Here is a 222,678-nt window from a genome sequence, read left to right as displayed (position 1 = left end):
GGGACTGATCGCGCTGATGCTATTTGTCATCCAGATGGTGCTGATCGTCCTGGTGAACCGGCGCATCCGCTCCCGCTCGTAACGCGGTCGCATGGCTGGCGGCGGCGCGCCTTGAACGGCGTCTCTAGGCCTGAAACAAATTTGTCGAGAAGTTCCCCCAAAGAGTCCTGGTCATCTTGCCCATCGCGGGGAGAACTCCACATGGAGCTGGTCCCAGTCGTGCTCTTCCTCTGCTGCCGCCTCCCGGAACGCTGCCGTGCCGCCTGTCAGGAACAAGGTCTCGGCGTAGACGTCCTGGTGAAGCAGGTTGCTGTGCTTCGGATCGCTTCGCACTGAGGCCTCGAGCCCGTGGCCGGTCGGCAGGTCCCTTGCCGGGATGCTTGCGGTGCGGAGCTCTCGGGGAGCGTTCCCGCGTTGATGCGCTCCCGCGGTTGCTTCCACCGGGAGGGCCGGAACTGCACCGCGCGATGAGCCAGCACGAGGTCGACCCGCTTCTCCTCGTCCCAGCCGACCCCGGGAACGGTCGCACGCCGCGCTCGGGCCCGGGGTCCCCCGTTCATCCTCAACGACCGCTCGACATCGACCTACTGGATCTACGGCAGCACGGACAAGAACATCTGGTCCGGCCCCGGCGTGGGCTTCGACACCTACCGCAGCTCGGACCTGCGCACCTGGGAAGGCCCGTTCGAGGCGTTCCGGCCGCCCGCCGGCTTCTGGAGCGACGGCATGTACTGGGCGCCCGAAGTGCATGAATACCAGGGCCGATGGTTCATGTTCGCCACCTTCACCGGACCCGACGACCACCGCGGGACCCAAGTGCTCGTGGCGCACACCCCTGAGGGCCCCTTCGCGCCTTGGAGCGACGGTGCGGTCACCCCGCGGACGTGGCAGTGCCTCGACGGCACCCTCTTCGTCGACGAGGCGGGCGACCCCTGGCTCATCTATTGCCAGGAGTGGACCCAGATCCACGACGGGGCGATCTGGGCCCAGCGCCTCACCAGCGACCTGCGCGAATCGGCCGGCGCACCCGTCTTACTCTTCAACGCCTCCCACGCCCCGTGAGCCAAGTCTCTCGATCACTCCGCGACATACGTCACCGACGGCCCGTTCCTCTTCCGTCTCACCAGCGGGCACCTGCTCATGCTGTGGTCCAGTGTCGGCGAGCAGGGGTACGCGATGGGCGTCGCCCACTCGTCGTCCGGGCAGGTCACCGGGCCCTGGACACAGGAAGAGCAGGCGCTGTGGTCCACGGACGGCGGCCACGGCATGATCGTCCGGCTCCGCGACGGGAGGCTCGCGCTCACCCTGCACCAGCCGAACACCACTCCCGACGAACGGGCGATCATCCACCTCCTCGTCGAGCACGAGTCCACCATCGCCCTCGCCGAACGCGTCTCCGGCTGACCTCTGATTACCCGCGTTACCCGGCAGGTCCTACGATGAGTTCTGCCAAGGAATGCGATCGATGAGAGGACCGCATGCCCGTCAAGCGGATCACGAGCTCGGACGTCGCCCAGGCCGCCGGTGTCTCCCGCGCCACCGTGAGTTTCGTGCTCAACGACAAGCCCGGGATGCGCATCACCGAGGAGACCCGGCGCCGCGTCCTGGAGGCCGCCCGCGAGCTGGACTATCGTCCGCACGCCTCCGCCCGTTCTCTGGCGGCCGGCCGCAGCGACGTCGTGCTTCTGGCCATCCCCGACCTGCCCATCGGGGCGGGCATCAGCCGCTTCGTCGAAGAGCTGGCCACCGCGCTGGCGGCCTACGGCCTGACCCTGGTCACCCACCTCGGCGCGGCGCACGGCCGGTCGCTGCCCGATGTGTGCGCGGCCGTCGACGCCTCCGTGGTCGTCGGTTTCTCCTCCTTCGACCAGGACACCGTCCAGGCCCTGCACCGCGCGGGCGCCGATCTCGTGCTTCCCTCCGAACCCGAGGGCGCCTCTCCCATGCGGCATCTCGGCCGCCTGCAGGCCGAGCACCTCATCAGCCGGGGCCATCGACGCCTCGGCTATGCCCTGCCCGGCCACCCCGCCTTCCGGCAGATGGCCGACGAACGCCTGCGAGGCGCCACCGACGCGTGCGTGCGGGCCGGGCTCGAACCGCCTGTGGCGCTGACCGTACACCTGGAGATCGCCAGCGCGGCGCAGGCCATCACCGGCTGGCGCGAACACGCGGTGACCGGCGTGTGCGCCTTCAACGACGAGACCGCGCTCGCCGTGCTCGCCGGCCTGCACGAACACGGCCTCGCCATCCCCGCCGGCATGGCCGTCGTCGGAGCCGACGACATTCCCACGGCACGCCTGGCGGCCCCGCCGCTCACCACCGTCTGCTGGGACCTGCACGACGTGGCACGACACCGCGCCGAGACGATCGTCACCAGCCTCGCCGGAGCAAGTCATGCCTCCTCTTCAGCCGACGCCTCGACCAATCCACACGTCGTCCAGCGCTCATCCACCTGAGCGCCGAGACGCGGGCCGGGGCGGCTGTCACGGCCATACCGGGAAGCCCTCGTGCTGGACGGTCCAGCTCCCGTCGCGGGGGAAGCCCGGACACTCGTCGGTGTCCGCGCTGTCCCACCCGGCGATCATGAGAGACACGGCGGTGAGGAGAGCCCCGTTGGCCGGTAGGTAGAGGGGCAGGATGCTGCCGATCTGCGGGCTGTGTCCGGTGGCCAGGTAGGTGTTCTTGGCGGTGTCGGTGAGGAGGGCGTCCACGGCGAGGTCGGGGCGGCCGAGGCGGGTGGCGGTCATGGCCATGACGGGGAAGTCCCAGCCCCAGGCGCTGTTCCAGTCCCAGTGATCGCGAACGTCGAAGCCGTCGCTGGCGTACGGGAAACGCACCGCGACGGCGGCCTGGCCGGTGGCGAGCAGGTCCGACTCGATCCGGAAGGCGACACGGGCGTGGTGCGGGTCGGCGACGGTCGTGACGCGGACCTGGTGGCCGGCGTAGGTGAAGACGCTGGTGAGGGTTCCGGTCCACAGGTCGAGGCGCTGGGTTGACGTGGAGCCAGGTTCCGGCCCGGTACTCCCGGCTGACGTCGCCGCCCATCATCGCGGCCATGTCGAACTTGTCCGGGTACTGGACCGGCCCGCGCGAGGTCTCGTACGTCGACATCGCGTCGGCGAGCACGAAGCCGTCAGGGTTGGGCATCGAGTGCCAGCCCCAGGTCGACATCGTCGCGGTGTTCACGGCGAGCCGCCCCTCGGTGCGGGCCGCGGCCTGGTCGTGGAAGGCGGTGAAGGTCTGCATGCCGGTGATGTCGGCGGTGTAGGCGAAGTCGCCGTTGCCGACCGTGAGCACCGTCGCCGGGTCGGCCTGGGTGATCTCGACGGTGTGGCGGCGGACCAGGGGTTCACGGTCGATCATGAGGGCTCCACGGTGATGATGATCTCGGCCGGGTCGCAGTCCGGGGCGGAGGCGAGCAGCCGGATCTTGCCCGGGCCGGTGGGACGGACAACGGCCAGGGCGCGGCCCTCGTAGGTACGGCGTACGGTCGCTTCCTCGTGAGCGCGGTGTCCGGTCGCGTCGAAGCGTTCCTCGGTGGACGGATCGGCGCTGCCGAAGCCGACGAGCGCGCCTGTGCCTGATACCTCCAGACGTATCTGGCGGTCGGCCGAGGTATAGAGGGTTCCGTCGGCGTCGGTCAGGCTGAGGGTGATGTGGGCGAGGTCGCCGCCCGTGGCCGAGATGACCGGCCGGTCGCCTTCGGCCCGGAGCCGCACCGGGCCGGTCGCGGAGCGCAGCACGTCACGGCCGCTCTCGACGCCGTCGCGGTAGGCGAGGGCCAGCAACTCGCCTGGCTCGTACGTCGCCTCGAACGCGACGCGGAAGCGGTCCACCGGGCGGCGTCCGAGGGAGCGGCCGTTGAGGAAGAGTTCCACCTCGTCGGCGTCGCTGTAGACCTCGACTGTGACGGGTGCGCCTTCGTGGCCGGGCCAGGTCCAGCTCGCCAGGGTGTCGCTCCACGCCCAGGGGCTGCCGATGAAGGTCTCGCCGTGGTGTTCGGGCCGCTGGACGGCCAGGTAGGGCTGGGTGCGCAAGCCGAAGACGATCTCGCGGTAGTAGGAGGCGGGGCGGCGGTGGCCGGTGATGTCGATGTCGCCGCAGCCGGCCAGCAGATACGGGTACGGCGCGGTGTGCACGGGCCGATCCCCGTACTGCGGGCGGCCGATGCCGACCTCACCCAGATAGTCCCAGCCGGTCCAGGTGAAGTCGCCGATCACCGTGCTGTACTGCAGGACCAGGGCCCAGTTACGGTCGATACGGGTGGGGAAGGTCTCGGTGCCCAGGATGATGCGGTCCGGAAACTTCTCGTGGTCGAGGGCGTGCCGGCTGTCGGAGTAGTTCATCCCGGCCACGTCGAGCACGCCGTAGGACTCGGCGGTGCGCTCGGTCACCACATCGGAGGCGGCGACGGCGTTCATCATGTCCCCGGCGTCGGCCATCAGGGTGTTGATGCCCGCCGCCTGCTCTCTCAGGGAGGCCAGCTCGGACATGACGGCCAGCATGTTGTTGATCGCGTTGGTGACGTACCGTGTGCCGTCCAGGGCGCGGACCTTCTCGGCGAGCTTGCGTCCCCAGGCGGCGCCGGAGGGCGTGCCGGTCTCGGGGATCTCGTTGCCGATCGAGTACATGATCACGCTGGGATGGTTGTAGTCCTTGGCGACCATCGCCTCGACGTCGCGCTCCCACCACTCGGGGAAGCTCAGGCTGTAGTCGTAGGGGCTCTTGGCCGAGGTCCACATGTCGAACGTCTCATCGACGACCAGCATGCCGAGCCGGTCACAGGCGTCCAGCATGGCTGTGCTCATCGGGTGGTGGGACATGCGGATCGCGTTGAACCCGGCGGCTTTCAAGATCTGCACACGGCGTTCCTCGGCGCGGGCGTGCGTTGCCGCGCCCAGCACGCCGTTGTCGTGGTGGATGCACGCGCCGCGCAACTTGACGCTCTCACCGTTGAGGCGCAGGCCATGCACCGGGTCGAGCTGGAGGGAGCGGATGCCGAACGTGACCCGCTCGGAGTCGAGACCGGCCAGCGTCACGTGACACGTGTACAGGGCGGGATCGGTAATGCTCCACAGGTCGGGTTCGCGCACGTAGAGCCGCTGCCGGGCGATAGCGGACTCGCCGGGCAGCACGGTCACCTTCGACCTGCCAGTCGCCACCACGGCCCCGGCGACGTCATGCAGCTCAATAAGAAGGTCAGCCGTGCGGATCTCAATGGAGTCGTTGACCACGGTCGTGGCGACCTCGACCACCGCCCGCTCGGCGTCGATGTCCGGAGTGGTCACCCGAACGCCGTCAGGTGCGATCCGGACCACCGCACCGACCAGCAGCCAGGTATCACGATAGATCCCTGCACCGGTGTACCAGCGCGAATCCTGATGCGCACGGGCCTCGACACGGATCTCGTTGTCCTGCCCGAACCGCAGAAACCGATCGGCATCGATGTGGAAGTGCGAGTAGCCGTAGGGCCGCTGGCCCGCGTAATCGCCGTTGACGAACACAGTGGCGTCGCGGTAGACGCCCTCGAACTCGATGACGACCCGCTTGCCCCGATGCTCCTCGGGCACCAAGAACGTCTTGCGATACTCGTACACCCCACCAGGGAAGTACCCGCCCGCGCCACCCTCCTCAGAGGGTACCCGCGCCTGCTCGATCATGGCGTCGTGCGGCAGCATCACCTCCCGGTACGGCGCTGTTTGACCGGACAGTTCGGCGAAGGGGTTGGTCTTCGGCCGTACCTGCCAGCCGTCGTTGAAGGACGTGCGGATCACGCGTACTCCTTGATTAGCGGACGGACTTGACGCGCAGCAGGACGACCAGGCCACCGGCCACGGTGAACGCGGCCGCGATGAAGTACAGCAGGGCGTAGTTCTTCTCCCCGCCGGTGGCGCCGATCGCCAGGAAGATGGGTGCGACCGCCAGCCGGCCCGAAGGGTTGACCCGGCCGAACAGCAGGTCGGCGAGCGCGCCGCCACCGGCCTGACCGGCCAGCCAGCCCTCCAGTACGGCCTTGGCGTGATGCTGCCAGGACGCGACCTCGACCACGCCACCGTTGGCCAGGACCACCACCACGTTCTGGTTGACCCGCGCGACGGCCTCCAGCAATCGCAGCTGTACGGCCGGCAGATCGATGTGCCGGCGATCGAACCCCTCGGACTCCTCCCCCTCCGGCAGACCCAGGAACACCACGACGACCTCGGCCACCGCGGCCGCCGCCACCGCCGCATCAAGCAGAGTGGTATCCGGCTCGCCGGACAACAGGTAGCCGGGCTCGAACAGCAGCTCCAGCGCCTCCAGGGCGTTGTCGACCTTGACGGGATTGACCTGGGAACTTCCCGCGCCCTGGAACCTCGGCGTACGCGCGAGCTCACCGATCACCGCGATGCTCCCAGAAGCGTCCAGCGGAAGTATCGAGCCGTCATTCTTCAGGAGGACGGCCGACTCAGCGGCGGCCCGCCTGGCCAGCGCATGGTGTGCCGCGAAGTCGACCTCGTGCGCCGGCTCGCCACCGGCCACGCGGTCGAGCAGTTCCAGAAGGCGCGTGACGGCCTGGTCGAGCGCCTTCTCCGGAAGATGTCCGCCCTGTACGGCTTTGACGAGCTGCGCCGCGCTGGCGCCACTCGTACCGGGCATCTCCAGGTCCAGACCGGCCGCGACCGCGGCCACCGGATCCGCGACCGCGCCCCAGTCCGAGACCACCACCCCGTCGAACGCCCACTCCTCGCGCAGCACCTCGGTGAGCAGCCAGCGATTCTGCGCGGCGTGCACGCCGTTGATCCGGTTGTAGGCGGCCATCACCGTCCACGGCTTCGCGGTGCGGACGATGTACTCGAAGGCGGGCAGATAGATCTCCCGCAGCGTCCATTCGTCGACCTCCGCGCTGACCCGCATCCGCTCGGTCTCCTGGTTGTTCGCCGCGAAATGCTTGACCGAGGCGCCCACGCCCTGGCTCTGGACGCCGCTCACCAGCGCCGCCCCGAGCCGGCCGGCGACCAGGGGATCCTCCGACAGGTATTCGAAGTTGCGTCCGCACAGAGGCGACCTCTTGATGTTGACGCCCGGCCCCAGCAGGACCGCCACTCCCGCGGCCCGGCTCTCGGCCCCGAGCGCCTCGCCCACCCGGGTGAGCAGGTCGGCGTCCCAGGACGAGCCGAGCGCCGCCGCCGTGGGAAAGCATGTCGCCGGCTCAGCCACGCCGAATCCGGACTGCCGGACGTCAGCGGCGAGATTCCGTACGCCGTGCGGGCCGTCGGTCAACACCACCGACGCGATCCGCGGGCGCTCGTTGCCCGCGGTCTCCCACGCGTTCCTGCCGGAGAGCAGTGCGGCCTTCTCTTCCAGGGAGAGGGCCGTGAGCGCCACGGGGATATCGATCTTTTCGTTCATGGCACGTACCGGTCCTTCCAGCAGATGATCCCCCGAACCTGAGGGCTCGGAGATCTGTTTACTCGCGTAACCAACGCGCGTAATCACGTTAACAGCAAGCATCGTGGAGGCGGCAAGATGTGGATCCGTAACGAGTCCGCAACGAAGCGGCCTACGACATCCGAACACAACGCGAGAGGCCCGCCACCGCGTTTCCGCTGGTGACGAGCCTCTAGGACCGTCCTGCTGGTGCCCGTTCCCAGGCCTGAAGAGATCTGTCAGGCGCCAGGAGCCCGGTATGCCACCTCCATCCGCGCGGCATCGTCGATCTCCTCTGGCGTCAGTAGGACAGCCGTCTTCGTGCGTACCGCCCCGGTCGCCGAGATCGTGAGCCCCACAGCGGCCGAAGCCGCGTTGCTCGGCAGCTCGACGATCACATACGTGTCCGTCTCGCCGAACGCGAAATACATCTCCTCGACCCGGCCACCGACGCTTTCCGCCATGCGTTCCACCGCTTGCCGCCGCCCGGTGCCGCCATCTCGCAACACTCCTTTGAGGCCCTCTGCGGTGTAGGTCGCCTGGATCATGTACTTAGGCATGGTCGAGTCCCTCTTCTCGTGCCGCCACCCTGCGCTGGACGGCCATTGCGGTCACGAGGTCGAAATTCTCCGCTTAGGGCGACGGTAATCCCTCCCGCTGTACTGGTTTTTCCCTGCCGCAGCCTTCGTGAGGGCTCAGCCGTAGTAGTCGCGGATTTCCCAGAAGCGGGAGGGGTGGCTGTCGCAGGTGTACTGGACGGCCTCGATGTTGTTCTCGGTGCTGACGCCGCCGGCGATGGTGAGGCATTTGCCGGTCTGGACGTTCCGGAATTGGAGGTGTTGGCCGATCTGACTGCCAAGCGCCCAGTAGCGCGAGGGGTGGGTGTCGCAGGTGTACTGGAGGGCGACGATGTTGTTCTCGGTGCTGACGCCGCCGGCGATGGTCAGGCACTTGCCGGTCTGGCGGTTCTTGATCTGCAGGTACGCGCTGGAGTAGCCCCAGACGTCCCAGCGGCGGGAGGGGTGGCTGTCGCAGGTGTACTGGACGGCGTGGACGTTGTTCTCGGTGCTGACGCCGCCGGCGATGGTCAGGCACTTACCGGTCTGCCAGTTCACGAGCTGGACGTTCGACGCGGCCCAGACGGCCCTGGACGACGGCGCGGCGGATGCCGGGGCGGCGGTGGTCGCGCCGAGGGTGAGGAGGGGAGCGATGACGGCTGCCGTGCGAAGGATGTGTGACTTCATGTAACCCAGCGTGCTGGCGTGGGGCCAGCGTGGCTTGAGTACCCCGTACTCAATGCATCATGGCACCTTGCGGTGATGGCTGTTGCGGCTTGCGGATCACGGTATCCGCATGCGCGGGAGCGATGCCCAGCACCAGCACGGCGGCCAGGCCGACGGCCGAAGCGACAGCACGGCGAGTCCAGGTACGGGTCTTCATACGGCTCTCCCAGTCGGTCGATGATCATGACGGTACTGTCCACCAGCATCAGTGCTTGATCCCCGCCCGTCCACCCCAGAATGGCCGAGTGGCCACAAGCGGACAGGCCCTCGCACCCGCAGACGATCGCCGAGCGGCGGCTGCTTGAAGACCAACCGTCTGGCCTTCGGCACGACCGTCAGTACCCCGGGTAGCCACCGCCAGGAGCGCCGGGAGCCATGCCACCGGGGGCGCCGAGAGGCATACCGATGACAGCCGCCGAGCGGTGTTCCTCCTGGGCCTCGGTGATCTTGCGGATGACGCCGATCGCCAGCACGGCCGCGATGAGCATCAGCCCGACACTCACCACGTCGAACCGCGCGGCGGCGGCCAGCGACTCCAGCTCGTCGGCATTGAACAGCAGGCGGCTCCCCAAGTTGGTCATCCAGATGCCGATCAGCCAAGCCGCCCACCAGGCGTTGAACAACCCCCGGGGAGGAGAGGGGACGCGGGAGGAGGCGTACCAGAGGTCGATCACGGCTGCGACGACGCCGATGAGGGAGTCGCACACCAGGGCCACCACGGCGAAGATGGCGACGCCGCGAACCGGACGCAACGGCATCGGCGGTGGCGGGTAGCCGGGGTAGGAGGGGGGTGGCGGATACATGGAGGGGCCCTTTCAAAATGGGGGGCGAATCAGTATGTCGGGCCAAGAACGTTGAAACCAACCCATTTAGCCACGTGGCCTAGCAAGCTACGATCGTCCGTTCAGGTGTCCCCCAGAAGACCAGCCAAGCCTGCACAGTCAGCTCCTGGCCAGGAGAAACCTCACAGCCAGTTCGTCGGCCAACTCAGCGATACCTTGAGAGCCGTCGACCTCCAGGACCGGCAAGTCCTGCTTGAGAGCTTGGCGTCGTACCTCGTCGTCCCAGAGCTCGTCGCGGCCCAGCCGATTCGCCATCGCCTCGGCGTGGTCGCAGTTTCCCCAATTGGCTCGCGCTCGGGCTGGGTCAGCGAATCGGGCGCCCAATGCATGGCGCCGGAATTCAGGCGTTGGCCGCAGAAATACGGCTTGCTCACGCCACGTCAGCAATGGTGCGACGTGTTCGGGCAGGATACGGAAATCGTCGACCAGCACGAGTCGGTCGGCGGGCAGGGCGAGCAGGTCTTCGATGACGAGTCCGATTGTCTCGCCGTGCAGACTGGGCATGCTCTGGAAGATCTCTTCCGGGGTACGGCCCGTCCATCTCTGTTCCAGGGGTGTTCGCAGCAGCGCGCACATGTAGGGATGTCGCTGCGGAGAACACCGTCGGATGTAGTGACGTTCGGCCAGATCGCCGTCATAGACGACCGCGTCATAGCGTTCGGCCAAGGCCTGGCTGAGGGTGCTCTTGCCCGCGCCGGTACCTCCGGCGATCCAGCGGACATGCGCGAGCCGACGGACGAGATCAGCGAAGTCATGTTCGTTCAGGCTGGTCATGCCCGTCAGTCTCACAAGATCGAGCAGCTAGAAACAGTCTTGTTCTCGCGTCCCTTGCCGGTGAAGACTGAAGGAGAGGGGCGGTTCGTACATGCCGCCGCCGCCCGACACAGGCTTCGTCGTCCCAGCCTGAAATCTCCGGGACGCACCTCCCGAAGGCGCTCGTAGCGCTCAGCAAGCCGATCGATGGCTTCCCAGGGGATCTTCCAGCGATCTGGTCATCCAAGGCCGTCAGCGTGCTTCGAGCACCGCGATGTCGCGCACCATGTAGCGGCGATGCTCGCACTCCTCCTTCATCACCACGCGCAGGCAACCGCCGACCGAGCGGGGTTCCTCGGGATAGCCGGGCGCGGGTGCGCGTGTGCACATCCGTACAAGCTCGGTGTCGGTGAGGCCGTCGACGATGCCGCGCACCAGCGCCATGCGGCCGGCGCGTGCCTCCAGCACTTCCGCGTACGACGGCTGCGCGTCGAGGTCTACGCCGAGTGCCGCCGCGTCCGTGGGCGGATAGCCGGTGTAGGTGAGGCCGAGCCGGTGGAACGGCATCGGCTCGTCGAGGATCGTCCGGCTCGCCCAGGCGTCAGTAGCGAAGACGAGGTGGCGCAGCGTCTCGACAAAGGACCACTCGCCATCGACCCGTTCGTGGCGAGCCGATTCAGGCAGCCTCTCCGCGCGGGCGACCGTTTCCAGCCAGAGCCGTTCGATCGTGTCCCACATCGCGCGGAAGTCATCGGCTGTCCGCATCGCCCGCAGTTGTACGCGCTCGGGATGTCGCCGGTCGAGTTCGGCCTCGACGAAGGGGGTGACGTCCACGTCGTTGACGAGGAAGTTGCGCACGTCTCCAGACACGCTGACGTCCATGAGCAAGGAGTCGACGATCTTGACCTGGCGCATGTCGCAGTCGCGGAACTTCGCGGCGGCGAAGGTGGCGCGAGTGAAGCTCGCACCGCGGAACGCGTCGGTGTCGTCGTACTGCGTTGCCATCGCGCCATTGTGCCCGAAACGGCCGTGACGGTACAGGATGTCCTCAGGCGCTCAATCCCGCGCACGCCGGCGCTCGACGAGGCGGCCCCACGCTGACGCGACCGCGATGGAGACGAGCAGCAACACGACACTTCCGGCGATGTCGAGCACGTAGTGGTTCCCCGTGACGAGCACGACTGCCATCATGCCCAGCGGAAAGATCCACGGCAGCGGCGCCAGTCGCGGATGGGAGGAGCGCAGCGCGCACCATGCGGCGTACGCGCACCACAACGACCACCCCACGTGCATGCTGGGCATCGCTGTCAGGTTCTGGCCGTTCGCGATCTCGCGTGCGGCATGGCTGCCCAGGATGTCGTACTCGGCGATGATGTCGACGACGCCCGGCAAGGCGAACCGTGGGGGCGACATGGGCAGCGCCCAGTAAACGGGCAGCACGAGAACGACCATCGCGACGAGGGTCCGCCGGACCTTGAGGTAGACATCGGCATGCCGGACGAAGACCCACACCAGCACACCGACGATCGCGAGGTAGTACAGGCGGTAGTAGTACACCGCCGGCTGGATGAGGGCTGGATGCTCGGTCAGCCACTGGTTCGCCCTCAGCGCGATGTCCAGGTGGACGGCCCGCTCTATGGACTGCACGGTCAGAGCGTTGGCGGTGGCGGCTGCGACGTCCGTCCCGACGGCGGCATGAAGCCGGGCGAAGAGCAGGATCACGAGCAGCAGACCGGCCGCTTCGACGAGTGGCGCGGGCCGCCCACCCATCTTCCCGACAAGTGCCGCCGATCGGGCACGAGCAACCAGGGTCGATAATCGGCCTACTGCCACCTCATGTGGGCTCACGCGGGTCACCCTAACTCACCGGTCCCGAACAGCAGGCGCGCCGCAGTGGGCCCGGATGAGTGCGATCACCGTGTCGGCGGTGCGGTCGAGGAAGCTGCGGCCATCGGGCGGCTGCGGCTCTGGGCTGATGTAGCTGCGCGGCCCCATGTGGGTGGCCGGGTCAAGCCTGTGTACGGTGATCTTTCCGGCGCGGCCGGCCCGGTTCCATCCGCTGCGGCGGAACAGCCGCCAACGCTGAGGGAAGATCCAGGTGCCGACCCGCTCGATCCAGTCGCTCGCGCTGGTGAGCTGATGCAGGTGATCGGCGTGGGTGAGATCGTTGGCGCCGTTGTGGAACCCACCGATGGTGATCAGCAGGAGCGGTGCGCGCAGCCGGGTGTGCAGCTCTTCAACCGCGCCGGTGGCGACCTGGGCGCCACCGCTGTAACTGAGCAGCACCACAGGTATGCCGCTGCCGGGCTGGTAACCCGCCCGGCGCAGCTGGTTGACGATCTGGGTGCCCACGGCGCGGTTGTACAGGGGACGGTACCTGTGGTCGGCGGCCACGAAGATCTGCATGACGTTGTGCAGGAACAGCAGGAGCCCGACGCGGTGACGGAGCCACGCCCACACAGGCCGGTCGGCGAGCGGGTCGGCCAGTGGAGAGTAGGGCTGCACCTGACCCAGCACCCGCAGCTCCGGCGCACCGGCGATCAGGGCTTGGACCAGCTGGCCCCCGTCGCGGGTGTCGCGGAAGCGACGTTTCCCGATGCCGTCCAGATAGACCAGGTAGGCGTCCGGAGGACGGTCGGGATCCGCACCTCGGGCATACGGTACGTCCTGCGGTAGCTCGCTGACCGGAGTACGCCAGCCGACGGTGTAGGCCGTGACCTCGTAGCGGGCGAGCAGAGCTTCGGCGAGCAGGACCGGGCCCAGCAGCAGGACAAGAAGCGGGATCTCGATCACGTGACCAGCTCCTGCGCCGCCCCGGTGGCGTTGATCCTCACGACCAGGCGCCGTACCCCATCGATGACGGCGGCCAGCCCGACCCCAGCGACGGCCACGCAACCTGCGGCAGCCCACCAGTCCAGCCCCGTCGTGGCGGCGAGCGGGGCGACGAGGCCGGCCCCGACTCCCGCGAGGAGCAGCAGGTGCAACAGGGGCCCGAGCAGCGGGAAGGCGAGAACGGCGGCGAGCAGCAGCGGAGCGACCAGGCTGGGCGTCCAGGTCAACGCGGCAACGACCGACAAGGGGGCGGACAGCACCAGCTCGGCGAGGGTCCATGCGGTCAGTGGCCACAGCGCGAACGCGGCGCCCTCGACCACGGCACCGGTCAGCATGAGCAGAACCGCATGAGGCCGCGACACACCGGACCGGCGAGCCACCAGGGGCAGGAACCGCCCGACGGCCTCGGACAGCCCAGCGAACAGCAGCAGGACGACTACCACGGGGGACATCGCTCAGTGCTCCTGTGCCGAATCTGCCGGGTCCGGCCGGCTGCCCCGGCCGCTTCGGCGCAGGTAGCGCTCGAGTTCGTCGGCGGCGCGCAGATAGCCGCCGGCCGCGCGCTGGTCGACCCGCAAGCCGGCCGCCGCGGCACGGAAGTGTGGCTCGTCGAGGAGGCGTCGGGCGAGGGCGTTCACGGGTTCCGCCGCGGCGTCCTGGGGACGGATCGACAGCCCGGCGCCGAGCTCGACCACCCGCCGGGCCACGAGCGGCTGATCCGCGCCCTGCGGGACCACCAGCATCGGAACCCCGGCGTACAGGGCCTCGTTGGCGCTGTTCATCCCCCCGTGAGAGACGAACAGCGCGGCACGGGCCAGCACCTCGAGTTGCGGTACGAAGCGGCGAGCCCGCACGTTGTCCGGCAGCGGACCCAGCGCGGCCGGATCAGTCTCTCCGGTGGAGATGATCACGGTGCCGCCCAGGGGTGCCAGCGCGGTGGCGAAGTCGCGCAGCAACCGCGGGTCGGCTTTCACCACCGTGCCCACCGAGGCGTACAGCACCGGATCTCGCAGGCCATCGGCCGGGAACGACGGGTCGAGTGGACGGACGCCAATGCTCGGGCCGACGAACTGGTACGACCGGTCGAAGGCGTCGACGCCGGGCTGGAACGCGCGCGAGGTGAAGACCAGGTTGAGCGGCTGCCGTACATTCGCCAGGTCTACCAGCGGCAACCCACGGGTGTCGTAGCGGCGGGACAACTCCCACCGCGACCGCAGGTAGCCCCGGCCATCGCGGGGCCGGGTCGCCGCCGCGGCCAGCAGCTCCCACGAGGCGGCGGTGGGGCTGGGCGCGTACCGGTTGAACGCGAACGTGGTGAACAACGCCGCCGCCGGCACCCCGAGTTCGCGGGCGGCGACCGCGCCCCAGGGGCAGGCGGAGCCGTGGACGATCAGGTCAGGCCGGATGCGACGCAGATCGGAAAGCACCGGCGGCAGCAGACCGACGGCGGTGCGCGCGAGCCCGTCCAGCATCGTGAGCGGTATCGGCGGATCGGGGAGCGGTTGGTCACCCCCGGGGTAGAGGCACACGGCCGCACCGGTGGCCTCGATCTCCTTCGAGAACGCGGGCGAGGTGTGATAGGTGACGGAGTGGCCGCGGCGGACAAGCTCGGCCACGACCGGCAGCGTCGGGTTGACGTGCCCGTGCATGGCGATGTTGAGGAACGCGATGGTGCTCACCGGCCGACCCCCGACGCGGAGGCGGTCTGTGCCTCGCCCAGGCAGACCGGAGAAGCCCGACACAGGCCCGGCCCGTCGTCCACGATCGCCACTTCCCCCTCCGCCCAGCACCTCCAGTTCTACTACGTTCGCGACTATAGCATTCGCGATAGTATCAATCAATACTACTTGAGAAGCTAAGAGCACATCGCGAGGAAGGTGACTTGGAACGTCGGCGGCCAGCGCCCCCACCATCGACATGCCCGGCTGGGACGACCCGGGCGGGCGACCGGGGCCGGTGCCGCTGGGCGCGGCCCTGCCTCCGGCCTCCCGGCGCGCCTGAGCGGGACCGCCGCTGGTCCTCGCTGCCCGGATCCGTCCACGACCGCGCGGTGCGTTCCTACGTCGGCACGCTCCCGCCGATCTTCACCGGCCTGGCCTCGGTCTCCCTCGCAGGCCGGAAGCCGGCCTCAGGACAGTTTCTCGAAGAAGAACTCGTGCTTGAGAAACGACGTGTCGTATTCGTGCCCCGGGTACGGCGGGATCAGCTGCGACGCCTGGAACAGCCGCCAGCCGTCGCGCAGCGCGTCCACCCCCGTCGTGTACGGCGGTTCGTCCCCATCGCCCGCCGTCGGATCGGTACGCCCGGTGCCGTCGTAGCGGGACCATCCCACCACCGGCGCGTCGAGGGCGGAGGTGGCCAAGTAGAGAACGAGCACCTCTTGCTTCATGCGACCCTCCCGGGGCGGTTGTTCACACGCGTGATCCAGTAGTCGATGTCGAACGAGGGATCCGCGGTCATGGCGCGCCACAGCAGTGCCCGATTGTGGAACTCCAGCCGGGCGGTCGCCTGCTCGTACCAGGGGAAACGCCTGCCCAGTTCGCCGAGGACGGCGGGGTCGGCGAGGTCGGAGGTGTCCCACAGGAGCACCTGCGGGACGGTGGGGTTGAACCGGATCTTGAACATGTGCCGCCGAACCGCGCTGTCGTTGCGCCGGCCACCGTGCCAGATGCCGTGATGCAGCAGCATCACCGTCCCGGCGGGGCAGGTCAGCCGGGTCTGGCCGAGCAGGTTCTGGTAGCGGCCGGTGTCGCTCTCGTTGACGCGGCGCAGGTGGCTGCCGGGCACCACGAGGGTGCCGCCCATGTCCGCGGTGACCTCGCGGGGGTAGTACATGAGCTGCACGTCGAAGGCGTCCACGCGGGTGTCGATGATGGCGTCGGCGTGCAGCGGCTGGGCCTGTCCGTTGTACGGCTCGCGGATGTGCACGGCATGGTGGTCGACGGTCGGGCCGGGCCCGACGAGGGAGTGCAAGGCCCCGGCGACCTGGGGCAGCTCGATGAGGCGGCGGGCGAACGTCCCCTCGGGGAATGCCTTGTCGATCGGGGTCCCGTACGGCAGGCGCGGGATTCCCGCCTCCAGTACGTCGATCGCCTGGTCGTTGAGCTCGTCCGGGACGACTCCGTCGAGACGCAGGTAACCGGCGGCCACGAAGCCGGCCACCTGCGCGGAGGTGAGCAAAGTGGTTCTCATGCCTCAAAGCTAGAATCGGACACTCGCTGTGTCGTGGGTTGTAATCATCATCTACTGGTTGATTTTCCCCCGCTGGGGTAGACATGCGCTGTGCGTCACCTGACGATCGCGCTCTCCGAGCCACCCGTGGTGGCCGGGGCGGGAGTGGGCGTGCACGGCGTCGTCGGCCTCCACGACGTATTTCGGCTGCCCGACCTGTGGCAACTCCACCTGTACGGCTACACGGCCGAACTCGTCCTGGAAAACACCACGCACGCCATCAAGCCGGGACACGTGAGCCTGATCCCGCCTGGCGCCGAGGTGCATTACCACTATCGGGGCAGATCAGAGCACCTGTACGCGCACTTCCGTCTGCCCGGCGAGGACGAGCGCCGCACCGTGACGGTCATGCGGGACGCCGGCGACCAGGCCCCGGTCATCGGCGCCGCGCTGCGCCAGGCCATCGCGGCCGTCCCCGGCACCCCGGCCAGGGCGTCGGCCGAGGTGTGGTCGGTGCTCTGGCGAGTGGCGAGCCTGCCCGTGGTCGGCAGCCGGCCCGCCGTGGTGGCCGCGGCGATCGAGTACATCGAGGCGAACCTGGCCGCGCCGCTGACCGTACCGGACGTCGCCAGGGCCGCCGGGGTTTCGCACAACCACCTCACCCGGCTGTTTCGCGCCCAGAGCGGTGACACGGTGGTGGCCTACATCCGCCGCCGCCGGCTGTCGCGGGCGCTGCACTTGCTGCGCGAGTCGACGCTGGCGATCCCCGCGATCGCCGCGGCAGTGGGGATCGCGGACCTGCAGGCCTTCAACAAGGCGTGCCGCCGTGAGCTGGGCGCCTCTCCCCGCGTCCTGCGCACGCGGCGATGATCCACTGACATATCGATATAGATCACCGTCCGGACGGCGAGTGCCGATAATGGCGTGTGCCGTTCACCCTGAGCCATGTCGCCGCGATCCTGCCACTGCGGCGGTGGTTACCGCCGTCGGCGCTGGCGGTCGGGGCGGTGATACCTGATCTGCCGTACTACCTGCCACTGCCGTTCCCGTCGGCGAGCACGCACGCATGGTGGGGGGTGCTGCTGCTGGGGGTGCCGTCGGGCGCGGTGCTGCTGGTGCTGTTTCACCAGGTGCTCCGGGCGCCGCTGGTCGCGTTGGCCCCGGCCGGGCTGCGCGCCCGGCTGCCCGTCGCGCCGCGGCCGGCGCCCGTGACGGTGGTGGCGGCGCTGGTCGCCGGGATGGCCACGCACCTGGTCTGGGACGGGTTCACGCAGGTCGGCGGGTTCGCGGTGACGCACTGGCAGGTGCTGCGGCTGCCGGTCGTCGGCCCGCATCGTGTGTTCAACGTGCTCATGTACGCCAGTTCGGCAGGTGGTCTGGTGGCCCTGGCCGGATGGTTCGCGCTCTGGTACCGGCGGACCCCGGTCCGGCCGGAACGGCTGCCTGGGGTGGCGGGCCGGGTGCGCGGCGCGGTGCTGGCCACGGTCACGGTGGCCGCGATCGCCGGTGCCGCCGCCGGGGCGGCGACCGACCGCGCCGCGGTGAGCGGCTACGACCTGGTTCGGAGCATGATCCTGGGAGGCGCCGACGGGGCCGCTGTGGTCCTTGCGTGCTACGTACTCGCCTGGCATGGGCGGAACGTGGTGAGCACCCGACGGGCGGCGCGCGATGCGGGCCCGCCGGCCTGAGGTGGTGGCCAAGCCTGAGCCCAGACCGCAGCCATGACCCGAACCGCGGGCCGGAAAGGTCGTCCACAACGATGTTCATACAGTCTCCTGCATTAGCGTCTGCTCACGCGTAACGCGGCGGTGCCGGGTCGGCATCCCAACTGTCGGGTTGGCGACGCTCCATGCGGCGCTCTTGCAGATCAGTTCCTTGTACACGGCGGCCAGTCGGCCGGTCAGGACCGCCTGCTTGGCACGGTCTTCGGCTGTGACGTACTGGATCAGGCCCTCCTTTCGGCCCAGTGAGATGCACAGGTTGAAGTAGCCGATCGTCTTGTTCGGGACCTTCCGGCCGGTCAGGCGCGCCGCGATGGCGTCGGCGGCCAGCCAGGCGGTGGGGATGCCCGAGGCGCACGACATCCGTAGCGGCTTGTCTCCGGCGCCCATCGCCATGGCCGCGTCGCCGACGGCGTACACATCAGCGTGTGAAACGGAGCGCATGGTCCGGTCGACCACGATCTGGCCGGTGCCGGAGACCTCCAGGGAGGTCGCCTTCGCGATCGGGTGGACCGCGAAACCGGCGGTCCATACGGTGACCGCGGCGGGGATGACCTTGCCGTCGGCGGTGGTGACGTGGTCGGCTTCGACGCCGCTGATGGCGGCGTGCTCGCAGGCGGTGATGCCGAGCCGGCCGAAGACCTTCCTCACGTGCTCGCGCCCCTTGGGTGAGAGCCAGTCGCCGAGGCCGCCGCTGACGGCTAGGGCGACGTTGAGGTCCGGGCGGGCCTCGGCGATCTCGGTGGCGGCCTCCACGCCGGTGAGGCCGCCGCCGACCACCACCACGGCCTGCCCGGCGTCAAGGCCCGCCAGGCGCTCGCGTAGCCGGAGTGCTCCGGTACGGCCGGCGATCTGGAAGGCGTGCTCGGCAGTCCCGAGTACGCCTTGGCTGTTCCAGTCGCTGCCCAGGGCGTACACGAGAGTGTCGTATTCCAGTTCTTCGGCACCGTTCGCACCGGTGATGGCGACGGTCTTGCGGTCGACGTCGACGCCGGTGACCTTCGCGAGCCTCAGTTCGACGCCGGTGCCGGCGAAGATCTCGCTGAGTGGCCGGGGCTTGAGGTCCTGGCCGGTCGCGAGCTGGTGATTGCGGACGCGTTCGACGAAGTCGGGCTCGGCGTTGACGAGGGTGATGGCGACGTCCTCGCGGCGCACCCGCTTGGCGAGGCGGCCGGCGGCGCTGGCTCCGGTGTATCCGGCTCCGAGAACGATGACGCGATGCTGCATTTCAGGCTCCTGTCCGGTTCGGATGTGCCACTTGAACCGGATGGCCCGACACTTCCTGACAGGAACGCGATGTGAGACACCTCACATCACGAGCAGGGGCTCCCCATGGCCGGCCGCCGCCCATTGCTCGGTCGCGCGTTCGAGCTTGTCGGGGTTCGCCTGGGTACGGCAGGCGGTGATGCCCTCGGCGGTGACCTCCAGGCACATGATGGCGACGACCCGGCCCGCCACGACGGCCACCACGGCGGGTTCGCCATTGGCGGTCCAGGCGTATATCTCGGGCGAGCCGCCGACGATGGCGCGCTTGGCCTCGGCGGGCTTGAACATGCCCCACACGAACTTCGCGACCGCGACGGCTCCCTCGAACGCCTTGGTGCGTGCCGGAACCTTCCCCCCGCCATCGCCGATGGAGATGGCGTCCTTGGTGAGCAGGCGTACGAGCTCATCGGTCTGGCCACTGGTGGCGGCCGCGAGGAACTCCTCGACGATCCGCCGGGCGGCGGCCTCGTCGATCTCGGTGCGGGCTTTGCCATACGCGATGTGCTTCTTGGCACGGTGAAAGATCTGCTGGCTGGCCGCCTCGGTGATGTCGAGGATTTCGGCGATCTCCCGGTGCGGGTAGTCGAAGGCCTCCCGCAGCACGTACACGGCCCGTTCGTTGGGGGACAGGCGCTCCATGAGGGTGAGGACCGCGTACGAGACCGATTCGCGCTGCTCAGCGGTGTCGGCCGGGCCGAGCATCGAATCCCCGGCGAGCAGCGGCTCGGGAAGCCATTGGCCCACGTAGGTCTCGCGGCGCGCCCGCGCGGAGGTGAGCTGGTTGAGGCACAGGTTGGTGAGCACCTTCGTCAGCCAAGCCTCGGGGACCTCGACGCGGTCGACGTCGGCGGCCTGCCAGCGCAGGAACGTCTCCTGCACGACGTCCTGTGCCTCGTCCGCGGAGCCGAGGAGACGGTAGGCGATGGCCTCCAGACGGGGCCTCGATAGCTCGAACCGGTCGACAGCATCCACCGTCAAAGGCATGGCCCGAAGTCTAACTCTTCATGCGTGACCAACTCGTATGGTTCTGGCATGCATAAAAGCCTCCGGCTCGCGCCTATCACCCCCGCCACCTCCGCCTCCGTCTCCATGCTCGACCGCAGCAGCTCGGGCTGGGTCGCACCGACGATCTCCGGGCACACGTAGACGAGGTCCCACGGGTCCGCGCCCCTGGCGGGCCACGCGCTCCCGGCTCGCGCCAGAATCGCCTTCTGCTCGTCGCGGTCCTTTGTACGGCACAGCGCCCGCCCGTACGCGAGGATCGCCTGATCCGACACGCTGTCAGGGAACATGGGCGGGACTCCGCCATCTCTGCTCCGCGCTCGGCAGAGGAACGCGGCGTCGCGTTCCGCGGGTTTCAGGTCGCCGAAGCTGGGCCGGTCATAGCAGCCCATCGACCGGCCGGTGTAGGTGAGGTGCGCGGTCTGCTCCGGCTGGATCAGTGCGAGGATCGGCAGCTCTGGGAGGTCGAGTTCGTCGAGCAGTACGTTGGCCATCCCCGCCAACTCGACCGCGAACATCACCCCTGCCGCCGCGCGCAGCATGCGGGACCGCCAGCGGATAACGAGCAGGTAGAGGACGTCGATCGCGGTCCACAGCGCGAGCTGGAATGCCGTCTCGACCGCGTCGGGAAGCAGCGCGATCGGGAACCACAGCACGAGGCTGTACGCCCGACCGCCACCGCCTGCTCGCCCAGCAGGCCGAGCAGGCGTAGCCGGGTGGCATACGACCGCTCTGAGCTTTTAGAGGCTCGGTGTGCGATACAAAGCAGAATGTGACCTCATTTCTGACCGGGTATCAGCGCGCATGGCTGCGCGGTGATCTGCTGGCCGGGCTCACCGTGGCTGCCTACCTGGTCCCCCAGGTCATGGCGTACGCCACGGTCGCCGGGCTGCCTCCCGTGGTCGGGCTGTGGGCCAGCCTGGCCCCGCTGGCGCTGTACGCGTTCCTCGGTTCCTCCCGACAGCTGTCGATCGGTCCCGAGTCGACGACCGCGCTCATGACAGCCGCCGCCATCGGCCCGCTGGCCGGGGCCGATCCGGGCAGGTACGCAGCGCTCGCGGCCGGTCTGGCCGTCATCGTCGGGCTGCTCGCGCTGGTCTGCCGGCTGCTGCGGCTGGGGTTCGTCGCCGATCTGCTGTCCAAGCCCATCCTGGTCGGCTACCTGGCCGGCGTGGCGGTCATCATGATCGTCAGCCAGCTGGGCAAGCTCACCAGGACCTCGGTGTCCGGCGACACCTTCCGTGACCAACTGGTCTCCTTCGCCGGTGGGTTGCCACAGTCGCATCCGTGGACGCTGCTGCTGGCCGCGACCGTCCTGGCCTTCCTGTTCCTGTTGCAGTGGCGCTGGCCACGGGCACCCGCGCCACTCCTCGCCGTGCTGCTGGCCACCGGCTGCGTCACGGTCTTCGGGCTGGAGCGCTATGGGATCAAGGTGGTCGGCACGATCCCCTCCGGGTTGCCGACGCCGGCCATGCCGGCCCTGGGCGAGTTCAGCGAGCTGGTGCTGCCCGCCCTCGGCGTGCTCCTGGTGGGCTACAGCGACAACATGCTCACCGCGCGCTCCTTCTCCACCAGGCACAACCAGGAGATCAACGCCAACCAGGAGCTGCTCGCCTTCGGCGTGGCCAACGTGGGCGCCGGGCTGCTGCGCGGGTTCCCGGTCAGCAGCAGCGGCAGCCGTACCGCACTCGGCGACGCGGCGGGCGGCCGCACCCAGCTGTACTCCCTGGTGGCCCTGGCGGGAGTGGTCGCGGTGCTGTTGTTCGCCGGGCCGTTGCTCACCCACTTCCCCGCCGCCGCGCTCGGCGCCATCGTCGTCTACGCGGCTTGCCGGCTGATCGACCTGGCCGAGTTCCGCAGGCTGGCCGCCTTCAGGCGCAGCGAACTGCTGCTCGCTCTCGGTGCGTTCGCCGGGGTACTGGTCTTCGACATCCTGTACGGGGTGCTGCTCGCGGTCGCTCTGTCCGTGGCCGAGATGCTGGCCCGCGTGGCCCGCCCCCACGACGCGATCCTGGGCCTCGTGCCGGGGCTGGCCGGCATGCACGACGTCGACGACTATCCCGAGGCGCGTACGGTACCCGGCCTGGTCGTCTACCGCTACGATTCCCCGCTCTTCTTCGCCAACGCCCAGGATTTCCGGCGCCGCGCTCTGGCCGCCGTCGACCAGCATGAGGGCGAGGTCTCCTGGTTCGTGCTCAATGTCGAGGCCAACGTCGAGGTGGATGTCACCGCCTTGGACGCCGTCGAGGCGTTGCGCGCCGAGCTGGTCCGCCGGGGCATCGTGTTCGCGATGGCCCGGGTCAAGCAGGACCTGCGCACCTCACTCGATGCCTACGGGCTTGCTGCCGCGATCGGTCCTGAGCACCTGTTTCCGACGCTGCCGACCGCGGTGGCCGCCTTTGAGCAGTCAACTCGTCCAGGGGACGGGCCTCCTGCGGTCAGGGGCGAGGAGTGAGCTCAGCCGCGGTCGGCTGTTTTTAGCAGTCCTTATCGCGCTGTTTAGACGCCTTTCGATGAGAAGGCGAGCGAGCAGCGCGGAACGCTACGGCGCCTTGTAACCCAGAAGGTAGGGGCCGGAACCACTGGAGGCGTTCACCCGGTAGCGGTAGTAGCCGTACGTGCCGGTGTAGGCGATCTTCTCGTCAGGGTTCGGTCCTTCGGCGGCGGCGACGGTGGCCCAGCCCCGACCGTTCCACTTTTGCAGGTAGAGGTCGAAGTCGGTGCCGTCGGGACCGTCCAGGCAGGCCGAGTGCACCCCGCTCACGCCCGAGTAGTAGTAGAGGTTGTTCGGCTGGTAGGCGGACCCACCACTGGCCAGGGTGCCGGTGACGGTGTGCGGGAAGCCGGTGCAGGTGCCCGTGGTCGGCGGCGGAGGGTTGCCCGCGGTGGTCACCAGGCTCAGGCCGTAGGTGGTGAGGATCTCGTTGATCGGCTGGAAGTAGGTGGTGCCGCCCGAATCACAGTCACCCGAACCGCCGGAGGTGACTCCCTGGGCCTGGTCGACGGAGATGAAGGAGCCGCCGGAGTCACCGGGCTCGGCGCAGACGTTGGTCCGGGTGAGCTCGAAGATGTTGCCCTGGGGGTAGGTGACGCTGGCGTTGCGCTGCTGAATGGTGCCGCAGTGCCAGTCGGTGGTGGAGCCGGACCGGCAGACCGAGGAACCTTCGAGGGCTTCCCTGGACCCCGAGACGCTGACCACGCTGCCACTGCCGTTGTTCACCGAGGGCTTGGGCGTCCAGTTGCTGTTGACGCTGATCCAGGAGAAGTCACTGCCGGGGAAGGTCGACGCCTGAAAGGTGCCCTGAGCGACCCGGTTGACGCCGGTGGTGGTGTTGCCCGCCTTACCGCAGTGACCGGCGCTGACGAACCCGCGCTGGGTGCCTTTGACGATCGAGAAGCCGATCGAGCAGCGGGCCGAGGTGCCGATGTAGTAGGGGTCGCCACCCACCAGGTCGTACAGGGGCTGGGGCCGCTCGCCGGATGCCAGCACCCGCACCGCGGACGTGTCCACACCGATGCCCTTGATGATGTCCTCGGTCTTCTTGGGGTCTTCGGACAAGACCGTGACGACGTTGTTGCGCACGTCGACATAGCGCACACTGCCCACGTTCGGGGGATGGGCGGGCAGCGCGGCGTCAAGCTTGTCCTTGATCACATTGAGCTCGGTCAGCGACCGGCTGACCACCTCCGGCCGGGCGCCCGTGGCGAGGATCTGGGGGATGTCGGAGGCATTGGCGGTGGCGACCACGAGGGTCTGGGCAATGCTTCCCACGAGCCAGGAGCCGCCGTATCGGCTACCGAGCCTGCGGCGGAGTTGGGTCGCGATCGGCGTCAGCCGGATCTCGTTGAGCAGCCGGGCTTGGACCTGTGCGGCGCTGAGACCAAGATCACGCTGAAGTGCCTCGACCATGCCCGGCGGTGGTTTCCGGACGCCCGCATTGACCGCGGCACCCGCGGTCTCGGGCTGGGCGACGGCCGGAGCGTCCGTCAGGGTAAGGACACTGACTGCCAAAACACATCCCAAGACGGCGGTACGTCTGCGCACCATGATCTCTCCTCTACCTCGATTTCCAATCAAGGGGGGAGATCGCCACGCACCACTCAATGATCACGCGATCCGGGCAACGCCACCATAAACCAGCTCACGCCCACCAGGGCTGAACAAGCCCCACGCCGCGCCGTAGACATGCAGCCTGTGTGCAATAAGTGATAGATGTTCTGGTCTCGTCACATCGTGTGACTTTGATCATCTCAGCCGGGCGCGGTGAGATCGTCGGGTGTCTGGCCTGGAGGAGCTGTCGCGCGAGGAGTTGATTGCTCGCGTGCGTGCTCTGGCTGGGCGGGTCACCGCGTTGGAGCAGGAGAACGGCGAGTTGCGTGAGCGGGTCGCGCGGTTGGAGCGGCCGATCTCGCGCAACAGCGGAAACTCGGGAATGCCGTCGTCCAGCGACGATCTGCCGGGCAAGCCGCAGCCGAAGGCCAAGCCCGCCAACGAACCGACGCCGGCCTGAATCCCGCCACAATCCGCAGCGCCCCACGCCCGAAGACGATCACAACTCGCGATCACCCAGCACCGGAATGCGCTCGGCGTGAATGCTTACACCGCACCGGGAAGCAACTGCGAGCACAATCAACCGGGCAGTTCGCGCTTTGCCATACCGTCTCTGGCGGTCTATTTGGGCAGCATCCGGACAACACTGACCGGGCCTGCACCCCGGTCGATCCGGGTCACGGACCTGAGATCGGACTGGCTAGTTCTGTGGGAGCCAGAAACCCCGTCAACCGCTGGCGGGCCACCCGAGCCGGTACTCGGCGGTGGCCTTCATCGCGGCTCTCTCCATAACTCGACCCCCTCAAAGGAGTCGAGCGGTCCCCTCGGCGAGGCCAAGCGAGCACAATAGGCCGCAATTCATGATATTACCGGCAATTCAGACCTACTGACCATGTCGGGAAACAAAGGACTGGCCGACTCTCAGGGATACGAGATTGTTCGGCGAGGCATCCCCGGTCGCACAGAGCCGCAGCGATAGCACTGACCTGCAAACTTTATGGAAATAGCCGATAGAAACCAAATGTATGCCATCGGACAGGCTTTGCATTGCACCGAGCTTTATTTGGTCCTAAGGCCTCAACCATTGCCGTCATCTGACCGTCATCGACCCTTATACCTGTTCAGCCGTTGGGTACTCTCTGAGCGGTCACATTCGGTAATCGCTGTTCAACACAGTCCGCGCACGGACGGGCTGTTCCGGCGACTTACTACAGGGAGAATTCAGACATGATTCGCCGCCTTCTGGTCACTACGGCATGCATCGGCATTGCCGTCCTATCCCCTGCCGCCGCAGCCTCCGCCGAGGCGTCGGGGCACGCAAGCCGCGCCACGGCCTCCGTTCAGGCCGACTGCTGCACCTGTGGCGTGGCGGTCGTCCCGACGCTGGTCCCCGTCGTCCGCCCCGTCTGCCCCACCGTCTACGGCTACGGAGCCACCGCGGGCTACGGCTACGGAACCGGTTACGGAGCTGGTACGGGCTACGGGGCCGGCAGCGGCGTCGGCTACGGGGCCGGCTACGGGGCCGGCAGCGGCCACGGCCTGGGCCTGGGCATCGGCGTCGGTGTGGGGCTTGGTCTCGGCCTCTGACCTGCCTAGCAGGAAGATAGGCGGCGCTCTCGCGGGCCCAACTCGTGGCAGCGCCGCCTTCCACCGGACCGGGGCCGGTGGAGACTCTGATGTGCCCCGAGTTCCATGGAGTCGGCTTGTTTGACTCTTACGCCAGACGGGTGTGCGGGTAGAGCATCTCGTACTCGATCGAGGTGCGCATCTGCAGGGCGGTGGAGCAGCTCGGTCTGCATCCGGCCCCAGAGCGACTCGGTGACCGCGTTGTCGAAGCAATCGCCGATCGACCCCATGGAGAGAAACGGACCGGAGTCGCGGGCACGGCGGGTGAAGGCCCAGTGCGGCAGTTCGGCCTGAACCTGCGTCCGGACAAACAGACCCGCTCGACTATGGGGCGGGAGACTCAAGTCGGGTCTCTTTCCCCGGTGAGTTTCCAGGAAATCGCCACAAGGAAACCTCTTCGTGGCGGGATGGATCAACTACTACGGGCGTACTACAAGTCCAGGTTGATACGTTTCTTGGAGCAGTGGATCAACCCATTTCTGGCGAAGTGAGCCAGAGGAAGTTCAAAGGATGCCGTCGGGCTCCTCGTGAGGTCCGCCAGAATCTCGCCGAGATCGCCTCGGCCTATCCTGGCACCTTCGCCCAGTGGCGGCATGGAGCATTGCCTGCTGGTTCAACAATGGCAGCCGTGTAACGTGCGACTGTTACGCACGGTTCCGAGAGCGGCGGCGGGTGAGATTCCCGCCGCCGACTCATCTCATTGGGTTCGTCCCGGCTGCCCACCGAGGTGACTGCGCCGGCATTGACCAGGCGCTCGTTGGAGCGGATCGACAGATACTGCCGCCTCGGTTGTCGTTGCCCTTGTCCGGAGTGATGACCGCGGGCGCCCGATCACTTGGCATGCCTTCGGATCAGCCCGGCCACGCCGTTCAGCGTTGAGCGCGGAAATCGACGACAGCACCATAGAACGTAAATATTCAGGCCGTGTGCAGGGTGTGATATTCCGGTTGGGTGTGTGATCGTCCGTCACTTTAATCAATCGGGTCGATGGTGATGTGATCGTCTGGTATCCGGCCTGGAGGAGACGTCCCGCGAGGAGTTGATCGCTCTGACGCGCGTCCTCCTGGCCGAGAACGCCGCACTGCGCGAGCGCGTGGCGATCCTGGAGAAGGAGAACGCGCAGCCGCGCGCTGGCCCCGGCAGCTTGAGATGATGCTGCGTGGCCTGATCCACGCCGTCAACCTCGCCCGTGAGCAGGGGCGCACAGCGATCCCGGCGGGCACGTTGGCGATGTTCACGAAGATGTTCCGCGGCGGGGCCGCCGTCGGCCTATCACAGGTCAGGCGCCTGCCAGGCCCGGCCAAGACCGTCACTCAGCCGATCGGCCGCGTCTTGTTGGAAGTCTTGCGTGACCGCGTCGACGATGTCCTGTGTTTCGCCCATGACCTGCTGATTCCCCCGACAAAACAACCAAGCGGAGAGGGATCTTCGGCCGGCCAAGACCCACCAGAAGATTTCGGGCCGGCTCCGTTCAGAGGTCAACACCCGGCACCGGTACGCCGTGCGCGGCTACCTGTCCACCGCGATCAAGCACGGGGTCGATGTGATGACCGTCCTGCGTGACGCGCTCCCCGGCAAGCTCTGGATGCCGCCCGACCCGGCGATCGCCTGACACCGCAGCGACTGCCGCACTCACGCACACCCCCATACGATCACACTACGCGATCAAGGGACTCCGGGCGCGTACCTACCATAGAACAGCATCCGAAGCCTCTGGGTGCGAGGGCCATGATTGTGGGGATCAACTCTCCTACCAGGGGTTTCTCCGCGTTGTCAGGCGAACGCCCCACTCACGATCACGCTGTGACCAGCGGCCCGCCGTCATGGGAGCGAAAGAGGCTCAGTCCACAGCCGGGTGGCATCATGGATGGGGAATGGCCATCACGTGATCCTTCGTGATCACAAGTCCAGGGTCGAGGGTCGAAAGCAGTGATGGCCGCGAACAACGGCGTTACCCGTGCGGGCCGGACTGCCGAGCAGATTGAGCACCTGGTGTCCGAGGCCGCCGCTCCCGCTGGTCACCAGTCGGAATGCGTCCCAATACGGAAACGGAAGAGGTGTGCGCCGCCTGCGGCACACACCTCTTCAGTCATCTACCTTGTCAGGCACCGAGAGCGATCAATCGCCGCAAACGGGGTAGACCAACCCGAACCCCACCGCTCCAGTACACGGATACGCCGTGAAAATGGGGATCTGACTGGTGCCGGTGGGGACCCCCGACGAACCGGGAGGACCCTGAGGACCGGGAGGACCGGCGGGACCCTCGGGGCCCTCAGGGCCCGGAAGACCCGGAGCACCCTCAGGACCAGCAGGACCGGCGGGACCCTCAGGACCCTCAGGGCCCGGAAGACCCGGAGCACCCTCAGGACCAGCAGGACCGGCAGGACCGGCGGAACCGGCGGGACCGGCGGGACCCTCAGGACCCGGAAGACCCGGAGCACCCTCAGGACCAGCAGGACCGGCAGGACCGGCAGGACCGGCGGAACCGGCGGGACCGGCGGGACCCTCAGGACCCGGAAGACCCGGAGCACCCTCAGGACCGGCAGGACCGGCAGGACCCTCAGGACCCGGAGCACCCTCAGGACCGGCAGGACCGGCAGGACCGGCGGGACCGGCGGGACCCTCAGGGCCCGGAAGACCCGGAGCACCGGCAGGACCGGCAGGACCGGCAGGGCCCCGAAGACCCGGAGCACCGGCAGGACCGGCAGGACCGGCAGGACCGGCAGGACCGGGGAGGCCGTCTAGCCCAGGTACTCCCTGGGGACCCGCGGGTCCTGCTGGGCCGGGCGGACCCGCGGGTCCCGGCGGGCCCGCAGGACCCCGCGGCACCTTGCAGAGCGATTGGGGGACGTGAAGCCATGCGCACAGCGGGATCGTGCCGGGCTCGACGTGGACCGGCGGCGCAATCAATTGAATGCTCGGCGGCAGGCAGTATACGGGAATGCATTCACGAGCAGCCGCGGATGGGGTCCGCACCGCTGCTCGAGAATATGTACCGCTCGCCGTATAGTCGGTGACCGTCTGGCCCGGCGGCCAGGGGGTCTTTGCCTCGGCACCTGCCGCAGCAGGTGAGCAAACGAGAACGACCCCGGCGAGCGCGCCGCCCAGCAGGGTTCGTTTCATCAATGTAGTCACTCTTCATTCTGTTCTCAAGGGCTGGAAGAAGGCACTCGCATACACGCCCTTTTGCCAGAATGATGATGCCATTTGGTAAGCCTTTTTCGCCTGGCCCAATTCTCTACCCGGCGTCGCGGAGCTCTTGATCCAACCCCCCTGAAAATTGCGGCCGAAGGCTTGTCATATCGATATTCGCGGCAAGTCGCCCTAATTGCGCGAATTAAAGACAGCCCCGGAATGGCACGGCTTCCACTCCGGTACAGCCACCGAAGCGAAGCTTCCCGGTGCCGCCCTCCGGGCGATGGCGCGTGACCCACGCCGCTTGGAGCACGGCGCGGTCCAGCGTGCCGAGGAGCAAGTACAGACGACCCACCTGTAGGGCAGGCCGCCAAGCGGTCGAAGGCTTGCAGGACGACGGTGTCCCGGGCGCTGCGAAGGTGCCCGGCCCCTTTGGGCTTACTCATCGAGCCACCCAGCGCCGAACATGTGTCCAGTGCCGTCGGGCGTCCCCTCTGTTTTGGGCAAGAGAACCTAGCCGCCGCACTAACTAAGGTGAAATTCCGCCAGGAATATCCACACTTCTGATGACTGGCGCAGAGTAGTGGGCGGACACTCGATGACCGTAGGGCCCTCTTCGGATAGCCACCATCTTTACTGCTTCCTGGCCTCGATCATACCGTCGCCACCGATGGACTGGGGGTCGTCGAATGCGACGATCTCGGTAGGCCGACCGGCCTATCACGAGATATCCGCGAATCCACGGAATGGCCGGAGGATTCAGTGCGGGGTTCATCGGGAACAACGAAGGGTTCAGGGATTCATCATGATCCGAATCACGTTCGTCGTCACGGCGGCTTTGGCGGGGCTGCCATTCTCTGCGTTGGCCGCCTCGGCTGACGCGACCCGTCTTACACCGGCCGAATCGGCGATGGCGTCAGCACCGACGGCCGCGGCTTCGGCTCTCCGAGCCGCGTGCTCGCCGACCGGCTGCAGCGAAGTACTGTGTCCACCCGGCTACGTCTGCGTGTACCGGCCCAAGCAGTGCTTCACTCTGCCCTGCCCGCAGTATGAATGCGTCCGTGTCGGGGGCGGCTACCCTGTGGGCCCCCCGTACGTCTACCCGCACCCGTACCCCCGGCCGGGCTGGCACCCCCCGGTCTACCCCCCTCTTCCAATGCCGGTCCCTGTTCCCTATCCCCGGCCATGGCCGGCCACGCAGACAGGGCCGAACGCGCCGACCGTGCGTGATCTACAGCAGCCGACCCAGCAGGCACCTGGCCAGCCGACCTTGAACAAGTCCACGGCTACCTGGACCGGAGCTCGTTAGCCTGCGGCCTTGTCCCTTGGTCACGTCGTGGATGTCTAGATCGTGGATAGTCGGCGCCGGCCGACCGTTCGGGTTAGGGTTCGGAACGAGCTGAGGGCCGTTTCGTGACCTGGTGAGCGGCTGGCTCGTGTTCAGTCACTCAGGTTACGGGGCGCATCACTTGCTCGCCCGAGCGGCTGTCCAGCGCGCCGTCGGCTCGTCGGCCGACAGCAGGGCCGGACGGTTTGCTCCATCTTGAGATCCTGCTGGTTAACTCGCGACACGCGGCTGTAGGTTCGTGACCTGAGTCTTTGACGTCCGGGATCATGTAGTGCGCGGCCGGGGGTTTCCCCCTCCTCCCGGTCGTGGATGGAGTGGTCGGTGTCGATGCAGCCCCGGTCGCCAAGGCGACCGAACTCCATGAGCTCGCGCCGCTGTTCATCGAGGAGATCGCCGACCGGATCGCGGCCATGACACCGGACGTGGTCGGGTTCACCGCCACCTAGGCCCAGAACGCCGCGGCCCTCGCGGCGGCGCGCGCGGTCAAGAGGCAGGCGCCGGACGCCGTCACGGTATTCGGCGGCCCGAACTGCGAAGGACCGCAGTGCGCGGCGATGCACCGGAACTTCCCGTACGTCGATTTCATCGTGCGCGGCGAGGGCGAGTTGGTCTTCCCGCAGCTGCTCAGCGCGATCTGCGCCGGCGTCAGGCCCGGCGGGCGGTGAAGGCCAGCGCCACGGCGCGGGCCAGCTTGCGGCACCCGCGTTCGACATCGCGGTCGATCCCGAGCGCCCGTAAGTGGTGCATGTGCAGGAATGACGCCACCACCGCTGATTCGGTCAGGATGTGGGGCGTCGGCGGCGAGCCGGTCCATATAGGCGGCCACGGCTCGCCGCCGGTCCTGCCATGCGGCGACGATCCGCGGGCCGCCCTGGATGGCCCGTAACGCCGCCCGGTCCTCGCTCAGGTCGCCAAGCCGACCGCCTGGCGAATGACCGCGCGGTCGCTCGCGGGGGCGGGCCCGCTCGGGGGATGCTCGATCTGCCAGCGCACCCCCGCTGCCTGGTCTTTCGCCATGGCGGCCGTGAGATCGACCAGGCTGGCGACGGTGAGCGCGTGCGGGTGTACCTGGCGAGCCGCGGACAAGGCCGCGAGCTGGGCGAGCACGGCGGCGGAGTCGGCCGCCGAAAGAGGATTTCAGGGCTTTGCAGCATGAGACCGCTTCGGTCCGACTACAAGGAAGCCATCACCCGAGATTGTCGCAACCATCAGTTGCTTTATGGTTGTAGCAACCTGATGGTTGCTATAGAGGTGACGAATGCCGATCCCCGGATCGCATCGAGCGAACGCTCGACCTCGCCCACCCGATCGAGAAGGTGTGGGCGGCCCTGACCACCCCTGACCACCACTGACGGGCTCGGCGGCTGGCTCAGCTGCAGCGCGCGACGCGGGTCACGGAATACGGCTTGTAGGCAGCGGCGTAGAACTTCTTCTTGCCCTTGGTGTGGGCGTTGACCGTCATGCAACGGTACTTAGCGGCCTTGTCGCCGACCGAGCCCTTCCTCACGAACATGATCTTGGCGCTGACCTTGTGGCTGCAGTGGTTGTTGAAGTAGATGGTCACGCTCGTGTTGCCCTCACCCCACGAGTAGTTGGCCCACTTGCCTCTGGGCCTGGAGCAACTGACGCTGTCGCGCTCGACCCCGGCTTGAGCCGACGCGGTGGTGGCCTTCGTCTCGGCGGTCCCCGTACTCGTCCGTACGGTGCCTGCCTGTGCGGAGGCTGCGGTTGCCGGTGCCAGCAGCATGGCCGTCGCGGCGGAGCCAAGCAGAACGGATGTGAGCTTCTTGCGGTTCATGCTTCAACCTCATAAGAGCAAAGATCTTGACCGAATCAACCGTATCGGCCATCCCAATAATCTGTAAAATCGAGGTTGTCAGCCCGTCAAGAAGATTGTCGCCAGCGTCGGCCAGGCTGTGGCGACCTGGAGGGCGAAGGGTTGGAGAGACTGGCCGACTGGGACGCCGCAGTCGAGGGCGTATGAGTATGGGCTTCGCTCCGCCGAAGTATGCCCAGGTCATAAGGGCGATTCAGGAGCGGATCGAGACGGGCGAGTACGCGCCTGGCGACAGGCTGCCATCCGAGACGCAGTTGGTCCGCGAGCTGGGCGTGGCTCGGCTGCTGGGGTGGCCGAGCGGACGCCGGTGATCGTCCGGAAGCGGGTGGCCCGGCAGGCGGATGTCGTGTCGGCGGCGGAGACCGGGTGGATCCCGCTGGAGATCGCGGTCGGCACTGACTTGGAGCAGGCCGAGCCGCTGCGGGGCGGGATCCGGCGGCATCTCCAGGCGGTCAAGCACCTGCGGTTCGATCACATCACCGAGCGACTGTCCGCCCGCAAGCCCGCCAAGGACGAGGCGGAGTTGCTCGGCTCGTCCAGTCCGGCGCTCGCTGTGACGGCGACCGTGCACGACCCTGCCGGGTCCGTGCTGCTGGCCATGAGCCTGGCGCTGCCCGGAAGCCTGCACGAGCTGGAGGATGTCTACAAGGTCAGCTAGTGCCGCCACCGGAGACCTTTGCCGGGTTGGCGACACGCTGCGCGACTTCACCAGTCGAGGGTGACCGGCCGCTCGTGCCGTACCCCGTGGAGCAGGTCCTTCAGCAATGCGGCCAGCCCGGGCGGAAAGACCCGCTCCGTGGTCGCGTCGAGGTCGGCTAGGGTCCACCATCGGTGCCCGAGCCCGTCATCTCCAGTTCCGGAAACTTCCACCGTTGAGACTCTGGCGAAGAAGTACGTGTGCACGGTGTAGTAGTGGCTCTCTTGGATGGACCACTCCCCCGCGTTGACGGCCACTGGCTCGCCCAGGTCTCGGGGCGCGAGGATCAAGCCGGTCTCTTCGCGAACCTCCCGGGAAGCCGCTTCCACTGCCGATTCGCCTGGTTCGATCCCGCCGCCGGGGAGATGCCATGCGGGCTCGCGGGGCCAGGGGTCGGGCGGAACGAAGCGGAACATCAGCACGCGGTCGGCGGGATCGACGAGGATGACTCGCGCGGTGGGGCGGTTCGTGATCATTTGCCCGACGGTATCGGTGAGGAGGTGTTCCTGCCGCTAGTGCTGCGACCGAAGGGTTCACCGCGTAGACCAACGAGTCTGACCCGCCGGGGCACGTCGCACAGCGTGTCGCCAACCCGGCAAAGGGTTCCCGGTCACGGCACCAAACCGCGGACTTTCACGGGGCGCTTGAGCCGGTCTGGCCTCAGTAACGACTCACCGGCCCGGCGTGCGCGAGCCGTATGCCGGGCCGAACACCACGAGCAGTGTCAGGTCCTCTGTCACCTCGTCGAACCGGTGCTCCTCGCCCGCCGGCACGAAGATCACCGAACCGGGGCCCACCTCGGCCGTACCGTCCGGCGTCACGATCTTGGCCCGCCCCGCAGTGACCACGTAGATCTCGTCCTCGGTGTGCGGACTCTGATTGTCGAGCCCGCCAGCCGGGATGCAGTACGTTCCCACCGACAGGGCCGGCACTCTCAGGTGCTCCACCCAGTCGTTGGCCGCTCCGTCGACAAGCGGCGTCCACACCCCTGCACCTTCGATGATCCGCATGGCGGAAGCATAACTATGGGTAGCTGACACTTCCCGCCGTGGCTGGTGGACACGTCTGGATCTTTGTGCGAACCGTCACATCGCGCACAACTCGCAGGCGGTGGCCGTATGCCAGTGATATCCATGATCATACTGTTGGAGCCGAAAGAATTTTCGTGCGCACACGCAAACTGGCAACCCTCCTGACCGGTGCGGCCCTGGCTGCCTCCACCACCCTGGTGGCGGGCGCCGCTCCCGCCAGCGCGACTGGACCCTGTGGCAGCAGCTACACCCGCGTCGGCGCCTACTCCGTCAAGAGAGGAGACGGGACCCGCACGGGCACGCTGGAGGTTTACTACAGCTCCACCACCAGAAAGAACTGCGCGCTGACCTACGGCTACGGCGCCTACGCCAACACCCCGAGCTGGAAAAGCGTCGTGATATCGAGAGGCGACGGCAGCGGGAGCGACCCCGACTCCGGACGGTACACGTACCACGCCGGCCCCGTGTACGTCTCCGCGCCCGGTCAGTGCATTCGGTCCGAGTTGCCGAGGCGCTGCACCAGCCCGTCCAGGCCAGACGCGGCCGCGGCCCCTGTCCAGGCATCGCCCGCGCCGGTCCACCTCGTCTGCCTCCCGCTGGTCGTCGCTTGCCTGGCTGGTGTCCTGGCCCGCCGTCACCTCGGCCGTCGACGTCGTCATGGTCGTCATGGTCGTCATGGTCGTCATGGTCGTCATGGTCGTCATGGTCGTCATCAGCGGATTCTTCTGGGCGCCTGCGGCTGGTCGAAACGGCGCGGATCGCGGTTGGCCGCCGCGTACATCACCTGCACGCCTCACCCGCGCCCATGATGATGCCGCCGAGCTCGGCCGGTTCGAGCGCGTAGCGCAGGACGGCGATCTCGGCGGGACCGCTGTCGCGTAGGAACTCCTCCGCTCCATCGAGCGATGTCATCGTCGCCGAGTTTCAGCGACCGGGTGAGGATCAGGTGGACGCTCTGGCTGATGAGGCCGACCGTGGTCTCGTGGCCGGCGATCAGGATGCTGACGGACAACGCGATCAGCTCGTGCTCGCTGAGCCGGTCGCCGTCGTCGTCCCGCGCGGGGACGAGCGCCGACAGGCGGCGGCCGCCGCCATCCGGGCGTCGGTGGCGGCCAGGACGGATGGCGAGAGGCCCGTCACCGCGTTTCCGCCGGTGACGGGCCTCTTCACGCTGGTGTGGCAGGTGCAAGGTTCGACCTTGCGTAGGCTGAGCCGTCGATTTGATAGGGATCATCGATCTCGATCCAACTGGCTGCGTAGTACAGGCCCGTGCCCTGTGAGGAGTACGAGCCGTGAACCTTCCCCCAGGTGCGGTCCTGCCCTCAGTTCCGTCCGGGTGAAGCAATCATCGGCCACGTCAGCGGCTCGGCATCGCTCCTGTCCTTGACATTGGTCACGGTAGCTCGACCCGTTCCGATCCGACCGGAACCGGCCGATCTAGCCTCAAGGAGCACGCATGAACCTCAAGCACCCGCCAGCCGCCCGGAAGTCGTCTCTCGCCGTCGCGGCCTGCCTCCTCGCGCTCACCATGACCTGGGCGGCGCCCTCAGACTCGACGCGAGCAGCGGCCCAGACCAGGGCCGGCTGCATCTCCACACCCGACGAGTACCTGAGCGCATGGAACAACCGGCAGATTCGATGCGTCTCGCCCCTTCTTTTCGCCACGACATACTCGCGCGGCAGCACGACGCTCTACCCCAGCGGCTTCTGGTACGCCTGGGGTGTATCCAACACCAATCTCGAGCGCTACCTCACGTTGCGCGGGCTCTATGGTGACGATCCTCCGAAGGTCGGCATCGGAATCCTGTCGTACGTCGGGTTTCCGGACCTGGAAAGCTACGACACCCCAACGGACCTCGCCGTCTACACCCTGCCCCAGGACACCCAGGTCCAGGTGCCAAGCTTCGAGACGTGGTTTCGCATCCTCGACCAGGAGTTCGGCAACACCGGGGCGTACCCGCTCGCGGCTCAGATCGACCTCGTCCTCGCGTACTCCCGGCTCCGCCCGAACGAAGACGTCGTCGGCGCGTTCCAGACGGTGACCGGCTGCAGGCGTGACGCGCTGCTCAGAGGACAGGACCTGTCCCCAAAGATCGGCTGCAACAGGGACTTCCTCGGCGCGATCGCAGCCGCCGGCCCCTCCCCCTACACCACCGGCGAGTCGAAGTCGTGCTTCCAGAACTTCGCCTCGAGATACCGGGGAGCCAAGAACGCGGCCGCGATGCGCGGAGTGCTGTACCAGTGTCAGGACGTCGGATACCTCAACACCGGCGTCGGGCTCGGATACAACACCTACGCGAACCCGTTCATCTGCAAGCCCGCCGCCAAGCAGACAGTCCTGCAGAAATACACCGGCAGAGAGTTCATCCTCCCGAACATGGCGTTCAACGACCTCCCCAGCTACGTGAACATCGAACTGGACCTCGGCAAGCCGTTCAACCGAGGCTTCCTGCACTCCGGCTACTGCCGGATCAGCGATAGGGGCGGTGCGAGCGCGGGGTCTGCGTCCGGCTCCGCCTCTGGCTCAGGGTGATCGGCATCCGTCCAGAGCAATGCTGGGCAGGGTTAGAGGTTGCAGAATCCGGAATATGTCCGGAGGCGACTCGCAACGGTCCAGGGCCTTATTCCTCAGGCCGCCTGGCCCCCCGAGCAAGCGCGACATGGCGCCCGCACCAGTTACGTCTCCCCTGGCTTTACAAGGTGTGATCTGCCATCGAGGTCGGCCAGCCACCATCTCTCCTAGGAAGTCAGCACCGCAGCTGCGGCAAAGCGAGATCGTCGGCGTTCGCCGGAGTTCGCTGACGCCCGCCGGCTGCTGTACTTCTCGGCTGTACCGTGCGCCCCTTCCTTGGGTGGCCCGAAGCACGGGCCGATCCGAGGTTGGGTACTCAGCGCCTGCTCTCGTACCTGGTCAGGAGTACGCCGCCGGGGAACGTCCGGGTCTCCATCAGGGTCAGGTTCACCCAGTTGTCCAGGGCCGTAAAGAACGGCGTGCCGCTGCCCAGCAAGACCGGTGCGGTGACCAGCACGTACTCGTCGATCAGCCCGGCCCGCATGGCCGCCGCGGCAAGTGTGGCGCCGCATATGTCCATGGGGCCACCGTCCTCGGCCTTGAGCCGGGTGATCTCGGTGACCGCGTCGCCGGTGACCAGGCGGGTGTTCCAGTCGACCGTGCTGGTCGTCGAGGAGAACACCACCTTCGGCATGTCTCGCCAGCGGCGGGCGTACTCGATCGCCGCCGGTGTGGCGCCGGGCTGCTGGTCGGCGGTCGGCCAGTGGGAGCTCATCGTCTCCCACAGTTTGCGCCCGTACAGCGCCAGGCCCGTCGCGCCCACCCGGTCGGACCACCACTGGAACACCTCGTCGCTCGGCACGCTCCAGCCGAGGTCGTCGCCGGGTGCGGCGATGTAGCCGTCCAGGCTCAGGTTCATGCCGAAGGTCAGTTTTCGCATGGCGTCAGCCTCCTGTGAGTCGGTACTCGGCGTACAGACCAGCACGACGCGGAAAAATCATCGGTCAGGCCACACCGATCTATGCCGAAGTACCGGAGCAGGTGGGACAGGGCGCGCGGACGAGCGTACGCGGGCCTGGAGTCCCCGAGGTGGGATAACCGACCCTCGGCCCAGACAGGTGGGACAGCCGGGCAGGTCGCGCGCACCGATCTGGTCCCAGTCAAGTGCGCTACCCAAGTCCCAAAATCGGCACCCGACCAGCGGAAACGCCGTCAAGATCATTGCACGTATATTGGTGGACCAGCGACAACAGGCCGCTCAGAGCGGCACCTGGCTGCATACCCCTGAAATGCAGAAGAGGCCCCGAAGGGCCTCTGACCTGCTGTTACTGCTTGTGGCAGGTGCAAGGTTCGAACTTGCGTAGGCTGAGCCGACGGTTTTACAGAGCCCTGCCGACTTAGTCTTCAGGTAGTGCTTGACCTGCTACAACGTTTTCAGGACATCAGCACGATCATCTGTAGCGACGTGTATACGACGTGCGTCACCTGCAAGCCGGCTCGGTGAGCTTCTGCGTCGCTGACGTTTTGTCGCACACAGGGGATTTCGACTTGGGGCGGCAATCTTGGCACGCCTGGTGCCGAGAAGCCAAGGGCTGGCCGTCTGTACGTTGCATAGTTAAACTATCCATGTTCCCTGTCGTATGAGTCTCATATAGTTTGCAGGCATTACAGCTTGCTGCCTTGAATGGAAAGGACACGCTATGGCTAAGAGCGATCACGAGCAACAAGAAACTGAGCGACTAGTCGCACGCATCTCTACGATAACCGGCCGCGAACTACCCGAGTGGTTTCATATCCTTGAATCTGGACCTAAATTTCTAAATGCTAATGAGCAAGTTGACTGGCTGGTTAATGAGCACCTACTTACACACGGCTACGCTCGGGCCCTAATACATGAGTATGAACACTATCGGCATAATCGAATGGGGCTGATCCTGGATACGTCATCTACTAATACTGGCGTCAATGCGATGATTGAGCGAAGCCTAGCTACACTCCAAGAGAAGCCGGACGAGCATGCCGTATCCGTACTGGTCTACATTGCAGGTGAGAGTGTCGCGAATAGAACCCTGCTTGATGTGGTTGAAGCGCTAGGTCAGATTTTGGGCGCGTTCGATCTCGACAGGGTAGATAGCAGTGGCCCACTTCTCGGATCGTTGGCTTACTGGTTTCGAATGCGTCGCCGTGATTTCAAGGAGGCTACAGCTTCGGATCTAGGTAAAGAACTAGGAGCTGAGGTGAAACGAGCTCTGCAACTTAGGGCCGTAGACGCCGAGCAAGCAAAGGTCGATGACGCCAAGGCTGCAGCGGCGACAAAGCTTATTGCTTCCGTGGAAGCGCATGACGCAGCGGTTATTCAAGTTGGAGCATTGCTACTTGTGAAGGCGAACGGAGTACTCCACGTTCGCGATCTCAGTCCGAGAGAGATCAATTTTCTTCGGCAACATCCGCACTCTTTTACTGACCCCGCCACTGTTTTAGCCCGTTTAGAAACATCGATAACTGATCCCTTGGTCAGATCGCAGGATCGTGAGCTGGCAAAAGGCTATCACGAACACGACGATCAGTGAGTCAACGGCGTCTGTTGTGGATGGGTTGGGGCTAGGGTCGGCAATCAACGCTTGATGACTTCGATGCGAAATCGTGGCAGAGGTCATTGAGGTTCGCGGAGGCGGGTAGCAAAGCCGATCGGCTCGGACGCGCCAAACTCCTGACAGCAATCCTAAGTTTACCGTGGCACATTCTCGTTGAGGCAAGGCGCGGAGGAGCTTCAACAGTCATTTTGAATATTATGATCGTCACTTGACACTAGCAAGTTTAGCCTGAGAAATATGAGAGGTTCTCCAAAAAACCGAGCTATGCTGGTTGCCGTAGCGGTAGCCATCCTCCTCGCCGCCGCTTACCTATGTGCAGGATTGATCCAGTTCGACATAATCGCGTCAGTCGATAAATGGAAATGGATTGCCGCAGGAGTAGTTGCAAGCCTAATCGGAGGGTTGCTCCCAGTTCGCGAACAGCTACGAAATGCAAAGGCCCTAGAAGACGCAGCAATCGGTTTCAATGTAGCAATAAATGACATATTGGAGCCGATTGTATCTCACCTTGGTGGCACACTTATTGCGCCGGATCTACGAGCTAGGCGTTCACGACAGCAACAAGGAATCCCCATGATTCTGGCGGCCGCGGCACGCCTAGTGGGGTCTGCTCGAGTACGTGCGTGCTGGCTTAAATACGAAGACAACCCAACCGAGAGAATAGCTCCGGTTATGAGTCACGGGCGGGCAAAAAATGCCACAACAGTCTTCAAAGCAGATACTCCATATGGATATGCAACCCTTCAAGCACTAAAGGAGAATAGACCTCTTGTGTGCGAAGACGTCGATACAAATCCACCAGCCGGGTGGACAGAGCGAATGGCGTTGCCTACCCGGCCAGAGTACAAGTCGTTCCTAGCGGTCCCCGTGGTACTCGGCGACACGGCGTATGGCATGCTGACAGTCGACTCGGTTACCCCTAATGATCTTAGCCGAGATGATCTTCCGTTGGTGATGTTGATGGCGGGACTACTTGCCGCCATGATCGCATAGGAGTTCTTCCTGCTCCTGTGGGTAGACTGCTAAGAGCAGGGACCGTGCTTGAGAGTCTTGATCGAGGGATTCCTTCATCTCCAAATGTCAGCAAACAAGGAGGGGTGGCCATGCCCGTAAAGGTTGCGCACAAGATCAACGATGACCGCCCTCGCCGCATCGTTTCAGACACGGATCGGTACTTTGAAGAAGCGGTAGCACGAGAGACAGCCCGCATGAAGAGGCGCGGTGTTCGCGTGTTGAGACTGCACACACTCGGCAAGTCACCACGCTAGTTGGTTGCGTACGGCATAGCGGTCTTGTTACTCCGAACCGTGCTCGCTGTAGGGCGGCGTGGTGATCTCCTTGCCGGGCAGGCGTAGCCATACCGGGCCGGTCGTGCCAGGGCAAGCCGCCGTTCGCGTGTCCATGTTCCCGGTGAGCTTCCACGTGCGCTGGTTGTACTGCCGGCAGTCGGCGGCTTGCGCTGGTGCGGCTGGTCTGGTGTCCCTCGTGGTGACCGGCAAGGAGATCACTACAACAGCCGACCCGACCCGCACTTGACCCCCTGATCTCCGCAGTCCGGGCCGGGGTATGGGGCAGCGCCCCATGTCCTTCTTTTCGGCAGTCTCCTGGTCGCTGCTTCGCCGCTTCACTCCTGGTCGGTGCCAATGAGTGGGGCTTTCGCCATCTCCGTCGTGGGTGTGTTGAGCAGTTCGGTTGGCGTGCCGTGGCCTTCACTCGTGGCGCTGGGTTGGTGAAGATCCGGGAGGAGAGCGATGCGTCAAGCCGTACCAGGCTTATCACTACCTGTGTGTGCCGCTTGCGGCACGCGCGCCGCCGCGGCGGAGGCGGCCGGAACGAGCCGCAGCCGCCGCGAGCGAGCGCGCAGGGGCCGGCTGCGTAGTTGGCGTTCTTCGCGGCGGTGGGCGTGTGCAATGCGGGGCCAGTGGTGATGGACTGGGCAGGCTGGCGCTTGGTCCGCCTGGTTGTCATCCCCCGAGCTGGTGGAGGTCAGGTGAGCCTCCGTGCTGCAACACCGTCCCAGCTCCGACGCTCCTCCCCGGTTTCGGTGGAAGCTCTGCGTCCGCATGCAGGCTATTTCCCGATCTTCGCCGGTGCTGGGAACATCTCGCACACCCCTCCCCCGTGATCACGGTGTGCCCGCCGCGACGCGGCGGGCTTGAAGACGTAGGGAAAGTCGTAACAGCTAGACCAGGTGGACGCCGTCATGCTGTCTGATCGCGGGTGCCCCTTCGTGGAGGGCGTCGAGCACTCGAATCGCGAATGCCTCAGTGACCATCTGAGGTACCTCGTCTGGGGTCGCCCAGTGGAACCGCGTCACCTCTTCGTTGATGGTGAGGCGTCCACCTGTGCCCTTGCAGCGAAAGACCAGCGCGACGATTCCGCGGGACATGTTCTTGTAGACGCCCGTCAGGGCAACCGGCTCGACGACTAGGCCCGTCTCTTCGAGGACTTCACGACGCACCCCGTCGGTGATGGCTTCGTTGAGTTCGAGTACTCCCCCAGGTGCCTGCCATTCGCCGTTGTCCGCACGTTGCGTGAGCAAGACTCTGCCGGCGTCGTCAACGACGACACCAGCAACGCTCACCGAGTGGCGTCCGTCTTGGCCGGCCATCTTGTCACCTCCAGTGGATAGGCTTAACGGTAGTAGACGTACAGACGACTTGAGGAGTTGGGTGTGGCCAGCGACGCAGTCCTTGTCAGGCGCATTGATCCGGCAAGCGACCGCGCCGTGTTCCGTCAGATCGCCGATCACCTCCGTGAGGCTGTCCAGACCGGCAGCATGAGTGCTGGCGACAAACTGCCGTCTGAAGCGCAGCTCATGGAGCACTATGGCGTGGCTCGCATGACCGTTCGTCAAGCCATCCAAGAGTTGAAGGCAGAGGGACTTGCCGTGGCTGAGCATGGCCGCGGCGTCTTCGTCCGTGCACGCCCTCCTGTGAAGCGGCTCGCCTCGGACCGGTTCGCGCGTCGGCACCGCAAGGACGGGAAGGCCGCCTTCTTGGCAGAGTCCGAGACGGTTGGAGCCAAGGCCACGGTTGACAGGATCACGGTTGAAGAGGCTCCGGTTCCAGCCGATGCCGCGGAGCGTTTGAAGGTCCAGCCAGGTGCGATCGTCGCTGTGCGGAGCCGTCGTTACTCGCTGGATGGCCGTCCTGTCGAACTGGCGACGTCGTACATCCCAGTCGAGCTTGCGCGTGGAACACGGATCATGGACCACAATCCCGGCCCTGGCGGGATCTACGCTCGCATCGAAGAGCAAGGGCACGCGCTGGATCGCTACGTTGAGGATGTCTGGACTCGCATGCCCACGCGTGAGGAAGCCCAGCTTCTGGGGTTGGGGCCTGGAATGCCGGTGTTCAGGCTGGTGCGCACCGCCTATGACCTCGAAGGCCAGGCGGTTGAGGTGTGCGACACGATCATGTCGGGCGACGCGTATCAACTGTCGTACGAACTTCCTGCGCACTAGCCGTTGACACACCTTCAGCGCTCCTCTATACATGTAGTAGAACTCCTCTAGACGAGTAGACGACTAGAGTCTACCGCTCTCGCTAGAAAGGGATCGAACCGATGCGCAACATTCCGGTGGACATCACTTCCCTGTCGTTCACGGTCGCGGGCGAGCCTGAGCCCAAAATCGTGGATCGGGCGACGGGTGAGGTGAAGAAGGATGCGGAGGGGCGCGAGCTGTACACGCTGCCGCTACTGCCGATGCCGAACGATGACCGGCGTAACCCGGTGATCACGGTGACGTTCCCGTCCGCAGTGTTCCCGCAGATTCAGGTCGGCGGCAAGGTCCGTCTCGCGGGGCTGGTCTGCTTCTTCTGGCAGATGAACGGCCGCTCGGGCATGGGCTTCCGCTGTGAGGCGGTGCGGCCGGCGGCGGAGAAGGCTGCCTGATGCCGCAGATTCGCGTGATGGATGACGATCTCGGTCTGGCGACTGAAGTCGTTGACCGGCTTGTTCAGCTTCTTACGCGGACCGATTCGGGACTGCGGGCAGGAAGCGTCACGCGGCTGCGGCACCGTAGCGGCGGTGGGCGGTTCGTCCTGGACGTGATGCCGGACGACAGCGGCCGCGAGGAGCACTGGGAGCCGATTCGAGTGCAGGCTGAGCGCGTTGACCGCGATGGTGCGTCGCGGTGCACTCCTCGCGGATTGCCGCCAGGAGGTGGCGGGTGATGCCCGGCAAACCGAAGTGCGTCGAGTGCAGCTCGCGGCGGAACCTGGCCGAGCAGTTCGACGCTCGACGCAACAAGATCGTGTGGTTGTGCGCGTACTGCCACTACCTCGCGACGACTGGTGGTGGGTGATGACGCTCACCATGTCTCGTTCTCTGATCCCGGAGCGGCCGTGTGCTTGGCGGCTTGGGCCGCTCCGGGGTCTCCGATCACCAGAAGAGGAGAGGAGACGGCTTCAGTATGGCCGATTTCTTGACCTGGCTGGGCGTGGGCCTGCTGGCCGCGTCGGTGTGCCTGAGGGCGTGGTACCGGTGGGCGCCGGTCTCGTTCTGGTACGTGCTGGGCTTCCCGCTCAAGTTCGTGATGGTGTACGCGACGTGGCGGGCGGTGGCCTCGGGCTGCGGTCTGTCGAAGCGCCGGCGTCGCTGGCGCTGGAGCGTGCCGGGCTTCCCTGGTTGGGGGGCCGAGTGATGAGCGGTCGTAAGCTCACCGCCGATGAGCTGTCCAAGTTGATGGACTCGTTGTCGGATGAGCAGAAGCGATACGTCATGGCCTACTTCTGTGGGCACAACGAGGAAGCCTTCCACATGGCGCTCATGAGGATGGGCGGTGGCGACTGATGAACGGGCTGATGCTCAAACAGCGCCGCAAGCTGCACAAGGTGCAGGTGGAGAAGGCGCCGCGGCTGGGCCTGATCCGGCCCACCTCGCTCGGGTTCCAGGTGACGGCTCGTCTTCATGACGGGCAGACTCCGGAGGACTACGAAGACGTGCTGGACAAGCTGGCGCATGCGTGGCGGGTGCACAGTGTGCGGTTGGTGTCGTGGCGGCCGGGCCGGGTGACGCTGGCGGCGACGCTGGTCGATCCGCTGGAAACGGTGGCCGGACTTCAGGTGGCGGCCGAGGGCCTGCTGCGGGTGCGGGTCGGTCTGCTGGACAACGGTAACCCGTACGTCATCGACTTCAAGGTCGTGCCGCACTGGTTGAACGTGGGCGCGACTCAGTCGGGCAAGTCGAACCTGGCCAACGCCCTGATTCTGGGGTTGGCTCCGCAACCGGTGGCGCTGGTCGGCTTCGACTTGAAGGGCGGCGTGGAGTTCACCCCGTACCAGGCGCGCATGTCGGCTCTGGCCACGGAGCGTCCCGAGTGCGCCGACCTGCTGGCCGACCTGGTCGGCATCATCAAGTCGCGGATGGCTTTGTGCCGGCAGTACCGGGTGAAGAACATCTGGCATCCGCGACTCCCGGAAGCGGTGCGGCCGATTCCGATCGTGGTTCTCGTCGATGAGATGGCCGAGCTGTTCTTGATGGCCGATCCGGACAACGAGAAGGAAGAGGTGGCCGCGGTCGCCACACGGCTGCTGCGCGTCGCCCAGCTCGGGCGAGCGTTCGGCATCTACCTGTTCGTGTGCGGGCAGCGCATCGGCTCGGACCTGGGCAAGGGCGTGACCGCGTTGCGTGCGCAGTTGACCGGCCGCGTCTGCCACATGGTCAACGACGACGAGACGGCCAAGATGTGCCTGGGCGACATGGACCGCCGCGCGGTGGCCGCTGCTCGGCAGATCTCCTCGGACCGGCCGGGCACGGCCGTGGTGATCGGCTCGGATAGCCGCTGGCATCACGCCCGTTCGGTGCACGTGCTGGAGGAAGAGGCCGAAGCAGCCGCCGAACGGTACGCCGACCTGACGCCCTCGTGGGCGCTGCTGACGGATGGTCCCGTCATCGACGTGGACGACTCCGAACTCGACGACTACGCCAAGCCCGACATGGAAGATATCCCCGCCTAGGTCACAGCCGGGGCCAGCTCTAACGGGCCTGGCGTGAGCCCTGATCACGCCACGTCCCTACCAGAGCCTTGCCCAAAACCGGCTTCCCTCGATGCGAAGGAGTCGACGTGAGGCGCAACCAAGACCGGCTCGACAGCAGCACAGCGCCGCCTGCGCGCTCGTCGAAGCGACGCCATCTCAACTGGTCAGGCCGTGACGGTGTGCAGCACTGGGGCGGTAACCGCCGTCCGTGCCGCATCTGCGGCATGCCCGCGTTCCTGATCGATGACCAGGGCCGCCCCTGCCACAAGGTGTGCGCGGAAACCGAACCCGACCGGGACTGACGAGACAGGAAGGAGGTAAGGAGATGCAGCGGTTACGCGCTCTGCTGGCCGATTCGGGGCCGGTCATGGTGCTGGCGGTCATCGCCGCGGTCGGCTCGTTCGATCACATCAGCCGACTGGCCGAGAAGTACGGACAGCACGGTTGGCGCTCGTGGGCAGTGGCCGTCTGCATCGACCTGGTATGTGTGATGGCCGCGCGAGAGATCCAACGCGACAAGCGCACCGGTCGGCGTCGACGCGGGCTGATGTCGTGGCCATCGCTGGTGCTGACTGGCGGAATCGGGCTGACACTGGCCGCGAACCTCGCGGAAGCACCCGGTAGCGGCTGGGGCTGGATATTGGCGGCCACCCCTGCCGGAGCATTCCTGATCGCCATGTCGATGATCGAACGCCGCGCAGGCCACGGCAAACCAGCACGGACCCCGGAAACGGGCCTGGCCTGGGAAGACCCGTCCCTCACACCCGATGCCGGCGAACCTCGCTCGGCAAAACGCGTGGACGTCGACCGGGTCGAGGTGGCCGAGCTGCCGGTGGAGGAGAGCGCGCCTGCGCTGGAGCAAGCCCCACCCGTGCATGTCGATGCAGAGCCGGAGATGCCGGCACCACCGCCGTCGCTGCTGGCCTATGCCCGCCGCGTCGCCGATGAACACCAGGCCCGTCATCAACGCCCGGTCAGCGCCGAGCTACTGAGTTCGCGCATGGGAGTGGCTCCCGAGCTGGCCGCCTCGTTGGTCCGGCATCTGAATTCAGCCGAGTAGGCACATAGTTCCCCCGTTAGAAACCCGAAGAGAGAAAGGGAAATGGTGATGACTGGAAGAAAAGGCGTCTCGGTTCTCAAGAAGTACTTCGACGTGAAGCCGGGACAGAAGCTGGCGGAGTTCGCCGACGAAACGCGGAAGCTCACCGATAAGGACTTCGACCAGATCAAGAACGGCATCGAGGACGGCAGCTACAACTACTAGCCCCTGCCGCGTCGAGGACTGACGTTGCATCCGGCCGCCCACCCCTCCCCCGGTGGGCGGCTCATGGAAAGCCAGTCCGTCAAGGAAGAGGAGAACACCACCGATGATGACCACCGATTCCACGGTCCGCTGCGAATTCATCGCCGGTTTGCGCCGTCTGGCGCAATTCCTGGCCGATAACCCCAAGGTGCCGGTCCCCAGCTACGGCGAAAACGTCACGGTGCATGTGGCGGGCGGCAGCGACCAGGAGGAACGCACCGTGGTGGACCGACTGGCCGAGCTACTCGGTTCGCCGGCCAGTGGCGGCGACCACTACGCGACCGTCCGCGACTTCGGTCCCATCGCCTATCGAGCGGTCGCGATCAGTGAGCAGTACGTGCGCGATCACGAGGCGGCCAACAGCTACTACGGCGCCGTCACGGCGTGAATTGGAGGTGGGGTGATGTTCCGACTTCGTCGCTGGCTCGGCTACGCGGTTATGGCGTTCGCCGTCTTCTACTTGTTCACGCGTCCGGCTCAAGCGGCAGGAGCCGTCAACGGCGTTTTTAATGGGATCTTCCACGGCGCTAACCAGCTCGCCGTTTTCTTCGGCGCAGTTTTGAGCTGAACACAGCTCTTGCAACTGCACAGGAAAAGTCCGTAGTTCACGTTCACGAAAGGACATGTCGTCATGACAAGAAGCGGGCAATGCCGGACCTGTCGAGGCGTAGGCAAGATCAGCGAAATGCGGTCCAGGCTCGTCAAGGGCGAACTCATCATTATCGAGAAGCGCGTTAGGTGCTTCACCTGTCAGGGCCAGGGCCGCCTGTAATGGCCTACGGCTCGACCTCGTCGCCGCCGCTCGCGGAGGTGTGTCAGGCGTGCGAGGGCCGCGGACTCATCAGCCGCACGATGACGAAAAAGCGATGGCTCATCCGGTGGAAAGTCCAGCGTTTCCGACTGTGCTGGGCATGCGCCGGAACCGCGAGATTCCCCGTTCAAAACCGATCCGTCTCCAACGACCAGGAGGTGAACATGGCAGGCCAACACCGCAAGACGTCCGACACGAAGAAGAAGGAATGCAGATGGTGTAAGGGAAAGGGTGGATTCCAGACGGGAGACATCTATCTCAAGTGCGGCAGATGCCTGGGAAGCGGAGAGAGGAAGTGAACGCGTATGCGATTTCGTCGGGAACCTCCTCCGCCACTGGCGTGCGATAAATGCAGAGGTCTAGGCCGTAGGGAAAACCGGCGCTGGGTGATGGGCAAGGGCTACGAGTCCGAAGGCCAAACCTGCGGGAAATGCAAAGGCCGCGGAGTTCTCCGATCCACGTGAGTGACGTTGCGTCCGGCCGCCCACCAATAGCGGAGGGCGGCTTACGGAAAGCCACTACCGCAAAAGAAAGGAGGTGCCACCAATGCTGTCGTCGTATGCGTGTTGCACGTGCAACGGTACCGGAATCGATTCGGAAAACCGGACGTGCAGAGACTGCAACGGCACGGGCATCGACAACCATGACGTCGGAAATGAGTAATAACAGGCTTGGGAAAGGTGACGGATGAGCGAATGCATTTTCTGCGGCGCCCCGTACGCACATGGTGGCGTGACCGGCCCGCATAGCACGGAAACGAGAAAGTACTGCACTCGTGAGTGTGCAGAAGCAGACGCCGATTAATCCACGGGAGTAGAACATGCACCCGACGAAAAAACGCATTCCTCGACCAACAGCTCTTCTCCGGTGCCCGACATGCAAGGGCTATCTGTACGTCCGAACGAAAACCTGCCCGAAGTGCGATCGGTAAACGAGGGGGGAAACGTGGTGCGTGCACAAGTCAACGACAAGCAAGTGACATGCCCTGACTGCCTGTATAAGACACGCCTGATGCACTTCGACGTGTTGCTCGTCGGAGATGCCGGCGTGCAAGCCGGGTGCCGTAACTGCCGCTACTCGTTCTGGGTCAGCTTCACGTAGTTATCCGCAATAGCGAAACGAGAAGGGACGAGAAACATGGTTCGGCAATCACAAGTAGAGAAGATCAAGACTGCTGCGCGGGAGTGCGACATAGCGGTCATGACCGGCTCGCGGCAAGAGCAGGAGCGCTGCCTGGCGGTGCTGAACGCGCTCGAACGGAATTCGACGCGAGACGAGATCAACGCCGCCATCACATCGTGATCACGGGGTGCGCGCGATAGGTCAACTGCTGTTGGGCGCGGAGACAAAGGAACAAGAACATGGTCCGGAAATCTCAGGTCGAGAAAATCAAGACTGCTATGCGTGAGTACGACACAGCGCTCACGACCGGCTCGCGACAAGAGCAGGAACGTTGTCTAGCGGTACTGGACGCCGTCTATCGGAACTCGTCGGATGAGGAGATCAACACCCCCAGATGGTGATCACGGGGTGCGCGCCCACGGAACGGCTCAGCTTGGCGGCAACACCGTCCCGTAGGGCGCGCTTCCTTCACCGGTCGTCAGCAAAGGAGATTCCAGTGAAGCACGAACCCACCATGCGCTGCATCCGCTGCGGCGGCAAAGGCACACAGCGAGGCCGCGTCCACGTCATGCAGTGCCCGCGGTGCAAGGGCACCGGCCGCATGTCGCTCGACGACATTCGCACCGGAGACGTGGCGGGGCTATGAGGATTCAGCCGTGGACTACTTCGGGTATGCGTCGGTGGCGGCTGCTCGACCTGTTCGGCGGAGTCGGCGGTGCCGCACGCGGCTACCAACAGGCCGGCTTCCACGTCACCGGCGTCGACATCCAGCCTCAACCCCGCTACGCCGGCGACGTCTTCCACCAGGGCGATGCCCTCGACTTCGTCCGCGAGCACGGCCACCGCTTCGACGTCATCCACGCAAGCCCGCCCTGTCAGGCCGGCTGCACCCTGACCGCCGGCACCAACCAGGGCCGCACCTACCCGCAACTGATCCCGGCCGTCCGGGCCGCCCTGCAAGCCTCGGGCCGACCGTACGTCATCGAGAACGTGGCCGGCGCCCCGGTCCGCAAGGACCTGCGCCTGTGCGGGGAGATGTTCTCCCTTCGGGTGATCCGGCATCGCTTCTTCGAACTCGGCCGTCTGCACGTCCCCCAACCCGAGCACCTGCCGCATCGCGGCCGGGTAGCCGGCATGCGTCATGGCCGCTGGTATGAGGGCCCCTACTTCGCCATCTACGGCCAAGGCGGCGGCAAGGGCAGCATCGCCCAATGGCAGCACGCCATGGGCATCGTCTGGACCGACGTCCGCAAAGAGATCGCCGAAGCGATCCCTCCCGCCTACAGCCGCTATATCGGTGAACATCTCCTTGCCGTCTTGACCGGCGCAACGGCTGTTCAAGACGAGTTGCCCGACCTGGTGGAGGCCAGGCGGTGAGCCGCCACCGAGTCGAGGTGACCGAAACCTACGCCAAAGGCGTCCAGGACAACCCCTGGAGCGTGGACCGGCGTGTCACCGCCACCGAGAGCGCCGCATGCCTGCGACCGGTCGAGGTCAAGGCCAACGGACAGAGACGGCTGATCGCCTGCGGCCGGCGCCTGCCCGCTGATCGGCAGTGTGACGCCTGCCGGGTCCGCATCCACGTCACCGAGGTAAGGAGGGTGCAAGAGTGAGCGCTCCCGCGCTGCTCGCCGAGCTGGTCGGGCCGGTCGTTCGTGACCTGGCCCGCCGCTCCGGCAAGGACCTGTCGCGCTGGCTTGAGCAGGTTCACCGTCTGGGCGGCTGCACCGAACCGGTCCGGCTGGTGGGCGAAAGCATGACGTTGGACGCCGTGACCGGTCAGGTGCTGTCCAGCTACAGCACGGCCGGCGAACCGCACGGACAGCTCCTGGTGCGTTGCGGCAACCGGCGTGCCTCGCGCTGCCCGTCGTGCGCCGAGGTCTACCGCGCCGATACCTACCAGTTGATTCGCGCGGGCCTGCTCGGCGGTAAGGGCGTTCCTGAGGACGTCCGTACTCACCCGCGCGTCTTCGCCACGCTGACCGCCCCCTCATTCGGGCCGGTGCATCGCGGGCCGGACAAGGACGGCCACTCACGGCCATGCCATCCCCGCCGTAGCGGTCCGGCCTGCTTCCAGCGCCACCGCGCCGACGATGAACGCCTGGGCCAACCGCTCGACCCCGACTCATACGACTACATCGGGCACGTGCTGTGGAACGCCCACGCGGGCGAACTGTGGCGCCGCTTCACCATCTACCTTCGCCGCCACCTGGCCGGCGCCGCAGGCATGACCCAAGCCGCCTTCAACCGCGCGGTACGCGTCTCCTTCGCCAAGGTCGCCGAATACCAGGCCCGCGGCGTCGTCCACTTCCACGCCGTCATCCGCATGGATGGCCGCCCCATCGACGACCCGGACACCGACGTCCATGGTGCCGACACACCGGCCGCCGACATGCCGCCGCCCCCAGAGTGGGCAAGCGTCGAACTGCTGGATGCCGCCATCCGCTCGGCAGCCGCAACCGTCCACCTGGACGCCCCCGATCTCGGCCAACCAACCCAAAAACTCACCTGGGGCCGCCAGGTGGACGTCAAAGCCATCGAAACAGGCGAACTCGACGGGCAGCTTTCGGAGCAGGCCGTGGCCGCCTACATCGCCAAATACGCCACCAAAGCCGCCGAATCCTCCGGAACCCTCGACCGGCGCATCAACGCCACCGACCTGTCCCGTCTACACCAACACGGCGCCACACAGCACGCCGCACGCCTGATCCGCACCGCGTGGACGCTCGGCAACCCCGAGGTTCACCCCGACCAGGCGCCGCTACGGCTCCGCCAATGGGCCCACATGCTCGGCTTCCGCGGCCACTTCTCCACCCGCTCACGCGCCTACGCCACCACCCTGGGCGCCCTGCGGCAACAACGCATCGACTACCGCCGCGCCCAACACTCCGTCGAGGACTGGACGCCCGAACCCGGCAGCACGCTCGTGCTCGCCCACTGGAGCTTCGCCGGTCAGGGCTACACATCTGGCGAATCCATGCTCGCAAGCTCACTTTCCGATCAACCTCGACAGAACGGACCGTGATGAGTGCAAGCCGTTCCGCCAAGCCGCTCTCTGTGCCCGACTTCTGCGATGAGCTGGGCATCTCCCGCTCGACCTTCTACGACTGGCGTGCCAAGCGTCGCGCGCCAAGGTGCATCACTTTGCCGAACGGAAGCCTGCGTATCCGTCGCGACGAGTTCGAGCGTTGGCTGACCGATCGAGAGGACCCTGCCTGATGGCTTCCACGTATGACGTGCGGGTGTGGCGCATTCTGGTCAACAAGAACAAGGGCGGGCGAACCTATACCGTGCGATGGATCACGGATGGCAAACCCTGGAGGGAGACCTTCTCCACACGAGCTCTGGCGGAGAGCTTTTACGCTGAGCTACTCGGTTTCATACGTAAGGGGCTTGCCTTCGATCCTGCCACGGGTCGGCCTGTCGAGCATGCAGGGCGGCGCGGCCGGTCGGTGAGCTGGTGGTCGCTGGCGTGCAGCTATGTCGATCACCGTTGGGACGAGGCGGCCCCAAATTCGCGTCGCTCGATGGCTGACGCCTTGGCCACGATCACCTTGTCGTTGGTGGGACCAGCGCCGGCCGCCCCATCTAAGCGGGAGATTCGAAATGCGGTGACAAGGTGGGCGGCAAACGCCTCTCGCCGTGGCTCGGCCAGCGTGCCTGACGACCTCATCCGGACCGTGACCTGGCTGGAGAGGAACACACTCGCTGTGTCTTCGCTCGCCGATGAGGCCATCGTGCTGGCCGTGCTGAAGGGTATTTCCAAGACTCTGGCTGGAGAGCCTGCGGCAGCAACGACGATCGCGCGTAAGCGGGCTGTCCTGTACAACGTGCTGGAGTACGCCGTGAGCCCCGCACGGCTGCTGGATAGGAATCTCCTGGCGACCATCAGATGGCGGGTACCCAAGGTTGCCGAGGAGGTTTCGCCCCGCCGCGTGGTCAACGTGGAGCAAGCCGAAGCGTTGTTGGCGGAGGTCGGTGCGGCGGCTCCCCGGTTGAAGGCGTTCTTTGCCTCGATCTACTACTCAGCGCTACGTCCTGCCGAAGCAGTGGATGTGACCATAGACAAGATCAGCCTGCCTGAGGGGCGGCAATCGGACGAGTGGGGGTGGTTCTATCTCGGTGGTTCAGCGCCAGCGGTGGGCGCGGCCTGGACCAACAACGGCAAACGCCGCGAGTCCCGCGGGCTGAAGCACCGCCCCCGCAAGGCGGTCCGGCCGGTACCGATTCCGCCCCCGCTGGTTGCGATTCTCCGTGATCACATCGCTGCTTATGGTGTCGGCACCGACGGGCACGTGTTCGTGGCCGCTCGCGGTGGACTGCTATCGGAAAGCGTCTACGGCCGAGTGTGGCAGCTCGCGCGTGCTGCGGTGTTCGGCTCGGCCCAAGCCGCCTCGCCTCTCGCAGAGCGACCGTATGACCTACGCCACGCCTGCGTGTCCACATGGCTCAACGCCGGTGTTCCCGCTCCGCAGGTCGCCGAGTGGGCCGGCCACAGCGTCAATGTCTTGTTACGGGTCTATGCGGCATGCATCGTCGGCCAGGATGACATGTCCAAGCAACGCATCGCCGCCGCTCTACGACCCACTCCGAGTGCGCTGGACGCCGACACGGATACGACGCAAGCCCCCGGCGAGAGCCGTGGAGGACCGTGAATAGCCGGACACAACGCGAGAGGCCCGTCACCGCGTTTCCGCTGGTGACAGGCCTCTTCGAGCTGGTGTGGCAGGTGCAAGGTTCGAACTTGCGTAGGCTGAGCCGACGGTTTTACAGACCGCTCCCTTTGGCCACTCGGGCAACCTGCCGTGCCATCCGCTCTCGCGGCGACATCAGAAGAATAGCGGACTTCCGAGGTACACGTGACACCGGTTTGTCCCACGCCGGATCCCGCCTACCTGCTCCACCGAAACGACATTCGCCCTACCATCGACCGTGCCGTCCCCTTGAGCTTGTCCGCATCCTTGACCTGCGAGAACGGCTCGTCAGACACCGGGGCGCAAGCAAGTCACAGAGGAGGGCTCAGTTCTGGCCTACCTCGCAGACGAGCAGACGTTTGGCCGCGATGATGGCCTTGACCTGGGCAAACGCGTGTCGAGAGGGTGCGCGGCGCTCGCTTCGTGTCCCCTGCGGGACCGTCGGATACCCGTTAACCGATGATCAAGGTGAGCATCGGGGCCGCGGAGTCGACGCCGGTCCCAGGCAGCCGCGCGATCCCCACCAACTCAATCGAAAAGCGCCCTAATCGCGAGGCGACGCCGGTGATCCTTCCGTGAGGCGCGTGGATCAAGGCCCGGCGCCCTGCACGACGCGCCGATGCTGGCTAGGCTCGTACGCTGGGGTCCGCGTTCGCAGAGGGCGCGTTTCGAGGTCCGCAAGATCTGGAACCGGATACCGCCTAATGCTTACGCAGCGAGAGGATGTGCGTTTTGGCCGATTCATCTTTCGACATCGTCAGCAAGATCGACCGCCAGGAGGTCGACAACGCGCTGAACCAGACGGTCAAGGAGATCGGACACCGCTTCGACTTCAAGGGCACCGGGGCGAGCATCAGCTGGTCCGGGCAGAGTATCGAGATCAAGGCCAACAGCGAGGAGCGGGCCGGGGCCGCGCTCGACGTGTTCAAGGAGAAGGTGATCAAGCGAGGCCTCTCCTTGAAGATCATCGACGCGGACGAGCCCAAGCTGTCCGGCAGGGAATATCGCATGCTGGTCTCGCTCAAGGAGGGCATCGACCAGGAGAACGCCAAGAAGATCTCCAAGCTGATCCGCGACGAGGGGCCCAAGGGTGTCAAGGCGCAGATCCAGGGTGAGGAACTTCGGGTCAGTTCGAAGAAGAAGGACGATCTCCAGGAGGTCATGTCCCTGCTCAAGGGCAAGGATCTGGACATCGCCCTGCAGTTCGTGAACTACCGGTAGGGGGCGCCCCGCCGTACGTCAGAGATCGCGCAGGGCATATCCGGGGCACACGGCCGAGCGCGCTGTCCGCAAGGGCACGCGTTTTCTCCTGTGCCTCGGGCCGCCGCTCTCCATGAACGCCGCCCCTACTTGTGTGCTGAGCGAGGGTGAGCTGAAGCGCCATGGTGACGTGGTGAAGGTCTACCAGTGCTAGGCGGGCCCGGACGACGCTCGGTGCCCGATTACCGCCTCGACAGGCCGCTGGTCGCCGTATCCGAGGCCTCGTAGTGATCCGGATATGCCAGGGTTGGCGTAATCAGGTGATCGAAAGGTGAGGGCCTTGGCGTTATCGCGTGTTGTGGCCGGGCTGGCCGTCGGTGTGCTGGCCGCCGTACTTCCTGCGGGCAGTCCCGCTCACGCGAGCGCCGCGTTGCCGCCCTGTCCGCAGATATTCGGGCATGGCGGCTACCCCAACGGTGCCAACGGAGCCGACACCTGGAACCGGGATCAGGTACGCCAGCCCAACAACCCCACGGCCATCCGGAAGTACAAGGGCTGGGGTGCGGCAGGCGTCGAGGCGGATCTGCAGCTCACCAAGGACGGTACGAAGGCCGTCATGTGGCACAACACCTCCACCTGGGGCCTGAGCGGCGTCAAGAAGAACATCACCGACATCTGGTGGGCCGCCGGCGACACCGCGCTCAAGGGGCGGACCATCAATCGGGGCAGCTTCAGCGGTGAGACCGTTCACACCTTCCGCGAGTGGCTGGCCGCCATGAAGACCGACGGCATGATCGGGCTGGTCGAGATCAAGCCCGAGACCCGGCAGTTCCTGCTCGGCGCCGACGCCGCGATCAAGTCGCGGGCGTGGGCCGAGGTCCTGGATCCGGTCAAGGAGCGGTACGGGTCGCAGGAGATCATCCTGTACTCCCATGATGCCGGTCTCCAGGACGAGCTCAAGAAGCGCGTCACCGCCGCGGGCCTGGCGCAGGTGCTGACCGGCGGGCCCAGCTGGCCGGAGGTGACAAAGTGGGAGGAACCCCCGCCCTCGTGGAAGCTGAACGAGAGCGCGTGGACGGCCGCGCTCGAGCGGTCGACCAAGCGGGTCGCGACCGACTACACAGCCCAGCTCAGCGCGTGGCTCAAGGGGAAGTGCCAATAGAGCTGGTCATCGGCCAGCCAACTCGTCGAGGGACGTCACCATGACCATGCTCGTTCACATCACCGCGGCCAAGAACACGCGGTCAATGCGGCGCAGCGGCATCCGTGCGGTGAGCGGTGGGCATGACGGTATCTCTGGTGTCTACTGCCTGCCGGTGCTCCCGTCGTACCAGATCACCCATCAGTGGGTCCGCGAGCTGCGGCGGGGCGGGCAGCGTACCCTCGTCGCGGTCTATTTCCGGGTGCCAGATGACGAACCGGTGCAGGTCGGCCACTACAGCCGCTTTCCCGCCGAGATGGCCAGCGCGGAGGCGGCCGCGCTGATCGCGGCCCAGCAGGATGCGCGCGGGTACGAGTTCTTCGTCGCGCGGCCCATCCGGGCCGACGAGATCCATCGCATCCGCGGCGTCAACCAGGTGACCGGGTGGCGCTACATGCCGAACGCTCATGGGAGACCGCCATGCGCGTGCCCGATCTGCAATCCCTCGGGCCAGTACGGCGCCGCCAAGATCCGGAAAGCCTTTGGCGACCCCGACGACTAGTCGGATGGACGAGGGAATCAGTGAGGAGCTGCGCGGCAAGCTGATTGAGCTTGCCCGGCTTCAGGATCGCGAAGCCGGCGATTTGACGGACGAGCACGAACGCTGGGCGCTCTACCGAGTCGCGATTGAGGATGGCATCGGAGTTACCGAGCTTTTCGAGCTGCTCTCGCTGGAGCCGGATTCCGCGTTGGCCTCTTCTGTAGTCGTACACATGGTGGAGCGGTCAGCTCCTGAGGAGCGACGGCTATGGGTCGCTCGGCTTCCGGCAGAGGTTCAGGGCTATGCGCAGGGGCGGGTGGCCGAGCTTGAGACGCTGGACATGCTCTGCTCTGGCGGCTTTCCGCATGATCAGGTGGCTGACAGCTTGGAAGGCTGGTCCAACTGGCTCCAACTCCGGGTCACTGTGTTCGTTGAGGACACCGCTGTGTTGCGGATCCTGGCGGAACAGGGTCGGACCAAAAGGGTGCGCAGGCAGGCAACAGAGGCAGGGTCACGACGCTCCGGAGAACTCCCGCCTATGCTCCAATGACGTGACGAAAATCCCCCTGCGCCGGTTCACGGCCCGTGCCCTGCCCATCGACGAACAGGGCAGGGTGCTCCTGCTCCACGGGTTCGATCCCGCCCGGCCCGACGAGCCGTTCTGGTTCACCATCGGTGGCGCCGCTGAGGACGGGGAGACGCTCCAGGAGGCCGCGCTGCGCGAGCTGCACGAGGAGGTCGGGATCCGGGCCGGGGCCGACCAGCTCGCCGGTCCGTACGGCACGAGCACGATCGAGTTCTTCTTCGCCGAGTACGCCGTCACCCAGGACCAGACGTTCTTCGCGGTTCGGGTGGCCGAGGGCACGGACATCTCGTACGAGCACATGGAAGAGATCGAGAAGGCCACCACCCTGGGTCACCGGTGGTGGAGCTCCGAGGAACTGGAGGCCACTGACGAGGTCTTCTTCCCCGAGGACCTCGCCACCCTCCTGCGCAAGATCAACTCGGCTGGTTGACGACCATAGGGCAATGGTTTAATGCGGTCATATCGGCCATCAGGAGGTCACCGTGAGTGGCACGCCCGATTACCCCGTTCCGCAATCCCACCGCTCTGGAGCCGCCTGAGGAGTGGGCGAGCGTGCGCGAGGGCTGCCCGGTAGCCCGGGTCCGGGGGTGAGGAACCGGCGGACAGCCGTTGGCGCTGAGAAGGATCTTGGTCGCAGCGAGTGAGGTCGCTCTTGGTCGTGAAGGTTCTTCAGCGCGTTGCCCGGTCGCGGCGTCGGCGGGCGGCGCGGATCTCGGCGTCGGCGACCTTATCGTCGAGCAACGCGTACAGCTGGGTGGTTTCGGTGGAGGCGTGGCCGAGGCGGCGGCGGACGGCCTCGATGGACACCCCGGCGTTGATGAGTTCGGTGGCGTGGGCGTGGCGCAGCTGGTGGATGTCGATCTCGACGCGTGCGGCGGTGCAGTAGCCCTGCCAGCGGTGGTGGGCGGCGTCGTAGGACAGGGGCCCGCCGTAGCCGTTGATGGAGGCGCGAAACAGCGGCCCGGCGGTGTAGTCGGCGCGGGCTAGGTAGAGCTTGAGCAGGGCGACGTAGCCGCGGTCGTCCAACAGGACGGTGCGCACGCTGCCGCCTTTGCCGTGGATGCGGACGTGTTCGTCGTCCATACGCAGGTCGAGGTCTTCGACGTACAGGCCGCACACTTCGGCGGCGCGGGCGCCGCAGACGTAGGCGGTCTCGAACAGCGCCCGGTCGCGCAGCCGGTCCAGTGGCAGGTCCTTGCGCGGCCGCCGCGAGCAGATCGCGGCCAGGACCTTGGCGACGTCGGCGGCCGCGGCCGGGCGGGGCAGCGTCTTGGGCACCTTGATGGTGTCGATGCGGTCCATGGGGTTGGCGTCGAGCAGGTCGTGCCTGACCGCCCAGCGGCAGAAGGAGGCGATCGCGGCCCGCTTGCGCTTGCGGGTGGCGGCCGACAACTGGCCGAGGTCGGCGAGGAAGGCCCGGATGGGCGCGGCGCTCAGCTCGCGCCTGGTCTGTGATCGCTATCTTGCCAGATAACAAAGGTTATCCCGCAATCATTGGTCTCCATTCTGCTGATTCGCACCGCAAGGCCCGCTCGCATAGAGCAACCGGCTGAGGGTCGCTGCGGACGCCGGCGGTGAAGAACATCACACGCCAAGCGTGACGGTGAACGTCTGGCGCCTCTGGAAGGCGTCTTGGCGTACGTGGTGTGACGGACGCAGCGCTGGTGCCGCGCTCGCAAGGCACCCTCAGGTGATTGCGGTCGATGAGGCCGGTCGGCTTGGCCGGGATGGCTGCATGAGCAGGCCGTCGATACGACGAGTCAGCGTGTCGTGGGCGGGCACGGTGGGGCGGTGTCCGAGCAGGGCGAGTGAGGTCAGCCCTTCGACGAGTGGCAGGAGGGTCTCGGCCTCCAGGTCGGCGTCGAGGTCGTCGCGGAACTCGCCGGTTCGCTGGCCATAGCGGATCAGCCAGACCAGCAGGTCGCGCGTTTTGGCGTGGGCCTGGCGCAGGATTTCCGCCAGGGACGGGATGGCGGTGGCGTGGGCGGTGAAGGCCGCCAGGATCCTGGCGTCGCGTCGCTGGTGCGGCTCGATCAGGGTGATCGTACGCAGGGTGGCGGTGAGCAGGGTCACCGCCGACTCCTTGGCGGCGGAGGCGTCGATCTCCTCCTGGCCCTGCGCGGTGATGCGTTCGGTGATGTGGTGCAGTGCGAAGGCGAGCATCTCGTCCTTGGTGGCGAAGCATCGCTGCACTGCTCCCATGGACACCCCAGCCTGCTGCGCCACGTCCCGGAGGGTCGCGCCTTCGGGGCCGTGCCGGTCGATCAGGTCGCAGACCGCTTCGGCGATGTGGCGGCGTCGCGTCTCGTAGTCGACCTGCTTGGGCATGGGGTTCCTTCCGACAGCATTTCGATGCGGTTGCATCGTATCAACTTTTCCGGTTTATTTGATGCGTACGCATCGGAACAAGGGAGGACGCCATGAGTCGTTCGCAAACACGCAACCGCACAGCCGATAAGGCGCTGTGGCTGGCCGGAGCTCTGTTCACCGTGCAGGGGTTCGGCTCGGCGATCACCGAGGCGCAGTGGGACACCAGCTTCGGAATCGCCGGCATCCTGCGCGCCGTCGGCGTCCCCGGCTGGGCCGATCTCGCCCTGGGCACCCTCGGAGCCGCGTTCCTGCTCATCGCGACGTATCGGGCGGTGCGCCGATGAGACCCCGAGGAACGGCGCGCAGGACGGCGCGCGTGCGGCTGGTCACGGCGGTGGCCGGTCTGTCCGTCGTCGCGGCCTGCGCGAGCGCCACCGGCCCCGCATCGAGCTCGCGCCAGTCTGTCGCGCACACCTCGTCCGGCGCCGTCACCGGCGCTCACATCGGCCGGGACGTGCAGCGGTTCAACGCCATCCCCTATGCCGCGCCACCAACCGGAACGCTGCGCTGGCAGCCGCCCCAGCCCGTCCAAGCGTGGAAAGGCGTCAAGGACGGCACCCGCACGGCCCCGCGCTGCCCGCAGAACGCCAATCCCGCCGACTCCAACCCGGCCAGCACCACCGAGGACTGCCTGTACCTGAACGTCACCGCCCCCCGGACCGTGCCCGCCGGACAACGGCTGCCTGTGATGGTCTGGCTGCACGGCGGCGGCTTCACCCAGGGCGCCGGCGGCGACTACGACACCCAGCGGCTGGCGAAGGCGGGCGTGGTCGTCGTGACCGTCAACTACCGGCTGGGCATCTTCGGCTTCCTCGGCCACCCCGCCCTGCCCGGCTCGGGCGCATTCGGCCTGCTCGACCAGCAGGCCGCGCTGCGCTGGATACGGCACAACGCGGCGGCCTTCGGCGGCGACCCGCGCAACATCACCCTGTTCGGCGAGTCCGCGGGCGCGTTCAGCACCTGCGCCCAGCTGACATCCCCCACGGCGGCGGGGCTGTTCGACAAGGCGATCATCCAAAGCGGCACATGCTCGATGCGCCAGATGGGCATCGACCCCGCCGGCGGCGACACCGTGTGGCCATCACGGCAGTCCGGCGAACAGATCGCCGCAGCCGCCGCCGAACAGATCGGATGCACCGACGCCGCCCAGACGATGGCCTGCCTGCGCCAGGCCCCGGTCCCGGCCCTGCTCGCCGCGCAGCAGAAGATGCCCGCCACCTGGGCGCCCTCGTACGGAAGCGACACGCTGCCGCTCGACCCGCGCCGGGCGGTGGCCGAGGGACGCCTCCACCCGGTGCCGCTCATGGCCGGCACCACCGCGCACGAGGCCCGATACTTCGTGGCCATGTACTTCGACGGTCCCGGCCAGCCTCTGACCCGGCAGACCTATCAGCAGTTCCTGCGCATCGCCTTCGGCACCGACGCCCGGCGGGTCGCGGCCAGGTATCCCCTCAGCGCACATGGCTCCCCCTCCCTGGCATGGGCCGCCATCGCCACCGACCGCGGCTGGACCTGCCCCACCCAGGCGGGCAACCGCCTGCTCGCCCGCAAGACCCCCGTCTACCAATACGAATTCGCCGACGACACCGCTCCCAGACCATCCGGGTTTCCCATCCCCGCCGCCTTCCCTCTGGGCGCCTACCACGGCGGAGAACTGCCCTACCTCTTCGACGGCCCCGGCGCCGCCACCGACCAGCCCCTCTCGACAAGCCAACGCCGACTGGCCGACCAGATGATCGCCTACTGGACCCGCTTCGCCGCCACCGGCAATCCCAACGACCCGAGCCTGCCCCGATGGAAGCCCCTGACCAGCAAGAGCGCGAACCACGTCCGCTCCCTTACCACGGCCCGAAGCAATGGCGACGGCTCCACCGAACACCACTGCCGCTTTTGGAACACACGCAAGTGAAAGAGCTCCAGCCCATGAGCTGAGCCGTCATTCAGACGGTCATCGGTCAGCGGTTCAGACGCCGTCATCGTCCACGACAGCGGCACTGGCGGCACTGACCTCGGGCAGCGCCGCCGCGCCGAGCGGCCGCAGGCCCTTGTCCGGGGCCGAGGATGCGATCGCGTAGCGGCCCAGGCAGTTGAGGTGGGCGTGGCCCAGCGGGGACAGCCGTGCCACGTCCTCGTCCTTGACCGGCACACCCTGGGCGCGCAACTGGTCCACGATCGCCGACAGATACCGTGAGTTCCACAACACGACGGCATTGACGACAAGTCCAAGAGCCGCGAGTTGATCCTCCTGGCCTTCCCGATATGCCTGTCGGATCCGGCCCGAGTTGCCGTGGCAGATCTTGCGGGCCAGGCGGTGCCGGGACTCCTGGACCGACAACTGCTTACCCAGGCTCCGACGGTAGCTGGAATCCATCGGGTCCAGCATGCTCAGCAGGTGCATCGTCTTGTCGATACGGCCGTACTCGGCGAACGCCTGCCCCAGCGGCGTCGGAGAACCCTGGCGGGCGAACATGCGCAGCCCGGCACCACCATCTGCCCGATCCCCGCCACCTGATCATTTACTGCGTTGAGCCAGGTGATACCGCGCTTGTAGCCGTAGTACTTGGGTGAAGGTCCGGCTTTGATCGTCTTGACCGGGACGACGAACCGCAGCCCGTCTACCGAGGCCAGCAAGCCGCCGCCCCACGAGGCGACGATCGGCACCTTGCCCTGGTGTGCGATCAGGATCGCGTTGGCCGCGGCGTGCGTCTCGGCGCGCACGTAGTTCTGATCCACGTGGGACAGCCGGCCACGGGTCAGCGCCTCTTCCCCCGCCTTGATCACAGGGGTCAATCCGACGTTGCAGGCCTCGCTGATCAGCAGCGCCACCAGCGATGTCGGCAGGTGGTTCATGCGGGTGGAGATGTCGGCCAGGTGCACGTAGGCGTCCAGAAACCCGGTCCAGGCGTGCACCTCCAGCAGCAGTTCCGGCAGGTCGATGCGGGGCAGCATGGCCTGGCAGGCGGCCCTCAGCCACGCCAGGGACTCGCTCTCGCCGAGCGCGCCGAGCTTCCCCACCGACAGCCGGGCCCGCCCGCCCCCGGCCGGGGTTACCACCGAGACCAGCGCGTCCTCGCCCGCCTCCTCCAGCCGGGCGTCCATCTGCGCCAGCAGGTGCGCGCGCGGGTCGGCCCAGCGCAGCGACGGCGTGGCGAACACGTCCCTGATCGTCAGGGCCCGTAGCAGGTGCTCCAGCACGCACACCACGTACGCGTCACGATCGACCGCGCCCTGCGGCAGGTCCGGGTTGGCATACACCGCCCGCTTCCACGACGCGGTCACCAGCGCGGCGTCGATCTCCCTGGGCAACAGCGGCTTCTTGCTCACCTGCCGACGCGACAGCTCCGGCAAGCGGCGCACCGCGGCCAGCACGCGCCGCCCGCCCGGCGCCGCCGACAGTGCCTTCGACTCGCCCAGCAGCCGCAGGAACAGGCGCACCGTGTGGTACTTCTCCACCAGCGCGGCCCGCATCGCCGCCTCGGCCGCGCCGTCCTCCTCAGGGACCAGCTCCTCCACCACCTGCAGCGCCGCACGGACCTGCTCCTTGCTCACGTCGGCGATCTCGGCCACCGCGGCCCACATCGCCGCCACATCGAGGTCGCACCCTCCTGGTCGACCAAGTCGAGCTGGTCGACCAGCACGCGGCCGGCCTTGGCCACCAGCATGGAGGCCCGCTCCAGCCGGGGCAGCATCCGCAGCCGTTCGTCGGCGGACTTGCGGCGGGCCGGGCTGATCAACCGGGTCGCCATCAACAGCGCGAACAGATCCAAAGCGTCGTCGATCGCCTCGGCCTCTAGACTTCGCGTGACCGCCAGCAGCGTCGCCGTCCGGCGCGGCTCGACCAGCCGGTCCAGCACCGGCGCCTTGCTGCCCGCCCCGTACTTGGCCAGGGTCTTCATCCGCCGCACCGGAACCTTCGACACCGCGACCCGGCTCAACCCGAAGGCGGCCAGGTTGTCCACCCGCTGCAGCGCCCGCACCATCTCCGTCCCTGACGTGCGCTTAGGCGCCTGCCGCAGCTTCTCCAGCTCCGAGATGCGCCATCCCTCGGGCACTACCAGCAGATCCGACAACGCGGCCGGCAGGTGCGGATCGGCACGGCGGACCTGCTTGGTCACCACCGTGTACATGCGGACATCGGCCCGTTCCCGCACGCTGCCAACCAGCCGCTCCAGCACGGTCACCCCGGGCAGCAACACCCGATGCCGCCGCAGCCACGCCACCGACTGCTCGAACAACGCCACCGGCCCCTCAGCGTGCGTCCACGCCCTGCCGTGCAGGAAAGTCCCGAACTGGCACGTCAGCTGCCGCTCGCTCCAGCTGTTGGTGTCATCGAAGGTGTGGTAACCGTAGGCGTCCGGGATCATCCACGCTCCCGATCTGGACGGCGACGCCCAGCCGGTGAGAATCGGCTCTCGACTGCGCGATCACATTCCGGTCGAAGCTGTCCAGGAAGAAGAACTTCTCCAGGTCTGACAGCGACGGCACCTCGATGAACGAGACGTAGGCAGCCCTGTGCTCGGCAGACAGAAATTCCGCAGGCATAGCCCGCACGGTAGGACCATATCGGCGGGGATCAACTCATAGTGATCGACGCGTTACAAGTGAGGATGTTTCACCCGTGAGTGCGTCTTGATCGTTCTCAGCGCCAACGGCTGTCCGCCGGCTCCTCGCCCCCGGGGTCGGGCTGGCCAGCGGGGATGAGGCGACGCTCAGTTGATCGACGCGATGGTGGAGTGGAGATCGACGCCGCAGGCCGACTTCAACGACTACCTCACGGCGCACATCGCCGCCAAGAAGTGACGGTGGATCGGGACAAGTGCTGCGGGGCGGGGCAGTGCGCGATGATCGCGCCGGAGGTGTTCGACCAGGACGAGGATGACGGGGTCGTGCTGCTGCTCGACGACACGCCGGATGCGCGCCTGCATCGGGCCGTACGGGAGGTGGCGAGCGTGTGCCCGGCCGCCGCGATCCGACTGTCCGAGTCCGACGCAACGGCGTAGTCACACCCCCTGTCATCCAGCTGTACGAGTCCCCATATGGTCCGCCCGACTGTAGGAGTCCCAACGCGGTCACAGCGTGCGGCCCAGCTGTCCGAGCCTTCGGTGTGGCGGATTAGCCCTCAGCGTGGCGGATTAGCGGCGGTAGCCCGCCATGCGCTCCAACCGGGCGACCCGCTCGGAAGTGGGCGGGTGGGTGGAGAACAGCCTCCCGAACCCGGACCCGCTGAACGGGTTGGCGATCATCATGTGGGAAGCCGAGGTGAGGCGGCTGTTCTCCGGCAGCGGCAGTCGGCGTGCGCCCATCTCGATCTTGCGCAGCGCCGAGGCCAGCGCCAGCGGATCGCCCGTCAGCCGAGCACCGGACTCGTCCGCCTGGAACTCCCTCGTCCTGGAGATCGCCATCTGCACCATCCCCGCCGCCACCGGTCCGAGAACCATCATGAGCAGCGCCCCCACGAACCCGGGCCCCTCATCGTCATCGGACCCGCCGAAGAACACGGCCACGTAGCTGAGCCAAGTGATCATCGTGGCCAGCGCGCCGGCTACCGAGGAGACCAGGATGTCTCGGTTGTACACATGAGATAGCTCGTGCCCGATGACTCCGCGCATCTCGTCCGGGTTGAGCAGCTGCGTGAGCCCGTACGTCACGCAGACCGCCGCCTGGCGCGGGCTCCGGCCGGTCGCGAAGGCGTTCGGTTGCACGGTGGGTGAGATGTACAGGCGCGGCATCGGCTGCCGGGCTTCGTTGGACAGCTCCCGTACGATCCGGTAGAGCATCGGCTGCTCGACCTCGCTGACCTGCCGCGCCCGCATCGCCGACAGGGCGATCCGGTCGGAGAAGAAGTAGGCGACACCGCTGCTCGCCATGGCGAGCACGAACGCGAGTTGCAGCCCGGTGCCGCCGCCCAGCCACCCTCCCACCGCGAGTATCAACGCAGATAGGCCGCCCAGCAGAATGGCGGTGCGCAGACCGTTGTGGTGCAAGGTTCCCCCCTTCGCGGTGTGGGTTCACCTGGTCCAACGACGATCCCCCGGTTCATCGTTCCCCGTGGTGGCCGCCCGAGGGCACAGCGCGACCATACCGCCAGCTCAGAGCATCAGAACCGCGCCCCATCCGCCTGCTTAGCGGGTCGGAACCGCGCCCGATTCGCCTGCTTAGCGGGTCGAAACCGCAGCCCACCCGCCTGCACAGCGCGTCGGAACCGCGCCTGATCCGCCTGCACAGCGCGTCGGGACCGCGGCCGATCCGCTTGCTCCCCCGGAGGCGGACGCGCTCCATCCGCATGCTCACCCGGAGGCGGACAGCGACGTCATCCCCAGCACCAGTTGCGGTGCGACCGAGAACAGCAGCGCCGCCACCACAGCGATCCCGACGGCCACCCAGGCGGCGGGAAGCGCCCGGCGGACACCGGCGGGCACGGGTTCGGCCGGGGTGAACAGCCGAGCCGTCCAGAAGACGTAGTAGTACAGGCCGATCACGGTGTTGACGGCCATGACCACCGCGAGCCACCCGGCTCCACCCTCGACGATCTGCCGGAACACCACCACCTTGGCGAACAGCCCCGCCAGCCCCGGCGGCAGACCGGCCAGGCAGATCAGGCAGAACGCCAGCGCGATCGCCGCCACCGGGCTGCGGAAGGCGAGACCGCGGTAGTCGTCCAGCTCATTGCGCGCGGTCGTCCGCGACATCAGCATGACGACCGCGAAGGCGCCCAGGTTCATGGCGGCGTAGATGACGAGGTACGCCACGGACGCCCCGACCGCCCCGGCGACACCCGCCGCACCCGCCGCACCCGCCGCACCCGCCGCACCCGCCGCACCCGCACCGACGGTAAGGCCGGGAGCGGCGGCCATAGCGCCGGTCTGGGCCGTCACCGCGAGCGGGGCCAGGATGTAGCCCGACTGGGCGACCGAGGACCAGGCCAGCAGGCGTACGGCGGAGCGTTGGCGCATGGCCAGGAGGTTGCCGACCGTCATGGTGAGCGCCGCGACGACCGCGATGATGGGCGACCACGTCGACGCCTGGCCGGGCAACGCCGTGACCAGAACGAGGATCAGGCCCGCGAACCCGGCCGCCTTCGAGATCACCGAGAGCAGCGCGGCGACCGGGATCGGCGCGCCCTGGTAGACGTCCGCCGCCCAGGCGTGGAACGGCACCACAGCGATCTTGAACGCGAAACCCGCCACGACGAGCACCAACCCGACCGTGACCACGCCCGGCAGCCCGTGGGCGGCCACCAGCAGCGACGAGTACGTCTCCGGCGCCCCCACACCCGGCGCGGGGGCCTTCCCGCTGAACACTGCGGCGAGACGGGAGAGGTAGACCGTCCCCGCGATCCCGTACAGCAGCGAGACCCCGAACAGCATCACGGCCGTCGACACGACCGAGACCAGGAAAAGCTTGACCGCCGCCTCGGAGGAGCGTCCGTCGTAGCGTTTGAGCGCGGTGAGGGCGAAGACCGGCAGCGAGACCAGCTCCAGGGCCACCACCAGCATGATCAGGTCACGCGAGGCAGGCAGGGTCACCGCGCCGACCAACGTACAGAGCAGCAGGAAATACCACTCACCTGCCGGAATGCCGCCCCCGGCCAGCTGGGTCATCGACATCAGCACGACCACGACGCCCGCGACCAGCACCAGCCCGGCGAAGATCAGCGTGAAGCGGTCGACCACGAACGAGCACGCCGGCTCGCTTCCGGGGCCCGCCGCGGTGGCGAGGCTTTCGGGAACGCAGAAGGTCGCCCGTGCGCCGTCACCTCGTACGGCCTGCGCCACGACGAACCCCAGAGCGACGACGACGCCCGCGAGACTGACCAGGCCGAGCCCGGTCCTGGTCCGTCCCCCGCTGGGCAGGAACGCGTCGAGCATCAGCACGAGCCCGGCCACCAGCGCGAGGACCAGGGGCACCGCGATGACGGAGTAGTCGATCTGCTGGATCATGACAGGGCTCCCAGCAGGGTTTGTACGGCAGGTGTGGTGAGCGAGAGGAGCAGTTTCGGCCAGAGCCCGAACAGCAGAATCAGCACGATCAACGGCACCCAGGCGGCGAACTCGTACCCCTGGATGTCCCGCAACACCCGCCCGCCAGCACCACCCTCGATCGTCCCCGTGACCCGCTCACTGTCCGGCGGCTCGCCTGCCCACGCAGCCTGCTCGCTGTCCGGCGACTCGCCCGGCCACGCAGCCCGCTCACTGTCCGGCGACTCGCCCGCCCACCCAGACCGCTCACTGTCCGGCGACGCGGACCCGTCGGATGGCCAGCCGCCCACACCAGAAGCGCCCGAGCGCGCGACTGCTGGGATCGCCTGGGCGCGTTCGGGACGCCCATGGGTGACGCGGGACAGCATGACGAGGAAGTACGCCGCCGTCAGCACCGCGCCCAGCCCGCCGATCACCATGAACGTCAGGAACAGCCCCCGAGGCAGTCCGGCCGCCGGTTGGAAGGCGCCGAAGAGGGACAGCATCTCCCCCCAGAACCCGGCCAGCCCCGGCACCCCGAGCGAGGCGATGGCCGCGAAGGTCAGCACCGACCCCAGGTGGGGAAGTGTGGCCAGCATGCCGCCGCCGAGTGCGCGCATGTCGGCCGTGCCGTAGCGCTCCTTGATCGCGCCGGCGAGGAAGAACAGCAGGCCGGTGATGAGGCCGTGGGCGACGTTCGCGAACAGGGCGCCGTTGACGCCCACGGTGGTCAGCGTGGCGAAGCCCAGCAGGACGAAGCCCATGTGGCCCACGGAGGAGTAGGCGATCATGCGCTTGAGATCGCGCTGCGCGAGGCAGGCCAGGGCCCCGTAGACGATGCCGACCACGGCGAACGCCCCCAGCCACGGCGCCACCGCCGCCGCCCCTTCGGGCAGGACAGGAATGGCGATCCTCGCGAAGCCGTACGTGCCCATCTTCAGTAGCACGCCGGCCAGCAGCACCGAGCCGACGGTGGGCGCCTCGGTGTGCGCGTCGGGGAGCCAGGTGTGCAGCGGCCACATGGGCGTCTTGACCGCCAGCCCGACGCCGATCGCCACGAACGCGAGGATCTGTACGGCCCTGGGCATGCCCGCGCCGTGTGCCTGGCCGAGGGCGACGATGTCCAGCGTGCCGGTGCGCGCCCAGACGAGCAGCAGGCCGAGCAGCATCACGACCGAGCCGAGCAGCGTGTAGAGGATGAACTTGATCGACGCGCCCCGCCGGCCCTTGCCGCCCCAGATGGCGATCAGGAAGTACATCGGGATCAGCACGATCTCGAAGAACACGAAGAACAGCAGCAGGTCGAGCGCGAGGAACGTACCGATCATGCCGACTTCGAGCACGAGCAGCGTGAACACCAGCGCCCGCGGCCGCGCACCCCCCGCCCTCGGTCGCAGCAGCTGGCCGGGGCCGCGCGCGTCTCCCCAGCTCAGGTAGACGAAGCAGAGGAACGTCAGGAGGGCGGTCAGCGCGATCAGCGGCAGCGAGATGCCGTCGACGGCCAGGTGGAAGTGGATTCCCAGCCCGGGGATCCATTCCCGGTCGATGGCGAACTGCGGCCGCGCCGCCTGCCCGTAGTCGAACGTCGCCACCATCACCACGGCCAGCACCAGCGCGACACCCGACACGACCAGCCCGTAGACCCGCAGCCAGGGGCGCAACACGGTGGGCGACACCAGCAGCAGCAACGCGCCGAGCAGGGGCACCGCCAGCAACGCCACAGGAAGCCAGCCCGTCATGCGAACACCACCGCCCCCACCACGATCAGGAGGACCCCAGCGAGTACGCCGCTCACATAGAGCTGGACGTTGCCGTTCTGGGCGAGCCGCAGCAGCCCGGACAGCCCTTGCGCGGACCGGCCCGAGCCGCGTACCGCCCCGTCCACGACCACGTCGTCCGTCCTGACCACGAGCCTGGCCAGCACCAGGACAGGCCGGACGAACAGGGCGGCGTAGACGCCGTCCACGTAGAACGCCCGCTCGCACGGCACGCGCAGGGGGCCGAGCAGACGGGCCGGGTCGGCGAGGGGGTCGCTGCGCCAGAACGCGTACACCACCCCGGCGCCGAGCAGCGCGAGCACGACGCTGATGGCCGCCACCCCGAGCTCCACATGGAGCCCACCGGCGAACCCGAGGAGCACGGCCGGAACCGAGAGGAGCACGATGGGCACGAGCATCGTCCGTGGCGCCTCGCGGATGTCGACCACGTGGGCCGTGCCGGGCTCGGGCTCGGGGAGCGCCACGACTCTCGCCGCGCCGAAGAAGGTGCGTAGCCAGGCTCTGGTCGCGTACGCCCCCGTGACGGCGACGGTCGCGAGCGCGCAGCCGTACAGCAGCAGGGCGGCGGCATCCGTCAGACCGCCACCCGACAGCGCGCGGTCCATGGTCAGCAGGAGCTCGTCCTTGCTGAAGAAGCCGCTGGCCGGAGGCAGCCCCGCGAGGGCGGCGAACCCGATCGTCATCGTGACGAACGTGACCGGCAACGCCCGTCTCAGCCCGCCCATCTGGCTCATCAGGTTGGAGCCGACGTGATGGATGACCGCGCCCGCGCACAGGAAGAGCAGCGCCTTGAACGCGCCGTGCGTGAGGAGGTGGAAGATCGCCGCGTTGTCGGAGCCCGCCGCCAGCCCGCCGGCCATGTAGGAGAGCTGGCTGATCGTCGAGTAGGCGAGCACGCGTTTCAGGTCGTCCTGGGCGAGCGCGGCCAGGGCGGCGCCCAGCATGCCGAGGGCGGCCATGACGGCCAGCACGTCGAGCGTGGGACGGGCGCCCTGGAAGGCGGGGAAGAGCCGCGCCACGATGAAGATCCCGGCGGCCACCATGGTGGCGGCGTGGATCAGCGCGCTGATGGGGGTCGGGCCCGCCATCGCGTCGGGCAGCCAGGTGTGCAGCGGAACCTGCGCGCTCTTGCCCGCTACCCCGGCCAGCAGCAGCATGGTGGCGGTCACCAGTGTGCCCGTGGACATCTCGGGCACTTTCGCCAGCACCTCCGATATCCGGAAGCTGCCCGCGGCGCCGCCGAGCACGAAGATGCCGAACAGGAAGCCGACGTCGCCGAGCCGGGTGACCAGGAACGCCTTGATGGCCGCCCGCGAGTTGGCCTTGTCCTCCCACCAGTGGCCGATGAGCAGGTAGGAGCACAGGCCCATGACCTCCCAGCCCACGTAGAGGACGAGGAGGTCGCCGGCGTAGACGACCAGCAGCATCGCGCTGGTGAACAGGCTGATGAAGGCGCTGTAGGAGGGATAGCGCGGGTCGTCGTGGAGGTAGCCGACCGAATAGACCTGTACGGCCAGCGCCACGAGGGTCACCAGGACGCCGAGGATGGCGGACAGGTCGTCGGCCTGGAGGGTCAGCGAGATCGGGACGGCGCCGGTGCCGATGGTGCCGTAGGTGCGGCCGACGGCCGGACCCGGCGTCGCGTCTTCGATGAAGGCGAAGCCGGGTGCCCAGGCCAGCCAGAGCGCCAGGACCGCGGCGGCGGCCGTGGGCACCACCGCGATCCACGCCGCCCGCGTGTTGGCCGCTGAGCCCGGTCTGCTCTCCGTACGCCCATGCGGCCGGCGCGACAGCAGCAGGCCGGCGAAGGCCGCGACGAAGGGCAGGACGACGGCCAGGAGCGGGAAGACTGTCACAACGCGCCCCCTCGTTTGGCGGGCTCGGCTGTCGCGGCTGGGTCCTCCGCCGTCGCGGGCTCTGGTGTCGTGGCCGGGTCCTCCGCAACGGCGGGCTCGCCCAGCCGACGTGTCGGCGGGTCTGCCGGGTCAGCCGACGTGCTGGGGTATGCGGGATCGTCCGGCATGCCGGAGCCTTCTTGGTCGCCCGACTTACCCGCCGAGTCCGCCGGGGTGTCCGATGTGCCGGGTTCGGACAGGTCGCGGAGCTGGTCGATGTCGACCGTACGGCGATTGCGGTAGAGGGACAGCACGATCGCGAGCCCCAGCCCGACCTCGGCGGCGGCGATCACGATGATGAACAGCGTGAGCACCTGGCCGCTGTGCAGCCGATCGCCCAGCCACACGTCGAACGCGACCAGGTTGAGGTTGACGGCGTTGAGCATCAGCTCGACCGACATCAGCACGAGGATCGTGTTGCGCCGGGCGAGCACCCCGTAGACGCCGACGGAGAAGAGGAGCGCGGAGACGACCGCCGGGTAGACGATGTGCACTAAGAACCCCCGGTCTGCTCAGGTGGCGGACCCCCGGGTATGTCCGTGCGGGACAGCACGATGGCGCCGATCAGCGCGGCCAGCAGCAGCACCGAGAGCGCCTCGAACGGCAGCACCCACGTGCTGAACACGCTGGCGCCCAGCTCCTTCGCCGCGCCGGCGCCGGGTTTCAGCGGTGTGTACGCCGTGCGGAAGCCGTCGACCACCACTGTGACCAGGACGGCCGCCGTCGCCACCGCCACCACGGCCGCCACCCACCGGTTGCCGCTGTCGAGATCGGCGGAGCGGCCGATCGGGGCACGGGTCAGCATGATCCCGAACAGCAGCAGGACCACCACCGCGCCCACATAGATGAGCACCTGGACCCAGGCCACGAACTCGGCGGTCAGCACCAGGTAGCCGCCGGCCAGGGCGCCGAAGGAGACGACCAGCCAGAGGGCGGCGTGGACCAGTTGCCTGGTCGTGACGACGAGCAGCGCGGATCCGACCGCCACCGCACCCAGCAGCAAGAAGACGATCTCTTGCCCGGTGGGTGACAGATAGGAGGGCACCGCCTCGGTCACGAATCCTCCTCGGACTCCCTTGTCTTTTCCGGGTCGAGCCGCCCGGGCGGGCGGATGGATCGAGGATCGGCCATCTTGCGCCCGCGTCGGCTCGTGCCAGAAGTCTGCTCCCCGCGGCCGGGCGGCGACGACGGTTGGCCCGTGCCTGTGGAAAACTCTTCGGCAGACGGCTGGCCTGTGGATGACGGGCCGGTCTCGGTGCCCGGAGCCGGTTCGGAGGCGGTATCGGCGACAGGTCCAGCGGCGGTACCGGAGGCCGGGCCAGAACCGACGCCAGAGGCCGTACCGGCGCGGTCCGCGGCAGGACCCGCGGTGCCAGGGCGGGCGGTGGACGGGCCACGGGCCGGTCGGCGGGCAGCGGTGAGTTCCTTCGGCGGCTCCGCGCCCGGGTCGTGGGCCGGAGGAGGCAGAACCGTGGGGGCCCAGGTCGCGAGCCGGTCCTTCTCGTGCAGAAGGTTCCGGATGTCACCCTCGGCGTACTCGAACTCGGGCGACCAGAACAGCGCGTCGAACGGGCACACCTCGATGCAGATCCCGCAGTACATGCACAGGGCGAAGTCGATGGCGAACCGGTCGAGGACGTTCCGCTGGCGGGGACGTCCACCCTCAGGCGCCGGGAGGGTCTCCTTGTGCGAGTCGATGTAGATGCACCAGTCAGGGCACTCGCGCGCGCAGAGCATGCAGGAGGTGCAGTTCTCCTCGACCAGGGCGATGACGCCGCGGCTGCGCGGCGGAAGGTCGGGCTTGACCTCGGGATACTGCTGGGTCACGGATTTGCGCAGCATGTGACGAAGAGTGACCGACAGGCCCTTCGCGAGGCCGACTCCCGGTATCCGCGCCATATCAACATCATGTCGCACTTGACCGCGCAGGTGAACGCTCCAGGCCCGTTGTCCCCAAGTTTTCCACAGCCATCCACAGGTTGACCGGAGGTTATCCACAAGATGTGTCCACACCCGATATGTGAAAGTCCTGCGCGATAGTCTTCCCGCCATGTCGTACAGCCAGCCGCCCCGTCCCAGCGGCGGAGCGTGGGCGGCGGCCATCGTGTGGGCGGTGCTGCCGCTGCTGACGTGTGGGCTGGCGACGCCGTTCACGATCGGGTTCGCGGCTTACTGGCTGCGGAGCACGTGGCACGTCGTCGCGGCCGGCTTCTATGCCATTTGCATCGGCTCGTTCTTGCTGGCGGCCGTGAGCTACACGGAGTTCGCCGAGATCCCGGACCCACTGTCGGGATTGGTCTCGTTCGCGCTGGTGATCAGCTGGCTGGGCGGGGTGATCCACTCGGGCATCCTCGTACCCAAGATGGTCAGGGCCCGCCTCAACGGACCTGTCTACCAGCCTCCCCACCTGCACCGGAACACCCCTCCGCCCTTCGATCTGCACCAGCGCACCACCTCCCCGAGCCCGCAGCGACGGCCGCACGAGCCCGAGTGGATCGGGCACTACCGGGTGCTCCAGCCGCTCGGGCGGGGCGGGCAGGGCGCGGTCTATCTGGCGCAGGCGCCCAACGGTGTACGCGTCGCGGTCAAGGTCCTGCACGACCTCGTGGACGACGTGGCGCGGGCCAGGTTCGCCAGGGAGGTGGACGCGGCCCGCCGGGTGGCGACGTTCTCCACGGCCCGGGTGCTGGACGTCAGCATCACGGGTCAGCACGCCTACATCGTCAGCGAATACGTCGAGGGTCCGTCGCTCGAACATCTCGTACGCAAGTACGGCCCGCGCGACGAGGACAGCCTGACGCGGCTGGCGTTATCCACAGCCGGGGCGCTCGCCGCCATCCACAAGGCGGGGGTTGTCCACCGCGACTTCAAGCCGAGCAACGTGCTCATCGGACCGGACGGGCCGCGGGTGATCGACTTCGGGATCGCGCGGGCGCTCGACCAGATGACGGTGACCTCGGGCAAAATGGTCGGCACCCCGCCTTACATGTCGCCCGAGCAGCTGTCGGGGGCGCCGGTGGGACCGCCGTCCGACGTGTTCAGCTGGGCTGTGACGATGATGTTCGCGGCGACGGGACGGCCGGCGTTCGGGGAGGATACGGTGCCCGCGGTGTTCAACCGGGTGCTCACCTTCCATCCGGACCTGTCGCCGTTACCGCCCGCCCTCCGCGGCATCGTGGGCTCCTGCCTCCACAAGAGCCCAGACGACCGGCCGTCCGCGTCCGACGTGATGCTGGCCATCGTCCACTGACCCGAATCGCCGGGGGCTGACCCGCCGACGGTCCCGCGTCCGCTGACCCGACCCGGCCCCGCCCGACCGACCTCTCCACCCACCGCCGCTCCCGCGCAGGAGGAAATGGTCCGGGTGTCGGACATGAACTCCTCCGCAATCCACCACTCCTCCTGGGCGAGAGAAGTGATCCGGGTCCTCCGTAGGCCAACGCCGCTCCCGGGCAGAGGACGTGATCGCCGCCGCCGGTGAACGGGTGCTTGCTGGGCGGCTTCGCCTGGCAGGCCGGAGCGGGCTACCGGCTGGGGTCGATGACCAGTTTGCCGGTCGTGCGGCGGCTGCGGAGTTCCTCGTGTACGTGCTGGATCTCCGACATCGGGTGGTCACCACCGCTGATGACGCGGAGTTCACCCGCGACGACCTGTGCCGTCAACTCCGCGTACGCCTTGGCAAGAGTCGCCGGCCGGGCGAAGGCGTTCATGAGCCAGAAGCCGCTGACGGTGAGGGAACGGCGCTGGAGCGCGCGTGGCGCCACCTTCTCGGGTTCCACCCGGCTGGCCATTCCGTAGTAGGCGAGCCGGCCGAAGGGGGCCAACGCGGCGATGCTCTGGTCGGTGACAGGGCCGCCGGTCATTTCCAGGACCACGTCGACCTGTTTGCCGTGATTCGCCGCGCACAGGGCCGCGGTGAGGTCTTCGGTGGCGGGGTCGACGGCGGCGTCCGCGCCGAGGGACAGCGCCAGTTCACGCTTCTCCGGCGTACTGGCCGTGGCGATGACCCGGCCCGCCCCGTTCAGCTTGGCCAGTTGTACGGCCAGCGAACCGACGCCGCCCGCCGCCGCGTGGACGACCACGCTCTCGCCGGATCGCAGGCGGCCGGTGTGGTTGATCAGCCACCAGGCGGTCAGGCCCTGGATGAGCAGGGCGACCGCGGCGACGTCGTCGACCCCGTCGGGCACGGGGAAGGCGGCGTCGTCCCTTAGTAAGGCCTTCTCGGCGTACCCACCGTTCTCGATCATGGCAGCCAGCCGTCGGCCGTCCTCGGTCCGGCCGACGACCTCGCTACCTGGCACCAGCGGCAGCGTGGCCGGGGCGAGGTAGGCGTTCTCGTGCAGGAGGGTGTCGGCGAAGTTCACCCCGCATCGCGCCACGTGGAGGAGGGTCTGTCCGGGGCCGGGCTGGGGGTCGGGCACCTCGCGTACGGCCACCACTTCCGGGCCGCCGAACTCGGTGATCTGCACTGCTCGCATCTCGCCCCTTAGGCATCTCGTACCAATTGGTACTGAGTACCATAATGGATCGCGTTCGGAAAGCGATAGACTGCGTTGGTGTCTCGACCACCCCTCCGCGTACGCAAGCAGCAGCGAGCTCGTGACGAGATCGTCGCGGCCGCCTTTGAGTTGTTCGCCGAACGCGGCTATGCCGACGTGACCGTCGCTGACATCGCGGAACGGGCCGAGGCCGGGCGTACGACGTTCTTTCGGTATTTCGGCGACAAGCAGGAGGTCGTTTTCGCCAACGAGCAGGAGTGGGTCGACAAGGTCGCCCGCCGGCATCGTGAGCTACGCGTCGACGGGGCGCCCTCGTTGCCCGAGGCGCTCGCTCTGCTGCGTGAGACCACCCTGGCCATCTGCGCCGAGGTGACGCGGGACGCAGAGCACTACGTACAGCGCGAGCGGCTGGTCGCCGACAACCCCGAGCTCAGCGACCGCGCGGCCCGCAAGCAGCGGCGCCTCGCCGAGACGCTGGGTGAGATCCTGCGCGAACAGGGCGCGTCGGCCGAAACGGCCGCGCTGGCGCCGCAGATCGCACTGGCCTGCTACAACGCCGGACGCGAGATGGCCGCCGACGACCCAGCCGGACTCAGACCGAGCGTGGCCACCGCGTTCGACCAACTCGGCATTGCCTCGACCACGGCCTGACCGCCCATCGGGCTTCGACCAGCCCAGCACCGGGCCCACCCTGGCCCGATGCCCACCGAACCTCGACTGGCCCGGCACAGTCCCCGCTACGCCCTGACAGCCCGCCGGACATGGATGGGCACCGCGAGCCTCCGCGACTGGACGGCAGCGACACAGCCGGCGAAGGGGCGAGGACGTCACCGGGGGCGGCGTCTCAGTGAGTGGTGGATCCACGATCCCGCTGCATGGCTTCCACCAGGGACGGCCGAGCGGTCGAGTACGGCCTCCTGGGGCATGCGAGGCGTGGTTAGCCGACACGATCAGGGTGTCGCGTCCCGGGAGTTGAGGGTCAGGGCGATGTACTCGTCCCGCGACACCGCATGCACAGCCAGCCTCAGCCCCTGCCGGCGCGCGAAACGATTGGCCGCGTCGGGCAGCCATTGCCCTGGGAGATGGTGCACAGCATCTTCCCGCTTATTCAGGATGACAAGTCCGGATAAACCGTCGTAGTGGTAGAGCAGCAAGCTCACCGCGTCCGCCAGCCCCTCACCGAGCCGTATCTTCGGTAGCTGCGCCTTACCCTGGTTGATCTGCAGTTTCTCGTTCGGCGTGACACTGAGGTACACCCCCGTGGCGGAGCCGAGGATCAGGCCGCGATCCGCACGCCATCGCTGGATGCGAGCCGACACCGGACGTATGACGAGCAGTAGGGGGCTGAAGCCCACCGCCAGCCACTTGGCCTCCACGACGTCCAAGAGCATCCGGCCGACCGCCGAGATGCCGCGCCAGGCCATCCACATGCCGGTCGACGCGAGGTACACCATCGCGGCCAGCCCGGCGACGCCGACGCCGATGCTCACCGGTTTGCGGTACCTGAGCAGCAGCGGTGGAGGCTGGCCGTGGAGGCGACGCCAGCCGGGAGCCCGGGCGGCGAGCACGGTGCGTACCCGCTTCGAGTCGTGGTGGCGGGCGTCGATCAGCGGGAGGCCGGTCTGCGCCACGAAGTCGGTCAGGTGCGGGAAGTGCCATTCGCCTGGCAGGTCGAGGAGCACCAGGCCGTCCTCGTCGAGCGCGGCCAAGCCCTGGACCGCGTGGGTCTTGGGCTTTTTGGACGACACGAGGAACGCCTGGTCGTAGCTGTAGCAGTAGAGCCTCGCGGGTCTCAGCCGTACGGACTGGCCGGATGCGGTGTCGGTGGCCGTCAGCGCGTTGCCGTCCCAGGAGATGGCGGTCTTGGGGCAGCGTGCTCCGGGGTGCGCCCCCGCTACCGGCCGAAGCTGAAAGTCCATGACGATCGTCCCTTCCCCCTAGCCCCCTATCCGCATAGACGGATAAGTCGGAGGTAAAGTTTCGGGCCCGGGAAACGCCCACGTGACGGCCCAATCGACTAATGCGGAACGACCGCCTCGATCCCTGTGACGGCCCGTCGTGGCAGAGGCCCCATGGAAGGACACCGCGTCGGGGACGCGGAAGAGCGATGCCCGGTGAACGTTCGTGGACACCGCACTAGGTCGTTCGCGGGCACCGCCCTAAGTGAGGACCTTCACCACACCCGTGAGTGCCAGTTGCGCCAGCGCCAGTGGCACCAGCACCACCCAGGCCAGTTTCTGCAGTTGATCCTCACGCAGCCGAGGGAAACTCACCCGCAACCAAATCACCACAAAGGCCAGCACGAATACCTTGACCAGGGTCCACACCCACCCGGCCAACAACGGCCCGTGCCAGCCGCCCAAGAACAGCACCGTGGTCAGGAATGACAGGACGACGATCCCGACATACTCCGAGAGCATGAACAGGGCGAACCGCATCCCGGTGTATTCGGTCATCGGCCCCATGATGATCTCGGACTCGGCGATCGGCATGTCGAACGGCGGGCGGCGCAGTTCGGCCAGTCCGGCCAGGAAGAACACCACGCCGCCGATGGCCTGCCACGGCAGCCACCACCACTGCCACGCCGACACGATCCCCGGAATGGACAGCGTGCCCGCCGCCATCGCGACGGAGGAGGCCGCCAGCACCAGCGGCAGCTCGTACGACATGAGCTGGGCGGCCGCCCGCATGCCGCCGAGCACCGAGTATTTGTTGGCCGACGCCCACCCCGCCATGATCGAGCCGAGCACCCCGATGCCCATCACCGCGAGTACGAAGAACAGGCCGAGGTCGAGGTCCACGCCGACCAGGCCCTGGTCGACGGGGATGGCGATCAGGACGAGCAGGTAGGGCACCAGCGCGACGCCGGGGGCGATCATGAAGATCCGCCGGTCGGCCGCGGCCGGGATGACGTCCTCCTTCTGCGCGAACTTCACCCCGTCGGCGATGAGCTGCGCCCAGCCGTGGAAGCCGCCCGCGTACATCGGCCCGAGGCGCGACTGCATGTGCGCCATGACCTTGTGCTCGGTCTGCCCGACGATCAGCGGCAGCACGAGGAACACGACGAGAATGGCGGCGAAGCGCAGCACCACGTCAAGCATCGGGTGTCCCCCAGTCGGCGGGTACGCCGGGCGGCAGCGTCTTGCGCCGGCTCGGCGAGCCGTGCCCCGATTCGCCGGGCTCCTTGGCTCCCGGCCAGGGCTTGGCGACCCGGGCGGCGAGGATGAAGTCCTTGCGCAGCGGATGCCCCTCGAACCCGTCGGGCAGCAGCAGCGGCACCAGGTAGGGGTGGCCGTCGAAGAGCACCCCGAACATCTCGTACGTCTCGCGCTCGTGCCAGTTGGCGCCCCGGTAGACGCCCACGGCCGAGGGCAGGCGCGGATCGGCGCGCGGCACGTGGGTGCGGACGAGCACGCGCTCGCACGAGTCGGGGTCGTAGACGTGGGCGACCACGAAGAACCCGTCGGGCGGATCGTCGACCCCGGTCAGCCAGTCGAAGAAGGTGTGGCCGGAGTCCCTGAGGAAGGTCAGGACCTCGATCCAGTCCGCCACGCCGACGTCGACGGTGGTCTCGCCGAAGGACGTGGAGACCGAGACCCGCTCGCCGAACCGCTCTTCGAGAGTCACAACTCTCCCTCGTGCGAGCGGGACCACACGTAGCGGTCGCTGAGCCGCTCCGCCGCGATCTTCTCCTGCAGCTTCATGATCCCGTGCAGCAGCGCCTCAGGCCTGGGCGGGCACCCGGGCACGTAGACATCCACGGGAATGATCTGGTCGACGCCATTGGTGACGCAGTAGGAGTCCCAGTAGGGCCCGCCGGTGTTGGAGCAGGCGCCGAACGAGATCACGTACTTCGGATCGGGCATCTGCTCATAGAGGCGCTTGACGGCCGGGGCCATCTTGTCGGTGACGGTGCCCGAGACGATCATCAGGTCGGCCTGGCGCGGCCCGTTGGCGAACGGGATCACCCCGAACCGGATGAAGTCGTGACGGCTCATCGAGGTGGCGATGAACTCGATCGCGCAGCAGGCGAGCCCGAAGTTGAACACCCACAGCGAATATCGCCGCCCCCAGTTGAGCACGAAGCGCATCGGCTTGGGCGCCAAGCGCGAGATCGGCCCCACTGTGGGCATCGGGAGATCCGTGGCTGCCATACGACCATTGTCCCTCGCGATCTCCCCCAGGAGTAGAGAGTCCCCGGTTGATCGACCGAAAAACAACCTAAGTCCAGGCGAGTACGCGCTTCCGCCAGGCATAGAGGATGCCGAGCGCGATGAACCCCAGGAAGACGAACATCTCCACGAGCGTCGTCAGCCCGTATCCCGGCGCGTCGAAGACCGTGGCCCACGGGAAGAGGAAGACGGCGTCCACGGCGAAGACCACGTACAGGTAGGTGAAGACGTAGTAGCGCACCTGCGACTGGGCCCAGCCGTCGCCGACGGGGTCGACGCCGCACTCGTAGGTGGTCAGTTTCTCGGCCGTCGGCCTGGTCGGGCGCAGGAGGCGGTTGATCAGGAGGGCCCCGGCCACGATGGCCACGCCGATCACCAGCAGCGCGGCGACCAGCACGTAGGACCCGAAGTAACCGTCCATGTCCTGATCGTAACCCAGTCAAAGCTCCGTCCCTATCACCCCAAAACGGGGTAAACCACGCGATCTCCCCCATAATCTGGCGGCCATGCGCAAAAAGCGATTCTTCGGAGGAATCGCGCTGCTAGTCCTCTCCGCGGCAGGTGGCGGGCTGGCTACCGCCTCCCCCGAGCACGAGCAGGAGCACGACGTCATGGTCCCGGCGGAGCCGACCATGATCGACTTCGTCGACCCGGCGACCGTGAACGGTCTGGGCACCAGGACCCTGGGCGGGGACGAGGGCGAGAACGCGGGTCGCTATGTGCACCTCACCTACCCCCGGCTGCCGGACGCCCCCCGCCTCAACACGGCCCTGCGCGGCGAGGCCGAGCGGGTACTGCGCGGCTTCCGCGAGGCCACCAGGTTCGACGCGCCGCGCCCCCGCCCCGAGCTGAACATGGACTGGCAGCTCACCGCCGCCTCCGGCGAGATCGTCGGGGTACGGCTGCGCACCGGAGAGTCCCTCGGCGACGGCTGGAGCAACTCCACCCGGACCCTCTGGTACGACCGCAAGACCGACCAGGCGACCGGCTCGACGGGCCTGCTCGCCGGGCAGAGCGCGCTGTACGACCTCACACGACTGGTCAGGAGCCAGCTCGCCAAGCGCGGCACCCCCACGACCGCCCACGAACTGACGGGCGAGCAGTTCGACTCGATGGCCTTCAACCATGACGGGGACCTGGTGGTGGAGTTCGACGACTGCCAGGTCGGGCCGTGCTCCCTCGGCCGCCTGGCCGTGGCCGTACCCGCCCGGCAGGTGGAGCCCCTGCTGTCGCCGACCGGACGGGCGGCTCAGCATGCCGTACGGACGGCCTCCGAGCAGGTGTCCGCGACCGTGCCGAAGACGGTCCCGACGCCCAGCCCCGAGGCCGCCAGCAACCAGGCGGGCTCGGTCGACTGCGCCGCGACCAAGTGCGTCGCGCTGACCTTCGACGACGGACCCGGCCCCGAGACGCCCCGGCTGCTCGAAACGCTGCACGAGGAAAAGGCGCGGGCCACCTTCTTCACCATCGGCATCAACGCCGCCGCCCGGCCGGACCTGGTGCGCAGGATGAGTGCCGAGGGGCATCTGGTGGCCAACCACACCTGGGCGCACCGGGACCTGTCGAAGCTGCCGACCAGTAAGATCGCCGATGCGCTCGGCCGGGCCGAGGACGCCATTACGGCCATCATCGGCGAGCGCCCCACGCTGTTGCGCGCGCCCTACGGGGCGGTCAGCGAGGACGTCACGGACGTGGCGGGAGAGATGGGCCTCGCCATCGTCGGCTGGGACGTCGACGCAGGTGACGGGCGGGTGGACGACACCAAGACGATCACCGGCCGGGTGACCGGGCAGGTGCGGGCCGGGAGCATCGTGCTCATGCACAACGTCAACAAGACGATCGTGGACGCGGTTCCGGACATCGTCAAAAGATTGCGCGGGAAGGGTTACACCTTCGTGACTGTTCCAGAGTTGTACGGAACAGCAGGGATGCAGGCAGGACGCCTTTACCGGTCAGGCTCGGAGAGCACGTCTCATCGCCCCCAGACGTAGGCCACGCCTTAGGGGGACGTATAGTTGGCGCTCGTGACCCGAACAGTCCTCTTCGCACGGCTGCACGTAGACCTGTGCACAATCGCCGGCGGCCTGTGTCACCCCTAGTGGTTCTCCGGTAGCCCCTGATTGCCTCCGCGTTTACCCGCATTATGTGGCGAGGAAACGTGTTGAACCTCGCGAGGATCTAGCATGGAAACTGAGAACGCGCCCACAGCCACCGGCGCGTCGAGGAGGACTGAGCTGTGACGAAGCAGGTCCAGCAACTCGACCGCGTGATCATCCGATTCGCCGGGGACTCCGGTGACGGCATGCAGCTCACGGGCGACCGCTTCACCGCGGGCACCGCGGAGTTCGGCAACGACCTGTCGACGCTGCCCAACTTCCCCGCCGAGATCCGCGCCCCCGCAGGCACCCTCCCCGGTGTGTCGAGCTTTCAGCTGCACTTCGCCGACCACGACATCCTGACGCCGGGCGACGCCCCCAACGTGCTCGTCGCGATGAACCCGGCGGCGCTCAAGGCCAACCTGGGCGACCTGCCCCGTGGCGCCGACATCATCGCCAACATCGACGAGTTCACCAAGCGCAACCTGCAGAAGGTCGGCTACGCGGCCAACCCGCTGGAGGACGACTCGCTCAACGAGTGGCGCGTCCACGCGGTGGCGCTGACCTCGCTGACGGTCAAGGCGCTCGAAGGCTTCGAGCTGTCCAAGAAGGACGCCGAGCGTTCGAAGAACATGTTCGCGCTGGGCCTGCTCTCGTGGCTGTACCACCGGCCGACCGAGCACACGATCAAGTTCCTTGAGCAGAAGTTCGCCAAGAAGCCGGAGATCGCCAAGGCCAACATCGCGGCCTTCCAGGCAGGCTGGAACTACGGCGAGACCACCGAGGCGTTCTCGGTCTCCTACGAAGTGAAGCCGGCCAAGCTGGCGCCCGGTGTCTACCGCAACATCTCGGGCAACCAGGCCCTGGCCTACGGCCTCATCGCCGCGAGCGTGCAGTCGAAGCTGCCGCTGTTCCTCGGCTCCTACCCGATCACGCCGGCCAGCGACATCCTGCACGAGCTGTCCAAGCACAAGCGGTTCGGCGTCCGCACCTTCCAGGCGGAGGACGAGATCGCGGGTGTCGGCGCGGCGCTGGGCGCGGCGTTCGGCGGCGCGCTGGGCGTGACCACGACATCGGGGCCCGGTGTGGCGCTGAAGGCCGAGACCGTCGGCCTCGCGGTCACCACGGAGTTGCCGCTGCTCATCGTCGACGTGCAGCGGGCGGGTCCGAGCACCGGCATGCCGACCAAGACCGAGCAGACCGACCTGCTGATGGCCATGTTCGGCCGCAACGGCGAGTCCCCGCTGCCGATCGTGGCGCCGATGTCGCCGAGCGACTGCTTCGACGCCGCCATCGAGGCGGCGCGGATCGCGGTCAAGTACCGCACCCCGGTCATGCTGCTGTCGGACGGCTACCTGGCCAACGGCTCCGAGCCGTGGCGCCTGCCGGAAGTGTCCGAACTACCCGACATCTCCCAGGAGTTCACCACGGCGCCGAACGGTGATGACGGTGAGTTCCTGCCGTTCAAGCGCGACACCGACACGCTCGCCCGCCCGTGGGCCATCCCCGGCACGCCGGGCCTGGAGCACCGGATCGGCGGCATCGAGAAGGCCGACGGCACGGGCAACATCAGCTACGACCCGAACAACCACGACCTGATGGTCAGGACCCGGGCCGCCAAGATCGCCGGGGTCGACGTACCCGACCTCGAGGTCGACGACGCCGACGGCGACGCCAAGGTGCTGGTGCTGGGCTGGGGTTCGACCTACGGCCCGATCGCGGCGGCCGTACGCCGGATCAGGAAGAGCGGCGGCAAGGTCGCGCAGGCGCATCTGCGCCACCTCAACCCCCTGCCCGCCAACACCGGCGAGGTGCTCAAGAGCTACGACAAGGTGCTGCTGCCCGAGATCAACCTGGGCCAGCTCGCGCTGCTGCTGCGGGCGCGCTACCTCGTCGACATCATCAGCTACAACCGTGTGCGCGGGCTTCCGTTCAAGGCCGAGGAGCTGGCCGGAGTCATCCAGGACGTGATCGACAGTGACTGAGCTGATCAATGGGAAGGGCCTCGCGCTCGTCCCCAAGACGGACACCAAGCAGGGCCTGAAGGACTTCAAGTCCGACCAGGAGGTGCGCTGGTGCCCCGGTTGCGGTGACTACGCGATCCTGGCCGCCGTGCAGAGCTTCTTGCCGGAGCTCGGGCTCAAGCGCGAGAACATCGTGTTCGTCTCCGGGATCGGCTGCTCCTCCCGCTTCCCGTACTACCTCAACACCTACGGCTTCCACTCGATCCACGGCCGCGCGCCGGCGATCGCGACCGGGCTCGCCGCGAGCCGGCCCGACCTGTCGGTGTGGGTGATCACTGGTGACGGTGACGCGCTGTCGATCGGCGGCAACCACCTGATCCACGCGCTGCGCCGCAACGTCAACCTCAACATCCTGCTGTTCAACAACAGGATCTACGGTCTGACCAAGGGCCAGTACTCCCCCACCTCGGAAGTCGGCAAGATCACCAAGTCGACGCCGATGGGCTCGCTGGACAAGCCGTTCAACCCGATCTCGCTGGCCATCGGCGCCGAGGCGTCGTTCGTGGCCAGGACGATCGACTCCGACCGCAAGCACCTGCAGTCGGTGCTGCGCGAGGCCACCGCCCACCGCGGCACCTCGCTGGTGGAGATCTACCAGAACTGCAACATCTTCAACGACAACGCCTTCGAGCAGCTCAAGGATCCGGAGATCCGCGACGACATCACGCTGCGGCTGGAGCACGGGCAGCCGATCGTGTCGGCGTCGAAGGCGGTCGTCAGGGCGGCGAACGGCGGCATCGAGGTGGCCGACCGCGCCTCGGTGAGCGCCGACCAGATCCTGGTGCACGACGCGCACCACCCCGACCCGTCGCTGGCCTTCGCGCTGTCGCGGCTGGACGAGCCCGCGTTCGAGCACGTGCCGATCGGCATCTTCCGCTCGATCGACCGGCCCGCGTACGACGTGCTGATGGCCGAGCAGATGGAGGAGGCCGTGGCGCAGAAGGGCGCGGGCGACCTCAGCGACCTGCTCATGGGTGGAGACACCTGGCGCATCGGCTGAAAAGCCTGGGTAACGCAGCTCCTTCGCGAACCGATACACCTCCGATGCATCGGACTCGCGGGGGAGCTGCGGAGTGGCCGAAGCGCACAACGGGCCTGGTCAATCCCGGCTGAACGCCTTCAACCTGTTGCGCCTCCTGGGCGCGCTCGCGGTCATCGTCGAGCACAGCTGGGTGCTGACCGGGCACGGGACACCGCTGACCCCGGACAGCGGGATCGGCGTCGGCGGCATAGGCGTCGGGGTCTTCTTCCTCATCAGCGGCTACCTGATCAGCACGAGCTGGCTGTCCGATCCGTCGGTACGCCGCTACACGCTCCGCCGGGCGCTGCGCATCTATCCCGCGTACGCGCTCGTCGTCGTCGCCACGGCCCTGCTGCTCGGGCCCCTGGTGAGCGCGCTGCCCGCGGCCTCCTACTTCTCCGGCACCGGCGCCTGGAGCTACATCGCCAGAGGGCTGCTCATCCAGCCGGTGAGCTACGCGCTGCCCGGCGTCTTCCAGGGGCTGCCCTACCCGGGCGCGGTCAACGGGTCGCTCTGGACGATCTGGGTGGAGGTGCTCTGCTACGTCGGCGTGGCCGTCATGGGCCTGCTGGGGCTGCTGCGCCGCCGGACGGTCCTGGTCGGGCTGGTGCTGCTCGCGCTGGCCGCCGCCTCGGTCATCCACCTCACCGGCTACTCCGGTCCGCTCATCCCCCTGGTCGTGTCGGCGTACGCCGCGCAGCCCGTGGCGTTCTTCGCGCTCGGCATGCTGATCCGGGAGCTGCGCTGGGTCCCGCCGCTCTGGCTGACGGTCCCCGTGGTCCTCGCGTGGTGGCTGCTGTGGGGCACGCCGGTGGCCAATCTGGCGGCCATCGCGGCGGTCACCTGCCTCACGTTCCTCATCGCCTTCCGCGCGCCGGCGTGGCTGCACCGGCCCACCGGCTCCTATGACCTGTCGTACGGGACCTACCTGCTGGCCTTCCCCGCCCAGCAGGTGCTGGTCCAGTACGGGCTCCGGGCGCCCGCGCTCGTGTTGCTGGCCACGGTCGGCATCGTGCTGCCGCTGGCCGCGCTGAGCTGGCGGCTGGTCGAGCGGCCCGCGCTGCGCCTGCGGCAGCGCAAGCCCGTCCCGGTCCCGGTTCCGGAGACCTCCTAGCGCGGCTCCGAGGTCGCGGTTCCGGAGAACTCTTAGCTCGGCTCCGCCTGGGCCAGGAGTCGCTGCAGGTGCAGGCCCCGGTGCACGTCGATCTCGTGTGAGCGGCCGATCCGTACGGCGGTGGCGAACTCGGAGCGCAGGGTCGCCCTGGTCTCCGTCGAGTCCTCCGGCAGCAGTGCGGAGTCGAGCACCAGCGTGCCCTCCGGACCGTACAGCTCATAGCGGGTCCTGCGGCGCGGTGGGACCCGGCCGCAGATCGTCAGCTGGCTGATCACCTCGTTCTCGTGCAGGCAGGTCAGCGCCAGGAAACCGGACCGGTTGCCGGCCGGCCTGACCTCCGTGATGCGGCCCAGCGCCGCGTCGAGCAGGTCCAGGCCGTGCGGTCCGGTGTTGTAGAGCACGCCCGCGCGGGAGCGCCACGGGCTGTCGGCGAAGGTGTCGTCGAGGAACTCGCCGGTGAGCTGCATGGCGCGGGCGCCGATGGCCGGGAAGTCGCGGGCCTGCTTGAGGAACTCGCGGACGGCGGGACGGTAGCGGTTGGTCAGCACGAGCTGGGTGGCCACGCCGGTGGCGTCCACCACGTCGGCGAGCGCCTGCGCGTCGCGTACGGTCAGCGCGATCGGCTTCTCCAGCAGCAGCGCCCGGCCCCGCCGCGCCGCCTGGACGGCCATGGCCGCCTGGACGTCGGGCGGGACGGCGAAGACCACGGCCTCGCACTGCTCCAGCAGCCGCTCGTAGGAGGTGAAAGCGGGCACGCCGAAGCGTTCGGCCAGCGCCTGGGCGGCCGGGGCGCGCCTGCTCCAGACGCCCGCCAGCCGGGTCTCGGGCCCGGCGGCGAAGACGGGGGCGTGGAAGTCGCGCGCCCAGGGCCCGGCGCCGACCAGGCCCACGTTCACCGGCGCGCTCATGCCGTGACCTTGTAGACGTGGTAGGTGTTCTCTCGCTCGAAGGTGTCGGTGAAGCCGCCGTCCTTCACGGGCAGGGTCCTGTTCTCGAACAGGACCTCCACGCTGGAGGCCGACTCCAGCGCCTTGGGCAGTTTCAGCGTCTGCCGCCCCGGCTTGACGCCCGGCTTGGGCATGGCGAAGACGTAGGAGGAGCCGTCGAGGTCCTTGAGCATGGTGTCGAGTCCCGGCGCGAAGGTGTGGACGTAGGACTGGGTGTTCAGGACGGGCGCGAGCGTGCGGATCCGCCGGTTCAGCTCCGTCACGGCCGTCCGCGTCGCCTGGGCGCACGGCTCGCGCAGCACGTGCTGGCTCGGGCAGGGCCCGGCGAAGCTGTGGTTGAAGTAGATGACACCGCGCGCCTCGTGGATGAGGGAGTTCATCACCGCGCCGGCCACCTCGTCGCCGGTGATCGAGCGCAGGCCGTTCGAGCCCGGCCAGCCGAGCTCCACGAACGCGTAGATCGGCTGCCTCTTGCCGTCCAGGGCGTCGAGCTTCCTGCCCCGGTCGACGACCATGCCGTAGTTGGCGGCCCGCGGGCACCGGTCGGGTGGCAGCTTGATGAAGTTCTCGGCCTCCGGGCAGATGCCGGTGTCGGTGTACCAGTAGACGTCGGTGGACATGACGTCGGTGTAGCTGTTGACGAACTTCTTCGCCTCGTCGTCGGACTCCCACATGGCGATGCCCTTGCCGTAGTTGGCGTAGTGCAGGCGGCCGTCGTTCTTGGGCAGTTTGTCCTTCAGTGTGCGCATCGCCGTGTAGCCGCAGGGCGGCTTGTCGGGCAGGCACACCTGGCCTTCCCCGCCGTACTTGCCGCTCCAGACGCCGTCGCCCGGCCCGGCGAACATGTCGGGCTCGTCGGCGATCATCCAGCCGACCGTCTCGCTGCCCGACCCCGCCAGCGACTTGCTGGTGATCGCCGACATCCCGTTGGCGCGGATCAGGCCCATGTCGCTGTTGGCCGTCAGCTCGACGTAGGTGTTGAGCCCGGCCTCCTTGTCCATCCGCACGTCGCGTTCCTCGACCACGGACTCGAACCAGACCCCGATGGGGAAGAACGATGGAGCGGTCCAGCCCGCGGCGGCCGGGGCACTGAACTTGGCGTAATAGGCCGGGCCGCCATCCCAGGGGACGCGCGGCAGGCCGAGGTCGTCTCGGGTCGACTTGGCCTGTGCGAACACCCATCCCACGGCGATCACCAGCAGGGCGGTGACCGCGATGAGCAAGATCCGTCTGTTCGTCGTTCGAGAAGTCATTGCCCTCCCAGCTACGGGGCGATCCGGTAGACGTGATAGCTGTGCTCCGCGTCGAAGGTCTCGGTGAAGTGTCCCTCCCTGTCGACCGGGATGCTCCGGTCTTCGAAGATCTCCTCGATGTGGCCCGCCGCCGAAAGATCACTGGGTACGGTCAGTACGCGCGGCCCCGGCGCCTGGCCCCGGCCGAGCATCGCGAACAGGTAGTAGGCGCCGTCGTGGCGCTTCAGCATGGTGTCCAGCTCGGGCGCGAAGTCGTAGGCGTACGACTGGGTGTTGAGCACCGGCGCGAGTCGCGCGATCCGGCGGTCGAGCTCGGCGACCCCGCGCCTGACCGCCTTCCCGCAGGCGCGCCGGAGCACGTTGTCCACCTTGCAGGCGGGGTCCGTGCCGTGCGCGTCGTAGACGATCCCCCTGGCTCCGTGGATCAGGGCGCTCATCGCCGCGCCGCCCACCTGCTCGGGGGTGAGGCCGGAGAGCGAGATGATCGCGTACACCGGCTGCCGGCGGCCGTCGGCGGCGTCCAGGGTGCGCAGCCGCTCGACCGTCGCGCCGTAGTTGGCCGCCAGGCGGCACTGGGCCGCCGGGAGCTGCAGCCACCGGGTGGCCTCGGCGCAGACGTTGGGGTCGGCGTACCAGGAGATGTCGGCCGCGACCACGTCCGAGTAGCCGTTGACGAACTTGGCGGCCAGCGCCTCCTCCTCCCAGTAGGCCACGCCCTTGCCGAAGGAGGCGTAACGCAGCCGCTCGTCCTTGGGCAGGCGCCCGGCGAGCGTGCGCATGACGGTGTAGCCGCACGTGACGAGTACGGGGGCGCAGACGGGTTTGGCGGTGAAGCCGCGCGCGCCCGTCCAGTGCCCGTTGCCCGGTCCCGCCCACACATCGGCCTTGTCGGCGATCAGCCAGCCCACGGTCTCGGCGCCCGCGCCGGGCAGCGGGCGGCTGGTCAGCGCGGTCATGCCGGACTTCCTGAGCAGCTCGGGGCGGCTGCCGGCGGCCAGTTCGACGTAGGTGTTGATGCCCGCGGCCCGGTCCAGCGCGACTTCCCGGGCGGTCCGCGCCGAGGCGAACCAGAGCCCCACGGGGAAGAACCCGGGACGGGTCCAGCCCGCGCTGGCGGCCGAGCCCTTGTAGGCGGCGGGCCCGCCTTCCCAGGGCAGCGCCCGCAAGGCCATCGCCGGCGCGGGCAGCGTGCTCGCGACGGGCTTCGGCGGGACGGACCGCAGCCACAGCCCGCCCCCGACGGCCACCGTCGCGGCGGTGAGCAGCGCCGCCCACCGCGTGACTGTCAGTATTCTCACGCCCGCCCTCTTCAACTCCGTGCGTCGGGTGTCTGCTCGGCCAGCGCCATGAGGTCGGCCGCCCGCGCCGACCAGGAGGCGCCGGCCAGCGAGCCGCGCAGCCGCTCCGGCGACTGCGGGCCGCCTTCGGCCAGGCAGACGCGGATGGCCTCGATGAACTGCTCAGGGGTGGTCGCGGTCCTGACGCGGTCGGCGTAATGGGCCAGCTCGTCGAACTCGGTGCTGACCACGGGCAGGCCGAGCGCCAGGAACTCCTTCAGCTTGATCGGGTTCGCGTGCTTGATCCACTCGTTGTCCAGCCACGGCATGATCGCCACGTCGAAGCCCGAGCCGTAGGCGGGGATCACCGAATAGGGGCGCAGGCCCAGCCAGTGCACGTTGGGGTGCTTGGTGAGCCGTTCGATCTGCCCGTTGGCGTCGCCGACGAGCACGAGCGACGCCTCGGGCAGGCCGAGCGCGACCCGTTCCAGCAGGTCGAAGTCCACCACGAAGTCGTCCAGGGCACCGAAGAAGCCGATCCTGGGCCCCGGGACGGCCCGCAGGTCGGCGGGTTGCCGGTCGGCCGGTACGCGGCTGAAGTGCTCCAGGTCGACCCCGTGGTCGAGGAAGCGGGCCCGCGAACCCGCGAGCGGGCGTTCCTCGGCCATGAGCCCTCGGCTGGCGTACACCACGTGGTCGGCACGTTCCAGAAGGTCACGTTCGAGGGTCTCGATCGTCCTCGTGTCGGACTCGGGGAAGGCGGAGTGGCGGTCCGACCGATTGAAGATCAGCGCGCGGCGGCGCATCGGGCGTACCACGTCCCAGGCGGTGGGGATGGTCACCACGATCACCGGCACCTTCAGGCCCAGCCACCCGCAGACCGCCCGTACCTGGGTCCTGACCAGCCAGGCGTTCAGCCCGCGGCCCAGGCGCGAGCCGTACAGGGGGAGCGGGAGCGGCGACATCACCCACAGGTTCGGCTCCACCCGCCGGACGAACTTGGCCACGCTGCGCAGCTTCCTGGCGATGCGCCGCAGCACGAAGGTGGAGCGGCCGGGCATCGGCATCCGCATGCCGATGCTGTTGACGATCAGCACCTTGCGCGATCCCGCGAGGTGGCGCATGAGCTGGAAGTCGGAGTGGGCCCGGTTGTGGTACCACCAGTCCTGGGCCGAGAAGCAGACGTACGCGGGCGGCGATGCCGGGCCGCCCGGCGGCGTCGGCCACTCGTCCATCGTCGCGAGCTCGCGCAACGCCGCCCGGTGCCGCTCCCCTGCCCGCCGGCCGCGGGTGACGGCGCGCAGCGCCTCGTTCAGGGCGACCGCCAGGCGCATGAGCAGCGCGCGGGGCCTGCCGTACCGCTGCCGGTGCAGCCGCACCCGGTTGGCGGCGGCCAGCGTCCACAGCGGGCTGGAGTTGGCCTGCTCGCCGCCGAGGTGGACGGCCACCGCCGCCGGCTCGTAGCGGATCGAGAAGCCGTGGTCGCGGATCTTGAGCATGTACTCGGTCTCCTCCGAGTACAGGAAGTAGCGCTCGTCGAGCGGCCCCACCGCGTCCAGGCACGCGCGCGAGACCAGCCAGGCGGCGCCGGTCGCCCAGTCGGGCGTGCCCGGCCGCTCGTAGGCGCGCGGGTCGACGACGAGCTCGCCCAGCGGCGCGTGGCGGCCCGCTCTGAGCCCGCCGAGCAGCGCCTCTCCCACGGCCCGCAGCACTGTGGGGCGCCGGCGCAGGGACAGCTGCCGCACGCCGTCGGCGCCCACCAGCTGGGGCACCGCGATGCCCGTGCCGGGCACGGCCAGCGCCTCGCGCAGCAGGCGCACCGAGCCGGGTCTGAGCCGGATGTCGGCGTTGAGGATGAGGACGTCACAGCCGGGGGCGGCGGCGATGCCCGCGTTGACGCCCGCGGAGAACCCGCCGTTGCGGCCGGTCTTGACCAGCTCGACGGGCACTCCTGTGGCGAGCACCCGCTCCACCGTGTCGTCCGGGGAGTCGTTGTCCACGACGATGATCCGGGCCGGCTCCCCTTCGCTCAGCACGGTGTCCAGAGAGCGCAGGCACTCCTCGATGACCTGCCCGCTCTGGTAGGTGACGATCACGATGGCAAGCGGCGACCGCTCGGGAACAGTCATCAGGCAGACCAATCTGTGGGGATCAGGAGCGCCGGCCCGCGGCCAGCCGGTGCCACGCGGCCCCGGCCAGCAGCCTGAGCGCGAAGGGCAGGTCGTCACGCAGGTAGCGGCGGACGAGTCGACGGGGTTCGAGGGCGAGCCTGAACAGCCACTCGCCGCCCACCCGCTGGATCCCGTCCGGAGCCCGCCGGAACTGCCCGGCGGCCATCGGGATGGCGGCGCCGCAGCCGATGTACCAGGCGTGCGGAAGTTCGGGGCGGAGCGCGGCTATGACGCGTTCCTGCTTGGGAAAGCCCAGGCCCACGAAGACGAGGTCGGGCGCGGCCGCGCGGACCTTCTCCACGGCCTCCCCCATCCCGCCGGCCAGCCGCTCGAAGCCGAAGGGTGGCGCGTACACCCCGGCCACCCGCAATCCGGGGTAACGCCCGGCCAATACCTCGCCGGCGGCCTCCGCGACCCCCGGCTCGCCGCCGAGCAGGAACACCGACCGCCCCTCGCGGGCGGCGACCTCGCTGAGGGTGAAGATCAGGGAGGCTCCGGTGACGCGGTCGGATACGCGCAGTCCGCCGAGCCGGGCGGCCCACACCACCGGCATGCCGTCCGCGACCACGAGTTCGGCGCCCGCCACGAGCTCGGCGAGCTCGGGGTCGCGGGTGGCGGCGCGGACGATGTCCACGTTGGCGGTCACGATCATGCCGCCCAGACCGTCGTGCCAGGCCCGCGCGAGGTGCTCGGCGACCTGCGGCTCGGTGATGGCGTCGATCCCGACGGCGCCCACCCGCGCGCGCGGCGCGACAGGTAAGGCGCGGTTCTTTGGACCGTTCTCATCCGACGAGTGGTCCATCGGAATGCCGCACCCCCCGTCTGCCGACTCACCCTTTGGACATCGGTATCGGGCTATATCCGTTACACGCTGGCGACGGCACGGAGGCCGGGCCAAGATGTGCCCATGAGAGTCGAGGAAGGCGCGCTCGCGGGGACGCTGCTGTTCATCCCGAGCCCGCACAGTGACGAGCGCGGCCTGTTCACCAGGACGTTCGACGCCGAGATCGCGGCCGAGCACGGCCTGGACCCCGCGTCGTTCGTCCAGGACAGCCAGTCCCGCACGGTCAAGGGCGCGATCAGGGCCATGCACGGCCGCTCCGGCCGGGGCGAGGCCAAGCTCGTCAGGTGCGCCCGCGGCGCGGTGCACGACGTCCTCGTGGACGCCCGGCCCGGCTCGCCCACCTTCGGCGAGCGGATGTCGGTGGTCCTCGACGACGAGACCTTCATCCACCTGTACGTGCCGCCCGGCCTGCTCCACGGCTACCAGGCGCTCAGCGACGCCGACGTCTGCTACCGGATCGACCGGCCGCACGACCCGGCCGAGGACATCTCCGTCCGCTACGACGACCCCGACCTGGCGATCGACTGGCCGCTCCCGGTCTCGGCGATCAGCGCGCGGGATCTGGCGGCCGGCTCGTGGAAAGAGGCGCGGCGGCGGCTGGAGGGCTGACCTCGCGGCGCGGGGGCTCTTTCAGCGTCCCCGCGCCCGGAAGCCCGGCCTCGCGGCGCGCGGCCCGCATCAACGCCCCGGCCAGGCCGATGAGCAGGAACGACAGCGCGGTGGCCGTGCTGAAGGAGTTCAGGTCGAAGGTGGCCGAGCCCACCACCGGCACGATCAGGCAGGCGGCCAGCGTCAGCCCGAGATCGCGGGTGCGGTCGTCCGCGCTGATGCTCCTGACGCGAACGGCCGACCACATCCCGACGACGAACAGGCCGACGAACGCCAGCACCCCGATCGCGCCGCCCTGCACGGCCGTCAGCAGGTACTGGTTGTCGAAGACCGGGTGGTGCGGCGGGAACCAGGTGCCGTTGCCCCGGCCCAGCAGGGGATGCTGCGAGAACTCCGAGATCGCCGTGGTGTAGTCGTTGGTCCGCCAGCGCAGGCTCTCGTCGTTGTCCAGGTTGGTGAACAGCCCGGCGATCGCGCCGATCAGGCCGGGGACGAGCAGCTTCATGACGACCAGGAAACCGGCGAGCGCGACGGCCGCCCGGACGCGCCGGGCGTTGGGCCAGCCGAGGAACAGCACCGCCCCGGAGGCGGCCAGGCCCAGGACCGTCGAGCGCGAGGCGGAGAAGGCCATCCCGCAGGCGATCAGGGCCACCACGGTCCACCAGCGCCGCTGCGGCTCACCGTGTTCGCGGGCGCCGAAGGCGTAGTGGAGGGCGACCGGCAGCACCATCGCGGACACGACGCCGAACTCGATGGGGTGCCCCGCGGTCGAGGCCACCCGGTTGAGCCCGTTGCGCTCCAGGATCGTCACTTCCACCGCCCGCAGGCGGCTGCCGGGGATCTGCATGTACTGGGTCACGTCGAACGACAGCAGGAACTGGATCGCGCCGATCACCCCCATGATGGCGCCGACCACCACCAGCGTCTTCAGCACCAGGTCGAGCCGCTCGCGGCTCGGCACGCCGTCCACGCCGATCAGCGCGATGCCCACCATCGCGACCGCGATGACCAGCACGTGGTCGGACAGGTCCTGCTCGTAGGAGGGCAGCCACCCGGCGGAGGCGTAGGCGTAGGTGGCGAGGAAGGCGAGCGCGTAGAAGTAGATCGCGTAGCGCACCGCCGACTGCCCCTTGGCCGCGCCGAGCGTACTGGTGAGGTGCGCGCAGAACCACCAGACGGCGGCGAACAGCCCGATGGCCTCCGCGTAGGTGAGGTCGAACGGCAGGCCGCCGATCACCTGACGGGCGGGCACCAGCATGAGGACCACGGTGAAGATCGCGCACAGGGTCGCGGCGTCGGCCCGGTGGGGCACCGGCCGGACGATGGACCGCTCGATGGCCACGTTCACCGCTGCAACACCGCTTCCTCGGTCCGGACGTCCGCCTCGGGCGCCGGTTGCGGCCCGTCCCGCTCGTCCCTTCTGCGCCGCAGCCCGGTCATGACGCTCTCGGCGCAGAAGGAGGCGCCGAGCGCGGCGGCCACGCCCAGCGCGAACACCGCCGCGGCGCTGCGGATCTTCCCGCCGCGCTCCGGCAGCGGCTCGGTCGGGGAGACCATCTCGTTCAGGTTGATGTACGTCTCCGGCGGGGCCTTCAGCACCTCCTGGCGCCGTTTCAGCTCGACCTTGGCCCGCTCGGCGACCCGGACCACGATCGCCCGCGCGTCCTGGGGCGCCAGGCTCTTGCCCTCGATGACCACGAAGGGCGCGCTGATGAGCAGTTCGGGATTGGGGTGGCCGTTGTTGACCTTGTAGGTGGTCTTGCCGTCCGGCCGGATGCCCATCTGGCCGGCCACCTCCGCGGTGTTGAGGATCTGCACCAGGATGGAGGCCGACATGTTCAACCCGCCGTCGAAGTTGAGCAGCGGGTTGATGATCGGGTTGGGGTTCTTGGGGTTCGGCGGCCGGTACGACCCGCTCGGCGGCACCGTGAGCACCATGACCGTCGTCGAGGAGTACTGGACGGGGATCTGGGTGTAGACGCCGTAGGCGGCGGCGAGCGTCAGCAGGAACGCGGGAGCCGCGATGTACCAGCGACGCAGGAGGACGATGATCGCGCTCCAGAAGTCCAACACAGCCCCCCAGGCATGTTCCAGCCGTACGTCAAAGCATCGGCGAGGCTGCGACCAGCGTTACTTATCACGTGTAACGTGCCAAAGCTTCACTGCGATGAGGGTGAGTGACCAAGCCCATGGCCTCGCTGGCCGTCGTCACCCCCAGCTATGGACCCGACGCGGATCAGTTCGCCGATCTGCACCGCTCCGTACTGGAGTACACCCCCGAGGACACCGTCCACCACGTCTTCGTGCCGCGTGCCGACCGGCGCCTGTTCGCCGCCCATGAAGGGCCCCGCTGCCGGGTCAGGACCGTCGGCGAGCTGCTGCCGAAGCGCTACGTCAAGGTGCCCCGGCTGGGCATGTGGGTCAACGCCCTGCGCCCGTGGCCGCCCGTACGCGGCTGGGTGATGCAGCAGATCGTCAAGCTGGCGGCCACGGCGGCGATGGACGCGGACGTGGTCCTGGTGGCCGACTCCGACGTGGTGCTCGTCCGGCCGACGACCGCCCAGCGCTCCCTGGTCGGCGGCCGGACGCTGCTGCACCGGCTGGAGGACGGGGTGCACCCGCTCATGACGCGGCACGTGCTGTGGCACCAGGTCGCCCGCGAGCTGCTCAAACTGCCACCGGCGCCCGAGCCGCCACTGCCCGACTACATGAGCCCGCTCACCTTCTGGGACCCCGCCATCGTGCGCGGGCTCCAGCGGCGGCTCACCGAGAACACCGGCCGGCACTGGGCCGACGCCTTCGGCTCCCGGCTGCACGTGTCGGAGTTCATGCTCTACGGCCTGTTCGTGGACGAGGTGCTCAGCGCGCCGGACGGGCGCCCGCCGTCGGACACCGGCCTGTGCCACAAGACCCCCGACGAGTCGCCGATGGACCTGCCGACCGCCCTGGCCTTCGCCGATCGGCTCGGGCCCGGGGCGATCGGGATGATGATCTCCGCCAAGTCGGGCACCCCGCGAGAGGTGCGGCAGGCGGCCATCGAGCGCTGCGCCGAGGTCGCCAATCGGGTCGCCTAGCCCCGAGCGCTGCGCCGAGGCGGGTTCCCCGACCCCGAGCGCTGCGCCAGAGCCGGGTTCCCTAACCCGCGCGGCCGTCCTGGTCGGGCTTTCGCTGGTCGGGGGCGATCCCCAGGAACTCGCCGTTGATCCGGGCGAACTCCTCTGTCGGGGGGCCGTCGCTGTCGCGGTCCACGGACGGGTCGTCGTCGGATCCCGCGGAAGACATGGCCGTTGAGCGGCCATTAAGGGGCTTCGCCGCTTCCGGCTCGGCGGCGGGTTCGGACGCGTCCGCTTCGCCCTCGGCCGGCTCCGCCGGGGCGGTACGGCCGCGGACGCGCCGGATCCACATCAGGTAGGCGGCGCCGAAGCCGAAGAGCAGGGCGACGACCAGCACCTCCACGGCCAGCTGGATCTTGCCGCCGCCGTCGTACTCGACCGGGATCAGCGCCACGTTGTTGACCGCGATGAACGTGCTCTTCGGCGCGCCCAGCGAGGTCTGGTAGCTGGTCAGCTCCTCACGCAGGCGCCGCTCGGCCCGTTCGAGGATGCCCTTCGCCGTCTCCGCCGTCCGGCTCACGACCTTGATGTGGATGAACGGGCCCTGCGTCACGACGCCCAGCAGGTCCGCGTTCGACCGGCCGTCGTCGATGACGATCTCGGTGCTGCCGTTCTCCTCGATCCCGAGCTTGCGCAGTTCGTCCTTGCTGTTGAGCGCGAGGATGAGGATGCCCGCGACCGTCCGCAGCCCGTCGTTGTACTGCAGCAGCGGGTTGGTCAGGCCGACCGGCTTGGTGGGATCCATCGACAGGGTGCCACCGGACGGCGGCGCGGTCAGGATCAGCGACGACTCGGTCTCGTAACGCGGTGACCCCACGAAGAACGCCACCAACGCCAGAACGAGGGCGAGAGCGAGGATGGGAGGTCCAACACGCTTGTTTCGGATAAGGCCTAACAGATCGTTCCAAAAAGCCATATTTACCCGCCCAAGCCCCCGCCAGTATGGGCCAATGCCCTGGCCATAAAAAATGGTACAGATTGCTTATCGTGACCGGACGAGTCGATGTTACGAATCACCGGACCTGGTTGCCGTTCGCCCTACTTCGCGAGAACATCGGCGCGACCGTACCTCAGCCTCACCTCAGCTTCCGCTAGAAGGGCTGCCCGGATGACGTCCAGATCACCGAATGTACGCTCCTCCCCCTCACTCGTCGGCCGCGCCGAACCGCCCATCGGGGTCGGCATGCCCGTCTACAACGGCGAGCCGTACCTGGAGGGCGCCCTGCGCTCGGTCCTCTCCCAGAAGGGGGTCGACTTCGAGCTGGTGATCGCCGACAACTGCTCGACGGACGGCACCGAGGAGCTCTGCCGCGAGCTGGCCAGGACCGATCCCCGCGTCCGCTACCTGCGGCGCGAGCGCAACGTCGGCATCACAGCCAACCACAACAAGGTCGTCCACGAGACCCGCGGCGAGTTCTTCTCCTACGCCACCTCCGACGACGAGTACCACGAGGACCGCCTGGCCCTGCTCTCGGCGGCGCTGCGCCGCCACCCGTCGGCGGCGGCCGCCGTCTCGGGCGTCGAGGAGATCGACGAGACGGGACAGACCATCGGCACCTGGCGCGACACCGCCCCCACCGACCAGCCCGACCCGGTGACGCGCTTACGCCACCGGCTGGACAACTACGACGAGACCATGCACTTCTACGGGCTCATGCGCAGGGAGACGCTGCTGCGGGCCCGGCCGCTGGAGGCCATCCTGCCCGCCGACCGGGTGATGATCTCGGGCCTGGCGCTGCTCGGGCCGCTGATCGTGGTGGACGAGCTGCTGCTGCGGCACCGCAACCACCCGGGCAGCAACAGCCAGGTCAACCACGCGCGGGCCTTCCGCGCCCGCGAGATGCCCGGAGACCAGCGCTTCTTCCTGCCCAACGTGGAGGAGGGCCGCGCGCTGCTGCGGGTCATCAGGAACGCTCCATTGACCCGCGGCCAGCGGCTGCGCGCCTACGCGGCGCTGCGGCCATGGCTGCGGCGCAACGCCGTGCCCATGGCCCGCAACGTCGCCCACTCGGCCATCGACGTGGCCCGCAGCGGGCGGGCAGAGCTCAGCTCGTCACCACCTCGCGAATCTTCCTGATCCGCTCCCGCGAGAGCCCGGTCACCACGTACACGATCAGCCCGGCTCCTCCGGCGGCGCAGAGCCGGACGAAGTCGAAGGCGCCCTCGGTCAGCCTGGCCACCAGCCAGGCGGTCAGGCCGGCCAGCAGGCCGCCGAGGAGCAGCCGGAGGATCCCGGGCAGGACCGGTCCGAGCACGACGCCCGAGCGGCGCAGCTGCAGCGCCGTCACGGGCAGGGCGATCAGCAGGGCGACGGCCGCGTGCGCGATCGCCACGCCCCGGATGCCGTCCAGCCGGGCGCCGGCGTACAGGGCGGGCAGCAGTGCCACGGCCCAGCTCAGGTTCATCCAGACGACGAGCCTGGTCGCGCCGAGCGAGGTCAGGATGTCGAAGGCCAGCGCGGTGAGCATCCGCACCACCATCAGCGCCATGAGGAAGGACAGCGCCTGGGCGGCGGGCAGCCACCGCTCGCCGTACAGGAAGGGCACGACCAGGGGCGCCAGCACGCCGAACAGGACCGCGACCGGCAGCACCAGCGTGATCAGCATCGGCACGAGCTGCTGGACGCGCGCGGAGAACGCCTCCGGGCGCTCCTCGGCGACCCGCGAGAAGCCGGGCAGCGTGACGTGGCGCAGGGCCTCGCCGACCAAGCCCGGCACCCAGCTCGACACGTTCAGCGCGATCATGTAGAAGCCGAGCGTGGTCGCGCCCAGCAGCCGGCCGATGATGATGGCGTCGGCGTTGAGCACCAGCGCCTCGATGGCCAGGCTGACCGCCAGGGGCACGCCGAAGCCCAGCAGCTTGCGCGCGATGGCCCGGTCGAAGCCCAGCCGCAGCGGCATCTTGGCCCAGAAGAACACCAGGACACCGCTCACCAGCGAGTTGGCGACCGCGCCGATGACGAAGCTGTAGACGCCCGCGCCCATGACCGCCAGCGTGATCGCCACCGGCACCTGGACGGCGATGCCCGCCATGTTCGCCTTGGCGATCTTGTCCTGCTGGAAGCCGCGGAGCATGACCGCGCTGCGTACGTTGACGAACCCGTCGATCACGATGATCACGGTGAGCAGCCGCACCACCGGCGTGGCGGAGACGTTGCCCGCCAGGCCGGTGAAGTAGGGCGCCGCCACCCAGAACGCGGCGTAGATGGTCACGCTGAGGGTGAGGACCACGGTGGTCGCGGTGACCACCATGTCCTCCAGCTTGCCGCGCCACTGCACGACGGCCGCGACGATGCCGGCGTCGTTGATGTAGAAGAGGAACTGGTTGGCGGCCAGCGCGACCGCGTACAACCCGAAGTCCTCCGGGGCGAGCAGGCGGGCCAGCACGAGGCTCAGGGTGAAGGTGGCCAGCTTCGACCCGCCGCGCGCCAGCAGCCCCCACCGCAGTCCCCTGCCCGCCGATCCGGCCCGGTGATCGCTGACGGGCTCGTTCGTGCTCACTGCTGGTTCACTCACCGTCCGGCACCCGTTCGAGCCAGATCTCGCGCCAGAAGGGGAAGAACTCGCGGGGGCAGTTCAGCGAGTGGACGCCCTCGCACACCACGTCCTGCAGCACGATGCAGGGCGTCTTCATCTCCAGCATCCGTCCCGTGGGCTCGTCGATGCACCGGTCGACCCGGGCGCGCACCCGCGCGGTGCGGCCGCAGTGGCGGGCCAGCTCGGCGTCGAAGTTCATGCCGCGGTTGGACAGGTCCTCGTTGACGGTGGCCAGGATCTCCTGCTTGGACCGCACGCGGACCAGCTCGCCCGGCTGGAGGTCGAGCGTCTGGACCGGCGTGCGGCCCCTGACCTCGCCCTTCATCGTGCCCCACGGCCGGCCGCCCTTGATGCGCAACGCGCTGGGCAGCTTTCTCCTGGTCAGGTGCTGGAAGCGGTTGTACAGCCCGATCCCGGTCGCCTTCAGGGTCCTCAGCACGCCGACGTTCCGCGTCCGTACGTCCGCCACGAACTGCCCCAGATCGGCCATCGGCAGCGGTACGGGCGCCGCTCGCAGCAGCTCGGTCGCCTGGCAGGAGTAGCGTTCGGTGCCGTCCTCGCCCGGCGGCTTGCGGCTGTTGATCTCCAGCAGCGGCAGCAGCCGGGAGTCCGGCACGGCGTTCGGAGGCAGCTCGTCCGCCGCGACGCGCTTGATCCACGCCTGTTTCCAGTACATGGAGCAGGCCGTCTGGCAGCCGCCGTGCGCCGAGCCGTCGCACCGGGCGCCGAGCAGGTGCACGGCGCTGTCCATGCGCCGCAGGCCCGTCTTGGTCAGCGTGTCGCACAGCTTGTGCGCCACCTTGTGCACGGTGAGGCGCTGACCGCAGAACTTCAGCATCTCCGGCATGAACGGCAGGCCGTCCAGCTCACCGCGCTCGTCCAGCGTGGCCAGGATCTCGGCCTCGCTGCGGATCTCCACCAGGTCGCCGACCCGCAAGCTCATGGTTTCCATTCCCTCACCAACTCCGCTTCCCTCACCAAATCGGCGTCTTCGAGGCTCGCCGCCGCTTCGGCCACCGCCTGGAACGGGAGACCGGCCCGTTCGGCGATGTCCAGCAGCGAGTGCGTGCCATCCGAGAGGTTCAGCACCCAGAGCATGGCCATCTGGGCCTGCTTGGTGTCGCTCCTGCCGCCGAGCGCCCCGTACAGGCCGCGCCGGCCCAGTTGCGGCTCGCCGTAGGGGCTGAGGTTCTCCAGGCGCCGGTCTCCCTCCAGCACCCGGGTCACCTCCCAGCAGGTCTCCAGGGTGTCCGCCATTGCCTCGGGGAGCACGAACGCCGGATTGTCCCCCGAGGTGTGGTACTCCGGGTAGCCCGCGTACGTCGATCTGGTCAGGCAGCCGACCGGCAGGTCGAACCCGGGCGAGCAGTACTGCCGCTCGTCGTAGCCGTACGGGGAGAAGTCGAGCGTGCGGTGCGGGCGTCCGGAGGAGCGCAGCACGTGCCCCACCGCCCGGTCGATCTCCGTGTCGCCGCGCCTGCTCCGCTTGTACGTGAGCGCGCCGCCGTCCCCCGCGCAGGCGAGGACCAGCCCGTGCCTGACCCGCTCGACCGCGTCCCGGTTGCGGGCGAGCCAGGTGATCGACCCGATCGTGCCGGGCGCGAACAGGAAGCGGTAGGTGTAGCGCGGCGAGGCCGCCGCAAGCCGCCGGGCCAGCTGGACGGCCACCGCGATGCCCGCCAGGTTGTCGTTGGCCAGCGACGGGTGGCAGGTGTGGCAGGAGATCAGCACCTCTTCGCTCGTCCGGCCGGGCACGACGTGCTCGGCGTACGTGAGGTGGCCGTCCGCCAGCGTGGAGTCCACCACGACCTCGTACTCGCCCTCCTGGAGGCCCTCCAGGGTCTCGTGACGCAGGCAGAACCCCCAGTCCTCGGCGTAGTAGCCGGTCCGGTAGGGGATGAGATCCGGCTGGTCCGGCAGCGTGTGCAGGTGGCCGCGGAGCTCGGCCAGCGGCATCCGGGCCGACACCGGCACGCTGTAGCCGACCACGTGCAGATTGGACTCGGCGAAGTCGACGACCTTGGCGCCCGTGGGGTCCTTGACGTAGGCGTCGCGGATGTTCCACTCCTTGGGCACGTTCCAGTCGAGCACCTGCGTGCCGGTGGGCACCTCGTGCACGTTCAGCGCGATGTGCTCGCCGACGATCTCCAGGGTGCGGCGGACGCCGTCGCCCGTGATGCTCCGGCACAGCGGGTAGAGACGCTCCACCAGCTGGTGCATCTCCTTGCCGAGGCCAGTCTCGAGGGCATCCTTTTCGAGGCCGGTCACGAGGGCATCAGCCGCTCGTCGACCGTGCCCGCGGCCTGCCGGTCCGACAGGCGGGCCAGGCGGGTGAAGCGGCGCTCGAAGCCCTCCCTGGTCAGCCCGTGCCGCCGGTAGGCGTCGATGAGTTCGAGCGCGCCCTCCTTCACCGACCGGCGCGCCTCGTATCCGGGCAGCGCGGCGCGGATCCGCGAGAAGTCGACCCGGTAGGAGCGCGGGTCGGCGCCCGTCTCCCCCGTGATGGCCAGCGTGGCGCCGGGCACCGCCTCCACCACGGTCGCCGCGATCCCGGCCACGGTGACGTTGTTCTGCTCGGTGCCCACGTTGAACGCCTCGGCGTGTACGGCCTCGCGCGGCGCGGTCAGGGCGGCGGCGAACGCGTCCGCGATGTCCAGCGCGTGCACCAGGGGCCGCCACGGCGTGCCGTCGGACAGCACGCGTACCTCACCGGACAGATGCGCGTGCCCCACCAGGTTGTTGAGCACGATGTCCGCGCGCAGCCGGGGCGAGAAGCCGAAGGCCGTGGCGTTGCGCAGGAAGACCGGCGTGAAGTCGGCGTCGGCCAGCTTCAGCACCTCGTCCTCCACACGCACCTTGGACTCGGCGTAGGGGGTCACGGGACGCAGGGGCGCCTCCTCCGTGACCAGGTCGTCCCCGCCCGCGGCTCCGTAGACCGAGCAGGTGGAGGCGTACAGGAAGCGCCGCACCCCCGCCTCGCGGGCCAGCCGGGCCAGCCGTACGGAGGCGTGGTAGTTGATGTCGTAGGTCAGCTCGGGCGCCAGCGAGCCGAGCGGGTCGTTGGACAGGGCGGCCAGGTGCACGACCGCGTCGAATCCGGCCAGCGCCTCGGCCGGGACCTCGCGCAGGTCCACGGCGAGCCCTTGGGGGTCGTCGGGCCGCGGCCCCAGGACGCAGTCGGCGAACAGCCCCGAGTCGAGGCCGATCACCTCGTGTCCCGCTCCGGCGAGTACGGGGGACATGACGGTGCCCAGGTAGCCCTGGTGTCCGGTCAGCAGTACACGCATATCCGGCTAGTCTCCTGCGAGGTCGAGGGTCAGTTTGCGGGTGTGGAAGGCTTCGGCGTACCTGTCGCCGCACTCGATCCCGCGGATGCGGGCGAGCCCGAGGAAGGCCTCGTCGTCGAACCAGGAACGCCGGAGTTGCGAGGGGTAGTGCCGCCGCAGCAGGGCGACCTTCTCCGCCGCCACCTCCGGCCGCAGCGGCTGGTAGGCGGCGGGGCGGCCGAGGTCGCCGTCCCACTTGACGATCTCGTAGCCGAGCGTCAGGTGGTCGCGGAAGACCGTGGGCACGAGCTCGGCCAGGCCCCGGTGGTCCTGGTGGGCGTCTCCGGGATGCGGGCCGAGGATCAGGTCGGGATCGGTTCTGGCCCGCAGCAGCTCCAGCGCCTCCTTGGCCTGCTCCCAGTGCGCGGGCAGCCGGCCGTCGGGCAGCTTGAGCACGGTCAGCCGCAGGTCGGCCCCGGGACAGAAGGCGGTGAGCGCCGCGTGCTCCTCGTCCTCCCGCTCGGTGCCGCCGCCGGACAGGACCAGCGCGTCGACCTGGAGCCCTGGCCGGCCCGCGCAGAGGGTGAGCAGCGTGCCGCCCGCCCCGATCGCGATGTCGTCGCAGTGCGCGCCCAGCGCGACGATCCGGCCCAACCCGGTGGCCGTCAGCCGGATCATGCCTCCCACAGCGCCCAGGGCCTGTCGCCGCGCGAGTACGCCTCGTCCAGCTCGATCCGCTGGTTGACGGTGTCGGTCGGCCGCCAGTAGCCACGGTGCCGGTAGGTCATGAGCCGGCCGCGCTTGGTCAGCTCCACACAGCCATCCCCCACCAGATCCCCATTTTCCGGAATGTGATCGAAAATTTCCTGACGGAGCACGAAATATCCGCCGTTGACCCAGATCGGCATCTGGGTGACCGGCGCGATGTCCCTCGCCAGCCCGTCGTCGTCGATGTCGATGCAGTGGAAGGTGCCGGGCGGCGGCACGACCATCATGGACGCCCCCACGTCGGCGGTCATGAAGCGGTCGACGATCTCCGGCAGCGGCGCGTCGGTGAGCACGTCGGCGTAGTTGGCCAGGAACACCTCCTCGCCGTCCAGATGGTCGCGGACGCGGCGCAACCGCTCGCCGATCGGCGACTGGACGCCGGTCTGGACGAAGGAGATCGACCAGTCCGAGATGTCCTGCGACAGCAGCTCCACCTCGCCGCCGCGCAGCCGGAAGTCGTTGGAGGCGGTCTCCTTGTAGTCCAGGAAGAACTCCGTGATGTGCTGGGCGCCGTAACCCAGGCAGAGGATGAACTCGGTGTGCCCGAAGTGCGCGTAATAGCGCATCACATGCCAGATGAGCGGCCGGGGACCGACGAGCTGCATGGGCTTGGGGACCTCGCCGGCGGCTCCGGTGCGCATCCGCGTGCCGTACCCACCGCAGAAGAGCACGACCTTCATGGCACGATCTCCAGACTCGGGATGGGAAAGACCAGCTGACCGCCCCACTCGCGGACGTAGGAGAGCTGTTCGGTGAGTTCCGCTCGCAGGTTCCACGGCAGCACCAGGACGTAGTCCGGCCGGTCCTCGGCCAGGCGCTCGGGCGGCAGGATGGGGATCCGGGTGCCCGGCGTGAACCTGCCGTGCTTGTACGGATTGCGGTCCACGGTGTACGCCAGCAGGTCCTCGCGGATGCCACAGTGGTTGAGCAGCGTGTTGCCCTTCCCCGGAGCGCCGTAGCCGGCCACGGTCTTGCCCGCCTCGGCCGCGTCGATGAGGAAGCGGAGCAGGTCGCGGCGGACCTTGGCCACCCGGGCGGCGAACTCCGCGTACCCGGCCAGCTCGTCGAGCCCGGCCCCCTTCTCCCTGGCCAGCACGTCGGCCACCCGCTCGCTGGGCTCGCCGCCCGCCTCATCGGGCCGGGCCCAGAGCCGGATCGAGCCGCCGTGCGTCGGCAGCAGCTCCACGTCGACCAGGGTCAGGCCGCCGGTGGCCAGGGCCCGCCGCGCGGAGGCGACCGTGTAGTACTGGAAGTGCTCGTGGTAGATCGTGTCGTACTGGTTCAGCTCCACGAGCGTGAGCAGGTGCTGCACCTCGATGGAGACCCACCCGTCGTCGGCCACGAGCGCCCGCAGCCCTCGGGTGAAGCCGACGACGTCGGGGATGTGCGCGTACACGTTGTTGGCCACGACCAGATCGGCCGGCCCGTGCTCGGCGCGGACCGCCGCCCCGGTCTCCGGGTCGAGGAAGGCCGTAAGCGTGGCGATGCCCTTGTCCCTGGCCGCCTGGCCCACGTTGGCCGAGGGCTCGATGCCCAGGCAGCGCACCCCTCTTTCGGCCACGTGCTGCAGCAGGTACCCGTCGTTGCTGGCCACCTCGACCACGAAGCCCGGCGCGAACCGGTCCACGGCCGCCGTCACGAACTCCCGGGCGTGCTCCACCCAGGAGGTGGAGAAGGAGGAGAAGTACGCGTACTCCGTGAACGTCTCCTCCGGCTGGATCAGCGGCGGTATCTGGGCGAGCCAGCAGCTCGTGCAGACCCGCAGGTGCAGAGGGTAGGTGAGCTCGGGCTCGTCGAGCCGCTCCCTGGTGAGGAACAGCTCGCAGGGCGGCGTGGCACCGAGATCGACCACGCTCGCCAGTTCGCCCGAGCCGCAGAGCCGGCAGACGGTCACCGGCCTCGGCCTCTTCCGCGCTGTAACCAACGAGCCATGGTCCCCTCCCGATGTATGAGATTCAGTACGAACTACCGCTGGCTCGCTCCACGTGAGCCACGGCCTCCTTCTCGTACTCCGCCGACAGCTCCTCCGGGATGCGCGCCAGGTCCCCGGCGCGCATGAAGTCGCGCAGAGTGGTGCCCAGGCACGCCGCGTCCACGTTGGGCGCGCCCTTGCGCGATCGGACGTCGTCGATGTGCACGGTGCGGAAGTCGATGCTGAAGCGCGTCACGCCCGAGGTGTTGCGCACGGTCGAGTGCAACTGGGCGCCCGAGAACAGGAGCACCCCGCCCGGCTCCATGACGAACCTGAGCTCGCCGGACAGGTCGAGGTCCTCCTCCGGCTTCGGCTGCTCGCGCGTGTCGCTGTAGATGTGCTGGGCGGCCGACGGGCGCTCCGTCCTGACCCACGAGGCGTAGTCGTAGCGGCCGCTGCCGTTGCGCACGGCCTGGGTGAAGTACTCCGGGTGCAGGGCGAAGACGTTCTCCGGCACCACGTCGTAGACGGGGATCCACCAGTTCACCTGGTTGAACGGCGCCGAGTACCAACAGTCGCGGTGGGCGTGGTAGGCGTAGGAGATGCCCGAGTCGAGGTAGCCGTCGGAGGTCGAGGTCCGTAACCGCGGCACGTCGAAGTAGGTCTCGTCCGGCGCGAACCCCAGCTCGTCCAGCAGGACCGCGATGAGCTCCTTGCACCTCGGATGATGGATGAAGCGCGGCTTGACGTCGGCCAGCAGTGCGGCGAACCGCTCGACCGGCATGCTGTGCTGGGCGGTGGTGGGATCCGCGCCGCCGAAGGTCTCGGCGACCAGTTCGCGGGCGAAGGACACGAGCTCGCGGGACGCGGGCGAGGCCGTGTAGACGAAGACGTCGCCCTGGAAGATCCGCTCGCGTCGCGCCTCGTCGTTCATCGTGCTGCCGGTGAATACCGTGGTCATCTGGGCTTGCCCCTTACACGTGCATGGTGCGAGTCGAACCGATCTCCCCTCGTAGGTCTTGCGAGGCCGTGCGTGGGGCGGGATGGGTTGCTGGCTCCCGGAAACGTACTGATCGGGATGGTGGTCCTGACCCCGCTCAGGACCACATGCCTCAATCAACTGGCATTTCGCGACTGCCATCTCACGCGTTACACGCTCTGGTGGGAACGTTCCTGCTATGTCAGGATCCGGCTCATGGATCCCCTCGGTTTCGACGGCGCCTGGCTGTTCAGCCCGCGTATCCACAAGGACGGACGCGGGCAGTTCCTGGAGTGGTTCAGGAGCGACGAGCTCGACCGCCCGCTGGACCTCGCCCAGGCCAACTGCTCGGTCTCGGCCAGGGGCGTGCTGCGCGGCCTCCACTACGCGGACGTGCCGCCCGGCCAGGCCAAGTACGTCACCTGCGTCTCCGGCAGCGTCCTCGACGTCGCGGTGGACCTCAGAACCGGCTCGCCCACCTTCGGCCAGTGGGCGGCGGTGCAGCTGGACGACGTCTCGCGGCAGGCGGTCTACCTGGCCGAAGGGCTCGGCCACGCGTTCTTCACACTCAGCGAGTCGGCCACCGTGATCTACCTGTGCTCCACCTCGTACGCCCCGCGGCGTGAGCACGGCATCCACCCGCTCGACCCGGCCCTCGGCATCGTCTGGCCGGAGGGCATCGAGCCGATCCTCTCGGACAAGGACGCCGCGGCACCCACGCTGGCGGAAGCCACCGAACAAGGTCTACTCCCCTCCTACGCCGACTGCCTGGCCCACTACGCGAGCGCCCCAGGGACCCAGCAGGGCCGGCCAGGCCGCGTGTAGGGCGATGGACCACTCACGCATCGGCGGCAGCCCGGCGGCCTGCCAGTTCCCGTGCGCCAGCACGCTGTTGGCGGGGCGTGGGGCGGGCCGGCGCAGGGCCGTGCTCGGGATGGGTTCCACCCGGCCGGGATCGGCTCCGAGCAGGGAGAAGAGCTCTCTGGCATAGTCGTACCAGCTCGTCCGCCCGGCGCTCGTCCCGTGGTAGACGCCGGGCGGGGCGTCCGCCAGGCCGAGCTGGACGATCCGCTCGGCCAGGTCGCCGGTCCAGGTGGGCTGGCCGAACTGGTCGTCGACCACGGAGACCGTCGGCCGGGCGGCTTCGAGGCCGACCATCGTGCGGGCGAAGCTGCGGCCGTGGGCGCCGTAGAGCCAGGCCGTACGCACCACGTGGTGACCATGCTCCAGGGCCGCGTGCTCGCCCGCGAGCTTGGTCCTGCCGTAGGCGTTGATGGGCCCGGTCGGGGCGCTCTCCCGGTACGGCCCGGCCCCGGCGCCGTCGAAGACGTAGTCGGTGGACAGCTGGATCAGCCGGGCGCCCAGGTCGGCGGCGACCCGGGCGAGCACGGACACGGCCGTCCCGTTGATCGCCAGAGCCTCCTGCTCGCGCGTCTCGGCGTCGTCGACGGCCGTCCACGCGGCGCAGTTGACCACCACGTCGGGCCTGGCCGCGCGCAGCGCCCAGGCGACCGCGCCGGCGTCGCACAGGTCCAGCTCGGACCGGGTGAACGGGCGGACCCGCATGCCCGGCGTGGTCCGCAGCAGCTCCGTCAGGTCGGTGCCGAGCATGCCGCCCGCACCGATGATCGCCCACCTCATGCGCGCCGCCCCAGCACCAGGTCGGTGACCGTGGCGCGATGGTCGGTCCGCGGGAGCGCGAGCGTCTCGAACGAGCGCACGGCCACCCCCTCGGAGGCCAGCACGTGGTCGATGGCGACCTTGGGGACGAGGGCGGAGCGCCCGTAGTACGGCCAGGTCATGACGAGTCCCTTCCCGGTGACGGACGCGGCGTCCTGATAGCCGGTGGCGATCAGCTCCCTCAGCACCGCGTGGTCGAGCGTGGAGTTGAAGTCGCCGGCCAGGACGCGCGGCCGTTTCGCCACCGCCGGCGGCAGGACCCGGATGCTCTGCGCCCAGCACCCCGCCAGCCAGCCACCGGCCGGCGCGCAGGCGTGCACGCCGACGACGTCCACCTCCGAACCGTCGGGCAGCGTGAGCAGGCCTCCGACGTGCTGCCACTGGCCCGCCGCGAAGCCGAGGCCCGGACGCAGCGGGAAGCGCGAGTAGACGGCCGTGCCCAGCTGTTCCAGGTGATACGGCAGCAGGGTGAGCAGGCCGCCCCGGTCGAGTCGCGCCGCGAGGTCCGGGGTGAGCTCCTGGAGGGTGAGCACGTCGGGACGGCTCCGCTCGACCGCGCCGATCAGGGCCTCGGCGGGCACCGAGCCCACGCGCAGGTTCGCGGTCATCACGCGCAGCGGCTGCCCCGCCGCCTCGGGGACGCCCTGCGGCACCGCGCGCGGCAGCACCACCGAGGCCAGCAGCCCGCCCACCACCAGCGCGGCGTACGTGGCGGGCCGGTTGCGCAGCGCCAGAGCGAGCGCCAGCGGAACCAGCGAGCCCGCGGCGGCATAAGGGGTGAACGACACGAGCTGGGACCACCTGAGCTTGGGCTCCCATCCGGCCACGCGGAGCACCGCCCAGCCGGCGAACGGCGACAGCAGTGCCCAGAGCGCGGAGGTGAGCAAGGTGTTCTGCTTCAAGCTCTCCACCACGCCGCGTTGCTCGCGTACCAGCTGACGGTGTCCTTGAGCCCCTGCTCGAACGGGATCTCCGGCCGGTAGCCGAGCGCGCGCAGCTTGCTGTCGTCGAGCGAGTAGCGGCGGTCATGGCCCTTGCGGTCCTCGACGGGCTCGACCATGCTCCAGTCCCGGCCGCACGCCGCCAGCAGCCGCTCGGTCAGCTCCCTGTTGGTCAGCTCAGCGGTGCCCGCGATGTGGTAGACCTCGCCCGGCGCGCCCTTCTCGGCCACCAGGCGGATGCCCGCGCAGTGGTCGGCGACGTGGATCCAGTCGCGGACGTTCCCGCCGTCGCCGTAGAGCGGGACCCGCCGGCCGCGCAGCAGGTTCGTGACGAACAGCGGGATGACCTTCTCCGGGTACTGCCTGGGGCCGTAGTTGTTGCCGCACCGGGTGATCGACACGTCGAGGCCGTACGTGATCGCGTACGAGCGGGCGACCAGGTCGCCGCCCGCCTTCGACGCGGCGTACGGCGAGCGCGGCAGGATCGGCGCGGACTCCTCCCATGAGCCGTGGTCGATGGAGCCGTAGACCTCGTCGGTCGACACGTGCACCACCTTCGGGACTCCGGCCTCCAGACACGCCTGCAGGAGCGTCTGGGTGCCGAGCACATTGGTGCGCACGAACTCGGCCGGGCCGTCGATCGACCGGTCGACGTGCGACTCGGCGGCGAAGTTGACCACCAGGTCGTGGCCCGGCACCACCTCGCCGAGCAGCTCGGCGTCGCAGATGTCACCGTGGACGAAGGTGTGCGGCCGCCCTTCGAGGTTGGCCCGGTTGCCCGCGTACGTGAGCTTGTCGAGCACGGTCACGTCCGCGTCGGCCAGCCCGTGGACGAAGTGCGAGCCGATGAAGCCGGCCCCACCTGTCACCAGAATCCGTGTCATGAACTGATCTGCACCTTGCTGTGATCGCCCAGCACGAGGCGGTGGGCTTTGGGGGTGTCCGGAGCGGGGGTCACCTCGACGTCGTGGCCGATGAGCGACGACTCGATCCGGCCGACGCCCTGGATGGAGGCTCGAGGCAGCACGATCGAGTATTCGATCTCGCTGCGGCCGATCGCGCAGTCGGCGCCGATCGAGGTGAACGGGCCGACATAGCTGTCCTGGACGCGCGCGCCGGGGCCGATGATCACCGGGCCCACGACGCGCGAGCGTTCGACCACGGCGCCCGGCTCCACCACGACCCGCCCGATCAGCTCGCTGGCCTGGTCCACCAGGCCGCTCACCCGACGGTCGAGCGACTCCAGCACGAGCCGGTTCACCTCCAGCATGTCGGTGACGTTGCCGGTGTCCTTCCAGTAGCCGGAGATCACCGAGGACTCGACGCGCAACCCCGCCTCGATCAGCCACTGGATGGCGTCGGTGATCTCCAGCTCGCCGCGCCCCGACGGCTTGAGCTCGGCCACGGCGGCGTGAATGGCCGGGCTGAACAAGTAGACGCCGACCAGCGCGAGATCGCTCTTGGGCCGGTCGGGCTTCTCCTCCAGACCGACCACCCGGCCGGCGGCGTCGAGTTCGGCGACCCCGAACTGGCGTGGATCGCCGACCCTGGTCAGCATGATCTGGGCGGTGGGCCGCTCCCTGGCGAACCGGTCCACCAGGCCGTTGATGCCGCCCACGATGAAGTTGTCGCCCAGGTACATGACGAAGTCGTCGTCACCGAGGAAGTCGCGGGCGATCAGCACGCCGTGGGCCAGGCCCAGCGGCGCCTCCTGACGCAGGTAGGTCACCTGCAGGCCGAACGCGGAGCCGTCGCCGACGGCCGCCTCGATCTCGGCCTGCGTGTCACCGACGACCAGTCCGAGCTCCCTGATCCCCGCCTCGGCGATCGCCTCCAGGCCGTAGAACAGCACCGGTTTGTTGGCGACGGGCACGAGTTGCTTGGCCGAGGTGTGGGTGATGGGCCGTAGCCGTGTGCCCGACCCTCCGGCCAGCACGAGTGCTTTCACCGCTAGTAAGCCCCTTCTCCACGGGTGACGACGGACCAGGTCTTCCAGAGGATCTGGAGGTCGAGGATGAGGGACCAGTTCTCCACATACCTCAGGTCGAGGCGTACGGACTCCTCCCAGCTCAGGTTCGAGCGGCCGCTGACCTGCCAGAGTCCCGTCATGCCCGGTTTGACGACCAGGCGGCGGCGGACGTCGCTGCCGTACTTGGCGACCTCCTCCGGGAGCGGCGGCCGGGGGCCGACGAGCGACATGTCGCCGCGCATGACATTGACCAGTTGGGGGAGCTCGTCCAGCGAGTATTTGCGGAGGAAAGCGCCTACCGAAGTGATTCTTGGATCGTTCCTAATCTTGAAGAGCACCCCGTCCAATTCATTGGCATCGAGGAGCGCGCCTCTGAGCTTCTCGGCGTTCTCCACCATGGTCCGAAATTTCAAGACACGGAACTCTTTGCCGCGTTTGCCGACCCGGGTCTGGGTGAACAGCGCGGGGCCCGGGCTGGTGAGGCGGATCAGCAGCACGATCGCCAGCAGCGGCACGGCCATGAGCAGCAACGCGGCACCCGCTACGAGCCGGTCGAAGATGGTCTTGACGATCTGCCTGGCGCCGTCGAACTCGGGATGCTCCACGTGCAGGAGCGGCATCCCCGCCACCGGCCTGATGCTGATCCGCGGGCCGGCGACCTCCATGAGCGCGGGCGCCACGAACAGGTCGGTACGCGCGGTCTCCAGGCTCCACGCCAGCCGCCGCAGCGCCGACCCGTCGAACTCCGGGCAGGCCGTGACGGCGACCGCGTCGGCTCCCATCCGGTACACCACCTCGGCGACATCACCGAAGGAGCCCAGCACCGGGATGCCGTCGAGATCGACGTCCATCCGGTCCGGCGGCAGGCAGGCGCCTACGACCCGCATGCCGTGGTACGGCTGACGGCGGAACTGCATGACCAGGTCGAGGATGGATTCGCGATGGCCGACGGCGATGACCTCGCGCATGTAGTCGCCGACCACTCTCCGGCTGTGCAGCCGCTTCCGCATCTTGTAGCGGAAGTACAACGTGGACAGAAGCGCCAGCGGCAGCATCGCCATCACGAAGCTGCGCGCGACGACGGTCTGCGTGGCGTAGGCGCCGATCGCGACCGCGGCCATCAACCCGGCGCCGCCGTTGAAGACGGCCCTGAACTCCTCAGTGCCCTCGCCGTGCGCGCGTTGCCGGTACGCGCCACCCATCGCCAGCGCGAAGGGCCAGGCGATGACCAGGCTCACTCCTAGAACGAATTCGGCCAACGGAACGTACGCGCCGGACAAGAGGCGAATGCCCAGCACACAGACGCACGCGACCAGCGCGCACGCCGTGTCGCCACCCCACAGAAGCCGTAAGTACGCACGCGTCCAGATGCTTGACGCGTGACGTGGTACGGCTTCGAGGAGCACGACATCGGACTCCCCGGTCCCCACCCTCATAGCACCACCCTGAAAACTTTTGTGCACCGCAAGAACATGACGTTCCTTGAACCTCATGGGTTGACAAGTCCCCCATGCACAATCAAGGGCGGCGGCCCCCACTAAAGAGTAAAGATCCACTCCGACAAGCGATATACCGTTAAATGTCCACAACCGGACTGAACTTGGGGCTTGACGGAACGATCCAAAAGTGCTGATCGACATGTCGGCAAATGTGCGGTTTATGGCAACATTTCAGCAGGTTGCCAGAATATTGCGCCGCTAGTCATATTCCAGATCCGGCAGTGCGGACGGCGGGTCGGGACTCCGCCAGACGACCACGACTCCGTCATGTGCCGACTCGGCCGCGATGTGCAACCGGTCGAGGTCGAAATCGGGCAGATAGCGCAGACGCGCCAGAAACGTGGCGTCGGTGGCCGACCTGGGTACTACGCAGCCTTCGCCGTCGCGGTCGAGCAGGATATAGAGGACGTCCTCTCCTGACTCGGTCACCACACGGACCTCGACCACGTCCTCCCAGGCAAGGGCTTCGACGCTCCCGTCCGCATAGTGACGGGTCACGCCCTCTTCCGTGACGTACACGTAGGAGTCCGGCATCGGGTTGCCGTGCATGGCCGCGATTCTCGCGACATCTGGGGTCCCGCCGCAAGAGTTCGCGATATTGGGTGCGGATCTCCATCGCGAGATCGGCGCGGCAGAGGGTCAGGAAGGGCTCAGGAGGGGCTCGGGAGCGGCCTCGTTACGGGAGGTCGGTCTCAGCTCGGGGGGATGCGTCGCCGCCCCACGCGTGGCTGAGGTGAGCGACCACCGCGGCCCGCGCCGCCTCGGCCGGGCCGTCGGCGATGGCGTCGAGCAGCTCCCGGTGCTCGTGTACGAGCACGTCCCTGTCCTCGTAGACCTCGCGCAGGCGGACCAGGCCGAGCCGGGTCTCGGCGGCGAGCGCGCCGTAGAGCCGTTCGAGCCGCGGGCTGCCCACGGCCTCGATCAGTGCCTGGTGCAGCGCCATGTGCTCGGCCACCGACTCCGACCACGGCGCGTCGGCGGGCAGCGCGCCCATCCGGGCCAGCGCCGCCTCCGCCTCCGGCACCCGCCGCCCCGCCACGGCCGCGGCCATCAGACCCTCCAGCGGCCGGCGTACGTACATGAGATCGTCGAGGTCCGCGATCGTCACCTCGGGGACATAGGCACTGCGATTACGCTCACGCCTGAGCAGCCCTTCGTGCACCAGCACGGCCAGGGCCTCCCGGACGGTGGGCCTGGCCACCCCGTAGGTGGCGGCGAGCTCCTGCTCGGGCAGCGCGGTGCCCGGCCCGATCTCGCCGGAGAGCACCCTGCGGCGCAGCGCGTCGGCGAGCGCGCCGACCGCGGAGACGGGTCTGAGCGGCAACGTCACGGCTGCGACTCTAACGCCTTATTGGGACACACCGTTTCCCCCACGACCGTAGCCCGCGCGACACCTCGACCCGCGTCCTTCAGCCGCCACCCCCAGTTTGCGCCCCTTCAGGCGCCGATCTCTCCGCCACCGGCTTATCTGCGAGCGGCCTTTCGGACAGCCGCTTTTCTGGTACGGCCACGACCACGAGGCTGATCGCCAGCAGGACGAGACCGGCGACGGATACCGGGGTCAGCCGTTCACCGAGCACCACCAGCCCGAGCAGCGCGGCGACCGCCGGCTCGGCCAGGGCGAGTGTGGCGGCCGTGGCCACCGGTGTGGTGCGCAGTCCTCTGCCGTACAGGAAGTAGGACAGAGCGGTGGCGCCGATCCCGAGGTACAGGGCGGCGAGCAGCCCGCGCGGCTCGGCCAGCCACTCGGTGCCCCGCCAGAGCAGGATCGGCACCATGATGACGGCGGCACCGCCGAACATCACCCCCATGACCGCGTTCGACGACGCGCCCGTGCTGATCGCCCGAGCGGCGGTGACGGCGTAGAACGCGTAGAGCAGCCCGCCGAGCAGCGCGAACAACACCCCGGACACCATCTGCCCACCCGCCTGCGCACCACCGCCCACGATCAGGGCGGCGCACCCGCAGACCGCGGCGGCGGTGGCCATGGCCCACCGCCGGCTCGGCCGCTCACCGTGCAGCAACCAGGAGAGCACCCCGGTGAAGACGGGCCCGCTGCCGATCGCGACGACCGTGCCAATGGCCACGCCGGTGCGGGCGACCGCGGCGAAGAAGCACAACTGGTACACGGCCACGGCAACGGCGGCGACCAGCAACCCGGGCGTCACCGGCAACCTGGGCGTGACCAGCGGGCCCCGCCTGGCTCGCGCCCCGGCTCCGGCCCCGGCGAACAGGCCGAACAGGGCGAGCGCCGTACCGCCGATGACCAGGCGGGCGGCGGCCAAGGCGATCGAGTCGGCCGAGACGAGCAGCCCCGCCGTGCCGGCCGTCCCCCAGAGCACGGAGGCACCGATGACGGCGAAAGGTCCGTTCTTCATGTCCGCCATTGTCAGACAGTCAGACAATATTGTCCAACTGCTGGTCGATGAACCGTCCAGCCGGAGCTGCCAGCTCGCCCGCGTAGTCGTCGAGCACGGCGATCCCGTCGTGGATGCTGGACGTGGTCTTGCGCGGCAGCCCCAGTAGTACGTCACCCTCGACGGAGACCACTCCGTCGACGTGGAACCCGCCATTGTCGGCGGTGATGGAGACGGCGAAGCTGAGCTCACGGCCGTCGGGGAGAGTGAACGCGGTCCCGGTCCGTACGCCGGCGGGCGGAAAGAAATAGGAGAAGGGCTGGCTCCGGACGAACGGGTGGTGTAATTCGGCGAGAATCTCCGCCGCTCGGCTCAATGCCGCCAGCAGGCCGGCCGCGGCCGAGCTCTCGCTGTCCACCCCCTGAGCCTAGATCAGCTGGCCCGGTCATGACCAGGCGCGAGGCATTCAGCACTCTCCGTCTCACAGCGCCATCCGTCCACGGCGGGTGGGCGATGGCGGGTCAGCCGGTGGTGGCAGGCAGTCCATGACAGGTCGAGGCCCGTGACAGGTCGAGGCCCGTGACAGGTCAGTCGGTGGCGAGGCGGGCGTGGCGTTCGACGTCGTAGCGGCGGCCGTCGTAGCGGAGCTTCTGGCGTTCGATGCCCTCCGGACGGAAGCCCGCTTTGGTGGCCACCCGGCACGAGGCCGGGTTGTTGATGCGGTGTCCCAGCTCCAGCCGGTAGAGGCCGCGTTCGCGGAAGGCCCAGCGGGTCAGCTCGACCACGGCCGCCGCCGCGACGCCCCTACCCCTGGCCTCGGGCACCGTCCAGTAGGAGACCCAGCCGTTGTCGTGGCCGTCGATGCCCGTCACCGCGACGTTGCCCACGACCTGGCCGGAGAGCGTGACGGCGAACGCGTGGCCCGCGCCGGACCAGGACGCGATCCAGCCCACCGCGTCCTGGAGTGAGACGATCGGCCACGACGCCTGACCGGCCATGTCAGGCGCCTGGAACGCGCGCAGCACGGTGGGAGCGTCGTCCGCGCACCACTCGCGCAGCTCGATGTCCATATCTGTCACGGTGCCTGATCCTAACCGCGACTTCCAACTCCTTTTACGCCCTATTGCCCGATTTTATGAGCAGCCTCGAAGGGGGCGACCAGTTCCTTGGGCGCGGTCAAACACCACGCCTCGGCGACGAGCTCGAACAGCTCGTCAGCGTCGATCCGTCGCAGGTGCACCACCACCCATCCGAACCGGCCGGCGGTGAACTGGATCTCGAACACATCGGGCCGCTCGGCGACCAGCGCCATCTGCTCCTCGATGGTCGCCTTGAGCCCCACGGTCTCGGTCTCTTCCCACAGATAACCAAAGCCCCTGTCACGCACCTTGAGGCTGACCCAGGTGCCACCATGATCGCCCAGGCGCGCCTCGGGCAACCGGTCCAGCAGCTTGAGGAACTCGTCGACGCTCACACCCATGCCGTCTTGTGTAGCAAACGTTGCCGACAGTTTCCGCCCGGCTGCGCCACTTGAAGCCTCAGTCGTAGTAACGGGCTTCGATCACGTTCCCGTCGAGGTCGGAGAAGTAGATCACGCCCGGCGCGATGCCCCTGGCGCCGAACGAGTTGGAGCCGGTGCCGGTGATTTCCACGCCGTTGCGGGTCAGCCTGGCTTCGAGCGCGTCGAAGTCGTCGCGGGCGAGCGCCAGGCAGAAGTGGTTCAGCGGATGACCGGCGCTGCCGCTGACACCGGTGCCCTCGTCGACGCGGTTCGCCGCGTTCTGGGACATCAGGTCGATGATCGTGTCACCGGAGACCCGCACGCTGGGGAACGGCGCCTTGCCGTCCCTGAACTCCTCGGCACGTACCCCGGGCAGGCCGATGACCTGCTCGTAGAAGTCGAGCGCGCGAAGCTGGTCCGAGACCCAGCAGACGAGATGGTCCAGACGCACGTCCATACAGACCTCCGGTGTGGGGGATGTTGGCCCCGTCCAATATGAGTTGCCCGCTGTATCGCTGTCCACTTGTCCGTTTGTGAGGGAACCGTTCGTCGTAGGGGTGAAGACGACGAGCAGAAGGAGTGTTCTGGTGAAATATCTGCTGCTGATCTGCGCGGATCCGTCCATCGAGGTGAGCTCGGACGTGGGCGGGGCCGAGGAGTGGGTCGAGGAGATGGACCGGCGCCGGGTCCGGCTGGAAGGGCACGCGCTGCGGCCCGCTTCGGAAGGGCGGTCCGTACGCGTACGTGATGGGCGCGTCCTGATCGGCGACGGGCCGTTCGTGGAGACCTGACCCCTGACTCCGGACAGACCATCATCAAGCACACGTTCGTCCACACGTACGGAAACAGTGGGCTGCGGCAGGCCGTACTCAAGAATCCCGGTGCCGCGAGCGCCATCATCGAGGAGCGGCTGGCCCAGCTGCGGACGCACATGACCGAGACCATCAAGGCGATGACCAAGACAGAAGCTGATTAACCATCCAGAAACCCTTCAGTCTGTCCCTATACGCTCGACGGCATGGGACGACCGCCTCGCCATGACGTTGACCGATTGCTCGACGCGGCCGCCGAGCTGGTGGCCGCGAGCGGCCCGAGCACCGTGACCGTGGCGGCGGTCGCCCGTGCCGCCCGCGCGCCGAGCGGCTCGATCTACCACCGCTTCCCCAGCCGCTCCTCCATGCTCGCCACCCTGTGGCTGCGCACTGTCGACCGCTTCCAGGACGGCTTCCTGTCCGCGCTCAACACCGAGCCCGCCGCGCGGGCCGCCCCCGCCGCCGCGCGCCACGTGGTCGCATGGAGCCGGGCACATCCGCACGAAGCGCACATCCTGCTGTACGGCCCGGCGGACTTCGACGAACCCAACTGGCCCTCGGAGGCCCGCGAACGCCTGGAACGCAGCGACCGCCGGGTCCGCAACGCCGTGCGCGCCCTGGCCGAACGGCTGGACAGGCGCGAGCCGCAGGAGGTCGAGCAGCTGTTCCTGGCCACGGTCGACCTGCCGTACGCCACGGTCCGCCGCCACCAGAGCTTGGGCCGCCCGATTCCCGCCTACGCGGAGGACCTCGTCACCAGCTGCGCCGCCACGCTGGTGGGATAGCCGGGTCTCCGGTGCCCGCGGCGTTCAGAGCCTTCTGTTCGCTCACGGAAGGGAAACCTCCCTGGCACGGCTACTTGATCGCGGTGCCCTGGGCGGAGGCGAGGCGCCAGGAGCCGTGGGAGTCGGCGGTGTAGACGTGGGTGTAGCGGCTCCCGGCACTGAACGTGGCGCCTTCGGGGGTCGTGAAGTTCATGCCGGTACGTCCGACGACGATGCCCACCTCCCCATGAAAACGAACGATCGCCTCGCCGGGAAACGAGTCGATCCGCGGAAACCGGAGAGATCCGGAGGCCACCAGGTCGAGGACGACCTGCTTGGTGGCGACCGCCCCGTCTTCGACCCCCACCAGGATGAAGTCGTCCGCCAGCAGCTCCTTCAGCCGGTCGAGGTCGTTGGCCACCAAGGCGTCGAAGAAGCTCTGGTCGTGTTCGAGAAGAGTGTCGTGGTCCGCGCTCATGCGGGGCGTCCGTTCGTCGGTGGTCGGGGATCGACGATAAACGTTGACGCCGGCGACAAGGTCAAATGATGGCGAACCGTCGACACGCCCGCGGGTCTGGCGTTACGCGGGTCCGGGCATACGGAGACTGCCATGGCTGACATCGATGCCTCGATGAAGGGTTGGCGATCATGTCCGCTGCGATTCGTTCCAGAAGTGCGCCCCGTCTGGTGATCGGGCTCGTCGCCGCCGCGCTGACGCTGACAACAGTCGGCGCGGGCACGACTGCGGCTCGCGATACGTCCGTCACCGTGACCGAGCGGGAGTTCTCTCTAACGCTCTCGACGACCAGCTTCAAACCAGGGGCCTACACCTTCACGATCCACAACACGGGGACCGCTTCGCATGGCCTGTCGATCAAGGGGCCTGGGGTGGACTCGACCTCCAGCATCGTCCCAGCCGGAAAGTCGACGAAGCTCTCCGTCACGCTGAAGAAGGGGACGTACGACCTGTGGTGCCCGGTGGACAATCACCGCGCGATGGGGATGATGACGAAGATCAGCGTGAAATAGCGACCCCTGGCGGCGACTCGAGCCGGGCCCGGCGTCAGGGCTTGGCGTCGCGGCGGTAGCGCAGGCCGTCCATCAGCAGGTCGAGCAGGCGGGCCGTCCGGTCGCGCTGCTCGTCCTCGCCGACGACCAGCGCCACGCCGCCCATGCTGGCGAGCACGTCCTCCGGCTCGACGTCCGAACGTACGGTCCCCGCGGCGGCCCCGGCGTCCAGCAGCGACCCGATCGCGCCTACCAGCCGGTCGCGGCTCTCCGCGAACGGATTGCCGCCGGACGCGATGACCGCGCGCAGCGCGTCGGCCATGCCGCGCTTGGTCGTCATGTAGTCGACGAAGCGATCCATCCAGGCGCGGGTCGCCTGGTCGGGCGGCATCGTCCGCAGCAGGCTCGCCGCGGCCTCGCACAGCCTGGTGAGCTCGTTGCGGTACGCGGCCTCGACGAGTGCCTCACGGGTGGGGAAATGCCGGTACAGCGTACCAATGCCGACCCCCGCGTCCTTGGCGATCGCGTCGAGCGTCACCTCGGGGCCCTCGTGGGAGAAGGCGCGTACGGCGGCGTCGAGCAGCCGATCGCGGTTGCGGCGGGCGTCGGCGCGCAGCGGTCGGGACCCGGCCTGCACGGTGTCTCCTGTGGATTTCGGGGGCGAGATTTGCCAAACGGAGGAGACTCCGAATACAGTCGAAGCTAATTGGAGGCTCCTCCGTTTCACATCTTACCGTTTGGAGCTCTCCCGCCGCATCCCTGACAGGACTGGGAATCATGACTGCGAACACCCGCATCACCACCCCGTTCACCGCCCAATCCACCGCGGCCGAGGTGCTGGAAGGCGTCGATCTCACCGGCCGGCGGGCCATCGTCACCGGCGGGGCGTCCGGCATCGGCGTCGAGACCGCCCGCGCGCTCGCCGCGGCGGGCGCGGAGGTGACCCTCGCCGTGCGTAACCTCGACGCGGGCGCCGCGACCGCCGCCGACATCATCGCGACCAGCGGCAACAAGCAGGTCTTCGTCGCCCCGCTGGACCTCGCCGACCGCGGCACGGTCACGTCGTTCGTGACCGCCTGGGAAGGCCCGCTGCACATGCTGGTCAACAACGCCGGCGTGATGGCCTGCCCCGAGGCGCACACCCCGGACGGCTGGGAGCTCCAGTTCGCCACGAACCACCTCGGCCACTTCGCCCTGGCCACCGGCCTGCACGCCGCGCTCGCGGCGGCCGATGGCGCCCGGGTGGTCTCGGTCAGCTCCACCGCGCACCTGCGCTCTCCGGTCGTCTTCGAGGACATCAACTTCCGTGAGCGCGCCTATGAGCCGTGGTCGGCGTACGGGCAGTCCAAGACGGCGAACGTGCTGTTCGCGGTGGAGGCGGCGCGGCGCTGGGCGGACGACGGGATCACCGTCAACGCGCTGATGCCGGGCGGCATCCGTACGAACCTCCAGCGGTACGTCTCCGACGAGGAGCTCGACCGGCTGCGCGCCGCCGCCGCTTCCTCCGGCGAGGACTTCAGGTGGAAGACGACGGAGCAGGGGGCGGCCACGTCGGTGCTCGCCGCCGCGTCACCGCTGCTCGACGGCGTCACCGGCCGCTACTTCGAGGACTGCAACGAGGCGCTGCCGAACGACACGCCCTCGGCCCGCCACGGAGTCGCCTCCTACGCCCTCGACCCGGCGTCCGCGGCGCGTCTGTGGGAGCTCTCCGTCAACGCCTGACCTGCTAAAGTACCTACTGGATCGATCGGTCCCCGGCGCCGGTGAGTCTCCCCGCGCACTTCACTCCCCCACTGTTCCTGGTAGTCCGGTGCAGAGTCCCTTTTATGGATACCAAGGGATTTCCACGCCAATTCGCCCGTACTCAGCGGTTCTCGCTCGGGGTGCCCCGGGCCTTCACCCTGTCGCCCGATGGCCGTCGGGTCGTGTTCCTCCGGACTCGCGGGGGTGAGGATCGGGGCAGCTGTCTGTGGGTCGCCGACGAGATGGGTGAGCGGCTGGTCGTGGCGCCCGAGACGCTCGGGGCGGAGGGGGCCGTTCCGGAGGCGGAGCTGGTTCGGCGGGAGCGGGCTCGGGAGCGGGCGACCGGGGTCGTCGCCTACGCGGCCGATGCCGCCGTACGTACCGTCGCCTTCGCCGTCGACGGGCGGCTGTGGGCGGTGCGTCTCGATGGCGGCGAGGCGCGGCCCGTGCCCACCGCCGGGCCGGTGGTCGATCCCCGGCCCGACCCCACCGGGAGGCGGGTCGCCTACGTGACCGGCGGCGCGCCGCACGTCGTCGAGCTGGCCGACGGGCGTGACCGGCGGCTGGCCGTACCCGAGGACGCGGAGGTCGTGTGGGGGCTGGCCGAGCACGTGGCGGCGGAGTCCATGGACCGGACGCGCGGCTACTGGTGGTCGCCCGACGGCACCCGGCTGCTGGCCGCCAGGGTCGACAACCGTGCTGTGCGGCGCTGGTGGATCGCCGATCCCGCCAACCCGTCCCGGCCGCCTCGCGAGATCGCCTATCCGGCGGCCGGGACGGCCAACGCCGAGGTCACGCTGCACGTGCTCGACCTCGACGGCGGCTCCGTGGAGGTGCGCTGGGACCGGGTCGCGTACGAGTACGTGGCCACCGCCGGCTGGGACGCGCACGGCCCGCTGATCAGCGTGCAGAGCCGGGACCAGCGCACGCTGCGGGTGCTGGCCGCCGATCCGGACACGGGCGAGACGAAGCTGCTGCACGAGCAGCGCGATGCCGCCTGGGTCCAGCTCGTCGCGGGCACGCCCGCACGGACCGCGTCCGGTGCGCTGGTGCACACCGCCGATCTGGACGGGACCCGGCGGCTGCTCGTGGACGGCCGTCCGGTCACCCCCGAAGGGCTGCAGATCAGCTCGGTCGTGGACGTGTCCGGCGAATCTGTGTTCTTCACCGCGAACGACGAGCCCACCGAGCAGCACCTGTGGACGTATGACGCGGAGCGCGGGCCCGTACGGCTGAGCGATGGCCCAGGGCTGCACACCGGCCAGCGGGCAAGCGGCGCGCCGGCCGGTGTGCGAGAGGGTGGCGCGCTGTTGGTCGCCTCGCACACCGAGGCCGGTCACTCGTTTCGCGTGGTGCGCGCCGGGCGGCCCGATGTGGAGATCGCCTCGCTCCAGGCGGAGCCGCTGATCGTCCCGCGCGTCACGTGGTTGCGGACGGGTGAGCGGGAGATCCGTACCGCGTTGCTGCTGCCCTCCTGGCACCGGCCGGGCTCCGGCCCGCTGCCGGTGCTGATGGCGCCGTACGCGGGGCCGGCGATGCAGTTGGTGACCCGGGCCCGGCACTGGTGGCTGGCCGAGTCGCAGTGGTTCGCCGAGCACGGGTTCGCGGTGGTGACGGCGGACGGCCGTGGCACCCCGGGACGCGGTCCCGCCTGGGAGAAGACCGTCCATGGCGACACGCTCACCGCGCCGCTCGAAGACCAGGTCGTGGCGCTGCGGGCAGCCGCGGAGCACTGCCCCGACCTCGACCTGGGCCGGGTGGGCATCCGCGGCTGGAGCTACGGCGGCACGCTCGCGGCGGCGGCGGTGCTGCGCATGCCGGAGGTCTTCCACGCCGCCGTCTCGGGGGCGGCGCCGAGCGACCAGCGGCTGTACGACACCCACTGGCGGGAGCGGTTCCTGGGCCACCCGGACGAGGAACCGGAGAACTACGAGCGCTCCTCGCCCATCGGCGACGCGGCCCGGCTGCGCCGCCCGTTGCTGCTGGTGCACGGCCTGGCGGACGACAACGTGGTGGCCGCGCACACTCTGCGGATGTCGGCGGCGCTGCTGGCGGCGGGCCGCCCGCACCAGGTGCTCCCGCTGTCGGGGGCCACGCACATGCCGACCGCCGAGGCGGCTGTGGAGGGGCTGCTGCGGCACCAGCTGGAGTTCCTGCTTACCGCGTTGAACGTCTCTTCCGGCTGACCTCACGACGTGCGGCCGGGCTCGGGTCCGAAGCCCGGCCGCGGGCCTGCCAACAGTGGCGCGACGCCCAGCCGCGGGTCCGTCAACAGTGGCGCGACGCCCGGCCGCGGGCCCGCCACCAGCAGCCTGACAGCGGGACAACAGCGACCTACCAGCGGGCGGAGCCATCGTCGGAGGACAACCTCCTCCGAAGGGACAGCTCATGACATCGACCGACAGCATCCGGATGGGCGTGGTCCGCAGCATCCAGTACGGCCTGGTCACCAAGCCCGACACGTTCGCCCCGCAGGCCCGCGACCTCGGCGCCGGACTGCTGCGCCTGTTCTTCTACTGGTCGCAGCTCGAACCCGAACCGGGACAGTACGACTGGAGCGCGGTGGACGCGGTCCTGGACCAGGTCGACGACGACACCGAGCTGTGGTTCATGATCTGCGCGGCCTCACCCTGGGGCTCGACCAGGCCGACCGACCTGCTCCCCGGCTCACCGCCCACCGATCCGGCGGCGTACGAGGCGATGCTGCGCGCCCTGGTGACGCACTGCGCGGGCCGCGTGCGCTACTGGCAGTGCGAGAACGAGCCGTGCATCCCGCTGTTCTGGGGCGGCACCGCCACCGAGTACCTCGACCTGCTGACCCTGTTCCACCGGGCGGTCAAGAGCGCCGACCCGCGGGCCGACGTCGTGCTCGGCGGCTGCCCGCCCGGCGTCTTCCCCGCCCCCGAGACCCCCGATGAGGAGCGGGACTTCTTCCTGCGGCTCGTCGCCGAGGGCGCCTACGACGTCTTCGACATCCACCTGTACGGCGACCCCTACCTGATTCCCGACACCATCGACGACATCCGCACCGTGATGCGCTCGTCCGGCCCCGAGAAGCCCATCCTGGCCGGCGAGTACAACGGCCCGCTCCTCTTCCAGTATCCGGAGGTGATGGAGCACCTGTCCGACGTCATGAACTCCGGCGCCCTGACCCCTTGGCACACGTTCACGACCGCGGATTTCAGGACGGGCCGGGTGTCCGCCGCACCCGCCCGGGAGGCGATGGAGCGGCTGTACGCGCGGATGAGCGAGCTGCCGCCGACCCTGCAGATGTTCATGACGGGCTGCCCGCCGGAGCTGGAGGCCGAGCGGCATCGGATCAACGCGGCCGACCTCGTGGTGCGCAACCTGCTGGCGCTGTCCTGCGGCGTGCGGCGCACGGTCTGCTGGCAGCTCGGCCCAGACGCGTACGAGCCCGCAGACCATCTCGAGGTGCTGCAGTTGATGTTCTCGAAGTTCGTGCTGCTGGAGTCCGACGGCGAGACGCTCGGTGCCCGTCATCCGAGCGCGGACGCCTTCGCCGAGCTGGCCGCGCGCCTCGACGGCGCCGAGAGCGTCCGGCGGGTCGACGTGCCGGACGCCTATCTGTTCGAGGTGACCCGGCCCGGCCGCCCATCGCTCTACGTGACCTGGGTACGCGGCGCGGAACAGGACATCGAATGGCGAACCGCCCCTCAGGGGAGCAGCAGCCCCCAGTAGAAGGCCCACGGGAGGAACACCGCCCCACCGGCGAGCAGGAGTCCGAGCCGTACCCTCTCGCCTCTCGCCACGGTGGTGCGGACCCGGCGCCAGGCCAGCGCCGTACGGACGGTGGCGACCACGCAGGCCACCGCGAGGAGCTGCAACCCCAGCCAGATCACCGGGTGACCCGCGATCATGGGCCCGGGAGCGGCCAGCTTGCCACCGGTCATGACCACGTAGAACAGGTAGGCGAACGCCCCGAGCACCACCCCGAACCCGCCCGCGCTCACCAGCCGGGCGGCCCTGGACACCGGCGCCTGGGCAGCGCGGCGCAGACGCCGCACCAGCGCGACCACCGGGTAGGCCCCGAACCCGACCAGGAACACCAGCAAGGCCACGACCTGCATCAAGGCCGACTCCCACCAGGCAGGAGGGTCCATCGGAATGGTCAGCGACGCCTGCGTGGGGTCCGGGCCATTCGTCTGAGCCGTGCGCAGCTTGCCGCCGGTCACGTCCTTCACCCAGGAACCGACCAGATCGGCGTAGCCGGGGGCGAGCTCCTTCAGCCGGGTGACGCCGCCGTCAGGGCTCTGGTGGGCGGCATGGTCGGCGCCCGGGAAGAACTGGAAGGTGTAGTGCCGGTTCCCGCCCGCCTCGAGCGCCCTGGCGAACACCGGAGGGGTCTCCTCGGGCGGGGTCAGCAGGTCGTTCGTGCCCCAGATGCCGAGGACGGGCTGGCCCACCTTGGCGATGGTCGGCGCGGGATCGTAGTAGGGCTCGGGGAACATGCCGCCGTCGGCGATCGCCGTGTACAGCTTGGGCTCGGCCCGCTCGACGAGCGACCCCGACACCCCCGCCTTCCGCAGCCCGGCCGCCACGGCCCAGGTCTGCTGCCGCAACGGCGCCAGCCCGTTGGCGCCCACGAGCACGATGAAGGCGACCTCCTTCGAGCGGGACGCCGCGATCGGCACCACCCAGCCGCCCTCGCTGAGCCCCCACAGCCCGACCTTCGCCGGATCCACGCCCGGCTGCGTACGCAGCGCGGCCACGGCACCGAGCGCGTCGTCGGCCAGCTGCGAGTAGGACCGGTTGAAGAGCGAGTAGCCCACGGACCGCTTGTCGTAGATCAGCACGGACAGCCCTCTGCGGGCGAACTCGACCGCCTCACCCAGGAGCTGCTTGCGTGGCGTTCCGGTGCCGGCGCCGTGCACCAGCACGATCCCCGGCCGCTCGGCCTTCGCCCCGGCCGGGGTCAGCACCGTGCCGTGCAGGTCGAGCCCGCCGCTACCCCGGAAGCTCACCTCGCTCGCACTCAGATCCGGGGGTACGGCGAGCGGGGATGGTTCGGCCGCCGCGACAGCTGGCGGGACGAGCAGGCACAGGGCCACAGCCACTGCCGCCGCTCCAGCAAGAATCCGTCTCATATGCCGAAGCTACTCTGCAGAGACATCTCGGCAAAGGTTTCTCTGCAGATATCGTTCGGCAGGAGGATAGGCTGCTCCTCATGAAGGATGACGAGGCGTTCACGCTCGACGACCCGGCGAGGCTCAAGGCCCTCGCCCATCCGATGCGCCGGCTCATGCTGCGCCACCTCAACGTGCACGGCCCCGCCACCTCGACCACCCTCGGCGAGCTCTTCGACGCCAAGACCGGCACGACCAGCTACCACCTGCGCCAGCTGGAGAAGTACGGCTTCATCGAGGAGATCCCCGAACGCTCGACCGGCAGGGAGCGCTGGTGGCGCCGCGCCCCCGACGCCCCGAGAGACATGCGCCTGCCCGCCCCGGACCAGCTCGCCCCCGAGGACCGCCCGGTGCTGGCCGAGTTCCACCGCATCGGTATGGACGAGGACCGCGTGCTCTTCGAACGCTTCCCCGCCGCCTACCACCGCGACCCGGACTGGGCGAAGGCATCACGCGGCCTGGGCCGGATGACGAAGCAGGAGTTCGCCGAGTTCTACGAGGAGTACATAGCCCTGCTCCTGAGATACAGCCACCGCGCCGAGGACGCACCGCCGGACGCCCGCCCCCTGTACATCCGCCTCTTCGCCCTCCCCGCCGACGAGGATTGACCAATCCCTCGCCAAGACGACTCACCTGCGGGCACCACGCTCACCGGGCAGGAAACGCCCTGCCCTCAGATTCGTCCCTGGCTCTCGTACCATGACCCTGTGCGCGGTCTCATTCGTTCGGTGTGGGACGAGCCCCGTCCGCCCAACCCCGCACCGCGGGGGTGGCGGGACTGGGCGCTGGTGGGGGTGTTGGTGGCGGTCGCGGTGCTCGAAGGAGTGCTGCGGCCGGATCTTCCGTGGCGGGCCCTCTCGGTGATCGTCACTGCCGGGCTGGCGACGACGTTGTTGTGGCGTCGCAGCAGGCCGCTGCTGATGATCGCGATCGCCTTCGGCGCCATGACCCCGGTCCCCTTGTTCACCGGCGGCTACTCGCCGGAGACGTACACCATGGCGTTTCTGCTGTTGCTGGCCTACTCGTTGTTCCGGTGGGGGTCCGGACGCGAGGCGGTGATCGGGTTGACGATCATCCTGGTCAAGATCTGCGTCTCGATGGTCTTCGACTACCCCGGTCCCAGCGATGCCGTCGGCGGGGTCACCGTGGTGTTCCTGGTCCTCACCCTGGCCCTGGCCTTCCGTTACCGGGCCAAGGCCAGGATGCGCGAGCTCGACCAGGTCAAGCTGCTCGAACGCGAACAGCTGGCCCGCGACCTGCACGACACCATCGCTCATCACGTCTCGGCGATGGCCATCCGCGCACAGGCCGGCCTGGCCACCTCGGCGTCGCGGCCGGCCGCCGCGACCGAGGCGCTGCAGGTGATCGAGGCGGAGGCGGCGCGCGCCTTGGCCGAGATGAGCGCCATGGTCCGCGTCTTACGCCGCGACCAGCCGGCCGGCCTGGCGCCCGGGCGGCGCATCACCGATCTCCAGCAGCTCGCCGGCCCCGGCGGCTCCGGTCCGTCCGTCGACGTGGAGATCTCGGGCGACGTCGACGATCTGCCCCCCTCGGTCGGTGCCGCGATCTACCGCCTGGCCCAGGAGTCGGTCACCAACGCCCGGCGCCACGCACGTCACGCCACCCGCGTCCAGGTCCGCCTGACCGCCGACGACACCTCGGTGCACCTGCGCGTCAGCGACGACGGCGACAGCAGCCTCATCCGCCCGGCCGCGTCGCCGGGTTACGGACTCATCGGCATGATCGAACGCGCCGACCTGCTCGGCGGCACCTGCGTCGCCGGCCCGAACCCCGATCGAGGGTGGAGCGTGACCGCCGTACTTCCTCGAACCGGATCGGCCTCATGAGCATCCGCGTGATCGTCGCCGACGACCAGGAGATCGTCCGCACCGGGCTCATGATGATCCTCGACGCCCAGCCGGACATCGAGGTCATCGGCCAGGCCGCCGACGGGCGGCGGGCCGTCGAGCTCGCGCGGCGCCTCCGCCCGGACGTGTGCCTGTTCGACATCCGCATGCCCATCCTTGACGGCATCGAAGCCACCCGCTCCCTGGCCGGGCCGACCGTCGAGGACCCCCTGGCGGTCGTGGTCATCACCACGTTCGACATGGACGAGTACGTCTACGCCGCCCTGAGAGCCGGTGCCCGGGGTTTTCTGCTCAAGAACGCCGGCGCCGACCTGCTCTCCCAGGCCGTCCACGCCGCCGCCAACGGCGACGCGCTCATCGCCCCGAGCATCACCGCCCGACTGCTCGGGGCCTTCACCCGCGCCGGGCCCGCCGCACCACCGGTCCACCCCATCGAGGCGCTCACCGACCGAGAAGAACAGATCCTGACCACCGTGGCACGTGGCCGAACCAACAGCGAGATCGCCGACCAGCTGCACATTTCCCTCAGCACCGTCAAATCCCACATCGCTAGCCTGATGGCCAAACTCGGCGCCCGTAATCGCGTCGAGATCGCCATGTGGGCGTACGAGACCAACCGCGTCAAGAACTAACGCGGCCGCGCGGCTCGAGGTGGATGGGCCGGTCGCTTACGGATGATCCATTCGGCCACGGCGACGTTGATCACCCACCCAGCGCCCATGAGCAGCCCTCTGGGCAGCTCGCCAGGTGTGCCGAAGAACAGGAACCACGGCAGGTGGGTCAGCGCCTGTGTCCCCGCACCCAGGGCGATCGCATACCCGCGCATCATCCAGGCGCGGTGCCGGGCGATGTCCCGCCGCCGGATCGCGGCGAGGCCGAGGCCGATGGACAGCAACATGGCCGTGCCGAACACGAGCCGTAAGCCGGTGACGAGATCGCCATCCCCTGCGGGGCGGGGATAGAACAGGGTCATCCACAGACCCGTCAGCGCTACGACGAATCCACATGGCACCAGCACCCGCCCGGCGACGCGATGCCACCCCGGCCTGCGGCGACGGAACCCGGAGGCGAACTGAAACGCCCCCAGAAGGCTGTACACAGTGACGCTGATGATGTGCAGCACCACGGGCAGGGGCACCGCGAAGAACCGAGCGTTCTCCGGCGTGACCGCCGCACCGCCGGTCAACTGGGTCAGGCGGAAGGCGCCGGCGGCTATGGGAATGGTGCTGAGCAAGATCAGCCCGGCGGGCACGAGCCACCCTGCCCGCGTGGCTCTGCGCCGATCATGCGTCGGCCCGCTGCCTTGAGGGGGTTGCCGGAACGGGGGGCGTACCGTCGTGATCTCGTCGCTCATAACCCCGATTGTGCGGACTGGGGCAGTGGCGGCTCATCGATAGAACGGCCCGTTCTGAGCTGGCCGATCGTCCGGCAATCGGGCGTACTTTCGGCTGATGGACGGGCCCGGGGTGCGGCGCGTGCCCGCGCCGCACCCCCAAGCGCCTGCCCCCGCAGGCTAGGCGCGGCCTCCGTCCTTGATGGACACGATCGAAGCGGTCTGGAACCTCTTGTGGCCCTTCCCGTCGGACTTGACCACCGCTGTGTAGTTCTTGTTGGTCCAGCCGAGGCTGTACTTGATCTTCAGCTTGCGCTTGTTGCCGCACCGGTTGTGCCAGTACACCGTCACGGAGGTGTTGCCGTCTCCCCAGGACCAGGCGAAGCAGCCGCTGACACCGCGATGGACGTCCGCCGCCGCCGGAGCGGCGCCAACGCCGACGCCGAGTCCGGTGACGACGACGGATGAGGCGGCGACGACGGCGACTCGGGTACGCAGGCTCGCCATACGAGAGCTGGTGGACATGAGGAATCTCCTTCTCTTCTGGAGTGATGCGGTCACTTCGCTGAGGCGAGGCAGCTGAGGACGACGCGCTTAGGAGAGATGCGCTTGGGGGGCGCCGGTGCCGCGCGGGTGTGTTCGCCGAGGAACCTCCGCCACGATGCCATCAGGAGGACGGGGCAGCCCAGCGATCTTTGTCCAAGGCTGCTCCCCGGGGCCGACACTGGACATTGGACAAATCACGCCCGGGCGTCGACCTGCGGTGATCTGAACTGATCGTTGACTTGTCGCGTCAGATAATTTGGAAGCTACTGACAGGTACGCAGGCGCCGGCAGCGTCGCGAGTGAACGGGGGAAGAGTGAACGGGACGAAGTGGGGCCGAGGTGCCGGCTCAGGATCGTAAGCGTCGGGGACGGCAGCCGACACGCCCAGATCCGGATTCGGGTGCGGTTGGGGCCTTCGCCGACCGGCTCCTGCGGCTGAAGGAGGAGGCCGGCGATCCCTCGTACGCCGAGATGTCCGCTCGGCTCGGCGCGGCGGCCTCGAAGTCGTCGCTGGCCAGCGCGGCCCAGGGGCGGAAGTTACCGAGCTGGGAGACCGCGTGGGAGTTCGTCCGGGTCCTCGCGGTCGATCGGCTGGGGCGTGATCCCGAGGAGACCGAACGGGAGTGGCGGGAGCTCTGGGAGCACGCGAAGGCGGTCCCTTCCACTGACGACGCCGACACCGTCGGCGGAGCGGCGGTCGACATGGCACACGACGACGGAGCGGCGGCCGGCACGGCACACGGCGACGAGCCCGCACCAGCACCGTCGGCCACCACAGCCGAAGTCGTCCAGGCTCCGGTGCCGTCCGCGCGGCGGAACCGCGTCCTCATCAGCGCCATGATCGTGGTCGCGATCATCATGGTCGGCCTGACCGGCTTCTATCTGGTGACGAACGCGGGCCAGGACGAACCCCCGGCACCGCCGGCAGCGAGCACCCCCGCGAAGGATGATTCCGCATTCGTGGGTGACATCACGTATCCGGACGGCTCGGAAGTGCGGCCGGGCTCGTCGTTCAAGAAGGTGTGGCGAATCCGCAACATCGGGACCACGTCCTGGACGGGCAGGCGTCTGGCTCGTATCAACACCGGGCCCTGCCGATCCCCCGAAACGGTGCTCATCCCGCCGACCGCACCTGGCCAGACCGCGGACATCGCGGTACAGGTCCGCGCTCCGGACAAACCCGGCAACTGCCGCATCTACTGGAAGATGACCGATGCGCAGGGCCAGGAGCTGTTCCCGAACAAGCGGCCGGTGTTCCTGGACGTCCGGGTAACCGCGCCCTGACCCGCCGGCTTTTTCGACGGCTGGATGAACCTACGAGCCCCGCGCCGCCGTACCCCTTTCTGAGCGGGCCGGTTCATCCCACGGCCCGCACCTCCCCCCGCACCCGATAACTGCCCGATCGAGTGTCCCGACCGAGACGTCGACTCCGTCCACGGATGCCCCAACCGGCGGCTTCCCACGCGGCCCACATCCCATGCCGCACAGACGAGTCGACGCCGACCGAGGGACACCGGCACCGGGCGATCGGGGGCGGGGGTTCACGCGCATGATTCGGCCGGCGCCGTGGGCCGAGAGCGGATCTTCGCCAGTGCCCGGGTGAGGTCCCGGGAGGACAGGTAGAGCTTGAACATGATCGCGGCCTCGAAGACCAGCAGGAGGGCCGCCGTGCCGATGGTCACCGGCACGATCCACCCGGTGAGCGGGCCGACGATGAACACCGCCATCTGGAACTCGATGCCGCTGATCAGATGAGCCCGGACGCGGTGGTCGCGCAGCCAGTCGCGGATGCGGATGTACCAGGCGAAGTGCGCACGGAAGTTCTGCTGCAGGTCCACCGAGTCGGCGGAGCGGATCTCGCCTGAGTCGAGACCCGTCTCTTCCAGGTCCGGCTTCTCCACCGAAGCGGCCGGGACGCCGGTGACCTGCTCGATCGCCTCGTCCAGTTTGCGGCGCATCTGGCGGCGGACCTTGGCGATCTGGAGCGCGTCAACGTACCGGAGCATGTCGAGGAAGACGACGAGCATGCCGAGGACGAGGTAGAACTCCTCACCGGTGCTCTCGAAGCGCCCCCACATGAGCGCCAGGGCGCAGGTGAGCACCCGGATGCGGTCGAAGACGTAGTCGAGCCAGCCGCCCAGCACGGTGCCGGTGCCCTTGAGCCGGGCGATCTTGCCGTCCACGCAGTCCAGCACGAAGCTCAGGTGATACAGGACGGCGCCGGCGACCAGCCACGCCCAGCCGTCGGCCATCAGGAAGCAGCCCGCCGAGCCGAGCCCGAGTAAGAAGGCGCCCCAGGTGATCTGGTTCGGCGTGATGGCGGTACGGTTCGCCAGCCCGACCACCAGCCGACCGGCCAGCGGATCGACCAGGAACACCGTCCACCAGGCGTCCCGCGCCTTGTAGGTCAGCGTGCGCACGTCGTCCAAAGTGAAGGTTGTCACTGTGCGGGCCCTTCGTCGGTCCAGCCGATTTGTCGATATGCGATGAAAGAGCCAATTTCGGCGTCCCGGCCGTCGGCCACCCGGCTGACGCTCCGCGTCTCCGTGGCCAGCGGCAGCCCGCTCTCCGCGTCGATGACGAGCCGCTCGTCGCTGAGCCGACCCTCCCTCATCACCTGGTAGCTCAGGGCCTGGCCGGCCCGGCCGAGCGGGTCGGTGGCCGCGCCCTCCGGTTTCATGCCGGGCATCGAGGCCAGGATCTGGTACGCCGAGGCGCGCACCTGGGGCGAGACCGGCAGCCCGGTGATGATCTCCAGGCAGCTCTCGCGCAGCTCGGCCTCCATCTCGCGCCCGACATACGCGCCGTTCTCCCGGGCGATGTGGGTCACGAGGAAGGCGCGGAGCGCCGTGGGGTCGCTCGGGATCGTACTCAGGGCCGTCCAGCTGGCCAGTTGCTTGGTCAGGATGCCGGCCGCGTTCCGCCAGCCGACGCGGTGCGGCCCGCCCTGCGGCGGACCGGGCGCCGCCTCCACCAGCGCCTGCGGGGAGACGCGGCCCAAGCCGGTCACGTCCGCCGGGTACTGCCAGCGGCTCGGCGACCCGGCGGTTCGCCACGCGGCCTCGTCCTGGGACGTCGCCGGTCGCGCGCCGAGGTAGCGGCCGGTCCAGCGATCCTGTGCGCCGTTCTTCCTGGTGAGCCAGGTCTCACGGGTGGACTGGCGCTTGACGACGTACTGGCGGTCGGGAGAGAGGATCAGCTGCCCGGTCACGACGTTGGTGCGCCAGTAGGCGCCGTCGGACGGCGCCGTGGCCATCGCGACCGCCGCGGCGAGCAGGATCTGCCTGGCGGTCGGCGGGGCGGAGGCGGACACGGCGGGAACAGGCGAGAGGTCGATCAGCGAGTTCGAGGGCACGGCCACGGCGAGCGCCAGCGCGGCCGCCGACGCCGCCCCGATCAACCCGTTGCGGACCGGCGCCCACCACCGCGACCGCTCTCTCCGAGCCGGTAGGCGTTGAGGTGGGGCTGTCAGCGCCGCCTGCAGCCTGGCCCGGCCGGAGTCGACGACCTCGGTTGACGGACCGGGCATCGAGAGGAGATCGCGTACGGCGGTCAGCTCGTCCGGACGGTCGTTCAGCTCATCCATCGAACCCTCCGATCATCGGATTGACGCCGCCCAGGGCTCTGCGGAGCTTCTTACGCACCCGGTTGAGCCGCGAGCCGACGGTCCCGAACGGAATGTCGAGCGTCTGCGCGACCTCCTCGTAGGTGAGGTCGGCGAGCGCGACGAGGAGGAGCACGTCGCGATCGCCGGCGGAGAGACGTCCAAGCGCTGTCGCGAGCCGCCCCTGTGCGTTCGCGGCGGCCACTCTCGCCGTCACCCTGTCCTCGTGCCCGTCATCTGCCACTTCGCCGGCGGGTGCCCGCTGGAAAGCCTCCAGCCTGCGCGTTTCGCTCCTTCGATGCTGAGCGAGCAGGTTGGTGGCGATGCCGTACAGCCAAGGCCGTACGGCCCCGCGGGCGGAGTCGAACGTCTGCCGTTTCCTGAACGCCACCAGGAACGTCTCGGCGGCCAGATCATCGGCGATCTGCGTGCCGAGCCGTCCGGAGACGTACCGGTGTATCTCTTCGAAGTAGCGGTCGTAGAGCACGGCGAACGCTTCCGGGTGGTGCCATGACCGCTCGATGAGCGCGGCGTCATCGTCTGTCACTGGCACGTCCGGGGGAACGGCCATTCGCATGGTGTCCCTTCTGTGGGGTACACCTCTATTCCGCCGAACCCCCGACTCCTCTTCACACTTCTTTCAAAATCAACACGAAGTTTCCCGAAATATCCCCGGTTGTCCTCTTAAATGCCTGTACAGCGGGCACCCCGCTCCGCAGCTCGGACTTTTACCCGCGCTTGCCGATCGAGCGGTAGGCCGGGCGACAGCGCGGTCCTATGGTCGCGTCCATGGCCTCTCCAGAAGACAACGAGCGGGAGTTGATCCTGCGGGTGGCGACCAGGCTGTTCGCCGCGCTCGGCCACGACGGCGTCTCCATCGGTCAAATCGCTGAGGCCGCCGGGCTCAACACGGCCACCATCACCTCGCATTTCCCCACCAAACGCCACCTCTACCTGGCGGTCATGGAGCGCGCCCACCAGGTCCTCGCGGCCGTCATCGACAAGAGAGCCGGCGAGCTGAAGGCCGCCGCACCCGAGGAGCGGCCGGCCGCCCTCCACCGGTTCATCGACGGTTACATCGACCTGTGCGTCGAGCATCCCGAGGTGCCCGCGCTATGGATGCACCGATGGCTCTCCGACGCCAGCGACATCGAAGAGCTGGAGTCACTCGCCGCTCAGCCACTGGCCCAGCACGCCGTCGACAGCATCACCGCCCTGGCGGCGCCCGTACACGCCGACGCGCGGTTCACCACGTACACGATGGTCTGGTGCATCCAGGGCTTCTCACTGAGCGGAGTCCTCGACACGACGGGACGACGTCGCCGCCCCAACGACCCCGGCACACTGCGGCGCTTCCGCGCTCACATGCACCAACTGCTCGACCGCCTTCTCGACCTCGCCCCCGCCGCCGAACCACCGTCCGACAAGTGATCGGTCTCCCGGCTGCCTCCGCTCCACTGGTACGGCCGGGCGAAGCTCGCCAACCTCGCGTACACGCTGGACCTGGCCGAGCGACTGTGGGGCACGGGTGTCTCGGTCTTCGCGGCCGACCCCGGCGGCGCCGCCACCGACATGACCGACGGCACCATGCGCTCACCCAAAATCGTCTCGCCGGGCCTGCGCCTGCTCTGGCCCCTGGTCCGCCGAACCTTCGAACGCGCCACCTCCGGCCCGGCGTCCGTGGCCGCCCGGCCGTCGATCCTCGCCGCGACCGACGCCTCACTGGACGGACAGACAGGCCTGGTCATCGGCCCCGACGCCCGACCCGTCGCCCCTTTCCGCGCCGGCCGCGACCCCCGAACGGTCCAGGCCGTCCTCAGACTCAGCCGGCAACTGGCTCCCCTTACCCTCACCTGAGCTTCGCGACCTCGCCCCCTCCACGCCTCTACGCCGGCCTCATGCGTCGGCTATCCGTCGCCCGCGCGCAGCACCTCGCTCAGCCGCCGGCGGCGCCGTAGCGCCGACTCGATGGGCACCACGACGGCGACCGCCACCAGGAACGCGACGGTCACCAGGCCGAGCCGCCACCACGGCAGCACCAGAGCCGGGTCGGCGGCCTGCCCGGTGAGCAGCCGCAGCGCGAGCGAGCCGAGCATCAGGCGGGCGAGCAGCACCCCGAGCAGTGGGCCGGCCACGACGGTGACCATCACCGGCGGCAGCAGCTCCCCTGCGGCGATCCACCGGGCGTCGCGCGGCCGCAGACCGAGGGTGCGCAGCCGGGTCAGGGTCTGCCATCGCTCCGGCGCGCTCGCGGAAGCGCCGAGAGCCAGGCCCAGCAGCCCCAGGGCCAGCAGGGTCGCGGCCGAGACCCACGCCAGCGTCAGCAGCCCTGACGTCAGCGGCGCCGCGCGGCGGGCGCGTAGCACGTCCTCGCGCAGCACGACGTCCGCGCCGACGGCGCTCGCGGCGACCGCCCGCGCCGCTCCGGGGCCGGTCACCCACACCGTGTTGGGTACGGAGGGCATGCCCGCGGCCTGGAGGGTAGCGGCGTCCACGAGGACGACGTCACCGGCGTCGCCGATGGCGGGTGCCGTACCGACGGCGGTGAGCCGGATGGCCGGAGCACCGTCCCGGAGCAGTTCCAGCCGCATGCCTGACCGCAGGCCGCCGTCGCCGGAGCGCACCAGGGCAGGCACGGCGCCGTGACCGGTCGCCCCGAGCCGGGCGAGCGCCGGCGCGTCCGGCAGCGGGGTGGCGGCGAGCAGCCGCCGGAACGCGGAGGCGTCCACGATCACCAGGCGCGGCGCGACGACCAGTGAGTCGGCGACGACCCGCGCCCGGTCGGTGACCTGCGCGGCGACGGCCTGCCGGACTCCTGGCGCGGCGGCGATGCGCCGCGACAGGGCGGGCGTGGAGGCCGCCGCGGCGGGGACGACGTCGAGGCGGGCATCGGCGCCGACGGTACGCCACGCGCCCTCGGTCAGGCCGTCGCCGGCGGTGGCGTCCAGGGTGAGCGCGAACGATGCCAAGGCGGCGGAGGTCACCAGGACCAGAAGCGGCAGCGCACGCGCGGACGTCGCGACCGCCCGCGCGGTGCCGAACACCGCCAGCGGACGGCGTGAGCGCAGGGCCTGCTTGAGCACGAGGCCCAGCCCCGCGGGGAGCAGCCGCAGCAGGACGAGCGTGCCGGCGAGAACGCCAAGGGCGGGCGCGCTCGCCGGCAGCGGCCCGCCATCCCCCAGCCCGAGCCCCGGACCGGCCACATCACCGCCGGCCGCGGGGGCGGCCGGGAGGATCCCGCGCTGGTGCAGCGCGACGAAGGCGGCGATCGCGGCGATCAGTACCGCGGCCTCGAGTGCGGCGCGGCGCAGTTGGACGGTGTGACGGGCCCAGCGGCGCGCGGTCCGGTTGGCCGGGACCCGCCGGTCGCGGGTGGCGCGGGCGGCGGCGAGCGTACCGAACACCGGGCCGGCGACGGCGGCGGCGAGCACCACGGGGAGCACCCACTCCCAGGAAGCGCCCGGGACGAGGGCGCGGGACAGCGCCAGCCCGGCCGCGGCGGCCGTCAGGGCCACCACGGTGGACTCGAGCAGCAGCTCGGCACCGAGCGTCGGCAGGGCCGCCCCCCGTTGCCGTGCGGCCTCCAGCGCCGGGGCGCGGCGGCGGACCAGCAGGTCGGCGGCGAGCAGCAGGACCAGTACCGCGGCGGCCAGCACACCGGTGAGCAGGACCGACGCCTGCGCGGATGCGGCGCCGACCTGGGTTCTGATGGTCCGCAGTACGCCGTCGAGCCCCGTCTCCCACTTCAGGGAGCCGTCGAGGGCGCCGGAGGAGCCGGAGGTCGCCTTGAGAGCGACCACCTTCGCGGAGATCGCCTGGGCGGAGTCCAAGCTGATCCGGCTCGGGTCGGGAGTGAACCGGACGATACGCCGTAGCGCGTCCTGGTCGAAGGCGAGGCGGGCGTCGGGCAGGGAGTCGGGTGACAGCAGGCCGCCGAACCGGGTGGAGCCCACACCATCCGCACCGGAGACGGGACGCAGCAGCGCGGGGGCCGGCCGCCAGGCGGGATCGGTGCTGTCTTTCGCCCGGAAGATGCCGCTGACCAGGACCTTCTTGACGCGTCCCGCATCGTCCTTGAGGGGGATATGTGCGCCGGGACGCAGCTTGAGCGCGGCGGCGTCCGCTTCCGACAGACCCACCTGCACCGGCCAGGGCGCCTCCGTGACGGGAACCTCGGCGTGGTTGTCCGCCTCGGGGACGGCGGACCGGGGCGGCCCACCCGCGACCCAGGTCACGTGCGGCCCACCGTCGGCGCCGTCCGCATGCTGCCCACCGTCGGCGCCGTTCACGTGCGGGCCACCGTCGGCGCCGTCCGCATGCTGCCCACCGTCGGCGCCGTTCACGTGCGGGCCACCGTCGGCGCCGGCGCCCTTCGCCAGGTACGCGAGCTGGAAGGTGCGCAGCACGCTGCCGTCAGTGATCTTGAGCGTGGGGCTGATGACGGTGGCGACGGGCGGACGCAACGCGGCCCGCAGGCCGGGTCCGAGTTCGTCCGTCGCCCTGTCGCGGAAGTCGTCGACGTCCTCGGCGAGCCGGGGCGCGCGGACGCGTCCGCCGTTGGGCCCGTCGTCGCGTTCTATACGGGCCTCTACAAGGACGTCACCGTCGCCGCCGGCGCGGCGGACCCCGTCCTGAACGGCCTCGTCGGCGGTCGCGCGCAGCAGCGGCGGTACGGCGCCGGCGAGCAGGGTGACGACCGCCACGACCGCGGCGGCCAGGAGCAGCGACCCGGCGTCGGCGCGGGCGCGCCCCCGGACGCTGGGCCAGTGCAGGGCGAGCGTCCACCAGCGACCGACCGGCCACCGACCGGCGCCCCACCTCCCGACACCATCCGAAGATGCCTCACGAAGCCGTGTCCGCAGATGCCTCACGACGCCACCCGCAGGTACGCGACGTCGAGGCGGCGGGCCTGTACGACGACCACTGCGGTCACCGCGAGCGTGCACCCGGCCAGCAACAGGGCGAGCAAGCCGGCCTCGGTGACCCACGGCCAGATGGGCAGGGCGGCGGGCACGGGCGCGGCGCCGGTGTCGGAGCGGACGAGCAGGGGCGCGACGAGGCGGGTGGCGAGTGCGCCGACGGCCGCGCCTGTCCCGAGCAGGGGCAGCAGGACGCCGACGTGCTGGCCGAGCAGCACGGCACGTACCTCCCGCCGGGTCATCCCCAGCCCCCGCAGTCGCGCCACCTCCAGCGCGCGGGCCCGGAGGTCGAAGGTCACGTGCAGGACGACGCCGGCGAGCAACAGCAGGGCCGTGACCGGGACGAGCAGCCGGAGCGCGGCCGGCAGTCCGGCGCGCAGGGGACCACCGGTGAGGCGGGCGGTCTCGGACGCGCGCGTGGTGACGGCGCCGAGGCGGAGGGCGGCGACGCGTACGGCGGCGTCGGCCCGGGTGGGGTTGCCGACCCACCAGGCGTCCACAGGGAAGTCGAGGTTGCCGCTGACGACAAGGGCGCGGGAGAGGGCGTCCGAGTCGGCCAGGATCGCCGCGGCGCCCGAGGCGGCTGGAACGGTGGGCAGCACCTCGGTCACCCTGACCGGGACGGGGGTGAGTCCGACGGTGAGATTGAGCCGGGAGCCGCGACGGGCACCGACCTCATCGGCGAAGCGGGCGGAGACGGCGACGGGCACCGGTCCCGCGGCCGGGAAGGCGGTGGCGACCAGGGTTCGGGCGGCGTCTGGGGGGCCCTTGAGTCCGACGGTCGTCGTCATTCTCAGCCGAACGCCGGCCGGGGTACGGGCGAGGGCGACAGCCGGATCGCCGAGTTGGCCGGCGGCGGGCTCGACGGAGGCGGCGCTCCACGGCGACCAGCGCGCCGCGCCGGCTGAGGCTGAGGCTGAGGCGGGGGTCTCGGGCACGGTGAGGGTGACGGCGACGCGGCTGTCGCCGGACCCGGCCGGCAACTCGGCCAGGGCATCGGAGTAGCCGAAGCCGACGTTCCCCAGATCGGGCGCGAACGGGAGGGACACCGCGACCAGCCGAAGCCCTTCGACGGTCGCGCAGGCCGGCAGCGGATGCGCCTTGCCGTCGAGCGGGACGGGCGCGCCGTCGCAGGGTATCCGTAAGCCCGTGGCGTCCTGCAGCAGCAGCCGGGGGGTGACGATGAGCGGGGTCGTACCGGTCGTCCTTCCAGTGCCGGGCGCCTTCCCAGTGCCGGTCGCCTTCCCAGTGCCGGTCGCCTTTCCGGTGCCGGTCGCCTTTCCGGCGAGGGTGAGCACGGCGCCTTTCGGGACGGGGACGCCGGTGGCGCGGGTCGGCGGCGCGAGGGCGGCGCCCACGTCCGTCCACCTGCGGACATCGTTCAGCCGGCCGCGCAGCAAGGACTCGGCGCGGGTGGCGTCGACGGCGACCAGTCGCGGTACGTCGCCGGCGGTGCCGAGCCACTGCCCGACCGCGACACCACGGTTGGTGGCCGGGCTCACCGCTCCTCCGGTGGCCGCGCCGACAGCCGCGCCCTGCCCGGCCTCCGGCGGCGTGGTGAGGGCGAGAGCGAGATCGGTGCCGACGGCCAGGTCGGCCTGGTCATGCTGGGAACGCTGCCACGTGGCGTCGAAGCCGACCCCGAACGTGGCGGCCGCGCAGGCCAGGCCGATCAGCAGCCCCGCGGCGACCGCCTGCGGCCGACGGGCGGCTTCGAACGCGGCCAGCGGGAGCGTCAGCCCACGGGCGCGGCGCGCCAGCCGCTCGACGCCGCGCAGCGTGGGCACCACCAGGCGCAGCGCCAGCGCGGAGCCGGCGGTGAGCAGCAGCGCGGGAGTGAGCACACGGATGGCGTCGACGGAGGACCCGGAGCCGGTGGGCTGATCGCGCAGCTGCCACCAGCCGGCGACGGCGAACGCCACGAGCAGCACATCGGCCCCGGAGCGGGCCAGCAGTTCGCGCCGGTGGTGACGGTCGCCGACCGCGGGCGTGGGCCGCACCGAGAGGGCGACGAGCACCGCCGCGAGCGCCAGCGCGCCACCGGCGACGGCGAGCACATGGACGCCGGTCACGACCGGATGGACGGCGAGCCCGGCCTCCGCCAGCGGCGGCAGGTGGGTCAGACCGGCGTGCAGGACGGAAGAGGCGGGGATCGCGAGCGCGGCGGCCAGAACGGCGAGTACGCCGGCCTCGAGGACGGCGCCGGCGGCGAACTGCCCGCGACTGACGCCCAGCGCCGACAGCAGAGCGGTCTCGTCAGCGCGAACGCCCGCGGTGAGCCGACCGGCGAGGGCGAGGGCGGTCGCGGTCAGGACGATGCCGAGGACGGCGACGGTGAGTACGGCGGCGGCAGTGACCTGCTGCTGATCGCGGGCGGACAGCAGGGTCGACGGCAACCGGGAGGCGACGCGTTCGATCCGTACCCGGTCGCCGAGGGTACGCGCCAATAGGCGGTCGGCGCCGAGCACGGCCACGGCGACGGTGTCGAGACCGCGGCGGGTGGGGGTGGACAGGTCGGGATGGGCGGTGATCTCCAGCCGGTCGATGGTGGACCCGCCGCCGAGCAGGGTGGCGAGGTCGACGATGAACGGCCCGTACGCGTGGACCGGCTGTACGGAGCGGCCGTCGCGGTAGGCGAGGTCGTAGCCGGTGGCGGCGAGGGGGTCGCGGTCCCAGCCGGTGCCCCGCAGCGGGCGTACGACGCCGACGATGGTCACGTCGACCGTCCGGGCGGGGTCGTCGCCCAGCTCCGCGCCGAGGCGAACGCGTCTGCCGAGGGTGAGGCCGAGCAGCCGCGCGGTGGGCTCGAGCACGACAGCCTCCAGCGGCGCGTCGGGGCGGGGCGCGTCGGGCTTCTGCGGCACAGCCGGGCGGGCCGAGTCGGCCGCGCCTCGCGGCCAGCGTCCCTTGACCAATGCGGCGCGGGCCGGCAGGTCCTCCACGCCCGACAGGTAGGTCTCGGCGGGGACGCCGTCGCCGTCGCCGCCGCCCCGCGTCGTCGGCAGCGACCGCATCACCGACGACGCGCGTGCGGCCGTCGTCGCGGTGTACGGAGCCAGCGCCGAGGTCAGCACGCGGCGGGTGTCGTCGGCGACGGATCGCGCGTCCGGCCCGCGGACGGTGACGGTGTAGGCGGTGACGTCGACCTGGTCAGGAGCGGCGCGGGACGCGGCGGCCTCCAGCGCCTGCTCGGCGGTGCGAGTGACGAGGAGGGCGCAGGCGCCCAGCAGAGTGAGGCCCACCATGGCGACCGCCAGGAGGGCGGCCAGCAGCGGCCACTGCGCGCGAGCTCGGTGGGCGAGCAGCCTCAGCACGGGCCACTCTGGACGATCACGAGCCTTCTCGCCCGTCGTTTCTGGACGATCACGAAGCTTCCCGTCCGTCCAGCCGCCCGTCGTTGATCTGGATCACCCGGTCCGCCAGCGCGAGCATCGTCGGGTCGTGCGTGGACACCAGCGCTGTCACACCCTCGGACTCCACGACTCCGCGCAGCAGCGCCATCACCGACAGGCCCGTCTCGGCGTCCAGCTGCCCGGTCGGCTCGTCGGCGATCAGCAGCCGGGGCGAGGCGGCCAGGGCCCGGGCGATCGCCACCCGCTGCTGCTGGCCGCCGGACAGCTCACCCGGACGCTGCTGAGCGTGGTCGGCCAGGCCCACCAGCTCCAGCAACAGCGCGACCCGACGCTCGCGTTCCGCCGCCGGGAGGCGCGCCAGCCGTAAAGGGGCGCCGACGTTCTCCGCGGCCGACAGCACCGGGATCAGGCCGAACGTCTGGAACACGTAGGAGACCTTCTCCCTCCGTAACCGGGACAGGCCGTCCTCGTCGAGGGCTGTGACATCGGTACCCTCGACGAGGACGGTCCCGGAGTCCGGACGGTCCAGGCCGCCGATGACGTTCAGCAATGTGGTCTTCCCGGAGCCGGACCGGCCGATGAGGGCCACCATGGTGCCCGCCGCAAGATCGAACGACACGTCCCGCAGAGCGTGGACGGCGGTCGGCCCGCTGCCGAAGCGCCGATGAACGCCGCGCACGGCGAGCAACGGCCTGTCGGCCGGCCCGGCGCTCACGCGGACCCGTCGAGGTCAGGACGGATCGCGACGTGATCCGCCTCCAGCGCCAGTCGGACCCGTCTGGTCAGCGCCAGCGCCTCCCGGTAGTCGCGCGGCACCTGGACCCGTCCGGCGCGGTCCATCACGGCGTACTCCTCGGCGATCATGTGCGTGTCGCCGTCGGCGCCGGTGGCGGTGCGGCGCAGTACCTCGCTGCTGGTGCGTCCGTCGCGGATCGCCACGGTCCGCTCGACCTGGCCGCTGACCGCGGGGTCATGGGTCACGATGACGACGGTGACGCCCAGCCGGCGGTTGACCTCTCGTAACGTACCGAAGACCTCGGCGGAGGTGGCGGTGTCCAGCTCGCCGGTCGGCTCGTCGGCCAGCAGGACGCGCGGCTCGTTGGCGAGGGCCACCGCGATGGCGACCCGCATCTGCTGCCCGCCGGACAGCTGCCCGGGACGCCGGTCGGCGCAGTCGGCGACGCCGAGGGTGCTCAGCAGTTCGGCGGCGCGGGCCCGGCGCCTGCGGGCCGGCGTGCGGGCCGCGGTCATCGGCAGGTCGACCATCTGCCGCGCGGTCAGGTAGGGCACGAGGTTGCTGGCCATCTGTTGCCGGACGAATCCGACGGTACGCCGCCGGTAGCGCACACGGTCGGCCCGGGACATCGCCAGCAGGTTCCACCGGTCGACGCGTGCCCGCCCGGCGGTGGGGGCGTCGACCCCGGCGAGGATGGACAGCAGCGTCGACTTGCCCGACCCCGACGCCCCGACGACGGCGACCATCTCGCCACTGTCCACGAGTAGGTCCAGCCCTTGTAACGCCTGCACCTCGACCGACCCGGACTGGTAGATCCGCACCAGGCTCTCGCAGACGATCAGCGCGTCCCGCCCGAACTCCGGCGCCTTCTGAGGCGGCTGCGGCAGGGACAGCGGCTTGATGGACATCCCCCTCCTCCGGACCGGAGTCGCGCTCATCTCTGGCCAGACTCTATAGAGTCCCCATCTGCCCGGCCAACAGGCTCTTGTGAGCGCTCACGCCCCGCGAAGGAGCCGTGACCGGCTGCCCGGAACCGCGGTCCCCAATCGTGCACCCGACATCACTACTGCTACTTTTGTGCCCTTTAGTCCCATAGTGGTTAGAGGTACGGAAAGTGCGACGGTACGGCTGGACGATCAGCGCGGTCATGGCAGGGTGTCTGCTCGCAGGATGCTCCGCCCTGCCCGCCCTGCCAGGCATGGGCGGCGCGAAGGCGGACCCTGCCGCGACGGGCAAACCCAGCGCGAGCAGTGCCCCGAAGCCGGCTCGGGCCGTCTCGGACCAGGAGGCCACCTCGGTCCTCGCGGACTACGTCAAGCGCAACAACGCCGCGAACAAGGCCCGGAGCGACGAACTCCTGGCCGGCTACGAAGGCGGCTCCAGCTTCGCCATCGACAAGGCCAGCTACGCCTCCAGCCGCATCCTGCGCAAGACCATCAAATACCAGCCGTTCGGCTACACGGGCGCCGCGTTTCGCGCGCCGGCCGCCGGGCAGCAGCCCTGGTTCCTGGCCACGGCACACTGGCAACGCAAGCCGACGACCTCGAAGGAGCCGACGTACCTGCTCTTCGCCCGGCAGGGGGACGGCTGGCGGCAGATGTACTCCCCTGACGCCTTCGACGGCACCACCACCGATGAACTGCCCGCGATCGCCGCTGACGCCTCGGGCGTCGCCACGGCGGTCGGCCCCACGGACGGAACCGGCCTGCTGATGTCACCCGCCGACTTCGCGAAGAAGTACGCCGCCCACATGGTCGGCAAGGGCACCGCCGCCGACAAGAGCCTCTTCGCCGCCGACAGCATCACCACCGGGGCGGCGAAGACGCGCCAGAGAATGACCCAGTACGCGCGTATCTCGTCCGCTGCCCGCCCGGTCACCCGCTACCCGTCATACACGCTGCGCACCACCGACGGCGGAGCCCTGACCTTCACCACGATCGAGCGCACGATCCGCTACGACGTGCGGCAGGGCCCGGAGCGCAACTACGTCTTCCAGAAGGACAGCGGAATCCTGCGCGGCAAGTACTACACGTACATGAAGATCACCGATCTGTTCCAGGTCGCCGCCCACATCCCCCCGAAGAGCGGCAAACCAGACCAGGTCAAGGTGCTCGCCAACTACTCCGGCCTCGTAGCGGGCAGCGGCCGCTGACCCCGGTTCGCCGCTGTGAAGGCCCTGCCGATGACCCACGCGATGCCGGTGAAACGGTCACGGAAGCTCGCGGAGCGCCGGCACGTTGTCTGAGACATGCAGATCGGCGAAGCCGCCAGCGCCAGCGGTGTGAGTGTGCGCTCATTGCGGTACTACGAGGATGAAGGCCTGATCGTCCCTGGTCGGTGCAGCAACGGGTACCGCGACTACTGCCGGTCGACCATCGACCGAGTCCACGCCATTCGCTCGCTGCTGGAGTACGGGCTGCCCGTACGGTTGGTCAAGGCCGCTCTGCCCCACCTCACCGACGGACCGGAAGCCGACCCGGATCCGCTTTTCCTGCATGAGGTGGAGAACTATCGTGATCGGCTCGCCGCTCGCATCGCCGCTCTCACCGCCCAGCAGTCGGCACTCGACGCCTACCTGCGCGAGGCCCGCCGGTGACCATGGCTTGACCCTCACGCCAGTGTGAGGCTCCTACGTTTCGGCGCATGGAGACCAACCACCAGACGATGCGGGCACTGCTTCAGCGGTCGCACCGCGGGCCGAAGGATCTGATCCTCACCAGCGACCGTCGTCGCCCCACCCCGGGCCCGGGCGAGTACCTGGTCCGGGTCGGCGCCGCCGGAGTCAACTTCGCCGACGTCATGCAGACCCGTGGGACCTACGGAGGAGGGCCTCAGGCGCCCTACGTCGCGGGGTTCGAGGCCGCCGGTGAGATCGTGGGCGTCGGAGCGGGCGTCCAGGCCCCACTTCCGCTCGGTACCCACGTCATCGGAGCCGGCCCTGGCGCCTTCGCGCAGTACATGACGCTGCCGGCCACAGGAGTGCTTCCCGTCCCGTCCGGCTGGACGGACGCCGAAGCCCTCGGCATGGTGCTGAACTGGGCGACCGCTTTGGCGGCGCTCAGGCCGCTGGGTGAGATCAAGCCAGGTGAAACGGTGCTCATCCATGCGGCGGCAGGCGGAGTGGGGCAGGCCGCGGTGCGCCTCGCCCGCCACTACGGTGCGCGGGTGATCGCCACGGCCTCACCGGCCAAGCACGACACGGTTCGAGCGCTCGGCGCCGACGAGGTTCTGGACAGTACGCGCCCCGACCTGGCCGAGGAGATCACCCGCCTGACCGGCGGAGTCGACCTGGTCCTTGAATCGATAGGACAGGCCACGTTCAAGGCCAGTCTGTCGGTCGCCAAACCCTTCGTCGGGCGCGTCGTCGTGTTCGGCGCCGCTTCCGGCGACGCCAGTCTGACCACGCACGACCTGGTCTTCACCCACCACGCGCAGGTGAAGGGCTTGCACATCGGTGCGCTGGCGAGCGCCGCCCCATCGATCTACCGATCACTGTTCACCGAGATCGGGGAGCACATCGCCAACGGCGTGTACCCGCCCGGCACTCCGCAGGTCCACCCTCTGGGCGACGGGCCGGCCGTGCTTCAGGAACTCGAAGCGGGCCAGACCCGTGGCAAGCACGCCCTTGATCCTTGGCGCTAGGAACCGAACTGCTTCTTGACCGCCGCCACCCGGTCCATCAGCACGCCCGGCGCGATCAACACACACTCGTATCCGAGCGAGGCGTAGGCGTCCTGGTGGACCTGCTCGAACCGCAGCGACTCCTCGAACGTGATCAGCCGCGCGTCGGTCGGCGTGACGAATCCGAGGTTCTGTACGAAGAACACCTTCTTCTCGTAGATCCGCTGGGCCTCGATGCGTTCCAGTTCGCGGGACAGCGCCGGAGAGACGGAATGGCCAAGATAGACAGCCAGCGCGTACGTGCAGACCGGCGATCGATCATAGATCTGCACCTCACCGGGAAGGGCCGCGGCCTGTTCCTGCCGTCGGCGCTGCAAGGTGATGATCGCCTCCACGAAGGACGGCTTCGTCCACGGCTCGGCTTCACCCTGGGCCTGCCGCAGGGCGATGACATCTGTCGCCGCCTCCTCGACGACGGTGTAGCCGTCGCACTCCAGCCAGCGCAGGATGGCGGTCTTCCCGGCTCCAGGCGTGCCGGTCAGGATGTAGCGCTTCATGAATCACTTCCTGCCGGTCGTACCCAGCGCGTGTCTCAATCAGGTCTGGACGGATCTCCAGGACTCCACAGTCGCTTCGGCGATGGCTTCGATGCCGCGTCCGTACGCCAGATGCCCATCGGACACGAAGCTGACTCCCTTGACCGGCAAGCCGCAGAACGAAGCGCGGAAATGCCCGGGAGATCCCCCCTGCGGGAGCGGCGCGTACTCCTCAAGTGGCGCCATGTCGTAGCCCGACCGCACCCCGTGCCTGTTCCGCGCTATCTGATGAGCCGCCACGCGAAGCAGCGCGTCAAGGCCCTTGTCCACGTACAACTGCAGCTGGCGGAACTGGCCGTCCAGGTACTTCTCATGGGCTCTCGCAGGATGCTGCAGGAGGTACGCGCACACCACGGGCGCGTGCCACCTGTACATCTGCGGATCGGCCTGCTCTTCAGCCAGGATCGCGTGGTAGTAGTCCACACACAAGCCCAGCGGGCCGGCACTCGCACCGCAGTCGCACCGGCGCATGCTGGGGCCATCTGTCACGGTCCGCACCATAGGCGGTCGGCAACGGCCCTGTCGACGACATTTCGGCCGACAGTCTGAACATCAGCCCTCACTTCACCCAACGTCGAAACCCGCCCTCAGAATTGATCACCTGGCCGGTGATCCAGGCGGCATCGTCCGAGGCGAGCCAACGGACCACCTTGGCGACCTCATCTGGCCTCCCCCACCGGCCCGAAGGCAGGGCATGACCGATCTGCCGGGCGAGCTCGGGATCGGCCCAGCCGGTGTCGACCGGCCCAGGGTTGACGGTGTTGACGGTGATGCCCCGATCAGCGAGCGCGTCGGAGAGGCTGACCGTCATCTGATGGATCGCACCCTTGCTGATCGCATAGGGCAATTCCGCCGGCATGGGGGCCAAATGCTGACCGGAGGTGAACAAGATCACCCGACCCCCGGAGCGCTGATCATCGTGCTGAGCGGCGAATGCCTGGGTCAGCAACACGCTGGCCCGCGCGTTCACCGCCCACGCCAGGTCGAGCTCGGCCGCGGTCACCTCCTCCAGCGCCTGCTTGGAACTACGCGCATGGTTGGCGACCAGCACATCCACGTGCCCGAACCGGTCGACCGCCCGCTCGATCACCGCCGCGGGCGCCGCCGGGTCGGTGAAGTCGGCCTCCACATGCTCCAGATGGTCACCCACGCCACCCAGCGCCGCGAGCACGCCGGCCATCCCGGCCGGATCGCTGCCCCACGGCTGATCGGCATCGTGTGGGGTCCACGACTGCGCCACCACCTTCGCCCCGGCGCTCAGCAGTTCGCGTGTCAGGGCGAAGCCGATCCCCGCCCGGCGACTCACTCCGGTCACCACCGCTACCCGGCCCGTCAGAGGCCCCTGTGCGCTCATGTCGATTCCCATCCGGGAATCTTCGCAAATCATCCCCTTGATGTCCTCGCCAACGAGAAGCCCAGGTCACACCGCTGACCTGGGCTTCTCGGGACTGGGCGGGCTAGATCGGCTTGAGTGCCCAGAAGTGGTTGGCGTTGTTGCCGGCCAGGATCTGCTGGTCCAGGGCGGACGAGGTACCGGTCATCATGTTGAGCACGCGTTGGCTGTGGACGTTGACGAGGACGTACGTGCCGTCAGCCGCACGCCGTACGGTCCACATCTGCGTGTTGGTCGAGGCACACGTCGACTGGACGATCTGAGTTCCGGCCGCGTCGCTCGGCGTCTTCAGGTCCAGGCACAGACCGCTGTTGACGTTGACGAAGCGGGCGGGGAAGGTGTCTGAGGCAGCCTTGCGCAACGTCCACTGCTGGCGCGTGGCGCCGGAGTGCGCCTTGTGCGTGACCACCGCTCCGGACGTCAGCGCGCCGTTGAGCACTTCGGCGTTCTCCCGGTTGTTGATGCCTGTCAGGTAGTACTTCGCGCCGTCCTGCGGGCCGGGATCCGTGATCCGGTTGAACTTCCACCGCTGGTTGGTCGCCCCGGTGTAGGGCCGCTGCTCCAGCGGGGCCGGGTACGCGCCCGTGACCGTCAGGGCCAGACCGGACAGCCAGTTGATGATCGCTCACCTTGACGATGAGGAAGATCAACGTACTGGGCCTGACCGAAATAGCCAATCCCGGCGTAATACGCGCTTCCCCCAGGCCACGCGAGGCGTGCGGGGTACGACCTCGGGGCAGGGGAAGCGTCCGGAACTCTCAGAGGCTGCGGGCGGTGATGTCGCCGCTGGAGGTGGTGGCGTGGATGTCGAGCTCGGCGGTGCCGTCGTTCTTGAGGGTGTTGGTGATGCGGCCGTGGGTGGTGCCGGCGTCCAGGGCGGCCGAGACGCCGGCGGCGGCGCTGATCGAGATGTCGCCGGACTGGGTGCTGAGCACGACCTTGCCGCCGGTGGCCTCGGCGATCCGGATGTCGCCCCGTGCGGTGCTGATCTCCGCGGCGCCGCCCAGCCGGCCGACCTCGACGTCGCCGTCGGTCGCGGTGAGGCGCAGGCTCGCGGTCTCCTCCAGCTTGATCTGGTGGTAGGCGCCTTCGAAGGTGACGTCGCCGAGGCGGCCGACGGTCCGCAGTTCGGCGCTGCCCGTCTTCGCCTCGACGCGGGAACCGGTGGGCAGCTGGACCGTCACCTCGACGGATCCGGTCGGGCCGAGGTACTGGTTCTTCGTCGCGGTCTCGATCCGCAGGACGCCGTCGGCGTATTCCACCGTGGTCTGCTCGGCGGCCTTGACGTCGCGGCCCTTGGAGGCGTTGGCGGGCAGGACCTCAACCGTGGTGTCGGCCCGGTCGGCCGCGATGAACTGGACGCGTCCGGCGGGGATGTCCAGGACGGTGGTGATCGGGGCGAGGGTGTCGAACTTCTGCATCGTGTGCTCCTGTTGAATCTGAATTCGGCGTGGCCCAGTTCGCAAGCGCTGGACCGTTCATGGGATTGAGCATCGCCGACCGTGCTGATACCGAGCCGTCGCCGTCCTGACGCGACCACTGACACACCACCCGCACGCTCGACAGCGAACCCGAGCACGTCCATTCGGGGTTCGGTGGGGGTTGACGGAAATTCGATGGGCCGCCACGGCGGTGGCGGGGCAGACCCTATTCTGATCTTGGTAAGGCTTGCTTCCGACAGCCAGGAGAGATCACATGCTCGGCCTTTTCGCGTCCAGCCTGGTGAGCGCACTGGTGCTCACCACCACTACAGCCACCGCCGCCGCGCCCCCGCCGCAGCCGACCCGGGGCCCGTTACCTGGCGTAGCGGAACGGACGGGAGATGGCCAGTTCGGCAAGGGTCAGGCCGCGGTCGTCGCCGACCTGAACGGCCGCCCCATCCAGCTCACGTCCTACACCACCGTCGACATGCGAAACCACGGGGGCCCGTTCGCGCTGTGGACATGGCAGCCGGCCCGACGGCGGTTCATCAAGAGCGACTACGGGGATTTCGCGGTCTCCCCCGACGGACGCTGGACGGTCGCGCGACTGCAGTCGCGAGGAGAGCCGGGCAACCGCCTGCGGATCCTCGACCGAACCACCGGCAAGAGCCGGGACGTCGCGATCCAGCTCACCGACTACACCCCCGCCGAGACCGATAACGGCGGCACCCAGTACCCCCAGATGCGCTGGCCCAGGTGGTCACCGGACGGCAAGAAGCTGCTGTTCACCGTCAGCTTGGCCCGCCAGGGCGACCGCTCGGCAGGAGTCCTGATCCTCGACCTGCCCGACTTCACCCCCCGCTTCATCAAGATCCACAAGGCACTGGTCACCGTCGGCGGTTTCGAGTGGAACAACGACGGTACCCGCTTCCTGGTCAGGCACGGCAGGCTCGGCAGCACGACCGTCCGCCTGTACGACCTGCAGGGCAAGGCCACCAAGGAATACCAGGTACGAGGCCGGCCGGGCGGTAACGGACGCGGCGTCTTCTCCCCCTCCGGCAAGCGGTTCGTCACCGCCTGCCTGCCACTGGAGAAGGCCGCCTGCGTGTGGGACGCGTCGACCGGCAAGGCCGTGACGAGACTGCCCGTCGTCGCGGGCGCGCGGCCGACCACTCTCGGCTGGTACGACGAGAAGCACCTGCTCATCTCCACCGCGGCAGGCATCGGAATCATCGACCTGAAGGGCCGGGTGACCGAGACGCTGCTCAAGCTCGGCAAGAAGTCCGAGATCTCCCCGCAGTTCAGCGCGCTGAAATGATCGGTCGGCATGCGGAGGTGGTCCCGCGTTTCGCCATCGGCGCGGGCCGCACCTCATCGTGTTGCCGTACAGCATATTCGCGTCGTAGCTTGCCGCGTGGTCGCAGGCCGATCGGCCAACCAGGCCGACGATCAAGTGCGCGTCAGGAGCCGGACCGGGCCGAGCCGCCTGATCGTTCTGCAGGCTGAGCGTTCAACTCGTTCCACTTGTGCAGCAACTGAGGGACCTCGCTCCGGAGAAACGCGAAAAAGCGCCGAGTCTCGTCCATCCGGGCGCCCGCGGGCGTGTCCGTACCGAGCACCTCGGCTCCGTCGCGGGCGCCCTCCTCGAAGCGACGGAACACCTCGTCACTCGACGCCGCCGCCCTGTACCAGGCCGCCTGGTCGACGCGGTAATGATCACGGCGTTCACCGGGGTCCCGCTCGCGGGTCACCATCCCGACCCGCATCAGATATTTCACCGCGCCCGAGACCGCCGACGGGCCGACCTGCAGTACGTCGGCGAGTTCGCCGGCGGTGCGCCGGCCGTCGTCGGCGATGAGCAGCGCCGCGAGCACGCGCGCCGCCATGCGCGGATAACCCGAGTCGGACATGATCACGGCGAACCGTTCGAGGAACCGCAGCGCGTCGGCCGTGCGCACGCCCCCGGTTCTCTCGGTCATGCCGGTCTCGTCGTCGGCTCTCTCGGTCATGCACACCCTTTGCGCGTCGGCTCTGATGGCCACAGGCTACAGACTAACCGAAGTTTCACGAATTTCGTGAAATTCATGTAGTGTCCGAAGTATGGCAAACATGATCTCCGCGTCCGGTCTTGTCAAGGCCTTCGGCCGGACTCAGGCACTCGACGGTCTGGACCTGACGGTCCGGGCCGGTGAGGTGCACGGATTCCTCGGGCCGAACGGGGCCGGTAAGTCCACGACCATCCGGATCCTGCTCGGCCTGCTCCGTCAGGACTCCGGGACCGCTCGGCTGCTTGACGGCGATCCGTGGCGAGACGCGACCGCCTTGCACCACAGGCTGGCTTACGTACCCGGTGACGTGACCCTGTGGCCGACCCTGTCCGGTGGCGAGGCGATCGACCTGCTCGGCCGGATGCGCGGCCGGATCGACCCCCGGCGCCGGGCCGAACTGCTCGACCGCTTCGAACTGGATCCACGCAAGAAGGGGCGGGCCTACTCCAAGGGCAACCGGCAGAAGGTGGCCCTGGTCGCGGCCCTGTCCTCGGATGCCGACCTACTCATCCTGGACGAGCCCACCTCCGGCCTCGACCCGCTGATGGAGGCGGTCTTCCAGGAGAGCATCCAGGAAGAGCGGCGCAAGGGCCGTACGGTGCTGCTGTCCAGCCACATCCTCGCCGAGGTCGAGGCCCTGTGCGACAGGGTGAGCATCATCCGGCACGGCCGCACGGTGGAAACGGGCACGCTCACCGAGCTGCGCCACCTCACCCGCACCTCGATCACGGCCGAGCTCACCGGGCCCGTCCCCCAGCTCGCCGGATCAGCGGGCGTACACAGCTTGTGGACACAGGGCAACCGGCTGCGCTGCCAGGTCGACGGCGACGCGCTGGACGCGCTGCTGCGTGAGCTGGTGAAGGTAGGTGTGCGCAGCCTGGTCAGCCAGCCGCCGACGCTGGAGGAGATGTTCCTGCGCCACTACGAAGACGATCTGTCCGGCGCGGGCTCGAACGGAAAGCACGCGGTGGCACAGCGATGAACACTCTCACCGGCACCGGCGGACTGATCCGGCTCATCCTGCGGCGCGACCGGGTGCGGTTACCGGTCTGGTACGGGCTCGTGGCGCTGCTCGTGATCGGCGTGGCCGGCTCGGTGGCCGCCGCCTTTCCCACGGAAGAGGCGCGCCAGGCGTTCCTCCACACGACCAACGGCGACCCGACACAGCTCATGATGATCGGCCCGATCTATGACTCGTCCGCCGCGGGGCTCACCGCGTGGCGCGTACGCGGGCAGGCCGCCCTGCTGATCGCATTGGCGAGCCTGTTCCTGGTGATCCGCAGCACCCGCGGAGAGGAGGAAGCGGGCCGTAGCGAACTGCTGGGCTCGACCGTGGTCGGCAGGCACGCGGCACTGACGGCCGCGCTGACCGTGGCGTTCGCGGCGGGCCTGGTCACCGCCCTTGTCGTGGCACTGGGGCTCATGGGCCAGGGATTGCCTGCGCAGGGCTCCCTGGTGATGGGGCTGTCGGTCGCCGCCGCCGGCTGGGTCTTCGCCGCGCTCGCGGGCCTGGCGGCCCAGCTGACCGAAAGCGCTCGTACCGCCGCCGGCCTCGCCGCCACCGCGATGGCCATCCTGTACGCGGTGCGCGCGGTCGCGGACCTCGAAAAGAGTTCCTGGGTGTCCTGGCTGTCGCCGTTCGGCTGGACTCAGCGCATGCGTCCCTTCGCCGGTGACCACTACTGGCCACTGCTGCCGGTCATCGGCCTGACCCTGCTGCTGGTGGCCGCCGCCTACCGGATGTCCGCACGCCGGGACCTGGGGGCCGGCATCCTCCCGGCCCGGCTCGGTCGTGCCGAGGCGGCGCCGGGCCTGCGTACCTCGCTTGCCCTGGCCTGGCGACTGCAGCGGGGCACGCTGCTCTCCTGGGCCGTCGCGTCCACCGCGTTCGGCGCCGGTTTGGGCGGCGCGGCACGGAGCGCCGCCGAGCAACTGAACGCGAGCGAGGCTCTCAGGGGCCTGATCGAGCGGATGGGTGGCGGTGGCCGTCCCGCCGACGGCTTCTTCGCCTTCGTCATCTACCTGATGAGCCAGGTCATCACGATCTACGCGATTCAGGCGATCCTGCGCTTGCGGGCGGAGGAGACCTCCGGCCATGCCGACGTCATCCTGACCGGCCCGATCGGCAGGCTGCGCTGGGCAGGCGGTCACCTGGCCGTCGTCGCGGCCGGGTCGGCGATCGTACTCGCCGGGCTCGGTCTCGGCATGGGTCTGGTCTACGGGCTCTCCACGGGAGACGCGGGCGGCGAGATCGCCCGAATGCTGGGGGCGAGCCTGACACGGCTTCCTTCGGTCCTGGTGCTGGCCGCCATTCCAGTGCTGGTGTACGGCCTGCTGCCGCGGCTCGCCGCGGTCATCGCCTATGTCGCGCTCGGGCTGTGTTTCGTGCTCGAGTTCGCGGTGGAACTGCTGCACGCCGACCCGTCGATCTTGACGGTGTCACCCTTCGCGCAGACCCCTGGACTTCCGGTCGCCGAATTCACCGTGACGCCGCTGATCCTGCTGACCGTCGTCGCCACCTCGCTCACTGCCGTGGGGCTGGCCGCGCTCCGCCGACGTGACCTCGGATAGCGCGACCCGGCGCGGACATCAGAGCGTGCGAATGGCCCCCTCAGCGATGGCCCGAAGTTTGTCCGGGTTAGCGATGTTATGGATAGCAGTGATGCGCCCGTCAGCGTCGAAATCAAAGGTGACAGTGGCGATGACGCGCCCCAGACCACTGAACACCATGCCCGGCCCGCCGTTGATCTCGACCAGTTCGGCGTTCATGTCGCCGGGCTCGACGCCCTGGTACGTGACCTTCCCGATGGCGCCGAACCAGGCGGCGACCGTCTGGGCGCCCACGACCGGACGCAGGGCCTGCCGGACCTTGCCTCCCCCGTCGGTCCACAACGTGACGTCCGGGGACAGCAGCTCCATGAGGGTGTTGATGTCGCCTCCGGTCGCGGCGGCGAGGAACCGCTCCGTGACGTCGCGCTGCCGCGATCGATCGGCGATGAAGCGCGGCCGGCGGGCCCGTACGTGCTCGCGAGCGCGGTGCGCGGCCTGGCGTACCGCCGTCTCGGAACGCTCCACCGCCTGCGCGATCTCGGCATGACTGAAGTCGAAGACCTCCTTCAGTACGAACACCGCGCGCTCCAGCGGGCTCAGGGTTTCCAGCACCACCAGCATCGCCGTCGACACCGAATCGGCGTTCGTAATGTCGTCGGCGGTGTCGCCGCTGGTGAGGATCGGCTCGGGCAGCCACGGCCCCACATAGGTCTCGCGCTGGTACCGGGTCGAGCGCAGCCGTTGCAGAGCCAGATTCGACACGATCCGCGCCAGATAGGCCTTGGGGTCGGCCACCTGCGAACGGTCGTCGGCCGACCACTTGATCCAGGCATCCTGTACCGCGTCCTCGGCGTCGGCCACGGTGCCGAGAACGCGATAGGCCACCGAGAACAGCAGATTGCGATGCTCGTTGAACACCTGCTGGTCACGGTCCCGGTACGGGCGGGTCATCGCACGCCTCGGACGCGGGTGAAGCGGCCGCCACGGGGCCAGAACGCGCCTGAGGCCGGCATCTTCTTCATACGGCCGTACGTCGGCCAGGGCGAAGCGGTCACCGCCTCCTTATACCGTGCCGCCATGCGGCCGGTCAGATGCACCCGTCGGGGGCTGTCGTCGGGGTGGGTGAACTGGACGACCGCATCGTTCCGTCCCAGGCTCACCGGCGTGTGGTAGTAGCCGAAGCGGAAGGGCTTGGTCCGCTTGCCGTCCAACGCGCGGACGATCGACACCGCGGCGTGTACACCGGTCGGCATGCCGCCCTGGCAGGTGCCGTGCATGACGCCGTAGCCCTGGCGGATCGCGGCCGCGTCGCCCACGGCGTACACGTCCGGGTGCGACACCGACCGCAGCGTCGCGTCGGTGACGATACGGCCGCGCTCGTCGACGGTCAGACCGGCGGCGGCCGCCAGCGGCGACACCCGCGTACCGCTCGTCCACAGGACGACGTCGGCGACGACGCTCTCCCCGCCTGCCAGCTCGACGGAGCCGGGCAGCACCTTCGCCACCTCGACCCCGCTGCGCACCTGGACACCCAGGCGCGTGAGCGCGGACTGAAGATACGCCTTCGGCTTGGGGCTCATGGCCGCGCCGGGTTCCTGCCGGCCCAGCAGCACGACGTTCAGCTCGGGGTGCCGCTCAGCGATCTCCGCGGCCGACTCGACCCCGGTCAACCCGCTCCCGCCGACCACGACCGTGCCGCGACCGAGCCGAGCCAGCCGCTCGGCCAGCACCTCAGCGTCGTGGGCGCTGTTGAGGGTGTACGCGTGCTCCTCCACACCCGGCACCGTCACCGTGTCGGCCACACTCCCCAGCCCGTACACCAGCGTGTCGTAGTGCAGCACCCGGTCGTCGTCGATCCGCACGACCTTGGCGTCCGCCTCGATCGCCGTCACCCAGCCGCGCACGAACCGCGCACCCGTGCCCTCCAGCAGTTCCGGGATGTTCATCTCGGCGACCTGCTGCCCGGTCGCCGCGATGTGCAGCCGCAACCGCTCGGTGAACCGCTCCTGCGGATTCACCAGGGTCACCTGTACGTCCTCGCGGCCCTTGGTCCGAGCTGCTAGCTGGATCGCCGCGGCCATACCCGCGTACCCCGCCCCAAGAATCAGAACGCGGTGTGGGGCCGCCGCCGTGCCGGTTTCGCGCTGTGTGGTCATCTTCGTACCTTTCGCTTGGAACGGACAACCACGGGATGCAAGCAGCCCGCCGATCCGTGACATGCGATCGGTGTGACACGCGCCACAGCCGCCGGGGCAGGCGGCACCGCTGGATCACATGCCTCCAGTCGCATAGGCGATGCTGACGACAGCGTTTCCTCTGCGCCCGGAGTGATCACAGCTGGCAGCACTGCCCCCTGTAATCACCGATACCCCGAGGCGTGGGATCTGCCACAGTGAGCGATGGATCAAGTGCGCTCAGTGGACGATTCGATAATCACGAAGATATATTCGGAACATGCGAAGTGTCAGGCCACCGGCGCTGCCCATCTTCCGTACCGAGACCCAAGCACGCTTCCTGGCGGCCCTGTACCTTCGCCCCGATCGAAGCTGGACACTGGCTGACCTCGCCCGCGAGTTGGGAGTCGGGGCGTCGACCCTGCACCCGGAAGTCCGCCGCCTGGAAGAAGCCGGGCTCCTCACCGCTACGGCAGTCGGCCGAGCGCGAGTGCTGAGCATCGATCAAAGTCACCCCGTCACGAGACCATTGACGGAAATCCTGAGCTACCTCTACGGCCCTCAGGTCGTTATCGCGGAAGAATTCGGTTCCATCCCGAAGACCGAACTGTTGTTCATCTTCGGCTCCTGGGCAGCCCGCCACCACGGACAGACAGGGCCGCCACCACATGACATCGACGTACTGGTGGTCGGGGACGCAGATCGAGCAAAGGTCTATGCCGCAGCGGACCGCGCCCAAGGGCGCCTCGGCATGCCGGTCAACCCAGTCCTGGCGAACCCGACGCTGGGAGGCGGCGTCCGACGCATTGATCCGCCAGATCAAGGCGAGTCCCACCATTGATCTCACCGTGTCCAGGGCAGATCGAGAGGAGCATGATCAATGATGAGGTGGACGCGCGGCGAAGCAGATATCGAGCGCATGCTCACCGCAAAGGAACTTCAGCGCATCCAGGGCGACGCCGCCGATGGGGCAGGGTGGCTGGAAAAGGCCGGCGTCGTCCTGTCAAGTGCGCGGGAACTCCTGGAATCCGACCCGAACTCGGCCTACACCTTGGCTTACGACGCCGCAAGATTTGCCTGTGCAAGGCCTTCTCGCCCAACAGGGGCTACGCTCCACAACGACCGGCGGCCACTACGCGATCCAACAGGCCATGATGCGCCAGTTCGGCTCCGCCTTCGAGCCCTTCGGCAGTATGCGCCGCCGTAGAAACGAACTCGAGTACCCAATCTTTCCCGATGAGTCAGTGGACCAGGCGGAAGCAGACCAGGCTCTGACCGCCGCCGAATCCATCATCGAAGCGGCCCACAGGATGATCGGCCATCTGGGTCTCTTCTGAAACCGACGGCTGCCGCCGCTGGCTGTGCCCATCGGCTCACCTCCAGGTCTGTCCCATACTCATCAGCACCCCCGCGAGCCGTGTCAACATGGTCGGCATGCTCGCGATCACAGTGTGCACCGAGGACGGCAGCCGACACGTCCGGGTGGCTGCGGAAGAACTCGCCGAACTGGTTCGCCGACTCGGCCAGCAGCGCGACCGTTTTCTGGTCGTCCAGCGGATTCCCGACCTGCCCGACATCTTCGTACAGGTCTGGCACGAGGAGGGAAGCGACTACACGTTGGAGCACCGCGACGGTGCGCCGAACCAGCACTACCAAGTGACGCTCGACACGTCTGACCTGGTGATCGAGGCCATCACCGGCTGGGCATGTCTGGAGGACGACTGGGATTCCGGGCTGGATTGGACGCAGTTGGACCAGGGCCGCCCGGAGCCCACACCTCCGCTTGAACTTGACGAAGATGATCGGCAAAAGCTCGAGGCGCGCATCCGTACGGTGATCGTGGGCGGGTACGCGACTCGCGCACAGGTAGCCGAGGTCGCGGAGGACTATCTCGTGTCAGGGGACCACCGACCAGTGTCTGCCGAGCAGGCACGGCGACTGACCGATCGGATGTGGCTGGAGCGTGTCGAGGAGCAGGCCGTCTGGGAAGGCGAGACGGACCCGGAACGACTCACCAGAGCCTTCACGGCCCTGGAAGCCGCAGGTATCACCGCTCGGGAGAACTTCACCTGTTGCCGTTCGTGCGGCCAAGCGGAGATCGGAGCGGCAGGTACAACGGATGCCCGCGGCTTCGTCTATTTCCACACGCAGTGCACGGACTCCGCCGCGGCAGGACACGGACTGTCACTCCTGTACGGCGGGTTCGACGACTCATCGGACACGACCGTATCCATCGGCCGGCAGGTCGTGGCCACGCTGACAGAAACCGGCCTTTCGGTGGAGTGGAACGGCCACCCCGACCAGGCCATAACCGTCGCACCCCTGGATTGGCGCAAACGGCTCGTCGGATGAGCCCGCGCGAGGGGCGAGGCCTCATATCAAACGCCAAGACCGCCGGGTCCTCCCGCCCATAGCCTTGGCCAAACGCTCCAGGACCGGCAACGTCGGCACAGTCCCACCGACACCGAAGCGGGCCACCGCCGGCTGAGTCATGTCGGCTCTTTCGGCCAGCTCGCACTGACTCCAACCGCGATCTCCCGTACAGCACGACCGAGTTGGAAGGCCAGACGAGCCGCGTCATACGCCTCGGCCGCCGTGTGCGCTTCGTCTTTATAGCGACACAGGCCCGGTGCCGAACCGGACATCCCACTCGCCATCCAGCGGTGGCACCATAACCCGATCTCCGCGCTTCGGGCTCATACCGAAACCTGCACCGGCCCGAAGTCACCGCTCGTGGGTTTGCGTGCCTCGACGTAATGCGCAGGGTCGGCCTTGACTCTGGCGATAGCCCGCCATCCCGCGATGTCCTCCCGGGTAGTGGCATCGACATCCAGCTCGGCCGCGTCGGAGAGCGCTTCGACCAGTTCCAGAGTGAAAAGCACGCAGTTCGTCCGAGGACAGGTGGCGAACCCACGGGAAGACCTCCGGCATTGCTACGACCAGCGCACGCGCGGCGGGATCATGCTTGATCAAGGCAAGGAACAGCCGGGACGCGGTGGCCAGCGTCTGTTCGCGCTCCTCTTCACGGTCCGCCGCAGTCAGGTAGAAGTCCGGAGCATCCCGATGTGTGACACGCACGCGCCCCAGGCGTGCCGCGCGCTCGGCGACCGCTCGGGGATTCCTCGACAAGTCAGAAAACGTCACTGCGTCGGCATGGCTAGTGCTCACTCGTTGGGTTTACGCCAGAACACATTCTGATATAAGCGATCGAGCTTATCCTGACCAGACGGTTCTAGGCTCGGGATTTGATCGCCGGCCTCTTAGCCGTCTGACCAGGCATCTAGCACCTGGAGGCTCCTAACCTCGCTGGGCTTCTTCGGGCCTGAGCCACGTGTGACGATCACTTCGAAAGGCAACCCATCCGGTGCGCGCGTTCTAGAGCCGGTCCGTACAGCCACGACACTTGGGAGGCGCCACCGGCCGCACATCGCTCCAGCCCACCTTCCTGATGATCCTGGCATCCCACGCAACGCCCTCGGGACTCAGCCCTTGCGTCCCGAGGAACTGTCCAGTCCTGGGGTCGATCACCAGCTGACCTCCCTGGTACTGGAGAGCCAGCCCGTTGAGCCCGAACGTGCCGGGAACCTCGTCGACCACCTTGAAGCCCGGCGCCTTCGCCAGGAGAAGGTAAGCGGCAGCCCTGGTGCCGGGCGTCGCCGGTGAGTTGATGAGCTGCCTGGCGGCCCCCGCGAGCCATGGCTCGCGTTCATCGGCACCCTGAGGGTCGTAACTTGCCAGCAGCCGCGCCCTGAGCGCCGCTGGCTCTTTGGGGAGGTCCCGCAGTTCCGTCATCGTCGGCTTCAACCCATCGGCGAGCTCCAGCCCCTGATCCAGGTACACCGAGCCGTATGCGGGCATGTTCTTGTCGCACCCCCGCGCGGGGCACAGCTTGGGCGAGCCGTCCCGTCGCCACGTCTTCAGGCTCTCGGCCGTGTACGGTTTCGACGACATCGGCTCGCGCCAGCCGTAGACCTCGCGGTTGGGCCCGAAGGCGAGCACCTCCATGGCCCGTGTCTCCACCTGTATGGCCCGTACCTCGGCCTTGTAGTTGTACTCGTCCTTCGTCCGCATGACGTCCTCGATGTCACGTCGCCAGAAACGACCCTTCGCCTCCGGTGTCGCCGCCAGCTTGGCGGCCGCGGCTTCCAGCTTCTGCATGGGCGTGACCGCGACAGGCTCCACCGCAGGCCGAGGTACGAGAACCGCCACGGCGCCGACCACGAGTGCCACGGCCGCCGCCACGAGCGCCATGCCCGTCCACGACCTCCTGCGCACCCGTGCCCTGGACGCAGGAGGAATCGGTGCGGCTGCGAATACCCGCGCCCGCGCCGCCGCCAGCTGGCCGGCCGATGGGGTCGGCGCGTCGGGCATCAGCGAGTCGATGACCTGGAACTCGTTCATCCCAACCCCTCACGAAGCTTGGTCCTGGCCCTGCTCAACCGGGACGCGACCGTCCCCGAGGCGATTCCGAGCGCCGCCGCCACCTCGTCGTACCTCAGCCCGGCGTACGCGATGAGCAGCACCACGTCGCGCTCACCCTGTGACAGCCGCGCCAGCGCCCCCGCCAGCCGGTCGACTGTGACCTTCGCGGTGAGCCAGTCCACGATCCGCTGATCGTGTCCTTCGTCGTCAGGTGGCGGCCCCGTCCGGGCTATGGCACGGTACCTCCGCACCTCGGCACGCCGATGCCGGCCGATGAGGTTGGTGGCGATGCCGTACAGCCACGGCCTGACCTCGCCTACGGCCGAGTCGAAGCGGTCGCGCTGTCTGAAGGCGATGAGGAACGTCTCCGCCGCCAGGTCCTCGGCTACGTCGAGGGCGAGCCTGCGGCCGATGTAGCGCCAGATCTCCTCGTAATGGGCTTCGAAGATGGCCTCGAAGACGCCAGGAGCAGTGATCACACCCTTGCTTGCCCGCAAGCGTGCGATTCTTCCAGAAAATCTTGAGTTGGCATCGCAGAGGGATGGCGTCTGCTGAGCTCGTTCTCCGCTGCGAGGCCTCCGTCTCCACGGAAGGGTGATCAAGGCTCGATATCCTGACAAATGTCCTGGACGGTTTTCCACACATCGAGGGAAGGTTCCGCCCGTCCGGTTCGTCAGCTCAACTGGAGGTCGTCGGTGAGTTCTGAAGGTCGTACGCGGGCCGCGTTCCGTGTGCTCGGGCCGGTGGAGCTCCAGACCGCGACCGGACGCGTCGTCCTGACCGGCAAACAGGGGGCGTTGCTGACGATCCTGCTGTTGAGCGCCAACCGCGTGGTGTCAGTCCAGCGGCTGGCGGAGTCGCTGTGGGGCGAGCCGCTGCCCAGTTCCCCTTCCTCCCGGGTCAGGATGCTGATCTCCGACCTCAGGAAGACGTGCGTCGCCGCGGGGGACGATCTGATCCGTACGCAGCGGCCCGGGTACGTCGTGCGGCTGGTGCCCGATCAGCTCGATCTGGCCAGATACCTTGACCGCGTGGCGCAAGCCCGCAAGGCGGCGGCCGGAGGCGACCTGGAGACCGCAGTGAGCTGCTACGACGAGGCGTTGCGCCTTTGGCACGGGGCACCGCTGTTGGGGGTCGACGGCTCCTTCGTTCAGGCGGAAGCGGCCAGGCTCGAGGAGCTGCGGTTGGAAGCGGTGGAGGAGCGGAGCTCGGCCATGCTCGCGATGGGGAGGTATGCCGAAGCCGTGACCGGGCTCACCGCGGTCATCGCGGACCATCCCCTGCGTGAGGCGGCACACGGTCAGCTCATGCTCGCGCTGCACCGCAGCGGCAGGCGGGCCGACGCTCTGGCGGTCTACCGGAGGCTACGGGAGCGGATCATCGGGGAGCTGGGGCTGGAGCCCGAACGCGAGTTGCAACGGCTTCACCAGCGGATCCTCACCTCGGACACCGCACTCGAGCCCTCGGACACCGCGCTCGAGCTCTCGGACACCGCACTCGAACCCTCAGAGACCGCACTCGAAGACACCGCGCCGGAAACCTCGGACATCAGTCCGGAACCGCCACGTCATCAGCCACATCCGGTGGTCTCGCCGGTCCCTCGGCAGTTACCCGCTCCGCCACCGCACTTCGTCGGCCGTGAACGCGAACGCGCCGAGTTGGATCGCCTCACCCGCGACCCGACCAAGAACAGCATGGCCGTCGCCGCCATCAGCGGCACCGGGGGAATGGGGAAGACCTCGCTGGCCCTGCACTGGGCGCACGACAACGTCGGCCTCTTCCCCGACGGCCAGCTCTATGTCAACCTCCACGGATTCGACCCGAGCAACGGCCCTCTGCCGGTTCATGTGGTGCTGCGCCATTTTCTCGGTTCTCTCGGTGTCCCGGCGGCGGCCATCCCCGCCGGGGAGCAGGCCCAGGCTGGGCTCTACCGGTCGCTGGTCGCGGGCCGCCGCCTGCTCGTCGTCCTGGACAACGCCCGCGACGTGGCACAGGTCGAGCCGCTGCTCCCCGGAAGCCCCGCATGCGTCGTAGTGGTCACCAGCCGCAACCACCTCCCGGGCCTGAACGCCACCCGCGGTGCGAGCCTGATCGGCCTGAACGCCCTCACGCGCGCCGAGACGCGCCACTTGCTCGGCCGCCACCTGGGCGAATCGAGGATCGGCGCGGATCCTGACAGCGTGGCCGTCCTCGTGGAGCACAGCGGCGGCCTCCCCCTGGCGATCAGCGTGCTCACCGCACGCGCCGCCATGCACCCCCACTTTCCCCTCTCGGTCCTCGCCGAGGAGCTGAGCAGCCCTGCCACCCGCCTCGACGCCCTGCACACCGGCGACCTGAACACCGACCTCCGGGCCGCGTTCACCGCCTCGTACGAGGCCCTCGACGCCGCCACCGCCCGGCTGTTCGCGCTTCTGGGCCTGGCGCCGTGGCCGGACATCGGCCTGCGATCGGCCGCCGCGGTGGCCGGCCTGCCCACCTCGCGCACCAGGGTGTTGCTGCACGACCTCGAAGCCGCCAACCTGATCCATCAGCACCGTCCCGGGCGGTACCGTACGCATGATCTGGTCCGCCTCTACGCCGCCGAACGCGCGCGGTCCGATCGGCCTGATCACGAGCGGACGGAGGCGCTCACCCGCCTGGTCGACTCCTACGTGCACACCGCGTGCGCCGGCGACCGGCTGCTGTATCCCAACCGTCCATTCGCCTCGCGGATCTCCCCCGAGCACTCGCCGGACGCATTCGGGGACGCCGCGGCGGCCTGGGCCTGGTTCGAGGACGAGCAGTCCAGCCTCATCGCCGTACAGCAGCTCGCCGTGAGGTTGGGCATGGACGCGGCCGTCTGGCGGCTGGCCTGGGCGATGGACACCTACCACAAGCGGTGCCAGCACGAGATGCGCATCGAGTCCTGGCAGACGGCCTTGGCCGCCGTCGAGCGGCTGGGAGTCTCGAGCACCCGGGCCTTCGCCCATTGGTATCTGGGATACACCTACGCGCAGGCCCACCGGGCCGACGACGGCCTGGAACATCTGATGCTCGCGTTCAAGCTGTTCGAGCAGGAGGACGACCTCGCCGGTCAGGCGCACACCAGCCACACCCTCGGGTTCGCCTGGCTCGCGCGAGGCGAACCCGAGCACGCCCTCCCTCACGTGGAGAACGCCCTGCGCCTCCAGCGGGAGCTCCGAGACCCCCTCTGGGAGGCCAACGCACTCAGCGCCGTCGGCTGGTGCCACGCCAAACTCGGCCATTACCCGCAGGCGCGATCGTCCTGCGAGCAGGCTCTGGAGCTGTTCCAGAAGTATGAGGACTTGAACGGCGAATCCGCCACACTCGACAGCCTCGGCTACATCGCCCATTGGGCGGGGCAACACGATCAGGCGCTCGGCTACTACGGCCGCTGCCTCGAACTACGCGACCGGCTCGGCAACGCCTACCAAGGCGCCGACACCCTCGTCCGCATCGGCGATGTCCAGCACGAAACGGGCCGGCCCACCGCCGCCCGCGATGCCTGGCAGCGAGCGCTCGATCTCTATCACAAGCAACATCGCGCGGCCGAAGCCGAGAGCGTTCAGGAGAAGATCAGGCGTCTTGCCGAGCGGCCTTCCGCCGCAGCCGGACCCTCAGGTCCCGCGGCACCAGCAGACCGCTGAAATCGGGCACGATCGCCGTCTCCTCCGGCCGAGTCATGTTCATGCCGGTGACCAGCCAGAACGTCGCCAACGTCAGCTGCATCATGCCGAGCTGAGTCCCCACGCACACCCTTGGCCCGGCGCCGAAGGGCAGGTAGGTGTGCCTGACGGGCGCGGCACGAGGATCCAGCCACCGTTCCGGCATCAGCTGGTCCGGGTCGGCCCACCAGCGTGGATCGCGATGCAGCCGGTACAGGCTGAACAGCACCTGATCCCCCGTCTTGAGAGACCACCCGTCGAGCTCGGTCTCCCGGCGTACGGTCCTGCCGATCAGCCAGGTCGGCGGCCACAGCCTGAGCACTTCCTTGACGAACGCCTCGGTGTACGGCAGATCCCCCATGACCGGGACGTCGCCGGCCGAAGCGGCCTCGGCCTCCAGCCGGGCCAGCATGTCCGGCCGCCTGCCGAGCTCGTACACGATCCAGGTGAGCGCGGCGGCCGGGACGCCGAGCGCGGCCAGCATGATCCCGCGCAGGAACCGCTCGATCTGCAGGTCGGACAGCCGCCCGTCGCCCGAGGCGATCAGCACGCTGAGGAGATCCTGAGCGGACGAGTCTCCGGCCAGGCGGCGGCGCACGATGTCGGTCATGAGCGCCAGGAGCCGCTTGCGGGAGCGGGCGAAGCGCCGTACCTTGCGCGATGGCCACCACGGCGGGAGCTGCAGCGAGTCACGCGACAGCGGATCGAGGGCCGCGACGTTCTCGGCCAACGTCTCCGGTACGCCTTCCGCGTCGGCGCCCAGGCAGAAGTCGGCGGTCGCCCGGCCGAAGAAATCGGCCATCGTGGCGAGCACGTCGATCTCCCCGTCACCGACGGTCTTGAGGAAGATCTCGCGCAGCCGCTCGGCGTGCGCCTGCGCCACTCTCCTGTGCAAACCCTGCCAGCCCGCACGACGGGTCGTGGTCCACAGCTCGGCGTCGGCCGCCATCCGCTCCGTGTCCACGCTTCCCGCCAACGGCGAACTCTCGGCAAGGAAGTCGCTGTTGGTCCTGGTGAGTAACGCATGCACCTGATCCGGTGAGGACACCACGATGGTGCGGGCGTCGAACGAGAACACGTCCCCGTATTCACGGTGACACCGTTCCAGAAAGCCATTCCTGTCCCGGTCGTACTCCTCGGTGTTACCGAACAACCAGTGCCCGCGGGGCCCGGGCGGCCGCTCCGGCCCAGCTGCATGCGTCACGCGTCGGCCCTCGGATCGTTAGTTCCAGAAGTTCCAGTAGGTGTACATGCCTCCCATGCGGACCCGGCCCAGGACGCGGACGGCTGCGTGACGAACGTGCTTCATGCCTAACCTCCGTAGAGCGACTGACGTCACTGACCATGCTCGATCACCGGGCGCATGATCTCCGCAGGAAAACCGCCTGCCCGGACTGCGGTCCGAAGGTTGTGTACTCGGGGTCCGTGGCTTGTGGCCGCGCGGGCGCGGAATCGCCTGGGAGCCTCGCGCGTTGAGGAGAGCGGGCATGGGATGCCGGTGGTGGACGAGCCGAGCAGCCCGAGCGACCAAGCCGAGAGATCTTGGAGGGCCCGTAATGGCTACGCAGACGCAGAGGGCCGTGTTGGCGGGCGGATGCTTCTGGGGGATGGAGGAGCTGATCCGCCGCCTTCCGGGTGTGACGGCGACCCGGGTCGGATACACCGGGGGTGACGTGCCGAACGCGACGTACCGTAACCACGGGACGCACGCGGAGGCCATTGAAATCCTTTTCGATCCCGAGACGACCGATTACCGCGCGATCCTGGAGTTCTTCTTCCAGATCCACGACCCGAGCACCAAGAATCGCCAGGGCAACGACATCGGTCTCAGCTATCGTTCGGCGATCTACTACGTGGACGACGAGCAGAAGCGGATCGCCGAGGACACGATCGCCGATGTGGACGCCTCCGGACTCTGGCCGGGCAAGGTCGTCACCGAGGTGGAGCCGGTCGGCCCCTTCTGGGAGGCCGAGCCCGAGCACCAGGACTACCTGCAGCATTACCCGAACGGCTACACCTGCCACTTCCCGCGTCCGGGATGGCGGCTGCCCGCCCGCACGGAGGGCTGACCGCTCGTTCCTCAACCCCGTACCGCTCTGAGGTCATCGTGGGTGCCGTACCAGGGCGATCGGGGCGAAGCCGAGATCGGCCAGCGCGGCCGCGCCGCGCTCGGCATGGTCGCCGCCGGCGAGCACCATGGTCCGTGCGGACTGGTAGCGGCAGCCGGCGGCGTCAAACGCATCCGTCGTGGCGAGCAGCGCCTCTTGGTCGCCGCCGAGGAGGGCTCCGGCTCGCTCCACAAGGGCTGTGGCGACCGGGTTGCCGACCACGATCGTTCGGGCCTTGGCCAGACGGTCGCGGGCGTCGGGGCTCCCGGCGAGCACGGCGGCCTCGGTGCGCAGCGCGACATACCAGTGGTGCCAGATCCAGGTGACCCACTTCCACACCTGCCTGGGCTCGAGGGTCAGCCGCTCCAGCGCCTCCGGTGCCTGCCCGCGGTGCAGCAGGAGTATCGCGTCGAAGACCGCCCCGTAGCCGTAAGTATGCCCTGTTGAGGTGCCGAGCTGATCCAGGACCTGCTGCCATTCGCGCCGGGCGTCATGGTCATCGCGGAGGCCGTGGATCATCGCCACAGCGGCCACCGCCGGGCGGAGGAGCGAGCGGGCGGGGCGGTCTGCCCGCCGCCACGCGTCGAGGAACCGGACGCTGCCGGTGAGCACCTCGTCGACGTTTCCTGCCAGCGCGTCAACCATCAGCAGCCGGCACGTAGCACGGTGACCGACCTCCGCCAGCGATGGATGGTCGGCCAGCCGGCGTGCCCATCGGCGGGCACCTGACACGTCCCCCGCGCCGAGGCAGGCCTCGGTGACCATACCGAGCGCGTCGATCAGCTCGTGGGTGCCGGCCGGCGAGATCGGCAGGGATGACAGGAACGTGATCCGGCGCCGGGCCGTGGCCGCGGTGGCGAACGTGTCGCCGGCCCAGCTCTGAGCGCCGGTGAGCGCGTCGAGTGCGGCCGACTCGGCGAGCGGGTCACCGGTCCGGCGGGCGAGCTCGACCGCGTGCTCGGCGCGCGCGATCGTCTCCGGTACGGCGTTGCCGGGCGGGCCCTGGGCCGCACCGAACGCGTCGGTGAGCACCGCGGCCTCAGCCAGCGCCACTGCGGCCTGCGCGGCCGGATCGTCGCCGGCCAGCTCCCGCGCCTCGGTCATCAGCGCGAGCACCTCCTCTCGGGGCGGCAGCCGCACGAACGTGGTCGAGAACCGGAACGCGATAATGGCGGCGGTCGCCAGGTCGGCGGCGGCGCCGGCGCCGTCACCGGAGCTGCGGGCGGCCTCCGCGGCCGCGCGGCGGAGGCGGTACATGTCATCACCGATGGTCCGGCAGCCGGCCACGGCCGCGGCCTGCCGAAGCATCGACGCGTCGGCGGCGGGATCGGTCGCGAGCGCGGCCGCCTGCTCATAGCGCCGCTGGGACTCTCCGGTCAGGTGACGGGTGAAGGTCAGCTCCGCCAGGTGCTGGGCAAGATCGCGGGCGTCCGTACGCAGCTCCGGCCGGTCGGCCGCCCACGCCAGGGCCGCGCGGAGGTCGTCGGCCACCAGGTCGAACCGGGCCCGCCAGTCCGCTCGTACCACCGCCAGGCCGGCGGCCTTGGCCAGGCACCAGCGAAGGTGCCGGGACCGGGCGTCGACCAGCTCACCGGCCTCGGCGAGCCGCTCCGTGCCGTACTGGCGGATGGTCTCCAGCGCCCGGTACTCCGTCCCGCCCGGCGACGCGGTCACCACCAGCAGGCTCTGTTCGGCGAGCCGGGCCAGTCCGTCGGCGACGAGGCCTTCCTCGGACCCGGCCACCTCCGCCGCCGCAGCCGCGGTGAACGGCGCCACGAACACCGACACCCGGCGCAGCAGCGCCCGATCGGCCGGCTCCAGCAGGGCGTGGCTCCAGTCCAGCGCCGCCCGCACCGACCGGTGCCGCTGATCGGCACGAGAGCCGCCGGTCAGCATCCGCAGCGGATGGGAAAGGGCGGCGGTGATGCCGTCCAGCCCGAGCGCGGGATACCGGGCGGCGGCCAGCTCGATCGCCAGCGCCATTCCCTCCAGCCGCTCGCAGATCGCGGCGATCTGGTCGCGCAGTGGAGGATCGAGCGGCCGGCCGACCGCCGCCGCCCGCTCCATGAACAACGCGACCGCGTCCGACTCACCGTCGCCGGACAGCGACAGTGGCGGAACCTCATACACCCGTTCGAACGGCACCATCAGCCGTGCCCGGCTGGTCACCAGCACCGTCACCCGAGGGCACGTCGCCAGCAGCCGCTCGAGAAGCAGTGCCACCCCGTTCACCACTTGCTCGCAGTTGTCCAGCACCAACAGCGCATGACGGTCGGCCAGCGCGGCGACCACGGAGTCGGTCATGTCGCGTCCAGGCTGCTCGCCGAGGCCGAGCGCCCCGGCGACCGCAGTGGCGATCATGCCCGGATCGGTGACCGGGACCAGGTCGGCGAACCACACCCCGTCGAAGTACTCGCCGGCTACTTCCGCGGCCACCTCCAACGCGAGCCGGGTCTTGCCCACTCCGCCGGGACCGACCGCGGTCAGCTGACGGTGTGCCTTGATCATCTCGGCCAGCTCGGCCCGCTCACCCACCCGGCCGACGAACGAGGTCAGCGGGGCGGGCAGAACCGCTGCCGACCGCGACAGGGCAGCGCCGGCCGGCTCGGGCGCACGCTGGGCGAGCGCCCGCCGATCCGGCACCCCCAGCTTGCGTAGCAGCGAGGAAACGTGGCTCTCGACGGTACGCACCGAGATGACCAGCCGCGCCGCGATCTCGGCATTGCTGAGATGGGCCCCGACCAGTCGCAGCACCTCGGCTTCCCGCGGCGAGATGTCCACTTCTGTTACCACCGCCCCAGTTTGCCGCATCCCCTATCCGCAGTGGCCACCGTGCGCGATCCGTGCCGTCAATCCGTGCCGTCAATCCGTGGCCGGGATCCGTGGTCACCACGGATGTGGACCAGCCAGGCCGGGAGAAAAGCTAGGAACACCGCAAACAACGGGTCGATGTGACCCACGACTACAGGAGTGACCATGATCGGCTCGTCCACCCGGGGAATCAGGACCGTGCTGCACCCCGTGTCCGACCTGGCCAAGGCCAAGGCGGTGTATGCGGCGCTGCTCGGCATCCCGCCGCAGCACGACTCGCCTTACTACGTCGGCTTCGATGCCGAGGGCCAGCACATCGGGCTGGTCCCGGGCGGTGGACCGCAGGACATGACCTCGCCGGTGGCCTACTGGCACGTGCCGGACATCGAGGCGAAGCTGGCCGAGGTGATCGCCGTGGGGGCTACCGTGAAGGAGGCCGCGCACGAGGTCGGCGGCGACCGCCTCGTGGCCACCGTCATCGACCCCGACGGCAACGTCCTCGGGCTGATCCAGGACCGGTGAGCAGCGGACCCGTCCCTGCCAACGCCACGACAAACCCACCTCGCTCAAAGGACCTGCCATGACCTCCCTCGAATCCGTCACCCTGGAAGTTCACGACCCCACGGCCTCGGACGCCTTCTATCAGGCCTTCGGGCTTGGGCCCTTCGTGGACGTACGCGCCTCGGATGCGCCGACGACCGGCTTCCGTGGGTTCGCGCTGTCCATCGTGGTCTCCCAGCCGGGCAACGTCGATGCCCTTCTCAACGCCGCCCTCGACGCCGGCGCCACGACGCTGAAGCCGGCCACGAAGGGATTCTGGGGCTACGGCGGCGTCGTACGCGCCCCTGACGGGACGATCTGCAAGATCGCGACCTCGAAGAAGAAGGACACCGACCCTGCCACCCGGCAGATCGACCAGGTCGCCCTCCTGTTAGGAGTCGCGGACGTCAAGGCGAGCAAGCGGTTCTACGTCGAGCGCGGCCTGACTGTGGCGAAGAGCTTCGGCGGCAAGTACGTCGAGTTCGACACCCCGTCATCGGCCGCCACGCTGGCGCTCTACCCGCGCCGCGCCCTCGCCAAGGACACCGGCGTCCTCCAGGAGGGCACCGGATCACACCGGATCGTGATCGGCAGCGATGCCGGGCCCTTCACCGACCCTGACGGGTTCGTATGGGAGACGGCATCCGCCTGAGACACGCGGCGGGGCATCTCAGCAGCAGGACCGTGCGGCCCTTCTCAACATTCCGAAATCAAGATCCTCAAGGAGGAGATTCGCCATGAGCAGCACTGAAAGCAGCGTCTACCAAGGATTCACGGCTGAGGAGCGGGCCGCGATGAAGGAGCACGCCCAAGAGCAGAAGAGGGCGGTGCGCCGCAGCTCACGTGCGGACAAGGCAGCGCAGGAGCAACGGGACGTACTCGCCAAGATCGCCGAGATGCGGGAATCGGACCGGATCATGGCCGAACGCATCCATACCGTCATCACCGCCAGCGCCCCGGCCCTCGCGCCGAAGCTCTGGTATGGCATGCCCGCCTACGCGCTGGACGGCAAAATCGTCTGCCACTTCCAGTCCGCGGCGAAATTCAAGACACGCTACGCGACGCTCGGGTTCAGCGACCAGGCGAACCTGGACGACGGCTCGATGTGGGCCGCCGGTTTCGCCCTGACCGAGGTGACCGCCGAGGTGGAGGCGCAGATCAGCACGCTGGTGAAGCAGGCAGTGAGCTGAGGATCGCGCACGTCGTTCCCTGGCGCATGCTACAAGGCCGCCAACCGTTTAGGAGGACTACATATTGCCGTACAGCAATACGCATTTGTGTTTAAAGGTGGTAATGCCCGAAACTTGAGTACATGCCTGACCTGAGGCGCGGTGTGCTGTTCGGGGCTGCCGCCTACACGATGTGGGGATTGTTCCCCCTGTACTGGCCGCTGCTCAAGCCGTCAGGAGCCGTCGAGATCCTCGCGCACCGCATGGCCTGGTCACTGGTCGCGGTCCTGGTGGTGCTGGCCGTGCGGCGCCACTGGTCCTGGATACGCGGGTTGCTCAAGGAGCCCAGGAAGCTCGCGCTGCTGACGCTGGCCGCCATGATCGTCACCGTCAACTGGGGCGTCTACATCTACGCCGTCAACGCCGGTCAGGTGGTCGAGAGTGCCCTGGGGTACTTCATCAATCCGCTAATCAGCGTCTTGTTCGGGGTCGTGCTGCTCAAGGAGCGGCTCAGGCCGCTGCAGTGGGTGGCGGTCGGGTTCGGGACGCTCGCCGTGCTGGTGCTGACCATCGACTACGGCCGGCCGCCGTGGATCGCGCTGGCGCTGGCCGTCAGCTTCGGTCTGTACGGGCTGGTCAAGAAGCAGGCGAACGTGGGCGCGGCCGAGAGCCTCACCGTCGAGACCTTGGTGCTGCTCGCCCCCGCGCTGGGCTACATCCTCTATCTCAGCCTGACCGGGCAGTCCACGTTCGGAACCGAGGGGCTCGGCCATGCGGCGCTCCTGGTCGGGGCGGGGGTGATCACGGCGGTGCCGCTGCTGTGCTTCACCGCCGCCGCCATCCGGGTGCCGCTCAGCACGATCGGCCTGCTCCAGTACATCGCGCCGGTCCTGCAGTTCCTGTGCGGGGTGCTGGTCGCGAAGGAGACGATGCCGGCCAGCCGCTGGATCGGGTTCTCGATCGTGTGGCTGGCCCTGGCCGTCTTCACCTACGACAGCTTCCGTACGGCCCGCGCTACCCGGGCCGCGATCAGGAAATCAGCCAGAACGCTCGACAACGTAGTCACATAGCGCCAAAAATGCGTTCTTGGCGGGGATGTCTGGGAGGTTGGAGATGTCGGTACGAGCCCGATCCACCCAGGCATCCAGCTCGGCCCGCGCCTGTCCCATGGCCGGATGCGCCCGCAGCAGCGTCAGCGCCTCGTCCAGGTCCGACTCGGCCACCGGCCCCGACAGCAACTCCGCCAGCCGCGAGGACGGGTCCGCGGCCAGCGCGTAGAGGACCGGCAGCGTCCGGATGCCCTCCCGCAGATCCGTCCCCGGCGTCTTGCCCGACTCCGTCGAGGTGGACGCCACATCGAGCAGGTCGTCCCCCAGTTGCCAGGCCACCCCGACGGCCTCGCACGCCCGGCTGAGCCGCTCCTCGACGTCGGAAGGCGCCCCGGACAGCAGTGCCCCGAACCGGCCGGAGGCCGCGATCAGGGACCCGGTCTTGTCCGCCAGCACGCTGATGTAGTGCGCCACCGGGTCCTCTTCGCCGCGCGGCCCGATGGTCTCGCGGATCTGACCCTGGACGAGGCGGGAGAAGGTCTGGGCCTGTACGCGGATGAGCTCGGGCCCGAGGTCGGCCAGGAGGTCGGACGCCTGGGCGAACAGGTAGTCGCCGGTGAGGATGGCCACGGTGTTGTCCCACCGGGCGTTGGCCGACGGCGAGCCCCGGCGTACCGGAGCCTCGTCCATGACGTCGTCGTGGTACAGCGACCCGAGATGGGTCAGCTCAATGACCACGGCGCCGGGCACGACACCCGGCGCCGACGGATCCCCGAACTGGGCCGCCAGCAGCACCATCAGCGTACGGAAGCGCTTGCCCCCGGCCTCGATGAGGTGCTTGGACGCCTCCGTGACGAAGGCGTCCTCGCTCTCCACCGACGAACGCAGCAGCTTCTCGACGGCGGCCAGTCCGTTGGCCACGTCCTGCGCCAACCGTTCGTCCTCAATGGGAAGGTCAACCACGGGAGGCGCGGACATACAGATCCCCTTATCTGATGAACAGGCCGGATGCAGCCTGGTTGGCGAGGTCGAGCATGGGCTGCGGGAAGAGCCCGACTCCTACCGTAATCAGCAGCGAGATGGCGATGACGGCCACGGTCCCCATACTGGGCACCGCGATCGAGGGGCCGTCGGCCGCCGGGTCGCTGAAGAACATCAGGACGATCACGCGCACGTAGAAGAACGCGGCGATCGCGGAGGCGATGACGCCCAGCACGACCAGCCCGGTCATCCAGCCCCCGAGCGAGTCACCGGCCTCGGACCCGCTGGCCAGCGCGGCGGCGAACACGGCGTACTTGCCGAAGAAGCCGCTGGTCAGCGGGATGCCGGCGAAGGCCAGCAGGAAGAAGGCGAAGATGCCCGCCAGGATCGGCGAGCGCTTGCCCAGCCCGGCCCAGCGCGACAGGTGGCCCGCCTCGCCGCCGGGGTCGCGGACCATCGTGACCACCGCGAAGGCGCCGACCGTGGTGATGCTGTAGACGAGCAGGTAGAACATGATCGCCGACAGCGACTTGGCGTTCTGCGCGCTCTTGTCGAACGTGGCCATGACACCGATCAGCAGGAAGCCCGCGTGCGCGATCGAGGAGTAGGCCAGCATGCGCTTGATGTCGGTCTGCGTGATCGCCAGGATCGCGCCGACCACCATCGTCAGGGCCGCGACGGCCCACATGACCGGCCGCCAGTCCCAGTCCAGGTTGCCCAGCGCCACCCAGAACACCCGCAGCAAGGCGCCCACGGCCGCGACCAGCGTGCCGGAGGCCATGAGCGCGGTGATGGGCGTCGGAGCGCCCTGGTAGACGTCCGGCTTCCACGCCTGGAACGGCGCCGCGCCGATCTTGAACAGCAGGCCGACGCCGAGCAGCGAGACTCCGAGCAGCAGGATCGGGTCGAGCAGCGAGCCGGTGGCCAGGGCCTTGTTGATGCCGGTGAACGACACGGTCCCGGCGTAGCCGTAGATCATGGCCGTGCCGTACAGGAAGAAGGCCGAGGAGAACGCGCCGAGCAGGAAGTACTTCATCGACGCCTCCTGCGACAGCAGGCGGCGTCGGCGGGCCAGGCCGCACAGCAGGTACAGCGGCAGCGACATGACCTCAAGGCCGACGAACATGGTCAGCAGGTCGTGCGAGGCGGGGAAGAGCAGCATGCCGCCCACCGCGAACAGGACCAGCGGGTAGACCTCGGTGTGCGAGCCACCGGCGGCCTCGGCCTCCTCCTCGTCGGCGCTGCCGGGCACGGCCGCCGCCGAGGCGACGAAGTGGCCCTCGTCGTTGATCATCAGCACGCAGACGAACGACAGGACGAGGATGACGCCCCAGATGAACAGCGAGGGTCCGTCGACCGCGACCGCGCCCATGGCGACCGGCGCCGTCGGCACGGCGCCCTTGACCACCTGCACGATGACCAGCGCGAACGCGCCGGCCAGGGACAGCAGGGTGAGGGGTACGTGGATCGACTTGCGCATGTAGCGCGGCGCGAACGCCTCTACGAGCACACCGACGACGGCCGCGCCGAAGACCAGCAGCATCGGCGCCAGCGTGCCGTATTCGATGGTCGGCGCCACGACAGCGTCGTTCACTGGCCGGCCCCCTTCTCAGCGATAGCCGGGTTGTCCACTTTCACGTTGACCAGCGTCTGGGTGACCGTGGGGTTGATCACGTCGAGCAGCGGCTTGGGGAAGAAGCCGAAGCCGATGATCAGCGCGATGAGCGGCGCGAGGACGACGATCTCGCGCACGTTCAGGTCCTTGAAGGCCTTCACCGGCTCGGCGGTCGGCCCGTTGATCGTCCGCTGCACCATCCACAGGATGTAGACGGCGGCCAGGATCACGGCCAGCGCGGAGACGATCGCCGCGACCACGAGCGCGCCGGACCCGAAGGCGGGACTGGTGTAGGTGCCGATCATCACCATGAACTCGCTGACGAACGACGACAGCCCCGGCAGCGAGAGCCCGGCCAGACCGGCGATCAGGAAGAAGCCCGCGAGCAGCGGGGTGACCTTCTGGACGCCTCCGTAGTCGGCGATGTGCGGCGAGCCGCGCCGGGCGATGAGGAACCCGGCGGCCAGGAACAGCGCGCCGGTGGCGAAGCCGTGGTTGACCATGTAGAGCGCGGCGCCGGACTGCGACACCTGCGACATGGCGAACACGCCCATCACGATGAAGCCGAAGTGCGAGATCGACGTGTAGGCGATGAGCCGCTTCATGTCGGTCTGCCCGATGGCCACGATCGCGCCGTAGATGATGCTGATGACCGCGAGGACCACGATGGGCATCGTGAACGCCTTGGCCGCGTCGGGGAACAGCTCCAGGCAGAAGCGGAGCATGCCGAACGTACCGACCTTGTCGAGCACGCCCACGAGCAGCACGGCGGCGCCGGCCGGAGCCTGCGCGGCCGCGTCGGGCAGCCAGGTGTGCACCGGCCAGAGCGGCGCCTTGATCGCGAAGGCGATGAAGAAGCCGGCGAACAGCCACTTCTGCGTCGCGGGGTCCTGGATGGCGCCGACGAGCTCGGGGAACATGAAGGTGTTCTTGCCCGCGACGATGTACAGCGCGATGACCGCGACCAGCATGAGCAGGCCGCCGAACAGCGAGTACAGCAGGAACTTGACGGCCGCGTACGACCGCTGCGCGCCGCCGTACGACCCGATCATGAAGTACATCGGGATCAGCATGGCTTCGAAGAAGACGTAGAACAGGAAGATGTCGGTCGAGGCGAAGACGCCGATCATCATCGCTTCCAGCACCAGCAGCAGCGAGAAGTACGTCTTGACCGACCGCTTCGGGGTGATCAGCGTGCCGTCGGCGCTCTGCGTGCCGTCGGCGTCGTGCCAGGAGGCGAGCACCACGATCGGCACCAGCACCGCCGACAGCGCGATCAGCACCAGCGCGATGCCGTCGACGCCGACCCCGAACTTCACGCCGAAGCTCGGGATCCAGTCGTAGGCCGCCTGGAACTGGAACCTGGGGCCGCCCGTCTTGAACTGGACCGCCATCACGAGCGTCAGCACCAGCACGACCAGGGACACCAGCAGCGTGGCCTGTTTGGCCAGCTTGTCACTGCCCTTGGGAAGCAGGGCCACCACGATGGCGCCCAGGACGGGCACCGCCATGAGTATCGGGAGCCAGGGTGACATCAGATGTTCCCAACGAGGAGCAGGGCGCCTGCCAGGAGGGCAGCACCGAACAGGATGGACAGCGCGTAGGATCTGGCGAAGCCCGTCTGGATCCGCCTGAGACGCCCCGAGGTCCCGCCGATGCCCGCCGCCAGGCCGTTGACCAGCCCGTCGATGCCGCGGTTGTCGAAGTACACCGCGAAGCGGGTCAGCCACTGGCCGGGGCGCATGAACAGGGACTCGTTGAGCGCGTCGCCGTAGAGGTCACGACGGGCGAACGTGGTGAGGAAGGAGCCGCGCGGCGCCACGGCGGGCACCTCGGCCCTGCCGTACCTGACCCAGGCGAAGCCCGCCCCGACGGCCACCAGCGCCAGCGTGACCAGACCGGCAGTGCTGGTGAAGTCGAACTTCGGCCGCACTTCCGCGGTACCCACGGCGACCTTGAGGAAGTCGTACAGCCTGTTGCTGAGGATCAGGTAGCCGCCCAGGAAGAGCGCGCCGAGTGACAGGATCATCAGCGGCCACGTCATCACGGCGGGCGACTCGTGCGGGTGCGCGTCCTTCTCCCAGCGCTTCTCGCCGAAGAAGGTCATGAAGACCATCCGCGACATGTAGAAGCCGGTGATGCCCGCACCGAGCACGGCCAGCCAGCCGAGGATCGGCTGGTGGTGAACGGCGGTCTCGATGATGCCGTCCTTCGTGAAATATCCGGACAGCAGGGGGAAGCCGATGATCGCCAGGTAGCCGATGAAGAACGTCGCGAAGGTGATCGGCATGTGCTTGCGCAGCCCGCCGTACTTCCGCATGTTCACTTCGTCGTTCATCCCGTGCATGACCGAGCCGGCGCCGAGGAACAGGTCGGCCTTGAAGAAGCCGTGCGTGATCAGGTGCCCGATCGCGAAGGCGTAGCCCGCCGGGCCGAGGCCCGCGCCGAGCATCATGTAGCCGATCTGCGACATCGTCGAGCCGGCCAGGCCCTTCTTGATGTCGTCCTTCGCGCAACCGATGATGGCACCGGCCAGCAGCGTGGCCGCGCCGACGACCGAGACGGCGATCGCCTGGGTCGAGTCCGGCGGGAAGAAGAACGCGCCGGAGCGGACCACCAGGTAGACACCGGCGGTGACCATGGTCGCCGCGTGGATCAGGGCCGAGACCGGAGTCGGGCCCTCCATCGCGTCGAGCAGCCAGGACTGCAGCGGCAGCTGTGCCGACTTGCCGCACGCGCCGAGGAGCAGCAGCAGGCCGATCGCGGTGACCGCGCCGCCGGACGGCGGGTGCTCGGCGATCTGCTTGCCCAGCTCGCTGAAGGTCAGCGTGTGGAATGTGGCCAGGATGATGAACATCCCGACCAGCAGCCCGAAGTCACCCACGCGGTTGACGATGAACGCCTTCTTGGCCGCGACCGCCGCAGACGGCTTGAACTGCCAGAACCCGATGAGCAGGTACGAGGCCAGGCCCACGCCCTCCCAGCCGATGAACAGCCCCACGTAGTTGTCGGCCAGCACCAGCAGGAGCATCGCGGCGACGAAGAGGTTCAGGTAGGAGAAGAACCGGCGCCGCTCGGCGTCGTGCGACATGTAGCCGATCGAGTAGATGTGGATCAGCGATCCGACACCCGTGATCAGCAGCGCGAAGCTGATCGACAACGGGTCGATCAGCAACCCCATGTCGACCATGCCGGGAATGAACTCATACAGATGTACGGCCTGACGGCGCTGTTCTTCCGGTAGTCCGATGAGCTCGAAGAAGGTCAGCACCGCCACGACGAACGAGGCGAGGGACATGGCCACGCCCAGCAGATGGCCCCACCGGTTCGTCATGCGTCCGAGGATCAGCAGGATCGCCGCACCCAGCAACGGGAAGGCGATCATCAGCCAAGAGGCCCCGATCATGCCGCCGGCGGTGTGCTGGACGATCTCAACAGGAGATTCCACCAGTCACCTCTAGTACTTCAGCAGGTTGGCGTCGTCCACCGACGCTGACCTGCGGGTTCGGAAGATCGTCACGATGATGGCCAGGCCGACCACGACCTCGGCCGCGGCCACCACCATCACGAAGAACGCGATGATCTGGCCTTCGAGGTTGCCGTTCTGCCTGGCGAAGGCGACGAACGCGAGGTTGCAGGCGTTGAGCATGAGCTCGACGCACATGAACACCACGATCGCGTTGCGCCGGATCAGCACGCCCATCGCGCCGATGGCGAACAGCAGGCCCGACAGGACGAGGTAATGAGTGGTCACTTGGACTCCTCCTCAGCCGACTCGACGGCGGCCCTGTGCTTGATGGCCTCGGCGAGCTTCGGGTCCGCGGGCAGATGATCCTGCTCGACGTCGAACCGCGCGATGTAGCGGTTGACCGAGCTCTCCGCGACCGAGCCGTCGGGCAGCAGCGCCGGCATGTCGATGGCGTTGCTCCTGGCGTAGGTGCCGGGTCCGGGCAGCGGCGACGGGCGATCGCCGAGGAACCGGGCGCGGGCCAGGTCCTTCTGCGAAGGCCGTACGGTCAGCCGCTCGCGGTGTGCCAGCACCATCGCGCCGAGCGCGGCGGTGATCAGCAGCGCCGAGGTGATCTCGAAGGCGAAGACGTACTTCGTGAAGAGCAGCAGCGCCAGCGAGCGGATGTAACCGGCCTGCCCGATGGCCGAGACCAGCCCCGTCTCCTTGGCGAAGACGGCGTTGCCGATGGCCAGGATGACCAGCGCGGCGAAGCCGACGGCGGCGATCGCGGCCCAGAAGCGCTGGCCCCGCAGCGTCTCCACCAGCGAGTCGGAGGAGTCGACGCCGACCAGCATGAGCACGAACAGGAAGAGCATCATGACGGCGCCGGTGTAGACGATGATCTGCACCGCGGCCAGGAAGGGCGCGTCCTGCACGGCGTAGAGGACCGCCAGGCAGAGCATCACGGTGCCGAGCATCAGCGCCGAGTAGACGGCCTTCCGGTTGAACACCATGCCGAGTGCCGCGCCGACGGAGACGACGGCGAGCACCCAGAAGGTAATGGTCTCACCCATTGGTCCGTCCCAGCCGGTAGTAGTCCTCTTCGGTGTCCCCGAGCCGCATGGGGTGCGGAGGCTGCTCCATCCCCTGGGTCAGGGGCGCGAGGAGCATCTCCTTGGTGAAGATGAGGCTCTCGCGGTTGGTGTCGGCCAGCTCGTACTCGTTGGTCATCGTGAGGGCCCGGGTCGGGCACGCCTCGATGCACAGACCGCAGAGAATGCACCGCAGATAGTTGATCTGGTACGTACGGCCGTAACGCTCACCCGGCGAGAAGCGCTCCGCGTCGGTGTTGTCGGCACCCTCCACGTAGATGGCGTCGGCCGGGCACGCCCAGGCGCACAGCTCGCAGCCGACGCACTTCTCCAGCCCGTCAGGCCAGCGGTTGAGCTGGTGCCGCCCGTGGAAGCGAGGCGCCGTGGGCCTCTTCTCCTCCGGGTAGTTCACCGTGACGGGCTTCTTGAACATCGTGTGGAAGGTGACCCCGAAGCCCTTGACGGGGTTCAGCCAATCAGTTAGTCCCACTGGGAATCTCCTTGTGCTGCACCCCGTGGTAGTGCGGCAGGTCGAGCGGCGGCACAGGGAAGCCACCGGCCGTTGGCTCGTTGGACAGCTCCTCGAACTCCGCCTCGACCTCCGCCTTTTTCGCTTCCTTGCGGCGCTGGTTCACGGTGTCGAACCGGGCCCAGATGCCGAGCGCGCCGATGATGACGATCGCCGCGACCACCAAGACGGGTGCCAGGTCGCCCTGGAAGCCGGCTTCGCCGTTCTTGACGTACATGACGGTCCGGATCGTGGCGACCAGCATGATCCACGCCAGGTTGATCGGGATGAGAACCTTCCACCCCAGCGACATGAGCTGGTCGTAGCGGACGCGCGGCAGCGAGGCCCGCACCCACACCACGAAGCAGAAGACCAGCACGAACTTGACGAAGAACCACAGCAGCGGCCACCAGCCCTCGTTCGCCCCGGCCCAGAACCACGTGATCGGGAACGGTGCCCGCCATCCGCCGAGGAACAGCGTGATGGCCATCGCCGATGCGACGAAGGTGTGCAGGTATTCGCCCATCATGATCAGCGCGAACTTCAGCGACGAGGAGTACTCGGTCTGGAAGCCGCCGACCAGCTCGCCCTCGCCCTCGGGCAGGTCGAACGGGATACGCGCGGCCTCACCGAAGGCGCAGAACACGTAGATCAGGAACGACGGCAGCAGCAGGACGACGTACCAGGAGGGCATCGACATGCCCCACAGCTCGCCGCCGGACGCCTGCGACTTGACGATCTCCGACGTCGACAGCGTCCCCGCGAACAGGAACACGCCGACGAACGACAGACCCATCGCGATCTCGTACGAGACCACCTGCGCCGCCGACCGGAGCCCGCCCAGCAGCGCGTACGGCGAGCGCGACGACCAGCCGGCCAGCACCACGCCGTAGACCGAGATGGCGCCCATGGCCAGCATGAACAGCACGGCCACCGGCAGGTCGACCAGCTGCAGCGGCGTCCGCACGCCGAACAGGTTGACCATCGGCCCGAACGGGGTGATCGAGAAGGCCAGGAAGGCCGGGATCACCATGATGACCGGGGCCATCAGGTAGAGCAGCTTGTCGACGGTCCGCGGGAAGAGGTCTTCCTTCAGGCCCATCTTGATGCCGTCGGCCACCGACTGGAGCAGGCCGAACTTGCCCGCCCGGTTGGGGCCGAAGCGGTTCTGCATCCTGGAGATCAGCTTCCGTTCGAACCAGACGCCGAACAGGATGCAGAGCATCAGGAAGGCGAACAGCATCACTGCCTTGATGATGGTGATCCAGAGCGGATCCTTGCCGAAGTCGGCAAGCGTCGGATCAGTCAGGAGAACAGGGATCATGAGGCGCTCCCGATCGTGACGATGTCGCCGGCCGCCGCGCCGAGATCGCGCGTGACCGAGCAGCCGCCGGAGTTCGCCGGCACCCAGACCACCCGGTCCGGCAGGTCGGCGACGCGCACCGGCAACGTGACCGCGTTGGGTCCTTGACCGCCGAGGACCAGCTTGTCGCCGTCGACGACGCCGATCTCCGCCGCCGTGGCCTCCGAGATCAGCGCTTCGGCCGGCCGGGCGGTGCCCGCGAGGTACGGCTCGCCGTCCTGCAGGCGGCCGTCGTCGAGCAGCAGGTGCCAGCTGGCCAGCAGCGCCTCGCCGGTCCGCGGCGCGAGCTGCGAGCGGGTGGCGGTGCTGGGTGCGGCGACGCGGGTGCCGCGCCAGGAGCCCATCGCGCTCAGCTCGCGGCGCGCGGCCGCGGCGTCGGGCAGGCCCAGGTGGACGTCCATCCGGTCGGCCAGGTTGCTGATCACGGCCAGGTCGCTCTGCAGGCCGGGCACCCTGAGCGGGGCGCCGAACGAGCGGCCCCTGCCTTCCCAGTTGACGAACGTGCCGCCCTTCTCCTGCACGGCGGCGACCGGCAGGACCACGTCGGCCCGGTCGGTGACCGCGCTGGCGCGGATCTCCAGGCTGACGATGAACGGGGTGTTCTCCAGCGCGGCCAGCGCCGCGGCCGGATCGGCCAGGTCGTAGGGGTCGACACCGGCCACGACCAGCGCGTCGAGCTTGCCCTCCAGTGCCGCGAGGAGCATGCCCGTGGTGTCGCGGCCCGGCGCGTCGGGCAGCGAGCCGACGTTCCACGCCCTGGCGACCTCGGCCCTGGCGACCTCATCGCCGACCGGGCGGCCGATGGGCAGCAGGTTCGGCAGCGCGCCCGCCTCGACCGCGCCCCGCTCGCCGGCCCTGCGCGGGACCCAGGCGAGCTTGGCGCCCGACGCGGCGCTGAGGCGTACGAGGGCGGACAGGGCACCCGGAACCGTGGCGAGCCGCTCACCGGCCAGCACGATCGTGCCCTCGGCCAGCGAGCCGACCAGTTCGCCGATCGCGTCGGCCTCGGCGCCCGGCGCGGTGCGGATGAGCGTGCCGCCCATCTTGGCCAGGCCGTTGGTGGCGAACGGGGCGATCGCCGTGACCTTGAGCTTCCTCTTCAGCCACGCCTTGCGCAGGCGCAGGAAGACGATCGGCGACTCGTCCTCGGGCTCGAATCCGACGAGCAGCACGGCAGGGGCGCTCTCGAGGTCACTGTAGGAAACCTCGATGCCCCTGCCGGCCACGGCGTGGGCCAGGAACTGCGCCTCCTCGGCGGAGTGCGGCCTGGCGCGGAAATCGATGTCGTTGCTGCCGAGGGCGAGCCGGGTGAACTTGGCGTAGGCGTAGGCGTCCTCGACCGTGACCCGGCCGCCCACCAGCACCCCGGCCCTGCCGCGCGCGGCGGCCAGGCCGCGGGCCGCGACGCTGAGCGCCTCGGGCCACGAGGCGGGTTCGAGCACGCCGTCCTCGTTGCGTACCAGCGGCGTCTTGAGCCGATCGGGCTGCGTGGCGTAGGAGAACGCCCAGCGGCCCTTGTCGCAGTTCCACTCCTCGTTGACCTGCGGGTCGTTGCCCGCCAGGCGGCGGGTGACCCGGCCGCGCCGGTGGTCGGTGCGCAGGCTGCAGCCGGAGGCGCAGTGCTCGCACGCGCTCGGCGTGGAGACCAGGTCGAACGGCCTGGCCCGGAACCGGTAGGCGGCGCCGGTCAGCGCGCCGACCGGGCAGATCTGCACCGTGTTGCCGGAGAAGTAGGAGTCGAACGGCTTGCCGTCGGCGACACCCACCTGCTCCTTGGCCCCGCGCTCGAAGAAGTCGATGAACGGGTCGCCGGCGATCTGGTCGGAGAAGCGGATGCACCGGGCGCACTGGACACAGCGCTCACGGTCGAGCAGGACCTGCGAGGACAGCGGCAGCGGCTTGGGGAAGGTCCGCTTCTGCTCCTGGAACCTGGACTCACCCTGGCCGTTGGACATCGCCTGGTTCTGCAGGGGGCACTCGCCGCCCTTGTCGCAGACCGGGCAGTCCAGCGGGTGGTTCATGAGCAGCAGCTCCATCGCCCCGCGCTGCGCCTTCTCGGCGACCGGCGAGGTGAGCTGGGTCTGCACCACCATGCCCTCGGCGACCTCGATCGCGCACGACGGCTGCGGCTTGGGGAAGCCGCGGCCGTTGCCGGCGTCGGGGATGTCGACCAGGCACTGGCGGCAGTTGGCCGCCGGGTCGAGCAGCGGGTGGTCGCAGAAGCGCGGGATCTGGATGCCCAGCAGCTCTGCCGCCCTGATGATCAGGGTGCCCTTCGGGACGCTGACCTGGAACCCGTCGATGCTGAGGGTCACCAGGTTGGTCTCTACGGCGGTTGTTGTCACTGGTCACCCCAGAGAGTGGACTTCTTCGCGTCGAACGGGCAGCCGCCGACCTCGAAGTGCTTGAGGTACTCGTCGCGGAAGTACTTCACCGAGGAGTGGATCGGGCTCGTCGCGCCGTCACCGAGCGCGCAGAACGAGCGGCCCAGGATGTTGTCCGCGATGTCGGTGATCGTGGACAGGTCCTCCTCGGTGCCCTGGCCCTTCTCCAGGCGCTTGAGCACCTGCTTGAGCCAGTAGGTGCCCTCGCGGCACGGCGTGCACTTGCCGCACGACTCGTGGGCGTAGAACTCCGTCCAGCGCAGCACCGTACGGACCACGCAGGTCGTCTCGTCGAAGATCTGCAGCGCGCGGGTGCCGAGCATGGAGCCCTTGGCGCCGACCGACTCGAAGTCGAGCGGCACGTCCAGGTGCTCGTCGGTGAAGATCGGCGTGGACGAGCCGCCGGGGGTCCAGAACTTGATCTCGTGGCCCTCGCGGATCCCGCCCGCCATGTCGAGCAGCTCGCGCAGCGTGATGCCGAGCGGCGCCTCGTACTGGCCGGGCCGGGTGACATGGCCGCTCAGCGAGAAGATGCCGAAGCCCTTGGACTTCTCGGTGCCCATCCCGGCGAACCAGTCGGCACCGTTGGTCACAATTGAGGGAACACTGGCCACAGACTCCACGTTGTTCACAACAGTAGGCGAGGCATACAGGCCCGCCACGGCCGGGAACGGGGGCTTGAGCCGCGGTTGACCTCTGAAGCCTTCGAGCGAGTCGAGCAGCGCCGTCTCCTCGCCACAGATGTACGCCCCGGCGCCGCTGTGCACGACGAGTTCGAGGTCGTAGCCGGAGCCGAGGATGTCGGTGCCGAGATAGCCCTTCTCGTACGCCTCACGCACGGCCGCGTGCAGCCGCCGGATGACGTGCAGCACCTCGCCCCGCACGTAGATGAAGGCGTGGTTGGCCCGGATCGCGTAGGCGGTGATGATGACGCCCTCGACCAGCGAGTGCGGGTTGGCCATCATCAGCGGGATGTCCTTGCAGGTGCCCGGCTCCGACTCGTCGGCGTTGACGACGAGATAGTGCGGCTTGCCGTCGCCCTGGGGGATGAAGCCCCACTTCATGCCGGTCGGGAAGCCCGCGCCGCCGCGGCCGCGCAGACCCGAGTCCTTGACGGCCTGGATGACCGCGTCGGGGTCCATCCCCAGCGCCTTCTTGGCCGCCTCATACTCGCCGTAACCGGCGAGGGTGAAGGAGTTGGCCTGGTCCCAGTTCGCGGTCAGGACCGGGGTGAGAGTCGTGCTCATGCCTCTGGGGCCTTCCATCCGTTGGCCTTGGCGACCTTGAGGCCCTCCAGCGAGGGGCCCGCCGCCGACGGGCCGTCGCCCGCCAGGTCGTCGGGCAGGCCCGCGAGCACCCGCGAGGCCTCCTTGAAGGTGCAGAGCTTCTTCGGCCCCCTGGTCGGCCGGACGTCCTTGCCGTCGCGCAGGTCGTCGACGAGCTGCTTGGCCGACTCCGGCGTCTGGTTGTCGAAGAACTCCCAGTTGACCATCATGACCGGGGCGAAGTCGCAGGCCGCGTTGCACTCGAGGCGCTCGAGCGAGACCTTGCCGTCGGCGGTGGTCTCCTCGTGGCCGATGCCGGCGTGCTCCGACAGCTCTTCCCAGATCTGGTCGCCGCCCATGACGGCGCAGAGCGCGTTGATGCAGACGCCGACGTGGTAGTCACCGGCCGGCTTGCGCTTGTACATGGTGTAGAACGTCGCCACGCCGACGACCTCGGCCTTGCTGAGGCCCAGCATCTCCGCGCAGAACTCCTGCCCGTCGTCGGAGACGTGACCGTCTTCGGACTGCACGAGGTGGAGCAGCGGCAGCAGCGCCGACCGCGTCTTCGGATAGCGTCCGATGATCTCCTTGGCGTCTCGTTCGAGACGCTCTCGGACTTCCGGTGAGTAAGTCACCGGTCCACACCTCCCATGACGGGGTCGATAGATGCCACCGCGGCGATCACGTCCGCGACCTGGCCGCCCTCCGCCATGGCGGGGAAGCCCTGCAGGTTGCAGAAGGACGGCTCGCGGAAGTGGACGCGGTAGGGGCGGGTGCCGCCGTCGCTCACCACGTGCGCGCCGAGCTCACCCTTGGGCGACTCGATCGAGGCGTACGCCTGACCGGCCGGCACCCGGAATCCCTCGGTCACCAGCTTGAAGTGGTGAATGAGGGCCTCCATGGAGCTGCCCATGATGTGCGCGATGTGGTCGGGCGAGTTGCCGAAGCCGTCGGGGCCCAGCGCGAGCTGCGCGGGCCAGCCGATCTTCTTGTCCTCGATCATCACGGGGTCGCCCTTGAGCGGCCCGGCGATGCGGTCGAGAGCCTGCTCAACGATCTTGAGCGACTCCTCCATCTCCCGCATCCGGACCAGGTAGCGGGAGAACACGTCGCAGCCGCGCTCGGTCGCCACCTCGAAGTCGTAGGTCTCGTAGCCGCAGTAGGGCTGCGACTTGCGCAGGTCCCACGGCAGCCCGGCCGAGCGGAGGATGGGCCCGGTGATGCCCAGGGCCATGCAGCCGGTCAGGTCGAGGTAGCCCACGTCCTTGGTGCGGCGCAGGTAGACGGGGTTCTCGTCGAGCAGCTTGCGGATGTCCTTGATCCGCTGTGGCATGATCTTGAGGAACTCGCCGATCTTGTCGACCGCACCCGCGGGCAGGTCCACACTGACGCCGCCGGGGCGGACGTAGGCGTGGTTCATGCGCAGCCCGGTGATGTACTCGAACAGGTCCATGATCAGCTCGCGGTCGCGGTAGCCGAACAGGAACGGCGTGGTCGCGCCGAGCTCCATGCCGAACGTGCCCATCGCCACCAGGTGCGAGGAGATCCGGTTGAGCTCCATCATCATCACGCGGATGGCCTGGGCCCGGTCCGGGATCCGGTCCTCGATGCCGAGCAGCTTCTCGACGCCCAGGCAGTAGGCGGTCTCGTTGAAGATCGGCGAGAGGTAGTCCATGCGCGTGACGAACGTGGTGCCCTGCGTCCACGTGCGGTATTCGAGGTTCTTCTCGATGCCGGTGTGCAGGTAGCCGATGACGCCGCGCGCCTCGGTGACCGTCTCACCGTCGAGGGTCAGGACCAGCCTCAGCACGCCGTGCGTGGACGGGTGCTGCGGGCCCATGTTGATGACCAGCCGCTCGTCGTCGGACTCACGGACGCCGCTGACGACCTCGTCCCAGTCCGCGCCGGTGACCGAGTAGACCTTGCCCTCGGTCGCCTCGTCATATCCGGTGCTCACGAGTGAACCTCACTTCGTACGTCAACGCTCAGCTCGATATAGCTCACGCGTACGACCTCCTCTGGTCGGGCGCGGGGATCGTGGCGCCGCGGTATTCGACCGGGATGCCGCCGAGCGGGTAGTCCTTGCGCTGCGGGTGACCTTCCCAGTCGTCCGGCATCATGATGCGGGTCAGCCCGGGGTGGCCGTCGAAGACGATCCCGAAGAAGTCGTACGTCTCGCGCTCGTGCCAGTCGTGGCCCGGGAAGACGCCGACGGTCGAGGGGATGTGCGGGTCCTCGTCGGGCGCGCTCGCCTCGACGCGGACGCGCCGATTGTGGGTGATCGAGCACAGGTGGATGACCGCGTGCAGCTCCTCACCCTTCAGGTGCGGGTAGTGCACCCCGGAGACGCCGAGCGAGAGCTCGAAGCGCAGGGCCGGGTCGTCGCGGAGCTTCTGGCACACCTCGACGAGCCGCTCCCGCTTGACGTGCAGGGTGAGCTCGCCCCGGTCCACGACCACGCGCTCGATGGCGTCGTCGAGGGCCAGCGTGTCGACCAGCTCGTCGAAGTAGCCGCCGTAGGGGCGGGACGTGGACAGCTGGGGTGCCCGCCGTACGACGAGGCCGCCGTAGCCGGAGGTGTCACCCGAGTCGGTCGTGCCGAACATGCCGTGCCGGGCGACGGGCGGCTCGGCGACCGCCGGAACCTCGGGGACCTCGGCGGAGGGGACCTCGGGGAGGTTGTCGGGCGAGGTCACTTCGCGGCCCCCTGGTCGATCAGCGGCAGCGTACGCAGCGCCTGCAGCTCGAGCTCGTCGATCTGCTTGGCGCGGTGGGCGCCGAACTTCATGTTCTGGATCTTGTCGTGCAGCTTCACGATCGCGTCGATCAGCATCTCCGGCCGCGGCGGGCAGCCGGGCAGGTAGATGTCGACCGGGACGATGTGGTCCACGCCCTGCACGATGGCGTAGTTGTTGAACATGCCGCCGCTGGAGGCGCACACGCCCATCGAGATGACCCACTTGGGCTCGGCCATCTGGTCGTAGATCTGCCGCAGGACGGGAGCCATCTTCTGCGACACGCGGCCGGCGACGATCATCAGGTCGGCCTGCCGGGGAGACGCCGAAGCGCGCTCCATGCCGAAGCGCGCCAGGTCGTAGTGGGGGCCGCCGGTGGCCATCAGCTCGATGGCGCAACAGGCGAGGCCGAATGTGGCCGGCCATACGGAGTTCTTGCGCGCCCAGCCGGCGGCCTGTTCGACCGTGCTGAGGATGAACCCGCTGGGGAGTTTCTCTTCAAGTCCCATTTCTAGTCCCAGTCCAGACCCTTGCGGCGCCACACGTACGCGTAGGCGACGAGCACGGTGGCGATGAACAGCAACATCTCGACAAGCGCGAACACCCCGAGGCCCGAGGAGAGCACGCTGCCCGCGTCGTTCTTCAGCGGCGCGAAGGAGACTGCCCAGGGGTAAAGGAAAATGATCTCGATGTCGAACACGATGAAGAGCATCGCGGTGATCATGTATTTCAGCGGGAACCGTCCGCCACCGACCGGCTGGGGCGTCGGCTCGATGCCGCATTCGTAGGCGTCAAGCTTGGCGCGGTTCCAGCGCTTGGGACCGGTGAAGGGAGCGATGGCGACCGAGAAGATCGCGAAGCCCCCCGCGAGAACGGCGAGCACCAGGATGGGCACGTAAAGGTCCATCGCTACGCCTCCTCTGGAGTCGCCACGCGCGCGGGCGCGCAGCCTGATCTATGGGTGAGTCTGAGGTTCATGCTGGTGGCGCGACCTTCGAGAGTGCATTGATGATCTTGTCCGACGCATCCCCTCGCCGGTCGGTGAGATTACCAAGGAGTTTGAGCGCGAAGCGCATCAGCCTCGGGTGTGGCAGCCCATGCCGTGTTCCGAAGCTCATCACCCCTGGCTTGCCGATCGCCTGGACGAACAACCTGCCAAGCGTGAAATATCCGCCGTAGGCGTCCTTCAACACCTGAGGATAGGTGCGCAGGATCCGCTCCTGTTGCGCGGGGGTGGTCTGGCGCAGCGCCTTGACGATGGTCTCGGCGGCGATCTCGCCGGTCTCCATGGCGTAGGCGATGCCCTCGCCGTTGAACGGGTTGATCGCGCCGCCGGAATCACCGACGAGGACGAGGCCGCGGGTGTAGTGCGGCTGGCGGTTGAAGGCCATCGGGAGCGCGGCGCCGCGGATCGGGCCCCGCATGTTCTCCTCGGTGAAGCCCCACTCGGCCGGCATCGCCTTGCACCAGCGCTTGAGCAGGTCGCGGTAGTCGATGTTCTTGAACTGGTCGCTGGTGTTGAGCAGGCCCAGTCCGACGTTCGCGGTGCCGTCGCCCACGCCGAACACCCAGCCGTAGCCGGGCAGCAGCGTGTTGTCGTCCCACAGCTCCAGCCAGGTCTCCAGGTAGTCGTCGTCGTGGCGCGGGCTCTCGAAGTAGGTGCGTACGGCCACACCCATCGGGCGGTCCTCGCGCTTGTGGAGCCCCATGCCCAGGGCCAGCCGGGTGCTGTTGCCGTCGGCGGCCACCACCAGGCGGCTGCGGTAGGTGACACCGTCCTTGGTCGTCACTCCGACCACGTGCCCGCTGCGGTCATCGAGGACGGGCCCGGTGACGTTCACGCCCTCCATCAGCCGCGCTCCGGCCTTGACGGCGTTGGCGGCGACGATCTGGTCGAAGTCCTTGCGGGTGCGTACGAGGCCGAAGTCGGGGAAGCGCTCCAGCTGCGGCCAGTCGAGCTCGAAGCGGTGCCCGCCGCCCACGACCCGCAGGCCCTTGTTCCTGATCCAGCCGGGCGCGTCGATGTCGACGCCCATGTTGAGCAGCTGCTTGACCGCTCTGGGGGTCAGCCCGTCGCCGCAGACCTTCTCACGCGGGAACCTGGTCTTCTCCAGGAGCAGCACGTCGAGGCCGGCGCGAGCGAGGTAAAAGGCGGTCGCGGAACCGGCGGGACCGGCGCCGACAACGATGACATCGGCGTCAGCCTGTGTGGCTGCTGGCTCGGTCACTGGACTGTCCCGTCCTGTCCTACACGCTCGAAGGCCTCGGGGTGTGGCGCCTTCGTTCCTTTGTGAACCCCTTCACAAACTTGTCGGCCCGCAGTCTAACCCTTTTCTTGGACAAAGTGGCAGTCGGGGGCCGGTCTTCGCACAAACGAAAGCCCTCCGTCCGAGACGAAGGGCCCTGCGTCGTCGCCACGAGGAGATCAGACCTCGAACTCGCGGCGGCGCACACCCTCGATGAAGGCGCGCCACTCATCGGGCGTGAAGCAGAGCATCGGGCCCACCGGGCTGACTCCTTCGTAGCGTCACGGTTATATCCGAGCCTATCGTGAGAAATGTGACGCGGGTTACAGCAGTGCGGTCACGCTCCGTAGGCGAAACGCTACACCAGTACGGCCTGAAATTACTGGAGAAGCATCCTCGTCCAGCACCGAACCTGCCTCGGACGGCCCGCCCGACGGATAATTCCCGCGATAAACGATATCTCCGGACACGGAACCCCGACCAGATCGCGGACTTGGCGGCGTTAATGGCCGACTCGCCTTATCGAATGGGCTATCGAACCGCGCAGAACGGGCTTACGCGGGCTTGAATCCCCGGTGCATCGCGACGATGCCCATGGTGAGGTTGCGCCAGGCCACCCGCCGCCAGCCGGCCTCCTGGATGGTGCGCGCGAGTGTCGGCTGGTCCGGCCAGTCCCGGATCGACTCGGCCAGATAGGCGTAGGAGTCGTCGTTGGACCCGAAGACCGTAGCCACCCGGGGCAGCAGCTTCATCAGATATTCGCGGTAGACCAGGTCGAACGCCTCGACCTTCACGTGCGAGAACTCCAGGATCACCAGCCGCCCGCCCGGCCGCGTCACGCGCAGCATCTCCCGCAGCGCCTGCGAGGTGTCGTGCACGTTGCGCAGCGCCACCGAGATCGTCACGGCGTCGAAGGCGTCGTCGGCGAACGGCAGCCGCAGGGCGTCACCCGCGATGAACGGGACCCCGTCGCCGCTCAGCGCGTTGCCGCCGTGGCGGCGCACCCCTGTGCGCAGCATGCCGAGGGAGAAGTCGGAGGCGATCGCGCGGGCGCCCAGCGTGGTGAACGCGTCGGTGGACGTGCCGGTGCCCGCCCCCAGGTCGAGCACGATCTCGCCGGGCCCGGCGTCGACGGCGGCGGCCACCGCCTTGCGCCAGAAGCGCACCTGCCCCAGGGAGATCACATCGTTGACCAAGTCGTAGCGCCGGGCCGTGCGATCGAACATCGCGGCGACCTGATCCGGCTGCTTGTCCAGCTGAGCACGCGTCATGGCCCAAGCCTATGACCATCGCGACAATCAACAGAAAGTAGCCACACGATTACCCAACGTCTGCTAGAAATTTGCGAATGCTGGTACGTGTCGCCCTTGCGGCGATCCTCGCGACGACCCCGGTCGCGCACCCGCGCGTCGTCTCGGCCGACCCGGTCGACACCACTCCGCACGTGCTCGACGGGATCGTCAACTCCATCACCCTGGTCGGCGGCACGGTCGTCGTCGGCGGCTCGTTCAGCGAGGTCGCCGACGCCACACGGACGCACACCTACACCCGGGACAACGTCTTCGCCTACAGCCTCGCGACGGGGCACATCCTGCGTTACTTCGCGCCGCAGGTCGGCGGGCCCGTCTACAGCCTGGCCGCCGGCGACGGCGGCACGGTCTACGTCGGCGGCGACTTCCCCTCGGTCAACGGGACGCCGGCCAGGGCGCTGGCCAGGCTCAACCTCTTCGACGGCTCGGCCGTACGGGACTTCAGGCCCGGCGTCTCCGGCGGGATGGTGACCACGCTGGCCAGGCGCGGCGCGCAGCTCTACGCGGGCGGCGACTTCACCAGGCCGCGCGCGGCGCTGGCCAGGCTCGACGCGACGACCGGCGCGACCGACCCGGAGTTCGCGATCACGCCGGGGGCGCCGCTGACGCCGACGCTGCGGGTCTACGCGCTCGCCCTGACCGCCGAGCGGCTCGCGGTCGACGGCAACTTCACCACGCTCGACGGGCTGTCGAGGCCACAGCTGGGGCTGATCGACGTACGCGGCGGCGGCGCCAAGGTGGCCGACTGGCGTACCGAGGCGTACGTCCCCACCTGCATGGACACCTTTCCCTCCTACGTACGCGGCCTGGACTTCGCGCCCGACGGCACCTACTTCGCCGTCGTCACCACCGGCGGGCCGGTGCGCGGGAAGCGGCTGTGCGACAGCACGGCCAGGTTCGAGACGTACAGCAGGGGCGAGCGGATCACGCCCACCTGGGTCAACAAGACCGGCGGCGACTCACTCTACGCAGTGGCGGTGACCGGCGCGGCGATCTACGTCGGCGGCCACCAGCGATGGCTGAACAATCCGCTGGGCCACGACTCGGCCGGGCCTGGAGCGGTGCCCCGCGAGGGCATCGGCGCCATTCATCCGCTCACCGGAATGGCGCTGACTTGGAATCCTGGCCGGGAGCGCGGGATCGGGGTCAAGGCATTTCTGGCGTACAGCGGCGGACTACTCGTTGGTAGCGACACAACGAGACTCGGACGGGAGTACCATGCCCGGATTGGCATGTTCCCCCTGCCCTAGTCGCCCTGCGGCTTGGGCCGGTCGATCTTGTCGCTGATGCGAGTGCTAAGGGCGTCGCGCTGCTTGGAGAGCAAGACGTAGCTGGCGAAGCCGCTGATCAAGAAAGCCACGATGATCAGTATCACCGGGTTTTGCAGGCCAAGCAGGCGCAGCACGCCAAGTGTCACGACAAACAGGCCGATCCGCGACGCGGTGTATACGAGAACGGGATGCACAGATCGAGGTTACTCGCCCTGTGTGACACGGTCGCTCTTCGCATCGGGCGCCAGCACTGCTAGTGTCCCAGTTAGGGTGTTTCGTAAAGAAACACCCACGAGAGCCCCAAAGAGGCTCTATCATATAACAATCGGGCAGTCAGCTGATAACAACCCGTGATCTTTGTCGAAAACCACGGATAAATCAGGCTTCGCTCGACACACTGGTTACCTGTCCGCCCGCTGGCAGGAAGCGGGATGCGAGGGGGAGAGATTGGTGGAGAGTAGCAGCGAGCGTCTGCTGACCCCAGGAGAGGTTGCCGCCCTCTTCCGGGTAGACCCAAAGACGGTTACACGCTGGGCCGCGGCAGGTCGCATCAGCAGTATCCGCACCCCCGGGGGGCATCGTCGGTTCCGCGAGTCGGAAGTGCATGCCCTTCTTCGAGGCGAGGACGTTCTAACGGCCGACAGGTCGGGCGAGTCCCCGCGTGTTTGACGTTCCATCAGACGGTGATCCTGCCCGCAGGGTCGCCGTCTCCCCCTGCCTGTAAACGTCATCAGAGGCCCCTCGACCTCCCACCCCGGCCTAGGCGTCTTCCTGCTCCGCCTTGAAGGCCAGGAACTCCTGCTCCAGGTCGTCGTTGTCGATCAGCCAGCGCTCCCGGCGGTCCGCCGCCTCCTCCTCCGTCAGGGACTCCGGCAGCCACGTGTCGTAGTCGGGGTCGCCAGGTTCGAGTTCCACGTACGCGTTGCCGATGAGACGCCCGTCTTCGCTGGTCAGGCTCTGCGGCACGCGGAGGGTCCCGTCAGCGAGCCGGATGACGTACATGGCTCATCACCTAGATTCCGTAGCGCCGGTTGAAGAACAGCATGACGTTGAGCGCCGAGCGCGTGTCGCCGCCCAGCATGTCGACGAGGGCCGGTCGCTGGCGCGAGGCGATCGCGGCGAACGCGTCGGCGAAGAACTCCTTGCGCCCCAGCCCGTCCCCCTGGCGGTGGAACGCGGAGACCAGGAGCGGCGTGATGTCCTCGTACAGCGTCGCGAATTCCCGGGAATCCGACACCCAATCCCCGTAAGCCGAGTCGACGTCGTCGATGGCGTGCCCGACCTCGTGCATCATCACGTCGGGCGTGGGCGAGGGGCGGTCACCCACCACGATCTTCCCGTCGCCGTAGGCTCCGGCGCAGATGTCCCACGAGGCCCGGCCGGACGGCAGGGGGGCGCCGCGCAGGTAGCCCATGTCGTCCAGATCCGGTACGCCGCCCGCGCCCACATAGATGCCTTCGAGACCGGCGGCGAGCTTCTCCTTCAGCAGGTCGGGCAGCATGGCCAGGCTCTCCACGGCCCGCACCACCTCCGGCGACGGCGGCCCCTCCCGGGCGTCCCACTGGCGGTGCAGGATGGTCTCCAGCTTCCCGCAGTGCCGCAGGCCGTCGCCGAGCGAGGGGGCGTCGGGGCGGTGGGGTCGCGCGCGGAGCACCACGTCGTCGAGCTCGAAGTCGTGCCACGTGTACGGCGGGCGGTCCACCACGGCGGCCGACAGCCGCTCCCCCGCCTCCCAACGCCGCGGCTCCCCGGCTTCGGCAATATCCCAGCGCCGCGCCTCTCCACCTTCAGCGCCATCCCAGCGCCTCGGTTGCCCGGCTTCAGCGACCTCCCAGCCCTGCGTCTGCCCGGCTTCGGCGACCTCCCACTGCCGAAACTCCCCCTGCTGCCGGAGCTCCTCCTGCTGCCGGAACTCCTCCTGTCGGCGGCGTCCCGCCCAGGACGACCACCCCTGGGAACCGTCTCCGCCGGCCTGGCGCCGCTCGCGACCTACCCAACCGAACAGCGCGAAGCTCCCCTCACTCCCGATCGAGTCCCGTCCGGCGGGCTCCCGGCCCGGCCACCCGCGTCCTGGCCCATCCCGCTCGGCTCGCTTGCGCTCCCTGTGCTCATGGTCCGAGCGCCCGTAGTCGGGCCACTCGTGATCCGGCCGCTCGGACGCCGGGCGGTCACGGCCCTTGGCCCCGCCCCCGGAGCCAGGCCACCCGCGCCTGTCCCCGCCGCGCTTGTCCCCTCCGCGCTTGTCTCCACCGGGCTTGTCCCCTCCGGGCCACCCTTGCCTGTCCCCGCCGGCGCCGGGACGCCACGGCCAGGACAGCCGCCCCGGGCGGTCCTCGCGGGCCCGGTCCGGCCGTCCGGCCGGGCCGGGTCTGCCGGGGGGCATACTCCGGTCGTTCGTCCAGAAGGAGCGATCCGCGTCAGGGGGCGCCTCACTGCGGCGGGAGAAGAGATACGACCCGCGCCGCCACCAACGACCCCGCCGATGGCGGCCCTTGTCGTTAGAAAAGGCCATCGCACCCCTCAACGCCGTGGGACGCCCGCGCGCATGGCACCCGGCCGCCCAGAACGGCGGTCCCAGCGGGCGGACGCCGCTGAATCGAGTCCACCGTACGACGTAGGTCTCGCCGGAGTCACCTGAAATGGGACAACGGGAAAACACGATCACGACGCGAATGGCTTACAGTTCGGACATGGTAGGTGTCGTTATCGGCCTGGCGCTGCTGGCCTTCTGGCTCTACTCGTTGTTCGACGTCATCACCACGCCGGAGGAAGAGGTACGGAACGTACCAAAACCGCTCTGGGTGCTCGTCGTCGCGCTGGTGCCCCTGGTGGGCGGGGCCGTCTGGATGATCCGCGGCCGTCCCCAGCAGACCCGCGAGACCTGGCCGGTCCCCCCGCGACCGGGCTCCCGCCGCCGCTCGACCCCCAAGGGCCCGGACGACGACCCCGAATTCCTCCGCGACCTCGACCGCCGCATGCGAGGCGACGACAGCTAGAGCGGTGTCCACGACCGTTCGCCGGACATCGGTTCTCCCTCGCCCATGACGCATGGGCGACTTCCCCGAAGTGGGCACCCCTCCAAGACCCCAGCCAGGACGGACCGTCTTCGTCCCCTCCCAAGGGACCGCTACCCCGACGGACCGTCCTTTTCATTCACCCCCGGAGGGGCATCCCCACAGGGAGGTCAGCCACCACGGACCGCCCGCTTCCCCATCCCCCAGGGACACCAGCCACCACGGACCGTCACACGAAACGAAACGGCCGTGGGACAGACGATCACCCAGACACATCCGCGTAGCTGTGCAGCCCCGAGATGAACATGTTGACCCCCACCAGGTTGAACAGCAGGCACCCGAACGCCAAGAGTTGCACGATCGTCGCCGCCCGCCCGCGCCATCCCGCGGTAACTCGAGCGTGGAGGTAGGCGGCGTAAGCCACCCATGTGATGAAGGCCCAGACCTCCTTGGGGTCCCAACCCCAGTAGCGACCCCAGGCCTTGTCGGCCCAGAGAGCACCGGCGATGACGGCGAAGGTCCACACCGGGAAGGCGAAGACGATGGCGCGGTGGGCCGCCCGCTCCAGGTCGGCCCGTGACGGCAGCCGTGACATCCCATCGCCGCGAATCAGGTAGAGGATGCCCGCCACACCGGCCACGATGAACAGGCCGCTCGCCAGGATCGCCGCCGTCACGTGGATGGCCACCCAGTACGAGTTGAGCGCCGGCACGACCGGGCCCGCCGCCGTGTAGAGCACCTTGACCGCGAAGCCGAGCCCCAGGGCGGCCGTCACCATGACGAAGGCGCCGAGGAAGCGGACGTTCTGCCGGAGCTGGGTGCCGAGGAAGGCGGTGACCGCGGCGAAGCAGATGGCCACCACGAACTCGTACATGTTGCCCCAGGGCCACCGGTCCACGGCCAGGCCCCGGGTGACGATGGCGGCCAGGTTCGCGGCCCAGCCGAGCCAGCCGAGCGCCATGGCCGCCCAGCCGGCCTTGCCCGCCCAGGCCGGCGGCTCGACGACCGGCTCCGGCGCGACAGGCACATCCGAAGCGACAGAGGCGCCTGAGGAGCCGACTCCGGCTCCCACGGGCTGCCTGGCGCGTACGGCGGCCGAGTCGGCCTGGGAGCGGCCGAAGGCCAGATCCAGCGCGAACCCGATCATGGCGGCCAGATAGAGCAGGACAGCGGCGACGACGAAGAGGTCGCTCACCCCGGCCAGTTGCTGCTCAGCGGGCATCCTTGCCTCCAGCTGATAGGACCTTGACGATGTCGGCGAACTCCTCGGTGAAGCCCGCCGCGGACCCTTCGGTACGGGTAAGACCGCCGACCTCGGCCACGCCGTCCTTGACCCGCACCCACACCCGGCGGCGGCGGATCATCAGCGACAGCGCGATGGCCACCACGGCCGTGCCCGCGGCGATCAGGGCGGGCAGCCGCCCCGGGTCGTAGGCGATCTGGAGCGTCATCCACTCCTTGAACCCGGTGAACTCCAGCTTTCCCGCCCCCTTGGGCAAGTCGATCGACCCCCCGACCGCGAGTGGCGCCTGGCCGGTGCCCATGACCAGCGGGGTGAGCTTGCGCATCACCTCGGGCGGCGCGAGCTCGTAGACGGACTGCGGCCGCCCGGAGCGTACGCCCAGGTCGCCGGAGAAGGCCCCGAGGAGCTGGACCTGGGGGTTGAGCGCGCCGGGGAAGAGAGAGGCCCCCGCGCCGTCACCCGTGGGCAGGAAGCGCAGCAGGAACCCGAGCTGCGACGGCTGGGCGTCGGGCACCTTGACCACGCAGCCCGAGGTGAGCGTGAGCTTGATCTCGATCAGGCAGGGGACGGGCCCTTCGAAGGCGACCTGCCCCTTGCCGTCGGTGACCTTGAAGACGGGCGCGTAGCCGTGGCCGAGGAGGTAGGTCTGGGTGCCGTTGACCTCCAGCGGCTCGTTGACCTTGAGCGTGTAGTCGCGCGTGGGCGCCCCGGGCGCGTCGTTGACCTTCATGTAGGCGGAGTAGTCGAGCTCCTGCCCCCTCTTGGGGCCCTCGACCTGGTAGGTGGTCTGGAAGTCCGTGAGCGTGAACGAGAACGGCTCCAGCGACTCCGCCGACACCTGATTGCCCGGGATGAACCGGTCGTAGGCGGCGACCGTGTTGGCGAAGCCGTCGCCCTCGACCACCAGCACGTTGCCGCGGTAGCCGTACAGGGAGCCGAACCCGATCGCGACGAGCAGGCCGAGCAGGGAGATGTGGAAGAGCAGGTTGCCCGTCTCGCGCAGGTAGCCCTTCTCCGCAGCCACCCAGCCGTCGCCGACCTCGACGCGGAAGCGGAGCCGGCGCAGCCGCCCGGCGGCCTCCTCGACCGTCAGCGGGTCGTCCAGCCGCGAGAAGTGCGGCAGGCGCGACAGGTTGCGCGGCGCGGCCGGTGGGCGGCGGCGCAGCTCGCGCACGTAGGTGGCGGTGCGCGGCAGGACGCAGCCGATCAGCGAGGTGAACAGCAGCAGGTAGATCGCGGCGAACCAGGCCGAGGTGAAGACGTCGAACAGCTGGAAGCGGTCGTACCACTCGGCGAGCGTCGGGTCGTTCTGGAAGAGCGCCGCCACCTTGTCGGGATCGACGCCGCGCTGCGGCACCAGCGAGCCGGGCACGGACGCCAGCGCGAACAGGAACAGCAGGATCAGCGCCGTCTTCATCGAGGTGAGCGTGCGCCAGCCCCAGCGCAGCCAGCCCACGGGCCCCATGCCGGCGGGCCGCGCCCGCTCCTTCTCGAGCTCGTCGACGGTCATCAGATCACCGGCCTGAAGGCGCCGATCAGACCCTGCATGGTCGCGATCATCTCTCCCCAGAGGCCGGTCACCAGCAGGATGCCGACGGCCACCATCATGCCGCCGCCGATCCTGGTGATCAGCTGTGAGTGCTTGCGGATCGCGCGGAACGTACGCAGGGCCTTGGTGTAGGCGAGGGCGGCGGCCACGAAGGGCAGTCCGAGTCCCAGCGCGTACGCCACGGCGAGCAGCGCGCCACGCGAGGCGCTGCCCTCGTTCAGGCCGAGCCCGAGCACGACGGCCAGCGTGGGCCCGATGCACGGCGTCCAGCCCAGCCCGAACACCACGCCCAGCAGCGGCGCCCCGGCCAGCCCGGCGGCGGGCAGCTTGTGGATGCGCACGTCGCGCATCAGGCCGGGCAGTACGCCCAGGAAGGCCAGGCCGAGCAGGATCGTCAGCACGCCGAGCACCCGCGTGATGATCTCCGCGTTGCCCAGCATGACCGCGCCGAGGCCGCCGAACAGCGCGCCGCTGAGCACGAACACCAGCCCGAAACCGGCCACGAACAGCACCGTGCCGAGCACCAGCCGTCCCCGTTTGGGGTCCTCGCTCATGCCCGTCACGTACGACAGGTAGCCAGGGACGAGGGGCAGCACGCACGGCGACAGGAAGGACACCACCCCGGCCAGCACCGCGATGGGCACGGCCAGGAGCAGCGAGCCCGAGGCGACGACGTCATTCATCGCGCACCTTGGTCACCGCGTTCATCAGGTCGGTGTACTTGACCGCGCCCAGCGCCCTGGCGGCGATCCTGCCCTGCGCGTCGATGATCAGCGTGGACGGGATGGCCGCCGGCGGCACCGTGCCCTGGAAGGCCAGCGCGACCTTGCCCGGCTGGTCGAAGATGCTCGGGTAGCCGGTCTGCTCGGTGCGTTCGAACGCCTGCGCGTCGGCCTTGCGGTCCTTGAAGTCGACGCCGAGGAACTCCACGCCGCCCTTGGTCTTGGCGGCGACCTCCTTCAGCACCGGAGCCTCGGCCCGGCACGGGCCGCACCACGACGCCCAGAAGTTGAGCACCACGACCTTGCCCTTGTGGGCGGCGAGCGACGCGGTCGCGCCGTCGAGGGTCTGCCCGCCGACCTCGGGGGCGGCGTGGCGGTCGGCGACGTCGAACAGCTGCATCTTCCCGTCGCCCGCGACGAAACGGGTGTCACCCGCCTGCGGCTGGCCCGACTGGTTGGCGCCCGCGCAGCCCGCGAGACCGCCCGCGACCAGGACGGCCATGAGGACATGGGAGATGGACTTGGCGCGCACGGAGGAAGATCTCCTTGTACTACGACCGGTAGAGCTTGCAACTCTACCGGCGAGGTCAGGCGCCCGGGACGCTGGGGCCCGTCGCCAGTGATCCGGCGGGCTCGCTGTAGCCGACGCTGACCAGACGATCGCCGTCGAAGGTGAGCGTGGTGAGGCTGGCCAGGTTGCACTGCCTGCGCCGGGGGTCGTGCCAGAGCCGGCGGCCCTCAGCCGCCATCCTGATCGACCAGATCGGCAGCTGGTGGCTGACCAGGAGCGCCTCGTGCCCGCGCGCCTCCGCCCTGACCTCCTCGATGATCGAGCGCATCCGCTTGACGATCGCCGGATAGGGCTCGCCCCAGGACGGGCGCAGCGGGTTCCAGAAGTAGCGGTAGTTCTTGGGATCGCGCAGGACCGCCAGGCCCTGGCCGACCTTGCGGCCCTGGAGCATGTTGGCGGCCTCGATCAGCCGCTCGTCGGTCCGCACCGGCAGCTCCAGCAGCGCGGCCAGGGGGGCGATGGTCTCCTGCGCGCGTTCGAGCGGCGAGCTGTAGAGGGTGACGATGTCACGGCCCGCCACCGACTTGGCCACCGTCTCGGCCATCAGCCGGCCGGTCTCGGACAGGTGGTAGCCGGGCAGCCTGCCGTACAGGACGCCTTCGGGATTGTGCACCTCACCGTGGCGCATCAGGTGAACTACGGTGGTTTCAGCCATGGTGTGCCACAGCCTATCCCGCTCTGCCCGTTCCGCGATCTCAGGCGCCCCGGACGCTAGGCGACCGCCCAGGCGTTCTCCTTCGTACGGCTGGCGTCGGCGAGCGCCTCGACCGCGGCCCGGATCGCCGGCCGCCGGGCCGCGTCGCTCCGCCAGATGACGTAGATGCGGCGCGACTGCCGAGGCCGCAGCGGCACCACGGCCACCCCGTCGGGCACGCAGTCGCGTCCCAGCCGGGGGATGATCGCGCAGCCGAGCCCGGCCGCCACCAGCGCCATCTGGGTCGGATATTCGTCTGCCATGCAGGAGATCTCGGGCTCGAGCTGCGCGTTACGCAGCGTGTAGACCAGCCAGTCGTGGCAGACGGTGCCGGGCGAGGAGCTGATCCACCGCTCGTTCGCGGGCAGCGCGGCCAGCTCGACCTCCTTGTTGCCGGCCAGCGGATGGTCCGCGGGCAGCAGGATGTCGGCGATGTCGTCGAGCAACGTGGACCGGGACAGCCCTTCGGGCAGGGCGATCGGCCGGTTCAGCCAGTCCTGGATGACGCCCAGGTCGAGCTCGCCCCTGGCCACGTCGCGCACGATGCGCTCCGGCTCGCGCTCGTGCATCTGGACGTGCAGGTCGGGATGACGCCGCTTGAGCGCGGTCAGGGCGGAGGGCATCAGCCCGCGCGCCGCCGTCGGGAACGCGGACATGTTCAGCCGTCCCACGACCTCGCCGCGCAGCGCCTCGAAGTCCGCCTCGGCGGTCTCCACCAGGGCCAGGATCCGCTCGGCGTGGTCGGCGAGCAGCCCGGCGGCGTCCGTCAGCCGGACCCCGCGCCCGTTGCGCTCCATGAGGCGGGCGCCGGTCTCACGCTCCAGCTTGGCGATCTGCTGCGACACGGCCGACGGCGTCACCATGAGCGCGTCGGCCGCGGCACCCACCGAGCCGTAGATGTGCACAGCGTGAAGGGCCTTGAGACGGTTCAAGTCCAACATGTAAGCCAGTCTAAAGGGTTTAGCGTAGAAAGTCTCGCTTGTCCTTCACTCTGTAGCAGGAGAAAATATATGCATGAGAAACAACAAGGCGCAGAAGCAGCAGACGACCACCATCTCCTACCTCAAGACCCTCGCCGAGCAGGCTCGGGACCAGCGCGTCCGCTACCAGAAGCCGGCCGCCAAGTAACGATCAGAGGACCGCCGCGGCAGCCTTGGCGGCTGCCGGCAGGGCGTCGGCGATCTGACCGAGCGCCTCGTCGTCGTGAGCGGCCGAGAGGAACCAGGCCTCGTACGCGGACGGCGGCAGGTAGACCCCGCGATCCAGCATCGCGTGGAAGAAAGCGGTGTACGCCGCGGTGTTCTGGGCCCGCGCACCGTCGAAGTCCGTCACCGGAGCGTCCGTGAAGAACACCGAGAACAGGCTCCCCGCCCGCTGCAACCGATGCGGCACGCCCGCCGCGGTGAGGGCGTCGGACGCGGCCTGACCGACCGTCAGCGCCGCCGCGTCCACCTTGGCGTAGGAGCCGGCGTCGAGCGCGCGTAGCGTGGCCAGTCCGGCGGCGCACGCCAGCGGGTTTCCCGACAGCGTGCCCGCCTGGTAGACCGGCCCCTCCGGCGCCAGGCAGGACATGACGTCGGCCCGCCCGCCGAAGGCCGCCGCCGGCAACCCGCCGCCCATGACCTTGCCGAAGGTCATCAGGTCGGCGTCGACCGGGTCCAGCCCGTACCAGCCCGAGGGCGAGACCCGGAAGCCCGTCAGCACCTCGTCGATGATCAGCAGCGCGCCGTTGGCCGTGCACAGCTCGCGCAGGCGGGCGTTGAAGCCGTCGAGCGGCGGCACCACGCCCATGTTGGCCGGGCACGCCTCGGTGATGACACAGGCGATCTCAGCGGAGGCGAAAGCCTGCTCCACCGCGCTGATGTCGTTGTACGGCAGCACGATGGTGTCGGCCGCCGACGCCCCCGTCACCCCCGGGGTGTCCGGCAGCCCGAAGGTGACCACACCCGACCCCGCCGAGGCCAGCAGCGCGTCCACGTGACCGTGGTAGCACCCGGCGAACTTGACCACCTTCGACCGCCCGGTGAACCCGCGGGCCAGCCGCACCGCGCTCATCGTCGCCTCGGTGCCCGAGCTGACCAGCCGGAGCTTGTCCACGGGCGCCACCCTGGCGACGATCTCCTCGGCCAGCTCGACCTCGCCCGGCGTGGCGGTGCCGTAGGAGAGGCTGTGGGAGAGCGCCGACGAGACGGCCTCGATGACGGCGGGGTGGCGGTGGCCAAGGATCATCGGCCCCCACGAGCAGACCAGGTCGACGTAGCGGTTGCCGTCGACGTCGGTGAGATAGGGACCCTGCCCGGAGGCCATGAAGCGCGGCGTGCCGCCGACCGCGCCGAACGCGCGGACCGGGGAGTTGACGCCACCCGGCACGATGGCGCGGGCGCGGGCGAACAGGTCCTCGGAGTTCTGTGTACGGCTCACGCGCTCCAGGTTAGTCCTGGGCCACGGCGGTCTAGTCGGCGAGCCAGTCGAGGATGCGCAGCGGATCGGGCAGCGGACGGCCGTCGGGCGGGCGCAGCCAGGAGACGGGCTGGCCGGTGGGCAGCGTGGAGGGCGGGGCCAGGACGTAGCTGTCGCGGCAGTGCCAGCGCAGGCCCGGATTGTCCTCGATGGTGCCGGGCTCACAGTCGAGCTGGCAGGACCACCACTCGTCCTCGTCGTCGGGATTGCCGCGGGTGGCCACATAGAACAGAACCCGGTCACCGTTGGCGGCGACCGGGCCCGAGTGCGCCGAGGCGCCGTCGATGCGGGTGAGGGCCGACAGGCCCGTGTCGAGCGGTACGTCGAAGACGTCGAACACACGGCCGGTGGGCAGAATCACATTGGCGTCGGGGTCCATCCGCCACCAGCGCGTGAGCTGCGTGGCGTCCGTCGTGGCCTGTAGGTGCCAGGCGGGAGACAGCGGATGCGCGCCCGGGTCGGGGCAGCCGAGGCGGTCACAGGAGCAGGAGCGGGCGCCCTGACGCAGCGGATGGGCACCCGGCACGCTCGGCCAGCCGAGAGCGGCATAGCCCAGGACCGTGTCGATCCGTGTCGGGCGCGGCCGTTTCTTGGTACGCCGAGCGAGTGGTACCCCCACCATGGTGTCTCCCGTCGATCCAAGCGCCTGAAGAGGCCCCGGCTCCTGGCTGCAAAGCACACGCGGGACACACCAGCACTTGTTATTGCACTCTAACGCACAGGCCTCAGCGATCGACGGGAAACCCCCTGGTTCACAGGCGGCGCGCCACCTCGGTGGCCCAGTACGTCAGGATCAGGTCGGCGCCCGCGCGCTTGATCGAGACCAGCGACTCCATGATCATCCGGTCGCGGTCGATCCAGCCGTTGGCCGCGGCGGCCTCGATCATCGCGTACTCGCCGCTCACCTGGTAGGCCGCCACCGGCACGTCGACCTCGTCGCGGAAGCGCCTGATGACGTCCAGATAGGCCATCGCCGGCTTGACCATGACGGCGTCGGCGCCCTCCGCGAGGTCGAGGCGTACCTCGCGCATCGCATCCCCCAGCGGCCCGGCCGGGTCCTGCTGGTGGGTGCTGCGGTCGCCGAACTGCGGCGCGCACTCGGCGGCCTCGCGGAAGGGGCCGAAGAAGGCGGAGGCGTACTTGGCGGTGTAGGCGAGGATCGGCAGGTCAGCGAAGCCGTCGGCGTCGAGCGCCGCCCTGATGGCCCCGACCTGGCCGTCCATCATGCCGCTCGGCGCGATCATCTGGGATCCGGCCCTGGCCTGGGCGAGCGCGATCGACGCGTAGCGCTCCAGCGTCGCGTCGTTGTCGACGTCGCCGGACGGGGTCAGCACGCCGCAGTGGCCGTGGTCGGTGAACTCGTCGAGGCAGGTGTCGGCCATGACCACCACCGCGTCGCCCACCTCGGCGCTCACGTCGCGCAGCGCGACCTGCAGGATGCCCTCGGGGTCGTCGGCCGCCGAGCCCCGCGCGTCCTTGACGGCGGGGATGCCGAACAGGATCACCCCGGACACCCCGGCGTCGGCGGCCTCGTGGGCCGCCTTGCGCAGCGAGTCGCGGGTGTGCTGGAACACGCCGGGCATCGAGGCGACCGGCTGCGGCTGGTCGATGCCCTCCTTGACGAACAGCGGCAGGATCAGGTCCGCGGGGTGCAGTCTGGTGCCCGCCACCATGCGCCGGATCGCGGGGCTACGGCGGAGCCTGCGCGGCCGGGCGACCGGGTAGTCAGCACTCACTTGGCTCTCCTTCTGGCGCCTCTGCGGTTCTGCGACGGCCGCCGCGGGCTGTCGCCGGCGGCGAGGGCCGCCTGGCGTTGCTTGGCACCGTACGCGGCCAGCGCGGCGGCCAAGGCGGACGCCGACGGCCGGTCGGCCATGACGTCGACGCGTAGCCCGAACTCCTCGGCGGTCTTCGCGGTCTGCGGCCCGATCACCGCGATCACGGTGACGTTGTGCGGCTTGCCGGCGATGCCCACGAGGTTGCGCACGGTCGAGGAGGAGGTGAAGAGCACCGCGTCGAACCCGCCGCCCTTGATCGCCTCGCGGGTCGGGGCGGGGGGCGGTGCGGCTCGTACGGTGCGATAGGCCGTGACGTCGTCGCACTCCCAGCCTAGCTCGGTCAGACCGGCCACGAGGGTATCTGTGGAAATGTCGGCCCGCGGCAGGAGCACCCGATTGATCGGGTCGAGCATCGAGTCGTACGGCGGCCACTCGGCCACCAGGCCCTCCGACGATTGCTCGCCCGAGGGCAGCAGGTCGGGCTTGACGCCGAACTCGACCAGCGCCCGCGCGGTGGCGTCGCCCACGGCGGCCACCTTCAGCCCGGCGAAGGCGCGGGCGTCGAGGCCGTACTCCTCGAACTTCTCGCGCACCGCCTTGACCGCGTTGGAGCTGGTGAACGCCACCCACTCGTAGCGCCCGGTGACCAGGCCCTTGATCGCGCGGTCCATCTGCTGCGGCGTGCGCGGCGGCTCGACGGAGATGGTCGGCACCTCCTCCGGCACGGCGCCGTAGGAGGTGAGCTGCTCGGACAGGCGCTCGGACTGCTCCTTGGTGCGCGGCACCAGCACCCGCCAGCCGAACAGCGGCTTGGTCTCGAACCACGACAGCTTGTCGCGCTGCCCGACCGCGTCGCCGACGACGATCAGCGCGGGCTCGGTGAAGCCCGCGTGCTTGATGTCGGCCTGCAGCCTGGCCAGCGTGGAGACGACGGTGTACTGCTCGGTCGTGGTGCCGCCGCTGCTGACCGCCACGGGTGTGCTGTCGGGCTTGCCACCGGCCACCAGCGCCTTGCCGATCGCCACGGCCCCGGCCAGGCCGTTGTAGATGACCAGCGTGCCCTGGCAGGCGGCGTGGGCGGCCCAGTCCTGTTCGTGCGCGGCGTCGACGATCCGGAACTCCGGCACGTCGGCCGCCGGCGGGATGCCCGCGTAGGTGAGCACCGCGGTCGCGGGCGGCACGCCGGGCACGATCTCGAAGTCCACCTCCGCCGCGGCGCAGGCCGCGACCTCCTCCTCGATCGACCGGGCGATCGAGGAGAACAGCATCGGGTCGCCCTCGCACAGGCGTACGACGAACTGCCCGGCCTTGGCGCGCTTGACGAGGTCGCCGGACGCGATCTCCACGCCTTCGCGGCAGTGGCGCAGGAACGAGCCGAACAGCTCCTCGTCGAGGGCGACCGCGTCGGCCTTGGCGAGCAGTTCGGCGCCGCGGAGCGTGAGAAGGTTCGGATCGCCGGGGCCCGCGCCCACGAACGCGAGGAAACCGGAGGTTGGACTATCGGAGCTCAACGGGATTGCTCCCCCATCAATCTGTCGGCCCCTTCGGAGATCATCTCGGCCGCGAGGAGCTGGCCGAGTTTCACAGACTCAGAAGGAGAGCCGGCGGCGGACTTGCGCACCGCGCGCTGGCCGTCGAGAGAGACGACCACGGCGGTGAGGTTCAGGGTCTGCCCGTCATCGACGGCGAAGGCACCCACGGGGGATGAGCAGCCGGCCTCGAGAGCGGACAGGACGGCGCGCTCGGCGGTCACCGCGGAGCGCGTCCGCGGGTCGTCGAGCACACCGAGGAAGGAGATCAGGTCGGCGTTGTCGGCGAGACACTCCACGGCCAGGGCGCCCTGCCCTGGCGCGGGCAGCAGCTCCTCGATCTCGAAGATCTGCGCGATCTCCGTGTCCCGGCGGATCCTGGTCAGACCCGCCGAGGCGAGCACGACCGCGTCGACCTCGCCGGCGGCGATCTTGCCGATCCGGGTGTCGGCGTTGCCGCGGATCGGGACGTACTCGAGATCGGGGCGCAGCGCCCTGAGCATGGCGGTCCGGCGCAGCGAGCCGGTGCCGACCCTGGCCCCGGCGGGCAGGTCGGCGAACTTGGCCGGGCCGACCAGCGCGTCGCGGTGATCGTGCCGGGCCAGGATGGCGGCCAGCGTCAGCCGCGGGTCCGGCTTGGTCGGCAGGTCTTTCAGCGAGTGGACGGCGAAGTCGATCTCGCCGTCGACCAGCTTGTCACGCAGCGCGCTGACCCACACGCCCGTGCCACCGAGCTGCGCCACCTGAGCCTTGGTCACGTCACCGAACGTGGTGACGCCGACCAGCTCGATGGCGCGCCCGGTCCGCTCGGTGTAGGAGTCGGCGACCATCTGCGACTGCGTGGTCGCCATCAGGCTGCGCCGGGTGCCCAAGCGCAGTGTCACAACTCCACCTCCCTCACGGCTTCGGGCATCTTCGGATCCAGGTCGAACAACTCGCGCAGCGCTTCGGCATAATGATCGCCTCCCGGGCTGGTGGCGAGCTGTTTGACACGCACAGTGGGCTCGTGAAGCAGCTTGTCGACGACCCGCTGCACAGTCTGCGCCACCTCGTCCCTGGCCTTGCCGTCGAGCTGAGGCATGCGCATCAGGAGCCGGCCCAGCTCGGCCTCGACCACGGTCGCCGCCTTGCTGCGCAGCGCCACCACGGTCGGGGTGACCTTGGCGGCTCGCTCGGCGGTGAGGAAGGCGGCCAGCTCCTCGGCGACGAGCCTGCGCACCGAGTCGACGGTGTCGCCCTCCCTTGAGCCTATGCCCGATTCCTGGATGGTCTCCAGGTCGACCAGCGTGACGCCGGGCACCTCGCGGACAGCGGGGTCGATGTCGTGCGGCAGTGCCAGGTCCAGGAGGAACGTGCCTGAGGGGACGATGTCGGGGGTGATGACGTGCCGGCCGCCGCCGGTGCAGGAGATGACGATGTCGGCCGTCGCGAGCTCTCGGGGAACCGCGGCGAACTCCACCGCCCTGCCGCCTACGGACGCCGCCAGGCGTACGCCTCGTTCGAAGGTGCGGTTGGCCACCACGATGTCGGTCACGCCCGCGCGGGCCAGCGTGGTGGCGGCCAGCGAGCTCATCGAGCCCGCGCCGACCACCAGCGCCCGGCGCCCGGCGAGGTCGCCCGCCAGCGCCAGTCCGGCGGTGACGAGGGAGGCGCCCGCCTTGTCGATGTCGGTGTCGGCGTGGGCGCGCTTGCCGACCCGCAGCGCCTGCTGCACCAGCTCGTTGAGGGTGGCGCCGATGGTGCCCTGCTTCTGCGCCAGGGTGAGCGCCCGGCGAACCTGGCCGAGGATCTGCCCTTCGCCCACGACCATCGAGTCGAGGCCACAGGCCATCGCGAACAGGTGCTCGACGGCCTGGTCTTCGTAGTGGACGTAGAGGTGCGGCTGCAACTCTTCCACGGGGACGCCCGAGTGGACGCCCAGCAAGCGGCTGATCGCGGTGACGGCGCCGTGGAAACGGTCGACGGCCGCGTAGACCTCTACTCGGTTGCACGTCGAGACCACCATGGCCTCAGCGACGCACACGTCCTGCTGCACGTCGTGCAGGAGCTTGACGAGCGCCTCGCCTGACACGGATACGCGCTCGAGCATGGCCACCGGAGCTGTCCGGTGGCTGAGTCCGATGGTGAGAAGACTCATTGACTGTCCACGGCCATAAGTGGCCCCCCTGCTTTGCGCTGCTCATGGAACGCAAGGATCTGCAGTTCTATTGATAGGTCGACTTTACGGACATCCACGCCATCTGGTACAGAAAGCACCACGGGCGCGAAGTTCAGGATGCTGGTGACCCCGGCCGCCACCACACGATCGCAGACTTCCTGCGCCGCCAACGCGGGTGTCGCCAGAACCACGATCGAGACCCCACGCCGTTCGATGACGGCTTCCAGGACGTCTATGTGCTCAACATTCAACCCCGCTATATCGTCGCCCACGACTTCGGGGTCGGCGTCGAGAAGCCCGGCCACACGGAAGCCCCTGGAGACGAAACCACCGTAATTGGCCAGTGCCCGGCCAAGGTTACCCACTCCGACGATGGCCACGGCCCAGTCCTGGGTCAGGCCCAGCTCGCGGGAGATCTGGTAGACGAGGTATTCGACGTCGTAGCCGACGCCTCGGGTGCCGTACGAGCCGAGATGGGACAGGTCCTTGCGGAGCTTCGCGGAGTTGACGCCCGCGGCCATGGCCAGATCTTCGGAGCTGACGGTCGCGACGCCGCGTTCGGCCATCCCGTTCAACGCCCGCAGGTACAACGGGAGCCGGGCGACCGTTGCCTCGGGGATCCCGCGGTCACGGGACTGGGACGGGCTCTTCACGTGCCGGAGCTCCAGGGGACGAGCGGCCTGCCGGCCGCGTGAATGAAATCGAACCGCCTTTCAGGTTAATCCCTTTGTGAAGCGATGCACAAAGTCGGCACGATACGGTTGGGTGCATGCACCGCATCACGCTGCTCGGCAGGCCGGGCTGCCACCTCTGCGACGACGCGCGCGAGGTCGTCTCCCGCGTGGCGGGAGACCTGGGTGTGCCGTGGGAGGAGGTCGACATCGACTCCTCCGAGGAGTTGCGGGAGAAATACTGGGAGATGATCCCGGTCACTCTGGTCGACGGAGTCCAGCACGACTTCTGGCGGGTCTCCGAAGACCGGCTGCGCGCCGCGCTGAGCGGGTAGCGCCCCGTAGCGGTTAGAACATCGCGGTCGGTAGCGGCACTACCTTGGCGGCGTTGACGTTCAGCTCGATGATGTTGGTGGCCAGCACCATGGCCTGGCGCTCGTTGACGAACCGCTCGACGTGCGGCTGGCGCTGGTGGTCGCGGTAGGCCACCTCATCGCGGTAGAGCTCGTAGACGATGCGCTGCAGCGGGGCCGACTTGACCGCGTGGCAGGCGTAGATGAGCGTGTCGGGCTCGCCCCGGCGGACGGCCTCGACGGTGAGCTCCGCCAGGCGGTCGAACGCCTCGCCCGAGCCGTCCATGAGGGTGAAGACGGTCAGCATGCCGTAGATGCTCGGTGAGGGCCTGCTGGAGGCCGCCTGCTGCTGAGGCTGGGCCTGCGGGACCGGCATCCGCGCGGGCTGAGCCTGCGGAGGCTGGCCCTGAGGGGGCTGCTGGGCCGCACGAGAGCCGGTGGAGAACAACTCGGCCCCCGGGTAGGCCGCGCCCGTGCCGGGCATCCCGAAGTCCTGGGGACCGGTCTGCGGCCCGGCGCCGTGCCCGCCGTTCATGATGTAGCCGGTCGAGGGGCCCTGGTCGGGCGGCGGCGCCATCCGGGCGGCGTAGTCGACCGGCTGGTCGCCTGCCCGGTATTCGGCCACCAGATCGCCCAGGCCCGACCGGCGGGGCTGACCGGGAGGCGGCTGCTGCTGCTGTTGCTGGGGCGGCCCCTGCATCGGCATGTCGGCGAGCGGCTGGGGGAAGGGCTCCGACCGAGGGAAGGAGTCCGACGGGAGGAACGGCTCCGAGTGGGGGAAGGAGTCCGGCTGGGGGAAGGGGTCCCGATCCCGCATGGCCCGGCGGCCATGGGAGGACCGCTCGGCCGGCCGCTCACCGGACCGCTCGCCGCGGCGGCCCTCGAACTCGTCGTCCTCGTCGTCGTCCTCGTAGGGCGCCAGGGGGCGCAGCACGGCGTACCAGATGCCCGCGGCGGCCACGACGAACAGCGCGGTGGCGAAGACGCCCGGCACCGCGAACCTCATCGCCCCGATGATCGCGATGCCCGAGGGCGCGATGACCATGACCGCGTGCAGGTTGTCGGTGTCGAGTTCGTCACCGTTGCGCCAGCGCAGCGCCGCGATCGCCACGGCCGCCAGCATGATCAGCCCGGCGATGGAGTGCGCGCCGACCAGCAGGTAGGCCGGGATGAGGTTCCAGTGCCCCTCGGCCGCGGGGAGCAGCTTGCCCATCTCGTCGGCCCTGCTCACCGGGTCGAAGATGAGCACCACGGTGGCGACGATGGTGAACGCGATCCCGAACAGCCAGCCGGCGAATTTCGGCGGCACCTTCTCCGACAGGAGTTGAACCAGTCCGATGGCCAGCCAGAAGGGCGCGAGGAGGGATCCGGTCAGTTGGTAGACCTTGAAGGTGACATCCCCGAACCCCATCAGGTAACCGACGCCGATCGCACCGAGCGCCAGGCAGAGCGCGACGGCTGAAACGGTCCAGGCGATCAACCACCCCTCAACCTCGTCACGCAGGCGCCGGACCAGGGCGACTGCGCCGATCGCGGCGAGGAGGGCACCGACAAAGGCTAGGACAGCAACGAGGATCTCCATGGTGACTCCAATGCTGCCGGACTATGCCTCCCAGCCGGTAGCCGAAGAGGGAACGGGTCGGTCCACACGGTATCGGCCGATTACGGCTAGTCATGCCTTCGCGAAGCGGATTGTGGAATTTCCGGTTGATTTCTAGAGTGTTCGAGCACGCCGCACCCCTTACCCCTAGGGATACCGGATGCCTGACTCGTGGCCGTTCGCCGGGCTGCTCCCACCAGCGGTCGCTGGTCCCGCCCGGACGAGCGAGCTTGCCGTGCGCGAAGAGATTCCCGATGACCTCCGCATGCTGGTGCTGCACGCCAAGACCGGAGACTCGGATGCCTTTGGCACGCTCTATGACCGATACGTGGATCTGGTCTATCGCTATATCTACTTCCGCGTCGGCTCGCATCCGCTGGCCGAGGATCTCACCAGCGAGACCTTCCTCCGCGCCCTTCGCCGGATCACCGACTTCACTTGGCAGGGCCGTGACTTCGGCGCCTGGCTGGTGACCATCGCCAGGAACCTGGTCGCCGATCACTTCAAGTCCGGCCGCTATCGCCTGGAGATCCCGACCGGAGAGGTGATCGACGTCCCGCTCGACGGCCCGCACATCCCGGAGAACGCCGTCGTCACGGCCATCATCAACGACCGGATGCTCCGCGCCGTTCAAGATCTGAACCCCGAGCAGCAGGAATGCGTGGTTCTGCGGTTCCTGCACGGCCTGTCGCTCGCCGAGACCGCGTTGATCATGGGGAAGAAGAGTGGAGCGATCAAAGCCCTCCAGTTCCGAGCGATCCGGGCCCTGGCCAGGGCTCTCAAGCACGACCTGGCGTAACCTCCACCAGCGACCTGTCGTTAGGCAGGTGTCACGATCGGATTCCCCGGCGGCGTCAGGGAGCTGTCATGGGTAGGGCGCGCAGATCGCGCGAGCGCGTGCTCGATCACCTCACAGAGCTGCGACGGCTCCCGCTGGGCGGGGGTCCGGCCGCCGCCTTCCGCGAACGCCTCCGCGCCGAGCTCCTGGCCGCACGGCGCCTCCCCGAGCCCGTACGAGCCCGCCGTTCCCATCGCCGTCCGAGGCGGCTCTCCTGGCTCTCCCAGGCCGCCACGTTCGGCCTGGCGGCGGCCATGATGCTGTCGGCGTTCGCCACCTACCACGCGCTGCCCGGCGACACTCTCTACCCGCTCAAGCGCGCCGCGGAGAGCACGCTGGTCCGGCTCAGCACCGACGACGTGCAGCGGGCCGAGCGCGAGCTGGTCTCGGCCAAGACCCGGGCGGCCGAGGTCGCCCAGCTGCTCGGCTCGTCCGGCGACGGACCGCTGGTCACCAAGACGCTCAAGGAGATGGAGGACTCGACCCGGTCCGGCATCAGGAGGCTGGAGCGGGCCGAGCCGCGCTCACCGAAGATCAACCGGTTCGCGCGCGACCAGAAGAACATGGTCGAACCCATGCTCGAACGGATGGACGGGGATCAACAGGACAAGGCGACGGGCTACCTCGACTACATAGACGGGCTTGTGGCCCCGCGCTAGTTGACTTGAACAACAGCGCCGCCCCACCTGACCGCTTCCGGGTCCGCGCTACGTACCCCGGGCTGTCCCGCCTCCGGCGGGCCATCTGACAGAACCGCATTCATCCCCGGCCCGAACTGAAGGCCGAGGCTTTCAGCGGACCTTCGATAAGCTGAGGCGCATGTGGCGGCTAATGCGACGACAGCGCGAGGTGGAGGCGGAGCTCGCCGGCGAGGCCGCAGCGGCGGCCGCGGTGACGGTGACCCCTACGGAGCCCGACCAGCGGGCGGCCGCCTTCTTCGACGTCGACAACACGATGATGCGCGGCGCCTCCATCTACCACTTCGCCAGGGGCCTGGCGACGCGTGGCCTGTTCACCACCTCAGATCTGTTCAAGTTCGCCGTCGGGCAGGCGGTGTTCCGGCTGCGCGGCAACGAGAATCCCGAGCACATCGCGGTGGCCCGCGAGACCGCGCTGGCGTTCGTCGCGGGCGCGAAGGTCGACGACGTGATCCGGCTGGGCGAGGAGATCTACGACGAGGTCATGTCCGACCGCATCTGGGGCGGCACCCGGGCGCTCGCGCAGAGCCACCTCGACCGCGGCCAGCGAGTCTGGCTGGTCACGGCCACGCCCGTCGAGCTGGCCAGGGTCATCGCCCAGCGGCTCGGCCTGACCGGCGCGCTCGGCACCGTGGCCGAGACCACCAACGGCGTCTACACCGGGCGGCTGGTCGGCGACCTGCTGCACGGCCCGGCCAAGGCCGAGGCGGTGCGGGCGCTGGCCCGCCGGGAGGGCCTCGACCTCACCCGGTGCACCGCCTACAGCGACTCGGCCAACGACCTGCCCATGCTGTCGCTGGTCGGCAAGCCGGTGGCCATCAACCCCGACAGCGAGCTGCGCGAGCACGCCAAGAAGCACGATTGGCCGATCAAGGACTTCCGCACCGGCAGAAAGGCGACGCTGACCGCCCTGCCGATCGCCGCGGGCATCGGAGCGGTGGCCGGCGGCATCGCCGCCGGCATCGCCCTCCGCAAGCACTACCGCTCAACCCAGTAGCCGCCCCGCCCTCTTCCGCTCCCCCGGAGGGGGATCCCTCCCAAAGGCCCCCGAGCCACCACGGACCGGCCACTTCCTCTCCCCCCGGAGGGGATACTCCAAAGGGCCCCAGCCACGACGGACCGGCTGCTTCCTCTCTCCCGGAGGGAGTCCCTCCCAAGGGACCTCAGCCACCACGCACCGTCACACGGATCGAGACGGTCATGTGGACGGCCCCAGGGGGGACTACCGCAGCCCGGCGAAGAGCCGCTCCGCCGCCGGTTGCGCCCACACGATCCGGTTCGGGTCGTCCGGATCGGGCCGCCAGGGGACCGTGACGAAGGTCATCTTGCTCTTCTCCAGCGTGCCGGCGATACCGAGCATGGTGTCGAGGTCGAACTCCGGGTCGGTCTTGATCGACTTGCTGGCCGTGGTGAGGAAGTCCCGCAAGGCCGCCGGATCCTTAAGCCGCTGCTTGGCCTTCTTCAGCATCGACATCATGAGCCCCTGCTGGCGCTTGATGCGCTGGATGTCCGACCCGTCGCCGTAGTAGCGCAGCCGGAGATAGCCCAGCGCCTGCTCGCCATTGAGCACCTGCTTGCCCACCGGGAGCCTCAGCTTCGCCTTCTTGTCGTCCACCGCCCTCGGCACCGTGACCTCGACCCCGCCGAGGGCGTCGACGATGGCCTCCACTCCGGAGAACCCGACCTCCATCATGTGGTCGACGCGCACCTTCGTCAGCGTCTCGACCGTCTTCACCGAACAGGCGAGACCGCCGGTGTGGAACGCCGAGTTGATCATGTCCCTCCTGGCCGGGCGGGACCCGCAGGCGGGGATCTGCACCATCGAGTCTCTGGGGAAGGAGATGATCGTGACCTTCGTCCGGTCGGCCGGCAGGTGCAGCAGCAGGAGGGTATCGGAGCGGGCTCCCCCGTTGAACTTGCTCGAACCCTCCCGGTTGTCGCTGCCGACCAGGAGCACGTTCAACACGCCGCTCGCATTGGCCGGACGGACCCCCGCCGGCGGAGGAACGGTCTGGCGGCCGGCCAGCATCAGCGTGGGCACCGCGACCGTGGCCACCGTGGCCATCGTGGCCACCCCGACGAGGCCCGTCAGCAGCCACGTCAGCCGCCTGCGCCGCGGTCTGGCCTGGAGCAGGCGCTGCCGCTGGCGGACCAGCGTCGCCGGAGGCTGGTGTTCGAGCTCCCTGCCGAGGTCGCGGAGCATCTTCAGGTCGTCCATCGTCACTCCTCCTCAAGCATCGGGTTGGTGTCGCCGAGCGCCGCGCGTACCTTCCGCCTGCCCCTGTTGAGGCGGGAGCGTACGGTGCCGATCGGGATGCCGAGCGCCTGCGCGACCTCGTCGTACGTCAGATCGCCCCACGCGATCAGCAGGAGTACGTCGCGGTCCTTGGCGGGCAGGGCGGCCAGTGCGCTGGCCAGCTCGGGGCGCGACGCCTGCGCGGTCACCCCGGCGGCCACGCGGTCGGCCGGGGACTCCACGTCGGCGTCGACAGGGGCGCGCTGCAGAGCGCGGTAGCGGGCCGCCTCGGTGCGGTGATGCCGGGAGACGAGCTTGGTCAGGATGCCGAAGAGCCACGGCCTGGCGTCTGGGTAGCTCGGGTCGTAGCTTTTCCTGCGGGAAAAGGCGACCAGGAACGTCTCGCCGACGATGTCCTCGGCGGGCTCGGGGCCCAGCCGTTTGGAGACGTACCTGTAGAGCATGGCGGAGTAGCGGTCGAAGAGCTCGGCGAACGCTTCAGGATCGGTTAACGAAGCGTGCACGAGGTCGGCGTCCGCACTCCTGGTGGCGGGCTGCGTGATCATCTCCGCCCTTCTGCGGGGGAAGTCGGTCAGGGATGTATCACCACAACCCGCCAATCAGGTTCACAGTGCCGGTTACACCTCCTTGACGCAGCCTCCGTCGATCACGAGGTCGGCGCCCGCCGTGCTGCCGGAGCGGGGCGAGACCAGGAGCGCGATCGCGTCGGCGACCTCCTGCGGGGTGACCAGGCGGCCGGTCGTCAGCTTCATCATCTCCGGGGCCACCTTGGTGATCACGCTGTCCCGGTCGGCGCCGACCATGCTCCCGAAGACGTCCGCCGCGCCGCCCTCGTCGGTCCACCAGGGGGTGAGCACGGGCCCGGGAGAGACGGTGTTGACCCGGATGCCCTGCGGGCCGTACTCCTCGTCGACCGCCTTGCTGACGAAGGTGAGAGCCGACTTGGCCGCGCCGTAGTCCATGTTCACCGCCGAAGGCTGCCGGGCGCTGACGGAGGAGACGTTGACGATCGCGCCGCCGCCACCCTCCAGCATCACCGGTACGGCGGAGCGGATCATCCGGATGACCGAGAACAGGTTGAACTCGAACATCGCCCGCCAGGTGTCGTCGTCCGAGGTCATGAACCCGGCGTGCGGCAGCGTCACGCCGGGCGGCGGGCCACCGGCGTTGTTGACCAGGATGTCCACCCGCCCGAACTCCTCGACCGCGCGGGCGACCACCTCGGCGGGCGCCTGGGGGTTCATCAGGTCGACCGGCACGTGCACCGCCTTGTCGGGCAGCTCGAGAGTGCGGGTCCTGGAGGCCGCGACGACGTGCGCGCCCTCCTCGATCAGGGTCTTGGTCACGGCCAGGCCGATGCCCTTGGACGCCCCGGTGACGATGGCGACGCGGCCGGTAAGTTGCAGATCCATAGTTTTCCTTCGCTTGCGGTGTTGTCTCAGTCGGAGAACACCGGAAGGCCGCTACTGGTTGCAGGTGCAGCGGGGACCGTCGAGGAAGTGCAGCTCGCCGTGCGCGAAGTCCAGGTGGGCGCGGCGGTTGAGCGTGGGGCACTCGGACGTGGCGATGTACTGGACGATGTCGTGCACCGCCCAGGCCGCGATGACCGTGTTGGTGGCGCCGAACGACCACGGCGTGGGGCCGTGACCGCCCTCCAGCCGCCGCTCGCGCGACAGCCCGGCCTCACGGGCGTGCTCGAAGCAGGGATGGCAGTGCCCCTCGCGGGGCGACAGCAGCGGGCCCCAGTGGCCGTGCTCGTGGGCGACCGCCGCGCGGCTCATGGCCACATCCCGTTCGCGGCACCACCGCCAGACCGTGTCGGCCAGCTCGGCGGGCTCGTCGGCGCCGATGAGGACGAGGTCCACGTGCGGCAGGCCGTCGAGGTCGGCCGCGCTGGCGACGCGCCGTCGTACGGACACCACCTCGGTCTCGGGCGCGAAGTCGCGCAGCCGGGCGCTGAGCGCGTCGACCTTGGGCACGCCCACGTCCCTCGTCGTGTACGGCAGCTGCCTGTTGAGGTTGTGCAGCTCGACCACGTCGGGATCGACGGCCACGATGCGGCCGACCCCGGCGGCGCCCAGGTGCTGGGCCGCGACCGCCCCGATGCCGCCCACGCCGAGGAGCATGATCGAGCAGGCGGCGATCCGCGACTGGAGCTCGCGCGCGTCAGGGGCGAACAGCGTGAGGTAGCCGTGCTGGCGGGCGAGCCGGCCCATGGACTCGGCCGGCGACTGCGGCGGCTCCGAGGTGAGCCACCCCATGTGCGTCAGCGCCGCCACCAGGTCGGCCAGCAGCCGGTCCGCGTGGATCTCACTGTCGTCGACACCGCCCCGGAGCAGCGTGACCGCCTGCTCGACGCGGTCGAGGTCGCCCCGCAGCGATAATCCGTCACGTGAGCCGGTCGACAGGATCACCTGGTCGCCGGCGTTCGTGACGAGCACGGAGTCGACGAGCCGTCTCATGCACGCTCCCTAGGTGTCGAACCCATGGGTGTCCAGCCGCCGTCTTGCCTTGCTCGGTTTCCCCATCCTTGATGGGTTGACCGATCATGTCAAGATTCTGTTGAGATCAGAAGAATGGCGGAAAGGCGGGGCCGCGGCGCAGCCTCAACTCGGTGAGCATCTGCTGGATGATCTCGCGGATGTGATCGGTGAGATTGAACACCAGCACCGGATCGTCGGCGTCCGCCGCGTCGTACTCGTCGGTACGGATGGGCTCCCCGAACTGGATCATCCACTTCGACGGCAGCGGCACCAGGCCGAGCGGGCCGAGCAGCGGGAAGAGCGGGGTGATCGGCAGATAGGGCAGCCCGAGCAGCCTGGCCAGCGACGGCAGGTCGCCGATCTTGGGGTAGATCTCCTCGGCGCCCACGATGGCCGTCGGCAGGATCGGCACCCCGGCGCGGATCGCCGACGCGACGAACCCGCCGCGGCCGAAACGCTGCAGCTTGTAGCGCTCGGAGAACGGCTTGCCGACGCCCTTGAACCCCTCGGGGAACACCCCGACCAGCTCGCCCTTGCGCAGCAGCCGGTCGGCGTCCTCGCGGCAGGCCAGGGTGTGGCCGGTCTTGCGCGACAGGTGGGCGAGCATCGGGAGCTGGTAGACCAGGTCGGCGCCGAGCAGCCGCAGCGGCCGGTCCGCCTCGTCGTGCAGCGCCACCTGCATCATCAGCGCGTCGACCGGCAGCGTGCCGGAGTGGTTGGCCACGACCAGCGCGCCGCCCTCATCGGGCACGTTCTTCAGATCGACGGTCTCGACCCTGAACCAGTGGTGATAGAGGGGCCTGATCAGCTCCAGCAGCACCTTGTCCGTCAGCTCGGCGTCATAGCCGAACTCGTCGACCTCGTAGTCGCCGGTGATGCGCCGGCGAATGAAGGCCAGCAGCCTGGCGAGGGGCTCCGGCTCCTCGAAGGAGGGTGCCGAGCTGATGGGGATCACGCGGGCCTCGTCGTCCGGAACGCTCAATGCCGCACACCTCCGAGCGGGTGCAGCCCCCGCGAGAGCAGAAAGTCGTCGAAAGCCGCCCCGGTGGTGAACTTGGGCTTCCAGCCCAGCTCGGCCTCCAGCCTGGAGCAGTCGACCGCCCGGCCATGGCTCATCAGCCGGACCTGCTCGGGCGAGTAGTCGACCAGTCCGGTGCGGCGCGCGGCGTCGCCCAGCAGGCGGAAGGCGGGCGCGAACAGCGGCAGCGACGGCCGCCCCGCCCGGCGCGCGCACTGCGACAGCAGCAACACGCCTGCCCCGGCGACGTTGTACGTGCCGGGGTGATCTTCGGTCGCCATCCGCCGCAGCACCTCGACGGCGTCGTCCTCATGGACGAACTGCAGCCGCGGGTCGAAGCCGAACACGGTCGGCAGCACCGGCTGGGTGAAGTAGCGGGTGAGCGGCGAGTCGACGCCAGGACCCATGAAGTTGGCGAAGCGCAGCAGCGAGACCGTCATGTCGGGCCGACGGCGCGCGAAACCGCGCACGTAGCCCTCCACCTCGACCGCGTCCTTGGCGTAGCCGTGGCTCGGGCCGTCGTGCGGCTCCAGGTCTTCTGTGAACACCGCCGGATCCCGTGGCGACGAACCGTAGACGGCGGTGGTCGAGCGGACCACCACGCGCCGCACGGTCGCCGACCGCTGGCAGGCACCGAGCAACTGCATGGTGCCGATGACGTTGTGCTCCTTCATCACGGCCCTGCCCGCGCTCCGCGACGGAGCGCTGACCAGGCTCATGTGCACAACGGTGTCGATGTCGGCAGCCGCGATCACCTGAGCGATGTCAGGGCTGCGCAGATCGACCCGGACGAACTCCGTCCGGCCGAGGGAGATGCCGCCATCTCGCGTCAGCGAGGGCGGCGGCACGGTGTCCACTCCGATGACGCGACTGATGTCCGGGTCGGCGGCGAGCACGCTCGCCATCCGAGCGCCCACGTGGCGCGAGACCCCGGTGACGAGCACGGTGTGGGTCATCAGCGCCTCGCAGCTGCGTCTGTTACTTCTTGTTGCGCCGCTGGATGCGCGTCTTCTTGAGCAGCTTGCGGTGCTTCTTCTTGGCCATCCGCTTGCGGCGCTTCTTGATCACAGAGCCCACGGGACCCCCAGGTACTGATAGCAGATCTGAACCGATGCGCGAGCGCACACCGGATCACAGACTACCGGCGATCGGCTGTGGATCGCCCCCTGGGGGGTGAGCCCGGCCGCTCGGCGGCGGCCGGGCATCTCCCACGACGGCATTCACGGCGTGTGGCATACGCCGCTACCTCAAGATCTACCCTGCCTCGATGTAGGCCTCCCGCAGATAGTCGTGGACCGCCTGCTCGGGCACCCTGAACGACCGGCCGACTCGGATGGCCGGCAGCTCGCCAGAGTGCACCAGGCGGTACACCGTCATCTTGGACACCCGCATGACCGTGGCCACTTCCGCCACCGTCAGGAACTTCACCTCACTGAGAGGTCTTTCGCCTGCACCCATCGGACGCCTCTTCCGCACGTGTTTACGGGTTATCCCCACTGGTGCCACTGCTCACGCACGTGTACTGCCGTCAGCGTAAGTCGGGACTCCGACAGCGCAAACCCCCTATTTTCTCAGCTGACGGAGCTACCTGTCAGCCAAACCAGCAAAATCGCTGGTTAACCACCGGCTTGAGCACCTCGCCTGGACGTTGGAACTGTCCAACTCGTCACACATAAGAGTCGCCCAGGCCCCCTCAAAAGTTGGCAAAGGGACTGCGAGCCTCTCGGAATGCAGGCGCGAAAAGACGGTATGGGGATGACCGAATTGAACTCAAAGGGCCTGTGAGGCTCCTGTGACCAGATGGGCGATCAGCGGCTCGTAGTAACGCGGTAGCACATTGTCATCCAGGGGCACGACCACGTCGATCTTGCCCTCGGCCTCGCCGAGGAAGAGCCCGGGGTCGTTGCTGTCGGCGAACGCCACCGTCGGCACACCCGCCTCTCCGGCCGCTCCCGCCCAGCCGTGGTCGGCGATGACGAGGTCCGGCGTGACCTCCCCCAGCACTTTCAGCATCCGCTCCATCGGGGCCGAGTCGTGGGTGTGCACGAACCCGCCCTTGTCGTCGAGCATGGCGATGTCCTGGAGGTAGCGGATCTTACGCGCCCGTCCGAAACCCGACCCGGAGTAGGTCCAGCCCTCGGCCGGCGTCAGCAGCGTCGCCCCGCGCTCCACGGCGAACCGGGCGAGCGCCAGGTGGACGGCGAGCAGGCCCGTGGGGTGCCCGGTGGCGAACAGCAGCCGCGGCTTGTCCCGCGACAGCACTCCGGCGATCCGCTCGGCCATCGCGTCAAGCGCGTCGATCGTCAGGTCGGGGTCGATGGTGTCCTGGCCCCAGCGGTGTCCCGCGTCCGCCTGCACGCCCGCCGACTTGGCCATCTGCGCGAGGACGTCCCGGAACGACCACGGCTGTTCGAGGGTCAGTCCCAGCAGGTAATAGGGATCGCGGTTGGCCACCGAGCTGTAGTGGTCGAGGTTGTTCTCGCGCGGAGTCGCGACCTCGCCGGCGATCCGGGTGCGGATCAGGTGTTCGCGGAGTTGGTCGCGGCTGAGCACAGCTCTCCCTAAGGCATCGGGTCGAGGCCGTGCAGGGGGAAGACCGCCTGTCGGGTCGCCATGACCGCACGGTCGATGGGGTCTGCTGGGTCATAACCACCGGATAGGTGACGAAATTCCGGACTTCTGCCGTCTGTCATGGTCAGCGGGGCCGTCTCGCCCGTCCGCTCCCGTACGAACGCCCGCCAGGCCGGGGGTGTCTGGGTGGCCGGGTCGAGCGGATGCCCGGACAGCTCGGCCATCAGGTGCGTCCAGGCCCGCGGCACCACCTGGACCAGCTCGTAGCCGCCTCCGCCCGTCGCGATCCACCGGCCACCGGCCGTCTCGTGCGCCAGCCGGTGCAGGGCTGCGTAGGCGGTGCGCTGCCCGTCGAGGCTGAGCATCAGGTTGGCGAGCGGGTCGAGCGCGTGACTGTCGCAGCCGTGCTGGGTCACCAGGATCTCCGGCCGGAACTCGCGCAGCAGCGGCGGCACGACCGCGTCGAAGGCCCGCAGCCAGCCCTCGTCCCCGCAGCCCGCGGGCAGCGCCACGTTGACCGCGGTGCCCTCCGCGCCGGTCTCCCCCGGGTAGCCGGTGCCGGGGAACAGCGTGCGCGGGCTCTCGTGCAGGCTGATCGTCAGCACCCGGGGGTCGTGGTAGAACAGCGCCTGCACGCCGTCGCCGTGGTGCACGTCGACGTCCACGTAGGCGATGCGGCCGACCCCCTGCGCGAGCAGCCAGGCGATGGCCAGCGCCGGATCGTTGTAGACGCAGAAGCCGCTGGCGTTACCGGCCATCGCGTGGTGCAGACCACCGGCGACGTTGACCGCGTGCTCGGCCGTGCCCTCCCAGACCGCGCGGGCGGCCGCGAGCGTCGCGCCCGCGATGAGCGCGGAGGCATCGTGTACGCCCTTGAAGGCCGGATTGTCGGTCGTGCCGAGCCCCACGGACAGGTCGGCCCCACCGGAGGCGGAGACGCGCTTGACGGCCTCGATGTAGTCGCGCCGGTGCACCATGGCCAGTTCGTCGTCGGTGGCGGGCACGCAGCCGACCACTTCGATCTTGTCCAGCACGCCGAGCTCGCGGGCCAGCGCCATCGTCAGCTCCACCCTGACGGGCGCCAGCGGATGGCTCGGCCCGAAATCGTAGGAAGTGAGAGCATCGTCCCAGATGGCCCGTGCCGTAGAACTCATGCCCGCTCCCGTTCCTCGCCCTTGGAGCGACGTTACCGCAGCGTCAACTAGCCGCGTCCATACGGTGACGGAGCCTGTTCCCAGGAAATATCGTTGGTTTCAATAAGTGCCGCATAGGGTTGGATCATGCGCTTCATGCGTCGCATCACGGCCGCATGGCGCTTCTTCAAGCGTCCGCGCGTCTTCGACATCACGCTGGTGACCGTGCTCGCCGGGGCCGCGGGCATCGGCCTGATCGCCGTGCTGCGCCAGGGCTACCCGGATGTCGCCCAGGGCGCCGTCCTGTTCATCCTCAGCACGTTCCCCCTGCTGTTACGGCGGAGCCGGCCCGTCACGGTCGCCGCGATCGAGACCGTCGGTGAGGTCTTCGGCATGGCCGCCGGCATCGTGGCGACGGCCAACATCTCCTCGACGATCGCCTTCTACAGCGTGGGCCGCTACACCCCGGGCAGGACCGCCGCGCTCACCGCGGTCGGCGAGAGCGTGGTCTACGGCCTGGCCCACCACCTGATCACGCCGGTGCCCGGCTCCTGGATGGCCGGGTTGTACCCGCTGGCCCCCATAGTCGTCGGGCAGCTCGTCAGAGTGCGCGCCGAGCTCAGGGAGCGCGGCCAGCGGGAGGCCACCGAGAGCGCGGTCCGCGCCGAGCGGCGGCGCATCGCCAGGGAGCTGCACGACGTCGTGGCCCACCACATCAGTGTCATCAACGTGCTGGTCGGCGGCGCCAGGGCCACCCTGCCGCCGAGCGAGGACGTCGCCCATGACGCACTGGCCGGGGCCGAGCGGACCGCGCGCCAGGCGCTGGCGGAGATGCGCCAGCTCCTCAACGTGCTCAGGGCCGACGACCCGGTCCGAGCCGGCGGCGTGTTCACCACGGACGGGCTGCTCCGGATCGAGGGAGGCGCCGACGCCGCGACCGGGGTGGGCGCCGCCCGGCTGCCGGCGCTGGTCCAGGAGGCCGCGACCGCCGGGCTGCCCGCGAGCCTGACCGTGATCGGCGAGCCCGTCACGCTGCCGGCGGCCGTCGACCACGCCGTCTACCGGATCGTGCAGGAGGCGCTGACCAACACCCGCAAGCACACCGTGGGGGCGCGGGCCAGCGTCCGCCTGGCCTACGAGAGCGAGGCGGTCGAGGTGGAGGTCACCGACGACGGCCTGCCCGCGGCGGGCGGCCGGACCGCCCCGGCCCCGGGGTTCGGGCTGGACGGGATGGCCGAGCGCGTGGCGCTGTGCGGCGGCCTGCTGAGTACGGGCCCCCGCCTGGAGGGCGGCTTCCTGGTGCGCGCCCGCATCCCCCTGGAGACGACATGATCACCGTACTGCTGGCCGACGACCACGCGCTGGTGCGCAAGGGCTTCCAGCTCATGCTCGACGCCCAGCCGGACATGCGCGTGGTGGGCCAGGCGGCCGACGGCGCGGAGGCGGTCGCGCTGTGCGATCGGCTGCGCCCGGACGTGGTGCTCATGGACCTGCACATGCCGGGCCTCGACGGGGTACGCGCGACCGAACGGATCACCGTGGAGTGGCCCGGTGTGCGGGTACTCGCGCTGAGCACGTTCGACCTGGACGAGAACGTGGTGGCGGCGCTGCGGGCGGGCGCCGCCGGGTTCCTGCCCAAGGACGTCTCCCCCGAGGAGCTGGTCGAGGGCGTCCGCGTGGTG

General features: G+C 68.8%; 228 protein-coding genes, 1 tRNA gene and 2 pseudogenes (2 of these 231 only partly in view). 88 read left to right on the top strand and 143 right to left on the bottom strand.

Features of this window, described 5'->3' with window-relative positions:
* The 4 genes from AB0B61_RS22280 to AB0B61_RS22265 form a co-directional block, all read left to right on the top strand.
* On the top strand, positions 1-82 hold the 3' portion of the coding sequence (locus AB0B61_RS22280) for a hypothetical protein (RefSeq protein WP_358434752.1). 239 nt of this gene lie to the left of the window's left edge; 82 of the gene's 321 nt are visible here — the last part of the coding sequence; its start codon lies off the left edge, out of view; the stop codon is at positions 80-82.
* A 476-nt stretch (positions 83-558) separates the two neighbouring features.
* Positions 559-1,062: a family 43 glycosylhydrolase gene (locus tag AB0B61_RS22275; protein ID WP_358434800.1), complete on the top strand. Its 504-nt coding sequence runs from the start codon at positions 559-561 to the stop codon at positions 1,060-1,062.
* A gap of 78 nt (positions 1,063-1,140) precedes the next feature.
* Complete coding sequence (locus AB0B61_RS22270; RefSeq protein WP_358434749.1) at positions 1,141-1,404, top strand: hypothetical protein; 264 nt, start codon at positions 1,141-1,143, stop codon at positions 1,402-1,404.
* Positions 1,405-1,478: 74 nt separating this feature from the next.
* The gene (locus AB0B61_RS22265) at positions 1,479-2,456 is read left to right on the top strand and encodes a LacI family DNA-binding transcriptional regulator (RefSeq protein WP_358434746.1); all 978 of its coding nucleotides are present in this window, start codon (positions 1,479-1,481) and stop codon (positions 2,454-2,456) included.
* A gap of 27 nt (positions 2,457-2,483) precedes the next feature.
* Here the strand turns inward: AB0B61_RS22265 and AB0B61_RS22260 are convergent, their stop codons facing one another.
* Complete coding sequence (locus AB0B61_RS22260) at positions 2,484-2,747, bottom strand: hypothetical protein (protein WP_358434743.1); 264 nt, start codon at positions 2,745-2,747, stop codon at positions 2,484-2,486.
* A 45-nt stretch (positions 2,748-2,792) separates the two neighbouring features.
* Between AB0B61_RS22260 and AB0B61_RS22255 the strand changes: the two genes are divergently transcribed.
* Both AB0B61_RS22255 and AB0B61_RS22250 read left to right on the top strand, forming a co-directional pair.
* A complete protein-coding gene (locus AB0B61_RS22255) occupies positions 2,793-2,996 on the top strand; it encodes a hypothetical protein (protein ID WP_358434740.1) in 204 nt (67 codons plus the stop codon).
* A gap of 59 nt (positions 2,997-3,055) precedes the next feature.
* Positions 3,056-3,268, top strand: a complete 213-nt coding sequence (locus AB0B61_RS22250) for a hypothetical protein (protein ID WP_358434737.1) — start codon at positions 3,056-3,058, stop codon at positions 3,266-3,268.
* 91 nt (positions 3,269-3,359) lie between these two features.
* Here the strand turns inward: AB0B61_RS22250 and AB0B61_RS22245 are convergent, their stop codons facing one another.
* The 14 genes from AB0B61_RS22245 to AB0B61_RS22180 form a co-directional block, all read right to left on the bottom strand.
* A complete protein-coding gene (locus AB0B61_RS22245) occupies positions 3,360-5,774 on the bottom strand; it encodes a glycoside hydrolase family 2 TIM barrel-domain containing protein (protein ID WP_358434734.1) in 2,415 nt (804 codons plus the stop codon).
* Positions 5,775-5,787: 13 nt separating this feature from the next.
* Positions 5,788-7,389 carry a glycoside hydrolase family 3 C-terminal domain-containing protein gene (locus AB0B61_RS22240; protein ID WP_358434732.1) on the bottom strand — a complete coding sequence of 534 codons (1,602 nt, stop codon included), beginning with the start codon at positions 7,387-7,389 and terminating at the stop codon, positions 5,788-5,790.
* Positions 7,390-7,646: 257 nt separating this feature from the next.
* The gene (locus AB0B61_RS22235) at positions 7,647-7,955 is read right to left on the bottom strand and encodes a GYD domain-containing protein (protein ID WP_358434729.1); all 309 of its coding nucleotides are present in this window, start codon (positions 7,953-7,955) and stop codon (positions 7,647-7,649) included.
* A gap of 147 nt (positions 7,956-8,102) precedes the next feature.
* Entirely contained in the window at positions 8,103-8,651 is a 549-nt protein-coding gene (locus AB0B61_RS22230; protein WP_358434727.1) for an RICIN domain-containing protein, read from the bottom strand.
* A gap of 49 nt (positions 8,652-8,700) precedes the next feature.
* Entirely contained in the window at positions 8,701-8,847 is a 147-nt protein-coding gene (locus AB0B61_RS22225; RefSeq protein WP_358434724.1) for a hypothetical protein, read from the bottom strand.
* A 178-nt stretch (positions 8,848-9,025) separates the two neighbouring features.
* Positions 9,026-9,493 carry a DUF4328 domain-containing protein gene (locus AB0B61_RS22220; RefSeq protein WP_358434721.1) on the bottom strand — a complete coding sequence of 156 codons (468 nt, stop codon included), beginning with the start codon at positions 9,491-9,493 and terminating at the stop codon, positions 9,026-9,028.
* A 138-nt stretch (positions 9,494-9,631) separates the two neighbouring features.
* A complete protein-coding gene (locus AB0B61_RS22215) occupies positions 9,632-10,306 on the bottom strand; it encodes a hypothetical protein (protein WP_358434718.1) in 675 nt (224 codons plus the stop codon).
* Positions 10,307-10,537: 231 nt separating this feature from the next.
* On the bottom strand, positions 10,538-11,290 hold the full coding sequence (locus AB0B61_RS22210; RefSeq protein ID WP_358434715.1) for a DinB family protein: 753 nt from the start codon (positions 11,288-11,290) through the stop codon (positions 10,538-10,540).
* A 51-nt stretch (positions 11,291-11,341) separates the two neighbouring features.
* On the bottom strand, positions 11,342-12,133 hold the full coding sequence (locus AB0B61_RS22205; RefSeq protein ID WP_358434712.1) for a phosphatase PAP2 family protein: 792 nt from the start codon (positions 12,131-12,133) through the stop codon (positions 11,342-11,344).
* Positions 12,134-12,148: 15 nt separating this feature from the next.
* The gene (locus AB0B61_RS22200; protein WP_358434709.1) at positions 12,149-13,078 is read right to left on the bottom strand and encodes a hypothetical protein; all 930 of its coding nucleotides are present in this window, start codon (positions 13,076-13,078) and stop codon (positions 12,149-12,151) included.
* On the bottom strand, positions 13,075-13,569 hold the full coding sequence (locus AB0B61_RS22195) for a hypothetical protein (protein ID WP_358434707.1): 495 nt from the start codon (positions 13,567-13,569) through the stop codon (positions 13,075-13,077). The genes AB0B61_RS22200 and AB0B61_RS22195 overlap by 4 nt, the downstream gene beginning before the upstream one ends.
* Before the next feature lie 3 nt (positions 13,570-13,572).
* Positions 13,573-14,796, bottom strand: a complete 1,224-nt coding sequence (locus AB0B61_RS22190) for a macrolide family glycosyltransferase (protein ID WP_358434704.1) — start codon at positions 14,794-14,796, stop codon at positions 13,573-13,575.
* 449 nt (positions 14,797-15,245) lie between these two features.
* Positions 15,246-15,506, bottom strand: a complete 261-nt coding sequence (locus AB0B61_RS22185; RefSeq protein WP_358434701.1) for a hypothetical protein — start codon at positions 15,504-15,506, stop codon at positions 15,246-15,248.
* The gene (locus AB0B61_RS22180) at positions 15,503-16,309 is read right to left on the bottom strand and encodes a phytanoyl-CoA dioxygenase family protein (RefSeq protein WP_358434698.1); all 807 of its coding nucleotides are present in this window, start codon (positions 16,307-16,309) and stop codon (positions 15,503-15,505) included. The genes AB0B61_RS22185 and AB0B61_RS22180 overlap by 4 nt, the downstream gene beginning before the upstream one ends.
* Positions 16,310-16,399: 90 nt before the next feature.
* On the opposite strand from AB0B61_RS22180, the gene AB0B61_RS22175 reads away from it, so the two are divergent.
* Both AB0B61_RS22175 and AB0B61_RS22170 read left to right on the top strand, forming a co-directional pair.
* On the top strand, positions 16,400-17,158 hold the full coding sequence (locus AB0B61_RS22175; RefSeq protein ID WP_358434695.1) for a helix-turn-helix transcriptional regulator: 759 nt from the start codon (positions 16,400-16,402) through the stop codon (positions 17,156-17,158).
* A gap of 56 nt (positions 17,159-17,214) precedes the next feature.
* Entirely contained in the window at positions 17,215-17,976 is a 762-nt protein-coding gene (locus tag AB0B61_RS22170) for a DUF4184 family protein (protein WP_358434692.1), read from the top strand.
* Positions 17,977-18,051: 75 nt separating this feature from the next.
* On the opposite strand, the gene AB0B61_RS22165 is transcribed toward AB0B61_RS22170, so the two are convergent.
* The 3 genes from AB0B61_RS22165 to AB0B61_RS22155 all read right to left on the bottom strand — a co-directional run bounded on the left by AB0B61_RS22165 (position 18,052) and on the right by AB0B61_RS22155 (position 20,933).
* Complete coding sequence (locus AB0B61_RS22165) at positions 18,052-19,236, bottom strand: FAD-dependent oxidoreductase (protein ID WP_358434690.1); 1,185 nt, start codon at positions 19,234-19,236, stop codon at positions 18,052-18,054.
* Between the two features lie 81 nt (positions 19,237-19,317).
* Positions 19,318-20,259, bottom strand: coding sequence for an RNA polymerase sigma factor SigJ (gene sigJ, locus AB0B61_RS22160; protein ID WP_358434688.1), 942 nt, complete (start codon positions 20,257-20,259; stop codon positions 19,318-19,320).
* Positions 20,250-20,933: a hypothetical protein gene (locus AB0B61_RS22155; protein ID WP_358434685.1), complete on the bottom strand. Its 684-nt coding sequence runs from the start codon at positions 20,931-20,933 to the stop codon at positions 20,250-20,252. Before AB0B61_RS22155 ends, sigJ begins: the two co-directional genes overlap by 10 nt.
* A gap of 116 nt (positions 20,934-21,049) precedes the next feature.
* Here AB0B61_RS22155 and sulP point away from each other — a divergent pair, with 116 nt between their 5' ends.
* The gene (gene sulP, locus AB0B61_RS22150) at positions 21,050-22,732 is read left to right on the top strand and encodes a sulfate permease (protein WP_358434682.1); all 1,683 of its coding nucleotides are present in this window, start codon (positions 21,050-21,052) and stop codon (positions 22,730-22,732) included.
* A gap of 87 nt (positions 22,733-22,819) precedes the next feature.
* Here sulP and AB0B61_RS22145 read toward each other — a convergent pair whose 3' ends face one another.
* The gene (locus tag AB0B61_RS22145; protein WP_358434679.1) at positions 22,820-24,289 is read right to left on the bottom strand and encodes a S1 family peptidase; all 1,470 of its coding nucleotides are present in this window, start codon (positions 24,287-24,289) and stop codon (positions 22,820-22,822) included.
* Between the two features lie 265 nt (positions 24,290-24,554).
* Between AB0B61_RS22145 and AB0B61_RS22140 the strand changes: the two genes are divergently transcribed.
* From AB0B61_RS22140 to AB0B61_RS22130, 3 genes are all read left to right on the top strand, one after another.
* Positions 24,555-24,788 (top strand): DUF6444 domain-containing protein, encoded by a 234-nt coding sequence (locus AB0B61_RS22140; RefSeq protein ID WP_358434676.1) that lies wholly within the window; start codon positions 24,555-24,557, stop codon positions 24,786-24,788.
* 767 nt (positions 24,789-25,555) lie between these two features.
* Positions 25,556-25,915 (top strand): hypothetical protein, encoded by a 360-nt coding sequence (locus tag AB0B61_RS22135; protein ID WP_358434673.1) that lies wholly within the window; start codon positions 25,556-25,558, stop codon positions 25,913-25,915.
* A 4,827-nt stretch (positions 25,916-30,742) separates the two neighbouring features.
* Positions 30,743-30,883, top strand: coding sequence for a hypothetical protein (locus tag AB0B61_RS22130; protein ID WP_358434671.1), 141 nt, complete (start codon positions 30,743-30,745; stop codon positions 30,881-30,883).
* 457 nt (positions 30,884-31,340) lie between these two features.
* Here AB0B61_RS22130 and AB0B61_RS22125 read toward each other — a convergent pair whose 3' ends face one another.
* Positions 31,341-31,523 (bottom strand): hypothetical protein, encoded by a 183-nt coding sequence (locus tag AB0B61_RS22125; RefSeq protein ID WP_358434668.1) that lies wholly within the window; start codon positions 31,521-31,523, stop codon positions 31,341-31,343.
* A 283-nt stretch (positions 31,524-31,806) separates the two neighbouring features.
* On the bottom strand, positions 31,807-32,235 hold the full coding sequence (locus AB0B61_RS22120) for a hypothetical protein (RefSeq protein WP_358434666.1): 429 nt from the start codon (positions 32,233-32,235) through the stop codon (positions 31,807-31,809).
* Between the two features lie 182 nt (positions 32,236-32,417).
* Between AB0B61_RS22120 and AB0B61_RS22115 the strand changes: the two genes are divergently transcribed.
* Together AB0B61_RS22115 and AB0B61_RS22110 are read left to right on the top strand one after the other, a co-directional pair.
* Positions 32,418-32,585, top strand: a complete 168-nt coding sequence (locus AB0B61_RS22115; protein ID WP_358434663.1) for a GntR family transcriptional regulator — start codon at positions 32,418-32,420, stop codon at positions 32,583-32,585.
* Positions 32,564-32,932, top strand: a complete 369-nt coding sequence (locus tag AB0B61_RS22110; protein WP_358434660.1) for a UTRA domain-containing protein — start codon at positions 32,564-32,566, stop codon at positions 32,930-32,932. Before AB0B61_RS22115 ends, AB0B61_RS22110 begins: the two co-directional genes overlap by 22 nt.
* A gap of 47 nt (positions 32,933-32,979) precedes the next feature.
* Here AB0B61_RS22110 and AB0B61_RS22105 read toward each other — a convergent pair whose 3' ends face one another.
* From AB0B61_RS22105 to AB0B61_RS22095, 3 genes are all read right to left on the bottom strand, one after another.
* The gene (locus AB0B61_RS22105) at positions 32,980-33,447 is read right to left on the bottom strand and encodes an NUDIX domain-containing protein (RefSeq protein ID WP_358434657.1); all 468 of its coding nucleotides are present in this window, start codon (positions 33,445-33,447) and stop codon (positions 32,980-32,982) included.
* Positions 33,448-33,642: 195 nt separating this feature from the next.
* Positions 33,643-33,981, bottom strand: a complete 339-nt coding sequence (locus AB0B61_RS22100; protein ID WP_358434654.1) for a cupin domain-containing protein — start codon at positions 33,979-33,981, stop codon at positions 33,643-33,645.
* Between the two features lie 801 nt (positions 33,982-34,782).
* Positions 34,783-34,914 (bottom strand): hypothetical protein, encoded by a 132-nt coding sequence (locus AB0B61_RS22095; protein ID WP_358434651.1) that lies wholly within the window; start codon positions 34,912-34,914, stop codon positions 34,783-34,785.
* Positions 34,915-35,458: 544 nt separating this feature from the next.
* Between AB0B61_RS22095 and AB0B61_RS22090 the strand changes: the two genes are divergently transcribed.
* Positions 35,459-36,535, top strand: a complete 1,077-nt coding sequence (locus AB0B61_RS22090; protein WP_358434648.1) for a hypothetical protein — start codon at positions 35,459-35,461, stop codon at positions 36,533-36,535.
* 355 nt (positions 36,536-36,890) lie between these two features.
* Here the strand turns inward: AB0B61_RS22090 and AB0B61_RS22085 are convergent, their stop codons facing one another.
* Positions 36,891-37,454, bottom strand: coding sequence for a dihydrofolate reductase family protein (locus AB0B61_RS22085; RefSeq protein WP_358434645.1), 564 nt, complete (start codon positions 37,452-37,454; stop codon positions 36,891-36,893).
* A 760-nt stretch (positions 37,455-38,214) separates the two neighbouring features.
* Here AB0B61_RS22085 and AB0B61_RS22080 point away from each other — a divergent pair.
* Together AB0B61_RS22080 and AB0B61_RS22075 are read left to right on the top strand one after the other, a co-directional pair.
* The gene (locus AB0B61_RS22080; protein ID WP_358434643.1) at positions 38,215-39,084 is read left to right on the top strand and encodes a DUF4287 domain-containing protein; all 870 of its coding nucleotides are present in this window, start codon (positions 38,215-38,217) and stop codon (positions 39,082-39,084) included.
* A gap of 261 nt (positions 39,085-39,345) precedes the next feature.
* Positions 39,346-40,101 carry a GAF domain-containing protein gene (locus tag AB0B61_RS22075; protein ID WP_358434640.1) on the top strand — a complete coding sequence of 252 codons (756 nt, stop codon included), beginning with the start codon at positions 39,346-39,348 and terminating at the stop codon, positions 40,099-40,101.
* Between the two features lie 302 nt (positions 40,102-40,403).
* Here the strand turns inward: AB0B61_RS22075 and AB0B61_RS22070 are convergent, their stop codons facing one another.
* Both AB0B61_RS22070 and AB0B61_RS22065 read right to left on the bottom strand, forming a co-directional pair.
* Positions 40,404-40,607 (bottom strand): hypothetical protein, encoded by a 204-nt coding sequence (locus AB0B61_RS22070; RefSeq protein ID WP_358434637.1) that lies wholly within the window; start codon positions 40,605-40,607, stop codon positions 40,404-40,406.
* 683 nt (positions 40,608-41,290) lie between these two features.
* On the bottom strand, positions 41,291-41,719 hold the full coding sequence (locus AB0B61_RS22065; RefSeq protein ID WP_358434634.1) for an NUDIX hydrolase: 429 nt from the start codon (positions 41,717-41,719) through the stop codon (positions 41,291-41,293).
* 63 nt (positions 41,720-41,782) lie between these two features.
* Here AB0B61_RS22065 and AB0B61_RS22060 point away from each other — a divergent pair, with 63 nt between their 5' ends.
* The 17 genes from AB0B61_RS22060 to AB0B61_RS21980 all read left to right on the top strand — a co-directional run bounded on the left by AB0B61_RS22060 (position 41,783) and on the right by AB0B61_RS21980 (position 52,983).
* Positions 41,783-42,574, top strand: a complete 792-nt coding sequence (locus tag AB0B61_RS22060) for a GntR family transcriptional regulator (RefSeq protein ID WP_358434631.1) — start codon at positions 41,783-41,785, stop codon at positions 42,572-42,574.
* A 101-nt stretch (positions 42,575-42,675) separates the two neighbouring features.
* Entirely contained in the window at positions 42,676-43,005 is a 330-nt protein-coding gene (locus AB0B61_RS22055; protein ID WP_358434628.1) for a hypothetical protein, read from the top strand.
* Positions 43,006-43,285: 280 nt separating this feature from the next.
* Positions 43,286-43,417, top strand: coding sequence for a hypothetical protein (locus AB0B61_RS22050; RefSeq protein WP_358434625.1), 132 nt, complete (start codon positions 43,286-43,288; stop codon positions 43,415-43,417).
* A gap of 108 nt (positions 43,418-43,525) precedes the next feature.
* Complete coding sequence (locus AB0B61_RS22045) at positions 43,526-43,756, top strand: hypothetical protein (RefSeq protein WP_358434623.1); 231 nt, start codon at positions 43,526-43,528, stop codon at positions 43,754-43,756.
* Positions 43,756-43,905: a hypothetical protein gene (locus AB0B61_RS22040; RefSeq protein WP_358434620.1), complete on the top strand. Its 150-nt coding sequence runs from the start codon at positions 43,756-43,758 to the stop codon at positions 43,903-43,905. The genes AB0B61_RS22045 and AB0B61_RS22040 overlap by 1 nt, the downstream gene beginning before the upstream one ends.
* On the top strand, positions 43,905-45,071 hold the full coding sequence (locus AB0B61_RS22035; RefSeq protein WP_358434617.1) for an FtsK/SpoIIIE domain-containing protein: 1,167 nt from the start codon (positions 43,905-43,907) through the stop codon (positions 45,069-45,071). Before AB0B61_RS22040 ends, AB0B61_RS22035 begins: the two co-directional genes overlap by 1 nt.
* Before the next feature lie 107 nt (positions 45,072-45,178).
* A complete protein-coding gene (locus AB0B61_RS22030) occupies positions 45,179-45,394 on the top strand; it encodes a hypothetical protein (RefSeq protein WP_358434614.1) in 216 nt (71 codons plus the stop codon).
* A 23-nt stretch (positions 45,395-45,417) separates the two neighbouring features.
* Positions 45,418-46,152: a DUF2637 domain-containing protein gene (locus tag AB0B61_RS22025; RefSeq protein ID WP_358434611.1), complete on the top strand. Its 735-nt coding sequence runs from the start codon at positions 45,418-45,420 to the stop codon at positions 46,150-46,152.
* Positions 46,153-46,200: 48 nt separating this feature from the next.
* On the top strand, positions 46,201-46,356 hold the full coding sequence (locus tag AB0B61_RS22020; protein ID WP_358434609.1) for a hypothetical protein: 156 nt from the start codon (positions 46,201-46,203) through the stop codon (positions 46,354-46,356).
* A 103-nt stretch (positions 46,357-46,459) separates the two neighbouring features.
* Positions 46,460-46,783: a hypothetical protein gene (locus AB0B61_RS22015; RefSeq protein WP_358434607.1), complete on the top strand. Its 324-nt coding sequence runs from the start codon at positions 46,460-46,462 to the stop codon at positions 46,781-46,783.
* 15 nt (positions 46,784-46,798) lie between these two features.
* Entirely contained in the window at positions 46,799-46,963 is a 165-nt protein-coding gene (locus AB0B61_RS22010) for a hypothetical protein (protein ID WP_358434604.1), read from the top strand.
* A gap of 1,380 nt (positions 46,964-48,343) precedes the next feature.
* Complete coding sequence (locus AB0B61_RS22005) at positions 48,344-48,508, top strand: hypothetical protein (RefSeq protein WP_358434601.1); 165 nt, start codon at positions 48,344-48,346, stop codon at positions 48,506-48,508.
* Positions 48,509-49,000: 492 nt separating this feature from the next.
* Complete coding sequence (locus AB0B61_RS22000) at positions 49,001-49,705, top strand: DNA cytosine methyltransferase (protein WP_358434598.1); 705 nt, start codon at positions 49,001-49,003, stop codon at positions 49,703-49,705.
* Entirely contained in the window at positions 49,702-49,941 is a 240-nt protein-coding gene (locus AB0B61_RS21995; protein WP_358434595.1) for a hypothetical protein, read from the top strand. The genes AB0B61_RS22000 and AB0B61_RS21995 overlap by 4 nt, the downstream gene beginning before the upstream one ends.
* Entirely contained in the window at positions 49,938-51,353 is a 1,416-nt protein-coding gene (locus AB0B61_RS21990; protein ID WP_358434592.1) for a replication initiator, read from the top strand. Before AB0B61_RS21995 ends, AB0B61_RS21990 begins: the two co-directional genes overlap by 4 nt.
* Positions 51,353-51,547 carry a helix-turn-helix domain-containing protein gene (locus AB0B61_RS21985; protein ID WP_358434589.1) on the top strand — a complete coding sequence of 65 codons (195 nt, stop codon included), beginning with the start codon at positions 51,353-51,355 and terminating at the stop codon, positions 51,545-51,547. Before AB0B61_RS21990 ends, AB0B61_RS21985 begins: the two co-directional genes overlap by 1 nt.
* Positions 51,547-52,983 carry a tyrosine-type recombinase/integrase gene (locus tag AB0B61_RS21980; protein ID WP_358434586.1) on the top strand — a complete coding sequence of 479 codons (1,437 nt, stop codon included), beginning with the start codon at positions 51,547-51,549 and terminating at the stop codon, positions 52,981-52,983. Before AB0B61_RS21985 ends, AB0B61_RS21980 begins: the two co-directional genes overlap by 1 nt.
* Before the next feature lie 68 nt (positions 52,984-53,051).
* On the opposite strand, the gene AB0B61_RS21975 is transcribed toward AB0B61_RS21980, so the two are convergent.
* Positions 53,052-53,133, bottom strand: a tRNA-Tyr gene (locus tag AB0B61_RS21975).
* A 612-nt stretch (positions 53,134-53,745) separates the two neighbouring features.
* Here AB0B61_RS21975 and AB0B61_RS21970 point away from each other — a divergent pair.
* From AB0B61_RS21970 to AB0B61_RS21950, 5 genes are all read left to right on the top strand, one after another.
* A complete protein-coding gene (locus AB0B61_RS21970) occupies positions 53,746-54,243 on the top strand; it encodes a YajQ family cyclic di-GMP-binding protein (protein WP_358434583.1) in 498 nt (165 codons plus the stop codon).
* 319 nt (positions 54,244-54,562) lie between these two features.
* Positions 54,563-55,384: a glycerophosphodiester phosphodiesterase family protein gene (locus AB0B61_RS21965; protein ID WP_358434581.1), complete on the top strand. Its 822-nt coding sequence runs from the start codon at positions 54,563-54,565 to the stop codon at positions 55,382-55,384.
* A gap of 46 nt (positions 55,385-55,430) precedes the next feature.
* Positions 55,431-55,925, top strand: a complete 495-nt coding sequence (locus AB0B61_RS21960; RefSeq protein ID WP_358434578.1) for a hypothetical protein — start codon at positions 55,431-55,433, stop codon at positions 55,923-55,925.
* A gap of 4 nt (positions 55,926-55,929) precedes the next feature.
* Positions 55,930-56,454, top strand: coding sequence for a hypothetical protein (locus AB0B61_RS21955; RefSeq protein ID WP_358434575.1), 525 nt, complete (start codon positions 55,930-55,932; stop codon positions 56,452-56,454).
* Between the two features lies 1 nt (position 56,455).
* On the top strand, positions 56,456-56,920 hold the full coding sequence (locus AB0B61_RS21950; protein ID WP_358434572.1) for an NUDIX domain-containing protein: 465 nt from the start codon (positions 56,456-56,458) through the stop codon (positions 56,918-56,920).
* Positions 56,921-57,159: 239 nt separating this feature from the next.
* On the opposite strand, the gene AB0B61_RS21945 is transcribed toward AB0B61_RS21950, so the two are convergent.
* Together AB0B61_RS21945 and AB0B61_RS21940 are read right to left on the bottom strand one after the other, a co-directional pair.
* Positions 57,160-57,882, bottom strand: coding sequence for a tyrosine-type recombinase/integrase (locus AB0B61_RS21945; protein WP_358434570.1), 723 nt, complete (start codon positions 57,880-57,882; stop codon positions 57,160-57,162).
* A gap of 294 nt (positions 57,883-58,176) precedes the next feature.
* Entirely contained in the window at positions 58,177-58,818 is a 642-nt protein-coding gene (locus AB0B61_RS21940; RefSeq protein ID WP_358434567.1) for a TetR/AcrR family transcriptional regulator, read from the bottom strand.
* A gap of 92 nt (positions 58,819-58,910) precedes the next feature.
* On the opposite strand from AB0B61_RS21940, the gene AB0B61_RS21935 reads away from it, so the two are divergent.
* Positions 58,911-59,144, top strand: a complete 234-nt coding sequence (locus AB0B61_RS21935; RefSeq protein ID WP_225302423.1) for a hypothetical protein — start codon at positions 58,911-58,913, stop codon at positions 59,142-59,144.
* Complete coding sequence (locus AB0B61_RS21930) at positions 59,141-60,769, top strand: carboxylesterase family protein (protein ID WP_358434565.1); 1,629 nt, start codon at positions 59,141-59,143, stop codon at positions 60,767-60,769. Before AB0B61_RS21935 ends, AB0B61_RS21930 begins: the two co-directional genes overlap by 4 nt.
* A 54-nt stretch (positions 60,770-60,823) precedes the next feature.
* On the opposite strand, the pseudogene AB0B61_RS21925 reads toward AB0B61_RS21930, so the two are convergent.
* Positions 60,824-63,402 (bottom strand): annotated as a pseudogene (locus AB0B61_RS21925) (Tn3 family transposase).
* 254 nt (positions 63,403-63,656) lie between these two features.
* Here AB0B61_RS21925 and AB0B61_RS21920 point away from each other — a divergent pair.
* Entirely contained in the window at positions 63,657-63,860 is a 204-nt protein-coding gene (locus AB0B61_RS21920; RefSeq protein WP_358434562.1) for a ferredoxin, read from the top strand.
* A gap of 132 nt (positions 63,861-63,992) precedes the next feature.
* On the opposite strand, the gene htpX is transcribed toward AB0B61_RS21920, so the two are convergent.
* The 7 genes and pseudogenes from htpX to AB0B61_RS21885 form a co-directional block, all read right to left on the bottom strand.
* A complete protein-coding gene (gene htpX, locus AB0B61_RS21915; protein ID WP_358434559.1) occupies positions 63,993-64,844 on the bottom strand; it encodes a zinc metalloprotease HtpX in 852 nt (283 codons plus the stop codon).
* A 303-nt stretch (positions 64,845-65,147) separates the two neighbouring features.
* The gene (locus AB0B61_RS21910; RefSeq protein WP_358434557.1) at positions 65,148-66,800 is read right to left on the bottom strand and encodes an NADH-quinone oxidoreductase subunit N; all 1,653 of its coding nucleotides are present in this window, start codon (positions 66,798-66,800) and stop codon (positions 65,148-65,150) included.
* The gene (locus AB0B61_RS21905; RefSeq protein WP_358434554.1) at positions 66,797-68,557 is read right to left on the bottom strand and encodes an NADH-quinone oxidoreductase subunit M; all 1,761 of its coding nucleotides are present in this window, start codon (positions 68,555-68,557) and stop codon (positions 66,797-66,799) included. The genes AB0B61_RS21910 and AB0B61_RS21905 overlap by 4 nt, the downstream gene beginning before the upstream one ends.
* Positions 68,554-70,452, bottom strand: coding sequence for an NADH-quinone oxidoreductase subunit L (locus AB0B61_RS21900; protein ID WP_358434551.1), 1,899 nt, complete (start codon positions 70,450-70,452; stop codon positions 68,554-68,556). The genes AB0B61_RS21905 and AB0B61_RS21900 overlap by 4 nt, the downstream gene beginning before the upstream one ends.
* A 248-nt stretch (positions 70,453-70,700) precedes the next feature.
* Positions 70,701-70,985, bottom strand: a pseudogene (gene nuoK / locus AB0B61_RS21895) (NADH-quinone oxidoreductase subunit NuoK); the annotation flags it as partial.
* Entirely contained in the window at positions 70,985-71,548 is a 564-nt protein-coding gene (locus AB0B61_RS21890) for an NADH-quinone oxidoreductase subunit J (protein ID WP_358434548.1), read from the bottom strand. The pseudogene nuoK (AB0B61_RS21895) and the gene AB0B61_RS21890, both read right to left, overlap by 1 nt.
* A complete protein-coding gene (locus AB0B61_RS21885) occupies positions 71,545-72,333 on the bottom strand; it encodes a 4Fe-4S binding protein (RefSeq protein ID WP_358434545.1) in 789 nt (262 codons plus the stop codon). The genes AB0B61_RS21890 and AB0B61_RS21885 overlap by 4 nt, the downstream gene beginning before the upstream one ends.
* 208 nt (positions 72,334-72,541) lie before the next feature.
* On the opposite strand from AB0B61_RS21885, the gene AB0B61_RS21880 reads away from it, so the two are divergent.
* Positions 72,542-73,741, top strand: a complete 1,200-nt coding sequence (locus tag AB0B61_RS21880; RefSeq protein WP_358434542.1) for a serine/threonine-protein kinase — start codon at positions 72,542-72,544, stop codon at positions 73,739-73,741.
* A gap of 274 nt (positions 73,742-74,015) precedes the next feature.
* Here the strand turns inward: AB0B61_RS21880 and AB0B61_RS21875 are convergent, their stop codons facing one another.
* Positions 74,016-74,969, bottom strand: coding sequence for a zinc-binding dehydrogenase (locus AB0B61_RS21875; RefSeq protein ID WP_358434539.1), 954 nt, complete (start codon positions 74,967-74,969; stop codon positions 74,016-74,018).
* A 78-nt stretch (positions 74,970-75,047) separates the two neighbouring features.
* Between AB0B61_RS21875 and AB0B61_RS21870 the strand changes: the two genes are divergently transcribed.
* The gene (locus tag AB0B61_RS21870) at positions 75,048-75,641 is read left to right on the top strand and encodes a helix-turn-helix domain-containing protein (protein WP_358434536.1); all 594 of its coding nucleotides are present in this window, start codon (positions 75,048-75,050) and stop codon (positions 75,639-75,641) included.
* 299 nt (positions 75,642-75,940) lie between these two features.
* On the opposite strand, the gene AB0B61_RS21865 is transcribed toward AB0B61_RS21870, so the two are convergent.
* The 5 genes from AB0B61_RS21865 to ndhC form a co-directional block, all read right to left on the bottom strand.
* Positions 75,941-76,909 carry a hypothetical protein gene (locus tag AB0B61_RS21865; RefSeq protein WP_358434533.1) on the bottom strand — a complete coding sequence of 323 codons (969 nt, stop codon included), beginning with the start codon at positions 76,907-76,909 and terminating at the stop codon, positions 75,941-75,943.
* A 240-nt stretch (positions 76,910-77,149) separates the two neighbouring features.
* Positions 77,150-78,091 (bottom strand): complex I subunit 1 family protein, encoded by a 942-nt coding sequence (locus AB0B61_RS21860; protein WP_358434530.1) that lies wholly within the window; start codon positions 78,089-78,091, stop codon positions 77,150-77,152.
* The gene (locus AB0B61_RS21855; protein WP_358434527.1) at positions 78,084-78,617 is read right to left on the bottom strand and encodes an NADH-quinone oxidoreductase subunit C; all 534 of its coding nucleotides are present in this window, start codon (positions 78,615-78,617) and stop codon (positions 78,084-78,086) included. The genes AB0B61_RS21860 and AB0B61_RS21855 overlap by 8 nt, the downstream gene beginning before the upstream one ends.
* Positions 78,614-79,081, bottom strand: coding sequence for an NADH-quinone oxidoreductase subunit B family protein (locus tag AB0B61_RS21850; protein WP_357955010.1), 468 nt, complete (start codon positions 79,079-79,081; stop codon positions 78,614-78,616). The genes AB0B61_RS21855 and AB0B61_RS21850 overlap by 4 nt, the downstream gene beginning before the upstream one ends.
* 130 nt (positions 79,082-79,211) lie before the next feature.
* Positions 79,212-79,583 (bottom strand): NADH-quinone oxidoreductase subunit A, encoded by a 372-nt coding sequence (ndhC, locus tag AB0B61_RS21845; RefSeq protein WP_357655572.1) that lies wholly within the window; start codon positions 79,581-79,583, stop codon positions 79,212-79,214.
* Between the two features lie 85 nt (positions 79,584-79,668).
* On the opposite strand from ndhC, the gene AB0B61_RS21840 reads away from it, so the two are divergent.
* The 4 genes from AB0B61_RS21840 to AB0B61_RS21825 all read left to right on the top strand — a co-directional run bounded on the left by AB0B61_RS21840 (position 79,669) and on the right by AB0B61_RS21825 (position 85,417).
* The gene (locus tag AB0B61_RS21840) at positions 79,669-81,153 is read left to right on the top strand and encodes a polysaccharide deacetylase family protein (protein ID WP_358434525.1); all 1,485 of its coding nucleotides are present in this window, start codon (positions 79,669-79,671) and stop codon (positions 81,151-81,153) included.
* 245 nt (positions 81,154-81,398) lie between these two features.
* Positions 81,399-83,243 carry a 2-oxoacid:acceptor oxidoreductase subunit alpha gene (locus AB0B61_RS21835; RefSeq protein WP_358434522.1) on the top strand — a complete coding sequence of 615 codons (1,845 nt, stop codon included), beginning with the start codon at positions 81,399-81,401 and terminating at the stop codon, positions 83,241-83,243.
* Complete coding sequence (locus AB0B61_RS21830; RefSeq protein ID WP_358434519.1) at positions 83,236-84,282, top strand: 2-oxoacid:ferredoxin oxidoreductase subunit beta; 1,047 nt, start codon at positions 83,236-83,238, stop codon at positions 84,280-84,282. The genes AB0B61_RS21835 and AB0B61_RS21830 overlap by 8 nt, the downstream gene beginning before the upstream one ends.
* Before the next feature lie 73 nt (positions 84,283-84,355).
* The gene (locus tag AB0B61_RS21825) at positions 84,356-85,417 is read left to right on the top strand and encodes an acyltransferase (protein WP_358434516.1); all 1,062 of its coding nucleotides are present in this window, start codon (positions 84,356-84,358) and stop codon (positions 85,415-85,417) included.
* 32 nt (positions 85,418-85,449) lie between these two features.
* Here AB0B61_RS21825 and AB0B61_RS21820 read toward each other — a convergent pair whose 3' ends face one another.
* The 5 genes from AB0B61_RS21820 to AB0B61_RS21800 are packed head-to-tail and all read right to left on the bottom strand — an operon-like array spanning position 85,450 to position 91,867.
* Positions 85,450-86,325: a Gfo/Idh/MocA family oxidoreductase gene (locus AB0B61_RS21820; RefSeq protein WP_358434513.1), complete on the bottom strand. Its 876-nt coding sequence runs from the start codon at positions 86,323-86,325 to the stop codon at positions 85,450-85,452.
* On the bottom strand, positions 86,322-87,617 hold the full coding sequence (locus AB0B61_RS21815; RefSeq protein WP_358434510.1) for a hypothetical protein: 1,296 nt from the start codon (positions 87,615-87,617) through the stop codon (positions 86,322-86,324). Before AB0B61_RS21815 ends, AB0B61_RS21820 begins: the two co-directional genes overlap by 4 nt.
* Before the next feature lie 11 nt (positions 87,618-87,628).
* A complete protein-coding gene (locus tag AB0B61_RS21810; protein ID WP_358434507.1) occupies positions 87,629-88,915 on the bottom strand; it encodes a hypothetical protein in 1,287 nt (428 codons plus the stop codon).
* 11 nt (positions 88,916-88,926) lie between these two features.
* Entirely contained in the window at positions 88,927-91,023 is a 2,097-nt protein-coding gene (locus AB0B61_RS21805) for a glycosyltransferase (RefSeq protein WP_358434504.1), read from the bottom strand.
* Positions 91,024-91,045: 22 nt separating this feature from the next.
* Positions 91,046-91,867 carry a WecB/TagA/CpsF family glycosyltransferase gene (locus tag AB0B61_RS21800; RefSeq protein ID WP_358434501.1) on the bottom strand — a complete coding sequence of 274 codons (822 nt, stop codon included), beginning with the start codon at positions 91,865-91,867 and terminating at the stop codon, positions 91,046-91,048.
* A 105-nt stretch (positions 91,868-91,972) separates the two neighbouring features.
* On the opposite strand from AB0B61_RS21800, the gene rfbC (AB0B61_RS21795) reads away from it, so the two are divergent.
* Positions 91,973-92,518, top strand: coding sequence for a dTDP-4-dehydrorhamnose 3,5-epimerase (rfbC, locus tag AB0B61_RS21795; protein ID WP_358434498.1), 546 nt, complete (start codon positions 91,973-91,975; stop codon positions 92,516-92,518).
* On the opposite strand, the gene AB0B61_RS21790 is transcribed toward rfbC (AB0B61_RS21795), so the two are convergent.
* Together AB0B61_RS21790 and AB0B61_RS21785 are read right to left on the bottom strand one after the other, a co-directional pair.
* Positions 92,457-93,866, bottom strand: coding sequence for an O-antigen ligase family protein (locus tag AB0B61_RS21790; RefSeq protein WP_358434496.1), 1,410 nt, complete (start codon positions 93,864-93,866; stop codon positions 92,457-92,459). The genes rfbC (AB0B61_RS21795) and AB0B61_RS21790 overlap by 62 nt on opposite strands.
* Entirely contained in the window at positions 93,863-94,588 is a 726-nt protein-coding gene (locus AB0B61_RS21785; protein WP_358434493.1) for a hypothetical protein, read from the bottom strand. The genes AB0B61_RS21790 and AB0B61_RS21785 overlap by 4 nt, the downstream gene beginning before the upstream one ends.
* A gap of 107 nt (positions 94,589-94,695) precedes the next feature.
* Here AB0B61_RS21785 and AB0B61_RS21780 point away from each other — a divergent pair, with 107 nt between their 5' ends.
* Positions 94,696-95,592: a DUF6492 family protein gene (locus tag AB0B61_RS21780; RefSeq protein ID WP_358434490.1), complete on the top strand. Its 897-nt coding sequence runs from the start codon at positions 94,696-94,698 to the stop codon at positions 95,590-95,592.
* A gap of 61 nt (positions 95,593-95,653) precedes the next feature.
* Here the strand turns inward: AB0B61_RS21780 and AB0B61_RS21775 are convergent, their stop codons facing one another.
* On the bottom strand, positions 95,654-96,460 hold the full coding sequence (locus AB0B61_RS21775; protein WP_358434487.1) for a hypothetical protein: 807 nt from the start codon (positions 96,458-96,460) through the stop codon (positions 95,654-95,656).
* 279 nt (positions 96,461-96,739) lie between these two features.
* On the opposite strand from AB0B61_RS21775, the gene AB0B61_RS21770 reads away from it, so the two are divergent.
* On the top strand, positions 96,740-97,708 hold the full coding sequence (locus AB0B61_RS21770; protein ID WP_358434484.1) for a glycosyltransferase: 969 nt from the start codon (positions 96,740-96,742) through the stop codon (positions 97,706-97,708).
* Here the strand turns inward: AB0B61_RS21770 and AB0B61_RS21765 are convergent.
* The 8 genes from AB0B61_RS21765 to AB0B61_RS21730 form a co-directional block, all read right to left on the bottom strand.
* Entirely contained in the window at positions 97,677-99,146 is a 1,470-nt protein-coding gene (locus AB0B61_RS21765; RefSeq protein ID WP_358434481.1) for an oligosaccharide flippase family protein, read from the bottom strand. The two genes, AB0B61_RS21770 and AB0B61_RS21765, sit on opposite strands and share 32 nt — an antisense overlap.
* On the bottom strand, positions 99,139-100,110 hold the full coding sequence (locus AB0B61_RS21760; protein WP_358434478.1) for a hypothetical protein: 972 nt from the start codon (positions 100,108-100,110) through the stop codon (positions 99,139-99,141). The genes AB0B61_RS21765 and AB0B61_RS21760 overlap by 8 nt, the downstream gene beginning before the upstream one ends.
* Positions 100,107-101,387 carry a DUF4910 domain-containing protein gene (locus tag AB0B61_RS21755; protein WP_358434475.1) on the bottom strand — a complete coding sequence of 427 codons (1,281 nt, stop codon included), beginning with the start codon at positions 101,385-101,387 and terminating at the stop codon, positions 100,107-100,109. The genes AB0B61_RS21760 and AB0B61_RS21755 overlap by 4 nt, the downstream gene beginning before the upstream one ends.
* Positions 101,388-101,431: 44 nt before the next feature.
* Positions 101,432-102,454 carry an SDR family oxidoreductase gene (locus AB0B61_RS21750; RefSeq protein ID WP_358434472.1) on the bottom strand — a complete coding sequence of 341 codons (1,023 nt, stop codon included), beginning with the start codon at positions 102,452-102,454 and terminating at the stop codon, positions 101,432-101,434.
* Between the two features lie 6 nt (positions 102,455-102,460).
* Positions 102,461-103,111 carry a PIG-L family deacetylase gene (locus AB0B61_RS21745; RefSeq protein WP_358434469.1) on the bottom strand — a complete coding sequence of 217 codons (651 nt, stop codon included), beginning with the start codon at positions 103,109-103,111 and terminating at the stop codon, positions 102,461-102,463.
* Positions 103,108-103,881 (bottom strand): sugar phosphate nucleotidyltransferase, encoded by a 774-nt coding sequence (locus tag AB0B61_RS21740; protein ID WP_358434466.1) that lies wholly within the window; start codon positions 103,879-103,881, stop codon positions 103,108-103,110. The genes AB0B61_RS21745 and AB0B61_RS21740 overlap by 4 nt, the downstream gene beginning before the upstream one ends.
* Positions 103,878-105,095, bottom strand: a complete 1,218-nt coding sequence (locus tag AB0B61_RS21735; protein ID WP_358434463.1) for a class I SAM-dependent methyltransferase — start codon at positions 105,093-105,095, stop codon at positions 103,878-103,880. Before AB0B61_RS21735 ends, AB0B61_RS21740 begins: the two co-directional genes overlap by 4 nt.
* A 61-nt stretch (positions 105,096-105,156) precedes the next feature.
* Positions 105,157-106,074, bottom strand: a complete 918-nt coding sequence (locus tag AB0B61_RS21730; RefSeq protein ID WP_358434460.1) for a hypothetical protein — start codon at positions 106,072-106,074, stop codon at positions 105,157-105,159.
* 234 nt (positions 106,075-106,308) lie between these two features.
* Between AB0B61_RS21730 and rfbC (AB0B61_RS21725) the strand changes: the two genes are divergently transcribed.
* The gene (rfbC, locus tag AB0B61_RS21725; protein WP_358434457.1) at positions 106,309-106,917 is read left to right on the top strand and encodes a dTDP-4-dehydrorhamnose 3,5-epimerase; all 609 of its coding nucleotides are present in this window, start codon (positions 106,309-106,311) and stop codon (positions 106,915-106,917) included.
* Here the strand turns inward: rfbC (AB0B61_RS21725) and rfbD are convergent.
* From rfbD to AB0B61_RS21665, 12 genes are all read right to left on the bottom strand, one after another.
* Complete coding sequence (rfbD, locus tag AB0B61_RS21720; protein ID WP_358434455.1) at positions 106,837-107,733, bottom strand: dTDP-4-dehydrorhamnose reductase; 897 nt, start codon at positions 107,731-107,733, stop codon at positions 106,837-106,839. The two genes, rfbC (AB0B61_RS21725) and rfbD, sit on opposite strands and share 81 nt — an antisense overlap.
* Positions 107,730-108,674 carry an endonuclease/exonuclease/phosphatase family protein gene (locus AB0B61_RS21715; protein WP_358434452.1) on the bottom strand — a complete coding sequence of 315 codons (945 nt, stop codon included), beginning with the start codon at positions 108,672-108,674 and terminating at the stop codon, positions 107,730-107,732. Before AB0B61_RS21715 ends, rfbD begins: the two co-directional genes overlap by 4 nt.
* On the bottom strand, positions 108,671-109,597 hold the full coding sequence (gene rfbB, locus AB0B61_RS21710) for a dTDP-glucose 4,6-dehydratase (RefSeq protein ID WP_358434449.1): 927 nt from the start codon (positions 109,595-109,597) through the stop codon (positions 108,671-108,673). The genes AB0B61_RS21715 and rfbB overlap by 4 nt, the downstream gene beginning before the upstream one ends.
* On the bottom strand, positions 109,594-110,661 hold the full coding sequence (locus tag AB0B61_RS21705) for a glucose-1-phosphate thymidylyltransferase (protein ID WP_358180555.1): 1,068 nt from the start codon (positions 110,659-110,661) through the stop codon (positions 109,594-109,596). Before AB0B61_RS21705 ends, rfbB begins: the two co-directional genes overlap by 4 nt.
* A gap of 2 nt (positions 110,662-110,663) precedes the next feature.
* Positions 110,664-112,118 carry a sugar transferase gene (locus AB0B61_RS21700; protein ID WP_358434446.1) on the bottom strand — a complete coding sequence of 485 codons (1,455 nt, stop codon included), beginning with the start codon at positions 112,116-112,118 and terminating at the stop codon, positions 110,664-110,666.
* Positions 112,119-112,379: 261 nt separating this feature from the next.
* Positions 112,380-112,730, bottom strand: coding sequence for a hypothetical protein (locus AB0B61_RS21695; protein ID WP_225298795.1), 351 nt, complete (start codon positions 112,728-112,730; stop codon positions 112,380-112,382).
* A 127-nt stretch (positions 112,731-112,857) separates the two neighbouring features.
* Positions 112,858-113,511, bottom strand: a complete 654-nt coding sequence (locus AB0B61_RS21690; protein ID WP_358434443.1) for a GntR family transcriptional regulator — start codon at positions 113,509-113,511, stop codon at positions 112,858-112,860.
* A gap of 79 nt (positions 113,512-113,590) precedes the next feature.
* Entirely contained in the window at positions 113,591-114,559 is a 969-nt protein-coding gene (locus tag AB0B61_RS21685) for an EamA family transporter (RefSeq protein ID WP_358434440.1), read from the bottom strand.
* A 19-nt stretch (positions 114,560-114,578) separates the two neighbouring features.
* Positions 114,579-114,956: a hypothetical protein gene (locus AB0B61_RS21680; protein WP_358434438.1), complete on the bottom strand. Its 378-nt coding sequence runs from the start codon at positions 114,954-114,956 to the stop codon at positions 114,579-114,581.
* Positions 114,957-115,125: 169 nt separating this feature from the next.
* Positions 115,126-115,608: a GNAT family protein gene (locus AB0B61_RS21675; RefSeq protein WP_358434798.1), complete on the bottom strand. Its 483-nt coding sequence runs from the start codon at positions 115,606-115,608 to the stop codon at positions 115,126-115,128.
* A gap of 50 nt (positions 115,609-115,658) precedes the next feature.
* The gene (locus tag AB0B61_RS21670) at positions 115,659-116,018 is read right to left on the bottom strand and encodes an MmcQ/YjbR family DNA-binding protein (RefSeq protein ID WP_358434435.1); all 360 of its coding nucleotides are present in this window, start codon (positions 116,016-116,018) and stop codon (positions 115,659-115,661) included.
* 58 nt (positions 116,019-116,076) lie between these two features.
* Entirely contained in the window at positions 116,077-116,496 is a 420-nt protein-coding gene (locus AB0B61_RS21665) for a VOC family protein (RefSeq protein ID WP_358434433.1), read from the bottom strand.
* A gap of 130 nt (positions 116,497-116,626) precedes the next feature.
* Between AB0B61_RS21665 and AB0B61_RS21660 the strand changes: the two genes are divergently transcribed.
* Entirely contained in the window at positions 116,627-116,830 is a 204-nt protein-coding gene (locus AB0B61_RS21660; RefSeq protein WP_358434430.1) for a hypothetical protein, read from the top strand.
* A gap of 227 nt (positions 116,831-117,057) precedes the next feature.
* Positions 117,058-117,636 carry a TetR/AcrR family transcriptional regulator gene (locus AB0B61_RS21655; protein WP_357954808.1) on the top strand — a complete coding sequence of 193 codons (579 nt, stop codon included), beginning with the start codon at positions 117,058-117,060 and terminating at the stop codon, positions 117,634-117,636.
* Positions 117,637-117,706: 70 nt separating this feature from the next.
* Here the strand turns inward: AB0B61_RS21655 and AB0B61_RS21650 are convergent, their stop codons facing one another.
* Entirely contained in the window at positions 117,707-118,093 is a 387-nt protein-coding gene (locus AB0B61_RS21650) for a nuclear transport factor 2 family protein (RefSeq protein ID WP_358434428.1), read from the bottom strand.
* A gap of 170 nt (positions 118,094-118,263) precedes the next feature.
* Between AB0B61_RS21650 and AB0B61_RS21645 the strand changes: the two genes are divergently transcribed.
* Positions 118,264-118,644 (top strand): cupredoxin domain-containing protein, encoded by a 381-nt coding sequence (locus tag AB0B61_RS21645; RefSeq protein ID WP_358434425.1) that lies wholly within the window; start codon positions 118,264-118,266, stop codon positions 118,642-118,644.
* Between the two features lie 34 nt (positions 118,645-118,678).
* Here the strand turns inward: AB0B61_RS21645 and AB0B61_RS21640 are convergent, their stop codons facing one another.
* A complete protein-coding gene (locus AB0B61_RS21640) occupies positions 118,679-119,260 on the bottom strand; it encodes a helix-turn-helix domain-containing protein (RefSeq protein WP_358434422.1) in 582 nt (193 codons plus the stop codon).
* 140 nt (positions 119,261-119,400) lie between these two features.
* Between AB0B61_RS21640 and AB0B61_RS21635 the strand changes: the two genes are divergently transcribed.
* The 3 genes from AB0B61_RS21635 (at position 119,401) to AB0B61_RS21625 (ending at position 124,065) form a co-directional block, all read left to right on the top strand.
* Entirely contained in the window at positions 119,401-120,345 is a 945-nt protein-coding gene (locus tag AB0B61_RS21635; protein ID WP_358434419.1) for an SDR family NAD(P)-dependent oxidoreductase, read from the top strand.
* 104 nt (positions 120,346-120,449) lie between these two features.
* Complete coding sequence (locus AB0B61_RS21630) at positions 120,450-122,552, top strand: prolyl oligopeptidase family serine peptidase (protein ID WP_358434417.1); 2,103 nt, start codon at positions 120,450-120,452, stop codon at positions 122,550-122,552.
* Between the two features lie 202 nt (positions 122,553-122,754).
* The gene (locus tag AB0B61_RS21625; RefSeq protein ID WP_358434414.1) at positions 122,755-124,065 is read left to right on the top strand and encodes a hypothetical protein; all 1,311 of its coding nucleotides are present in this window, start codon (positions 122,755-122,757) and stop codon (positions 124,063-124,065) included.
* Here AB0B61_RS21625 and AB0B61_RS21620 read toward each other — a convergent pair.
* Entirely contained in the window at positions 124,041-125,441 is a 1,401-nt protein-coding gene (locus AB0B61_RS21620; RefSeq protein ID WP_358434412.1) for a prolyl oligopeptidase family serine peptidase, read from the bottom strand. The genes AB0B61_RS21625 and AB0B61_RS21620 overlap by 25 nt on opposite strands.
* A gap of 110 nt (positions 125,442-125,551) precedes the next feature.
* On the opposite strand from AB0B61_RS21620, the gene AB0B61_RS21615 reads away from it, so the two are divergent.
* The 3 genes from AB0B61_RS21615 (at position 125,552) to AB0B61_RS21605 (ending at position 128,010) form a co-directional block, all read left to right on the top strand.
* Positions 125,552-126,118 carry a helix-turn-helix domain-containing protein gene (locus AB0B61_RS21615; RefSeq protein ID WP_358434410.1) on the top strand — a complete coding sequence of 189 codons (567 nt, stop codon included), beginning with the start codon at positions 125,552-125,554 and terminating at the stop codon, positions 126,116-126,118.
* A 99-nt stretch (positions 126,119-126,217) separates the two neighbouring features.
* Positions 126,218-127,357 carry a histidine kinase gene (locus AB0B61_RS21610; RefSeq protein WP_358434408.1) on the top strand — a complete coding sequence of 380 codons (1,140 nt, stop codon included), beginning with the start codon at positions 126,218-126,220 and terminating at the stop codon, positions 127,355-127,357.
* Entirely contained in the window at positions 127,354-128,010 is a 657-nt protein-coding gene (locus AB0B61_RS21605; RefSeq protein ID WP_358434405.1) for a response regulator transcription factor, read from the top strand. Before AB0B61_RS21610 ends, AB0B61_RS21605 begins: the two co-directional genes overlap by 4 nt.
* On the opposite strand, the gene AB0B61_RS21600 is transcribed toward AB0B61_RS21605, so the two are convergent.
* Together AB0B61_RS21600 and AB0B61_RS21595 are read right to left on the bottom strand one after the other, a co-directional pair.
* Entirely contained in the window at positions 128,007-128,732 is a 726-nt protein-coding gene (locus AB0B61_RS21600; RefSeq protein ID WP_358434402.1) for a DUF2306 domain-containing protein, read from the bottom strand. The two genes, AB0B61_RS21605 and AB0B61_RS21600, sit on opposite strands and share 4 nt — an antisense overlap.
* Positions 128,733-128,891: 159 nt before the next feature.
* Positions 128,892-129,236, bottom strand: a complete 345-nt coding sequence (locus tag AB0B61_RS21595) for a hypothetical protein (RefSeq protein ID WP_358434400.1) — start codon at positions 129,234-129,236, stop codon at positions 128,892-128,894.
* Positions 129,237-129,596: 360 nt separating this feature from the next.
* Here AB0B61_RS21595 and AB0B61_RS21590 point away from each other — a divergent pair, with 360 nt between their 5' ends.
* Positions 129,597-130,541, top strand: a complete 945-nt coding sequence (locus AB0B61_RS21590; RefSeq protein WP_358434397.1) for an NBR1-Ig-like domain-containing protein — start codon at positions 129,597-129,599, stop codon at positions 130,539-130,541.
* Positions 130,542-130,798: 257 nt separating this feature from the next.
* Here the strand turns inward: AB0B61_RS21590 and AB0B61_RS21585 are convergent, their stop codons facing one another.
* The 3 genes from AB0B61_RS21585 to AB0B61_RS21575 are packed head-to-tail and all read right to left on the bottom strand — an operon-like array spanning position 130,799 to position 133,408.
* A complete protein-coding gene (locus AB0B61_RS21585) occupies positions 130,799-131,677 on the bottom strand; it encodes a CDP-alcohol phosphatidyltransferase family protein (protein ID WP_358434394.1) in 879 nt (292 codons plus the stop codon).
* 20 nt (positions 131,678-131,697) lie between these two features.
* A complete protein-coding gene (locus tag AB0B61_RS21580; protein ID WP_358434391.1) occupies positions 131,698-132,843 on the bottom strand; it encodes a CU044_5270 family protein in 1,146 nt (381 codons plus the stop codon).
* A complete protein-coding gene (locus AB0B61_RS21575; protein ID WP_357654898.1) occupies positions 132,836-133,408 on the bottom strand; it encodes an RNA polymerase sigma factor in 573 nt (190 codons plus the stop codon). The genes AB0B61_RS21580 and AB0B61_RS21575 overlap by 8 nt, the downstream gene beginning before the upstream one ends.
* A 242-nt stretch (positions 133,409-133,650) precedes the next feature.
* Here AB0B61_RS21575 and AB0B61_RS21570 point away from each other — a divergent pair, with 242 nt between their 5' ends.
* Entirely contained in the window at positions 133,651-134,292 is a 642-nt protein-coding gene (locus AB0B61_RS21570; protein WP_358434388.1) for a TetR/AcrR family transcriptional regulator, read from the top strand.
* Between the two features lie 156 nt (positions 134,293-134,448).
* The gene (locus AB0B61_RS21565) at positions 134,449-134,718 is read left to right on the top strand and encodes a hypothetical protein (RefSeq protein ID WP_358434386.1); all 270 of its coding nucleotides are present in this window, start codon (positions 134,449-134,451) and stop codon (positions 134,716-134,718) included.
* A 50-nt stretch (positions 134,719-134,768) separates the two neighbouring features.
* Here the strand turns inward: AB0B61_RS21565 and AB0B61_RS21560 are convergent, their stop codons facing one another.
* From AB0B61_RS21560 to AB0B61_RS21545, 4 genes are read right to left on the bottom strand one after another with little or no spacing between them, the layout of a single operon-like run.
* Complete coding sequence (locus AB0B61_RS21560) at positions 134,769-137,732, bottom strand: FtsX-like permease family protein (RefSeq protein ID WP_358434383.1); 2,964 nt, start codon at positions 137,730-137,732, stop codon at positions 134,769-134,771.
* The gene (locus AB0B61_RS21555; RefSeq protein WP_358434381.1) at positions 137,729-141,094 is read right to left on the bottom strand and encodes an FtsX-like permease family protein; all 3,366 of its coding nucleotides are present in this window, start codon (positions 141,092-141,094) and stop codon (positions 137,729-137,731) included. Before AB0B61_RS21555 ends, AB0B61_RS21560 begins: the two co-directional genes overlap by 4 nt.
* Positions 141,095-141,143: 49 nt before the next feature.
* Positions 141,144-141,848, bottom strand: coding sequence for an ABC transporter ATP-binding protein (locus AB0B61_RS21550; protein ID WP_358434378.1), 705 nt, complete (start codon positions 141,846-141,848; stop codon positions 141,144-141,146).
* Positions 141,845-142,777: an ABC transporter ATP-binding protein gene (locus AB0B61_RS21545; RefSeq protein WP_358434375.1), complete on the bottom strand. Its 933-nt coding sequence runs from the start codon at positions 142,775-142,777 to the stop codon at positions 141,845-141,847. Before AB0B61_RS21545 ends, AB0B61_RS21550 begins: the two co-directional genes overlap by 4 nt.
* A gap of 206 nt (positions 142,778-142,983) precedes the next feature.
* Here AB0B61_RS21545 and AB0B61_RS21540 point away from each other — a divergent pair, with 206 nt between their 5' ends.
* From AB0B61_RS21540 to AB0B61_RS21530, 3 genes are all read left to right on the top strand, one after another.
* Complete coding sequence (locus AB0B61_RS21540) at positions 142,984-144,021, top strand: hypothetical protein (RefSeq protein ID WP_358434372.1); 1,038 nt, start codon at positions 142,984-142,986, stop codon at positions 144,019-144,021.
* A gap of 96 nt (positions 144,022-144,117) precedes the next feature.
* Positions 144,118-144,465, top strand: coding sequence for a MerR family transcriptional regulator (locus AB0B61_RS21535; protein WP_358434369.1), 348 nt, complete (start codon positions 144,118-144,120; stop codon positions 144,463-144,465).
* A 47-nt stretch (positions 144,466-144,512) separates the two neighbouring features.
* Positions 144,513-145,511: an NADPH:quinone oxidoreductase family protein gene (locus tag AB0B61_RS21530; protein ID WP_358434367.1), complete on the top strand. Its 999-nt coding sequence runs from the start codon at positions 144,513-144,515 to the stop codon at positions 145,509-145,511.
* On the opposite strand, the gene AB0B61_RS21525 is transcribed toward AB0B61_RS21530, so the two are convergent.
* The 5 genes from AB0B61_RS21525 to AB0B61_RS21505 form a co-directional block, all read right to left on the bottom strand.
* Positions 145,508-146,047 carry an AAA family ATPase gene (locus tag AB0B61_RS21525; RefSeq protein WP_358434365.1) on the bottom strand — a complete coding sequence of 180 codons (540 nt, stop codon included), beginning with the start codon at positions 146,045-146,047 and terminating at the stop codon, positions 145,508-145,510. The two genes, AB0B61_RS21530 and AB0B61_RS21525, sit on opposite strands and share 4 nt — an antisense overlap.
* A gap of 39 nt (positions 146,048-146,086) precedes the next feature.
* Positions 146,087-146,557, bottom strand: coding sequence for a DUF5946 family protein (locus AB0B61_RS21520; protein ID WP_358434795.1), 471 nt, complete (start codon positions 146,555-146,557; stop codon positions 146,087-146,089).
* An 88-nt stretch (positions 146,558-146,645) separates the two neighbouring features.
* Positions 146,646-147,452 (bottom strand): SDR family oxidoreductase, encoded by an 807-nt coding sequence (locus tag AB0B61_RS21515; protein WP_358434362.1) that lies wholly within the window; start codon positions 147,450-147,452, stop codon positions 146,646-146,648.
* Positions 147,453-147,543: 91 nt separating this feature from the next.
* Positions 147,544-147,990: an RICIN domain-containing protein gene (locus AB0B61_RS21510; RefSeq protein WP_358434792.1), complete on the bottom strand. Its 447-nt coding sequence runs from the start codon at positions 147,988-147,990 to the stop codon at positions 147,544-147,546.
* Between the two features lie 247 nt (positions 147,991-148,237).
* Positions 148,238-148,900, bottom strand: coding sequence for a DUF4097 family beta strand repeat-containing protein (locus AB0B61_RS21505; RefSeq protein WP_358434360.1), 663 nt, complete (start codon positions 148,898-148,900; stop codon positions 148,238-148,240).
* 274 nt (positions 148,901-149,174) lie between these two features.
* Between AB0B61_RS21505 and AB0B61_RS21500 the strand changes: the two genes are divergently transcribed.
* Entirely contained in the window at positions 149,175-150,218 is a 1,044-nt protein-coding gene (locus AB0B61_RS21500) for a hypothetical protein (protein WP_358434357.1), read from the top strand.
* A 142-nt stretch (positions 150,219-150,360) separates the two neighbouring features.
* On the opposite strand, the gene AB0B61_RS21495 is transcribed toward AB0B61_RS21500, so the two are convergent.
* Entirely contained in the window at positions 150,361-150,909 is a 549-nt protein-coding gene (locus AB0B61_RS21495; RefSeq protein ID WP_358434354.1) for a MarR family transcriptional regulator, read from the bottom strand.
* 91 nt (positions 150,910-151,000) lie between these two features.
* Between AB0B61_RS21495 and AB0B61_RS21490 the strand changes: the two genes are divergently transcribed.
* Positions 151,001-151,930: an ABC transporter ATP-binding protein gene (locus AB0B61_RS21490; protein ID WP_358434351.1), complete on the top strand. Its 930-nt coding sequence runs from the start codon at positions 151,001-151,003 to the stop codon at positions 151,928-151,930.
* The gene (locus tag AB0B61_RS21485; protein ID WP_358434348.1) at positions 151,927-153,519 is read left to right on the top strand and encodes a hypothetical protein; all 1,593 of its coding nucleotides are present in this window, start codon (positions 151,927-151,929) and stop codon (positions 153,517-153,519) included. The genes AB0B61_RS21490 and AB0B61_RS21485 overlap by 4 nt, the downstream gene beginning before the upstream one ends.
* An 18-nt stretch (positions 153,520-153,537) precedes the next feature.
* Here AB0B61_RS21485 and AB0B61_RS21480 read toward each other — a convergent pair whose 3' ends face one another.
* Together AB0B61_RS21480 and AB0B61_RS21475 are read right to left on the bottom strand one after the other, a co-directional pair.
* Positions 153,538-154,449 (bottom strand): RNA polymerase sigma-70 factor, encoded by a 912-nt coding sequence (locus tag AB0B61_RS21480; protein WP_358434346.1) that lies wholly within the window; start codon positions 154,447-154,449, stop codon positions 153,538-153,540.
* Positions 154,446-155,654, bottom strand: coding sequence for an FAD-dependent oxidoreductase (locus tag AB0B61_RS21475; RefSeq protein WP_358434343.1), 1,209 nt, complete (start codon positions 155,652-155,654; stop codon positions 154,446-154,448). The genes AB0B61_RS21480 and AB0B61_RS21475 overlap by 4 nt, the downstream gene beginning before the upstream one ends.
* A gap of 298 nt (positions 155,655-155,952) precedes the next feature.
* On the opposite strand from AB0B61_RS21475, the gene AB0B61_RS21470 reads away from it, so the two are divergent.
* From AB0B61_RS21470 to AB0B61_RS21460, 3 genes are all read left to right on the top strand, one after another.
* Entirely contained in the window at positions 155,953-156,513 is a 561-nt protein-coding gene (locus AB0B61_RS21470; protein ID WP_358434340.1) for a winged helix-turn-helix domain-containing protein, read from the top strand.
* Between the two features lie 238 nt (positions 156,514-156,751).
* On the top strand, positions 156,752-157,009 hold the full coding sequence (locus AB0B61_RS21465; protein ID WP_358434337.1) for a hypothetical protein: 258 nt from the start codon (positions 156,752-156,754) through the stop codon (positions 157,007-157,009).
* Between the two features lie 97 nt (positions 157,010-157,106).
* Complete coding sequence (locus tag AB0B61_RS21460; protein ID WP_358434334.1) at positions 157,107-158,024, top strand: hypothetical protein; 918 nt, start codon at positions 157,107-157,109, stop codon at positions 158,022-158,024.
* A gap of 21 nt (positions 158,025-158,045) precedes the next feature.
* Here the strand turns inward: AB0B61_RS21460 and AB0B61_RS21455 are convergent, their stop codons facing one another.
* From AB0B61_RS21455 to AB0B61_RS21440, 4 genes are all read right to left on the bottom strand, one after another.
* Complete coding sequence (locus tag AB0B61_RS21455; protein WP_358434331.1) at positions 158,046-158,165, bottom strand: hypothetical protein; 120 nt, start codon at positions 158,163-158,165, stop codon at positions 158,046-158,048.
* 203 nt (positions 158,166-158,368) lie between these two features.
* On the bottom strand, positions 158,369-158,554 hold the full coding sequence (locus tag AB0B61_RS21450; RefSeq protein WP_358434328.1) for a hypothetical protein: 186 nt from the start codon (positions 158,552-158,554) through the stop codon (positions 158,369-158,371).
* Positions 158,555-159,047: 493 nt separating this feature from the next.
* On the bottom strand, positions 159,048-160,073 hold the full coding sequence (locus tag AB0B61_RS21445; RefSeq protein WP_358434325.1) for a CU044_5270 family protein: 1,026 nt from the start codon (positions 160,071-160,073) through the stop codon (positions 159,048-159,050).
* Entirely contained in the window at positions 160,070-160,591 is a 522-nt protein-coding gene (locus tag AB0B61_RS21440; protein ID WP_358434323.1) for an RNA polymerase sigma factor, read from the bottom strand. The genes AB0B61_RS21445 and AB0B61_RS21440 overlap by 4 nt, the downstream gene beginning before the upstream one ends.
* Before the next feature lie 198 nt (positions 160,592-160,789).
* Here AB0B61_RS21440 and AB0B61_RS21435 point away from each other — a divergent pair, with 198 nt between their 5' ends.
* Complete coding sequence (locus AB0B61_RS21435; protein WP_358434320.1) at positions 160,790-163,741, top strand: BTAD domain-containing putative transcriptional regulator; 2,952 nt, start codon at positions 160,790-160,792, stop codon at positions 163,739-163,741.
* On the opposite strand, the gene AB0B61_RS21430 is transcribed toward AB0B61_RS21435, so the two are convergent.
* Positions 163,671-164,963 carry a cytochrome P450 gene (locus tag AB0B61_RS21430; RefSeq protein WP_358434317.1) on the bottom strand — a complete coding sequence of 431 codons (1,293 nt, stop codon included), beginning with the start codon at positions 164,961-164,963 and terminating at the stop codon, positions 163,671-163,673. The two genes, AB0B61_RS21435 and AB0B61_RS21430, sit on opposite strands and share 71 nt — an antisense overlap.
* 352 nt (positions 164,964-165,315) lie before the next feature.
* Here AB0B61_RS21430 and msrA point away from each other — a divergent pair, with 352 nt between their 5' ends.
* Positions 165,316-165,828 (top strand): peptide-methionine (S)-S-oxide reductase MsrA, encoded by a 513-nt coding sequence (gene msrA, locus AB0B61_RS21425; RefSeq protein ID WP_357954715.1) that lies wholly within the window; start codon positions 165,316-165,318, stop codon positions 165,826-165,828.
* A 33-nt stretch (positions 165,829-165,861) separates the two neighbouring features.
* On the opposite strand, the gene AB0B61_RS21420 is transcribed toward msrA, so the two are convergent.
* A complete protein-coding gene (locus tag AB0B61_RS21420) occupies positions 165,862-168,660 on the bottom strand; it encodes a LuxR C-terminal-related transcriptional regulator (protein WP_358434315.1) in 2,799 nt (932 codons plus the stop codon).
* Between the two features lie 183 nt (positions 168,661-168,843).
* On the opposite strand from AB0B61_RS21420, the gene AB0B61_RS21415 reads away from it, so the two are divergent.
* The 4 genes from AB0B61_RS21415 to rarD all read left to right on the top strand — a co-directional run bounded on the left by AB0B61_RS21415 (position 168,844) and on the right by rarD (position 171,457).
* Entirely contained in the window at positions 168,844-169,200 is a 357-nt protein-coding gene (locus AB0B61_RS21415; RefSeq protein ID WP_358434312.1) for a VOC family protein, read from the top strand.
* A 58-nt stretch (positions 169,201-169,258) separates the two neighbouring features.
* Positions 169,259-169,870: a glyoxalase gene (locus AB0B61_RS21410; protein ID WP_358434309.1), complete on the top strand. Its 612-nt coding sequence runs from the start codon at positions 169,259-169,261 to the stop codon at positions 169,868-169,870.
* Positions 169,871-169,955: 85 nt separating this feature from the next.
* Positions 169,956-170,408 carry a DUF1801 domain-containing protein gene (locus AB0B61_RS21405; protein ID WP_358434306.1) on the top strand — a complete coding sequence of 151 codons (453 nt, stop codon included), beginning with the start codon at positions 169,956-169,958 and terminating at the stop codon, positions 170,406-170,408.
* 122 nt (positions 170,409-170,530) lie between these two features.
* Complete coding sequence (rarD, locus tag AB0B61_RS21400; RefSeq protein ID WP_358434303.1) at positions 170,531-171,457, top strand: EamA family transporter RarD; 927 nt, start codon at positions 170,531-170,533, stop codon at positions 171,455-171,457.
* Here rarD and AB0B61_RS21395 read toward each other — a convergent pair.
* From AB0B61_RS21395 to AB0B61_RS21310, 18 genes are all read right to left on the bottom strand, one after another.
* Entirely contained in the window at positions 171,425-172,414 is a 990-nt protein-coding gene (locus AB0B61_RS21395; RefSeq protein ID WP_358434300.1) for a polyprenyl synthetase family protein, read from the bottom strand. The two genes, rarD and AB0B61_RS21395, sit on opposite strands and share 33 nt — an antisense overlap.
* A 10-nt stretch (positions 172,415-172,424) precedes the next feature.
* Positions 172,425-174,011, bottom strand: coding sequence for an NADH-quinone oxidoreductase subunit NuoN (gene nuoN / locus AB0B61_RS21390; RefSeq protein WP_358434297.1), 1,587 nt, complete (start codon positions 174,009-174,011; stop codon positions 172,425-172,427).
* On the bottom strand, positions 174,008-175,567 hold the full coding sequence (locus AB0B61_RS21385) for an NADH-quinone oxidoreductase subunit M (protein ID WP_358434294.1): 1,560 nt from the start codon (positions 175,565-175,567) through the stop codon (positions 174,008-174,010). The genes nuoN and AB0B61_RS21385 overlap by 4 nt, the downstream gene beginning before the upstream one ends.
* Positions 175,567-177,438 carry an NADH-quinone oxidoreductase subunit L gene (nuoL, locus tag AB0B61_RS21380; RefSeq protein ID WP_358434789.1) on the bottom strand — a complete coding sequence of 624 codons (1,872 nt, stop codon included), beginning with the start codon at positions 177,436-177,438 and terminating at the stop codon, positions 175,567-175,569. Before nuoL ends, AB0B61_RS21385 begins: the two co-directional genes overlap by 1 nt.
* Before the next feature lie 51 nt (positions 177,439-177,489).
* Positions 177,490-177,786 (bottom strand): NADH-quinone oxidoreductase subunit NuoK, encoded by a 297-nt coding sequence (gene nuoK / locus AB0B61_RS21375; RefSeq protein WP_214640635.1) that lies wholly within the window; start codon positions 177,784-177,786, stop codon positions 177,490-177,492.
* Positions 177,783-178,556, bottom strand: a complete 774-nt coding sequence (locus tag AB0B61_RS21370; RefSeq protein ID WP_358434292.1) for an NADH-quinone oxidoreductase subunit J — start codon at positions 178,554-178,556, stop codon at positions 177,783-177,785. Before AB0B61_RS21370 ends, nuoK (AB0B61_RS21375) begins: the two co-directional genes overlap by 4 nt.
* A complete protein-coding gene (gene nuoI / locus AB0B61_RS21365; RefSeq protein ID WP_357654965.1) occupies positions 178,549-179,064 on the bottom strand; it encodes an NADH-quinone oxidoreductase subunit NuoI in 516 nt (171 codons plus the stop codon). Before nuoI ends, AB0B61_RS21370 begins: the two co-directional genes overlap by 8 nt.
* On the bottom strand, positions 179,051-180,406 hold the full coding sequence (nuoH, locus tag AB0B61_RS21360) for an NADH-quinone oxidoreductase subunit NuoH (RefSeq protein ID WP_358434290.1): 1,356 nt from the start codon (positions 180,404-180,406) through the stop codon (positions 179,051-179,053). The genes nuoI and nuoH overlap by 14 nt, the downstream gene beginning before the upstream one ends.
* On the bottom strand, positions 180,403-182,790 hold the full coding sequence (locus AB0B61_RS21355) for an NADH-quinone oxidoreductase subunit G (protein ID WP_358434287.1): 2,388 nt from the start codon (positions 182,788-182,790) through the stop codon (positions 180,403-180,405). Before AB0B61_RS21355 ends, nuoH begins: the two co-directional genes overlap by 4 nt.
* Entirely contained in the window at positions 182,787-184,076 is a 1,290-nt protein-coding gene (gene nuoF / locus AB0B61_RS21350; protein ID WP_219529170.1) for an NADH-quinone oxidoreductase subunit NuoF, read from the bottom strand. Before nuoF ends, AB0B61_RS21355 begins: the two co-directional genes overlap by 4 nt.
* Complete coding sequence (gene nuoE / locus AB0B61_RS21345; RefSeq protein ID WP_225298918.1) at positions 184,073-184,729, bottom strand: NADH-quinone oxidoreductase subunit NuoE; 657 nt, start codon at positions 184,727-184,729, stop codon at positions 184,073-184,075. Before nuoE ends, nuoF begins: the two co-directional genes overlap by 4 nt.
* On the bottom strand, positions 184,726-186,051 hold the full coding sequence (locus tag AB0B61_RS21340; RefSeq protein ID WP_358434284.1) for an NADH-quinone oxidoreductase subunit D: 1,326 nt from the start codon (positions 186,049-186,051) through the stop codon (positions 184,726-184,728). The genes nuoE and AB0B61_RS21340 overlap by 4 nt, the downstream gene beginning before the upstream one ends.
* Before the next feature lie 43 nt (positions 186,052-186,094).
* Entirely contained in the window at positions 186,095-186,790 is a 696-nt protein-coding gene (locus AB0B61_RS21335; RefSeq protein WP_358434282.1) for an NADH-quinone oxidoreductase subunit C, read from the bottom strand.
* Complete coding sequence (locus AB0B61_RS21330) at positions 186,787-187,338, bottom strand: NADH-quinone oxidoreductase subunit B (protein ID WP_219529166.1); 552 nt, start codon at positions 187,336-187,338, stop codon at positions 186,787-186,789. Before AB0B61_RS21330 ends, AB0B61_RS21335 begins: the two co-directional genes overlap by 4 nt.
* A 2-nt stretch (positions 187,339-187,340) precedes the next feature.
* Positions 187,341-187,736 carry an NADH-quinone oxidoreductase subunit A gene (locus AB0B61_RS21325; RefSeq protein ID WP_358434279.1) on the bottom strand — a complete coding sequence of 132 codons (396 nt, stop codon included), beginning with the start codon at positions 187,734-187,736 and terminating at the stop codon, positions 187,341-187,343.
* Positions 187,737-187,803: 67 nt separating this feature from the next.
* Positions 187,804-189,057, bottom strand: coding sequence for a geranylgeranyl reductase family protein (locus AB0B61_RS21320; RefSeq protein ID WP_358434276.1), 1,254 nt, complete (start codon positions 189,055-189,057; stop codon positions 187,804-187,806).
* Between the two features lie 197 nt (positions 189,058-189,254).
* Positions 189,255-189,335, bottom strand: coding sequence for a DUF397 domain-containing protein (locus AB0B61_RS21315; RefSeq protein ID WP_358434786.1), 81 nt, complete (start codon positions 189,333-189,335; stop codon positions 189,255-189,257).
* Positions 189,336-189,629: 294 nt separating this feature from the next.
* A complete protein-coding gene (locus tag AB0B61_RS21310) occupies positions 189,630-190,346 on the bottom strand; it encodes a demethylmenaquinone methyltransferase (RefSeq protein WP_358434273.1) in 717 nt (238 codons plus the stop codon).
* Positions 190,347-190,423: 77 nt separating this feature from the next.
* On the opposite strand from AB0B61_RS21310, the gene AB0B61_RS21305 reads away from it, so the two are divergent.
* Positions 190,424-191,635 (top strand): hypothetical protein, encoded by a 1,212-nt coding sequence (locus AB0B61_RS21305; RefSeq protein ID WP_358434270.1) that lies wholly within the window; start codon positions 190,424-190,426, stop codon positions 191,633-191,635.
* Here the strand turns inward: AB0B61_RS21305 and AB0B61_RS21300 are convergent.
* Positions 191,632-191,850 carry a DUF4229 domain-containing protein gene (locus AB0B61_RS21300; protein ID WP_358434267.1) on the bottom strand — a complete coding sequence of 73 codons (219 nt, stop codon included), beginning with the start codon at positions 191,848-191,850 and terminating at the stop codon, positions 191,632-191,634. The genes AB0B61_RS21305 and AB0B61_RS21300 overlap by 4 nt on opposite strands.
* Before the next feature lie 256 nt (positions 191,851-192,106).
* On the opposite strand from AB0B61_RS21300, the gene AB0B61_RS21295 reads away from it, so the two are divergent.
* Positions 192,107-192,325, top strand: coding sequence for a BldC family transcriptional regulator (locus AB0B61_RS21295; RefSeq protein ID WP_225298932.1), 219 nt, complete (start codon positions 192,107-192,109; stop codon positions 192,323-192,325).
* Between the two features lie 90 nt (positions 192,326-192,415).
* On the opposite strand, the gene AB0B61_RS21290 is transcribed toward AB0B61_RS21295, so the two are convergent.
* Together AB0B61_RS21290 and AB0B61_RS21285 are read right to left on the bottom strand one after the other, a co-directional pair.
* Positions 192,416-192,658, bottom strand: coding sequence for a hypothetical protein (locus AB0B61_RS21290; RefSeq protein ID WP_358434265.1), 243 nt, complete (start codon positions 192,656-192,658; stop codon positions 192,416-192,418).
* A 10-nt stretch (positions 192,659-192,668) separates the two neighbouring features.
* Positions 192,669-194,039 carry a hypothetical protein gene (locus AB0B61_RS21285; RefSeq protein WP_358434262.1) on the bottom strand — a complete coding sequence of 457 codons (1,371 nt, stop codon included), beginning with the start codon at positions 194,037-194,039 and terminating at the stop codon, positions 192,669-192,671.
* 307 nt (positions 194,040-194,346) lie between these two features.
* Between AB0B61_RS21285 and AB0B61_RS21280 the strand changes: the two genes are divergently transcribed.
* Positions 194,347-194,652 carry a PLDc N-terminal domain-containing protein gene (locus AB0B61_RS21280; RefSeq protein ID WP_358434259.1) on the top strand — a complete coding sequence of 102 codons (306 nt, stop codon included), beginning with the start codon at positions 194,347-194,349 and terminating at the stop codon, positions 194,650-194,652.
* A 280-nt stretch (positions 194,653-194,932) separates the two neighbouring features.
* Here AB0B61_RS21280 and ccsA read toward each other — a convergent pair whose 3' ends face one another.
* The 13 genes from ccsA to AB0B61_RS21215 form a co-directional block, all read right to left on the bottom strand.
* Positions 194,933-195,892, bottom strand: a complete 960-nt coding sequence (gene ccsA, locus AB0B61_RS21275; protein ID WP_358434256.1) for a cytochrome c biogenesis protein CcsA — start codon at positions 195,890-195,892, stop codon at positions 194,933-194,935.
* Positions 195,882-197,423 (bottom strand): cytochrome c biogenesis protein ResB, encoded by a 1,542-nt coding sequence (locus tag AB0B61_RS21270; protein ID WP_358434253.1) that lies wholly within the window; start codon positions 197,421-197,423, stop codon positions 195,882-195,884. The genes ccsA and AB0B61_RS21270 overlap by 11 nt, the downstream gene beginning before the upstream one ends.
* Positions 197,423-198,145: a cytochrome c biogenesis protein CcdA gene (locus AB0B61_RS21265; protein ID WP_358434250.1), complete on the bottom strand. Its 723-nt coding sequence runs from the start codon at positions 198,143-198,145 to the stop codon at positions 197,423-197,425. The genes AB0B61_RS21270 and AB0B61_RS21265 overlap by 1 nt, the downstream gene beginning before the upstream one ends.
* Entirely contained in the window at positions 198,138-198,716 is a 579-nt protein-coding gene (locus tag AB0B61_RS21260; protein WP_358434247.1) for a TlpA disulfide reductase family protein, read from the bottom strand. Before AB0B61_RS21260 ends, AB0B61_RS21265 begins: the two co-directional genes overlap by 8 nt.
* 55 nt (positions 198,717-198,771) lie before the next feature.
* Positions 198,772-199,410, bottom strand: a complete 639-nt coding sequence (locus tag AB0B61_RS21255) for a histidine phosphatase family protein (RefSeq protein ID WP_358434245.1) — start codon at positions 199,408-199,410, stop codon at positions 198,772-198,774.
* Between the two features lie 56 nt (positions 199,411-199,466).
* Positions 199,467-200,390: a LysR family transcriptional regulator gene (locus AB0B61_RS21250; RefSeq protein ID WP_358434242.1), complete on the bottom strand. Its 924-nt coding sequence runs from the start codon at positions 200,388-200,390 to the stop codon at positions 199,467-199,469.
* Between the two features lie 190 nt (positions 200,391-200,580).
* A complete protein-coding gene (gene hemL, locus AB0B61_RS21245) occupies positions 200,581-201,870 on the bottom strand; it encodes a glutamate-1-semialdehyde 2,1-aminomutase (RefSeq protein WP_358434239.1) in 1,290 nt (429 codons plus the stop codon).
* A 31-nt stretch (positions 201,871-201,901) separates the two neighbouring features.
* Complete coding sequence (locus AB0B61_RS21240; protein WP_357954651.1) at positions 201,902-202,531, bottom strand: bifunctional DNA primase/polymerase; 630 nt, start codon at positions 202,529-202,531, stop codon at positions 201,902-201,904.
* A gap of 130 nt (positions 202,532-202,661) precedes the next feature.
* Positions 202,662-203,645 carry a porphobilinogen synthase gene (gene hemB / locus AB0B61_RS21235; RefSeq protein WP_358434236.1) on the bottom strand — a complete coding sequence of 328 codons (984 nt, stop codon included), beginning with the start codon at positions 203,643-203,645 and terminating at the stop codon, positions 202,662-202,664.
* Positions 203,642-205,198: a bifunctional uroporphyrinogen-III C-methyltransferase/uroporphyrinogen-III synthase gene (locus AB0B61_RS21230; RefSeq protein ID WP_358434234.1), complete on the bottom strand. Its 1,557-nt coding sequence runs from the start codon at positions 205,196-205,198 to the stop codon at positions 203,642-203,644. The genes hemB and AB0B61_RS21230 overlap by 4 nt, the downstream gene beginning before the upstream one ends.
* Positions 205,195-206,100 (bottom strand): hydroxymethylbilane synthase, encoded by a 906-nt coding sequence (gene hemC / locus AB0B61_RS21225; protein WP_358434231.1) that lies wholly within the window; start codon positions 206,098-206,100, stop codon positions 205,195-205,197. The genes AB0B61_RS21230 and hemC overlap by 4 nt, the downstream gene beginning before the upstream one ends.
* On the bottom strand, positions 206,097-207,353 hold the full coding sequence (locus tag AB0B61_RS21220) for a glutamyl-tRNA reductase (protein ID WP_358434228.1): 1,257 nt from the start codon (positions 207,351-207,353) through the stop codon (positions 206,097-206,099). The genes hemC and AB0B61_RS21220 overlap by 4 nt, the downstream gene beginning before the upstream one ends.
* Positions 207,350-208,027, bottom strand: coding sequence for a redox-sensing transcriptional repressor Rex (locus AB0B61_RS21215; protein WP_358434225.1), 678 nt, complete (start codon positions 208,025-208,027; stop codon positions 207,350-207,352). Before AB0B61_RS21215 ends, AB0B61_RS21220 begins: the two co-directional genes overlap by 4 nt.
* A gap of 116 nt (positions 208,028-208,143) precedes the next feature.
* On the opposite strand from AB0B61_RS21215, the gene AB0B61_RS21210 reads away from it, so the two are divergent.
* The gene (locus AB0B61_RS21210; protein ID WP_357954639.1) at positions 208,144-208,380 is read left to right on the top strand and encodes a glutaredoxin family protein; all 237 of its coding nucleotides are present in this window, start codon (positions 208,144-208,146) and stop codon (positions 208,378-208,380) included.
* A 13-nt stretch (positions 208,381-208,393) separates the two neighbouring features.
* On the opposite strand, the gene AB0B61_RS21205 is transcribed toward AB0B61_RS21210, so the two are convergent.
* Positions 208,394-209,980 carry an antibiotic biosynthesis monooxygenase gene (locus tag AB0B61_RS21205; protein ID WP_358434222.1) on the bottom strand — a complete coding sequence of 529 codons (1,587 nt, stop codon included), beginning with the start codon at positions 209,978-209,980 and terminating at the stop codon, positions 208,394-208,396.
* A 178-nt stretch (positions 209,981-210,158) separates the two neighbouring features.
* Between AB0B61_RS21205 and AB0B61_RS21200 the strand changes: the two genes are divergently transcribed.
* The 3 genes from AB0B61_RS21200 to AB0B61_RS21190 all read left to right on the top strand — a co-directional run bounded on the left by AB0B61_RS21200 (position 210,159) and on the right by AB0B61_RS21190 (position 212,531).
* Positions 210,159-210,797, top strand: coding sequence for a sigma-70 family RNA polymerase sigma factor (locus AB0B61_RS21200; protein ID WP_358434219.1), 639 nt, complete (start codon positions 210,159-210,161; stop codon positions 210,795-210,797).
* 68 nt (positions 210,798-210,865) lie between these two features.
* The gene (locus tag AB0B61_RS21195) at positions 210,866-211,495 is read left to right on the top strand and encodes a DUF5667 domain-containing protein (protein WP_358434216.1); all 630 of its coding nucleotides are present in this window, start codon (positions 210,866-210,868) and stop codon (positions 211,493-211,495) included.
* Positions 211,496-211,655: 160 nt separating this feature from the next.
* Positions 211,656-212,531, top strand: a complete 876-nt coding sequence (locus tag AB0B61_RS21190; RefSeq protein WP_358434213.1) for an HAD-IB family hydrolase — start codon at positions 211,656-211,658, stop codon at positions 212,529-212,531.
* 225 nt (positions 212,532-212,756) lie between these two features.
* Here the strand turns inward: AB0B61_RS21190 and AB0B61_RS21185 are convergent, their stop codons facing one another.
* The 10 genes from AB0B61_RS21185 to AB0B61_RS21140 form a co-directional block, all read right to left on the bottom strand.
* Positions 212,757-213,752 carry an LCP family protein gene (locus tag AB0B61_RS21185; protein ID WP_358434210.1) on the bottom strand — a complete coding sequence of 332 codons (996 nt, stop codon included), beginning with the start codon at positions 213,750-213,752 and terminating at the stop codon, positions 212,757-212,759.
* Between the two features lie 2 nt (positions 213,753-213,754).
* A complete protein-coding gene (locus AB0B61_RS21180; protein ID WP_358434207.1) occupies positions 213,755-214,336 on the bottom strand; it encodes a sigma-70 family RNA polymerase sigma factor in 582 nt (193 codons plus the stop codon).
* Positions 214,337-214,408: 72 nt separating this feature from the next.
* Positions 214,409-215,203 carry an SDR family NAD(P)-dependent oxidoreductase gene (locus tag AB0B61_RS21175; RefSeq protein ID WP_358434204.1) on the bottom strand — a complete coding sequence of 265 codons (795 nt, stop codon included), beginning with the start codon at positions 215,201-215,203 and terminating at the stop codon, positions 214,409-214,411.
* Positions 215,204-215,254: 51 nt separating this feature from the next.
* Positions 215,255-216,253 carry a ThiF family adenylyltransferase gene (locus AB0B61_RS21170; RefSeq protein WP_358434201.1) on the bottom strand — a complete coding sequence of 333 codons (999 nt, stop codon included), beginning with the start codon at positions 216,251-216,253 and terminating at the stop codon, positions 215,255-215,257.
* Between the two features lie 106 nt (positions 216,254-216,359).
* A complete protein-coding gene (locus tag AB0B61_RS21165; protein WP_358434783.1) occupies positions 216,360-217,229 on the bottom strand; it encodes a lysophospholipid acyltransferase family protein in 870 nt (289 codons plus the stop codon).
* A gap of 23 nt (positions 217,230-217,252) precedes the next feature.
* The gene (locus tag AB0B61_RS21160) at positions 217,253-218,248 is read right to left on the bottom strand and encodes an NAD-dependent epimerase/dehydratase family protein (protein WP_358434199.1); all 996 of its coding nucleotides are present in this window, start codon (positions 218,246-218,248) and stop codon (positions 217,253-217,255) included.
* Between the two features lie 22 nt (positions 218,249-218,270).
* The gene (locus AB0B61_RS21155; RefSeq protein ID WP_018654693.1) at positions 218,271-218,369 is read right to left on the bottom strand and encodes an AURKAIP1/COX24 domain-containing protein; all 99 of its coding nucleotides are present in this window, start codon (positions 218,367-218,369) and stop codon (positions 218,271-218,273) included.
* Positions 218,370-218,546: 177 nt separating this feature from the next.
* Entirely contained in the window at positions 218,547-218,750 is a 204-nt protein-coding gene (locus AB0B61_RS21150; protein ID WP_026214222.1) for a helix-turn-helix domain-containing protein, read from the bottom strand.
* Positions 218,751-219,062: 312 nt separating this feature from the next.
* The gene (locus AB0B61_RS21145) at positions 219,063-219,845 is read right to left on the bottom strand and encodes a phosphatase (RefSeq protein ID WP_358434197.1); all 783 of its coding nucleotides are present in this window, start codon (positions 219,843-219,845) and stop codon (positions 219,063-219,065) included.
* Positions 219,846-219,853: 8 nt separating this feature from the next.
* On the bottom strand, positions 219,854-221,017 hold the full coding sequence (locus AB0B61_RS21140) for an acetoin utilization protein AcuC (RefSeq protein WP_358434195.1): 1,164 nt from the start codon (positions 221,015-221,017) through the stop codon (positions 219,854-219,856).
* Between the two features lie 135 nt (positions 221,018-221,152).
* Between AB0B61_RS21140 and AB0B61_RS21135 the strand changes: the two genes are divergently transcribed.
* Together AB0B61_RS21135 and AB0B61_RS21130 are read left to right on the top strand one after the other, a co-directional pair.
* Positions 221,153-222,328 carry a histidine kinase gene (locus AB0B61_RS21135; RefSeq protein ID WP_358434192.1) on the top strand — a complete coding sequence of 392 codons (1,176 nt, stop codon included), beginning with the start codon at positions 221,153-221,155 and terminating at the stop codon, positions 222,326-222,328.
* A protein-coding gene (locus tag AB0B61_RS21130) for a response regulator transcription factor (RefSeq protein ID WP_358434189.1) crosses the window boundary here: on the top strand, positions 222,325-222,678 show its 5' portion. Its footprint extends 306 nt past the window's final position; 354 of the gene's 660 nt are visible here — the first part of the coding sequence; its start codon is at positions 222,325-222,327; its stop codon lies beyond the right edge, outside the window. Before AB0B61_RS21135 ends, AB0B61_RS21130 begins: the two co-directional genes overlap by 4 nt.

The organism is Nonomuraea sp. NPDC049158 (assembly GCF_040648335.1).
In the GTDB taxonomy this organism is placed as follows: Bacteria; Actinomycetota; Actinomycetes; order Streptosporangiales; family Streptosporangiaceae; genus Nonomuraea.
Note: the sequence above shows the minus strand (reverse complement) of the source record. Positions and strands in the feature narration are given on the sequence as shown.

Excerpts from the sequence above, each read along its gene's own strand:
- rfbC (WP_358434457.1), top strand. The coding sequence starts at position 106,309 with ATGGATCCCCTCGGTTTCGACGGCGCCTGGCTGTTCAGCCCGCGTATC.
- AB0B61_RS21800 (WP_358434501.1), bottom strand. The coding sequence starts at position 91,867 with ATGGACCACTCGTCGGATGAGAACGGTCCAAAGAACCGCGCCTTACCT.
- AB0B61_RS22120 (WP_358434666.1), bottom strand. The coding sequence starts at position 32,235 with ATGAACCGCAAGAAGCTCACATCCGTTCTGCTTGGCTCCGCCGCGACG.
- AB0B61_RS21445 (WP_358434325.1), bottom strand. The coding sequence starts at position 160,073 with ATGAACGAGTTCCAGGTCATCGACTCGCTGATGCCCGACGCGCCGACC.
- AB0B61_RS22185 (WP_358434701.1), bottom strand. The coding sequence starts at position 15,506 with ATGAAGCAAGAGGTGCTCGTTCTCTACTTGGCCACCTCCGCCCTCGAC.
- AB0B61_RS21860 (WP_358434530.1), bottom strand. The coding sequence starts at position 78,091 with ATGCTTGACGTGGTGCTGCGCTTCGCCGCCATTCTCGTCGTGTTCCTC.
- AB0B61_RS21630 (WP_358434417.1), top strand. The coding sequence starts at position 120,450 with ATGGATACCAAGGGATTTCCACGCCAATTCGCCCGTACTCAGCGGTTC.
- AB0B61_RS21615 (WP_358434410.1), top strand. The coding sequence starts at position 125,552 with ATGAAGGATGACGAGGCGTTCACGCTCGACGACCCGGCGAGGCTCAAG.
- AB0B61_RS22075 (WP_358434640.1), top strand. The coding sequence starts at position 39,346 with ATGAGAGGTTCTCCAAAAAACCGAGCTATGCTGGTTGCCGTAGCGGTA.
- AB0B61_RS21645 (WP_358434425.1), top strand. The coding sequence starts at position 118,264 with ATGTCCGCTGCGATTCGTTCCAGAAGTGCGCCCCGTCTGGTGATCGGG.
- AB0B61_RS21805 (WP_358434504.1), bottom strand. The coding sequence starts at position 91,023 with ATGACTGTTCCCGAGCGGTCGCCGCTTGCCATCGTGATCGTCACCTAC.
- sigJ (WP_358434688.1), bottom strand. The coding sequence starts at position 20,259 with ATGCCTTTGACGGTGGATGCTGTCGACCGGTTCGAGCTATCGAGGCCC.
- AB0B61_RS21570 (WP_358434388.1), top strand. The coding sequence starts at position 133,651 with ATGGCCTCTCCAGAAGACAACGAGCGGGAGTTGATCCTGCGGGTGGCG.
- AB0B61_RS21150 (WP_026214222.1), bottom strand. The coding sequence starts at position 218,750 with ATGGGTGCAGGCGAAAGACCTCTCAGTGAGGTGAAGTTCCTGACGGTG.
- AB0B61_RS22055 (WP_358434628.1), top strand. The coding sequence starts at position 42,676 with ATGCGCAACATTCCGGTGGACATCACTTCCCTGTCGTTCACGGTCGCG.
- AB0B61_RS22115 (WP_358434663.1), top strand. The coding sequence starts at position 32,418 with ATGAGTATGGGCTTCGCTCCGCCGAAGTATGCCCAGGTCATAAGGGCG.
- AB0B61_RS22180 (WP_358434698.1), bottom strand. The coding sequence starts at position 16,309 with ATGAGAACCACTTTGCTCACCTCCGCGCAGGTGGCCGGCTTCGTGGCC.
- AB0B61_RS22240 (WP_358434732.1), bottom strand. The coding sequence starts at position 7,389 with ATGAACGAAAAGATCGATATCCCCGTGGCGCTCACGGCCCTCTCCCTG.
- AB0B61_RS21505 (WP_358434360.1), bottom strand. The coding sequence starts at position 148,900 with ATGCAGAAGTTCGACACCCTCGCCCCGATCACCACCGTCCTGGACATC.
- AB0B61_RS21135 (WP_358434192.1), top strand. The coding sequence starts at position 221,153 with ATGCGTCGCATCACGGCCGCATGGCGCTTCTTCAAGCGTCCGCGCGTC.
- AB0B61_RS21255 (WP_358434245.1), bottom strand. The coding sequence starts at position 199,410 with ATGGCTGAAACCACCGTAGTTCACCTGATGCGCCACGGTGAGGTGCAC.
- AB0B61_RS21815 (WP_358434510.1), bottom strand. The coding sequence starts at position 87,617 with ATGACTTCTCGAACGACGAACAGACGGATCTTGCTCATCGCGGTCACC.
- AB0B61_RS21655 (WP_357954808.1), top strand. The coding sequence starts at position 117,058 with ATGGGACGACCGCCTCGCCATGACGTTGACCGATTGCTCGACGCGGCC.
- AB0B61_RS21140 (WP_358434195.1), bottom strand. The coding sequence starts at position 221,017 with ATGAGTTCTACGGCACGGGCCATCTGGGACGATGCTCTCACTTCCTAC.
- rfbB (WP_358434449.1), bottom strand. The coding sequence starts at position 109,597 with ATGACACGGATTCTGGTGACAGGTGGGGCCGGCTTCATCGGCTCGCAC.
- ccsA (WP_358434256.1), bottom strand. The coding sequence starts at position 195,892 with ATGCCCGCTGAGCAGCAACTGGCCGGGGTGAGCGACCTCTTCGTCGTC.
- AB0B61_RS21210 (WP_357954639.1), top strand. The coding sequence starts at position 208,144 with ATGCACCGCATCACGCTGCTCGGCAGGCCGGGCTGCCACCTCTGCGAC.
- nuoF (WP_219529170.1), bottom strand. The coding sequence starts at position 184,076 with ATGAGCACGACTCTCACCCCGGTCCTGACCGCGAACTGGGACCAGGCC.
- AB0B61_RS21980 (WP_358434586.1), top strand. The coding sequence starts at position 51,547 with ATGGCTTCCACGTATGACGTGCGGGTGTGGCGCATTCTGGTCAACAAG.
- AB0B61_RS22015 (WP_358434607.1), top strand. The coding sequence starts at position 46,460 with ATGATGACCACCGATTCCACGGTCCGCTGCGAATTCATCGCCGGTTTG.
- AB0B61_RS21310 (WP_358434273.1), bottom strand. The coding sequence starts at position 190,346 with ATGACGCGTGCTCAGCTGGACAAGCAGCCGGATCAGGTCGCCGCGATG.
- AB0B61_RS22005 (WP_358434601.1), top strand. The coding sequence starts at position 48,344 with ATGGTTCGGCAATCACAAGTAGAGAAGATCAAGACTGCTGCGCGGGAG.
- AB0B61_RS22100 (WP_358434654.1), bottom strand. The coding sequence starts at position 33,981 with ATGCGGATCATCGAAGGTGCAGGGGTGTGGACGCCGCTTGTCGACGGA.
- AB0B61_RS21970 (WP_358434583.1), top strand. The coding sequence starts at position 53,746 with ATGTGCGTTTTGGCCGATTCATCTTTCGACATCGTCAGCAAGATCGAC.
- AB0B61_RS22050 (WP_358434625.1), top strand. The coding sequence starts at position 43,286 with ATGCCCGGCAAACCGAAGTGCGTCGAGTGCAGCTCGCGGCGGAACCTG.
- AB0B61_RS21545 (WP_358434375.1), bottom strand. The coding sequence starts at position 142,777 with ATGTCCATCAAGCCGCTGTCCCTGCCGCAGCCGCCTCAGAAGGCGCCG.
- AB0B61_RS21185 (WP_358434210.1), bottom strand. The coding sequence starts at position 213,752 with ATGGACGACCTGAAGATGCTCCGCGACCTCGGCAGGGAGCTCGAACAC.
- AB0B61_RS21455 (WP_358434331.1), bottom strand. The coding sequence starts at position 158,165 with ATGACTCAGCCGGCGGTGGCCCGCTTCGGTGTCGGTGGGACTGTGCCG.
- AB0B61_RS21175 (WP_358434204.1), bottom strand. The coding sequence starts at position 215,203 with ATGGATCTGCAACTTACCGGCCGCGTCGCCATCGTCACCGGGGCGTCC.
- AB0B61_RS22215 (WP_358434718.1), bottom strand. The coding sequence starts at position 10,306 with ATGACCAGCCTGAACGAACATGACTTCGCTGATCTCGTCCGTCGGCTC.
- AB0B61_RS21170 (WP_358434201.1), bottom strand. The coding sequence starts at position 216,253 with ATGAGACGGCTCGTCGACTCCGTGCTCGTCACGAACGCCGGCGACCAG.
- AB0B61_RS21525 (WP_358434365.1), bottom strand. The coding sequence starts at position 146,047 with ATGAAGCGCTACATCCTGACCGGCACGCCTGGAGCCGGGAAGACCGCC.
- AB0B61_RS22135 (WP_358434673.1), top strand. The coding sequence starts at position 25,556 with ATGATTCGCCGCCTTCTGGTCACTACGGCATGCATCGGCATTGCCGTC.
- AB0B61_RS21910 (WP_358434557.1), bottom strand. The coding sequence starts at position 66,800 with ATGATCCAGCAGATCGACTACTCCGTCATCGCGGTGCCCCTGGTCCTC.
- AB0B61_RS21675 (WP_358434798.1), bottom strand. The coding sequence starts at position 115,608 with ATGGACATCGAGCTGCGCGAGTGGTGCGCGGACGACGCTCCCACCGTG.
- AB0B61_RS21665 (WP_358434433.1), bottom strand. The coding sequence starts at position 116,496 with ATGGACGTGCGTCTGGACCATCTCGTCTGCTGGGTCTCGGACCAGCTT.
- AB0B61_RS21195 (WP_358434216.1), top strand. The coding sequence starts at position 210,866 with ATGGGTAGGGCGCGCAGATCGCGCGAGCGCGTGCTCGATCACCTCACA.
- AB0B61_RS22220 (WP_358434721.1), bottom strand. The coding sequence starts at position 9,493 with ATGTATCCGCCACCCCCCTCCTACCCCGGCTACCCGCCACCGCCGATG.
- AB0B61_RS22265 (WP_358434746.1), top strand. The coding sequence starts at position 1,479 with ATGCCCGTCAAGCGGATCACGAGCTCGGACGTCGCCCAGGCCGCCGGT.
- AB0B61_RS21820 (WP_358434513.1), bottom strand. The coding sequence starts at position 86,325 with ATGAGCGCGCCGGTGAACGTGGGCCTGGTCGGCGCCGGGCCCTGGGCG.
- AB0B61_RS21240 (WP_357954651.1), bottom strand. The coding sequence starts at position 202,531 with ATGGTGGGGGTACCACTCGCTCGGCGTACCAAGAAACGGCCGCGCCCG.
- AB0B61_RS21530 (WP_358434367.1), top strand. The coding sequence starts at position 144,513 with ATGGAGACCAACCACCAGACGATGCGGGCACTGCTTCAGCGGTCGCAC.
- AB0B61_RS21955 (WP_358434575.1), top strand. The coding sequence starts at position 55,930 with ATGGACGAGGGAATCAGTGAGGAGCTGCGCGGCAAGCTGATTGAGCTT.
- AB0B61_RS21265 (WP_358434250.1), bottom strand. The coding sequence starts at position 198,145 with ATGAATGACGTCGTCGCCTCGGGCTCGCTGCTCCTGGCCGTGCCCATC.
- AB0B61_RS21285 (WP_358434262.1), bottom strand. The coding sequence starts at position 194,039 with ATGCCCCCCGGCAGACCCGGCCCGGCCGGACGGCCGGACCGGGCCCGC.
- AB0B61_RS21760 (WP_358434478.1), bottom strand. The coding sequence starts at position 100,110 with ATGAGCTTGCGGGTCGGCGACCTGGTGGAGATCCGCAGCGAGGCCGAG.
- AB0B61_RS22040 (WP_358434620.1), top strand. The coding sequence starts at position 43,756 with ATGAGCGGTCGTAAGCTCACCGCCGATGAGCTGTCCAAGTTGATGGAC.
- AB0B61_RS21330 (WP_219529166.1), bottom strand. The coding sequence starts at position 187,338 with ATGGGACTTGAAGAGAAACTCCCCAGCGGGTTCATCCTCAGCACGGTC.
- nuoH (WP_358434290.1), bottom strand. The coding sequence starts at position 180,406 with ATGATCCCTGTTCTCCTGACTGATCCGACGCTTGCCGACTTCGGCAAG.
- AB0B61_RS21745 (WP_358434469.1), bottom strand. The coding sequence starts at position 103,111 with ATGATCCGGCTGACGGCCACCGGGTTGGGCCGGATCGTCGCGCTGGGC.
- AB0B61_RS22085 (WP_358434645.1), bottom strand. The coding sequence starts at position 37,454 with ATGCGAAAACTGACCTTCGGCATGAACCTGAGCCTGGACGGCTACATC.
- AB0B61_RS21520 (WP_358434795.1), bottom strand. The coding sequence starts at position 146,557 with ATGCGCCGGTGCGACTGCGGTGCGAGTGCCGGCCCGCTGGGCTTGTGT.
- AB0B61_RS21180 (WP_358434207.1), bottom strand. The coding sequence starts at position 214,336 with ATGATCACGCAGCCCGCCACCAGGAGTGCGGACGCCGACCTCGTGCAC.
- AB0B61_RS21605 (WP_358434405.1), top strand. The coding sequence starts at position 127,354 with ATGAGCATCCGCGTGATCGTCGCCGACGACCAGGAGATCGTCCGCACC.
- AB0B61_RS21480 (WP_358434346.1), bottom strand. The coding sequence starts at position 154,449 with ATGACCCGCCCGTACCGGGACCGTGACCAGCAGGTGTTCAACGAGCAT.
- AB0B61_RS22065 (WP_358434634.1), bottom strand. The coding sequence starts at position 41,719 with ATGGCCGGCCAAGACGGACGCCACTCGGTGAGCGTTGCTGGTGTCGTC.
- rfbC (WP_358434498.1), top strand. The coding sequence starts at position 91,973 with ATGAGAGTCGAGGAAGGCGCGCTCGCGGGGACGCTGCTGTTCATCCCG.
- AB0B61_RS21730 (WP_358434460.1), bottom strand. The coding sequence starts at position 106,074 with ATGACCACGGTATTCACCGGCAGCACGATGAACGACGAGGCGCGACGC.
- AB0B61_RS21880 (WP_358434542.1), top strand. The coding sequence starts at position 72,542 with ATGTCGTACAGCCAGCCGCCCCGTCCCAGCGGCGGAGCGTGGGCGGCG.
- AB0B61_RS21580 (WP_358434391.1), bottom strand. The coding sequence starts at position 132,843 with ATGGATGAGCTGAACGACCGTCCGGACGAGCTGACCGCCGTACGCGAT.
- AB0B61_RS21220 (WP_358434228.1), bottom strand. The coding sequence starts at position 207,353 with ATGAGTCTTCTCACCATCGGACTCAGCCACCGGACAGCTCCGGTGGCC.
- AB0B61_RS21700 (WP_358434446.1), bottom strand. The coding sequence starts at position 112,118 with ATGAGGGTGGGGACCGGGGAGTCCGATGTCGTGCTCCTCGAAGCCGTA.
- AB0B61_RS21635 (WP_358434419.1), top strand. The coding sequence starts at position 119,401 with ATGACTGCGAACACCCGCATCACCACCCCGTTCACCGCCCAATCCACC.
- AB0B61_RS21490 (WP_358434351.1), top strand. The coding sequence starts at position 151,001 with ATGGCAAACATGATCTCCGCGTCCGGTCTTGTCAAGGCCTTCGGCCGG.
- AB0B61_RS21670 (WP_358434435.1), bottom strand. The coding sequence starts at position 116,018 with ATGGGTGTGAGCGTCGACGAGTTCCTCAAGCTGCTGGACCGGTTGCCC.
- AB0B61_RS21395 (WP_358434300.1), bottom strand. The coding sequence starts at position 172,414 with ATGTCCGCGCCTCCCGTGGTTGACCTTCCCATTGAGGACGAACGGTTG.
- AB0B61_RS21500 (WP_358434357.1), top strand. The coding sequence starts at position 149,175 with ATGCTCGGCCTTTTCGCGTCCAGCCTGGTGAGCGCACTGGTGCTCACC.
- AB0B61_RS21200 (WP_358434219.1), top strand. The coding sequence starts at position 210,159 with ATGCCTGACTCGTGGCCGTTCGCCGGGCTGCTCCCACCAGCGGTCGCT.
- AB0B61_RS21385 (WP_358434294.1), bottom strand. The coding sequence starts at position 175,567 with ATGTCACCCTGGCTCCCGATACTCATGGCGGTGCCCGTCCTGGGCGCC.
- AB0B61_RS21770 (WP_358434484.1), top strand. The coding sequence starts at position 96,740 with ATGACGTCCAGATCACCGAATGTACGCTCCTCCCCCTCACTCGTCGGC.
- AB0B61_RS22090 (WP_358434648.1), top strand. The coding sequence starts at position 35,459 with ATGAACCTCAAGCACCCGCCAGCCGCCCGGAAGTCGTCTCTCGCCGTC.
- AB0B61_RS22025 (WP_358434611.1), top strand. The coding sequence starts at position 45,418 with ATGCAGCGGTTACGCGCTCTGCTGGCCGATTCGGGGCCGGTCATGGTG.
- AB0B61_RS22045 (WP_358434623.1), top strand. The coding sequence starts at position 43,526 with ATGGCCGATTTCTTGACCTGGCTGGGCGTGGGCCTGCTGGCCGCGTCG.
- AB0B61_RS21935 (WP_225302423.1), top strand. The coding sequence starts at position 58,911 with ATGAGTCGTTCGCAAACACGCAACCGCACAGCCGATAAGGCGCTGTGG.
- AB0B61_RS21940 (WP_358434567.1), bottom strand. The coding sequence starts at position 58,818 with ATGCCCAAGCAGGTCGACTACGAGACGCGACGCCGCCACATCGCCGAA.
- AB0B61_RS22230 (WP_358434727.1), bottom strand. The coding sequence starts at position 8,651 with ATGAAGTCACACATCCTTCGCACGGCAGCCGTCATCGCTCCCCTCCTC.
- AB0B61_RS21325 (WP_358434279.1), bottom strand. The coding sequence starts at position 187,736 with ATGGACCTTTACGTGCCCATCCTGGTGCTCGCCGTTCTCGCGGGGGGC.
- AB0B61_RS21485 (WP_358434348.1), top strand. The coding sequence starts at position 151,927 with ATGAACACTCTCACCGGCACCGGCGGACTGATCCGGCTCATCCTGCGG.
- AB0B61_RS21405 (WP_358434306.1), top strand. The coding sequence starts at position 169,956 with ATGAGCAGCACTGAAAGCAGCGTCTACCAAGGATTCACGGCTGAGGAG.
- AB0B61_RS22000 (WP_358434598.1), top strand. The coding sequence starts at position 49,001 with ATGCGTCGGTGGCGGCTGCTCGACCTGTTCGGCGGAGTCGGCGGTGCC.
- AB0B61_RS22210 (WP_358434715.1), bottom strand. The coding sequence starts at position 11,290 with ATGGCAACGCAGTACGACGACACCGACGCGTTCCGCGGTGCGAGCTTC.
- nuoL (WP_358434789.1), bottom strand. The coding sequence starts at position 177,438 with ATGATCGGGGCCTCTTGGCTGATGATCGCCTTCCCGTTGCTGGGTGCG.
- AB0B61_RS21190 (WP_358434213.1), top strand. The coding sequence starts at position 211,656 with ATGTGGCGGCTAATGCGACGACAGCGCGAGGTGGAGGCGGAGCTCGCC.
- AB0B61_RS22165 (WP_358434690.1), bottom strand. The coding sequence starts at position 19,236 with ATGCAGCATCGCGTCATCGTTCTCGGAGCCGGATACACCGGAGCCAGC.
- AB0B61_RS22010 (WP_358434604.1), top strand. The coding sequence starts at position 46,799 with ATGTTCCGACTTCGTCGCTGGCTCGGCTACGCGGTTATGGCGTTCGCC.
- AB0B61_RS21460 (WP_358434334.1), top strand. The coding sequence starts at position 157,107 with ATGCTCGCGATCACAGTGTGCACCGAGGACGGCAGCCGACACGTCCGG.
- AB0B61_RS21755 (WP_358434475.1), bottom strand. The coding sequence starts at position 101,387 with ATGCACCAGCTGGTGGAGCGTCTCTACCCGCTGTGCCGGAGCATCACG.
- AB0B61_RS22080 (WP_358434643.1), top strand. The coding sequence starts at position 38,215 with ATGGCTAAGAGCGATCACGAGCAACAAGAAACTGAGCGACTAGTCGCA.
- AB0B61_RS21685 (WP_358434440.1), bottom strand. The coding sequence starts at position 114,559 with ATGAAGAACGGACCTTTCGCCGTCATCGGTGCCTCCGTGCTCTGGGGG.
- ndhC (WP_357655572.1), bottom strand. The coding sequence starts at position 79,583 with ATGGACGGTTACTTCGGGTCCTACGTGCTGGTCGCCGCGCTGCTGGTG.
- AB0B61_RS22235 (WP_358434729.1), bottom strand. The coding sequence starts at position 7,955 with ATGATCCAGGCGACCTACACCGCAGAGGGCCTCAAAGGAGTGTTGCGA.
- AB0B61_RS21905 (WP_358434554.1), bottom strand. The coding sequence starts at position 68,557 with ATGACGGGCTGGCTTCCTGTGGCGTTGCTGGCGGTGCCCCTGCTCGGC.
- AB0B61_RS21625 (WP_358434414.1), top strand. The coding sequence starts at position 122,755 with ATGACATCGACCGACAGCATCCGGATGGGCGTGGTCCGCAGCATCCAG.
- AB0B61_RS21470 (WP_358434340.1), top strand. The coding sequence starts at position 155,953 with ATGCGAAGTGTCAGGCCACCGGCGCTGCCCATCTTCCGTACCGAGACC.
- AB0B61_RS21695 (WP_225298795.1), bottom strand. The coding sequence starts at position 112,730 with ATGCACGGCAACCCGATGCCGGACTCCTACGTGTACGTCACGGAAGAG.
- AB0B61_RS22260 (WP_358434743.1), bottom strand. The coding sequence starts at position 2,747 with ATGACCGCCACCCGCCTCGGCCGCCCCGACCTCGCCGTGGACGCCCTC.
- AB0B61_RS21875 (WP_358434539.1), bottom strand. The coding sequence starts at position 74,969 with ATGCGAGCAGTGCAGATCACCGAGTTCGGCGGCCCGGAAGTGGTGGCC.
- rfbD (WP_358434455.1), bottom strand. The coding sequence starts at position 107,733 with ATGAGGTGGGCGATCATCGGTGCGGGCGGCATGCTCGGCACCGACCTG.
- AB0B61_RS21600 (WP_358434402.1), bottom strand. The coding sequence starts at position 128,732 with ATGAGCGACGAGATCACGACGGTACGCCCCCCGTTCCGGCAACCCCCT.
- AB0B61_RS21750 (WP_358434472.1), bottom strand. The coding sequence starts at position 102,454 with ATGCGTGTACTGCTGACCGGACACCAGGGCTACCTGGGCACCGTCATG.
- AB0B61_RS21415 (WP_358434312.1), top strand. The coding sequence starts at position 168,844 with ATGATCGGCTCGTCCACCCGGGGAATCAGGACCGTGCTGCACCCCGTG.
- AB0B61_RS22270 (WP_358434749.1), top strand. The coding sequence starts at position 1,141 with ATGCTGTGGTCCAGTGTCGGCGAGCAGGGGTACGCGATGGGCGTCGCC.
- AB0B61_RS21250 (WP_358434242.1), bottom strand. The coding sequence starts at position 200,390 with ATGTTGGACTTGAACCGTCTCAAGGCCCTTCACGCTGTGCACATCTAC.
- AB0B61_RS21495 (WP_358434354.1), bottom strand. The coding sequence starts at position 150,909 with ATGACCGAGAGAGCCGACGACGAGACCGGCATGACCGAGAGAACCGGG.
- rarD (WP_358434303.1), top strand. The coding sequence starts at position 170,531 with ATGCCTGACCTGAGGCGCGGTGTGCTGTTCGGGGCTGCCGCCTACACG.
- AB0B61_RS21475 (WP_358434343.1), bottom strand. The coding sequence starts at position 155,654 with ATGACCACACAGCGCGAAACCGGCACGGCGGCGGCCCCACACCGCGTT.
- AB0B61_RS21270 (WP_358434253.1), bottom strand. The coding sequence starts at position 197,423 with ATGACCGTCGACGAGCTCGAGAAGGAGCGGGCGCGGCCCGCCGGCATG.
- AB0B61_RS21930 (WP_358434565.1), top strand. The coding sequence starts at position 59,141 with ATGAGACCCCGAGGAACGGCGCGCAGGACGGCGCGCGTGCGGCTGGTC.
- AB0B61_RS21595 (WP_358434400.1), bottom strand. The coding sequence starts at position 129,236 with ATGTCCACCAGCTCTCGTATGGCGAGCCTGCGTACCCGAGTCGCCGTC.
- AB0B61_RS21850 (WP_357955010.1), bottom strand. The coding sequence starts at position 79,081 with ATGCGCTTCGTGCTCAACTGGGGGCGGCGATATTCGCTGTGGGTGTTC.
- AB0B61_RS21960 (WP_358434578.1), top strand. The coding sequence starts at position 55,431 with ATGCTCGTTCACATCACCGCGGCCAAGAACACGCGGTCAATGCGGCGC.
- AB0B61_RS22095 (WP_358434651.1), bottom strand. The coding sequence starts at position 34,914 with ATGACATCGCTCGATGGAGCGGAGGAGTTCCTACGCGACAGCGGTCCC.
- AB0B61_RS21650 (WP_358434428.1), bottom strand. The coding sequence starts at position 118,093 with ATGAGCGCGGACCACGACACTCTTCTCGAACACGACCAGAGCTTCTTC.
- AB0B61_RS21370 (WP_358434292.1), bottom strand. The coding sequence starts at position 178,556 with ATGGGTGAGACCATTACCTTCTGGGTGCTCGCCGTCGTCTCCGTCGGC.
- AB0B61_RS22195 (WP_358434707.1), bottom strand. The coding sequence starts at position 13,569 with ATGTCCCCCGTGGTAGTCGTCCTGCTGCTGTTCGCTGGGCTGTCCGAG.
- AB0B61_RS21305 (WP_358434270.1), top strand. The coding sequence starts at position 190,424 with ATGCTGGTACGTGTCGCCCTTGCGGCGATCCTCGCGACGACCCCGGTC.
- AB0B61_RS21205 (WP_358434222.1), bottom strand. The coding sequence starts at position 209,980 with ATGGAGATCCTCGTTGCTGTCCTAGCCTTTGTCGGTGCCCTCCTCGCC.
- AB0B61_RS21840 (WP_358434525.1), top strand. The coding sequence starts at position 79,669 with ATGCGCAAAAAGCGATTCTTCGGAGGAATCGCGCTGCTAGTCCTCTCC.
- AB0B61_RS22225 (WP_358434724.1), bottom strand. The coding sequence starts at position 8,847 with ATGAAGACCCGTACCTGGACTCGCCGTGCTGTCGCTTCGGCCGTCGGC.
- AB0B61_RS21885 (WP_358434545.1), bottom strand. The coding sequence starts at position 72,333 with ATGCTGCGCAAATCCGTGACCCAGCAGTATCCCGAGGTCAAGCCCGAC.
- AB0B61_RS21280 (WP_358434259.1), top strand. The coding sequence starts at position 194,347 with ATGGTAGGTGTCGTTATCGGCCTGGCGCTGCTGGCCTTCTGGCTCTAC.
- AB0B61_RS22020 (WP_358434609.1), top strand. The coding sequence starts at position 46,201 with ATGACTGGAAGAAAAGGCGTCTCGGTTCTCAAGAAGTACTTCGACGTG.
- AB0B61_RS21515 (WP_358434362.1), bottom strand. The coding sequence starts at position 147,452 with ATGGGAATCGACATGAGCGCACAGGGGCCTCTGACGGGCCGGGTAGCG.
- AB0B61_RS21410 (WP_358434309.1), top strand. The coding sequence starts at position 169,259 with ATGACCTCCCTCGAATCCGTCACCCTGGAAGTTCACGACCCCACGGCC.
- AB0B61_RS21865 (WP_358434533.1), bottom strand. The coding sequence starts at position 76,909 with ATGGACTTTCAGCTTCGGCCGGTAGCGGGGGCGCACCCCGGAGCACGC.
- msrA (WP_357954715.1), top strand. The coding sequence starts at position 165,316 with ATGGCTACGCAGACGCAGAGGGCCGTGTTGGCGGGCGGATGCTTCTGG.
- AB0B61_RS21740 (WP_358434466.1), bottom strand. The coding sequence starts at position 103,881 with ATGAAGGTCGTGCTCTTCTGCGGTGGGTACGGCACGCGGATGCGCACC.
- AB0B61_RS21290 (WP_358434265.1), bottom strand. The coding sequence starts at position 192,658 with ATGTACGTCATCCGGCTCGCTGACGGGACCCTCCGCGTGCCGCAGAGC.
- AB0B61_RS21985 (WP_358434589.1), top strand. The coding sequence starts at position 51,353 with ATGAGTGCAAGCCGTTCCGCCAAGCCGCTCTCTGTGCCCGACTTCTGC.
- AB0B61_RS21565 (WP_358434386.1), top strand. The coding sequence starts at position 134,449 with ATGCGCTCACCCAAAATCGTCTCGCCGGGCCTGCGCCTGCTCTGGCCC.
- AB0B61_RS22105 (WP_358434657.1), bottom strand. The coding sequence starts at position 33,447 with ATGATCACGAACCGCCCCACCGCGCGAGTCATCCTCGTCGATCCCGCC.
- AB0B61_RS22250 (WP_358434737.1), top strand. The coding sequence starts at position 3,056 with ATGTCGAACTTGTCCGGGTACTGGACCGGCCCGCGCGAGGTCTCGTAC.
- AB0B61_RS21160 (WP_358434199.1), bottom strand. The coding sequence starts at position 218,248 with ATGACCCACACCGTGCTCGTCACCGGGGTCTCGCGCCACGTGGGCGCT.
- AB0B61_RS22035 (WP_358434617.1), top strand. The coding sequence starts at position 43,905 with ATGAACGGGCTGATGCTCAAACAGCGCCGCAAGCTGCACAAGGTGCAG.
- AB0B61_RS21535 (WP_358434369.1), top strand. The coding sequence starts at position 144,118 with ATGCAGATCGGCGAAGCCGCCAGCGCCAGCGGTGTGAGTGTGCGCTCA.